The organism is Hydrocarboniphaga effusa AP103 (genome assembly GCF_000271305.1).
Taxonomy (GTDB): domain Bacteria; phylum Pseudomonadota; class Gammaproteobacteria; order Nevskiales; family Nevskiaceae; genus Hydrocarboniphaga; species Hydrocarboniphaga effusa.
In genome coordinates this window covers 2,157,501-2,388,186 of record NZ_AKGD01000001.1, presented here as the reverse complement: position 1 = coordinate 2,388,186, position 230,686 = coordinate 2,157,501, and the positions used below count along the sequence as shown (strand labels likewise).

Annotated in this window: 209 protein-coding genes, 5 tRNA genes, 2 rRNA genes, 6 pseudogenes and 1 riboswitch (2 of these 223 only partly in view); of the genes and pseudogenes, 74 read left to right on the top strand and 148 right to left on the bottom strand. The window is 63.3% G+C overall.

Features of this window, described 5'->3' with window-relative positions:
• The 19 genes from atpD to WQQ_RS10435 form a co-directional block, all read right to left on the bottom strand.
• A protein-coding gene (gene atpD / locus WQQ_RS10525) for a F0F1 ATP synthase subunit beta (protein WP_007185138.1) crosses the window boundary here: on the bottom strand, positions 1–402 show its 5' portion. It extends 1,002 nt beyond the left edge of the window; the window shows 402 of its 1,404 coding nt (coding positions 1–402); its start codon is at positions 400–402; its stop codon lies off the left edge, out of view.
• A 32-nt stretch (positions 403–434) separates the two neighbouring features.
• On the bottom strand, positions 435–1,298 hold the full coding sequence (atpG, locus tag WQQ_RS10520; RefSeq protein ID WP_007185137.1) for a F0F1 ATP synthase subunit gamma: 864 nt from the start codon (positions 1,296–1,298) through the stop codon (positions 435–437).
• A 125-nt stretch (positions 1,299–1,423) separates the two neighbouring features.
• On the bottom strand, positions 1,424–2,965 hold the full coding sequence (gene atpA / locus WQQ_RS10515) for a F0F1 ATP synthase subunit alpha (protein ID WP_007185136.1): 1,542 nt from the start codon (positions 2,963–2,965) through the stop codon (positions 1,424–1,426).
• Between the two features lie 138 nt (positions 2,966–3,103).
• Positions 3,104–3,640, bottom strand: a complete 537-nt coding sequence (locus WQQ_RS10510) for a F0F1 ATP synthase subunit delta (protein ID WP_007185135.1) — start codon at positions 3,638–3,640, stop codon at positions 3,104–3,106.
• A 22-nt stretch (positions 3,641–3,662) separates the two neighbouring features.
• The gene (locus WQQ_RS10505; RefSeq protein ID WP_007185134.1) at positions 3,663–4,136 is read right to left on the bottom strand and encodes a F0F1 ATP synthase subunit B; all 474 of its coding nucleotides are present in this window, start codon (positions 4,134–4,136) and stop codon (positions 3,663–3,665) included.
• Between the two features lie 55 nt (positions 4,137–4,191).
• Entirely contained in the window at positions 4,192–4,458 is a 267-nt protein-coding gene (gene atpE / locus WQQ_RS10500) for a F0F1 ATP synthase subunit C (RefSeq protein ID WP_007185133.1), read from the bottom strand.
• 103 nt (positions 4,459–4,561) lie between these two features.
• A complete protein-coding gene (gene atpB, locus WQQ_RS10495) occupies positions 4,562–5,407 on the bottom strand; it encodes a F0F1 ATP synthase subunit A (RefSeq protein ID WP_007185132.1) in 846 nt (281 codons plus the stop codon).
• Positions 5,407–5,754, bottom strand: coding sequence for an ATP synthase subunit I (locus WQQ_RS10490; protein WP_040453381.1), 348 nt, complete (start codon positions 5,752–5,754; stop codon positions 5,407–5,409). The genes atpB and WQQ_RS10490 overlap by 1 nt, the downstream gene beginning before the upstream one ends.
• A 200-nt stretch (positions 5,755–5,954) precedes the next feature.
• A complete protein-coding gene (locus WQQ_RS10485) occupies positions 5,955–6,815 on the bottom strand; it encodes a ParB/RepB/Spo0J family partition protein (RefSeq protein WP_007185130.1) in 861 nt (286 codons plus the stop codon).
• Between the two features lie 10 nt (positions 6,816–6,825).
• On the bottom strand, positions 6,826–7,614 hold the full coding sequence (locus tag WQQ_RS10480) for a ParA family protein (RefSeq protein ID WP_007185129.1): 789 nt from the start codon (positions 7,612–7,614) through the stop codon (positions 6,826–6,828).
• Between the two features lie 7 nt (positions 7,615–7,621).
• A complete protein-coding gene (rsmG, locus tag WQQ_RS10475) occupies positions 7,622–8,266 on the bottom strand; it encodes a 16S rRNA (guanine(527)-N(7))-methyltransferase RsmG (protein WP_007185128.1) in 645 nt (214 codons plus the stop codon).
• Positions 8,267–8,405: 139 nt separating this feature from the next.
• Positions 8,406–8,618 (bottom strand): hypothetical protein, encoded by a 213-nt coding sequence (locus WQQ_RS10470; protein ID WP_007185127.1) that lies wholly within the window; start codon positions 8,616–8,618, stop codon positions 8,406–8,408.
• A gap of 63 nt (positions 8,619–8,681) precedes the next feature.
• The gene (locus WQQ_RS10465) at positions 8,682–10,010 is read right to left on the bottom strand and encodes a sensor histidine kinase (RefSeq protein ID WP_007185126.1); all 1,329 of its coding nucleotides are present in this window, start codon (positions 10,008–10,010) and stop codon (positions 8,682–8,684) included.
• Positions 10,011–10,026: 16 nt separating this feature from the next.
• Entirely contained in the window at positions 10,027–11,397 is a 1,371-nt protein-coding gene (locus WQQ_RS10460) for a sigma-54-dependent transcriptional regulator (RefSeq protein ID WP_007185125.1), read from the bottom strand.
• A gap of 63 nt (positions 11,398–11,460) precedes the next feature.
• Entirely contained in the window at positions 11,461–12,687 is a 1,227-nt protein-coding gene (locus WQQ_RS10455; RefSeq protein ID WP_007185124.1) for an ABC transporter permease, read from the bottom strand.
• A 37-nt stretch (positions 12,688–12,724) separates the two neighbouring features.
• Positions 12,725–14,044: an ABC transporter permease gene (locus tag WQQ_RS10450; protein WP_007185123.1), complete on the bottom strand. Its 1,320-nt coding sequence runs from the start codon at positions 14,042–14,044 to the stop codon at positions 12,725–12,727.
• A gap of 4 nt (positions 14,045–14,048) precedes the next feature.
• Entirely contained in the window at positions 14,049–14,768 is a 720-nt protein-coding gene (locus tag WQQ_RS10445) for an ABC transporter ATP-binding protein (RefSeq protein ID WP_007185122.1), read from the bottom strand.
• 56 nt (positions 14,769–14,824) lie between these two features.
• Positions 14,825–16,102 carry an efflux RND transporter periplasmic adaptor subunit gene (locus tag WQQ_RS10440; protein WP_007185121.1) on the bottom strand — a complete coding sequence of 426 codons (1,278 nt, stop codon included), beginning with the start codon at positions 16,100–16,102 and terminating at the stop codon, positions 14,825–14,827.
• A gap of 439 nt (positions 16,103–16,541) precedes the next feature.
• Positions 16,542–18,047, bottom strand: a complete 1,506-nt coding sequence (locus tag WQQ_RS10435; RefSeq protein WP_007185119.1) for a helicase HerA-like domain-containing protein — start codon at positions 18,045–18,047, stop codon at positions 16,542–16,544.
• Between the two features lie 181 nt (positions 18,048–18,228).
• Between WQQ_RS10435 and WQQ_RS23000 the strand changes: the two genes are divergently transcribed.
• Positions 18,229–20,214, top strand: a complete 1,986-nt coding sequence (locus WQQ_RS23000; RefSeq protein WP_007185118.1) for an ATP-binding protein — start codon at positions 18,229–18,231, stop codon at positions 20,212–20,214.
• 175 nt (positions 20,215–20,389) lie between these two features.
• Here the strand turns inward: WQQ_RS23000 and WQQ_RS10425 are convergent, their stop codons facing one another.
• Genes WQQ_RS10425 through WQQ_RS10415 form a run of 3 tightly spaced genes read right to left on the bottom strand, consistent with a single transcriptional unit; the run spans position 20,390 to position 22,286 of the window.
• Complete coding sequence (locus WQQ_RS10425; protein WP_007185117.1) at positions 20,390–21,286, bottom strand: carbon-nitrogen hydrolase family protein; 897 nt, start codon at positions 21,284–21,286, stop codon at positions 20,390–20,392.
• Positions 21,283–21,876, bottom strand: coding sequence for a GNAT family N-acetyltransferase (locus tag WQQ_RS10420; protein WP_007185116.1), 594 nt, complete (start codon positions 21,874–21,876; stop codon positions 21,283–21,285). The genes WQQ_RS10425 and WQQ_RS10420 overlap by 4 nt, the downstream gene beginning before the upstream one ends.
• 2 nt (positions 21,877–21,878) lie before the next feature.
• Positions 21,879–22,286: a ketosteroid isomerase-related protein gene (locus WQQ_RS10415; RefSeq protein WP_007185115.1), complete on the bottom strand. Its 408-nt coding sequence runs from the start codon at positions 22,284–22,286 to the stop codon at positions 21,879–21,881.
• Between the two features lie 365 nt (positions 22,287–22,651).
• Here WQQ_RS10415 and WQQ_RS10410 point away from each other — a divergent pair, with 365 nt between their 5' ends.
• The 3 genes from WQQ_RS10410 to glgB are packed head-to-tail and all read left to right on the top strand — an operon-like array spanning position 22,652 to position 31,616.
• A complete protein-coding gene (locus tag WQQ_RS10410; protein WP_007185114.1) occupies positions 22,652–25,942 on the top strand; it encodes an alpha-1,4-glucan--maltose-1-phosphate maltosyltransferase in 3,291 nt (1,096 codons plus the stop codon).
• 35 nt (positions 25,943–25,977) lie between these two features.
• On the top strand, positions 25,978–29,400 hold the full coding sequence (gene treS / locus WQQ_RS10405) for a maltose alpha-D-glucosyltransferase (RefSeq protein WP_007185113.1): 3,423 nt from the start codon (positions 25,978–25,980) through the stop codon (positions 29,398–29,400).
• Complete coding sequence (gene glgB / locus WQQ_RS10400) at positions 29,397–31,616, top strand: 1,4-alpha-glucan branching protein GlgB (RefSeq protein WP_007185112.1); 2,220 nt, start codon at positions 29,397–29,399, stop codon at positions 31,614–31,616. Before treS ends, glgB begins: the two co-directional genes overlap by 4 nt.
• Before the next feature lie 3 nt (positions 31,617–31,619).
• Here the strand turns inward: glgB and WQQ_RS10395 are convergent, their stop codons facing one another.
• A complete protein-coding gene (locus tag WQQ_RS10395; protein ID WP_007185111.1) occupies positions 31,620–32,849 on the bottom strand; it encodes a patatin-like phospholipase family protein in 1,230 nt (409 codons plus the stop codon).
• Positions 32,850–32,995: 146 nt separating this feature from the next.
• On the opposite strand from WQQ_RS10395, the gene WQQ_RS22995 reads away from it, so the two are divergent.
• Complete coding sequence (locus tag WQQ_RS22995) at positions 32,996–34,813, top strand: sensor histidine kinase (protein ID WP_007185110.1); 1,818 nt, start codon at positions 32,996–32,998, stop codon at positions 34,811–34,813.
• A 378-nt stretch (positions 34,814–35,191) separates the two neighbouring features.
• On the opposite strand, the gene WQQ_RS22990 is transcribed toward WQQ_RS22995, so the two are convergent.
• The 9 genes from WQQ_RS22990 to ssb form a co-directional block, all read right to left on the bottom strand.
• The gene (locus WQQ_RS22990) at positions 35,192–36,910 is read right to left on the bottom strand and encodes an EAL domain-containing response regulator (RefSeq protein WP_007185109.1); all 1,719 of its coding nucleotides are present in this window, start codon (positions 36,908–36,910) and stop codon (positions 35,192–35,194) included.
• Entirely contained in the window at positions 36,910–39,108 is a 2,199-nt protein-coding gene (locus tag WQQ_RS10380; RefSeq protein WP_007185108.1) for a sensor histidine kinase, read from the bottom strand. The genes WQQ_RS22990 and WQQ_RS10380 overlap by 1 nt, the downstream gene beginning before the upstream one ends.
• Before the next feature lie 93 nt (positions 39,109–39,201).
• Complete coding sequence (locus WQQ_RS10375) at positions 39,202–40,617, bottom strand: tetratricopeptide repeat protein (protein ID WP_007185107.1); 1,416 nt, start codon at positions 40,615–40,617, stop codon at positions 39,202–39,204.
• Entirely contained in the window at positions 40,601–42,040 is a 1,440-nt protein-coding gene (locus WQQ_RS10370) for a flavin monoamine oxidase family protein (protein ID WP_007185106.1), read from the bottom strand. The genes WQQ_RS10375 and WQQ_RS10370 overlap by 17 nt, the downstream gene beginning before the upstream one ends.
• A 42-nt stretch (positions 42,041–42,082) precedes the next feature.
• The gene (locus WQQ_RS10365) at positions 42,083–43,204 is read right to left on the bottom strand and encodes a hypothetical protein (RefSeq protein ID WP_007185105.1); all 1,122 of its coding nucleotides are present in this window, start codon (positions 43,202–43,204) and stop codon (positions 42,083–42,085) included.
• Between the two features lie 95 nt (positions 43,205–43,299).
• Positions 43,300–43,884 carry a chemotaxis protein CheB gene (locus WQQ_RS10360; RefSeq protein ID WP_007185104.1) on the bottom strand — a complete coding sequence of 195 codons (585 nt, stop codon included), beginning with the start codon at positions 43,882–43,884 and terminating at the stop codon, positions 43,300–43,302.
• A gap of 34 nt (positions 43,885–43,918) precedes the next feature.
• Positions 43,919–44,746 (bottom strand): CheR family methyltransferase, encoded by an 828-nt coding sequence (locus WQQ_RS10355; RefSeq protein ID WP_007185103.1) that lies wholly within the window; start codon positions 44,744–44,746, stop codon positions 43,919–43,921.
• A 15-nt stretch (positions 44,747–44,761) separates the two neighbouring features.
• Entirely contained in the window at positions 44,762–48,229 is a 3,468-nt protein-coding gene (locus WQQ_RS10350; RefSeq protein ID WP_007185102.1) for a response regulator, read from the bottom strand.
• Between the two features lie 261 nt (positions 48,230–48,490).
• Positions 48,491–49,018 carry a single-stranded DNA-binding protein gene (ssb, locus tag WQQ_RS10345; RefSeq protein ID WP_007185101.1) on the bottom strand — a complete coding sequence of 176 codons (528 nt, stop codon included), beginning with the start codon at positions 49,016–49,018 and terminating at the stop codon, positions 48,491–48,493.
• Between the two features lie 290 nt (positions 49,019–49,308).
• Here ssb and WQQ_RS10340 point away from each other — a divergent pair, with 290 nt between their 5' ends.
• On the top strand, positions 49,309–50,673 hold the full coding sequence (locus WQQ_RS10340) for a hypothetical protein (RefSeq protein WP_007185100.1): 1,365 nt from the start codon (positions 49,309–49,311) through the stop codon (positions 50,671–50,673).
• Between the two features lie 61 nt (positions 50,674–50,734).
• Here WQQ_RS10340 and WQQ_RS25250 read toward each other — a convergent pair whose 3' ends face one another.
• Genes WQQ_RS25250 through tnpB (WQQ_RS10325) form a run of 3 tightly spaced genes read right to left on the bottom strand, consistent with a single transcriptional unit; the run spans position 50,735 to position 52,902 of the window.
• A complete protein-coding gene (locus WQQ_RS25250; protein WP_085943108.1) occupies positions 50,735–51,037 on the bottom strand; it encodes a restriction endonuclease in 303 nt (100 codons plus the stop codon).
• Positions 51,038–51,044: 7 nt separating this feature from the next.
• A complete protein-coding gene (gene tnpC / locus WQQ_RS10330; RefSeq protein WP_007183254.1) occupies positions 51,045–52,580 on the bottom strand; it encodes an IS66 family transposase in 1,536 nt (511 codons plus the stop codon).
• A gap of 28 nt (positions 52,581–52,608) precedes the next feature.
• Positions 52,609–52,902, bottom strand: coding sequence for an IS66 family insertion sequence element accessory protein TnpB (gene tnpB, locus WQQ_RS10325; protein WP_007185099.1), 294 nt, complete (start codon positions 52,900–52,902; stop codon positions 52,609–52,611).
• Positions 52,903–53,206: 304 nt separating this feature from the next.
• Between tnpB (WQQ_RS10325) and WQQ_RS10320 the strand changes: the two genes are divergently transcribed.
• The 4 genes from WQQ_RS10320 (at position 53,207) to tnpC (WQQ_RS10305) (ending at position 56,685) form a co-directional block, all read left to right on the top strand.
• Positions 53,207–54,277, top strand: coding sequence for a hypothetical protein (locus WQQ_RS10320; protein WP_157534576.1), 1,071 nt, complete (start codon positions 53,207–53,209; stop codon positions 54,275–54,277).
• Between the two features lie 164 nt (positions 54,278–54,441).
• A complete protein-coding gene (tnpA, locus tag WQQ_RS22985) occupies positions 54,442–54,777 on the top strand; it encodes an IS66-like element accessory protein TnpA (protein ID WP_083844375.1) in 336 nt (111 codons plus the stop codon).
• Positions 54,774–55,121 (top strand): IS66 family insertion sequence element accessory protein TnpB, encoded by a 348-nt coding sequence (tnpB, locus tag WQQ_RS10310; protein ID WP_040452778.1) that lies wholly within the window; start codon positions 54,774–54,776, stop codon positions 55,119–55,121. The genes tnpA and tnpB (WQQ_RS10310) overlap by 4 nt, the downstream gene beginning before the upstream one ends.
• Positions 55,122–55,149: 28 nt before the next feature.
• Positions 55,150–56,685 carry an IS66 family transposase gene (gene tnpC, locus WQQ_RS10305; RefSeq protein ID WP_007183254.1) on the top strand — a complete coding sequence of 512 codons (1,536 nt, stop codon included), beginning with the start codon at positions 55,150–55,152 and terminating at the stop codon, positions 56,683–56,685.
• Here tnpC (WQQ_RS10305) and WQQ_RS10300 read toward each other — a convergent pair.
• Positions 56,670–57,014, bottom strand: coding sequence for a hypothetical protein (locus WQQ_RS10300; protein WP_007185097.1), 345 nt, complete (start codon positions 57,012–57,014; stop codon positions 56,670–56,672). The genes tnpC (WQQ_RS10305) and WQQ_RS10300 overlap by 16 nt on opposite strands.
• A 119-nt stretch (positions 57,015–57,133) precedes the next feature.
• Here WQQ_RS10300 and WQQ_RS23715 point away from each other — a divergent pair, with 119 nt between their 5' ends.
• Complete coding sequence (locus WQQ_RS23715; protein WP_494546126.1) at positions 57,134–57,472, top strand: ATP-binding protein; 339 nt, start codon at positions 57,134–57,136, stop codon at positions 57,470–57,472.
• Here the strand turns inward: WQQ_RS23715 and WQQ_RS10290 are convergent.
• Positions 57,410–59,461: a hypothetical protein gene (locus WQQ_RS10290; protein WP_007185096.1), complete on the bottom strand. Its 2,052-nt coding sequence runs from the start codon at positions 59,459–59,461 to the stop codon at positions 57,410–57,412. The two genes, WQQ_RS23715 and WQQ_RS10290, sit on opposite strands and share 63 nt — an antisense overlap.
• 130 nt (positions 59,462–59,591) lie before the next feature.
• Complete coding sequence (locus tag WQQ_RS25095) at positions 59,592–60,176, bottom strand: LexA family protein (RefSeq protein ID WP_040453351.1); 585 nt, start codon at positions 60,174–60,176, stop codon at positions 59,592–59,594.
• A gap of 188 nt (positions 60,177–60,364) precedes the next feature.
• Between WQQ_RS25095 and WQQ_RS10280 the strand changes: the two genes are divergently transcribed.
• Positions 60,365–61,348, top strand: coding sequence for an ImmA/IrrE family metallo-endopeptidase (locus WQQ_RS10280; protein ID WP_157534575.1), 984 nt, complete (start codon positions 60,365–60,367; stop codon positions 61,346–61,348).
• Between the two features lie 8 nt (positions 61,349–61,356).
• Positions 61,357–61,980 (top strand): hypothetical protein, encoded by a 624-nt coding sequence (locus tag WQQ_RS10275; protein WP_007185093.1) that lies wholly within the window; start codon positions 61,357–61,359, stop codon positions 61,978–61,980.
• Here WQQ_RS10275 and WQQ_RS10270 read toward each other — a convergent pair.
• The 4 genes and pseudogenes from WQQ_RS10270 to WQQ_RS10255 all read right to left on the bottom strand — a co-directional run bounded on the left by WQQ_RS10270 (position 61,970) and on the right by WQQ_RS10255 (position 65,762).
• Complete coding sequence (locus WQQ_RS10270) at positions 61,970–62,941, bottom strand: sce7725 family protein (protein WP_157534574.1); 972 nt, start codon at positions 62,939–62,941, stop codon at positions 61,970–61,972. The genes WQQ_RS10275 and WQQ_RS10270 overlap by 11 nt on opposite strands.
• A 128-nt stretch (positions 62,942–63,069) precedes the next feature.
• Positions 63,070–63,942 (bottom strand): sce7726 family protein, encoded by an 873-nt coding sequence (locus WQQ_RS10265; RefSeq protein WP_007185091.1) that lies wholly within the window; start codon positions 63,940–63,942, stop codon positions 63,070–63,072.
• A 277-nt stretch (positions 63,943–64,219) separates the two neighbouring features.
• Positions 64,220–64,437: pseudogene (locus tag WQQ_RS25155) on the bottom strand (succinate--CoA ligase subunit alpha); the annotation flags it as partial.
• A gap of 2 nt (positions 64,438–64,439) precedes the next feature.
• Positions 64,440–65,762, bottom strand: a complete 1,323-nt coding sequence (locus WQQ_RS10255) for a hypothetical protein (protein WP_007185089.1) — start codon at positions 65,760–65,762, stop codon at positions 64,440–64,442.
• A gap of 794 nt (positions 65,763–66,556) precedes the next feature.
• On the opposite strand from WQQ_RS10255, the gene uvrA reads away from it, so the two are divergent.
• Entirely contained in the window at positions 66,557–69,385 is a 2,829-nt protein-coding gene (gene uvrA / locus WQQ_RS10250; protein WP_007185087.1) for an excinuclease ABC subunit UvrA, read from the top strand.
• Between the two features lie 84 nt (positions 69,386–69,469).
• Here uvrA and WQQ_RS10245 read toward each other — a convergent pair whose 3' ends face one another.
• From WQQ_RS10245 to rpsL, 41 genes and pseudogenes are all read right to left on the bottom strand, one after another.
• The gene (locus WQQ_RS10245) at positions 69,470–70,834 is read right to left on the bottom strand and encodes a DUF1501 domain-containing protein (RefSeq protein WP_007185086.1); all 1,365 of its coding nucleotides are present in this window, start codon (positions 70,832–70,834) and stop codon (positions 69,470–69,472) included.
• 9 nt (positions 70,835–70,843) lie between these two features.
• Complete coding sequence (locus WQQ_RS10240; protein WP_050997619.1) at positions 70,844–72,409, bottom strand: DUF1800 domain-containing protein; 1,566 nt, start codon at positions 72,407–72,409, stop codon at positions 70,844–70,846.
• A 523-nt stretch (positions 72,410–72,932) separates the two neighbouring features.
• Positions 72,933–73,847 (bottom strand): CE1 family esterase, encoded by a 915-nt coding sequence (locus tag WQQ_RS10235; protein WP_007185083.1) that lies wholly within the window; start codon positions 73,845–73,847, stop codon positions 72,933–72,935.
• Between the two features lie 39 nt (positions 73,848–73,886).
• The gene (locus WQQ_RS10230) at positions 73,887–74,924 is read right to left on the bottom strand and encodes an ABC transporter ATP-binding protein (RefSeq protein WP_007185082.1); all 1,038 of its coding nucleotides are present in this window, start codon (positions 74,922–74,924) and stop codon (positions 73,887–73,889) included.
• Positions 74,921–75,748 (bottom strand): ABC transporter permease subunit, encoded by an 828-nt coding sequence (locus WQQ_RS10225; protein ID WP_007185081.1) that lies wholly within the window; start codon positions 75,746–75,748, stop codon positions 74,921–74,923. Before WQQ_RS10225 ends, WQQ_RS10230 begins: the two co-directional genes overlap by 4 nt.
• Positions 75,745–76,662 carry an ABC transporter permease subunit gene (locus WQQ_RS10220; RefSeq protein WP_007185080.1) on the bottom strand — a complete coding sequence of 306 codons (918 nt, stop codon included), beginning with the start codon at positions 76,660–76,662 and terminating at the stop codon, positions 75,745–75,747. The genes WQQ_RS10225 and WQQ_RS10220 overlap by 4 nt, the downstream gene beginning before the upstream one ends.
• A gap of 3 nt (positions 76,663–76,665) precedes the next feature.
• Positions 76,666–78,279: a peptide ABC transporter substrate-binding protein gene (locus WQQ_RS10215; protein ID WP_007185079.1), complete on the bottom strand. Its 1,614-nt coding sequence runs from the start codon at positions 78,277–78,279 to the stop codon at positions 76,666–76,668.
• Complete coding sequence (locus WQQ_RS10210; RefSeq protein ID WP_007185078.1) at positions 78,280–79,167, bottom strand: EamA family transporter; 888 nt, start codon at positions 79,165–79,167, stop codon at positions 78,280–78,282.
• 153 nt (positions 79,168–79,320) lie between these two features.
• A pseudogene (locus WQQ_RS10205) lies at positions 79,321–81,309 on the bottom strand (TonB-dependent receptor domain-containing protein); the annotation flags it as partial.
• 200 nt (positions 81,310–81,509) lie between these two features.
• Positions 81,510–81,905 carry a 50S ribosomal protein L17 gene (gene rplQ, locus WQQ_RS10200; RefSeq protein ID WP_007185076.1) on the bottom strand — a complete coding sequence of 132 codons (396 nt, stop codon included), beginning with the start codon at positions 81,903–81,905 and terminating at the stop codon, positions 81,510–81,512.
• Positions 81,906–81,936: 31 nt separating this feature from the next.
• Positions 81,937–82,920, bottom strand: coding sequence for a DNA-directed RNA polymerase subunit alpha (locus WQQ_RS10195; protein WP_007185075.1), 984 nt, complete (start codon positions 82,918–82,920; stop codon positions 81,937–81,939).
• A gap of 63 nt (positions 82,921–82,983) precedes the next feature.
• On the bottom strand, positions 82,984–83,604 hold the full coding sequence (gene rpsD / locus WQQ_RS10190; protein ID WP_007185074.1) for a 30S ribosomal protein S4: 621 nt from the start codon (positions 83,602–83,604) through the stop codon (positions 82,984–82,986).
• A gap of 11 nt (positions 83,605–83,615) precedes the next feature.
• Complete coding sequence (rpsK, locus tag WQQ_RS10185) at positions 83,616–84,017, bottom strand: 30S ribosomal protein S11 (RefSeq protein WP_007185073.1); 402 nt, start codon at positions 84,015–84,017, stop codon at positions 83,616–83,618.
• A gap of 34 nt (positions 84,018–84,051) precedes the next feature.
• Entirely contained in the window at positions 84,052–84,408 is a 357-nt protein-coding gene (gene rpsM / locus WQQ_RS10180) for a 30S ribosomal protein S13 (RefSeq protein WP_007185072.1), read from the bottom strand.
• 133 nt (positions 84,409–84,541) lie between these two features.
• Positions 84,542–84,655 (bottom strand): 50S ribosomal protein L36, encoded by a 114-nt coding sequence (gene rpmJ / locus WQQ_RS10175; protein WP_007185071.1) that lies wholly within the window; start codon positions 84,653–84,655, stop codon positions 84,542–84,544.
• Positions 84,656–84,689: 34 nt separating this feature from the next.
• Positions 84,690–86,093, bottom strand: coding sequence for a preprotein translocase subunit SecY (gene secY, locus WQQ_RS10170; protein WP_007185070.1), 1,404 nt, complete (start codon positions 86,091–86,093; stop codon positions 84,690–84,692).
• Between the two features lie 24 nt (positions 86,094–86,117).
• A complete protein-coding gene (gene rplO / locus WQQ_RS10165) occupies positions 86,118–86,552 on the bottom strand; it encodes a 50S ribosomal protein L15 (protein ID WP_007185069.1) in 435 nt (144 codons plus the stop codon).
• A complete protein-coding gene (gene rpmD / locus WQQ_RS10160) occupies positions 86,552–86,743 on the bottom strand; it encodes a 50S ribosomal protein L30 (protein WP_007185068.1) in 192 nt (63 codons plus the stop codon). Before rpmD ends, rplO begins: the two co-directional genes overlap by 1 nt.
• Before the next feature lie 32 nt (positions 86,744–86,775).
• A complete protein-coding gene (rpsE, locus tag WQQ_RS10155; protein WP_007185067.1) occupies positions 86,776–87,291 on the bottom strand; it encodes a 30S ribosomal protein S5 in 516 nt (171 codons plus the stop codon).
• Positions 87,292–87,294: 3 nt separating this feature from the next.
• Positions 87,295–87,651 (bottom strand): 50S ribosomal protein L18, encoded by a 357-nt coding sequence (gene rplR / locus WQQ_RS10150; protein WP_007185066.1) that lies wholly within the window; start codon positions 87,649–87,651, stop codon positions 87,295–87,297.
• Between the two features lie 88 nt (positions 87,652–87,739).
• Entirely contained in the window at positions 87,740–88,270 is a 531-nt protein-coding gene (rplF, locus tag WQQ_RS10145; RefSeq protein ID WP_040453341.1) for a 50S ribosomal protein L6, read from the bottom strand.
• Between the two features lie 32 nt (positions 88,271–88,302).
• On the bottom strand, positions 88,303–88,701 hold the full coding sequence (rpsH, locus tag WQQ_RS10140) for a 30S ribosomal protein S8 (protein WP_007185064.1): 399 nt from the start codon (positions 88,699–88,701) through the stop codon (positions 88,303–88,305).
• 11 nt (positions 88,702–88,712) lie between these two features.
• A complete protein-coding gene (gene rpsN / locus WQQ_RS10135; protein WP_007185063.1) occupies positions 88,713–89,018 on the bottom strand; it encodes a 30S ribosomal protein S14 in 306 nt (101 codons plus the stop codon).
• Between the two features lie 12 nt (positions 89,019–89,030).
• On the bottom strand, positions 89,031–89,567 hold the full coding sequence (gene rplE / locus WQQ_RS10130; protein ID WP_007185062.1) for a 50S ribosomal protein L5: 537 nt from the start codon (positions 89,565–89,567) through the stop codon (positions 89,031–89,033).
• A 118-nt stretch (positions 89,568–89,685) separates the two neighbouring features.
• On the bottom strand, positions 89,686–89,997 hold the full coding sequence (gene rplX, locus WQQ_RS10125) for a 50S ribosomal protein L24 (protein ID WP_007185061.1): 312 nt from the start codon (positions 89,995–89,997) through the stop codon (positions 89,686–89,688).
• A 19-nt stretch (positions 89,998–90,016) separates the two neighbouring features.
• On the bottom strand, positions 90,017–90,382 hold the full coding sequence (rplN, locus tag WQQ_RS10120; RefSeq protein ID WP_007185060.1) for a 50S ribosomal protein L14: 366 nt from the start codon (positions 90,380–90,382) through the stop codon (positions 90,017–90,019).
• Between the two features lie 24 nt (positions 90,383–90,406).
• Complete coding sequence (gene rpsQ / locus WQQ_RS10115) at positions 90,407–90,688, bottom strand: 30S ribosomal protein S17 (protein ID WP_007185059.1); 282 nt, start codon at positions 90,686–90,688, stop codon at positions 90,407–90,409.
• Positions 90,689–90,692: 4 nt separating this feature from the next.
• The gene (gene rpmC, locus WQQ_RS10110; protein WP_007185058.1) at positions 90,693–90,893 is read right to left on the bottom strand and encodes a 50S ribosomal protein L29; all 201 of its coding nucleotides are present in this window, start codon (positions 90,891–90,893) and stop codon (positions 90,693–90,695) included.
• Positions 90,893–91,306, bottom strand: a complete 414-nt coding sequence (gene rplP / locus WQQ_RS10105) for a 50S ribosomal protein L16 (RefSeq protein ID WP_007185057.1) — start codon at positions 91,304–91,306, stop codon at positions 90,893–90,895. Before rplP ends, rpmC begins: the two co-directional genes overlap by 1 nt.
• Positions 91,307–91,343: 37 nt before the next feature.
• Positions 91,344–92,030, bottom strand: coding sequence for a 30S ribosomal protein S3 (rpsC, locus tag WQQ_RS10100; RefSeq protein ID WP_007185056.1), 687 nt, complete (start codon positions 92,028–92,030; stop codon positions 91,344–91,346).
• Between the two features lie 9 nt (positions 92,031–92,039).
• Positions 92,040–92,378, bottom strand: coding sequence for a 50S ribosomal protein L22 (rplV, locus tag WQQ_RS10095; RefSeq protein WP_007185055.1), 339 nt, complete (start codon positions 92,376–92,378; stop codon positions 92,040–92,042).
• Between the two features lie 12 nt (positions 92,379–92,390).
• Positions 92,391–92,660, bottom strand: a complete 270-nt coding sequence (rpsS, locus tag WQQ_RS10090; RefSeq protein ID WP_007185054.1) for a 30S ribosomal protein S19 — start codon at positions 92,658–92,660, stop codon at positions 92,391–92,393.
• Between the two features lie 15 nt (positions 92,661–92,675).
• Positions 92,676–93,512: a 50S ribosomal protein L2 gene (gene rplB, locus WQQ_RS10085; protein WP_040453339.1), complete on the bottom strand. Its 837-nt coding sequence runs from the start codon at positions 93,510–93,512 to the stop codon at positions 92,676–92,678.
• 21 nt (positions 93,513–93,533) lie between these two features.
• On the bottom strand, positions 93,534–93,863 hold the full coding sequence (rplW, locus tag WQQ_RS10080) for a 50S ribosomal protein L23 (protein ID WP_007185052.1): 330 nt from the start codon (positions 93,861–93,863) through the stop codon (positions 93,534–93,536).
• The gene (rplD, locus tag WQQ_RS10075; RefSeq protein WP_007185051.1) at positions 93,860–94,465 is read right to left on the bottom strand and encodes a 50S ribosomal protein L4; all 606 of its coding nucleotides are present in this window, start codon (positions 94,463–94,465) and stop codon (positions 93,860–93,862) included. Before rplD ends, rplW begins: the two co-directional genes overlap by 4 nt.
• 12 nt (positions 94,466–94,477) lie before the next feature.
• Positions 94,478–95,113, bottom strand: a complete 636-nt coding sequence (gene rplC, locus WQQ_RS10070; RefSeq protein WP_007185050.1) for a 50S ribosomal protein L3 — start codon at positions 95,111–95,113, stop codon at positions 94,478–94,480.
• A 15-nt stretch (positions 95,114–95,128) separates the two neighbouring features.
• Complete coding sequence (rpsJ, locus tag WQQ_RS10065) at positions 95,129–95,446, bottom strand: 30S ribosomal protein S10 (RefSeq protein WP_007185049.1); 318 nt, start codon at positions 95,444–95,446, stop codon at positions 95,129–95,131.
• A 110-nt stretch (positions 95,447–95,556) separates the two neighbouring features.
• Positions 95,557–96,759, bottom strand: coding sequence for an elongation factor Tu (gene tuf, locus WQQ_RS10060; protein WP_007185025.1), 1,203 nt, complete (start codon positions 96,757–96,759; stop codon positions 95,557–95,559).
• 60 nt (positions 96,760–96,819) lie between these two features.
• Positions 96,820–98,916, bottom strand: coding sequence for an elongation factor G (gene fusA, locus WQQ_RS10055; RefSeq protein ID WP_007185048.1), 2,097 nt, complete (start codon positions 98,914–98,916; stop codon positions 96,820–96,822).
• Between the two features lie 102 nt (positions 98,917–99,018).
• The gene (gene rpsG, locus WQQ_RS10050; protein WP_007185047.1) at positions 99,019–99,492 is read right to left on the bottom strand and encodes a 30S ribosomal protein S7; all 474 of its coding nucleotides are present in this window, start codon (positions 99,490–99,492) and stop codon (positions 99,019–99,021) included.
• Between the two features lie 30 nt (positions 99,493–99,522).
• Entirely contained in the window at positions 99,523–99,927 is a 405-nt protein-coding gene (gene rpsL / locus WQQ_RS10045; protein WP_007185046.1) for a 30S ribosomal protein S12, read from the bottom strand.
• Between the two features lie 399 nt (positions 99,928–100,326).
• Between rpsL and WQQ_RS24890 the strand changes: the two are divergent.
• From WQQ_RS24890 to WQQ_RS10030, 3 genes and pseudogenes are all read left to right on the top strand, one after another.
• Positions 100,327–101,636, top strand: a pseudogene (locus tag WQQ_RS24890) (IS5 family transposase); the annotation flags it as partial.
• Positions 101,637–101,882: 246 nt separating this feature from the next.
• Positions 101,883–102,332: pseudogene (locus WQQ_RS10035) on the top strand (IS3 family transposase); the annotation flags it as partial.
• A 388-nt stretch (positions 102,333–102,720) separates the two neighbouring features.
• Positions 102,721–103,575 (top strand): Wzz/FepE/Etk N-terminal domain-containing protein, encoded by an 855-nt coding sequence (locus tag WQQ_RS10030; protein ID WP_007185041.1) that lies wholly within the window; start codon positions 102,721–102,723, stop codon positions 103,573–103,575.
• 47 nt (positions 103,576–103,622) lie between these two features.
• Here WQQ_RS10030 and WQQ_RS10025 read toward each other — a convergent pair whose 3' ends face one another.
• From WQQ_RS10025 to WQQ_RS24305, 3 genes are read right to left on the bottom strand one after another with little or no spacing between them, the layout of a single operon-like run.
• Positions 103,623–104,537, bottom strand: a complete 915-nt coding sequence (locus WQQ_RS10025; RefSeq protein WP_083844484.1) for a glycosyltransferase family 2 protein — start codon at positions 104,535–104,537, stop codon at positions 103,623–103,625.
• Between the two features lie 51 nt (positions 104,538–104,588).
• Positions 104,589–105,686: an EpsG family protein gene (locus tag WQQ_RS10020; protein WP_040453332.1), complete on the bottom strand. Its 1,098-nt coding sequence runs from the start codon at positions 105,684–105,686 to the stop codon at positions 104,589–104,591.
• On the bottom strand, positions 105,683–106,933 hold the full coding sequence (locus WQQ_RS24305) for a glycosyltransferase family 28 protein (RefSeq protein WP_157534573.1): 1,251 nt from the start codon (positions 106,931–106,933) through the stop codon (positions 105,683–105,685). The genes WQQ_RS10020 and WQQ_RS24305 overlap by 4 nt, the downstream gene beginning before the upstream one ends.
• A gap of 302 nt (positions 106,934–107,235) precedes the next feature.
• Between WQQ_RS24305 and WQQ_RS23705 the strand changes: the two genes are divergently transcribed.
• Genes WQQ_RS23705 through WQQ_RS24300 form a run of 4 tightly spaced genes read left to right on the top strand, consistent with a single transcriptional unit; the run spans position 107,236 to position 111,247 of the window.
• Positions 107,236–107,790 (top strand): CatB-related O-acetyltransferase, encoded by a 555-nt coding sequence (locus WQQ_RS23705; RefSeq protein ID WP_416187296.1) that lies wholly within the window; start codon positions 107,236–107,238, stop codon positions 107,788–107,790.
• Between the two features lies 1 nt (position 107,791).
• On the top strand, positions 107,792–109,075 hold the full coding sequence (locus WQQ_RS10005; RefSeq protein WP_040453328.1) for a lipid II flippase MurJ: 1,284 nt from the start codon (positions 107,792–107,794) through the stop codon (positions 109,073–109,075).
• A 17-nt stretch (positions 109,076–109,092) separates the two neighbouring features.
• Positions 109,093–110,076: a class I SAM-dependent methyltransferase gene (locus WQQ_RS23700; protein WP_157534572.1), complete on the top strand. Its 984-nt coding sequence runs from the start codon at positions 109,093–109,095 to the stop codon at positions 110,074–110,076.
• Positions 110,042–111,247 (top strand): glycosyltransferase, encoded by a 1,206-nt coding sequence (locus WQQ_RS24300; protein WP_157534571.1) that lies wholly within the window; start codon positions 110,042–110,044, stop codon positions 111,245–111,247. The genes WQQ_RS23700 and WQQ_RS24300 overlap by 35 nt, the downstream gene beginning before the upstream one ends.
• Here the strand turns inward: WQQ_RS24300 and WQQ_RS09995 are convergent.
• Positions 111,234–112,190, bottom strand: coding sequence for a glycosyltransferase family protein (locus WQQ_RS09995; protein WP_040453326.1), 957 nt, complete (start codon positions 112,188–112,190; stop codon positions 111,234–111,236). The genes WQQ_RS24300 and WQQ_RS09995 overlap by 14 nt on opposite strands.
• Positions 112,191–112,356: 166 nt before the next feature.
• Between WQQ_RS09995 and WQQ_RS09990 the strand changes: the two genes are divergently transcribed.
• Positions 112,357–113,301 carry a glycosyltransferase family 2 protein gene (locus tag WQQ_RS09990; protein ID WP_040453871.1) on the top strand — a complete coding sequence of 315 codons (945 nt, stop codon included), beginning with the start codon at positions 112,357–112,359 and terminating at the stop codon, positions 113,299–113,301.
• A 105-nt stretch (positions 113,302–113,406) separates the two neighbouring features.
• Here WQQ_RS09990 and rpoC read toward each other — a convergent pair whose 3' ends face one another.
• The 15 genes from rpoC to WQQ_RS09915 all read right to left on the bottom strand — a co-directional run bounded on the left by rpoC (position 113,407) and on the right by WQQ_RS09915 (position 131,127).
• A complete protein-coding gene (gene rpoC, locus WQQ_RS09985; RefSeq protein ID WP_007185033.1) occupies positions 113,407–117,675 on the bottom strand; it encodes a DNA-directed RNA polymerase subunit beta' in 4,269 nt (1,422 codons plus the stop codon).
• 111 nt (positions 117,676–117,786) lie between these two features.
• A complete protein-coding gene (gene rpoB, locus WQQ_RS09980) occupies positions 117,787–121,935 on the bottom strand; it encodes a DNA-directed RNA polymerase subunit beta (RefSeq protein WP_007185032.1) in 4,149 nt (1,382 codons plus the stop codon).
• 309 nt (positions 121,936–122,244) lie between these two features.
• Positions 122,245–122,622 carry a 50S ribosomal protein L7/L12 gene (rplL, locus tag WQQ_RS09975; RefSeq protein ID WP_007185031.1) on the bottom strand — a complete coding sequence of 126 codons (378 nt, stop codon included), beginning with the start codon at positions 122,620–122,622 and terminating at the stop codon, positions 122,245–122,247.
• A gap of 61 nt (positions 122,623–122,683) precedes the next feature.
• Positions 122,684–123,214, bottom strand: coding sequence for a 50S ribosomal protein L10 (gene rplJ / locus WQQ_RS09970; RefSeq protein WP_007185030.1), 531 nt, complete (start codon positions 123,212–123,214; stop codon positions 122,684–122,686).
• Between the two features lie 232 nt (positions 123,215–123,446).
• Complete coding sequence (gene rplA, locus WQQ_RS09965; RefSeq protein WP_007185029.1) at positions 123,447–124,145, bottom strand: 50S ribosomal protein L1; 699 nt, start codon at positions 124,143–124,145, stop codon at positions 123,447–123,449.
• A gap of 3 nt (positions 124,146–124,148) precedes the next feature.
• Complete coding sequence (gene rplK / locus WQQ_RS09960; RefSeq protein WP_007185028.1) at positions 124,149–124,580, bottom strand: 50S ribosomal protein L11; 432 nt, start codon at positions 124,578–124,580, stop codon at positions 124,149–124,151.
• Between the two features lie 201 nt (positions 124,581–124,781).
• A complete protein-coding gene (gene nusG / locus WQQ_RS09955) occupies positions 124,782–125,315 on the bottom strand; it encodes a transcription termination/antitermination protein NusG (protein ID WP_007185027.1) in 534 nt (177 codons plus the stop codon).
• Between the two features lie 3 nt (positions 125,316–125,318).
• Positions 125,319–125,699, bottom strand: a complete 381-nt coding sequence (gene secE / locus WQQ_RS09950; protein ID WP_007185026.1) for a preprotein translocase subunit SecE — start codon at positions 125,697–125,699, stop codon at positions 125,319–125,321.
• 60 nt (positions 125,700–125,759) lie between these two features.
• A tRNA-Trp gene (locus WQQ_RS09945) sits at positions 125,760–125,835 on the bottom strand.
• Positions 125,836–125,963: 128 nt separating this feature from the next.
• Entirely contained in the window at positions 125,964–127,166 is a 1,203-nt protein-coding gene (gene tuf, locus WQQ_RS09940) for an elongation factor Tu (protein WP_007185025.1), read from the bottom strand.
• A gap of 202 nt (positions 127,167–127,368) precedes the next feature.
• Positions 127,369–127,444 (bottom strand) — tRNA-Thr (locus WQQ_RS09935).
• A 36-nt stretch (positions 127,445–127,480) separates the two neighbouring features.
• Positions 127,481–127,554 (bottom strand) — tRNA-Gly (locus tag WQQ_RS09930).
• A gap of 7 nt (positions 127,555–127,561) precedes the next feature.
• Positions 127,562–127,647: transfer RNA gene (locus WQQ_RS09925), tRNA-Tyr, on the bottom strand.
• Between the two features lie 116 nt (positions 127,648–127,763).
• Positions 127,764–130,220: an ATP-dependent helicase HrpB gene (hrpB, locus tag WQQ_RS09920; protein WP_040453870.1), complete on the bottom strand. Its 2,457-nt coding sequence runs from the start codon at positions 130,218–130,220 to the stop codon at positions 127,764–127,766.
• A 13-nt stretch (positions 130,221–130,233) separates the two neighbouring features.
• Positions 130,234–131,127 carry an alpha/beta fold hydrolase gene (locus WQQ_RS09915; RefSeq protein ID WP_007185023.1) on the bottom strand — a complete coding sequence of 298 codons (894 nt, stop codon included), beginning with the start codon at positions 131,125–131,127 and terminating at the stop codon, positions 130,234–130,236.
• Between the two features lie 147 nt (positions 131,128–131,274).
• Between WQQ_RS09915 and WQQ_RS09910 the strand changes: the two genes are divergently transcribed.
• The 4 genes from WQQ_RS09910 to trpE all read left to right on the top strand — a co-directional run bounded on the left by WQQ_RS09910 (position 131,275) and on the right by trpE (position 135,721).
• On the top strand, positions 131,275–132,030 hold the full coding sequence (locus WQQ_RS09910) for a proteasome-type protease (RefSeq protein WP_007185022.1): 756 nt from the start codon (positions 131,275–131,277) through the stop codon (positions 132,028–132,030).
• A 121-nt stretch (positions 132,031–132,151) separates the two neighbouring features.
• Positions 132,152–132,835, top strand: coding sequence for a ribulose-phosphate 3-epimerase (rpe, locus tag WQQ_RS09905; RefSeq protein WP_007185021.1), 684 nt, complete (start codon positions 132,152–132,154; stop codon positions 132,833–132,835).
• 47 nt (positions 132,836–132,882) lie between these two features.
• Entirely contained in the window at positions 132,883–134,094 is a 1,212-nt protein-coding gene (locus tag WQQ_RS09900; protein WP_007185020.1) for an MFS transporter, read from the top strand.
• 181 nt (positions 134,095–134,275) lie between these two features.
• Positions 134,276–135,721: an anthranilate synthase component I gene (gene trpE, locus WQQ_RS09895; RefSeq protein ID WP_007185018.1), complete on the top strand. Its 1,446-nt coding sequence runs from the start codon at positions 134,276–134,278 to the stop codon at positions 135,719–135,721.
• 54 nt (positions 135,722–135,775) lie between these two features.
• Here the strand turns inward: trpE and WQQ_RS09890 are convergent, their stop codons facing one another.
• From WQQ_RS09890 to WQQ_RS09880, 3 genes are read right to left on the bottom strand one after another with little or no spacing between them, the layout of a single operon-like run.
• Positions 135,776–137,089 carry a sigma-54-dependent transcriptional regulator gene (locus WQQ_RS09890; RefSeq protein WP_007185017.1) on the bottom strand — a complete coding sequence of 438 codons (1,314 nt, stop codon included), beginning with the start codon at positions 137,087–137,089 and terminating at the stop codon, positions 135,776–135,778.
• Positions 137,086–139,995 (bottom strand): ATP-binding protein, encoded by a 2,910-nt coding sequence (locus WQQ_RS09885; RefSeq protein ID WP_007185016.1) that lies wholly within the window; start codon positions 139,993–139,995, stop codon positions 137,086–137,088. Before WQQ_RS09885 ends, WQQ_RS09890 begins: the two co-directional genes overlap by 4 nt.
• Entirely contained in the window at positions 139,995–140,195 is a 201-nt protein-coding gene (locus WQQ_RS09880) for a hypothetical protein (protein WP_040453319.1), read from the bottom strand. Before WQQ_RS09880 ends, WQQ_RS09885 begins: the two co-directional genes overlap by 1 nt.
• Before the next feature lie 204 nt (positions 140,196–140,399).
• Here WQQ_RS09880 and WQQ_RS09875 point away from each other — a divergent pair, with 204 nt between their 5' ends.
• The 4 genes from WQQ_RS09875 to WQQ_RS09860 all read left to right on the top strand — a co-directional run bounded on the left by WQQ_RS09875 (position 140,400) and on the right by WQQ_RS09860 (position 145,643).
• A complete protein-coding gene (locus WQQ_RS09875; protein WP_040453318.1) occupies positions 140,400–141,584 on the top strand; it encodes a DcaP family trimeric outer membrane transporter in 1,185 nt (394 codons plus the stop codon).
• A gap of 45 nt (positions 141,585–141,629) precedes the next feature.
• On the top strand, positions 141,630–143,255 hold the full coding sequence (locus tag WQQ_RS09870; protein ID WP_007185012.1) for an acyl-CoA synthetase: 1,626 nt from the start codon (positions 141,630–141,632) through the stop codon (positions 143,253–143,255).
• 409 nt (positions 143,256–143,664) lie between these two features.
• The gene (locus WQQ_RS09865; RefSeq protein WP_007185011.1) at positions 143,665–143,976 is read left to right on the top strand and encodes a DUF485 domain-containing protein; all 312 of its coding nucleotides are present in this window, start codon (positions 143,665–143,667) and stop codon (positions 143,974–143,976) included.
• Positions 143,973–145,643 (top strand): cation acetate symporter, encoded by a 1,671-nt coding sequence (locus WQQ_RS09860; RefSeq protein ID WP_007185010.1) that lies wholly within the window; start codon positions 143,973–143,975, stop codon positions 145,641–145,643. The genes WQQ_RS09865 and WQQ_RS09860 overlap by 4 nt, the downstream gene beginning before the upstream one ends.
• A 41-nt stretch (positions 145,644–145,684) precedes the next feature.
• Here the strand turns inward: WQQ_RS09860 and WQQ_RS09855 are convergent, their stop codons facing one another.
• Complete coding sequence (locus tag WQQ_RS09855) at positions 145,685–146,605, bottom strand: LysR family transcriptional regulator (RefSeq protein ID WP_007185009.1); 921 nt, start codon at positions 146,603–146,605, stop codon at positions 145,685–145,687.
• Positions 146,606–146,696: 91 nt separating this feature from the next.
• Here WQQ_RS09855 and metE point away from each other — a divergent pair, with 91 nt between their 5' ends.
• On the top strand, positions 146,697–148,970 hold the full coding sequence (gene metE / locus WQQ_RS09850) for a 5-methyltetrahydropteroyltriglutamate--homocysteine S-methyltransferase (protein ID WP_007185008.1): 2,274 nt from the start codon (positions 146,697–146,699) through the stop codon (positions 148,968–148,970).
• Positions 148,970–149,098, top strand: a complete 129-nt coding sequence (locus WQQ_RS25085; protein WP_007185007.1) for a hypothetical protein — start codon at positions 148,970–148,972, stop codon at positions 149,096–149,098. Before metE ends, WQQ_RS25085 begins: the two co-directional genes overlap by 1 nt.
• A gap of 16 nt (positions 149,099–149,114) precedes the next feature.
• On the opposite strand, the gene WQQ_RS09845 is transcribed toward WQQ_RS25085, so the two are convergent.
• The gene (locus WQQ_RS09845; protein ID WP_007185006.1) at positions 149,115–150,494 is read right to left on the bottom strand and encodes a short-chain fatty acyl-CoA regulator family protein; all 1,380 of its coding nucleotides are present in this window, start codon (positions 150,492–150,494) and stop codon (positions 149,115–149,117) included.
• A gap of 145 nt (positions 150,495–150,639) precedes the next feature.
• Between WQQ_RS09845 and WQQ_RS09840 the strand changes: the two genes are divergently transcribed.
• The 6 genes from WQQ_RS09840 (at position 150,640) to WQQ_RS09815 (ending at position 157,050) form a co-directional block, all read left to right on the top strand.
• Complete coding sequence (locus WQQ_RS09840; RefSeq protein WP_040453316.1) at positions 150,640–152,151, top strand: CoA-acylating methylmalonate-semialdehyde dehydrogenase; 1,512 nt, start codon at positions 150,640–150,642, stop codon at positions 152,149–152,151.
• A 22-nt stretch (positions 152,152–152,173) separates the two neighbouring features.
• Positions 152,174–153,334 (top strand): acyl-CoA dehydrogenase family protein, encoded by a 1,161-nt coding sequence (locus WQQ_RS09835; protein ID WP_007185003.1) that lies wholly within the window; start codon positions 152,174–152,176, stop codon positions 153,332–153,334.
• A 53-nt stretch (positions 153,335–153,387) separates the two neighbouring features.
• Positions 153,388–154,173 (top strand): enoyl-CoA hydratase, encoded by a 786-nt coding sequence (locus WQQ_RS09830; RefSeq protein ID WP_007185002.1) that lies wholly within the window; start codon positions 153,388–153,390, stop codon positions 154,171–154,173.
• Positions 154,166–155,308, top strand: coding sequence for an enoyl-CoA hydratase/isomerase family protein (locus WQQ_RS09825; protein WP_007185001.1), 1,143 nt, complete (start codon positions 154,166–154,168; stop codon positions 155,306–155,308). The genes WQQ_RS09830 and WQQ_RS09825 overlap by 8 nt, the downstream gene beginning before the upstream one ends.
• Positions 155,309–155,331: 23 nt before the next feature.
• Positions 155,332–156,231, top strand: a complete 900-nt coding sequence (mmsB, locus tag WQQ_RS09820) for a 3-hydroxyisobutyrate dehydrogenase (RefSeq protein ID WP_007185000.1) — start codon at positions 155,332–155,334, stop codon at positions 156,229–156,231.
• 33 nt (positions 156,232–156,264) lie between these two features.
• Positions 156,265–156,448, top strand: a riboswitch (yybP-ykoY riboswitch).
• A gap of 14 nt (positions 156,449–156,462) precedes the next feature.
• Positions 156,463–157,050 (top strand): TMEM165/GDT1 family protein, encoded by a 588-nt coding sequence (locus WQQ_RS09815; protein WP_007184999.1) that lies wholly within the window; start codon positions 156,463–156,465, stop codon positions 157,048–157,050.
• A 39-nt stretch (positions 157,051–157,089) separates the two neighbouring features.
• Here the strand turns inward: WQQ_RS09815 and WQQ_RS09810 are convergent, their stop codons facing one another.
• On the bottom strand, positions 157,090–157,548 hold the full coding sequence (locus WQQ_RS09810; RefSeq protein ID WP_007184998.1) for a helix-turn-helix domain-containing protein: 459 nt from the start codon (positions 157,546–157,548) through the stop codon (positions 157,090–157,092).
• A gap of 82 nt (positions 157,549–157,630) precedes the next feature.
• Here WQQ_RS09810 and WQQ_RS09805 point away from each other — a divergent pair, with 82 nt between their 5' ends.
• The 4 genes from WQQ_RS09805 (at position 157,631) to WQQ_RS23695 (ending at position 159,733) form a co-directional block, all read left to right on the top strand.
• Positions 157,631–158,122, top strand: a complete 492-nt coding sequence (locus WQQ_RS09805) for a DUF2938 domain-containing protein (RefSeq protein ID WP_007184997.1) — start codon at positions 157,631–157,633, stop codon at positions 158,120–158,122.
• Between the two features lie 52 nt (positions 158,123–158,174).
• Positions 158,175–158,768 (top strand): flavodoxin family protein, encoded by a 594-nt coding sequence (locus WQQ_RS09800; protein ID WP_007184996.1) that lies wholly within the window; start codon positions 158,175–158,177, stop codon positions 158,766–158,768.
• Positions 158,765–158,995 carry a DUF2798 domain-containing protein gene (locus tag WQQ_RS09795; RefSeq protein WP_040453313.1) on the top strand — a complete coding sequence of 77 codons (231 nt, stop codon included), beginning with the start codon at positions 158,765–158,767 and terminating at the stop codon, positions 158,993–158,995. Before WQQ_RS09800 ends, WQQ_RS09795 begins: the two co-directional genes overlap by 4 nt.
• A gap of 435 nt (positions 158,996–159,430) precedes the next feature.
• Positions 159,431–159,733: an Arm DNA-binding domain-containing protein gene (locus WQQ_RS23695; RefSeq protein WP_083844480.1), complete on the top strand. Its 303-nt coding sequence runs from the start codon at positions 159,431–159,433 to the stop codon at positions 159,731–159,733.
• On the opposite strand, the pseudogene WQQ_RS23690 reads toward WQQ_RS23695, so the two are convergent.
• From WQQ_RS23690 to WQQ_RS09770, 5 genes and pseudogenes are all read right to left on the bottom strand, one after another.
• Positions 159,730–159,906: pseudogene (locus tag WQQ_RS23690) on the bottom strand (IS3 family transposase); the annotation flags it as partial. The gene WQQ_RS23695 and the pseudogene WQQ_RS23690 sit on opposite strands and share 4 nt — an antisense overlap.
• Position 159,907: 1 nt before the next feature.
• Positions 159,908–159,990 (bottom strand) — tRNA-Tyr (locus WQQ_RS09785).
• 107 nt (positions 159,991–160,097) lie between these two features.
• Positions 160,098–160,901: an IS21-like element helper ATPase IstB gene (istB, locus tag WQQ_RS09780; RefSeq protein ID WP_007184994.1), complete on the bottom strand. Its 804-nt coding sequence runs from the start codon at positions 160,899–160,901 to the stop codon at positions 160,098–160,100.
• The gene (gene istA, locus WQQ_RS09775) at positions 160,894–162,390 is read right to left on the bottom strand and encodes an IS21 family transposase (RefSeq protein ID WP_040453142.1); all 1,497 of its coding nucleotides are present in this window, start codon (positions 162,388–162,390) and stop codon (positions 160,894–160,896) included. Before istA ends, istB begins: the two co-directional genes overlap by 8 nt.
• Positions 162,391–162,451: 61 nt before the next feature.
• Entirely contained in the window at positions 162,452–165,412 is a 2,961-nt protein-coding gene (locus tag WQQ_RS09770; protein WP_007184993.1) for an RNA-directed DNA polymerase, read from the bottom strand.
• Positions 165,413–166,880: 1,468 nt separating this feature from the next.
• Here WQQ_RS09770 and WQQ_RS22970 point away from each other — a divergent pair.
• The 10 genes from WQQ_RS22970 (at position 166,881) to WQQ_RS09730 (ending at position 176,886) form a co-directional block, all read left to right on the top strand.
• Complete coding sequence (locus tag WQQ_RS22970) at positions 166,881–167,693, top strand: hypothetical protein (protein WP_007184992.1); 813 nt, start codon at positions 166,881–166,883, stop codon at positions 167,691–167,693.
• A 76-nt stretch (positions 167,694–167,769) separates the two neighbouring features.
• Entirely contained in the window at positions 167,770–167,973 is a 204-nt protein-coding gene (locus WQQ_RS09760; RefSeq protein ID WP_040453309.1) for a hypothetical protein, read from the top strand.
• Between the two features lie 252 nt (positions 167,974–168,225).
• On the top strand, positions 168,226–170,148 hold the full coding sequence (gene ligD / locus WQQ_RS09755) for a DNA ligase D (protein ID WP_007184990.1): 1,923 nt from the start codon (positions 168,226–168,228) through the stop codon (positions 170,146–170,148).
• Positions 170,145–170,321 (top strand): DUF3606 domain-containing protein, encoded by a 177-nt coding sequence (locus WQQ_RS23685; RefSeq protein ID WP_007184989.1) that lies wholly within the window; start codon positions 170,145–170,147, stop codon positions 170,319–170,321. Before ligD ends, WQQ_RS23685 begins: the two co-directional genes overlap by 4 nt.
• 31 nt (positions 170,322–170,352) lie before the next feature.
• Positions 170,353–171,168: an exodeoxyribonuclease III gene (locus tag WQQ_RS09750; RefSeq protein WP_040453307.1), complete on the top strand. Its 816-nt coding sequence runs from the start codon at positions 170,353–170,355 to the stop codon at positions 171,166–171,168.
• A 146-nt stretch (positions 171,169–171,314) separates the two neighbouring features.
• Entirely contained in the window at positions 171,315–171,857 is a 543-nt protein-coding gene (locus WQQ_RS09745; protein ID WP_237715041.1) for a DUF4142 domain-containing protein, read from the top strand.
• A gap of 100 nt (positions 171,858–171,957) precedes the next feature.
• The gene (locus tag WQQ_RS09740; RefSeq protein ID WP_007184986.1) at positions 171,958–172,452 is read left to right on the top strand and encodes a DUF421 domain-containing protein; all 495 of its coding nucleotides are present in this window, start codon (positions 171,958–171,960) and stop codon (positions 172,450–172,452) included.
• A 57-nt stretch (positions 172,453–172,509) separates the two neighbouring features.
• Positions 172,510–172,656, top strand: coding sequence for a hypothetical protein (locus WQQ_RS24295; RefSeq protein ID WP_157534570.1), 147 nt, complete (start codon positions 172,510–172,512; stop codon positions 172,654–172,656).
• 61 nt (positions 172,657–172,717) lie between these two features.
• The gene (locus WQQ_RS09735) at positions 172,718–173,860 is read left to right on the top strand and encodes a glutathione-independent formaldehyde dehydrogenase (protein WP_007184985.1); all 1,143 of its coding nucleotides are present in this window, start codon (positions 172,718–172,720) and stop codon (positions 173,858–173,860) included.
• A gap of 578 nt (positions 173,861–174,438) precedes the next feature.
• Positions 174,439–176,886 carry a PAS domain S-box protein gene (locus WQQ_RS09730; protein ID WP_192812953.1) on the top strand — a complete coding sequence of 816 codons (2,448 nt, stop codon included), beginning with the start codon at positions 174,439–174,441 and terminating at the stop codon, positions 176,884–176,886.
• Positions 176,887–176,955: 69 nt separating this feature from the next.
• On the opposite strand, the gene WQQ_RS09725 is transcribed toward WQQ_RS09730, so the two are convergent.
• From WQQ_RS09725 to lexA, 4 genes are read right to left on the bottom strand one after another with little or no spacing between them, the layout of a single operon-like run.
• Positions 176,956–180,045 carry an error-prone DNA polymerase gene (locus tag WQQ_RS09725; protein WP_007184983.1) on the bottom strand — a complete coding sequence of 1,030 codons (3,090 nt, stop codon included), beginning with the start codon at positions 180,043–180,045 and terminating at the stop codon, positions 176,956–176,958.
• A complete protein-coding gene (locus WQQ_RS24020) occupies positions 180,042–181,445 on the bottom strand; it encodes a Y-family DNA polymerase (RefSeq protein ID WP_007184982.1) in 1,404 nt (467 codons plus the stop codon). The genes WQQ_RS09725 and WQQ_RS24020 overlap by 4 nt, the downstream gene beginning before the upstream one ends.
• Before the next feature lie 7 nt (positions 181,446–181,452).
• Complete coding sequence (imuA, locus tag WQQ_RS09715) at positions 181,453–182,058, bottom strand: translesion DNA synthesis-associated protein ImuA (protein WP_007184981.1); 606 nt, start codon at positions 182,056–182,058, stop codon at positions 181,453–181,455.
• Entirely contained in the window at positions 182,055–182,702 is a 648-nt protein-coding gene (gene lexA / locus WQQ_RS09710; protein WP_050997615.1) for a transcriptional repressor LexA, read from the bottom strand. Before lexA ends, imuA begins: the two co-directional genes overlap by 4 nt.
• Positions 182,703–182,831: 129 nt before the next feature.
• Here lexA and WQQ_RS09705 point away from each other — a divergent pair, with 129 nt between their 5' ends.
• Positions 182,832–183,527, top strand: a complete 696-nt coding sequence (locus tag WQQ_RS09705) for a hypothetical protein (protein WP_050997614.1) — start codon at positions 182,832–182,834, stop codon at positions 183,525–183,527.
• A 1-nt stretch (position 183,528) separates the two neighbouring features.
• Positions 183,529–185,796, top strand: a complete 2,268-nt coding sequence (locus WQQ_RS09700) for an ATP-dependent DNA helicase (protein WP_007184978.1) — start codon at positions 183,529–183,531, stop codon at positions 185,794–185,796.
• Positions 185,797–186,050: 254 nt separating this feature from the next.
• On the opposite strand, the gene WQQ_RS25405 is transcribed toward WQQ_RS09700, so the two are convergent.
• A complete protein-coding gene (locus WQQ_RS25405) occupies positions 186,051–186,344 on the bottom strand; it encodes a hypothetical protein (protein WP_202800620.1) in 294 nt (97 codons plus the stop codon).
• 490 nt (positions 186,345–186,834) lie between these two features.
• Between WQQ_RS25405 and WQQ_RS09695 the strand changes: the two genes are divergently transcribed.
• The 8 genes and pseudogenes from WQQ_RS09695 (at position 186,835) to WQQ_RS09665 (ending at position 193,599) form a co-directional block, all read left to right on the top strand.
• A complete protein-coding gene (locus WQQ_RS09695) occupies positions 186,835–187,410 on the top strand; it encodes a TM2 domain-containing protein (protein ID WP_157534569.1) in 576 nt (191 codons plus the stop codon).
• 13 nt (positions 187,411–187,423) lie between these two features.
• Positions 187,424–188,011: a hypothetical protein gene (locus tag WQQ_RS09690; RefSeq protein ID WP_007184977.1), complete on the top strand. Its 588-nt coding sequence runs from the start codon at positions 187,424–187,426 to the stop codon at positions 188,009–188,011.
• A gap of 480 nt (positions 188,012–188,491) precedes the next feature.
• Entirely contained in the window at positions 188,492–189,433 is a 942-nt protein-coding gene (locus WQQ_RS09680) for a hypothetical protein (RefSeq protein WP_157534568.1), read from the top strand.
• 572 nt (positions 189,434–190,005) lie between these two features.
• A complete protein-coding gene (locus tag WQQ_RS09675; protein ID WP_040453862.1) occupies positions 190,006–191,121 on the top strand; it encodes a Fic family protein in 1,116 nt (371 codons plus the stop codon).
• A 104-nt stretch (positions 191,122–191,225) separates the two neighbouring features.
• A complete protein-coding gene (locus WQQ_RS24290) occupies positions 191,226–191,513 on the top strand; it encodes a hypothetical protein (protein WP_157534567.1) in 288 nt (95 codons plus the stop codon).
• Positions 191,514–191,517: 4 nt separating this feature from the next.
• Positions 191,518–191,742, top strand: a pseudogene (locus WQQ_RS25240) (hypothetical protein); the annotation flags it as partial.
• Positions 191,743–191,776: 34 nt separating this feature from the next.
• Positions 191,777–192,664, top strand: coding sequence for an SDR family oxidoreductase (locus WQQ_RS09670; RefSeq protein ID WP_007184973.1), 888 nt, complete (start codon positions 191,777–191,779; stop codon positions 192,662–192,664).
• Between the two features lie 179 nt (positions 192,665–192,843).
• Positions 192,844–193,599 carry an iron-containing redox enzyme family protein gene (locus WQQ_RS09665; RefSeq protein ID WP_007184972.1) on the top strand — a complete coding sequence of 252 codons (756 nt, stop codon included), beginning with the start codon at positions 192,844–192,846 and terminating at the stop codon, positions 193,597–193,599.
• A 388-nt stretch (positions 193,600–193,987) separates the two neighbouring features.
• Here WQQ_RS09665 and WQQ_RS09660 read toward each other — a convergent pair whose 3' ends face one another.
• Together WQQ_RS09660 and WQQ_RS09655 are read right to left on the bottom strand one after the other, a co-directional pair.
• Positions 193,988–194,704: a nitroreductase gene (locus WQQ_RS09660; RefSeq protein ID WP_007184970.1), complete on the bottom strand. Its 717-nt coding sequence runs from the start codon at positions 194,702–194,704 to the stop codon at positions 193,988–193,990.
• A 26-nt stretch (positions 194,705–194,730) separates the two neighbouring features.
• The gene (locus tag WQQ_RS09655) at positions 194,731–195,204 is read right to left on the bottom strand and encodes a MarR family winged helix-turn-helix transcriptional regulator (protein WP_050997613.1); all 474 of its coding nucleotides are present in this window, start codon (positions 195,202–195,204) and stop codon (positions 194,731–194,733) included.
• Positions 195,205–195,312: 108 nt separating this feature from the next.
• Here WQQ_RS09655 and WQQ_RS09650 point away from each other — a divergent pair, with 108 nt between their 5' ends.
• Entirely contained in the window at positions 195,313–196,788 is a 1,476-nt protein-coding gene (locus WQQ_RS09650) for a DHA2 family efflux MFS transporter permease subunit (RefSeq protein WP_007184968.1), read from the top strand.
• Positions 196,789–196,924: 136 nt separating this feature from the next.
• Here WQQ_RS09650 and WQQ_RS25080 read toward each other — a convergent pair whose 3' ends face one another.
• The 9 genes from WQQ_RS25080 to WQQ_RS09610 form a co-directional block, all read right to left on the bottom strand.
• Positions 196,925–197,059 carry a hypothetical protein gene (locus WQQ_RS25080; protein ID WP_007184967.1) on the bottom strand — a complete coding sequence of 45 codons (135 nt, stop codon included), beginning with the start codon at positions 197,057–197,059 and terminating at the stop codon, positions 196,925–196,927.
• Between the two features lie 427 nt (positions 197,060–197,486).
• Positions 197,487–198,008: a hypothetical protein gene (locus tag WQQ_RS09645; RefSeq protein ID WP_007184966.1), complete on the bottom strand. Its 522-nt coding sequence runs from the start codon at positions 198,006–198,008 to the stop codon at positions 197,487–197,489.
• A gap of 6 nt (positions 198,009–198,014) precedes the next feature.
• Positions 198,015–198,263 carry a DUF6496 domain-containing protein gene (locus WQQ_RS09640; RefSeq protein ID WP_007184965.1) on the bottom strand — a complete coding sequence of 83 codons (249 nt, stop codon included), beginning with the start codon at positions 198,261–198,263 and terminating at the stop codon, positions 198,015–198,017.
• Between the two features lie 228 nt (positions 198,264–198,491).
• A complete protein-coding gene (locus WQQ_RS09635; RefSeq protein ID WP_007184964.1) occupies positions 198,492–199,049 on the bottom strand; it encodes a hemerythrin domain-containing protein in 558 nt (185 codons plus the stop codon).
• A gap of 76 nt (positions 199,050–199,125) precedes the next feature.
• Complete coding sequence (locus tag WQQ_RS09630; RefSeq protein WP_007184963.1) at positions 199,126–201,240, bottom strand: catalase; 2,115 nt, start codon at positions 201,238–201,240, stop codon at positions 199,126–199,128.
• 91 nt (positions 201,241–201,331) lie between these two features.
• A complete protein-coding gene (locus WQQ_RS09625; RefSeq protein ID WP_007184962.1) occupies positions 201,332–201,589 on the bottom strand; it encodes a CsbD family protein in 258 nt (85 codons plus the stop codon).
• Positions 201,590–201,819: 230 nt separating this feature from the next.
• Positions 201,820–202,356: a helix-turn-helix domain-containing protein gene (locus tag WQQ_RS22965; RefSeq protein ID WP_007184961.1), complete on the bottom strand. Its 537-nt coding sequence runs from the start codon at positions 202,354–202,356 to the stop codon at positions 201,820–201,822.
• 10 nt (positions 202,357–202,366) lie between these two features.
• A complete protein-coding gene (locus WQQ_RS09615) occupies positions 202,367–202,774 on the bottom strand; it encodes a hypothetical protein (RefSeq protein ID WP_007184960.1) in 408 nt (135 codons plus the stop codon).
• Positions 202,775–202,801: 27 nt separating this feature from the next.
• Complete coding sequence (locus WQQ_RS09610; protein ID WP_157534566.1) at positions 202,802–203,656, bottom strand: hypothetical protein; 855 nt, start codon at positions 203,654–203,656, stop codon at positions 202,802–202,804.
• Between the two features lie 666 nt (positions 203,657–204,322).
• Between WQQ_RS09610 and WQQ_RS09605 the strand changes: the two genes are divergently transcribed.
• The 4 genes from WQQ_RS09605 to trpC all read left to right on the top strand — a co-directional run bounded on the left by WQQ_RS09605 (position 204,323) and on the right by trpC (position 207,290).
• Complete coding sequence (locus WQQ_RS09605; protein WP_007184958.1) at positions 204,323–204,553, top strand: helix-turn-helix domain-containing protein; 231 nt, start codon at positions 204,323–204,325, stop codon at positions 204,551–204,553.
• Positions 204,554–204,734: 181 nt separating this feature from the next.
• A complete protein-coding gene (locus tag WQQ_RS09600) occupies positions 204,735–205,325 on the top strand; it encodes an anthranilate synthase component II (protein ID WP_007184957.1) in 591 nt (196 codons plus the stop codon).
• A gap of 112 nt (positions 205,326–205,437) precedes the next feature.
• Positions 205,438–206,475: an anthranilate phosphoribosyltransferase gene (gene trpD / locus WQQ_RS09595; RefSeq protein WP_007184956.1), complete on the top strand. Its 1,038-nt coding sequence runs from the start codon at positions 205,438–205,440 to the stop codon at positions 206,473–206,475.
• 8 nt (positions 206,476–206,483) lie between these two features.
• The gene (trpC, locus tag WQQ_RS09590; RefSeq protein ID WP_007184955.1) at positions 206,484–207,290 is read left to right on the top strand and encodes an indole-3-glycerol phosphate synthase TrpC; all 807 of its coding nucleotides are present in this window, start codon (positions 206,484–206,486) and stop codon (positions 207,288–207,290) included.
• Here trpC and WQQ_RS09585 read toward each other — a convergent pair.
• Complete coding sequence (locus WQQ_RS09585; protein ID WP_007184954.1) at positions 207,287–207,955, bottom strand: cyclic nucleotide-binding domain-containing protein; 669 nt, start codon at positions 207,953–207,955, stop codon at positions 207,287–207,289. The genes trpC and WQQ_RS09585 overlap by 4 nt on opposite strands.
• Before the next feature lie 105 nt (positions 207,956–208,060).
• On the opposite strand from WQQ_RS09585, the gene WQQ_RS09580 reads away from it, so the two are divergent.
• The 3 genes from WQQ_RS09580 (at position 208,061) to WQQ_RS09570 (ending at position 210,314) form a co-directional block, all read left to right on the top strand.
• Positions 208,061–208,483: an OsmC family protein gene (locus WQQ_RS09580; protein ID WP_007184953.1), complete on the top strand. Its 423-nt coding sequence runs from the start codon at positions 208,061–208,063 to the stop codon at positions 208,481–208,483.
• Between the two features lie 147 nt (positions 208,484–208,630).
• A complete protein-coding gene (gene speD, locus WQQ_RS09575; protein ID WP_007184952.1) occupies positions 208,631–209,461 on the top strand; it encodes an adenosylmethionine decarboxylase in 831 nt (276 codons plus the stop codon).
• A 196-nt stretch (positions 209,462–209,657) separates the two neighbouring features.
• A complete protein-coding gene (locus tag WQQ_RS09570; protein WP_007184951.1) occupies positions 209,658–210,314 on the top strand; it encodes an RBBP9/YdeN family alpha/beta hydrolase in 657 nt (218 codons plus the stop codon).
• A gap of 143 nt (positions 210,315–210,457) precedes the next feature.
• Here WQQ_RS09570 and coq7 read toward each other — a convergent pair whose 3' ends face one another.
• The 3 genes from coq7 to WQQ_RS09555 all read right to left on the bottom strand — a co-directional run bounded on the left by coq7 (position 210,458) and on the right by WQQ_RS09555 (position 213,052).
• On the bottom strand, positions 210,458–211,105 hold the full coding sequence (gene coq7 / locus WQQ_RS09565; RefSeq protein ID WP_007184950.1) for a 2-polyprenyl-3-methyl-6-methoxy-1,4-benzoquinone monooxygenase: 648 nt from the start codon (positions 211,103–211,105) through the stop codon (positions 210,458–210,460).
• On the bottom strand, positions 211,102–211,776 hold the full coding sequence (locus WQQ_RS09560) for a SanA/YdcF family protein (RefSeq protein WP_007184949.1): 675 nt from the start codon (positions 211,774–211,776) through the stop codon (positions 211,102–211,104). Before WQQ_RS09560 ends, coq7 begins: the two co-directional genes overlap by 4 nt.
• Before the next feature lie 94 nt (positions 211,777–211,870).
• Positions 211,871–213,052, bottom strand: coding sequence for a vWA domain-containing protein (locus tag WQQ_RS09555; protein WP_007184948.1), 1,182 nt, complete (start codon positions 213,050–213,052; stop codon positions 211,871–211,873).
• 63 nt (positions 213,053–213,115) lie between these two features.
• Here WQQ_RS09555 and WQQ_RS09550 point away from each other — a divergent pair, with 63 nt between their 5' ends.
• Positions 213,116–213,796, top strand: coding sequence for a DNA-3-methyladenine glycosylase family protein (locus WQQ_RS09550; protein ID WP_007184947.1), 681 nt, complete (start codon positions 213,116–213,118; stop codon positions 213,794–213,796).
• Positions 213,797–213,805: 9 nt separating this feature from the next.
• Here WQQ_RS09550 and WQQ_RS09545 read toward each other — a convergent pair whose 3' ends face one another.
• The 5 genes from WQQ_RS09545 to WQQ_RS09525 form a co-directional block, all read right to left on the bottom strand.
• Entirely contained in the window at positions 213,806–214,885 is a 1,080-nt protein-coding gene (locus tag WQQ_RS09545; RefSeq protein ID WP_007184946.1) for an NADH:flavin oxidoreductase/NADH oxidase, read from the bottom strand.
• Between the two features lie 20 nt (positions 214,886–214,905).
• Positions 214,906–215,748: an AAA family ATPase gene (locus tag WQQ_RS09540; protein WP_007184945.1), complete on the bottom strand. Its 843-nt coding sequence runs from the start codon at positions 215,746–215,748 to the stop codon at positions 214,906–214,908.
• A gap of 69 nt (positions 215,749–215,817) precedes the next feature.
• Complete coding sequence (locus WQQ_RS09535; RefSeq protein ID WP_007184944.1) at positions 215,818–216,333, bottom strand: TPM domain-containing protein; 516 nt, start codon at positions 216,331–216,333, stop codon at positions 215,818–215,820.
• On the bottom strand, positions 216,333–217,214 hold the full coding sequence (locus tag WQQ_RS09530) for a TPM domain-containing protein (RefSeq protein WP_007184943.1): 882 nt from the start codon (positions 217,212–217,214) through the stop codon (positions 216,333–216,335). The genes WQQ_RS09535 and WQQ_RS09530 overlap by 1 nt, the downstream gene beginning before the upstream one ends.
• A 25-nt stretch (positions 217,215–217,239) precedes the next feature.
• Positions 217,240–217,842 (bottom strand): LemA family protein, encoded by a 603-nt coding sequence (locus tag WQQ_RS09525; RefSeq protein WP_040453289.1) that lies wholly within the window; start codon positions 217,840–217,842, stop codon positions 217,240–217,242.
• A gap of 139 nt (positions 217,843–217,981) precedes the next feature.
• Here WQQ_RS09525 and WQQ_RS09520 point away from each other — a divergent pair, with 139 nt between their 5' ends.
• Positions 217,982–219,232 carry an MFS transporter gene (locus WQQ_RS09520; protein ID WP_007184941.1) on the top strand — a complete coding sequence of 417 codons (1,251 nt, stop codon included), beginning with the start codon at positions 217,982–217,984 and terminating at the stop codon, positions 219,230–219,232.
• 18 nt (positions 219,233–219,250) lie between these two features.
• Entirely contained in the window at positions 219,251–219,595 is a 345-nt protein-coding gene (locus WQQ_RS09515) for a RidA family protein (protein WP_007184940.1), read from the top strand.
• Between the two features lie 72 nt (positions 219,596–219,667).
• Here WQQ_RS09515 and WQQ_RS09510 read toward each other — a convergent pair whose 3' ends face one another.
• The 7 genes from WQQ_RS09510 to WQQ_RS23665 all read right to left on the bottom strand — a co-directional run bounded on the left by WQQ_RS09510 (position 219,668) and on the right by WQQ_RS23665 (position 226,581).
• A complete protein-coding gene (locus tag WQQ_RS09510; RefSeq protein ID WP_007184939.1) occupies positions 219,668–220,852 on the bottom strand; it encodes a phosphoglycerate kinase in 1,185 nt (394 codons plus the stop codon).
• Positions 220,853–220,969: 117 nt separating this feature from the next.
• A complete protein-coding gene (gap, locus tag WQQ_RS09505; RefSeq protein WP_007184938.1) occupies positions 220,970–221,971 on the bottom strand; it encodes a type I glyceraldehyde-3-phosphate dehydrogenase in 1,002 nt (333 codons plus the stop codon).
• A gap of 53 nt (positions 221,972–222,024) precedes the next feature.
• Positions 222,025–224,019, bottom strand: coding sequence for a transketolase (gene tkt / locus WQQ_RS09500; RefSeq protein ID WP_040453846.1), 1,995 nt, complete (start codon positions 224,017–224,019; stop codon positions 222,025–222,027).
• A 200-nt stretch (positions 224,020–224,219) separates the two neighbouring features.
• Positions 224,220–224,483, bottom strand: coding sequence for a DNA-directed RNA polymerase subunit omega (gene rpoZ, locus WQQ_RS09495; protein ID WP_007184935.1), 264 nt, complete (start codon positions 224,481–224,483; stop codon positions 224,220–224,222).
• Between the two features lie 36 nt (positions 224,484–224,519).
• On the bottom strand, positions 224,520–225,179 hold the full coding sequence (gene gmk, locus WQQ_RS09490; protein WP_040453287.1) for a guanylate kinase: 660 nt from the start codon (positions 225,177–225,179) through the stop codon (positions 224,520–224,522).
• 10 nt (positions 225,180–225,189) lie between these two features.
• Positions 225,190–226,152: a YicC/YloC family endoribonuclease gene (locus WQQ_RS09485; protein WP_237715038.1), complete on the bottom strand. Its 963-nt coding sequence runs from the start codon at positions 226,150–226,152 to the stop codon at positions 225,190–225,192.
• Positions 226,153–226,185: 33 nt separating this feature from the next.
• Positions 226,186–226,581 (bottom strand): hypothetical protein, encoded by a 396-nt coding sequence (locus WQQ_RS23665; RefSeq protein ID WP_007184932.1) that lies wholly within the window; start codon positions 226,579–226,581, stop codon positions 226,186–226,188.
• 89 nt (positions 226,582–226,670) lie between these two features.
• Between WQQ_RS23665 and WQQ_RS09475 the strand changes: the two genes are divergently transcribed.
• A complete protein-coding gene (locus tag WQQ_RS09475; protein ID WP_157534564.1) occupies positions 226,671–227,519 on the top strand; it encodes a glutaminyl-peptide cyclotransferase in 849 nt (282 codons plus the stop codon).
• A gap of 58 nt (positions 227,520–227,577) precedes the next feature.
• On the opposite strand, the gene WQQ_RS09470 is transcribed toward WQQ_RS09475, so the two are convergent.
• The 3 genes from WQQ_RS09470 to WQQ_RS09460 form a co-directional block, all read right to left on the bottom strand.
• Positions 227,578–227,844 (bottom strand): ComEA family DNA-binding protein, encoded by a 267-nt coding sequence (locus tag WQQ_RS09470; RefSeq protein WP_007184930.1) that lies wholly within the window; start codon positions 227,842–227,844, stop codon positions 227,578–227,580.
• Between the two features lie 186 nt (positions 227,845–228,030).
• Positions 228,031–228,144, bottom strand: a 5S ribosomal RNA gene (rrf, locus tag WQQ_RS09465).
• A gap of 152 nt (positions 228,145–228,296) precedes the next feature.
• Positions 228,297–230,686 (bottom strand): 23S ribosomal RNA (locus WQQ_RS09460) (it continues 440 nt past the right edge of the window).

Below are 230,686 nucleotides of genomic sequence, written 5' to 3'. Positions count from 1 at the left end.
CAGATCGATGACCTTGATGCCCGTTTCGAGCAGCTCGGTCGAACCGGCCTGGTCTTCGTACGTCGGCGCTTCGCGGTGAATCGCCCAGTGGCTCTGCGCTTCGACCGGACCGACTTCGTCGATCGGCTCGCCGAGCACGTTCATGATGCGGCCGAGCGTGGCCGGACCGACCGGCACCGAGATCGGCGCGCCGGTGTTGACGGCTTCGAGGCCGCGCTTGAGGCCTTCGGACGAACCCAGCGCGATCGCGCGGACGACGCCGTCGCCGAGCTGCTGCTGCACTTCGAGCGTGAGCTCGGTGCCCGTGACCTTCAGCGCGTCATAGACCTTGGGAATGGCTTCGCGGGGAAACTCGACGTCGACGACTGCGCCGATGATTTGAACGATCTTGCCGGTGCTCATGGCTGTTCTCTGATGTCCTGATACGTGTTGACTTAACCGACCGCGGCCGCGCCGCCGACGATTTCCGCGAGTTCCTTGGTGATGCTGGCCTGGCGCGCCTTGTTGTAGGCGAGCTGCAGCCCCTGAATGATCTTGCCGGCGTTGTCGCTGGCGGCCTTCATCGCGACCATGCGCGCGGATTGCTCCGACGCCGCGTTCTCGATGACGGCCTGGTACACCTGCGACTCGAGATAGCGCAGCAGCACGCTGTCGAGCAGCTCGGGCGCGCTGGGCTCGTAGATGTAGTCCCAGCTCTTGAGCAGGCCTTCGGCCGGCGTGGCCTCGATCGGCAGCAGCTGCTGCACGGTCGGCTTCTGCGTCATCGTGTTGACGAAGCTCGCGTAGACCACATAGACGCGATCGACGCCGCCGTCACGGAACGCGTCGACGAGCACCTTGATGCTGCCGACCAGCTGTTCGAGTGTCGGCTTGTCGCCGAGGTTCGACGCGGTGGCCACCACCTTGCCGCCGATGCGCTTGAAGAAGCCGATGCCCTTGTTGCCGACGATCGCCAGCTCGGCATCGACGCCCTTGTCCTTCCACTCCTTGATCGAGCGGACGGTGGCGCGGAAGGTATTGATGTTGAGGCCGCCGGCCAGACCACGGTCGGTCGATACGATCAGATAGGCCACCTTCTTGACCGGCCTATCGACCATGAACGGATGGCGATATTCCGGATTGGCGTTGGCCAAGTGGCTCATCGTGCGGCGAATCGCTTCCGCGTACGGGCGCGCGGCGCTCATGCGCTCCTGCGCCCGGCGCATCTTCGACATCGCCACCTTTTCCATCGCACGCGTGATCTTCTGCGTGTTCTTCACGCTTTTGATCTTGGTGCGGATTTCCTTAGCGCCGGCCATCGTTACTCCTGGGCAGCGTGCATCTTGCGCACGACGTAATCGTTCGCATGGCGAAGCACGCTAAGATCTCTCTTGATCTTGGTGCGGGACTTACCATTGGCGCCTGCCATCGTTCTATCCCGGCGTTAGATCGCGGACTGCTTGACGTAGGCTTCGATGGCCGACTTCAGTTCGGCTTCGAGATCGTTGTTCCAGTCGCCCTTCTCGTTGAGCTTGGCGACGAGTGAGGCGTAGCTCGCATCGAGGAACTGGTGCAGACCGGACTCCCAGGCCAGCACCTTGTCGACCGGCACCTTGTCGATGAAGCTCTTTTCCACCGCGTAGAGCGAAGCGGCCATGTGCGCGACCGACAGCGGCGCGTACTGCTTCTGCTTCATGAGCTCGGTGACGCGCTGGCCGCGCTCGAGCTGCGCACGGGTGGCGGCGTCGAGGTCGGAAGCGAACTGGGCGAAGGCCGCGAGTTCACGATACTGCGCAAGGTTGGTACGGATGCCGCCCGAGAGCTTCTTGATGACCTTGGTCTGCGCAGCACCACCAACGCGCGACACCGAGATACCGGCGTTCATGGCGGGGCGGATACCGGCATTGAACATGTCGGTTTCGAGGAAGATCTGGCCGTCGGTGATCGAGATCACGTTGGTCGGCACGAAGGCGGACACGTCGCCGGCCTGCGTTTCGATGATCGGCAGCGCGGTCAGCGAGCCGGTCTTGCCCTTCACGGCACCATTGGTCATCTTCTCGACGTACTCGGCGTTCACGCGAGCGGCGCGCTCGAGCAGACGGGAGTGGAGATAGAACACGTCGCCAGGGAAGGCTTCGCGGCCCGGCGGACGGCGCAGCAGCAGCGAAACCTGGCGATACGCGACGGCCTGCTTGGAGAGATCGTCGTAGATGATCAGCGCGTCTTCGCCCTTGTCGCGGAAGTATTCGCCCATCGAGCAGCCGGAATAAGGCGCGATGTACTGCAGCGCGGCGGATTCGGAAGCCGAGGCGGCGACGACCGTGGTGTATTCCATCGCACCGAACTGCTCGAGCTTGCGCACGACGTTGGCGATCGAGCTGGCCTTCTGGCCGATCGCGACGTAGATGCACTTAACGCCCGAGGTCTTCTGGTTGATGATGGTGTCGATGCAGAGCGCGGTCTTGCCGGTCTGGCGGTCACCGATCACGAGCTCGCGCTGGCCGCGGCCGATCGGCACCATCGCGTCGACGGCCTTGTAGCCGGTTTGCACGGGCTGGTCGACCGACTTGCGCGCGATCACGCCCGGGGCGATCTTTTCGATCGGGCTGTAGCCGGCGGCCGTGATGGCGCCCTTGCCGTCGATCGGCTGGCCGAGCGCGTTGACGACGCGGCCGAGCAGGCCTTCGCCGACCGGCACTTCGAGGATGCGGCCGGTGGTCTTCACCGTGTCGCCTTCCTTGAGGTGCTTGTAGTCGCCCAGGACCACGGCGCCGACGGAGTCGCGCTCGAGGTTCAGCGCGAGGCCGAAGCTGTTGCCCGGGAACTCGAGCATTTCACCCTGCAGCGCGTCCGACAGGCCGTGGATGCGCACGATGCCGTCCTGCAGCGACACGATGGTGCCGGTGTTGCGGGCCTCGGTGGCCGCATCGAAGTTCTGGATGCGTGCCTTGATCAGGTCGCTGATTTCGGAAGGGTTGAGTTGCATGTCGATTCCTGCTGGTTCCTAGAGACGCGCGAGGCGCATCGTGTCGGCATCTTTTGCCGGATGAGCTCATGCCCGTCCGGTCCATCGTTTGCTGCTCCGGGCGCCCGCTTTCGCGAGGCGCCCGGCCCTTCTTGTGACTTACTTTTCGAGCGAGCTCTTGAGCCGTTCCAGCTCGCCGCTGACCGAACCGTCGATGACGAGATCGCCTGCGCGGATCACCGCACCCGCGATGAGGCTCTCGTCGACCTTCCAGTCGATCGCGACCTGCCGGTTCAGCCGGCTGCCGACGGCCTTGGCGAGCTGAGCCTGCTGCGCATCCGGAACCGATGCGGCCGACGTGATTTCCACATCGACCCGCGTTTCGGCTTCGGCACGCAGCGCCTCGAACTGCTCGGCGATCAGCGGCACCAGCTTGAGACGACCGTTCTCGGCGAGCAGCCGGACGAAGCCCTGGCCTTCACGGCCGATGGACTCGCCCAACGAAGCCGACAGCGCATCCGCGAGCGCCTGACGGGTCACCTTGGGGTGGCCGATCATGGCGGCGACATCGGGTGCGGTCACCGCGGCCGACAGCGCCGCGAGGCGATCGGTCCAGGCCTTGAGGCTGCCCGACTCCCTGGCCAGTTCGAAAACGGCCTTGGCGTAAGGGCGAGCCAGCGTCTGCAGTTCAGCCATGACGTTCTCGATAGCCTTTAGCTTAGATGCGGCCGGCCAGGTCTTGCAGGATGTCGGCGTGCGCCTGGGCGTTGACTTCGCGCTTGAGGATGCGCGCGGCACCCAGCACGGCGAGATCAGCCACTTCCTTGCGCAGCGCTTCCTTGGCTTGCGTGACCTGGCTTGCCACTTCGGCCTGCGCGCTCGCCTTGATGCGATCGGCTTCGGCAGCGGCGGTGCCCTTGGCGGCTTCGACCATCTGCGTGGCCTGCTTGTTGGCGGCCGCGATGATGTCCTGGGCCTGCGCACGCGCCGCCTTCAGTTCGGCATCGCTCTTGGCAGAGGCTTCCTTGAGCGAAGCGGCGCCGCGCTCGGCTGCGGCCAGACCTTCAGCGATCTTCGCACGACGCTCTTCGAGCGCCTTGGTGATCGGCGGCCACACGAACTTCATCGTGAACCAGACGAAGATGAAGAACACGATCATCTGGCCGATGATGGACGGGATACTCGCTTGCATCGCGGTTCTCTTTTAAGGAGTCGGTCGAACTTGAACTGAAGATGCCGGCGGCGTCTTACTGCTGCAGGGCGGCGAGCAGCGGGTTCGCGAACATCATCAGCAGGCCCATGGCGACGCCGATGATCGCGATGGCGTCGAGCAGGCCGGCGATGATGAACATGCGGGTCTGCAGCATGTTGGCGAGTTCCGGCTGGCGGGCAGCGCCTTCCAGGAACTTGCCGCCCAGCAGGCCGAAGCCGATGGCGGTGCCGAGAGCCGCCAGGCCGAAGATCAGGCCGATGGTGATGGCGGTGTTGGCTTGGATTGCAGCGATCAGCTCCATGGGGTACTCCGTTCTCTTTTTAGCGGTGGTGAAAAAGACGTTGTGGTTACAGCGATCAAGATGTGTTGCGGTGAAGCGTGAAGCTCTTTGCAGCGATAGCGAATCAGTGGTGCTCGTAGGCCATGCTCAGGTAGACGATGGTCAGCGTCATGAAGATGAACGCCTGCAGGGTCACGACGAGAATGTGGAACAGTGCCCAGGCCAGGCCGGCAATGATCTGCCCGCCGAACAGGCCGATCGAGAGCGCATTCGGGCCGGTCCAGGCCATGCCCAGCAGCGCGATCAGGATGAAGATCAGCTCACCGGCGTAGAGGTTGCCGAACAGTCGCAGTGCGAGCGACATCGGGCGGGCCAGATATTCGACGCAGTTGAGCAGCACGTTGGCCGGCAGCATGTAGGCGCCGAACGGATGGGTCAGGAATTCCTTGGCGAAGCCGCCGGCGCCCTTGCCCTTGAAGCTGTAGACGAAGATCAGGATGAAGACCGAGATCGACAGCGCGAAGGTGGCGCTCATGTCGGCGGACGGAACCACGCGCAGATAGGCATGGTGCGGATCGTGACCGGCGGCAGCAGAAACCTGAGCCCAGATTTCCGGCAGCAGGTCGACCGGCAGCAAATCCATGCAGTTCCAGAGGAACACCCAGACGAAGATGGTCAGGGCCAGCGGCGCGACGAATGCGCGGTTGCCGTGGAAGCTGTCCTTGACCGAGTTGTCGACGAATTCGACGATGAACTCGATGGCGGCCTGCAGCTTGCCCGGCACGCCCGAGGTCGCACGAACCGCGACGTAGCGGAACAGCGTGAGGAAGATCAGACCGAGGACGGTCGAGAAGATCAGCGTGTCGAGATGCCAGGCGGTCAGCGAAATGAACTTATCGTCGCCGGCATAAGTCAAATGCTGAAGATGGTGGGTGACGTATTCCGCCGGGGTTTTTTCCGCGCTCGCCATCACTCTTTCCAAAGCAAAGAAAACCAGTAGATCGAAAGGGTCGCCAGATATGCCGTGATGAACGGCAGGAACTGGTTCCCGAATATTTTGATCGCGGAGACGAATACCACCCCCGCGAGCACGTATTTCCAGGCCTGTGCGCGATAGAAATCCGACAACATCGCACCAGGGCTCTGCCTTTTTCGGCCCAAGGCTTTCAGGGCCGTATAAAAACTGATCAACGCACTGGCGGCTCCCCCGGCCAACGCGGCGACTGCGGCAGCCCGACCATTGAGCCCCCACCAGACGCCGGCGGCGACCATGCCGACCAGCAGCTGATACCACGCCAGGCGCGTTGCCAGAGACATCCGCTTTACCTTTAACGCCGTATCAAGCCCATCAAGTATACGGGGGCCATTGCGGCGACTTCAACTAGACATACGTCGAAGATATCGACGTTTCGGCTCACTATCGCACTCAGATCGACGCCAGTCGGCTCAGATCGGTACAGGGCGCCTTGAACGACCGGTCAGTCGTTCTACGTAGGCAACGGGTCGGATTTTCTGCTTCAGGATTCGAGCGCCGCGAGCAACCGGTCCAGCTCCTGGGCGCTGCGAAAACTCACGGTGAGCTTGCCGCGCCCGGCCCCGTTCTGCTGCAGGCGGACCGGCAAGCCGAAGCGACCCGCGAGCCGTTGTTCGAGATCGCTGGATGGGGCCGGCGCGGCGCGGCGCGGCTTGTCTTCGGTTTTCTGCTGCGCCGCCTGCACCAGGGCTTCGGTCTGGCGCACGGTCAGGTGCTCGTCGATCACTCGCAGCGCCAGCGCGGTCTGCTGGGTGCCCTGCAGCCCAAGCAGCGCCTTGGCGTGGCCGAGCGTGAGGCGATCCTCGCGCAGCCAGCCCTGCACTTCCTCGTTGAGCTCCATGACGCGCAGCAGGTTGGTGATGCTGGCGCGCTTGCGGCCGACCGCGGTCGCGGCCTGCTCGTGCGTGATTCCGCATTCCTGGATCAGCTTGTGCAGGGCCTCGGCCTCTTCGAGCGGATTCAGATCGGAACGTTGAATATTCTCGACCAGCGCGACCGCCATCGCCCCGCGCTCGTCGAGCGAGCGCACGACGGCCGGAATGCTCTTGAGCCCCGCCTGCTTGGCCGCACGCCAGCGGCGTTCGCCGGCGACGATCTCGAAACGATCGCCCTCGATCGGGCGCACCACGATCGGCTGCACCACACCCTGCGCGGCGATCGAGCTGGCCAGTTCCTCGAGCGCTTCGGCGTCGAAGTGCCGGCGCGGCTGATGCTTGCCGGGCTGCAGCTGGTCGAGCGGCAGTTCGCGCAGCTCTTCGCCGGGCTCTACCGGAGCGGCGGCGGTATTGACGCTGCTTAGCAGCACATCGAGGCCGCGGCCGAGGCCGCGCTTTTTCGTACTCATAAGAAGGTGCTCAGGCGTTCAGGCGCATCTGGCCGCCATCGTGGCGGCGCAGCATTTCGCCCGCGAGCGCCAGATAGGCCTTGGCACCGGTGCTCTGCGGGTCGTACATCATGACGGGAAGGCCGTGGCTCGGCGCCTCGGCCAGACGCACATTGCGCGGGATGATGGTGCGATAGACCTTGTCGGGGAAATGCTCGGTGAGCTGCGCCGACACGTCGTTAGCAAGGTTGTTGCGCGGATCGAACATGGTCCGCAGCAGGCCGTCGATCTCGAGCTTGGGGTTGATCACGCGCTTGATCTTCTGGACGGTGTCGACAAGCGCGGTGAGACCTTCGAGCGCGTAGTACTCGCACTGCATCGGAATCAGCACGCCGTCGGCCGAAACCAGCGCGTTGACGGTGAGCTTGGACAGCGCCGGCGGGCAGTCGAGGATGATGTAGTCGAATTGCCCGGCCACTTCGGCCAGCGCGCTCTTGAGCGCGAAATCGCCCGCCGCGACGTCGCGCAGCTTGATCTCGGCCTCGGTCATGTCGCCGTTGGCCGGCATCAGCGAGATGCCGAGTTCGGGCAGGTACTGGATCGCGCTGGCCGGCGGCGTCTGCTCGAGCAGCACGTCGCGCGCGGTCAGCTGCACCGACGTCTTGTCGACGCCCACGCCCATCGTCGCGTTGCCCTGGGCATCGAGATCGACCAGCAGCACGCGGCGCTTGGTGGCCGCGAGCGAGGCAGCGAGATTGATCGAGGTGGTGGTTTTTCCAACGCCACCCTTTTGATTGGCTACGGCGATGACGTGGGTCATTGGGGCTTCAAGTGGCGGTGAGGATGACGGCGTGACGGTCTTCGGACAGCCCGGGCACCCGCAGGCGATGCGTCGCATCGATGCGGCAACCGGGCGGCAACGCCGACAGCTCGGCGCTCTCTAGTTTGCCTTTCATGGCGACCCATTGACCACCCGGCGCGAGCAGCTCGCGGGTTCCAGTGACGAAATCGGCCAGGCTCGCGAAGGCCCGGCTCAGCACTTGGTCGAACGGCTCGTCGGGCTCGAAAGCTTCGGCGCGCGCTTCAGCCACGCTGGCATTCGCCAGCCCGAGCGAGCGTACGGCGTGACGCATGAAGCGGGTTTTCTTGCCGTTGGAATCGAGCGTGGTCACCTGCAGCCCGGGCCGGGCGATCGCGAGCACCAGGCCCGGCAGGCCGGCGCCAGCACCGACGTCGATGATGCGATCACCCTGTATGTACGGCAGCACCGCGAGCGAATCGAGCAGGTGCCGCGTGACCATCTGCTGCGGATCGCGGATTGCGGTGAGGTTGTAGGCCGCGTTCCACTGCTCGAGCTCCGCCAGATACGCCAGCAGCTGCGGCACCGCCGCTTCGGGCAGATCGAGCGCCAGCGCCTCGATACCGTCGCGCAGCCGCCGTTCGAGTCGCGAAATGTGGGGAGAGAGCGCCAAGACAGCGGCTCCAGCGGGAGGGCCGCGGAGTATAAGCCCAAGCGCCGAAGCCGATCCCGGCGCCCGAGACCGGCGGGCCACACCAATGAAAAGGCCAGCGAACGCTGGCCTTTTTTCATCTCCACGCCCGACAGCGCGATCAGCGCTTGCGAGCCCCCGCCACTACCAGCACGATGCCCGCGAGCAGGATCGCGCCCGAGGCCACCGGCGTGACCGGGAAAGCTTTCTTCTCTTCCTTGTTGATTTCGACCGGGCCGATGTCGGCCACCTTTTTGTCGTGCTTGAACACCACGCCGCCGAAGACGAAGCCGAGGATGCCCAGAATCACCAGAACGATGCCGAAGACTTTCATGTCACCAAACTCCCTTGGTAAGAGCGCCGGTCGGCGCACGCCAGCGGAGTTTTGACGAGCGCCTTAAACCGCTCCTGAATGAGCCATCGGCAACCATAGCCGGACTTCGAGCCCGCCCTCGGCGCGATTGGCCAGGGCGACGCGGCCACCGTGGGCTTCGGTGATCTCGCGGCACAGCGTCAGGCCCAGGCCGGTGCCTTCCGGCTTGGTCGAATAGAACGGCAGCAAGGCGCTCGCGAGCACGGTTTCCGACATGCCCGGGCCGCGGTCCATCACGCGGATCAAGAACTGGCCGTCGTCGAGCTGCTGCACCGCGAGCCGCACCGCATCGGCCGGGCTGCCCGATTCGTGCGCGTTCTTGAGCAGGTTGATGAGCACCTGCTCGATCTGCGCCGCATCGAAGTTGGCGGGCTCGGTGGGCAGTTCGCCTTCGAGCCCGAACCGCACCGCGCGCTGCAGGCGCGGCAGGAACGACGACCAGTCGATGCGCTCGAGCCGCGGCTGCGGCAGCTTGGCGAAGCGCGCGTAGTTTTCGAGGAAATGCCGCAGGCGCGCGCTGCGTTCCTCGATGGTTTCGAAGATGCCGTCGAGCAGGTCCGTGCGCTGCGCCTGCACCGCGAGCCGTCCCGAATGCGCGAGCGAGGAGATCGGCGCGAGCGAGTTGTTGAGCTCGTGGCTGATCACGCGAATGACCTTCTTCCAGGTCGCGAGCTCCTGCCGCGTGAGTTCGCGCGTAAGGCTCTTGAACTGGTACAGCCGATGCTCGCGCGTGTTGAGCCGGAACTGGTTGCGCGTGACGTGCAGAATCTCGGGTTCGCTGCCTTCGATCTCGACCGTGTAGAGCCCGTCGAGCTCGGCGCGTGCAGCCTCGCGCAGCGAAGGCGGACAAGCGTCGAGCACCGTTTCGAACAGCACGCCCTCCATGCGCCGGCCATCGGCGAAGCGCCGGCGCGCCGCGGTGTTGGCGTAAAGCACGTGCCCGCTGTCGTCGACGAGCACGAGCGACTGCGGCGAAGACTGGATCACCGTGTCGAGCAGCAGCTCGCGCTGGTAGAGGTTCTGCCGCTCCGATCGCAGGATGTCGCCGACGCTGTTGTAGGCCGCGGCCAGATCGCCGAGCTCGTCGCGCCGCCGCACCGCGAGATTGATGCTGAAATCGCCGTCGCGCAGCGAGGACACGCCGTCGATGAGCGCCTGCAGGTAGCGGCTCACGGGCGCCATTGTGCGACGGATCACGAGCAGCGTGACCGGCAGGATCAGCGCGCAGGAAAACAGCAGGGCCAGCACCCCATCGTCGACCTGTCGCGCGATGCAGACGCCGAGCACGGCGCCGCCGGCCGCGAGCGCGGCCGCCACGGCGAGCGTCTTGCCTTCGAGCGAAATGGCGCGCATCGCTAGCGGCGCAGGCTCATTCGGTGGCGGGCTCGCTCTTCTGCAAGCCGAACTTTTCCATGCGCCGGTACAGCGCCTGCCGCGACAGACCCAGTTCGCGCGCGGCGGTGGCGATGACGCCGCCGCTGCGCGCGAGCACCGCCTGCAGGGTTTCGCGATCGGGCTCGGGCAAGGGCTGCGCGCCGTGATGCGCCTCGCCGGGCTTCTCATTGACCACCGGCAGGCCAAGTTCGCGCGGCTGGATCACTTCGCCGGCCGCGAGCAGGCAGGCGCGCCTCACGCAGTTCTGCAGCTCGCGCACGTTGCCGGGCCACGGATACGCGAGCAGCGCGCGCTCGGCTTCGAAGCTCAGCCGATGCGCGTTGTCGAGAAACGCGCGCGCGGTCACCAGCACGTCGTCCGGACGATCGCGCAGCGGCGGCACGCGCAGCTCGATCACGTTGAGCCGGTAGTACAGGTCTTCGCGGAAAGTGCCGGCCGAAATGGCGGCGCGCAGATCGGCGTTGGTCGCGCTGACCACGCGCACCTTCACGCTGCGCGTCTGCGTGCTGCCGAGGCGCTCGAACTGCCCGGTCTGCAGCACGCGCAGCAGCTTGACCTGGCCTTCGAGCGACAGCGTGCCGATTTCGTCGAGGAACAAGGTGCCGCCATCGGCCGCTTCGAAGCGGCCGACGCGCGCCTTCTGCGCACCCGTGAACGCGCCGGCTTCGGCACCGAACAGCTCGGCGCTCATGAGCTCCTGCGGCAGCGCACCGACGTTCACGCGAATGAACGGGCCATCGGCCACCGATGAATTGGCCTGCACGATCTCGGCAATCTTTTCCTTGCCCGCCCCGTTCGGCCCGGTGATCAGCACCGGCACGTCCGCATGCGCGACGCGCGTGGCCAGCGTGACGATCTCGTGCATGGCGTCGGATTCATAGACCAGCCCGGCCAGATCGAATGCGCCGGCGACGCGCGTGCGCACCGCCTTGCGCGCCGAGCGCAGCCGCTGGTTCTCGCGCGTGGCCTGGCGCAGCTTGAGCAGGTTGTGCACCGTGGTGATGAGCTTGGCGTCGTCCCAGGGCTTGCCGAGATAGTCGGCGGCGCCCGCGCGCATGAGCTCGACCGCGTGCTCCAGGTGCGTCCAACCCGTCAGCAGGATCACCGGCAGGTCCGGATCGCTTTCGCGTATCGCATGGAACAGCTTGATGCCGTCTTCGCCCGAAGTGGTGTCAGCACCGAAGTTCATGTCCTGGATGACCAGATCGACGTCCTCGTTCTCGAGGAACTCGATCGCCTCGGCCGGGGTGTAGCGCGAGTGCGTCTTGAGCCCGTGCAGCGCGAACAGCACTTCGAGCGCCATGCAGACGGCGCGGTTGTCATCGACGATCAGAACCGTGGCCATGGGGAGTCTCGAATCGGAGAGAACGCTATCGGTGACGGTGCGACGCGGGTCGCGAAGCCCGCATCATATGCTGCGCGTCGCCAGCGCGGGCGACAGCCGCGAAGCCCGCATCGCCGGTCCCATGACCGACAGCAGTCCGAGCAGCAGCAGCGCGAACGCGCCCACCACGAGGCCCGCCCAGGGCAACTCGGGCAGCGACATGTTGCGCATGAGCACCACGTTGAGTCCGCGCGCCGCGATCACGCCGGCGATCACGCCGCAGGAGGTGATCAGCAGGTTCTCGGTCACGAAGTAGCGCACGATGTCGATGCGCGTCGCCCCGAGCGCCCGCCGCACGCCGATCTGCTTGCGGCGCAGGTTCACCCACAGGCTCACCATGCCGACGATGCCGCTGGCGGTCACGAGCAGCAGGAACGCGGTCACCGCGATCAGCAGGCCGGCCACCGCGTGCTCGCCGCGATAGCGCGTCGCGCGCAGCTCGGCGATCGATTGAATGCCCTTGAGCACCACGCGGTCCGGATCGTTCTTGGCGAGCGTATCGAGCACCGTCTGACGCGCCGAAGCGCTCGCGCCGGGCTTGAGCCGGATCACGTAAGGGTTGTAGGACTGCAGCAGGCGCTGCGGAAACACCACCGTGAACAAGTGGTTTTCGCGCAGCTGCGCCCACGGCGTCTGCAGGCGGCCGATCACGCCGATGACGGTCACGGCCGGCGCATCGCTACTGTTGCCCAGGTACATCGTCTTGCCGACCGCCGAAGCCGCGTCGGGGAACATTTTCTTCGCGAACTCCTGCGTGATCAGCACGATCGGCGGATTGTCACGCGAAGTCGCCGGATCGATGACCGCGATCTCCTCGGGCGAAAAATAGCGCCCTTCGAGCAGCTTCACGCCGTAGGTCTTGAGCAGGCTGCCGTCGTCGAAGCTCATGCCGGCGCTGATGTTAGGCGAACTGTTGGTGCGCTCGAGCGCGAATCCGGCGCTCCAGCCACCCTGGCCGAGCGGCACGTGGTTGGTCACGCTGGCCGATTCGACGTCGGGCAGCGAGCGCAGCGCGGCCAGGTCGCGCTGCTGCAGCGCATCGAGGTTCTGCTCGCTGGTCATGCCGAAGCGCACGGTCAGCACGCGGTTCTCGTCATCGATGCCCGACGGACGCGCGGCGGTGGCGAGGCGATCGCGAATGACATAGGCCGCGTTGACGACGATGGCGAAGGTCAGCGCCACCTGAGCCGCGATCAGCAGGGCGCCGGTCTTGTTGCGCAGCAGGGCCGACAGGATGGGACGGATTTCCATGGTCTTGTTCCGGTTTCGTGATCTGGCGGATGCGGCGTTATTGGGACTTGAGCTGCAAGGCCGGTACCACCTGCATCGCGCGCCAGGTCGGCAGCAGGCCGGCGATGACCGACGAGGCGATCGACAGCAGCACGGTGGTCAGCAGCATCAGCGCATCCATCTTGGCGAGCGCTTCGAGGTCGGGCGACTGCCGCGCCATCAGGTGCAGCATGCCGTAGGCGAGCGCGACACCGATGAGGCTGCCGACCAGGCCGAGCGTCGCGGCTTCGATGAGGTATTGCGCGCAGATCTGGCTGCGGCTCGCGCCGAGCGCGCGGCGCACGCCGATCTCGCCCGAGCGCGCGGTGAACTTGGCGAGCAGCAGGCCGATGGTGTTGACCAGGCACACGGTCAAAAAGCCGAACGCGAGCCAGGTCTGCAGCTTGGTGTCGTCGTCGACCACGCCGATGAACGACAGCCAGTCGCGCACGTCGTAGAGCTCGGCGCCTTCCTTGTGCGGCAGGCGGCCGCGCGCACGCTGCTGCTGCACGTAGCCGTCGATGTAATCCTTGTACGCCTGGCGTTCGCCGGCGGTTTCGGTCTCGGCCCAGAAGTGCATGAAGGTGCATTCGGAGCCGACCAGGCCCTTGAAGCCCGGCTCGGCGTCGTCCTGGCAGTTGATGTTGCCGTTGATGACCTGCTCGGTCGCGATCGCCGTCGTCAGCGGAACGAAGACCTCGTCGACGTCGGACAGACCGGCGCCAACGCCGCGGCCACCGTTCTCCATCAGATAGAAGCGCGGCAGCATGACGAAACGCTTGAGAACGCCGACCACGCGATACTCGTTGCCCGCGAAACGCAGCATCTTGCCGACCGCGGGTTCGTCGCCGTAGAGCTTCTGCGCCGTCTCGGTCGACAGCACGATGGTGCGCGCCTCGGCGTTCTCGTCCTGCTTGGACCAGGCCGAACCCTGCGTGAAGTCCAGATTCATCATCGCGAAGAAATCGCGATCCACCGCCATGCCGCTGGCGATGAAATTGCGGATGCCCTGGCGCTCGGGCTCGATGATGCCGGCGGTGCCGTACATGCCGCTGCGGCGCACGCCCTGCGCGCCTTCGCGCAGGTTCTTCACGTCGATCCACGACAGGCCGCGCGCCTTGCCTTCCTCGTCGTTGTTGTCTGCCGGGCGGTTGTCGATCGTCACCGTGAACAAGCGGTTGCTTTTCTGTGGAATCGGGTCGCTCGACATCATGTAGAGCACGGTCAACGTCGACATGCTCGCGGCCACGCCGACCGCGAGCGTGACGATGACGAGCGCGGTGAGTGCGGGTGAGCGCCGCAGCTGGCGCAGGCCGAGCTTGAAGTAGTAGCCGATCATGGCTTCAGCCCACCGCCGACAGCGTGGATTCTTCGCGCGGTGCCTTGCGCGGCGTCTTGGCGAAATCGCTGGCCTGGCCGTCCATGATGTGGATGTTGCGATGCACGCGGCGCGCAAGCTCCGGATCGTGCGTGACCATGACGATGGTGGTGCCGCGCGAGTTGATGTCTTCGAGCATGTTCATGACTTCGCGCGCCATCAGCGAATCGAGGTTGCCGGTCGGTTCGTCCGCGAACAGGATGCGCGGGCTGCCTGCGAGCGCGCGCGCGATCGCCACGCGCTGCTGCTGACCGCCCGAGAGCTGCGACGGCAGATGCTTGAGGCGCGAGGCCAGACCGACGCGTTCGAGCGCCTCCTTGATGCGCTGGTCGCGCTCACCCGCGCTCATGCCGCGATAGCGCAGCGGCACGTCGACGTTGTCGTAGACGTTCAGGTCCGGAATCAGGTTGAACGACTGGAAGATGAAACCGATCTTGACGTTGCGGATCTTCGAGCGCTCGCGATCGGACAGCCGCGAAACGTCCTTGCCGTCGAGCGTGTAGCGCCCTTCGTCGAAGGTTTCGAGCAGGCCCGCGATATTCAGGAAGGTGGTCTTGCCCGAGCCGCTTGGCCCGGTGACGGCGACGAATTCGCCCTCGGCCACCTGCAGGCTCAGCGAGCGCAGCGCGTGCGTCTGCACGAGGTCGGTGCGGTAGATCTTCTGTACGCCTTCCATTTTCAACATGGCCATTTTCGTGTTCCCGTTCTTGATGTCGTCAGATGTCGTCGTTGCGAATTTTTTCAGCGGACCAGCACGCTCGCCGCGTTGTCGAAGGCGTCGTCGCCCGAAATCACCACCACGTCGTCGGGCTTCAGGCCCGAAGTCACTTCGACGCGATCGATCGCCACCGCGCCGAGCGTGATCGGCGTGCGCTGGGCGACGCCGTCACGCAGCACGTAGGCATAGCGGCCGCCGCCCGCGTCGATGAACGAGCCGCGCGGCAGCTGCACCACGCCCTCGCGGTTGTCGAGCACGATGCGCGTCGAGATGCGCTGGTTCTGGCGCAGCTCCGGCGGCACCGCATCGTCGAAGGCGACGCGGCCGGTGACGAGGTTGTTGTTGACCTCGGGCGAGATCGCGGTCAGATGGCCGCGCACCGTGCGCGCGCCGATCGTCACTTCCGCCGGCATGTCGAGGCCGAGGCTGTCGGCGTAGGTTTCGGGCACCTGGATCTCAACTTCGAGCTTGGACAGATCGACCACCGTCAGGATCGGCGCATTGGCGGCGATGGCCTGGCGCTGCACCACGTTGAGCGTGCCGATCACGCCGTCCACCGGCGCGACGATGTTGAGTTCGTCGACGCGGCGCTGCAGGTTGTCGACGAGCAGCTGCTGGCGATCGACTTCGAGCTTGCGCGTGCGCAGCTGGAAATCGAGGCTCTGGTTCTTGAGCTTGAATTCGTCCTGCGCGTGCTGGTACTTCACCTGCGCGATGCGCAACTCGTCGGCGCGGCGATCGGCTTCCACCTTCGGCAGCACGCCGAGCGCGTCTTGGGCGCGCTTGAGCTCACGCTCGGCCGATTCGACGCTGACCTTGGCGAGCTCGACGGCCTGGCGGTTCTGCAGGCGCGAGGTTTCGACGTCGACGCGCTCGCGATCGAAGGTCGCGTGCAGGCCTTGCAGGTTGGCGTTCTCGCGCTCGAATTCGTTGGTGACTTCGGGGCTGTCGAGCACCGCGAGCAGCTGGTTCTGCTTCACGCGCTCGCCGGCTGCGACTTTCAGCGCCACCGTGCCGAGCGCCGGCGCATACAGCGTCGGGCTCACCGCCGCCACCACGCGGCCCTGCGCCGACAAGTCCGAAACGAAAGCCCCGCGCGTCACCGTCGCCAGACGCAGGCGCTCGGCGGCGACCGAGCGCTGCGCTCCGCCCAAGCTCATGAGCAGCCAGGCCAGCGCGCCGAGCACCGCGAGGCCGGCCACGGCGTAGATCGCGAAGCGCTTGCGCGAACGCGGCGCGATGGCGATGTCCTGACTCGAAGTATCCGGAATCAGGCCCGATGAGGTGGTCGACAGGGTCATGGCAGGCAGTGGTGTGAGCGGTCGTGCCACGGATATGGCAAGGCCCGTGCAACTCTTCCACGCCAGCTGTCAAGCCATTGATCGGCTTGTGCTTATCGCCGTTTTTCAAGCATGGGAACGCAGACCCGCGAGTGTCCGCCGCGCGACTGCGGACACCTGCGGACACCTCGGCGCGTCCAGCGGTCGTCCGCGGCTAGCCCGCATTTCTCACAGGGGGATCGAGCGCTGGCCGTTGGCGAGGACGCTCACGAAGCCGGGCTGGAGCGAACCCGATGGTGATTCCATCGGGTGAGTGAAACCCAAGTCGTGAGCGCCGCAGGCAGGCCGGCGCCGATCCAGCCGGAGAATCCTCCGGCACCCCGTTACGCAACAGGCTCGGAATGTCGAATGCGACTCGGGAGAAGCACGGGATGCTCCGGCGACCTGTGAGAAATGCGGGCTAGCGCTTCAGCGAGCCGAGCAGCCCGCGCAGCAGCTGCCTGCCGAGCTCGCGGCCGAGCGTTCCGGAGAGCCCGCGCACCGCGCTTTTCACCGCCGCCTCAGCCACCGAGTCGCCGCGTCTCGCGGCCGGCTTGCGCCTGGGCTCCGGCGCACGCGAACCCTTGCCGAAGGCGTCTTCGACCTGCTGCTGCCAGCCGGAATCGTCCGATGACGGCGCCGGCTTTGCCGCGGCGGCACGCGCCGTCAGCCGCTCGTAGGCCGATTCGCGATCGATCGCCTGCTCGTAGCGCCCGCGCACCGGGCTGCGCTCGACGATCGCGGCACGCTCCGCATCGCTCAGCGCGCCGATGCTCGATTGCGGCGGACGGATCAGCGTGCGCTCGACCGCGCTCGGAATGCCGTCATCGCCGAGCGTGGACACCAGCGCCTCGCCGACGCCGAGCTCGGTGATCGCGCTCGCGACGTCGAGCCCCGGGTTCGCGCGAAAGGTCTCGGCCGCGGCGCGCACGGCTTTCTGATCGCGCGGCGTGAACGCGCGCAGCGCGTGCTGCACGCGATTGCCGAGCTGGGCGAGCACGGCGTCGGGCAGATCGAGCGGATTCTGGGTGACGAAATAAAGCCCCACGCCCTTGGAGCGGATCAGCCGCACCACCTGCTCCACCTTGTCGACCAGCGCGGCGCTCGCGTCCTTGAACAGCAGATGCGCTTCGTCGAGAAACAGCACGAGGCGCGGCTGGTCGGCGTCGCCCTGCTCGGGCAGCTGCTCGTAGAGCTCGCCGAGCAGCCACAGCAGCACGGCCGCGTAGAGCTGCGGCTGCAAGAACAGCTGATCGGCCGCGAGCAGATGCACCAGGCCGCGTCCCGACAGATCGGTGCGCAGCAGGTCGGACAGGTCGAGCGCCGGCTCGCCGAAGAAGTGCTCGCCGCCGGCCGATTCGAGCGCGAGCAGGGCGCGCTGGATCGCCGCGATCGAGGCCGACGAGATCAGCCCGTAATCGGCACCGAGCGCCTTGGCGTTGGCCGCGAGGTGATTGAGCAGGGCGCGCAGGTCTTTGAGGTCGAGCAGCAGCAGGCCGTGATCGTCGGCATAGCGAAACGCCAGCGAGAGCACCGAGGCCTGCACGTCCGACAGCGCCAGCAGGCGCGCGAACAGCAGCGGCCCGAGATCGGACACCGTCGCCCGCAGCGGATGGCCGCGCCGGCCGAACACATCCCAGAACACCACCGGACAGGCGGCCGGCCGATAGGCCTCCATTCCGGTCTTGGCCGCACGCGCCTCGAGCTTGGGGCCGCCGGCCGATGCCTTGGCGATGCCCGACAGATCGCCCTTGATGTCGACCGCGAGCACCGGCACGCCGATCGCCGAGAAGCCTTCGGCGAGCACCTGCAAGCTCACGGTCTTGCCGGTTCCGGTCGCGCCGGCGATCAGGCCGTGACGGTTGGCGTAGCGGGCATCGAGGCATTGCGGCGTCTGGCCGCGGCCGATCAGCAGGGAGGCCGTCATGCGGGGTCGATCACGAAAGGAGGACGAGGCCGCTATGGTCGTCCGCGCGCCGTCGGCCGACAAGCGCGGCCGATGCGCCGCCGAAAGCCGGCTCGCCCGCCACGCACGGGAGTAACATGCCGCCCACGACAAGAAACGGGCCGACCCGGATGTTGGCCTGCATCAACACAGTGAAGAATCGATGCGCCCCGAGCTTCCGATGACGCTCAAGTACTACTTCGGTACCGCCGTCGTCGCCACCAGCGCGCTGGTGGCCTCGGTGACGCTCGGCTACGTCGAAGACAACACCATCACGCTGGTCAGCGTGGCCCTGCCCCTGTTCCTGCTCGGTGCCTCGGCGGCCTGGTTCCTCGATGCGCTCGATCGCCGGCTATCGGAGCTCTCGCGCACCGCGACGCGGCTGTCGGCCAACGATCCTTCGGTGATCGCCGCCAACACCGCGCGCGACTCGGTCGGCCAGATCGCGCGCTCGCTCGAAGGCGTCGAGAACCGCATGACCGAGCTGCAGGCGCGCATCGACCAGCAGCGCGCCATCGTCGAGCACGCGCCCGATGCGATGTGGGTCTATCACGTCGAGAGCGGCATGCTCGTCGACATCAACCAGAAATTCGCCGACCTGTGCGGCTATTCGCGCGATCAGATGATCGGCATGACGCCGGCCCAGCTCAGCGCTCCGTTCCAGGGCGACGGGCAGCAGCTCGAAGCCTTCATGGCATCCCTGATCCGGCGCGCGCTCGACGGCGAGCGCGTGGTGATGCCGATCAAGATCATCACGCGCGCCGGCGTGCCGGCCGATTGCGAACTGCGCGCCATCCGCCTGCCCTCGCTGCCCGGCCGCACGCTGGTCGGCGGCTCGATGATCGATGTCGGCGAACGCCTGCGCGGCGAGCAGGCGCTGGCCTACCGGCTTTCGTTCGAAGCGCTGATCTCGCGCCTGTCCACCGAAATGATCAGCCTGAGTTCGGGCTCGGTCGATCGCGGCATCCGCTATGCGCTCGAGGAAATCGGCCGCTTCGCGCAGGCCGATCGCAGCTACGTGTTCCAGTTCGGCGAAGACGGCCGAACCGTCTCGTGCACGCACGAGTGGTGCGGAGACGGCATCGAGCCGCAGCATTCGCGCCTGCAAGCGCTGTCGGTCGACACCTTTAGCTGGTGCGTCGAGCGCCTGCGTCGCGGCGAAGTGCTGCATGTGCCGCGCGTGAGCGAGCTGCCGGCCGAAGCGCGCGCCGAACGCGAGGAATGGCAGGCGGAAGGCATTCAGTCGTTGCTGCTCGTGCCGATGCGAACCTCGCTCGACGTGCCCGGCTACGTCGGCTTCGACTGGGTGCGCGGAGAAAAGCGCTGGCCGCCCGAGCTCATCTTCGTGCTCACGATCTTCGGTGAGATGGTCAGCAATCTGCTGTCGCGCCAGCGCGTCGACAGCGAGCTCGAAGGCCAGCGCGCCGCGCTCGAGCAATCGATCGGCGAACTCACGCGCAGCAACTCCGAGCTGCAACGCTTCGCCTATGCGGCCTCGCACGACCTGCAGGAGCCGCTGCGCGCGATCTCGGGCTTCTCCGACCTGCTCGCGCGCCGCTACAAGGGCAAGCTCGATCCGACCGCCGACGAATATCTCGAATTCGTCCGCGAAGCCGTCGCCCGCATGCGCTCGATGATCGTCAACCTGCTCGACTACTCGCGCATCGAATCGAGCCCCAAGCCGTTCGAGCGCTGCGACCTCAACAGCATCTACCGCATGGCGCTATCGAACCTGCATGCCTCGATCGAGGAGCTCGACGCGCATCTGCAGTGCGAGCCGCTGCCCGAAGTGATGGGCGATGCCTCGCAACTCGTGCAGCTGCTGCAGAACCTGATCGGCAACGCGATCAAGTTCCACGGCCGGGAACAACCGCAGGTCGCGGTGACCGCGCGCCTCGTCAACGGCGAATGGCGCATCAGCGTGACCGACAACGGCATCGGCATCGAGCCTGGCGATACGGAGCGCGTGTTCGAGGTGTTCAAGCGCCTGCACGCGGCGGATCGCTATCCGGGCAGCGGTATCGGCTTGTCGGTCTGCAAGCGGATCATCGAGCGGCATCGCGGGCGGATCTGGGCGGAGCCGGTGGGGATAGGGGGGGGACGGGGGACGACGTTTCATTTCACCGTGCCGGTGTTGGGGGGCGCGTGATCTGGGGTGTTGAGCGGGGTTCGCTATTGGCCGAGTTCAGCTGAGCACTGAGGGCTTTTGACCTCGCCGGTCGGGCCTTACTTCTCTTTGCTTGTGCATCGATCCGTAAGCGCACGAGCAAAGAAAGTAACCCCCGGCCGGGAAGGCCAAAACCCTCAGATCAAAACACCCCATCTCAACGCAACAACAGCGAAGCCAGCCCCGCCACCCCGCCCCGCTGCTCCCCCCAATGCCGATGATTCAAAACCTGCCCATTCGCGCGCACCCGCTCGACCGCCTCGAGATCGATCGCCGCATAAACCCAGCCCGGCTCGTTCAGCCCGCCAACCACCAACACACCGTCATCGGGAAACCCGCGATCCGGCGGCCCGTAAACTCCCGCCGCGCCGACATTCACATCGACCGCCGGCGACCAAGGCGCTTCGCCCACGAGCGGCGACACCAGCGCATAGCACTGCGATTCGAGCGCCCGCGCCTGCGCCGCGACACGCACGCGGTGATAGCCCGCCGCCGCATCGGTGCACGAGGGCACCAGCAACAGCTGCGCACCCGCTTCGACCTGCGAGCGCACGAGCAGCGGAAACTCCGAGTCGTAGCAGATCGCCACGCCGAGCCGGCCGAGCTCGGTATCGAACACCTTCGCCGCATCGCCACTGCTGATCGCCCATTGCTCGCGCTCGAAGCGCGTCATGATCTGCTTGTCCTGGTAATCGCTGCCATGCGGCGTACAGAGCCAGGCGCGGTTGTGAAAGCGCTGCGGTGCGGTCTGCCACGGAAAGCTGCCGGCGAGAATGTGCACGCCGTGCTCGCGCGCGAGCCGCTCGTGCAGCGCGAGGTAATCGTCACGCAGCGTCTGCAGCGCATCGAGCTGCGCCGACAGATCACTACGCACGCGCTCGTCGAACAGCGCGGCGAGCGACATCGAGGCGTATTCGGGAAACACGAGCAGGCGCGCTCCACGCTGCGCGGCCTCGGTCACCCAGCGCGTGATCGTGTCCTGCACTTCGGCGAACGAGCGCGGCTCGCTCACCGGGAACGCTGCGGTCGCGGCGATGAAAGGGGTTTTGCTCATTGCGTCAGCTCGCGCATCCAGAACGTCATGGTCTTGGTGCTGTTGTCGGTTTCGCCGATGTCGGGCCACACGAACGTCGATTGCATGCCGGGCTGCTTGCGATAGCCGCGCTTGCTCCAGAACGCATCGTTGCCCACGTAATCGGCCGGCTTGCGCGGATCGTCCGCATCGCGATCGACCGCGCAGAACGCGCACAGCGCAAGGCCGAGTGAACGCGCATGCGCTTCGCGCTCGTTGAAGAAGGCCACGCCCGCGCCCTGCCCGCGATACTCGCGCAGCAGCACCGATTCGCCGAAATAGTCGATGCGCGACACATCCATGCCGCGCGTGACGAACGGCGCCTGCATGTCCGGCAGCGCATCGGCCAGCGGCAGGCAGGTGGAGGCGCCGACGCAGCGATCGCCGTCCCAGGCCAGCACGCAGAGGCTGCGCGGACAGTTCACGTAGACCTCGAGGTAATGCGCCTCGTATTCGCGCGTGCCCTCGTAGAGATAAGGCCAGTCGCGGAACACGCGAATGCGCAGCTCGGCGAGTTCATCGAGATGCCCAACGATCTCGCGGCCCGCAAGACGCTGCAGCCTCAGCGCCAAGTTCAGGCTCCGACCTGGCGCAGCCAATCCTGCAGGTTGTAGTAATTGCTGATGCGCGCGACCTTGCCATCGCGAATGTCGAAGAAGGCGCCGGCCGGCAGGCGGTATTGCTGGCCGGTCGCGGGCGGCAGGCCTTCGTCGGTGTTCTTGTAAGTACCGAGCACGACGAATTCGACCGCAGCGCGCGAGCCGTCCTCGTTGGTGGTGATGGATATCTCGACGATCTGCTCGCTGTAGCTGCGATCCATGCGCTTGAGGAATTCGGCGAAGGCCGCGCGACCGGTTTCGCGGCCGCCCTGATTGATGTCGTGCACCACGTCATCGGTCAGCAGCTCCAGAAAACCGCTCCAGTCCTGGGCGTTGAAGCGATCGTAGTAGCGCTGCAGCAGCGCGGCGGTGCCAGCATTCATGGGGGAAGACTCCGTCTCGAGCATCGAATTGGGGGCGATTGCGACGAATCGACCATCCGCCGCGCATCTTAACGATATCGCCCGCAAGTCCTTCATGGTGGTGCAGAAATGCCCCAGTCGCAGGCGGGCGGGCAGCAATCCGTATTCCCGCCGACTGGTCGAAGTCGCCGGAGATTCAGCTGGCCGGGATAGCCTGCGGACGAAAATTCGTTTTGCATTTCGCGCATCGCCTGGACGATGTCACATCCCGCAGCACTCCGACGAGAAAGTCGCCGGAGCGTTTTCGCGTCCGGGGCCGCGCTCGATCAATCATTGCGCGCCGACGGCTTTGCGTCGCCGCGACTCGACCAAGGAGTGGTCCAGCGATGGATACCGGAAGCGGACTTCGAACCGCGTTCTCCCCTCGCCTCTATTTTCTGCATCCGCTGGTAGCGGGACCGTTGCCGAATTGGAGCGCGCAGTTCGCACGCATCGCGGCGATGGGCTTCGACCACGTGCTGCTGCCGCCGATCTTCGAAACCAGCCCGGGCGGACGCCTGAGCCTGGTGGCGAACTTCGACCGCCCGCATGCGGCGCTCGCGGCCGGCAACGACGCGGTCGCGGCGCTGCGCAACATCTGCCAGTCCGCGGGCAAGGCCGGGCTCCGGATCGTGCTCGACCTGGTGCTCGATCGCTGCGCGGCCGGCGGCGTGTATGCGCAGCAGCATCGCAACTGGTTAGACGGCGCCGGTGCGGACGCGCTGGACCCGCGCGTCGATCCGCAGTGGCGCGGCGGCGTCGGCATGCGGCTCGACGATCCGGCTGTGGTGGTCGAAATGCAGCATTTCTGGGGCGAACGGATTGCGCGCTGGGTCGATGCGGGCGTCGCCGGATTTTGCGTGCAATGGCCGCAACGCCTGCCGCGCCAACTGATCGGCGCGCTCATGCACGAAGTGCCGGGTTGCCGGTTCATCGCGGGCGCGCAGGGCATGGACTGGGCCGATCACGAAAAGCTCATCGGCCTCGATTACGACGCCGCCATCGGCTCGTCGGCATTCTGGGATTTCCGCAGCAGCTGGTTCATCGACGAACAGACCTCGCTCTCGCGCGTCGCGCCGGTGATCGCGGTCGCCGAGGCGCCGTTCGAGGCGCGCGTGGCCCAGCGCTTCGTACGTCGCGATCTGGCGGAGCGCGCCGCCCGCCGCATCGCCCAGCTCGCCGCCCACGCGGGCTGCGGGTGGCTGGTGCCGATGGGCTTCGAGTACGGCGCGATCGAACCGCTCAATCCCACCGGCGGTGCGCCGTCCGACTTCGCGCGCTGGCGCGAAACGCCGAGCTTCGAACTCGGCAAGGACATCGTCGAGCTCAACCGGCAGATCGCGGCAAACGCGCAACCCACGCTGTCGCTGCTTCCGCTGAGCGGGCCGGCCAGCAACTTCACCGCCGTGCTCAAGGCCGACGACGCCGATGCGCGGCGCGTCGACGAAGGCGTGGTGCTGGTCGCCAATCCCGATCTCGAACATGCGATCGAAGTGGCGCCCACCAGCCTGCTCGGCGCGAACGCCGGCGGGCTCACGCAGTTGCGCGATGCGCAGGGCGAAGAGCTCGCGCTCGATCATCCATTGCGCCTGGAGGCCGGCGAGCTGCTGAGCCTGCGCGCCGAACGCCCCGCACCGGTGCTCGCCAATGCGCTCACGCGAACCCGGCGCTCGCTCGACTCGGCCGTGAAAGTGCCGCGCGTCGCCATCGAAGCGATCACGCCCGCGATCGACGGTGGCGAGTTCGTCGTCAAGCGCATCGTCGGCCAGAGCGTGCAGGTCGAATGCGACGCCTTCATGGATGGCCACGACCAGGTTGCGGTGGCGCTGCTCTGGCGCGCGGCCGACGAGAGCCAGTGGAAGCAGATGCGCATGCGACCGATCGGCAACGATCGCTGGGCCGGCGAGTTTCCGCTCGAACGCCTGGGCCGCCATCAGTTCACGATCGAAGCCTGGCGCGACGCCTGGGGCAGTTATCGCCACGAGATCGAGAAGAAGCACGCCGCCAAGCTCAAGATTCCGCTCGAACTCACCGAAGGCCTCAGCATGGTCTGCGAAGCGTCGACGCGCGCGACCGATGCCGATGCCGCCAAGTGGCTGCGCGAGCTTTGCGGATCGCTCGCCGACGCCGACGACGAAACGCGCTTCGAGGCGCTGGTCGCCGACGACACCGCCGAGGCGATGAAGCTCGCCGATGAACGTGCCTTCGCCGCGCGCCACGAGCCCTATCTGGTCGTCGACGCGGAGCGTCCGGCCGCCGAGTACGCGAGCTGGTACGAGCTGTTCCCGCGCTCGATGAGCGGCGATCCGAACCGTCACGGCACCTTCCTCGATGTCATTTCGCAGCTGCCGCGCATTCGCGAGATGGGCTTCGACGTGCTGTATTTCCCGCCGATCCACCCGATCGGCCGCAAGCATCGCAAGGGCCGCAACAACTCGCTGACCGCAGGCCCGGACGATCCGGGCAGCCCGTATGCGATCGGTGCCGCCGAGGGCGGTTACGAGGCGGTCGATCCGCGGCTCGGCACGCTCGAAGACTTTCGCCGCATGCGCGATGCGGCGAGCGAGCACGGCATGGAGATCGCGCTCGATTTCGCCATCCAGTGCTCGCCCGATCATCCCTGGCTCAAGGATCATCCGGACTGGTTCGCTTGGCGCCCGGACGGCACCATCAAGTACGCCGAGAATCCGCCGAAGAAGTACGAGGACATCGTCAATGTCGACTTCTATGCGCAGGGCGCGATGCCCGCGCTGTGGGTGGCGCTGCGCGATGCGGTGCTGTTCTGGTGCAACGAAGGCGTGCGCTGCTTTCGCGTCGACAACCCGCACACCAAGCCGCTGCCGTTCTGGAAGTGGATGATCGCGGACGTGCGCGGCCGCTATCCCGATGCGGTGTTCCTGGCCGAAGCCTTCACGCGGCCCAAGCTCATGAAGCGGCTCGCCAAGATCGGCTATTCGCAGAGCTATACCTACTTCACCTGGCGCAACAACAAGCATGAGCTCAGCGAGTACATCACCGAGCTCACGCAGACCGACATGCGCGACTATTTCCGCCCGCATTTCTTCGTCAACACGCCGGACATCAACCCAGTGTTCCTGCAGACCTCCGGGCGGCCGGGGCACCTGATCCGCGCCGCACTCGCGGCGACGCTGTCGGGGCTCTGGGGCGTCTACAGCGGCTTCGAACTCTGCGAGGCCACGCCGCTGCCGGGGCGCGAGGAATATCTCGATTCCGAGAAGTACCAGCTGCGCGTCTGGGACTGGAACCGACCCGGCAACATCACCGCCGAGATCGCCCAGCTCAATTACCTGCGCCGCCGCCATCCGGCGCTGCAGTCGCACCTCGGCGTGGCCTTCCTCAACTGCTGGAACGACCAGATCATGGTCTACCGCAAGAGCACGCCCGATCGCTCCGACGTCGTGCTGGTGGCTGTGAGCCTCGATCCGCATCGTGCGCAGGAAGCCGACTTCGAGCTGCCACTGTGGGAATTCGGCCAGCCCGACCAGGGCTCGCTGCTCGTCCGCGATCTGCTGCACGGCGGCCAGGCCTTCAGCTGGAGCGGAAAGATTCAGCACCTGCGCCTGACGCCCGATCAGCCCTACGCGATCTGGCAGCTCAGCGTGCCGACCCAACACTGACGTCCCATGACGACCACGATCGCAAGGAGTGCGAGATGACGACCGACTTCGGCGGCATCAATCCGGAAGAGCTCGAAGCCCTCGACGAGAACATCAGCACGCCCTCGTCGCGGCGCCGGAAGAACCAGCTCAGCGACGACCCGCAGTGGTATCGCGATGCGGTGATCTACCAGCTGCACGTGAAATCGTTCTTCGACGGCAACGGTGACGGCATCGGCGATTTTCGCGGCCTGATCAGCAAGCTCGACTACATCGCCGAGCTCGGCGTCGACACGATCTGGCTGCTGCCGTTCTATCCGAGCCCGCGCCGCGACGACGGCTACGACATCGCCGAATACAAGGGCGTGCATCCCGACTACGGAACGATGGGCGATGCCAAGCGCTTCATCGCCGAGGCGCATGCGCGCGGCCTGCGCGTGATCACCGAGCTCGTCATCAACCACACGAGCGACCAGCATCCGTGGTTCCAGCGCGCGCGGCGCGCCAAGCCCGGCTCGGCGCATCGCAATTTCTACGTGTGGTCCGACACCGACCAGCGTTACACCGAAACGCGCATCATCTTCTGCGACACCGAGAAGTCGAACTGGACCTGGGATCCGGTCGCGAACGCCTATTTCTGGCATCGCTTCTACTCGCACCAGCCCGACCTCAATTTCGACAACCCCGAAGTGCTCAAGGCGGTGCTGCGCGTGATGCGGCACTGGCTCGACATCGGCGTCGACGGCCTGCGTCTCGACGCGGTTCCGTACCTGATCGAGCGCGACGGAACCAGCAACGAAAACCTGCCCGAGACCCACGCGATCCTCAAGACCATCCGCAAGGTCATCGACGACGAGTATCCGAACAAGATGCTGCTCGCCGAGGCCAACATGTGGCCCGAAGACGTGCAGGCCTACTTCGGCGGCGTTCCGGATGCGGGCAGCGCAATCAGCCGTGGCGACGAATGCCACATGGCCTTCCACTTTCCGCTGATGCCGCGCATGTACATGGCGATCGCGCAGGAGGACCGCTTCCCGATCGTCGACATCATGCGGCAGACGCCGGACATTCCCGAAGGCTGCCAATGGGCGATCTTCCTGCGCAACCACGATGAGCTCACGCTCGAAATGGTCACCGACAAGGAGCGCGACTATCTCTGGGAGACCTACGCCACCGAGCGCCGCGCACGCCTGAACCTCGGCATCCGGCGCCGGCTCGCACCGCTGCTCGAACGCGATCCGCGCCGTATCCAGCTCATGAATTCGCTGCTGCTGTCGATGCCCGGCACGCCGGTCATCTACTACGGTGACGAGATCGGCATGGGCGACAACATCCATCTCGGCGATCGCGACGGCGTGCGCACGCCGATGCAGTGGACGCCCGACCGCAACGGCGGATTCTCGAAGGCCGACCCCGAACGCCTGGTGCTGCCGGCGCTGCAGGGCACGCTCTACGGCTACGAGGCGATCAACGTCGAATCGCAGTCGCGCGATCCGCATTCGCTGCTCAACTGGATGCGGCGCATGCTCACCATCCGCCGCCGCCACCAGGCTTTCGGACGCGGCGCGATTCGCTTCCTGCGTCCGGCCAATCGTAAGATTCTCGCGTACGTGCGCTGCTACGAGAACGAGACCCTGCTCTGCGTGACCAACCTGTCGCGCACCGCGCAGGCGGTGGAACTCGACTTGTCGCCGTGGGCCGGCCTGACGCCGGTCGAGCTGCTCGGCGACACCGCGTTTCCGCCGATCGGGCAGCTCACGTATCTGCTCACGCTGCCGCCTTACGGCTTCTTCTGGTTCTCGCTCAACGGTGCCGAGCAATTGCAGCTGACCAGCCAGCGTCCGCCCGAGCAGCTGCCCGAGTTCATCACGCTGGTGCTGCGCAACGGCCCGATGGACGTGCTCAACGAACCGCTGCGCAGCACCGTCGAGCAGGAGATTCTTCCGGCCTACATGCCGCTGCGCCGCTGGTTCGCATCCAAGGATCGCAAGATCGCCAAGACCCGGATCGCGTACGCGGCGCGGCTGTTCGATTCCAACGTCGCATTCGCCGAAGCCGACGTGCACTACAGCGATGGCGAATCCGAGCGCTACCAGCTGCCCGTCGGTATCGCCTGGGACGAGGCGACCTTGCCGGCCTTGCCGCAGCAGCTCGCACTCGCACGCGTGCGCCAGGGTCGTCGCGTCGGCTACCTGACCGATGGCTTCGCGCTCGAATCGCTCGCGCGCGCCACGCTCAAGGGGCTGCGCGATTCCGCGACCGTCGACAGCCCGCAGGGCCGCATCGAGTTTCGACCGAGTGCGCGCCTCCAGGCGCTCGAGATCGCCGACGACGCAGCCGTGAACTGGCTGTCGGCCGAGCAATCGAACAGCTCGCTGACGATCGCCGACGCCGCGGTCGTCAAGCTCGTGCGCCGCGTGGTGCCGGGCATTCATCCCGAAGCCGAAGTGACGCGCCATCTGACCGAGTGCGGCTATGCGAATACCGCCCCGCTGCTCGGCGACGTCGTGCGCATCGACGAGAACGGCATCGAGCACACGCTGCTGATCGCCCAGGGCTATCTCTACAACGAGGGCGATGCCTGGCGCTGGGTAACCGATTTCCTCAAGCGCTCGATCGATCGCTTCTCGGTCGGCGAGGACGACCCGCAGCAACTCGAATCGGTGCTCGCGGAATACGCTGCATTCACCGCCAACATCGGCCAGCGGCTCGCCGAGCTGCATGCGACGCTGTCGCTGCCGTCGGCGAACGAGGCCTTCAATCCGGATAGCGCGTCGCCGGCCGACCTGCAGCATTGGGCCGACGAAACCGCGCAGCAGCTCAACGAGGCCTTCGACATCCTGCAATCGCGTCGCGAGTGGCCCGACGAGGCCACGGCCGACATCGCGCGCCGCCTGCTGAGCGAGCGCGAGGCCCTGCTCGCCGCAATTCGCGACAGCGCCAAGACGCGCGGAGCCGCGCTGTGCACGCGCGTGCATGGCGATTTCCATCTCGGCCAGATCCTGGTCTCGCGCGGCGATTGCTACCTGATCGACTTCGAAGGCGAACCCAAGCGCCCGCTCGACGAGCGTCGTCGCAAGACCTCGCCGATGCGCGATGTCGCCGGCCTGCTGCGCTCGCTCGATTACGCGGTCGCCTCGGTGGCCGGCACCGAGAAGCGCACCGACGCCTCGCGCGCGCGCGCCGAGGACCTGTTGCGCAGGCTCGCGCGCATCGGCGAGGAAAGCTTCATCGGCAAGTACCGCGAAACCGCGGCGCTCGCACCGCAGCCGTGGACGACCGAGCAGAACGAGTCCGCGCTGCTCGATCTATTCCTGGTCCACAAGGCCTCGTACGAAGTCGGCTACGAAGCCGCGAATCGTCCGGCCTGGATCGGCCTGCCGGTGCGCGGCCTGGCCCGTATCGCCGCGCGCCTGCTGCCCAATGCGGCCGCCATCATCGGCGAAGCGGCCGGCAACGAAGCGGAGTCCCACTCATGAAGCTCGCACACGAAGAAGTGAGCGCCTTCGGCGGTCCGCCGCTGCCCGATGCGGGCGCGCTCGATGCCCTGATCCGCGGCGCGCACGGCGATCCGTTCGCCTTGCTCGGCCCGCGCCGCAGCGGCAACGCCACCGCGGTCTACACGCTGCAGCCCGGCGCCGAGGCCGTGCAGCTGGTCTCGCGCGACAGCGGCGAATTGCTGTGCGAACTGCGCAAGCGCCATCCGGCCGGCTTCTTCAGCGGCGACTATCCGGGACACGAGCCGTACCGGCTGCGCATCGTCTGGCCCGGCGGCGCCGAGCAGATCACCGACGACGCCTACGCCTTCGGCCCGCTGCTCTCCGATCGCGATCTCGAGCAGCTGGCCGACGGCGTGCATCCGCATTACGGCGACACGCTCGGCGCGCACGTGATGAGCATCGACGGCATCGCCGGTACGCGCTTCACGGTGTGGGCGCCGAATGCGCAGCGCGTGTCGGTGATCGGCGATTTCAACAGCTGGGACGGGCGCCGGCATCCGATGCGCCTGCGGCATCGCGCCGGCGTCTGGGAGCTGTTCATCCCGGGCGTCGAAGCCGGCATGCTCTACAAGTTCGAGCTGCTGTCGCGCTGGGGCGAGCGCATCGAAAAGGCCGATCCGGTCGCACGCGCGACCGAAGTCGCGCCGTCGACCGCATCGGTGGTCGCCGATCCGCGGCCGCTGCACTGGACCGACGAGGCCTGGATGCGCCGTCGCGCCGAACGCCAGGCCGCCGACGCGCCGATCTCGGTCTACGAAATGCACACCGGATCGTGGCTGCGCATCATGGAAGAAGCCGGCCGCTCGCCGAGCTGGGACGAGCTCGCCGATCGGCTCGTGCCTTACGTCGCGGGCCTGGGCTTCACGCATATCGAGCTGATGCCGATCATGGAGCATCCGTTCTACGGCTCCTGGGGCTATCAGCCGCTCGGGCTCTATGCACCCACCGCGCGTCACGGCCGGCCCGAGGATTTCGCGCGCTTCGTCGATCGCTGCCACGCGGCGAACATCGGCGTGATCCTCGATTGGGTGCCCGCGCATTTTCCGACCGACGCGCATGGCCTAGCGCGCTTCGACGGCACCGCCTGCTACGAGCACGAGAATCCGTTCGAAGGCTTCCACAAGGACTGGAACACCTACATCTACAACCTCGGTCGCAACGAGGTGCGCAACTTTTTGCTCGGCAGCGCGATCGAGTGGGTCGAGCGTTATCACATCGATGCGCTGCGCGTCGATGCGGTGGCGTCGATGCTGTATCGCGACTATTCGCGCGACCACGGCGAATGGGTGCCGAACCAGTACGGCGGCCGCGAAAACCTCGAGTCGATCGCCTTTTTGCGCGAGATGAACCAGCTGATCCACGAGCGCTGCCCGGGCGCGATCACCATCGCCGAGGAATCGACGGCCTGGCCGCAGGTTTCGGGCAAGGTCGAAGACGGCGGCCTGGGCTTCCACTTCAAGTGGAACATGGGCTGGATGCACGACACCCTGCACTACCTGCAGACCGATCCGATCTACCGGCGCTGGGATCACGATGCGATGACCTTCGGTTTGGTCTATGCGTTCTCCGAGCGCTTCATGCTGCCGCTGTCGCACGACGAAGTCGTCTACGGCAAGGGCTCGCTGATCAACAAGATGCCCGGCGACGCCTGGCAGCAGTTCGCCAACCTGCGCGCGTATTTCGGTTTCATGTGGGCGCATCCGGGCAAGAAGCTGCTGTTCATGGGCGGCGAGATCGCCCAGCGCCGCGAATGGAACCACGACGGCTCGATCGAGTGGGACCTGCTCGACGATCCGCGGCATCGCGGAATGCAGAAGCTCGTGCGCGATCTCAACGCGCTGTATGCCGCGCGCCCGGCGCTGCACAGGCTCGATGCGAATCCCGACGGCTTTTCGTGGGTCATCACCGACGATCGCGACAATGGCGTGTTCGCGTTCCTGCGCTGGCCCGGCGATGGCGGCGCGCCGGTGCTCGTCGTCAGCAATTTCACGCCGGTGCGCCGCAACGGCTACCGCATCGGCGTGCCGTTTGCGGGCTGGTGGAGCGAGCTGCTCAATACCGATGCGGCCGACTATGCGGGCTCGAACGCGGGCAACGGCGGCGGCGCGCAGACCGACTCCCAATGGGCGAACGGGCATGCGCAGTCCCTGCAACTGAGCTTGCCTGCGCTGTCGACGCTTTGGTTGTCGCCGTAGCGCTCAGCTCACTGCGGGCTTGCGCAGGAAGGCCTCGATCTCGTCGATGCGCAGCTGCGCATCGCGATAGCCGATCTGCACGAGCTCGCTCGTGAACGCCGAATCGAACAGCAGATAGCTCATCAGGTCGGCGCTCTGCGCGTCCGGCGCGCCGAGCCCGTCCATGACGTAGCGAATGCTCGGCGGCATGCGATGCGCATGCGTCTTGGCCACCACGGCGAGGTCTTCCGATGGAGTGATGCAAAGCGGTTCGATCACCCGCATCGGCTCCGACACTGCCACCGTCACGGACTTGCGGGCTGCGGCCTGATAGGCCGATACGAGCTCGTTCATGCGCTCGAGATGATCGAGGTCGGCGTCGAGGTGATCGAGAAAGATCGCGTTGAGAAAGACGCCGCAAATCTGCGACAGCGGTGGCCTGCGCAGGTGGGTGCCCTCGCCGGGTGAGAGCTCGGCGCGCAGCAGATCGCCGGCGACGGCCGCCGAGCGAATGCCGATGGCGAACAGCTTGTCGGCGCCGAGCCGTATCGCCGGGCTCAACGGGGCCGTCAACCGCATCGCGCCATCACCAAACCACGCCCTGGCTCCCGAGGCGGCGAGCGTGACCGGCGGGAACACCAGCGGAATCGCGGCCGAAGCACAGACATGATCGACCGTGAGCCGGGCTTCGAGCGCGACGCGCCGGCTCTTCTGCCACAGCGCATGGCCGGGCCGGCCTTGTATGAAGGTGAAGGCGCGCCCCGAGTGATAGCCGGTCGCGGTGATCGCGAGCGCATGCAGATGGCCGCGATCGATCGCGGTGGCGACGCCATCCAGCGGCAGCGAGCGGGCGAGGAAACGGCGCAGCGGGGCCGCATCGAGCAGCGCCTGCGTGCGGCCCGCACCGAGCACGCCGCCGAGCGCGAGATCGGTGCCCATGCGGGCCACCGTGGTCGCCAATGACCGCGTGTCCACCCGCACGACCTCGCTCATGCGCAAGGTCGTCCACAGCTTGGCAAGACGGTCGGTGGCGGCGCCCAGGTTGCTGCCGAAAGCGGCCATCGCCGCTCCGTTGATCGCCCCTGCCGAGGCCCCCGCGATGATCGGGAACGGCGACGGCTTGAGGCGCAGCGCCGGAATCTCGCCGATGCGCTTGAGCACGCCCGCCTGATAGGCCCCGCGCGCGCCTCCGGCCGTCAGCACGAGCCCGGTCATGCCGGCCGGATGCGCCTCTGCCCCCACTTTAAGTGCCATGTCGCGTTTCCCCGTCGCTTTCGATTGCGCCTCGCTTGCGGTGCAGAATCGATGCCACGCGGGACGGCCGAGGCCAGGGTCGCTTCCCTTTTAATCTTCCCCCGGCCCTGCCGATAATGCGTTCGCGGCGTGTCTAGGGAGTGTCCATGCCGGAAGAGCCCTCACCATTGGAACAGCAGCTCAAGGCGGGCCCGGCCGGGCAGATCCTCGTGCATCTCGCGACCCCGGTCTGGCTGGTGGATCTCGATCCGGTGCGAGTGGTGTGGGGCAATCGGGCCGCGGCCGAGTTGCTGCGCCAGCCCAGCGTCGAGGCACTTTGCGATTACGATTTCGGTCCGTTCGAGGCGGGCGACGTCGCGCGGCTGCACCATTTGCGACGCCAGCTCGACCTTGGCGAGACCCCGACCGAAAGCTGGGTTACCCACGTTCATGGCGCGCGCATCGCCCTGCAGTGTCACTTCGCACCGTATCGGCTCGCGGACGGCACCCTGCTGATCCTCGTCGAAGCGCACGAGTCGGCCGGGCCGGTGATCCTGCTCGAAGACCTGCGCTCGATCGAAAGCTTCCGCCACTCGTCGCCGCTCACGCTGATGGTGTCGATGGACGGCGACGTCGCGCTTGCCAATCCAGCCGCCATCGAGGCCCTGCCGATGCTGCGGCGTTCGGGCGCCCGCTGGCAGGATCTGTTCGAGGACGCCGAGGCCGGCCTCGGCCTGCTCGAAGAAGCCGCCGCGCATGGCGGCATGCGCAGCGAATTCAGCCTGCACACCGATAACGGCGACTACTGGTACATGGCCGACCTGCGGCTCGCGCGCGATCCGAGCGACGGCGAACACTGCCTGGTGGTCACGCTGTCCGACCTGTCCGAACGCCAGCAGCTCGAACAGCGCGTGCGCGAAAGCGAATCGAGCATCCGCCAGGCGATGGAGCTCGCGCCGGTTCCGCTGCTGATCCTGTCTTCGTTCGGCAAGAGCCCGCTGTACGCCAACGCGGCCGCCCTGCGGCTGTTCGCCACCGACGCCAGGCAGCTGCCGGACGACTCGCGCAAGCTCATCCAGCTCAACGGCGCGGTCATGCGCGACATCTTCGACACCCTGCGCAACGGCCAGACCTACGGCCCGCGCGACGCCCGCCTGTTCGTCGCCGAGGGCCGCCAGCTCACGCTGCGCATCACCGCACAGACGCTGACCTACGACGGCGAACTCGCGATGATCCTGAGCCTGGTCGATGTCGACGAGCTGCGCCAGGCAGAAGCCCGGCTCAACGGAGCGCTCGAGCGCGAGCGTGACCTGAACCGGCTGCAGAAACAGCTGGTCTCGGTGGTCTCGCACGAACTGCGGACGCCGCTGGCGGTGATGGATTCGAGCGTACAGCGCGTCCTGCGCCATCATCAGGACTGGCCCGCCGATGAGACCTCCGAACGCCTGCGCCAGCTGCGCCAGAAGATCGAGCGACTCTCCACGCTCGCCGAGCGCCTGCTCGATTCGGCCCGTCTCGACGAGGGCAAGGTGGCCTTCCAGCCGCAGCCGTTCAACCTCGTGCAGCTCATCGACAAGGTCATCGAGCAGCAGGCCGAGCTCGCTCCGCTCAACCAGATCCAGTTCTCCTTCGATGGATTGCCTGCCGAGATCAATGCCGATCCGCAGCTGATCGAGCAGGTGCTGACCAACCTCGTCGGCAACGCCGTGAAGTATTCGCCGGGCGGCACGCCGGTCTGCGTGCAGGCGCATCGCGGCGGCGACTACGCCGTCATCGAAGTGAGCGACCGCGGCCTCGGCATTCCGCTGCACGAGCAGCCGCAGGTGTTCGAACGCTTCTTTCGCGCCAGCACCACGCTCGACATCCGCGGCACCGGCCTGGGCCTCTACATCACGCGACAGCTCGTCGAACTGCATGGCGGCCGCATCGAACTGCACAGTGAAGCGGGCGTCGGCACGACCATGACGGTTTATCTGCCGCTTTGATGCCGGGAGACGGGAGACGGGAGACGGGAGACGGGAGACGGGAGACGGGAGACGGGAGACGGGAGACGGGAGACGGGAGACGGGAGACGGGAGACGGGAGACGGGAGACGGGAGACGGGAGACGGGAGACGGGAGACGGGAGACGGGAGACGGGAGACGGGAGACGGGAGACGGAGACGGGAGACGGGAGACGGGAGACGGGAGACGGGAGACGGGAGACGGGAGACGGGAGACGGGAGACGGGAGACGGGAGACGGGAGACGGGAGACGGGAGACGGGAGACGGGAGACGGGAGACGGGAGACGGGAGACGGGAGACGCAAAAGGAAAAACCTTCCCGATGTCCCACGCAAGCGATTTCGCTGCAGCTGCCCCGCTTCTACGTCTCCCGTCTCCCGTTCCCCGTCTCCCGGCCTTTCAGCATCTCCTCGAACTGATCGAGCGACAGCGAACGCGTGAACAGGTACCCCTGGCCATGCAGGCAGCCCAGGCGCGACAGCTTGTCGCGCTGCGATTCGGTCTCCACGCCTTCGGCCACCACCATGAGACCGAGCGCCGAGCCGAGCGCGATGACGCTGCTGACGATGGCCTGATCGACCGAGGATACATCCACGCTCTGCACGAACAGCCGGTCGATCTTGATGCTGTCCACCGGGAAAGTGCGCAGATACGTCAGCGAGGCATGGCCGGTTCCGAAGTCGTCGATCGCCACGTGCACGCCCAGATCGCGCAGCGAACGCATCACCTGCGCGGCGTCGCTGAGGTCCTGGATGATCGCGGTTTCGGTGATCTCGATCTCCAGCGCCTGCGGCGGAATGCCGTGGCGGTCGAGCGCGGTGGTGACCGCATGCACGAGCCCGTTCTTGAGATCGGAGCCCGAGACGTTCACCGCCACGACGATCTCGCGATGGCCGCGATCGCGCAGTGTGCGCAGGCCGGCGAGCGCCCGATCGAGCACCCACGGCGTGAGCGTGCCGATCAGGCCCAGGCGTTCGATCACCGGAATGAACAGCCCGGGCGAAATGATGCCGAGCGTCGGGCTGTGCCAGCGCACCAGCGCCTCGGCGCCGATGATGCGGCGGTCGCGCAACTGCAGCTTGGGCTCGTACTGCAGGAACAATTCGCCCTGCGCGATCGCCTGCGGCAGCATCTCCTCGACATGGCGCAACAGGCGCATGCGTTCGGTGGCCTTGGGCGTGAGCACCACGACCTCGTCGGCGCCCTCGCGCCGGGCCAGATGCAGTGCGACCAGGGTTTCGTCGAGGAAGGCGCCGACCGAAACTTCGGGCACCGGCTCGTAGGGGGCGAGCAGGATCGTCGTGCGCAGGCGCACCGGCGCGCCGTCGATCCGCGTCTGCTGGTCGCGCAGCGCATCGAGCCCGCGCAGGAGCTTTTCGCGATTCGGACGGCGCGGGATCACCAGCGCATACAGATACGGAGACAGATCGAACACGCGCGTATCGAGCGCCGCATCGATCCGGCGAAGGCTCGCGAGAAACGAATGCAGGCTGCGCTGCTGATGCTCGGCACCACGCGCCGCGTCGAGATACTGCAGCTCGGTCGGACGCAACAGCAGCAGGTCGACCGGCTCGCGCGCCTCCTGCAGCGCCGCGAGCAAAGCCGGCCGCCCCGACAGGCTCGACATCAGCGATTGGCTCAGCAGCTTTTCGATCTGCTGCTGCGCGGCGGCGAGCTCGGTCTGCACGCGGCTGCGCGCACGCGCCACCGATTGCAGGCGCGACCGCAGCAGGCTCAGCAGCAGATCGAAATCGACCGGCTTCACGAGATAGTCGTCGGCGCCGAATTCGCGGCCCTTTATCAGGTCGCTCTTCTGTCCGTGCGCGGTCAGGAACACGAACGGCACCTGCGCAGAAGGCAGCTCGGAAGCACGCAGCCGCTTGAGCAGTTCGAGGCCGTTGATGTCGGGCATGGTGACATCGCAGAGCACCAGGTCGGGCTGCTGCGTCTGCAGCAGCTCGAGCGCCTGGCGCCCATCCGGCGCTTCGTACACCACGTAGCCCGCGTCCTGCAGTTCCTCGACCAGGTCGCGCCGCAACGACGGCTCGTCCTCTACGCAAAGTATGCTCGCCGCGCTCATCAGGCTCCCTCCTTCTCCGCCGTACCGGTGGCGCCGTTCAACGGCAGGACCACTCGCACTTCCGTTCCCGCTCCGAGCTTGGATTCGATTTCCAGCTTGCCGTCGTACATCTCCGCAAACACGCGCGCGAGGCGCAATCCGGCCCCGCTCGTATCGCCCTTGTGCTCGAGCGGCCTGAGCAATGCGCGGGACACCATTTCCTCCGACATTCCGGGCCCGCGATCGCTCACCGAGATCGTCAGCCTGCGACCGGCGGCCTCGGCGCGGATGCGCACTTCGGTCCCAGCGGCCGAATGCCGCAGCGCATTGTCGACGAGCACCGACACGATCACGCGTAGCATCGCCTGATCGCAGCGCACCGAGGTGCCGATCACGGCGGGATCGAGCCGCAGATCGCGTGTCCGATCGACGTGCTGGCGCAGCAGCCGATGGCGCACACCCTGCAGCAGTTCGTCGAGATTGCATTCGGGCATTTCGCTGGAGTTGCGCTGCTGCTCGAAGCTCATGAACACGCTGGCGCTGTCGATGACTTCGGACAATCGGCGAACCGCGGTGCGCAACTCTTCGGAGCGCTCGGCGATCGACTCCGCGGACATGCGGTCGGCACGCCGCGCGAGCGATTGCGCGGTGCTGTCGATGATCGACAGCGGATTGCGGAATTCGTGGCTGATCGCGCTGATGAAACGGCGTTGCGATGCGGTCAGGCGCTGCTCTTCCATGAGCGCCAATTCGAGCCGGTGCTGTGCCTGCACGAGCGCCTCGTTGGTCTCGGCAAGCTGCTCGCCGACACGCACGATCTGCTCGCCCATGCGATCGAGATCGCGTATGTCGAAGCGCAGATGGCCGGCTTGCAGGCGCTGTCCACGCCCGATCGCGATGAGCGCCTGCGAGATGCGCGACAGCGCACCGCCGAGCTCGCGTCCGAGCGCGCGGGCGCGGCGGCCGAGCCAGGTGGTGAACACCACGAATACCACGATCGTGGCGAGCACCATGCCGAAGCCCGCCACGATCAGGCGGTGATTGAGCCGGGCGGCCTGTTCGACAATGGTGTCTTCGGAGGCCAGCAGCAACAGCGTCCAGTCCGCGCCCTCGATCGGCGCCCAGGTCGAGTGCAACAATTCGCCGCCGAGCCGCAGATTGTCGAGCCGCCCGCTGCCGCCCGAGGCCATCGCCGCCGCGAGGCCCCGCGTATCGGCGCGCTGATGAATGTTGAGCTGCTCGGGGCGGTCCGCATCGCCATCGCGCGGGTCGACGTGTTCGAGCACGTCGGCTTCGCCAAAGCCCCAGGCCTGCTCGCCCGCGCGCGGCATCGCCAGCACCGTGCCGTCGCGGTTCAGCAGCACGCCGTAGGCATTCCAGGGCAGATGCAGATCGAGCACCTGCTGCACCAGCGCATCGACCGCGATGTCGATGCCGACGACGCCGATCAGCGTGTTGCCTCGATACAAGGGCGCCACCGACGACATCATCCAGCGATCGGTGGCCGGGTCGACGTGGATCGCGGTCCAGACGGCCCTGTGCGATGGATTGCGCTCGGCGTCGGCTGCCAGGTAATACGGGCTCCGGGTCAGATCGGCCTTCGGCGAGAACGACTGCACGCTCTCGCTGTACGGAAAAATGCGCGTGTAGGAGTCGCGCGTGGTCAGATACAGCTTGGCGATCAGCGGATCGGTCTGCTTGATCGAGCGCATGAGCGGATCGAGCTGCGAGCTGCGCTTGACCGTTTCGAGCTGCTCGGCCGACAGCGGCGTGGTGCTCGCGTAGAACGCGGCGGCCGCTCCATCGGCGTCGGACGATTGCGTCGCGTAGCCGCGCTCGGGCGAGAACGCATAGCGCTGCATTTCGCCCGCGGCGGGCTCGTAGGGCTGCGCGAGCGCGCGCGTAGCCTGCTCGGCGAACAGGCTCGCGAGTTCGCTGATCGAAGCCAGACGGCTGTCGATGGCGAGCGCTTCGCGCTGGGCCATGCGCGCGAAATCGTCTTCCGCGGCCGGGCGGATCACGCCGATGTTGGTGCGATAGGTGATCAGCGTGCCGATCCAGTACGTGGCGAGAAACCCGATCTCGATCGCCAGGATCGGGAACAGCGCCGAACGCAGGTAGGCTCGCCACAGCCAGCGGGCCAGCGGCACCGGCTTGAACCCGGGCGCCTCGGGGCCCGTATCGTCCTGCCGGGGTTTTTCGCTCCTGCGTGCTTCCATCCTGGACGTCAGCCGGTGAGCCTGATCCGGGATCGTACGCGCGGCCCGCAGGCGCGAACAGGGGCACAACCACCCCCGGGGAACGCGGCGCCGCTAGGGTTCGCGGCAGCGCGGCGCTGGTGCTTCGGCCTGAGAACCGGGCATCGCGGCAAGCAAGGCTTCGCGATTGTGTCGGGCACGCAGATGCTGCGGGTCTGCGGCCAGCGCGCGATCGTAGGCTTGGATGGCCGCTTGCCGGCAGCCTTCGAGCTGCAATGCGTAACCGAGGTTGTTCCATGGCCGCGCCTTGTCCGGCGAGGCCAGCGCGGTCACGCGCCAGAGCGCGATCTCGCTGCAGTAGTCGCGATTACGCAGATGCGTGAGCACCGCCAGCGAGCCGCAGAGCGCGAACATCGCAAGCGTCGTCATTGCGCCATTGCGGCCCCGCTCAGCCAGCCAGCCGCGCGCCGCGCATTCGAGTCCGACGATCAGCCAGAGTCCGATGCCGGCGAAGTACAGCTGGCGGTCGTTGACGAGATCGTTGCGCGGCAGCAGCGAATTGGTCGGCAGCAGTTGCAGCACGAACCAGCCGGCGCCGAACGCGAGCCACGGCCGCGTGCGCCGCAGCGCGAACGCCGCGAGCAGCAGGGCGAGCATCGTCACCAGCTGCATCGCCAGGCGAAGGCTCCAGCGATGCACTTCGATCAGCGGCGGATCGAGGTTCGGAGCGCGCAGCAGCAAGGCGAGCTTGAGCAGGTCGAACACGGCTGCGATCTGCGACAGCAGGTTGTCCGCGATCGAACGCGCGCCGAGGCTGCCGAGCAGAAAGTCTTCGTAGTTGGAGCGTGGCAACAGCCACAGCGCGAGCCCGATCGGCAGCAGCCAGAACGGCAGCGCGCGCCAGCGCGAGGCCTCGCTGCGGCCGAGCCCGAAGCGCGCGAGCAGCCACAGCGTCGGCGCGAGCGTCACCGCGGGTTCCTTGACCGCGAGCGCGGCGAGGTAGGCGAGCAGCGCAAGCGTCAACGACCAGAAGTCCGAGCGCAGCCGATCGGCCGCGAGCGCGAGCAGCAGCAACAGGCTCATGAGCGAAACCGAGCGCGCGCTGATGTAGCTCACCGCTTCGGTATTGGCCGGATGCAGGGCGAAGATCAAGGCGCTCAGCAAGGCCGCGCGCGCCTGCGCGCGCTCGTCGCATTGCGGCAGCCAGCGCCGCGCGGCGAACTCGGCGAAGCCGCGTACAAGCAAGGCGTTGGCGAGATGGATCAGCACATTGGTGCCGTGAAAGCCGGCCGCGCCGAAACCGATCGTGTGATCGAGCCAATAGCTGAGCTTGAGCAGCGGCCGCAATCCGTGGCCGAGATCGGCCCACCAGGCCGCCAGGCTGTGCACCGGCCCGGCATCGACGATGACGGTGTAATCGTCGAACTGGAACGGCCCGCCCAGCGCATTGGCGTACGCGAGCAGCACCGCGCAGGCGATCAGCAGCGCATCGCGGCGCGGCTTCGTTGCGAGTTCAAGCAGCGGCTTCATGCACTTCGCGCGCAGCGCGCAGGCCCGAGTGCAGCGCGCCCTGCATCCAGCGTATCCACGGGCTGGTGTGATCTCCCGCGAAATGCACGCGGCCTTCGGCGCTCGCCAGGTGCGCGGCGTGGCGCGCCATCTCACCCGGCGCGAACCAGGCCGAAGCTCCGCGCGCCTGCGGCTGCGCGTCCCAGCTCCACGAGACCGCCGATTCGCACTGCGCAAGCGCGCCCGGGAACACGCGATCGAGCGCATGCAGGATCTCGTCGTGGCGCTGCGCTTCGGGCAACGCCGCGAGCCTGCGCGCCTGCGCTCCGCCGCTGTAGGTTTGCAGCAGGCCACGCTTCGCAGTCTGGAACGCACCGACGTCGTAGACCGCGCTGATGCTGCCGAGATCGGTTTGCGCCTGCCCGTTCTCGCCGTGCGCGAGCCAGTAGCGGCTGCGCATCTGGAACGTCGTGCGCAAGGCCGAGAACGAGCGCTGCGAGGCGATCGCCGCGCGCTTGCCGGCCGACCATTGCGCAGGCGTTTCGATTGCGCGCAGCAGCCAGAACGGCAGCGCGCAGACGGCCCGGTCGGCATCGACGGTTTCGCGCTGGCCGTCGCGCAGGTAGGCGACACGCACCCGCGATTCGCTGGCCTCGATGGCGATCACGCGGCAGCGGGTGCGTACGCGCTCGCCGAGTTCGCGCGCGAACGCCTGCGGCAGGCGATCGACGCCGTCGACGAAGCGGTAATGCGCGTTCGATGCGCTCTGCAGCAGGCCATCGCGCAGCACGCACAAGGCCGACACGCCGGCGATGCCCTCGCCCCACAGACCGCCCCAGCCGGCCGTGAGCAGTTCGGCCGCGGCCTTCGAGGCGCCGGCCTCGATCAAGGCCTCGGGCAAGGACAGCGCATCGAGCGCCGCATGCGTCGCGGCCGACCAGTTCGCGTCGACCGGATCGCCGATCCGCGCGAGCAGCGGCGCCTGATAGCGCGCGTACAGGCCATCGAAGCCGAGCGCGCGTTCGTCGTCACGCAGGGCGTAAGGCCAGTCGGGCTCGCTCGATGCGCTCATGCGCAGACGCCGGCCGCGCAGCAGGCGCACCGGCACGCGGGCATCGTCGGGCGCGGCGGCGAGCGCGAGGTTGAAGGCGCGCGCGTAATGCAGAACCAGGGTGTGCGCATCGGGCACGTACAAGGGGCCGACTTCGGCGTGCAAGCCGTCGGCGAACGCGCCGCGCAAGGTGCGCGCCCGGCCACCGACCTCGTCGCCGGCTTCGAGCACGCTGACGCGATGACCGGCGCGATTCAGCTCATAGGCCGCGCAGAGCCCGGCGAGCCCACCGCCGATGACGACGACGGAACCCGCGTTCGCCGTGCGCGAAACCTGCGGCAACGCGGCAAGCGGCGCAGCCGCGAGCGCACGCAGCAGACGCCGTCGCTGCATCGCGGGCATCGGCGACGGCGCGGAGGACAACGCTGCAGCGACTTACTTCTTGAGCCAGTCGAGCACCTTCTTGGCACTGTCCTGCGCCTTCTTCGCGGCGTCGTTGACCGGCGCGAGCCTGGAACGCGAGCTGCCGCTGCGGCCGTTGGAGCCCGAGCGGCCGTACATCGCCACGTAGCCGCAGCTGCCCGGCAGCGGCGAGAGTTCGCCGTTGGCGCTCTGCTGCTGCGCGAGTTGCCACTTGGCGCTGTCGAGCCAGGCTTTCTCGCTGCTCTGGGCGAGCAGCTTGGCGGTCGACAGCAGCTGGCCCTGATGATTCAGCAGCAGGGTCTTGCCGGCGACGCTGGTCGCCGCCTCGCCGTAGCGCGCCGGGGCGAGCGTCTTGTCGGCCTCCTGCGCGGCCTTGCGCGCCTGCGCGTAGTCCGACTGCCACTGCGTCTGCAGCGCCTTGAGCTGCTGCTCGGCGAGCGTCTGGTGCTGCGTCCAGCAGGCCGTGGTCTTCTGCTGCAGGCAGGTGGTCTGCTGCTCGGCGGTGCCGCCGGCCATGCAGGTCTTGGCGTCCTGGTCGAGCGAGGCGTCGAGCCTGGCGTGGGCTTCGAAACTGTGGGTCGAATGCAGCACGATGCCGTTCGGGCCGGCCATCGCCTGCGCGAGCGGCGCCGAGTTCTGCGCATAGCTCGTCGCCGCGCCCATCGCGGTGCGCACCGCGGCGGGTTCGTCGCCGGCCATGCTGATGCCGCCGCGCTGCTTCTTCATCGCGGCCTGCGACGGAGCCGACATGCGCTGCGCGAACGCGATCTTCTCGGCATCGGACATCGCTTCGAGCTTGGCGATGAATTCCGGATCGTTCAGGTCGCCACCGGCGGCCGCGCTGAGTTCGGCCTGCATGTCCGAACCGTCGCCGAAGCTCTCGGCGATGTGCTGGTTCTGCTGCGTGAGCGCCGCTTCCTTGGCGTCGAGCTCGGCCAGGTAGCTCGCGAACGCGGCGTCGCTGATCTCGACGCGACCGTTCTGGAGCCTGACCTTGGCCTGCGCCTCGGCCGCGCTCTTGGGCGGCTTGGGCAGTTGATCGAACCAGCCGACGAGCGTGGCCGGAGCGGCGAAGGCGACGGCCGGAACGAAGCAGCAGGCAGCCAGCAGGCCGCCGCGATTGATGATCCCCATGATGAATCCCCCGGTGAAAACGCCCGCATTCTAGGCGCTGCCCGGGGCCGGAGCGATAGCGTATGTCTTACGGCCAGACGTTCGCCCGCAAGCCGCTACAGCCCGCCGAGCAGCTCCGCGATCTGCCGGATCGGCAGCACGAAATCGGGCTCGACCTTCTTGAGCGCGGCCTGCGGCATGTACGCGGCCTGCGCATCGTCCGGGTCTTGCACCACGCAGACACCGCCGAGGCGGCGCACCGCAGCGAGCCCGGCGGCGCCGTCTTCGTTGCCGCCCGTGAGCACGATGCCGAGCAGCCTGCAGCCGTAGAGATCGGCCGCGGCCTCGAACAGCACGTCGATCGACGGCCGCGAGAAATGCACCATGTCGTCGCTCGACAGCGCCACCCTGACGACTCGATCGCGCCCGCGATCGACCAGCAGGTGGTAGTCCGGCGGCGCGAAGTAGATGCTGCCGGGTTCGACCGGCTCCTTGTCCTCGGCCTCGCGGATCCGGTGCCTGCAGCGATGCTCGAAGATGTCGACGAGCAGGCTCGGCCGATCGCGCGGCAGATGCAGCACCACGAACACCGAGGCGCGCAATGCCGGCGGCAAGGCCGGCAGCAGCACCGACAGCGCTTCGACGCCGCCGGCCGAGGTGCCGATGACGATCGCATCGAAACGGCCTTCCAGCCTGGGCATCAGCGTCCGTCCATCAGGCGTGTTGCGTTTCCGGTCACGTTTTTTGAAACAGGCGATGCTCGCGCACCAGATCGGTGAACGCGTCGCTGTGGTTCGAGAAGCGCAGCGATTCCTTGGCCCCGAGGCCGAGGAAACCCTTGCGGCACAGCGCCTCGCGAAACAGCCCGAGCGCGCGGTCCTGCAGCTCGCGGTTGAAATAGATCAGCACGTTGCGACACGACACCAGCTGCACCTCGGCGAACACGCTGTCGGTGGCGAGGCTGTGGTCCGAGAACACGATGTTCCGGCGCAGGCTCTTGTCGAACACCGCGCGGCCGTAAGCCGCGGTGTAGTAATCCGACAGCGAGGCGCGCGCGCCCGAGCGGCGGTGGTTCTCGGTGAAGCCGGCGATGCGATCGACCTGGTAGACACCGGCCTCCGCGCGCGCGAGCGCATTGGTGTTGATATCGGTGGCGTAGATCAGCGTGCGATCGAGCAGGCCCTCCTCGCGCAGCAGGATCGCAAACGAGTAGACCTCCTCGCCGGTGCTGCAGCCGGCCACCCAGATCTTCAGCGACGGATAGGTGCGCAGCAGCGGGATCACCGACTCGCGCAGCGCGAGGAAATACTCCGGATCGCGAAACATCTCCGACACCTGCACGGTCAGGAAGTCGAGCAGCTGCGGAAACACTTCCACGTCGTGCAGCACCTTGTCCTGCAGCTGCGACAGCGTCGCGCAGTCGAAGCGCGGCATCGCGGCGAGCAGGCGGCGCTTGAGCGAGGCGTTCGCGTACTCGCGGAAATCGTAGTGATACTTGAGGTAGATGGCGTCGATCAGGAGCTTGAGCTCGATCTCGAAGCTCCGGTCGATGGGCGGTTCCATTCGCTGCGGCCGGACTTACTTGGGCATCCAGACGCGGATCAGCGACATCAGCTTTTCGACGTCGAGCGGCTTGGCGATGTAGTCGTTGGCACCGGCGGCGAGGCATTTTTCCTGGTCGTCGCGCATCGCCTTGGCGGTCAGCGCGATGATCGGCAGCTTCTTCCATTCGGCGCGCTTGCGGATCTCGCGCATCGCGGTGAAGCCATCCATCTCCGGCATCATGATGTCCATCAGCACCAGATCGACCGCCGCATGTCCGCCCTTGCCGGCGCGCTCGAGCGCATCGAGCGCCTCGCGGCCGTTGCGCGCGATCTCCACCTTGGCGCCCTTGGGCTCGAGCAGGCTCGTCAGGGCGAACACGTTGCGCACGTCGTCCTCCACCACCAGGATAGTGCGCCCTTCGAGCGCCGACTCGCGGTCGCGCGCCACCTTGAGCAGCCGCTGCGCCTCCGCCGGCAGCTTGGACTCCACCTGGTGCAGGAACAGCGTCACCTCGTCGAGCAGGCGCTCCGGTGAACGCGCGTCCTTGATGATGATCGACTTGGAGAAGCGGCGAAGCTTCTGCTCCTCGTCGCGCGACAGCGAGCGCCCGGTGTAGACGATCACCGGCGGGAACGAGACCTCGTCCTGCTCGGCCATCTTCTGCAGCAGTTCGTAGCCCGACAGATCGGGCAGGTTCAAGTCCATCACCACGCAATCGAAAGTCGAGCTTTGCAGCTGCGCGAGCGCGGAGGCTGCGCTTTCGGCGCCGACGATCTGCACGTCGCCGGTCGCGAGCAGCTGGCGGATGCTGTCGCGCTGACGCTCGTCGTCCTCGACCACCAGCACACGACGCAGGCCCTGCATGACCTTGGCTTCGAGCCGCTGGAAGGCTTCGATGAGCTGTTCGCGCTTGACCGGCTTGAGCGCGTAGCCGATGGCGCCGCGTTCGAGCGCCTCCTGCGTGTAGTCGGCCACCGAGGCGACGTGCACCGGAATATGCCGCGTCAACGGATTGCGCTTGAGCTGGTCGAGCACGCCGAGGCCCGAGTGATCGGGCAGGTTCATGTCGAGCAGGATCGCGATCGGACGGTACTGGGTAGCGGCGGCCAGGCCATCGCCGGCGGTATGCGTCACCACGCTAGAGAAGCCCATCTCGTGCGTGAGATCGCGCAGGATCGCGGCGAAGCGCACATCGTCTTCGATGACCAGGATCACGCGCGCATCGGGAGCGAGATGGTGTCGATCGTCTTCGACCTCAGGCTTGACCAGCGCAGGCCCCGACGAATGCGAAACGCTCGTCGACAATGCCAGCGTCACCGGCTCCGGAATCATGATCGACGCGGCCGGTCCTAGCGGCGTCGCCAAGGGCATCGGCACAGCGCCATCGACGTAGACGCGCGGCAGCACGAGCGTGAACACACTGCCCTCGCCGACCGTGCTCTGCACGGTCAGGTCGCCGCCGAGCAGGCGGGCGAGATCGCGCGAGATCGACAGGCCCAGGCCGGTGCCACCGTACTTGCGATGCGTGCTGCCGTCGGCCTGCTGGAAGGCTTCGAAGATGAGGTCGAGCTGCTCGGGGGCGATGCCGATGCCGGTGTCGCGCACCGCGAAGCCGATGCCGTCGTCGATCGCGAACACGCGCAGGCGGATCTCGCCGCGCTCGGTGAACTTGAGCGCGTTCGACAGCAGGTTCTTGATGATCTGGCCGAGCCGCTGCGCATCGGTGTCGATGCGCTCGGGCGTGCCGGGCTCGATCTCCCACTTGAGCGCCAGCCCTTTCTGCCGGGCCATCGGCTCGACGCTGCGCAGCAGCGTATCGATGCTGCGCGCGACGTTGATCGACTCGGGCGTGATGTCGATCTTGCCGGCCTCGATGCGCGAGAGGTCGAGGATGTCGTTGATCAGCGTGAGCAGGTCGTTGCCGGCCGACGAAATCGTCTGCGCGAAACGCACCTGCTCGGGCGTGAGATTGCCGCTCTTGTTGTCGGCGAGCAGCTTGGCGAGGATCAGCGACGAGTTCAGCGGCGTGCGCAGCTCGTGGCTCATGTTGGCCAGGAACTGGCTCTTGTACTGATTGGCGCGTTCGAGCTCGCTGGCACGCTCGGTGAGTCCTTCCTGGGCGGCGGCCAGATCGTTGCGCTGGGCTTCGAGCTGCTGCGCCTGCTCTTCGAGCTGCGAATTGGTCTGTTCGAGTTCGGCCTGCTGGCCTTCGAGGCGCGCCTGCGATTCCTTGAGCGCGCGGCTCTGCTCTTCGAGCTCTTCGTTGCTGACGCGCAGCTCTTCCTGCTGGGCCTGCAGCTCTTCGCTCTGGCGCTGGGTTTCTTCGAGCAGCGCTTCGAGGCGCGAACGGTCCTTGGACGAGCGCACCGCGATGCCGAGGGTTTCGGAGACGCGGTCGAGCAGATCGACGTCGGCCGAGCCGAGCCGGCGGAAAAAGCCCAGCTCGATCACCGCATGCACGTTGCCGTCGACGAGCGCCGGAACCAGCAGCAGCTCGCGCGCGCTGGCCCGGCCCAGGCTCGAGGCCACGCTGAGGTAATCGGCCGGAACCTCGCGCACGTGCACGGTACGCTGGTCCTTGACGACCTGGCCGAGCAGGCCGTCGCCGCTGCGCAGCACCTCGATGTTCGAAGCCGGCAGCGCGTAGCCGGCGTAGCGCCGGAAGCTGCCGTCGTCCTGCGCGATGTAGACCGCCCCCGCCTGCGCATCGAGATACGAGGTCAGGAACTTGAGCGCGTTCTCGCCGAGTCGGTCGAGCCTGAGCTGGCCCTGCAGCGCGAGCGACAGGCCCATCTGCCCGTTGCGCAGCCAGCCGGCGATCTCGCGCGCCCGGTATTCGCGGGAGATGGTCACGCCGGCGATCGTGATCAGCACCAGCAGCAGTGCCGCGCCGCCGCCGAGCACCCCGACCGAAAAATCGATGGCCGATTGCCAGTCGGTCTGGCGCTGGCTCAGGCGGTCGCGCTCGTCGCGACCGAAGTCGGCGAGCACCGCGCGGATGCTGTCCATCGTCGCCTTGCCGCGATCGGTGGCGACGATGGCGACCGCCTCCTGCGCCTTGCCCTGGCGGCGCAGCTCGATGGTCTCGTTGAGCTCGTCCATCTTGGCATCGAACAGCTGCTCGAAACTGTCGAGCCGCTGCTGTTGCTGAGGATTGTCCGCGGACAGCTGGCGCAGCTCCTTGACGGTCGATTGCAGCGTGCCCTTGGCGCGGAGGAAGGGGTCGAGATAGGTCTCGTTGCCGGTCAGCAGGTAGCCCCGCTGGCCGGTTTCGGCATCGCGGATCGAGACGCGCAGGGTTTCGAGCCGCTGCATCACATCGAGCGTGTGCGTGAGCCGGTCGGCCGTCTCGGCGCTGCTCCGGAGCGCGCTGTACGAAAACGCCGAGGTGATGATGACCGCCGCGATCGCGGCGATGAAACCGATCAGCGTCGCGGGCGGCAGCGGAGCGCCATAGGCTTTGCGCCGGCCCGTCTTTGGGGCGGCGGAATTCTGCGTCATTGAGCGTCCTTGACTGTCAAGATCAGGCTGGAAAACCAGGCCGCGCGCTCTTTCGGACGCCTTGGCCGGCGCCTAATGTCCGGCTTTTACAGGGTCGGATCAAGCAGCCCGCACAGCCGCAGCAAGCCCTGTTGATTCAAGGATTTCAGTTTGCAATGCAAGCGATTTTCGAGCTTGCGATTTGCAGCATGGCCGCGTCCGTCCGGGAAAAAAGAAAACCCCTCTCGCGAGGGGTCTTCGGTTGCAGTTGCGGCCAGCTTTTCAGAACGGAATGTCGTCGTCCTCGAAGCCCGCATCCGCGGCCGGAGCCGGGGCGCTGCGCTGCGGAGCGCCCCGGCTCGGGGCCGAACGGCCGCCGCCGTTGTCTCCGCCGTAACCACCACCGCCGCCATAGCCGCCTGACGACTGGCCGCCGCCGTACTCGGCCGATCCACCGCCACCGCCGCCGCCCGGCTTGCCGTCGAGCATCTGCATTTCGTTGGCGTGGATCTCGGTGGTGTAGCGATCCTGGCCGGACGTCTTGTCCTGCCACTTGCGGGTTCTGAGCGAGCCTTCGATGTAGACCTTGCTGCCCTTGCGCAGGTATTGCGCGGCGATTTCGCCGAGCTTGTTGTGGAACACCACGTTGTGCCACTCGGTGCGTTCCTGCTGGTTGCCGTCCTTGTCACGCCAGGAATCGCTCGTCGCCACCGTGATGTTGGTGACCGAGCCGCCGTTCGGGAAACTGCGCGCTTCGGGGTCTTTGCCGAGGTTGCCGATCAGGATGACTTTATTGATGCCGCGGGCCATGGAAATCCCCTGGTGTATGAGTCGAAATTAAGTTGGAAGTGCGTAAATAAAGTTGGAAGTGCCGAAATAAACTTGGAAACTTCACTATAACGAAATCAGATAGTTGGGATTCATAGGGTCTCCGGCGGGTCGCGCGAGCCCGATCAGGTTACAACTGCGAGTCGGCCTCAGTTTACCGCAATACCTCTTCCGGCCCTCGTCACAGAAGCGTCCGCCTTCGCCCGCGTACTGGGTGCAAACCGCCTCCGTCTGACTAGAATCCTCCACGGTCACGGAGCTGGGGAGCTGCCATGAAACGGTCGGGGGGACTGCACGAAGACGATGATGTCGCGCGTGCGCTGGAGTGGCTTTACGAGACGTGCGGAGATCGGTCTCAGGACGTAAAGACCCGCGTCCAGAAGGCGCAAGACACCTACATTCGTCACGTCGGGAATCCGAATGAGCGCGGAGGCGACATCACCCTCGACACGCTCGGCGCCGATCTTGTCGCCAGCTACCTCGCTCAAGCCGACGCTCTTATAAATAATGCCGCCGCCTACGACTTAGGCCTTGGAACCCACGTCGTTCCCTTCATCAAACAGCTTGGCGAAAATCTCGACAAGGTGAAGTCGATCGCCGGTGCCTCGGACCGAGCCGCAAGAATGCTACTAAGCAACGGGAGCGATCCGTCGGGCGGCTTCTTCGAGCTCGTAACGGCACTTCGCTACGTCCAAGACGGATATCAAGTCGAATTCGTGCCCGAGCGGCGGGGCATTTCGAAAACCGCGGACTTTCAGATCACTCGCGCCGGAGCAACTCAGCACGTCGAGTGCAAGCGCCTCCGTTCCGGCCCCTATGAGGCAAAGGAGAAGTCGGAGCAAAGGCGCATTTTCGATCGCCTAGCTGAATTCGTCGAACGAGATCGTCTGAGCCTGCACATCGACGTGACTTACACGAAGGAGCTTCACGAGATACCCGATGGGTACCTTGCCTCATGGGCAGAGAAGGCAATCACCAGTCGCCTAGCCTTGACCGGCGGCTATCCTTGGAAAGACGAGATTGGGTTCGGAACCGTCAAACCGGCCAATATCCGGGCTGTCCAGAAGGACATCCGGGACTTCTATCACCTTCTATTTGGGTCGAAGCTGGCTCGGTTGCTGATCGGCCACGAGGTTCAGGAGCCTTACTCAATGGCGGGCGTCTTCATACCGTCCCATCATGACCCTCGATACATCAGTGAAGCGCACGCTGGGACGGTCGTAACCTGGCGCTGCGTGGCCGAGACGTCCATGACGAACAAATCGCGCCATATCAAAAGCCATCTCAGCGAGATCGAAAAGCAGCTGTTGGAGGTTGGCGAGGGCGTGGGGCACATCGGCATGGATGCCGACGGTGACATCGACATTTCGGATCTTCGGCGAGCAAAGAATTACCAAGCCGTCGCCGAGTTCCAGTCCAGGGTGAAGATAAATGCGCTCTATCTGCACTATTTCGTCTGCCGAATAACGGAGACGAAAAGCTGGATGATTGACGAAACCGTGGACTACTTCAGTGTCACGGGACACCTACCCTTAACGGGAAGCGGGAGGATATTCACAGGCGGCGAGGAGTTGCTGGGCGAACTCCCTGCCTGGCATCAGAAGCCCCCACCTCTGCCCGGCCCGCGGAAAAGGTAGCCGTCCATTTGGAGGATTGGGCTCTCTACGCTGCCGGATCCAGCCAGTATGTTTATTGAAGTCAGCGCAACCTGAATTCGGCTATGAGATTAGGTCTGCTGGCGAGCAGCATCTCAAGGTGGCTTTCAGCCCACATGTGAATTTTCAATGCGGAGTCAGACTGGTTGTGCCGTTCGATCCATTTCACAGCGTCGGCGGTGAATCGACCCGATGTTGCAATAACTAGGGCATCGATCCGTGGGGGCTCCCACAACTGCATCTGCGTTTTGACCACGGCAAGATCAGGCACGGACACGGATCGGCTGCGCCAGTGCTTGCACTGCACGATTACACGCTCACGCCGAGTTCCACTGTAAGCGTCCAGAGACTACCTATAGCGGGAGCTGAGCGGCGACATTCCAGGGCAGCAGCTCATCAAGCTTGTTGATGGAATGATCTGCGATGCGATCGAGCACATGCCGCAGATAGGCTTCGGGGTTGAGTCCGTTGAGCTTGGCCGTGCCGATCAGGCTGTAGATCGCAGCGGCACGCACGCCGCCGGCATCGGAGCCGCAGAAGAGAAAATTCTTGCGCCCGAGCGCGACGACGCGCAGGGATCGCTCCGCTGCGTTGTTGTCGATTTCCAGATTCCCGTCGTCGCGATAGCGCGTCAGCGCCGGCCAGCGTGAGGTGGCGTAGCGAATCGCCTTGGCGAGTTCGGATTTCGTCGAGAGCGTGCCGACGGTTTGATCGAACCAGCCCTTCAGTTCTTGCAGCAGTGGTCCGGCGCGCGATTGCCGTTGTGCTTTTCGCTCTTGTGCTGGTTTACCGCGAATGTCTTGCTCGACGACATACAAAGCGCCGATGCGATCGAGGGCTTGCTTGGCGATGGGCGAGGCATTGGCCTGGTGGATGTCGAAGAATTTTCTTCGCACGTGCGCCCAGCAGGCGGCTTCCTGGATCTTGCCGCCGCCGTAGAGGTGATGAAAACCGGCGTAACCATCGGCCTGCAGCGTGCCTTCAAAACGGCTCAGGTGCCGCTTCGGATGCTCGCCCTTGCGATCGGGCGTGTAGCGGAAGAGCACCGCTGCGGGAGTCTGGCTGCCAGCCGGGCGATCGTCGCGCACGTAAGTCCACAGCCGTCCGGTCTTGGTTTTCCCATTGCCTGGCGCGAGCACTGGCACCGGCGTGTCGTCCGCATGAATCTTGGTCGCGCTCATCACGTGCGCGGCAATGCGTTCGACCAGCGGGGCGAGTAGCGCCGCGCTGCCGCCGACCCATTCGGCCAGCGTCGAGCGCTCGATCTCGACACCTTCACGGGCGTAAATCTCGCTTTGCCGATACAGCGGCAGGGAGTCGCCGTACTTGCTGACCAGCACATGCGCCAGCAGGCCAGCGCCGGCCAGGCCACGGGCGATCGGCCGTGAAGGTGCCGAGGCCTGGACGATGCGCGAGCAGGCATCACAGGCGCACTTGGGGCGCACGTGCTGAATCACTTTCCAGTGCGCCGGCACGTAATCGAGCATTTCCGAAACATCTTCGCCGATCGGCCGCAGCGCGCCGCCGCAGTCGGGGCACGCCGATGCCGGCGCATGGACGATGGACTCACGCGGCAGGTGATCGGGCAATGGCTTGCGGGCAGGTTTCTGCCTGGCTTCCGTGGCCGCTGAAACGACCGGTACCGCGTCGGGTGTCTGCAGCTCCTCGATCAGCAATTCGAGCTGCTCGATTTCGCGATCGAGCTTCTCGCTCTTGGCGCCAAACTGCATGCGCTTGAGGCGTGCCAGCTGGATCAGCAGCTTGTCGATCTGGGCATCGCGATGGCGCAGCACGCTGCGCAGCGTCGACAGCTCGGCGGCATGCGACTGCACCAGCGCACGCAGCGCTTCGACGGTATCGGGCAGATCGGATTCGGGCGCATCGAGCATGGCATCTCGATGCAAAAAGCTTGCAGAATCAGGCGGCTTTCGAGGGTTTTGTGGTGCGTTCCGGTCGTCGCCAGTCGATGCCTTCGAGCAGCATCGAGAGCTGGGCTGCGGTCAGATGCACGCGGCCCGACTCCGCCTTCGGCCAGACGAAGCGGCCGCGCTCCAGTCGCTTCGATAGCAGACACAAGCCGTCACCGTCCCACCACAGCAGCTTGAGCTGATCGCCGCGGCGACCGCGAAAGGCGAAGACATGGCCCGAGAACGGATCATCTGCGAGCACCTGCTGCACCCGTGCCGATAAACCATCGAAGCCTTTGCGCATGTCCGTCACGGGTCTTGGCATACCACTCTGTCCTGCCCGCGATTTTGAACACCGGCACCGGCGTTGCATGACCGATTGCAGCGCGATAAAACGTCCGAACCGAGCCGTAACCCAGCGCCCGACGCAGGGCGTCTCCTCGCAGCAACTGGCCATGCACCTCGGCTAGTTGGCCTTGTTCTTTGGGTGCGATTTGTCCGGACATTTCGGTCGTCAGTGATCAGTGGCGGGTGTTGGCATTAAATCGCACACAGCTGGCATGGTGCATCGGATATTAATTGGGGGTATTGCGATGGGACTCGATGGAATGAGCGCAAAAGGGACGGCAGGACGCCGATACCGAACCATCGAGCAGAGACTTCGCTCATCACTGTGGGCCCAACGCTTACAAAAAATATCGGGCCTAACCTATGGCGCGCTCGATACGCTGTTGGTGGAGAGAAAGAGCGGATTCCGCGCCCTCGACAAGATTGCGAAATACGGCGACAACCCGGAAAGAGTCGAGCGAGGCGGCATAAGAGTGAAAAGCCTCGTCGATCGCGCCGCCGAGATCTATCCCGGCTCGGAGACCGATTACTACTCACCTCTATGGGGTGTTCTTAGCGGAAAGCGGCTGCCGCACCCGGAACCTCAAGAAGAGATGGTGACGACCGCCCTGAGTCGAATGGGCATGGTGCAGGCACACAGGCACATTGCTGATTTCGCAACTGCCATCTGCGGGCCACATTACCCAGGCCGTCTGGGCTCCCTCCCCGACATTCAGACCGGTGCATTTGCTGTTGCCGCGAATGCGAGCCTAGACGCAATTCTTGTCTTGTCGCTTCGAGCGCGAGATGCGATTGACCGCCTAGCCTTGTCCGAGGGGCAGGCCTACATCGATGCTTTGGAGCACGCCTGCAAGCAATACGATCTCCGAGTCGAGGCTGGCAATCTCTCTGGAATGCTTCACGGACTCGCGCTGATGCGAATCGTGAGAAATCAGTGGTCAGAGATTCATCCGATGCACTGGCCGGCTTTTGAGGAAATTCTGAGAGCAAAGGATCAAGCCGAGTATCAAGCCGATCCTCAATTCGTCCACGCAATGCGTGATGAGTTCGGACCATTTTCAGAATGCGCTTTCAAGGTACAGCCAGGCGTTCCGATCGTGCGCTACGACGCTCGAATGCACTTTCTCAACGGCGCAATCTCTGAAATCTACACGCAGATCAACGCTTTGGTCGGTGATCGTGAGGGCCTCATGTACACCATGGAGGATGTGCTATCGATCGCACCCACTCCGATTCTGCAGAAGGCTGCCAACTTGTGGCCTCCATCGAAGTCACCTGCACTTCCGCTCGATACACTGCCGCAAGGTGATCCGAGTGATGAGACGACATGAAAAACCCCGCCGAAGCGGGGTTTGGAATTGACGCGGCTCAATCCTCGATAGGAGCCAGTAGAAAGGTAAGCGTCCGAGGCTCACCGCTTGAAGGGAGTGTTGTGGCGTAGAAGATAAGCGTCCCTTGGGCGCCGATGGTGTCCACGATTGATTAAGTGGACACCATGCAAGCATCATCCTTGGGCAAGAAGCGGCGCAGCTATTCGGCGGAATTCAAGGCGGCGTGCGTAGCCGAAGCACGGCAGAAGCAGAGTTCGGTCTCGTCGATCGCCCGGCGCCATGGGCTGAATCACAATCTAATTTTCAAATGGTGGCGCGAGGCGGACGCGGCGAGCAAGACGACGTTGCTGCCGGTCACGATCGTCCCGCCTGCTGCACCGACTCCGCAATCGACGAGCGTCGCTTTGAGCGTGTCCTTCGCCGACGGTGCCTGCCTACGCATCGAATCGGCATCCGATGCGATGGTGCTGACGATCCTTGATCGCCTGCGCTCACGATGATCGGTTTGCCAGCCAGCACACAGGTGTGGATCGCGGCCGGCGTGACGGACATGCGCAAAGGCTTCGATGGTTTATCGGCACGGGTGCAGCAGGTGCTCGCAGATGATCCGTTCTCGGGCCATGTCTTCGCCTTTCGCGGTCGCCGCGGCGATCAGCTCAAGCTGCTGTGGTGGGACGGTGACGGCTTGTGTCTGCTATCGAAGCGACTGGAGCGCGGCCGCTTCGTCTGGCCGAAGGCGGAGTCGGGCCGCGTGCATCTGACCGCAGCCCAGCTCTCGATGCTGCTCGAAGGCATCGACTGGCGACGACCGGAACGCACCACAAAACCCTCGAAAGCCGCCTGATTCTGCAAGCTTTTTGCATCGAGATGCCATGCTCGATGCGCCCGAATCCGATCTGCCCGATACCGTCGAAGCGCTGCGTGCGCTGGTGCAGTCGCATGCCGCCGAGCTGTCGACGCTGCGCAGCGTGCTGCGCCATCGCGATGCCCAGATCGACAAGCTGCTGATCCAGCTGGCACGCCTCAAGCGCATGCAGTTTGGCGCCAAGAGCGAGAAGCTCGACCGTGAGATCGAGCAGCTCGAATTGCTGATCGAGGAGCTGCAGACACCCGACGCGGTACCGGTCGTTTCAGCGGCCACGGAAGCCAGGCAGAAACCTGCCCGCAAGCCATTGCCCGATCACCTGCCGCGCGAGTCCATCGTCCATGCGCCGGCATCGGCGTGCCCCGACTGCGGCGGCGCGCTGCGGCCGATCGGCGAAGATGTTTCGGAAATGCTCGATTACGTGCCGGCGCACTGGAAAGTGATTCAGCACGTGCGCCCCAAGTGCGCCTGTGATGCCTGCTCGCGCATCGTCCAGGCCTCGGCACCTTCACGGCCGATCGCCCGTGGCCTGGCCGGCGCTGGCCTGCTGGCGCATGTGCTGGTCAGCAAGTACGGCGACTCCCTGCCGCTGTATCGGCAAAGCGAGATTTACGCCCGTGAAGGTGTCGAGATCGAGCGCTCGACGCTGGCCGAATGGGTCGGCGGCAGCGCGGCGCTACTCGCCCCGCTGGTCGAACGCATTGCCGCGCACGTGATGAGCGCGACCAAGATTCATGCGGACGACACGCCGGTGCCAGTGCTCGCGCCAGGCAATGGGAAAACCAAGACCGGACGGCTGTGGACTTACGTGCGCGACGATCGCCCGGCTGGCAGCCAGACTCCCGCAGCGGTGCTCTTCCGCTACACGCCCGATCGCAAGGGCGAGCATCCGAAGCGGCACCTGAGCCGTTTTGAAGGCACGCTGCAGGCCGATGGTTACGCCGGTTTTCATCACCTCTACGGCGGCGGCAAGATCCAGGAAGCCGCCTGCTGGGCGCACGTGCGAAGAAAATTCTTCGACATCCACCAGGCCAATGCCTCGCCCATCGCCAAGCAAGCCCTCGATCGCATCGGCGCTTTGTATGTCGTCGAGCAAGACATTCGCGGTAAACCAGCACAAGAGCGAAAAGCACAACGGCAATCGCGCGCCGGACCACTGCTGCAAGAACTGAAGGGCTGGTTCGATCAAACCGTCGGCACGCTCTCGACGAAATCCGAACTCGCCAAGGCGATTCGCTACGCCACCTCACGCTGGCCGGCGCTGACGCGCTATCGCGACGACGGGAATCTGGAAATCGACAACAACGCAGCGGAGCGATCCCTGCGCGTCGTCGCGCTCGGGCGCAAGAATTTTCTCTTCTGCGGCTCCGATGCCGGCGGCGTGCGTGCCGCTGCGATCTACAGCCTGATCGGCACGGCCAAGCTCAACGGACTCAACCCCGAAGCCTATCTGCGGCATGTGCTCGATCGCATCGCAGATCATTCCATCAACAAGCTTGATGAGCTGCTGCCCTGGAATGTCGCCGCTCAGCTCCCGCTATAGGTAGTCTCTGGACGCTTACGTAGAAAGTCCTTATTCTCACGAAGCTCGCTTTCGAGAACCGAGACTTCAGTGCCGCAAGGAAATCGTACGCGGTACGAAACCAACAGGTTGTTTTTGAAACGATCGGCCAAACTCATTCCCGATTTGAATGCGGCATAGGCCTTGTTCGAATCGGCGCTGACGATTACGACCGTGTTGTTGCCAAAGCGCTTCAAGAGCCCGCTCGGATCCGGCGTGAAGTGATAGAACGAATTCCGCATGTAGTGAGCGGATTCACCGGCGTTCCAGCTGCCGCTCTGACGCAGACCACAGTTGAGATGAAACTGCATGTGCCTCTCCTCGTGCCCGGAATGGGCATTGGTTAACCTGGAGAGGCGGTATCCGCGAATTTTGAAGCTACATTACAAAGCAGGTAGAAGGCCGATCAGGTTGTTCGGGTTTCGACGAAGTGCCCGACGAAGGCATGAAGCGCAGCCGGACACCGCTGGAAGTCGTCGGGCGATTGCTGCAAGCCGAGACCGCCGAGCGTCAAGCCCGCTCGATCCGCTATCAAATGGCAGCGGCGAAATTCCCGGTCTATCGCGACCTGGACAGCTACGAATTCGCTGAGTCTCCAGTCAATGAGCAGCAGGTGCGCCATCTCTACGAAGGCAGCTTCATGAGCGAAGCGCGAAACATCGTGCTCGTCGGCGGCCCCGGCACCGGCAAAACCCATCTGGTTAAGTCAGTTTGTAGGGAGCCCGAGCTTGTCGAAGAAGGCACGATTGCGTTCACGAGCGGAGACTAGAAGTCGGTCGTAGGAACTCACTTCGATATAAGCCTTGAACGCATCGTTGTAGCCGAAGAAGCCCATACCGTCACTCGTCGGATGCAGATTCAGCATGCGGCAGCGATGGATGAACTTTGGCGTGAGATCGCTAACCACATAACAGAACCCAGGCATTTCCTTCGCATTGGGAATCGGACGCCCACTCGGATGCGTAATCTCTCCAGAGCGCAGCCGATCCAGATAGCCGAGAACCTGCTCGAGTGGATCCTTGTCTTCACCCGGTGCAGCGTCGTTGCGCATAGGCCTTTTGATTTCGACAATCGTCAAGGCAGCAAACGGTGCCATCTTTCGATCAGATACCAAAATCGGCTCGTCGTAGACGTTGAGAGCGACGAGGTCGGGTTCTTTAGTCTCGATCGAGTCGGTAATCGGCATCGATGTCAGCGGCATATCCGACGCCAGGTAGTCGTGAAAGGCTAGGCGCTCATCTATCAGCCACAGATTGAAGCTATCGAAGTGCGCTTCGTCCGACGATCTACGCATCGGCATGATCATCTCGTGCAGCACATCCTCTCGCTTGTACTTTCCATCCACTCCGATCTGAGTCGCCTGTGCAAAGATGTCGAGAATGACCTTGCGGTGGAAGACATAGTTGGCAAGATCTGACTTCTTCAGATCGTCGATCTTGGACATATACCGCTGTAAGCGCTCGCGGTAGCCTTCGACGGATTCCTTCTCTCCAAATCGCATGATCGCGTGCCCTTCAGCAATGAGCCCACCCTCGATCTCGGCGAGGTGCTTATGAAGGAGCAGATCCAGTTCGCGATCCGAGATCTCGGGGTCGACGATGAGCTTGTCTTCGTCGATGTGGGCGAGGATCGGACGATAACGTGGCGCCTTGCGAGCTACGAAAGACTCCACGCGGGCACGAGCCGCATTCTTCCCATCTTCCAGATGAGCCTTGAGAAAAGCCTTTGCCGATTCAGCAATCACCGAGCGAAGCTCTGAACGCGTCACCTCGCCTTCGGTATGCAGGTCCGAGGATTCCATCATGTCGAAGCCGATTCGTTCGGGCCGCACATGGGAATTCAGATATGGTGATGTCACATGGCAGGCATATACGAAGTCACCTTCCGGATCGCGCACCTTTGACAACAACCCTGGGATGAGCGGCCGTAGCGCCTCTTCCTCTACCATCCGACCGCCCGCACACAGCGAGATGAACGGTTGTTTGGCGATGCTGGTCCTCAGCTTGAGATGGGTCAGTTCAAACGCATGCCCCTGGATTTCGAGCTGTGTCTTTTTAGTCGACGAGTACATGTACTCGTTGTAGACCGTCTCTAGTGGGATAGCTTCCGCACCATCCTTGATCGTGATGTCGGGGGCGCCGCCGTCCCGTAAGAAGTACCAAAGGCAATGCTCGAAAATAGCCCGTGCAATAACGTCACCAGTCTTGGGAGACTTGTCACGGTAGCCTTCGAGAAATGCATCCAAGTGAACTTCTGTTCGCCGAGCCTTGGCCGACTGCACGTCCTCAACGACCGGCAAGCTGACGCCCTGTCGATCGTCAAATGTAAAGCGACGCTGCTTCCAGACACCATCGGCGTGTTCGTAGGTGCTTACAATCGAGGCGCTCTTGAACGCTTTGAGCCAAAGAAGCCGGCCGACACCACGGCAACCCTCACGCTCCTTGTGGTCGGTGTCGAGCTGCTCGAACGACTTGAAGTTGCGATCGTCGAATCCGATACCGTCGTCGACAACGCGGAATCCGACAATGGGTTCCGTAGGAACAAACCAGCTCTTGCTCTTCGGATCAGCCAGCGCCAGAGGCGCCTGAGTTCGGCGCAAAATTTCGACAAGGATGCTTCCAGCTGAAGGCTCTGTCGGATGCAAAGCCGCGATCGCCTGGAGCGAATTCGTAACCGCCTCAAAGAGAGGCATCAGCCCCTTCGCCAGGGGTAACGAGGTGTTCCGCAGGCGACCCCGCAGGTTGGTGCTGATCGTCATGGCAGCAGCCTCCTGTGGGGCATAAGAGTCCCTGAGGTAACCGCCTGTTTTGTTGTCGTTGGCATTGTGATGAATTGTATGCACAGATGGCTCCCGAGGCTTGCCCCCTCGGTATCCGATTTATGGCCTTTCAGACCATCTTCCGAAAGCTGCCGACCACGAGGCCCAATATCTGCAGCTCTCGTTTCGGCCGAATATCGGTGTGAGCTTTGTTTGCGGGGCGAAGGAACACCTCTCCGTTCTCGTCCCGCAGGTACTTGACCGTGACGCTGCCATCCACGAGCGCCACGACGATGTCTCCATGCCGGCAATGCGATTCTCGCTCGGCAACCACGAAGTCCTTGTCGAGCAGACCCGCCTCGATCATCGACTCCCCCTCGATCTGCGCCACGAAAGTCCTGGAGGGGAATCGAACGAGCTGGCGGTCGATGTCGATAGCGCTGATGCCGACGTCATCCATATCTATCGGCGAGCCCGCCGGCACCCTGGCGTCCGACAGCAACCGCTCAAAGAATCGCTCTCCCGGCACGACCCGGCCGCCAGACCCCTTCTGAAGGTGTCGACTTCCGACCAGCCGGCTGACCAGCGCTGCAGCCGCTGAAGTCGAGGCGTATCCAAGCAGGTCCGCTATACCCTGGTAGGTCGGGAGGGAACGTTCCCGGGCGTGGTAGTCCCTCAACCGTTCTAGGCGCCAGCCATCCGAGTGCCCCCTCATAGGATGAAAATTCGTTTCATAGAATGTATATTCTATCATTCGCAACTTGCTGACGATGCGCTTTGGCTCCGTTGTTGCGCAGACAACGAGGCGGGAGCGACGAGCCTCCCGTGCTTCGGACGCTAAGATCTCGGACGGCAGCGGTTTCGGCGGCCGCAAGGCCCGTTTGCTTGGTGAGTGGTAGGTCAATGGAATCAGTCCAGCAATTACTCAGGCGGGTCGCCAAGGTCGGGATTCGAAAGCCCTACCTTGAACGGGTATTGCCTGCCTGGGTGCACGCCTACCAGCCTGAGACCCCCAGCGGACTTGTTGAGCTAAAGGTTCATCTGGCCAAGGAACTTGGCCTCGATCTGCGATCCCTGGATGAAGGGCGTGCAGTCACGTTCGGAGCTCTGCCGAGCGTTCCGAAGTTCAAGCGCACTCGCGCCACCAGTGCTGCGAGCCTAGAACCGGCGGCTTCAATGTTCTACTCGCTCGCCCGCGCGTTATCGGCTGCCACGCGCGTTCCTTACTCGCCGCTGCCCGCTGATCCAGCGCAGATGCGCGCCGAACTGCTGGCGGCAGGTGGGACGGTCACCTTGCCGCGCCTACTGACCTACCTTTGGAACCACGGCATACCCGTCGCCCACTACAGCGACTGGCCCGCGCCACTGTCACGCCCCTCCGGCATGGCGGTGGATGTCGATGGTCGTCCGGTCATTCTCATGGGCAGCGGACGCCGGGAGAACGCCTGGCATGCGTTTTATCTCGCTCATGAAGCGGGCCACATCGCGCGAGGCCACCTTGGCCAGAACGAGTTGATCGTCGATGGCGAGGAGGAAGGCGTCGGCCCGGCCGAGGACGATCAGGAGCGCGAAGCTGACGTCTACGCCCTCTCCGTGCTCGGCGGGCCGCAGGCGATCGCGACCCCGGCCGCGGACATCCGCGGAGCCGAATTGGAGCGGAACTTGAGGGACCTCGCCCGGGAGCAGCAGGTCGATCGGGGCCATTTGGCGCTGCGGTACGGCATGGATAGCCGTCAGTGGCCATTGGCGCTCATGGCACTGCAGCGCATCGAGCCGGGCTCCAACGCGCCCGTCTTCATCAACGGCGACTACGCAGCACCGAACCTGGACTGGGACCGTCTCTCAGAGGAGCGCAGCGAGTTCGTGCACAGAGTCCTGGCGCTCTGAGTTCCACCGTGATCGCCATCATCGACAACGACTTCGTTGCGAAGCTGGCTCGCATCCAGCTGCTCGATACCTTCCAGTCCGTCCTGACCAAGCAAAAGATCGTTCCCTACCTCCAACCTTCCATCGACGGCACGTTCGATCTGGCCAAGCGAGGCGCGCTACGCAAGCTTGCGACCGAGGCCCAGCGCGACGATCTCGCTGCATTCGCCCGCCAGGCACAACGAGTCTCGCTAGATGATTGTGGCCATGGGCTGATCAACACCTGCCACCTGGTGGAAGGCATTGATGCTGGTGACGCCCTCTGGCTATCGGCCGGCGCTTGCAATGCGGAGAGCATCGTTTTCACCAGCGACAAGAATGCACTGCGAGCCGTTGCGAGAACGCCGGCTTGCAAGGATATCTCCGACCGCCTGGCGAGCCGGGTCTGCTGCCTAGAACAGTTCGTTCTCGATCAGTTCGAGAACGTCGGATACGCCATCGTCCGAAAGGGCATCATTGCCGATCCCGCTGCTGATGGCGCTCTGACAAATTCGGTGCCTTCGCTGACCACCAAGCGCACTGAGGCGGAGCCCGCCTTGCGCGACTATATTGAACGACTGCGGGCCGAAACCGGAACACTCCTCATAGGTTGAGGTGCGACATCAGTTCCAGGTGATGCTTGATCGATCGACGCTTCAATACACCGAGACTAGGCGTCGACGCTGGAGGCCCGGCGAAATACTGGCAGGCGGTGGAGAACGCGAAAGCCCTTCGATGCTGGTTGATAAATCGCCCCAGTTTATCCAGCGCTTGCCGAACGCATACAGCCCTTGGCGCTGTGGCTGTCGAATCGTCCGATAGGAAATGTCGTATCCAGATCGACTGCGGTCGGTTCGCTACCAGGGTCTGGAAGGTCAGGTGGATGGCGACGGTGATCGCCGCCTTACCGCCGCCAGTCGGAGTAAAAATCTCTCCGACTATCGTGTGATCGCCATAACCTTCAAAGCCTTTCCTACGGTAGCGGTAAGCCAGATCCGAGTACTCCTCGTCGACGCCCTGCCGATGGTCAGCATTGCGCTGCTGCCGCGCAAATCCATCCTGCAATAAGACTCGATTCGAGAACTCCCACCGATCGCAGTAGGCATTATCGCAATCCCCTTCGAAAAAAAAGTGGGTGGCAATCTGATGCTTGTCTAACTCCACCTGCAGCCTGTCGGGATCGGCAGCTTCGCCACGGTGAAGTACCCCGAAAGGTTTTCCCTTCAGCGCCGCAATTTCCTTGATCAAGGTAGCAAGTGGCTTGCCACTCGTTACCGCGACCACAGGAATCGTAACCCCGTGGCTGTCGCATTCCTCCATCACTTTGAGGATGGTGCTTTGCACCGGATCCGTTTTATGCGCAAACGGGGTCGTCAGAACATAGGTCGGTAGCCTTGCCTTGGAAACTTCGCGGACTGCGAATTCCAATTGCCGTATGGCAACTCCTGGCTTCCCCTTTTTGTCTCTTACGGGAATATAGAGCGGGTTGACGTTGCCGGCGGCGACGAGAGCATTCGCAACCTCTCGGACGGCCAGACGTTCTTCTTGGCGCGCATGCAACAACGGCACATACATGAAAACCCCCCGGTTTCTTGTTGACCAGTTTTAGAGGATGCGGTCAACGGGGAGTATGTCAAGTCATCTAAGGCGGTTTCTATAGTTTTTGTCCAGAGGACGCCGGAAGGCGAGGCTTAGATCACGCTTTAGATCACAACGTCGAGTTGCGGCACCAAGGCTCGCCAATGACCGATATTCATGATCTTGGCGATGGAATGATGCTTGAGGCTGCCGGGCGCCGACTCGATGAGTTTGATTTGTGCGGGATGAATAGCACGCTGACGCAGTGTTTCGACCATGATCCCGTGCGCTTCCTCGGGCGCCAGGGCCTTGAAGCTCTCCCAGCACGCGGCCAAGACGACGGAGTCTTGCGATTCTTCGATCCCGAACCGCTGCCGGGCGATCGCGATCAGCTCGCGCTCGCGCATCGCCAGAAAGGCGATCCGAAGATCCAAATTTGCTTTATTCGACTTTGCCGGAACCCGCTCTTCGATTTGGCCCTGATGATTGAGTACCAGGACACCGACGTAATCGGGCAGCCCCCTCAGGACGTCGTCCACCATCTCATCGGCCGTCACGACATTGATGTGATCGAACAACTTCGAATACCACCGGAGCTGGTTCGGCAGCCTATTCAAGGTGTCGTAAGACGACTTCACCTCGTAGACCGTCGAAGTGCCATTCATGACGGCAATGTCGGCCCGCACTTCGCCCACCACGAATTCGGTCAAAAGCCGCGCGGCCAGAGGTCCGTTATCCAGGGTGTGCTTGTTGAGAAGCAGCTGCTGAGTGATCGCGTTCTTGTAGATGTACTCGAAGCGGTAGTGCTCTAGAAGCAGCTCGTAGGCCCGATCGAACATCAACCGAACCTTCATGCGCCGCCCCAGGTTCACCTTGCCGGCGTCATCGACGATTGCGCGAACGAACGCCGGTGAGTCCACCACTGCAAGGTCGCGAAACGAAGCCGCACTGAACAACTCCGCCAATTTATTGAGGCGCGCCGACATCGCGTTCTCCAAGCTTTCTCGTAAGGTCCAACATCAAGGTCGGACCTGTAGCCGGTATCCGCCGCGGAACGATTCGCTTTTTCCGTTCGCGTACGGCAGATCCATCACCCATCCCCACGCTAATCTTGGCACGGGAAGGGTTCCTGGGGTTGAGAAAGGGTGCCCGGAGGTGTGGGGAACCACCCAAAAGGCGGCCGAAGTTGCGCAAAAAGGCCGCTAGAGGCGCAGCAGAGGGACGCCGGGTCAGCCTCTCGGAAAGGCGTCGGGACGCTTCACCGGAGACGGCGGCTTACTTGAGCAACGACAGCATCGCCGCGCCGAGAACCGCCGGCGACCGCACCGTCTTCACGCCGGCCGCTTCCAGCGCCGCGAACTTCTCGTCCGCAGTGCCCTTGCCGCGGCGATGATCGCGCCCGCGTGGCCCGTACGCTTGCCCGGAGGCGCGGTGACGCCGGCGATGTAGGCGACGACGGGCTTCTTCACGTTGGCCTTGATGTACTCGGCCGCGGTTAGGCGTCATATAGACGATTCAAGTACGTCTGCCGATCCAGACCGGGATTGGCGCTGGCCTCCTGCATCAGCCGGACAGCGACCAATCGCGCCAGCCGCCGAGCCTCAAGCAGATCCTGGTTCGTGACACCTTCGGGCATGCTCCTACCATGCAGGTAGGCACTCCGAACGTCGTACAGCTGATCCAGCGTTTTTTCTGCCATGGGATCGTCCAGCAGATTCACCAGGCGGATCTTGATGCCGCGGGCTCCGATGGGGCGTCTTCTATCCTTTCCGCTGTTCGGCCCGGTCAAAGAACCTGCCTTTCCATAATCTTCCGCCAGCCCCAGCCCCGCTTCGATAGCCAGCATGTGAGCCTGAAACTCATCGATCCCTCGCACGTGAAGAGCGTGAGAGAGAAAGTGACACATGGGTGCAGGAAACAAAGCGGACTGTCGGGCGCGAAGGAAGGCCTCCCAGTTTTTCGACGTCAACCAGTCTGAGACGACGCCGGACTTCTTCGGGTCCAGATCGAACTGCTCAGGCGCCTCGAAATCCACTTCGAGGCCTTCGCCATTGGTGTAGCTGTGATAGCCCCAAGTGAGGCTGTCAGGCCGAGGGGCAGGATTGCGAGGCGTGAACAAATCGTCTTGGATCATGTAGATCCAGGGAACGTAGAAGGGTCGCCACTCGAAGATCCCGTAGTCCGCGCAATCCTCCCATGGCGATAGCATCAGAAAGGTCAGCACGTCCTCAACAACTTCCGGAAATCGGCGCTTGTGGGGGCGGACAATCCCGTAAGGCTCCAGGATCTCATTGAGGATGCTCATCACCCTGGGTGCCTTCGTGCTGGGATACTGGTACGCCTCTCGGATCACAACCCAGTGAAACTCGGAGAATCGCTCGCAATCGAAATCACTGGGCGCGCGCGATTCTCGCCCCATCGGATGCACGAGGGCATCCAGTTCAACCGCCGAGAAGCGGCGCACCTCGACGCGACCAAAGTATGCGTCGGGAAATACGCCGGCGCAGTCCAATGGACATAGGTACGTCCTTGTTCCGTCACGTCCAAAAAAGGCGGCATGGAGTGCATCGGCAGCATGGCGCAACAGGTCTTCGGTTGGCATCTCTCCAGATTCGAGCATTCCGATCAGCCCGAGGTTGCGAATCGCCACGGTGAGCAGATAGTTCCGATACCACTGCTCGACTTGATAGCGCTCGGCAACGAGTTGCTCGAGTGATCGAAAGGCTGGGGTTTTCGACCAGTTGCCGGCAGGGGACTCGCCATGGATAAACAGGGATCGCAGGGACTCGATCAGTTCTACCGGCGCGCCTTCGTTCATCTGCCCCACCGTTTCCTCGATTCTTTGAAGGCCAGCTGTGAATTCTCACGCAAAACTGAGCAGGTATAGGGCCTGCTCTCATTCGCGTGATCATTGACAGCCCCCACCCAGCAACTCTCCAGCGACCATCGTGTGATCAACGAAAAAGCCCTCTCCGAAGAGAGGGCTTGGGGCAACCAGAGACAGTCGCGTGCATAGACATCTTTCGACTTAGCAAGCGGCAAGATTGCCGTATTCGCGGCAGCGATTCTCTCCTATCGTCAAGTAGATAGAAGTTCGAAAGTGTCTCCATTTCCAACTTTCGCACCCTGGCGCAGGTGACTTCCAACTTTATTTCCACACGATCGTTACACCTGCCCAGGGAAGCGTTTCCAACTTTATTTAGATCCACTCAGTAGTTGATTCTGTGAAAGCTGAGAAGAGAGCCGGAGCTTGCTCGGGTTCAGCGTCGGGTTCTGTGATCCGGAGCGCGGGTCGGTCGAACGCGTCGCCAAAACAGTTCGGGGACTGCCGAATCCGACACAGGACGCCCACCTTCTGCTCACCGGCGTTGGGCCAGATTGTCCGCAGAAAGCGATCGGCGCGCTAGGGCTGCGCCTGGGCCGGCGACGTCCGGAGCAGCGATCCGCGCAAAAACCTGCCGCCGGCCTCATCGGCGGTATTCGGGTCTCCGGGCAGGGCTCAGAGGGCCGCTCTGCGCCGGCCGCGCGTTTCGCCGGGAGGCGGCAACGGTCCGGCTTCAGGCGGCCGGTTATAGTGTGCGTTCGCCCTCAGAACGTCCTTCGCTGCCCTTCATGGACACCATCCGCATCCGCGGCGCCCGCACGCACAATCTCAAGAACGTCTCGCTGGATCTGCCGCGTGACAAGCTCATCGTCATCACCGGCCTGTCGGGATCGGGCAAGTCGTCGCTCGCCTTCGACACGCTCTACGCCGAAGGCCAGCGTCGCTATGTCGAATCGCTGTCCGCTTATGCGCGGCAGTTCCTGTCGATGATGCAGAAGCCCGATGTCGACACCATCGAAGGCCTGTCGCCGGCGATTTCGATCGAGCAGAAATCGACGAGCCACAACCCGCGTTCGACCGTCGGCACGGTCACCGAAATCTACGACTACCTGCGCCTGCTGTTCGCACGCGTCGGCACCGCGCGCTGCCCCGATCACGGCGTCGCGCTCGAAGCGCAGTCGGTCTCGCAGATGGTCGACCAGGTGCTCGCGCTGCCCGAGAACAGCGCCTGGATGCTGCTCGCGCCGGTGGTGCGCGGACGCAAGGGCGAGCACCTCGAATGGTTCGAGCAGATGCGCGCGCAGGGCTTCGTGCGCGCACGCGTCGACGGCCGCGTCTACGAGCTCGACGAGATTCCGAAGCTCAACCGCAAGCTCAAGCACGACATCGAGATCGTCGTCGATCGCTTCAAGGTTCGCCCGGACATCAAGCAGCGACTCGCGGAGAGTTTCGAAACCGCACTGCGCATGTCCGAAGGCATCGCGCTGATCGCGCCGCACAGCGGCGATGCCGAAGCCCAGCTGCAGACGTTCTCGGCGCGCATGTCCTGCCCGCATTGCGGCTACTCGCTCGAAGAGCTCGAACCGCGCCTGTTCTCGTTCAACGCGCCGCACGGCGCCTGTCCGAAGTGCGACGGCCTCGGCAGCCTGCAGGTGTTCGACGCCGACCGCGTCGTGCATCACCCGGAACTCTCGCTCGCGGCCGGCGCGATCCGCAGCTGGGACAAGAAGAACCCGTACTACTGGCATTTCATTTCGTCGCTCGCCAAGCACTACGGCTTCGACACCGAAAAGCCCTGGAACCGGCTCGCGAAGAAGTACCAGGACGTGATCCTCAACGGCAGCGACGACGAGAAACTGCCGTTCCAGTATCCCGACGAACGCGGCCGCCTCGTCACGCGCACGCACAAGTTCGAAGGCGTGCTGCCGAACCTCGAGCGCCGCTATCGCGAAACCGAATCGGTGGCCGTGCGCGAGGAGTTGTCGAAGTACCTGTCCGACAAGCCCTGCCCCGAGTGCAACGGCGATCGCCTGAACCGCTCGGCGCGCAACGTCTACGTCGCCGATACGCGCCTGCCGCAGATCACCTCGCTGTCGATTCGCGACGCCGAAGCCTTCTTCCAGAAGATGAAGCTGCCGGGCTACAAGGGCGAGATCGCCGAGAAGATCCTGAAGGAGATCTGTGCGCGCCTGGGCTTCTTGAACAACGTCGGCCTCGATTACCTGACGCTCGCGCGCAGCGCCGAAACGCTGTCGGGCGGCGAAGCACAGCGCATTCGCCTGGCCTCGCAGATCGGCGCCGGCCTGGTCGGCGTGATGTACGTGCTCGACGAGCCGAGCATCGGCCTGCACCAGCGCGACAACGAACGCCTGCTCAAGACGCTGTTCCGCCTGCGCGATCTCGGCAACACCGTGATCGTCGTCGAGCATGACGAAGACGCGATCCGCCAGGCCGATTACGTCGTCGACATCGGCCCGGGCGCCGGCGTGCACGGCGGCCAGATCGTCGCCGAAGGCACGCCGAAGAAGGTGGCGGAGAATCCGCAGTCGATCACCGGCCGCTATCTGTCGGGCGTCGAACAGATCGGCGTACCGGCCAAGCGCAACAAGCCCGATCCGAAGAAGCAGATCGTGCTCAAGGGTGCGCGCGGCAACAATCTCAAGAATGTCGATGCGTCGATTCCGATCGGCGTCATCACCTGCGTCACCGGCGTTTCGGGCTCGGGCAAGTCGACGCTGATCAACGACACGCTGCTCGGCTTCGCCGCGCGCCAGCTCAACAACGCGGGCACGCGCCACGCCGAATGCGACGCGATCGAAGGCCTCGAGCATCTCGACAAGGTCATCGACATCGATCAGTCGCCGATCGGCCGCACGCCGCGTTCGAACCCGGCCACGTATACGGGCCTGTTCACGCCGATCCGCGAGCTGTTCGCCCAGGTGCCCGAATCACGTGCTCGCGGCTACGAGGCGGGACGCTTCAGCTTCAACGTCAAGGGCGGCCGCTGCGAAACCTGCGAAGGCGACGGCGTGATCAAGGTGGAGATGCACTTCCTGCCCGACGTCTATGTGACCTGCGATACCTGCCGCGGCCGCCGCTACAACCGCGAAACGCTCGAGATCAAGTACAAGGGCAAGACCATCGACGAAGTGCTGGCGATGACGGTGGAGGACGCCGCCGCGTTCTTCAAGCCGGTGCCCGCACTGTTCCGCAAGCTCGAAACCCTGCTCGACGTGGGCCTGAGCTATGTGAAGCTCGGACAGAACGCGACGACGCTCTCGGGCGGCGAAGCACAGCGCATCAAGCTCGCCAAGGAGCTGTCGCGTCGCGACACCGGGCAGACGCTCTACATCCTCGACGAGCCCACCACCGGCCTGCATTTCCACGACGTGGCGCAGCTGATCCGCGTGCTCGAACGCCTGCGCGAGCACGGCAACACCGTGGTGATCATCGAGCACAACCTCGATGTCATCAAACGCGCCGACTGGATCCTCGACCTCGGCCCCGAAGGCGGCAGCGGCGGCGGCGAGATCATCGCGGCCGGTACGCCCGAAGACGTGGCGAAGGTGAAGCGCTCGTATACGGGGCAGTTTTTGAGGCCGCTGTTGCGGGGCTGACAAACCCTCGCCAAAGCCCCTCTCTCCCCGCTTCGCGGGACTCTCTCCCGCACGGGGGAGAGAGGACGACTCAAAACAACTCGCTTACACGAACCCGAGCCCTCGCGTCGCGAAACGCGAGAGGTGCGGAAAGATCACGTCGATCTCGCTTTCGCTCGCGCCGAACCAGCGCAGCATCGTCGCGCCGTATTGCTCGACGCTCGTGGTCGGGATGATGCGGCCTTCGCCGACGTCCTGCGGGCCGTTGAGCGTCAGGTCGGGATAGTCGCCGTAGATGCGCCCGCCTTTCACCGCGCCGCCGAGCGCACAGTGAATGCTGCCCCAGGCGTGATCGCTGCCGTCTCCGTTCGATGTGGTGGTGCGGCCGAAATCCGACGCCGTGAACGTGGTCACCGCATCGGCGACGCCGAGTTCGACGGTGGCCGAGTAGAACGCGCTCATCGCCTGAGACAGGCGCGCAAGCAGCGCCGGATGCGCGTCGAGCTGGTTGTCGTGCAAGTCGAAGCCGCCGATCGTGACGTAGAACACCTGTCGTGAAAGCCCGAGCGCCTCGCGCGCCGCGATCATGCGCGCGACCATCTTGAGCTGGCTCGCAAGCCCGTTGTCGGCTGGGAATTCGGTGCCCGGCTCCGGCACGCCGGCGAGCGCGGTGCTGATCTCCATGCCGAGATCGATCGAACGCGACACCAGCCGGCTGCTGGTGCGCTCGAACGCCTGCGCCGCTTCGGCCTGCGCGAGCAGTTGCCGGTACAGCGCGGTGCGCGCGCTCGCATTCGTGAGCGCGCGAAACGAGGGCACGCCGCCCGCACTCATCGAATACGGAACGCTGGTCGCGCCGGTCTGGAACAGGTTGTTGCCGGCCAGCGAAATGTTCATCGACACGCGGCTGTTGGCGTTCGCCGAACCGAGCAGATCAGCGAGCCTTCCGCCCCAGCCCTGGCGCAGCGTCGCATCGGGCTGGCTCGATACCCAGCAATCCTGCTGGTCGTTGTGCGAGTAGAGCCGCGGCGGCAGGTTGCGTCCGGCGAGCACCTCGTCCTTGGTCACCGGCGCGAGCAGCGTGCCCGCGTTGATGATGAAAGCCAGGCGATCGTTGTTGTAGAGCTTCTGCAGCTCGGGCATCGCCGGATGCAGGCCGTAGAGATCGAAGCTCAGCAACGGCGGCGCGAGCGGCAGCAGCTCGCTGCGCGCCAGCGCGAGATTGGTTCGCGCGGCCTTGTAGCGGTTGTAGCGCGTGCTGTCGTAAGGCACCAGCAGGTTGTAGCCGTCGTTGCCTCCATGCAGAAAAATGCAGACCAGCGCCTTGTAGTCGGTGAACGCGGCGTGGGCCGCCGTCGCGCTCGCTGCGCCGAGCAGGCCGAGCATCGCGCGCGGCGTGGTGAGACCCGCGGCGGCGGAAAGCCCGCAGCGCAGCAGATCGCGACGAGTCCAGGGTTTGAACGGGCTCATTCGAAGTCCTCAGCGCTGGATGGAATATTGCGGCGAAGCCAGGATCAGGTACGCCGCTTCTTGCACGCGTGCTCGACCGCCGTCCTTGCTCGCATCGATTCCCCGCAGATAGGCGAGCAGCGCACTGCGCATGTCGGCCGGCATCTGTCCGCTCAGCAACAGCAGGTCGAGCTCGTCGAGCAGCAGCGAAGGGTCCGCGGCCAACGGCAGCAGCGCGGCGTAATCGACCAGGATGGCGCTGTCGCTGACGCCGCTGCGTCCGCGGTAGTCGCCGTAGAGCGATTGATAAAGCCGGTTCTGGGCGAGCGTGATGCTCGACTCGTTGGCGAGCTGCAGCTCCGGCAGCACGAGCTGCGCGCTGCGCACCTCGCCCGCCGGCGAATAGAACGGCGAGTAGAAGTTGAATACGCTCGGCGACGACAGCGGAGACTGCAACAACTCGCCCTGCGCCGATCGATAGCTGTAGCGGCCGCTGCCCGTTGCCGGCACCGCATCGAGCGCGCGCCAGAGATGCGCTTGTCGCAGCAGCGGCTCGCGCGCCTTGCCGAAGTGGGTCGCCGGTGCGCCGCGCGCCTCGCTGTCGAGCAGCACCGCGCGCACGACCGCGGCGAGATCGCCGCGCTGCCCGCGTCCGTTGTCCGCGAAAGCCTGGGCGACGCGTTCGACGTAAGCGGGCGACGGATTGCTCGTGACGAGCTTCTGGATCAGCTGGCGGCCGATGAACGGCCCGACGTTGGCGTGCTCGAACAGCGTGTCGAGCCCGCGCGCGAGATCCTGCACCGCGCTGCCGCTCGCCGCGATCGCGGTGTTGCCGACGATGGTCTTGGCATCGCGATCATGCGCGTCGTCGAAGCCCTTCATCGGTGCGAGCCAGTTCGCCGGCCCGCTGCTGAAGCTCCTCGCGCCACCCCAGGACCAGCCCGTGAACGTACGGGCGAGGCCTTCGATGTCGGCCTGCGTGTAGCTCGGCAGCGCGACACCGCTCGCATCGAGTTTGGGCGTGCCGTCGGCGTTCAACTGCACGAGGCCGATCGTGAACAGCTGCATGACCTCGCGCGCGAAGTTCTCGTCCGCGCGTCGATCGGTGGCCGCGTCGGGCTTGGCGTTGCCGAGCATCGACAGATAGCGGCCCATTTCGGGCGACAGCGTGACGTCTTCGAGCAAGTCGCGGAAGTTGCCGAAAGCGCCGTCGACGAGCAGATCGTAATACCAGCAAAGCCCTTCCTGGCTCGACAGCGCGTCGCTGGTATCGGAGACCACCAGGATCTCGGACAGCGCGAACGCCACGCGCTGGCGCAGCTGATCGGGTGCGGTCAGCGCGATCTGCCACCAGGCGTCGGTGCGCGCGTTCCTGTCGACGGTGTCACCGCTCTTGAGGCTGCGGCACAGCGGCAGATGATGGGTCGCGCTCGCGCGCAGCTGCTCGTCGAGCCACGCCTTGGCCGACAGCCTCGCCACGCGATCGATGTCGGCCTGCGTCGGTCCGAAACTGGCTTGCGTGAGCAGGCGTGCGGCTTCTGCTTCGCCGAGCTTTGCGCCACCGCCACCGCTGCCACCCGACGCCGCATCGATCACGCCGCCTGGACTGTTTCCCCCGCACGCCGCAACGGACAACACCATCGCCGCAACGAGAATGCAAACGCCTGATCGCCGTTGCCTCATCTGGATTCCCCGCTCCACCCCTGATACTCCGATGTTGACGCCAGCCGCGTGCGGAGGAAATTCCCCTCGTCGCTCCTGCGCAGGCGCCCGTCGGACGGCAGCATGAGCGAGCATCGGGCAGCACAGCACATCAAGCCCAAAAACGAACAGGCGAGCATCGGCTCGCCTGTTCGTTTACATCGCAACCGCTCCGGAGTTCTTAGAGAACCCGGCTACGGATCACCGGCCTCGAACTGCGAGTCCGTGACTTTCTGATTGAGCCGGCGCTGCATGTCTTTCTTTCGACCCGCCGAAAGCAGCGGAACTGAAGCATTCAACGGTGACGAACGGCATTCCGCGTCGTGTCATCCGCCTTGTGCTTTCTATGCACGCGGGCCACTCGACGTGCGCGCACGCTCGTTCGCGTGCATCGCAACGGCGCTTGAGCGAGCGGACCTCAGCGCGTGAAACGCTTGACGAACTCCCAGACCGTGCGCGTGCCGTCGATGTCCTGCGACGTCTTGCCCTGATAGTTCAGGTTGTACGGTGAACCCGGCCAGGTGTGGCCGCCGTTCTGCACGGTGTAGAGCTCGACGGAATTGCCGGTGGCGCAGCCCAGATACGCATCGAGCTGCACGCGCGTGCCGTCGCTGGCCACCAGGTCCGGCAGCAGGCTGGTCTTGGGCGCAGCCGGGCAACCGTTGATCCTGGCCCAGTGCTTGGCCGAGTCCGGCACCGACAGCGAGATCGCGTACTTCGACGGGCTGTATTTAACGATGGTGTCGGCGTTGCCGTTGATCATCAGCATCGGCGTGGCGAACGCCGGGCTGCCGCAGACCGACACCAGCGTCTTGAGCATGACGCCCGAGACGGCCGCGGCGGCGGCGATCTTGCCGGGCTGGGCGCAGGCGTAGCGCAGCGTCATCATGGCGCCGTCGGAGAAGCCGGCCATCGAAACACGCTTGGCATCGACCGGGTAATTCTTCACGGCGGTGTCGATCAGCGTGGACAGATAGCCCACGTCATCGACGGTGCTGGTGTCGCTCGGATCGTCATGCCAGTTGCCGTCTGCGACGTCGGGCAGCGCCACCCAGATGCCGTAGTCGCGCACGAGCTCCTGCACCTCGGTCAGAAACGCCATCGCTTCGCCGTTGCCGCCGTTGTAATGCAGCATCACGAGCAGCGGCGCCTTGGTGCTGCTGGCCGCGGTCGGCTTGAAGTAGAGCGTGCTGCGGTTGAGGCCCTGATGGTTGATCGTGCTGCGAAAGTAGCTGACGCCCTGCGTCGGCACGATGTAGGCATTGGCCGCGAAGCTCGCGGCCGAAAGCGCGAGCACGACGAGGCTGCGCAGAAGATTCCGGATGATGGTCATGTGACCTCCTTGTGTGGTGGTCGCATCCTGACGGCGTCGTCAGTGTCCGGGTTCGGTAATGCGATGTTCGGCCGAGCGAGCGCCGACAGCCGGCAAGGGATGCAGACAGCGCAATCCGCGTGGGCCGCCACTGCGCCAGGCGACCGGAGCATCCAGGCAATCGGGCTCGACGCGCGCGCAGCGCTCGCCGAAGCGGCAGCCGCGCGGCGGCTCGTGCAGGTCCGGCGGCTGGCCGCCGATGGCGGCGAGCCGTGATCCCGGCACCACGCTCGGCCCGGGCCGGGCCGCGAGCAGCGCGCCCGTGTACGGATGCAGCGGATGGCGCAGCACGCGGGCCGTCGGCCCGGCTTCGACCGCCTGGCCCGCGTACATCACGAGCACGCGCTCGCAGCTTTCGGACACCAGCCCGAGATCGTGGGTGATGAACAGCATCGCCATGCCGAGCTCGCGGCGCAGCGTGTCGAGCAGCCGCAGGATCTGGCGCTGGATGGTCGGGTCGAGCGCGGTGGTCGGCTCGTCGGCGATCAGCAGCTTGGGCTTGGCGAGCAGGGCCATGGCGATCATCACACGCTGGCGCATGCCGCCCGAGAGCTCGTGCGGGTATTGGGTGAGTAGCAGCCGGGCCGCGGAGAGGCCGACCGCGTCGAGTACGCGTTCGGACTCGGCCATCGCGGCGGCCCGCGTCATGCCCTGATGCAGCTCGGCGACTTCGGCGAGTTGCAGGCCGATGCGCAGGTACGGATTGAGGCTGCTCATCGGGTCCTGGAAGATCATCGCCATGCCCGGACCGCGCAGGGCGCGGCGACGCGCCGGGCTCACACCCAGCAGGTTTTCGCCATCGAGCAGCAGCTCACCTTCGAGCCTCGCGCCGTCCGCGTTCAGGCCCATCAGCGCGAGCGCGGTCTGCGATTTGCCGGAGCCCGATTCGCCGACGATGCCGAGGCATTCGCCGCGTGCTATTTCGAAGCTCAGGCCGTCGACCACCGCGAGCCGTCCGCGCGGCGTCGGCAGCTGCACGCGCAGCTCGCGCACCTGCAGCAGCGGCTCTTTCGGTGTCGAGTTCATCGACGTGTTCATCGGCGCCTCGGGTCCAGCGCTTTGCGCAAGGCTTCGCCGAGCACGTTGAGGCACAGCAGCGTCGCGAGCAGGAACGCGGCCGGAAAGATCAGCGCCCACGGCGCGGTTTCCATGTCGCGCGCGCCTTCGCTGATCAGCGCGCCCCAACTCGTCGCGGGCGCCTGCACGCCCAGGCCCAGAAAGCCCAGGAAGGATTCCATCAGGATCACCTGCGGCACCGTGAGCGTGGCGTAGACGACGATCACGCCGAGCAGGTTCGGCAGCACGTGGCGATGCAGGATCGCGCTCGTGTCCAGCCCCGAGACTTCGGCCGCGGCGATGAACTCGCGCTGCTTGATCGCGAGCGTTTCGCCGCGCACGACGCGCGCCATGTCGAGCCAGTTCACGCAGCCGATGGCCGCGAACACGAGCAGCAGATGGCGACCGAACAAAACCATTAGCAGGATCACGAGAAACAGGAACGGCAGCGCGTAGAGGATGTCGACTGCGCGCATCATCAAGGCATCGATGCGCCCGCCGAGCATGCCCGCGATCGCGCCATAGGCGACGCCGATCAGCAGCGAGACGAGTGTGCCGACGAGCCCGACGAGCAGCGAAACGCGGCCGCCCGTGAGCGTGCGCGCGAACAGGTCGCGGCCGAGCGCGTCGGTGCCGAACCAGTGCCGATCCGAGAGCGACGGCGCCGCGGACCAGGCGCCGTCGAAGTCGATCGCATCGAAGGCCCACGGGGAAAGCCAGGGACCGATGAGCGTGAGCAAGGCGATCGCGCAGAGCACCAGCGATGCAATGCGTGCAGCGAGCGGCAATGAGCGGAGCCAGATCATGCGCGCAGCCGCGGATCGAGCCGGGCGTAGAGCAGATCGACGATCAGGTTGAACAGCACGATCAGCGTGCCGTAAAGCAGCACCACGCCCATGACCAGGCCGTAATCGCGGTTGAAGGCCCCGAGCACGAAGTAGCGGCCGATGCCCGGCAAGCCGAAGATCTGCTCGACGACCACCGAGCCCGTGAGCGTCGCCGCCGCGGCCGGGCCGAGATAGGAAATCACCGGCAGCAGCACGGGCTTGATCGCGTGTCGCAGCACGATGCGGCGCTCGGACAAGCCCTTGGCGCGCGCGGTGCGAATGTACGGCGCTTGCAGCACCTCGATCATCGCGTTGCGCGCCAGACGCGCAGCCGTCGCCAGATGCGGCAAGGCGAGCGCGATGACGGGCAGAATCCAGTCGCCGACGCGGCCGTTCCAGCCACCGGCCGGCAGCCAGCGCAAACTCACCGCGAACAGCAGCACGAGCAGCGGCGCGATGACGAAGCTCGGCACCGAAAGCCCGAGCAGCGAAAAGCCCATGACGAGCCTGTCGACGAACGAGCCCGGTGCGCGCGCGGCGGCGATGCCGAGCGCCAGGCCGAACGACAAACCCGCGATGATCGCGAGCGTGCCGAGCGTCGCCGACACCGGCAGGCCGGCGGCGATCAACTCGTTCACGCTGCGATCCGGGTACTGATACGAAGGCCCGAGATCGCCGCGCATGAGCGAGCCGAGATAGCGCAGGTATTGCGCCGCGATCGGTTCGTCGAAGTGATACGCGGCCTCGAGTTGCGCGCGTGTCTGCTCGGTGATGCCTTCCTCGCTGTCGAACGGCCCGCCCGGTGCGGCGCGCAGCATGAAGAACGTCAGCGTGACGAGGATCAGCAAGGTCGGAATCGCTTGCAGCAGGCGCAGGATCAGGCGCGTTCGCATGAGCTATGGCGATGCCGGCGCGAGATCGAGATCGCGCGTGTAGTGATGGTCGAGCGCATTGTCTTGCCAGCCGCGTACGGTCGGGGCGACCAGATGCTTGGTCACGTAGAAATAGATCGGAATGACCGGCGTGTCGTCGAGCATCGAGCGTTCGGCCTGCGCGAGCAGCTCGCCGCGTGGAGCACCGCTGCTGTTCGCCGCCTGCGCGAGCAGCGCGTCGTAGCGCGCGTTCGCGTAACCCGTGTCGTTGCGTGGATTGTTGGACAGCAGCAGATCGAGAAAGCTGCTCGCGTCGGCGTAATCCGCGACCCAGGACGCGCGAAAGACCTGGGTGTATCGGCGCTCTCGACGGCTTTGCAGAAACACCTTGGTCTCTTCGTTGTAGAGCGTGGCTTGTACACCGAGCGTCTGCTTCCACATCGCCGCGATCACGGTCGCGATCTTCTGGTGATAGTCGTGCGTGTTGTAGCGGATCTGCACGGCGAGCGGACGCTGCGGTCCGTAGCCGGCGGCCGCGTAAAGACGGCGCGCTTCGCTCACGCGCCGCTCGCGCGACCAGCTCGCCCATTCGGGACGCTGCGAGGACGCCGCGTCGATGCCCGGCGGCAGCCAGCCGTAGGCGGGCTTTTCTCCGCTGCCCATGAGCTTGTCGACGATGATCTGCCGGTCGATCGCCAAGCTCAGCGCCTTGCGCAGCCCCGGCTGATCCTGGAACGGCGGCCGCGTGAGATTGAAACCGTAGTAGTACGAGCCGAGATAGTCGGCGATGCGCAATTGCCGCTTGAGCACCGGCGGCATCGCCGCGATCTGCTGCGCCGGCACCTGCTCGGTGATATGCAGCTCGCCCGCGCGAAAGCGCTGGAACTCGGCGTTGAGATCCTCGGTGACGAGATGCAGCACCGTGTCGATCGCGACGGCCGGCGCATTCCAGTACTGCGCGTTGCGCTTGAGCCGCACGTGCGATTGCAACGCCCACTCGTCGAGCACGTAAGCCCCGTTCGAAACGAGCTTGCCCGCGCGCGTGAACTGCGCGCGCTCGCGCTCGAGGCTCGCGCGATGCACCGGATAGGCGACCGAATTCGCCAGCAAGCCGGGGAAATAGGGCGTCGGGCGTTCGAGCTCGATCTGCAGCGTTCGATCGTCGAGCGCGCTGACGCCCAGATGCTCGGCGCTGCCTTTGCCCGCCATGAGCGCCTCGGCGCCGCGGATCGGCGCGAGCAGGGCGGCCGATGGCGAGGCGGTCGCCGGACTCAGGCTGCGCCGGAACGCGTAGACGAAATCGGCGGCTGTCAGCGCCTCGCCATTGGACCAGCGCGCATCGGCTCGCAGCGAAAAAACATAGATGCGCCCGTCGTCGGAGATCTGCCACGAGGCGGCGACGCCCGGAATCAGGCGTCCATCCGCGGCCTCGCTGACCAAGCCTTCGAAGAGGTCGCGCACGACGTTTCCGGCCGAGACGCTGCGGACCTTGTGCGGATCGAGCGTTTCGACATCGGGCCCGTTGCCGCGCTTGAGCAGCTTGCCCTGCGCGCTGGCGGCCGACGGCGACAGACCACAGGCCAGCAGCAGCGCGAGCATCGCCAGCCACGGCCTTGCGCTGCGGGCTCGCATCGGCATCTAGCGCTTGCGTGCGCTGCCCAGCGTCACCAGCAGCACGCCGACGAGAATGATGCCGGTGCCGATGATCTGGTCGCGCCCTAGCCGCTCGTCGAGTATCCACCAGCCGAGCAGCACGGCGATCGCCGGGTTCACGTAGGCGTAGGTGCCGAGCACGACGGGCGAGACTTCGTGCACGAGCCAGTAGAACGCGCCGTAAGCGACGCAGGAGCCGAACACGATCAGGTACGCGAGCGCCCACAGGCTGCGCGGCGCCCAGGTCCAGCGCCCGGCTTCGCCGGCGAGCAGGCCGATGGCGGACAGCAGCACGCCCGCGACGAGCATCTGCAGACCCGCCGCCATCACCGGCTTGATCGAAACCGGCGAACGCTTGGAGACCACCGAGCCGACCGCCCAGGCGATCGGCGCGAGCATCAGCGCCGCGTAGGCCGTCCACGGCGCGAGTCCGCCGCCGATGCCCTCGCCGACCAGCACGATCACGCCCGCGAAGCCGACGAGCAGGCCGATCAACCGCATCGCGCCGAGCTGCTCGCCCTTGGAACCGAGCGTGCCCATCCAGCCCATCCAGAGCGCGGACGTCGCGACGATCAGCGCGGCCTGGTTCGACGGCACCCACAGCTCGCTCCAGGTGACCAGGCCGTTGCCGAACACGAGCATCAAGATGCCGACGAAGATCGTGCTGCGCCAATCGGACCAGCGCCTGGGCAGCGACGCCCCCGTGAGCAGGCCGACGACGACCATCGTCAGACCCGCGACCAGAAAGCGAACGCCGGCGGACGAGGCCGGCGGCAGCGCCTCGACGACGATGCGGATCGCCAGGTAGGTCGAGCCCCAGATCAGATAGACGGCGGCGAACGCGAGTGTGAGCTGAACCTTGCGAAGCTCCATGGGCCCTCAAAAGCAAACCGCCCGGCGAGTGCCGGGCGGGGATTATCGCTTGATGCGTTTCCTGATGCGGCAACGAAGAGGCCCGCACTAGGCGGGCCTCCTCTTACATCGCCGAGTATCGTGAGCCGTGATACTCGTTTTGCAGCCTGCAGCTCAGAACTCGTAGCTGGCCGTGAGACGGAACACGCGCGGATCGGTGTAGCTGATCACGCGGCCATAGCTTGAGTTGAGGCCACCGTAATTGATCACGGAATCGTGTTCTTCGTTGATCGACGAGGTGCTCTGGCGGTTGAACAGGTTGAAGACATCGGCGCGCAGCGTCAGACCGTCGACGTACTTCGGCTGGTAGACCACGTTGAGGTCGAAAGTGTAGCTCCACGGCAGACGACCGGCCGATCCGCGCGGAGTTGCAACGGCCCCATCAGGATCGCCGCTGCCATCGCCGCAGTAGAAGAACACGGCGCCATACTGACCGCCGCCGATATCTTCGCCGTCTCCAGCGTAATCACCAAAGCAGTTCTTCGGACGTCCAGACTCGAGACGGAACGCACCACCAACCGCCCATTCCGGCGCGACTTGATAGTAGCCGAAGCCATTGATCGTATGGCGACGATCACTCGGCAGATAGCCATTGGCGCCTTCCATTAACTCCGGGAAGTCCCAGGTCGAGGTCACAGCGACGTCTGACTGACCATTGTCAGACTTGGTCTGGCCCTCGGTATTGCCCTTGCTCTTGGCCCAGGTGTACATCAGCTTGCCGTACCACTTGTCGCGGAACGGGTGCTCAAGGAAGAAGTTCAACGCCGTGTAGGTACGCTTTGGCTTCGGCAGGCCGATGTCGGCAGCCGACAGATCGAATGCCACCGCCTCTTCGTCAACGCCATCTTCATCATCGTCCGCACCATCTGGATCGAGATAGATCGTGTTGCCCTTACCTGGATTGATGGTGGCGCAACCGAAGGGATAGAACTCGGCCTTCGAGAGGTCGATGCCGTGTTCCTCGGCATAGGCGTCAATCGGACGATAATCGCAGAAGTCGTCGATCGTCGCCTTGAGCTTGCGATAGGTCAGCGACACACCGCCGGTATACGAGGTCAGGAAGGCCTGCTCGAAGCCGAGGGTGAACTCATCCTGGTAGGTCGGATCGATGTTCTGCGAAGCCACCGAACGCGGGTCCTTCGCCTGGCCGTATTCGTTGTTGGCAGAGTAGACATCGGCGATTTGCGTCAGACCCGTAGGAGCGCCGGTGACGGGATCGACGCCGGTATAAACGAAGTACGTGTCGGCGAGCGTCGAGCGGCTGGCGCCACGCACGGCCACGTGGGTGGGGATCTGCAAGCTGTAGCGGCCTGCCGAGCCATAGATCTTCGTCGTTGCATCACCGAAAACGTCCCAGGACGCGGACAGGCGCGGGCTCAGGAAGTCGTCCATCTTGAGGAAGGTTTCGCCGTCGCCGTTCTTGTTCTCGAACTGCTCATTACGCAGGCCGAGCGTCAACAGAACGGTATTGGTCACCTGCCAGCGATCTTCGATGTACTGCGCAGACTGATTCGATTGTGCATCGGTGACCGTGGTGAAATCGCGACTACGAACGGCATAGTAGAAGCCGTCTGCGTCCGGCGTCGCGCCAGCTTCGACCAGCGTCTGGGTCTGGTTGTTCAAGAACATCTGGTCGCCGCGAGAATTCGGATAACGGACGTAACGGAAGTAGTCAGTCAGGATCGCTTCGCCAGCGTCCTTGGACTTAAGGCGGTTGTCATCGATGCCCGCGCGCAGCGTATGGTCGAACAGCTTGTACTCGACATCGAAGCGGAAGGACTTCGTGGTTTCCTGGGCTCCCGCTGGGATCAGCGAAGTACCACCGGCCAGGGCGTTCGCAACTTGCTGGTTGGGATTGATCAACCGCGGATCAATTGCGGCCGTCGTTCCGTTGAAGAAAATCTGCGGCGCCGTGGCGTCACCGAGATTACCGAACTGATCCTTGTGCTTGTACTTGCTCTGGCCATAGAGCGCAGTGATGAGCAGATTGTCGGTCACATTGCCGACGTAGCGGAACAGCTGCGCGTCGCCGCCGACACCCTGGGTACCCTGACTGCCGTCAGAATAATTCTTCGAATTCTCGGTGTAGCCGAGTTCGGTCTTTGAATGAGTCTCGTAGTCGTAGCCGTAGTACTTAGGGGAAAAATGATTAGCCGTCCTGCGGAACCAATGTCAACGGCAGAGGTCGTCGCATCTCGACACGGGTAAATCAGGCCGGACCGCTTCCATTTTTTCCAGCGCGCAAACGAAATCGGGCGCCCAGAGGCGCCCGATTGGACCAGCTCAGAAGACTCGCGTCGTCTTTACTCGGCAGCGGCATCCGCCGGTGCCGGGCCGCCGGCCTTGCGGTCGACGAGCTCGATGTACGCCATCGGCGCGTTGTCACCGGGGCGGAAGCCGCAACGCAGGATGCGCGTGTAGCCACCCGGACGGCCGTTGAAGCGCGGCGCGATGTCGTTGAACAGCTTCTGCACCGCATCGCGATCACGCAGGCGCGCGAACACGAGACGGCGGTTGGCGACGGTGTCCGTCTTGGCGCGCGTGATCAGCGGCTCGGCGAGCTTGCGCAGCTCCTTGGCCTTCGGCACCGTGGTGCGGATCAGCTCGTGCGTGAACAGCGCAACGGCGATCGACTGCATCGTCGCTTTGCGATGGCTGCTGGGACGGCCGAAGGTGCGGCCTGCAATACCGTGACGCATGGTTGTATCTCTCTAGTAAAAGTGCCGCAGCTCAGCCCACCGAAGACTTCGGCGCGGCCCAGTTTTCGAGTTTCATGCCCAGATCGAGATCGTGGGCCTTGAGGGCTTCCTTGATCTCGTTGAGCGACTTCTTGCCGAGGTTCGGCGTCTTCATGAGTTCGGTCTCGGTGCGCTGCACGAGGTCGCCGATGTAGTAGACGTTTTCGGCCTTGAGGCAGTTGGCCGAGCGAACCGTGAGTTCCAGATCGTCGATCGGACGGAACAGGATCGGCGACAGCTCCTTCTTGCCGGCAACCGCGGTGGTCGCGGCTTCGGCTTCGAGGTCGACGAAGACGGCAAGCTGGTCGCGCAGGATGCGCGCGGCCAGGCGAACCGCTTCAGCCGGATCGATGCCGCCGTTGGTGTCCAGGTCGAGGATCAGTTTGTCGAGGTCGGTGCGCTGTTCGACGCGAGCACGCTCGACGCTATAGCTCACGCGGCGAACCGGGCTGTACGAAGCATCGAGCTTCAGCACGCCGACGGCCGAGCTGCCTTCATCGGCGGCACGCAGGGCAGCGGCCGGCACATAGCCACGGCCACGCGTGACCTTGAGGCTGACGTTGAGCTTGCCGCCCGTCAGGTTCGCGATGACCAGATCCGGGTTCACGATTTCGACGTCGTGATCGAGCTTGATGTCGGCGGCCGTGACCGGCCCCTTGCCCGACTTCTCCAGACGCAGCGTCGCTTCTTCGCGAGCGTGCATGCGGATGGCGATGTTCTTGATGTTCAGGAGGATGTCGATGACATCTTCCTGCACGCCTTCGATCGAGCTGTACTCGTGGACCACGCCTTCGATCTGCACTTCGGTGATTGCAGCGCCCGGAATGGACGACAGCAGAATGCGGCGAAGTGCGTTGCCGAGCGTGTGGCCGAAGCCACGCTCGAGCGGTTCCAGCGAAACACGGGCACGCGAGGCGGATTCGGCTTCGACTTCCACCAGACGCGGTTTGAGCAAATCAGCGACAAAACCCTGCATGGGTCAGTTACCTCGTTAGTGAAGAAGATCGCGTAGCCAGCAACAACATCAGCAAAGCAGCGATTACTTCGAGTAAAGCTCGACGACCAGATTCTCGTTGATGTCCGGAACGATCTGATCACGGCTCGGCAGCGACTTGAAGGTACCCTTCAGGCCCTTCTCATCCACTTCCAACCATTCCGGGAAACCGATCTGCGCCGCGATCGACAGCGATTCGGCAATGCGGCTCTGGGTGCGCGATTTCTCGCGCACTTCAACGACATCACCAACCTGAACCTGGTACGACGGGATGTTGACCGGCTTGCCGTTGACGAGCACAGCCTTGTGGCCGACCAGCTGGCGGGCTTCGGCGCGCGTGCGGCCGAAACCGATGCGATAGACCACGTTATCGAGGCGGGTTTCCAGAGCCAGCAACAGGTTCAGACCCGTCGCGCCCTTGGTCTTGGTCGCCTTGTAGTAGTAGTTGCGGAACTGACGCTCGAGCAGGCCGTACATCTGCTTGAGCTTCTGCTTCTCGCGCAGCTGCGTCGCGTAGTCCGACAGACGCGGCTTGCGGGCGCCGTGCTGGCCGGGAGGCGTTTCGAGCTTGCACTTGGTTTCCAGCGAGCGGCCACGACCCTTCAGGAGAAGGTCGGCACCGGCACGGCGGGACAGCTTGCACTTGGGACCAATATAACGAGCCATGACGGTCTCTCTTAGACGCGGCGGCGCTTCGGAGCGCGGCAGCCGTTGTGCGGAATCGGGGTGACGTCGGTGATGTTGGTCACCTTGAAGCCGGCGTTGTTGAGCGCACGCACGGCCGACTCACGACCCGGGCCGGGGCCCTTGACGCGAACTTCGACGTTCTTGACGCCGTGCTCGGCAGCGGCCTGGGCCGCCTTGTCGGCCGCGACCTGCGCAGCGAACGGCGTCGACTTGCGCGATCCCTTGAAGCCGGCGGCGCCGGCCGTGGACCACGACAGGGCATTACCCTGGCGATCCGTGATCAGGATGATCGTGTTGTTGAACGAAGCGTGGATGTGGCACACGGCGTCAGAGATGTTCTTCTTGACGCGCTTGCGGGCCTTGGCGGCAGCGCCGGCATTCGGATTGGCCATTGGACGGCAGGCTCAGGTCGTTGAATTGAGTGAATTACTTCTTGATCGCACGGCGCGGACCCTTGCGGGTACGGGCATTCGTGCGCGTGCGCTGACCGCGAACCGGCAAACCACGGCGATGACGGTTGCCACGGTAGCAACCGAGGTCCATCAGACGCTTGATGCTCATGGACACTTCGCGGCGCAGGTCGCCTTCGACGGAGAATTTGCCGATCTCGGCGCGCAGCGCTTCGAGTTCGGCTTCGGTCAGGTTACGGACCTGGACGTCGGGCTTCACGTTCGCTTGCGCGCAGATCAGCTTCGAGCGGGTCGGGCCAATACCGTAGATCGCCTGGAGGGCAATGACGGTGTGCTTTTTGTCCGGAATGTTGACGCCGGCGATACGTGCCATGACGCGGGGAACTCCTAAAGAACGGGCTGCGCGAAAAGGGCGCGAATTGTACAGAAACTAATCTGGACCTACAAGCCAAGTGCCTTTCCGGCACCTGGGGCGAAGCGTCTGGACGACGCTTCTCGAAACGATTTCAGCCCTGGCGCTGCTTGTGGCGAGCGTCGGAGCAGATCACGCGGACCACGCCGGCACGGCGAACGACCTTGCAGTTGCGGCAGATCTTGCGGACGGAAGTACGGACTTTCATGACAAACCTCTTATCAAGTGCAGCTTCAAAAGACTTAGCGCGACGAGCTCGGTCCGCTCAGCGACTTGGTGTCGCTACGACGGCCCGGCAACTTGCCAGCGGTGCCGGAATCGGACTTTCCACCCAAAGACTTCAAATTGGCCTTCTTGAGCAGGCCCTCGTACTGATGCGACATCAGATGCGCCTGCAGCTGAGCCATGAAATCCATCACCACCACCACGGTGATCAGCAGCGACGTGCCGCCGAACGCCATCGGCACGTTCCAGTAGGCAATGAACACTTCGGGCATCAGGCAGACCAGCGTGATGTAGATCGAACCGGCCACCGTCAGGCGAGTGAGCACCTGGTCGATGTAGCGAGCGGTCTGGGCCCCCGGACGAACACCGGGAATGAAGGCACCCGACTTCTTGAGGTTCTCGGCCGTCTCGCGCGAATCGAACACGAGCGCGGTGTAGAAGAAGCAGAAGAAGATGATCAGCACCGCGTACAGCACACCGTGCAGGGCCTGGCCAGGCGACAGCGCATTGGCCAGCTGCTGCAGAAAGCCACCACCGCCTTCGCCGCCGAAGAAGCGCACGATCGAAGCCGGGAACAGAATGATCGAGCTCGCGAAGATCGGCGGAATCACGCCGGCCATGTTGAGCTTGAGCGGCAGATGCTGAGTCTGCGCGGCGAACAGCTTGCGGCCCTGCTGACGACGCGCGTGATGCACCGGAATCCGACGCTGGGCACGTTCCACGAAGACCACGCCGAGCGTCACGAGCGCAACCAGCGCCAGCACCACGATCACCACCAGGCCCGACACCGACCCTTCGCTGACGAGCTGCGCGGTCGCGCCGAGCGCCGGCGGAAGACCCGCGACGATGCCCGAGAAGATGATCATCGACATACCGTTGCCGATGCCCCGCTCGGTGATCTGCTCACCAAGCCACATCAGGAACATCGTACCGGTGACCAGCGAAACCGTCGCCGTGAACACGAAGCCAAAGCCCGGGTTGATCGCCACGCCGCTGCTCTGCAGCGCGGTCGCCGCACCGACGGACTGGAAGATCGCCAGCGCCAGCGTGCCGTAGCGCGTGTACTTGGTCAGCTGACGACGACCGGACTCGCCTTCCTTCTTGAGCTCCTTGAGCTGCGGCACGACCGCGGCCATGAGCTGCACGATGATCGAGGCGGAGATGTACGGCATCACGCCGAGCGCGAAGATCGACAGACGATGCAGCGCGCCGCCCGAGAACATGTTGAACATGTCCAGGATCGAGCCCTGCGTCTGGTTGAACAGCTGCTCGAGCTGGCGCGGATCGATACCGGGCACCGGGATGAAGCTGCCGATGCGGAAAACCACGATCGCGCCGAGCAAGAACAGCAGGCGGCCGCGAACCTCTCCGAGCTTGGAGAGATCCGGCACCATACCGGCAGCGGCAGGAGACTTGGCCATGTTGTTCCGGGTCAGCGAAGCCGATTACTCGGCGATGGAGCCGCCGGCCGCGGTGATCGCTTCACGCGCGCCCTTGGTGGCGAGCACGCCCTTGAGCACGACCTTGCGGGTCAGCTCGCCGGACTTGATCACCTTGGCCTGCTCTGCCGTGGCCGGAACGATGTTGGCGAGCTTCAGGGCGGCCAGATCGATCTCTTCCACCTTGAGCTTCTGCAGCTCGGACAGACGCACTTCGGCGGTCTGGTTCACGAGCGGGCTGTTGAAGCCACGCTTCGGCAGACGACGCTGGATCGGCATCTGGCCGCCTTCGAAGCCGACCTTGCCGCGGCCACCCTTACGAGCGCGCTGACCCTTGTGACCGCGACCGGCGGTCTTGCCCATGCCGGAGCCGATACCGCGGCCGACGCGAACGCGAACCGTCTTGGAGCCTTCGGCGGGCTTGATGTCATTGAGTTTCATTAGGCGACCTCTTCAACCTTGAGCAGGTAGTAAGCCTTGTTCACCATGCCGAGATTCTCGGGGGTGGCAGGGATGACCACGCTCTGATGCGGCTTGCGCAGGCCGAGGCCGTTCACGCATTCCTTGTGACCCTTCACGCGGCCGAAGATGCTCTTCGTCAGCGTAACCTTGATCTGCTTCGTGTTGCTCATGAGCAATCTCTCAGGCGTCTGTGGCGGGCCTATCAGGCCGTCAGTTCTTCGACCGTCTTGCCGCGCTTGGCAGCAATTTCGGTCGGCAGGTTCATGCGCTTGAGCGCGTCGAGCGTAGCGCGAACCATGTTGATCGGGTTGCGCGAGCCGAAGGACTTGGCGAGCACGTTCTGCACACCGGCCACTTCGAACACCGCACGCATCGCACCGCCGGCGATGACGCCGGTACCGTCCGAAGCCGGGCGCATGAACACCTTGGTGGCGCCGTGGGTACCCCAGATTTCGTGCTGCAGGGTCAGACCCTTGAGCGGCACGGTGATCATGTTCTTGCGGGCCTGGTCCATCGCCTTGCTGATGGCCTGCGGCACTTCGCGCGCCTTGCCATAGCCGAAGCCGACGCGACCGGCGCCGTCACCGACGACCGTCAGCGCGGTGAAGGCGAACTGCTTGCCGCCCTTGACCGTCTTGCTGACGCGGTTGACCGTGACGAGCTTCTCTTTGAACTCGCCGCCCTGCTGATCGTCGTACTGCACGTTGTTGTTCGCCATGACTTAGAACTCCAAACCGGCTTCGCGGGCCGCATCGGCCAGGGCCTTGATGCGACCGTGATACTTGAAACCCGCGCGATCGAACGCGACGGCGGTGATACCGGCGGCCTTGGCACGCTCGGCGATCAGCTGGCCGATCTTCTTGGCGGCCTCCACGTTGCCGGTGCCTTCCAGCGCCGAAGCAACTTCCTTCTCGACGGTCGAGGCCGAGACCACGGTGTTGCTCGCGTCCGGCGCGATGATCTGCGCGTAGATGTGACGCGGCGTGCGATGCACGGCGAGGCGGAACGCGCCCAGCTCGCGAATCTTGAAGCGCGTGCGGCGCGCGCGGCGCAGGCGAATTACCTTCTTGTCTTTCATGGTGCCGACTCGATACGACTCAATAGTGGAATAGAAGACGCAGATGCACGTTGGCGCGGTGTGCGGAGCCTCTACCTTTTATTTGACGCTACTTCTTCTTCGCTTCCTTCAGCACGACCTTCTCGTCCGAATAGCGCACGCCCTTGCCCTTGTAGGGCTCTGGCGGACGATAGGCGCGCAGCTGAGCGGCCAGCTGGCCGACCATGTGCTTGCTCGCACCGGTGATGACGATGTCGGTCTGGGTCGGGCAGACCACGCTGATACCAGCGGGGATCGGATGCTCGACGGGATGCGACAGGCCGACCTGGAGGTTGACCTTGTTGTTGGCGACCGCGGCGCGATAACCCACGCCGACGAGCTGCAGCTTGCGCTCGTAGCCCTTGGTCACGCCTTCGACGGCGTTGCTCAGCAGCGCGCGGACGGTGCCGGCCTGCATCGCGTTGGTCTTGATGGATTCGGCGTTGACCACGGCTTCACCGTTGGCGACGTCGACCTTGATGTCGGAGGGTAGCGCAACCGTGAGGCTGGCCTTGGCGCCCTTGACGGTCACGGCGCCATTGGCGCTCGTGATCTGCACACCCGCCGGAATGACGACCGGCATTTTGGCAACTCGGGACATGGCTTCTCGTCCTGTTCTTGATCGATCGTCGCTTAGGCGACGATGCAGAGCACTTCGCCACCCTGACCAGCAGCGCGCGCAGCCTTGTCGGACAGCACGCCGGTGGAGGTGGAGATGATCGCAACGCCCAGGCCGCCGAGAACCGTGGGGATCTCGTCCTTGGCCTTGTAGACGCGAAGGCTGGGCTTGCTGACGCGCTCGAGGCGCTCGATCACGGGCTTGTTGTCGAAATACTTCAGTACGACGTTGATGGCTTTCTTGCCGGCGCCGGTTTCAACCGTTTCGAACGAGGCGATGTAGCCTTCGTCCTTCAGCACCTGGGCAATGGCCGACTTCAGCTTCGAGGCCGGGGCCGACACCGTTTTCTTGCGAGCCTGCTGACCGTTGCGGATGCGGGTCAGGAAGTCGCCAATGGGATCCGTCATGCTCATCGTCTTATTCCTTACCAGCTCGCCTTCTTGAGGCCGGGCACTTCGCCGCGCATTGCCGCTTCACGCAGCTTGTGGCGAGCCAGGCCGAACTTCTTGTACACGCCGCGGGTGCGGCCGGTCAGCTTGCAGCGGTTACGCTGGCGCGTGTAGCTCGAATCGCGCGGCAGCTTCTGCAGCGCCACGGCAGCTTCCTGCTTTTCTTCGTACGAAGCGGTCGGGCTGATGATCTTCGCCTTCAGCACTTCGCGCTTCTTGCCGAGTTTGGCGACGAGCTTCGCGCGCTTGGCTTCGCGCATGATCATGTTGGTCTTGGCCATTTGCGGTCTGCCTTACTTGCGGAAGGGGAAGCCGAAGGCGTCGAGCAGAGCCCGGCCGTCCGCATCCGTCTTCGCCGTGGTGGTGAAGGTGATGTTCATGCCCCGGAGCGTGTCGATCTTGTCGTACTCGATCTCGGGGAAAATGATCTGTTCGGTGATGCCGAAGTTGAAGTTGCCGGCGCCGTCGAAACCACGCGGGTTGATGCCGCGGAAGTCGCGGATGCGCGGCAGCGAGATCGTGATCAGGCGCTCGAGGAACTCGTACATGCGCGCGTCGCGCAACGTCACCTTGACGCCGACCGGATAGTTCTCGCGAACCTTGAACGCGGCGATCGAGATGCGGGTCTTGGTCACCACCGGCTTCTGGCCGGCGATGGCCGTCATGTCCTTCACGGCGTGCTCGATGACCTTCTTGTCGGTCGTCGACTCGCCCACGCCCATGTTGAGCGTGATCTTGGACAGGCGCGGAACCGCCATCGCATTGACGCCGAGCTTCGCCTTCAGCTCGCCGGCAATCTTGTCCTTGTACAGCGTTTGCAGATTAGCCATGACTCTCTTTGTTCCAGTTAACGCTTCCGGTCTTGGCTATCCGAACTCTTCTCGCACTTGCTTATGATGCGAGAAACCCGGTCGCCGCGGACTGAAAACTGCCTAATGAACCTAACTTTTAGTCCACCAGCGCCTGGTTGGACTTGAAGATGCGAACCTTCTTGCCATCGTCGCCGGTCTTGAAGCCGACCTTGTCGGCCTTTCCGGTCTTGCTGTTGAACAGCGCGACATTGGAGATGTCGATCGGCATTTCCTTGTCGAGAATGCCACCCGAGATACCCGCCTGCGGATTACCCTTGGTGTGCTTCTTGACGACGTTGATGCCTTCGATGATCAGCGCGCCATCGAGCACGCGCGACACCGTGCCACGGCGGCCCTTGTCGCGGCCCGTGATGACGATGACTTCGTCGCCTTTCTTGATCTTGCTCATTGCTCTCTAGCCTCGCGCCTTAGATGACTTCGGGCGCCAGCGAAACGATCTTCATGAAGTTCTCGCGCAGCTCGCGCGTGACCGGCCCGAAGATACGAGTGCCGATCGGCTCGCCCTTGCTCGTCAGGAGCACGGCGGCATTGGTGTCGAAGCGGATCGTCGAGCCATCCGGACGGCGGACGCCATGACGGGTGCGGACGACGACGGCGTCGTGCACTTCACCCTTCTTGACCTTGCCGCGCGGGATCGCATCCTTGACCGTGACCTTGATCACGTCGCCGATGTTGGCGTAACGGCGGTAGGTGCTGCCCTTGACCTGGATGACCTGGACGGTCTTCGCGCCGCTGTTGTCAGCGGCAACGAGGAAAGATTCTTGCTGCATCATGGCGAGATTCTCCTGCGTCTGCGTTTAGGCGTGCGTCTGCAGGACTTCGACCAGCTTGAAGCGCTTGGTGCGCGACAGCGGACGGGTCTCGACGATGGCGACGAGGTCGCCTTCCTTCGCCACATTGGTTTCGTCGTGCGCGTAGAGCTTGGTGGAGCGCCGCAGGATCTTGTTGTAGACCGGGTGCTTCACGCTGCGCTCCACGACGACCGTGATGGTCTTGTCGCCCTTGTTCGAGGCAACACGGCCAACGACGCGACGCTCTTTCTTCTCGGCCGTGGCCGTGGTGTTTTCAACTTCGCTCATGGCCTTACTTCGCCTGCTGATTGATGAGGGTCTTGACTTGCGCGATCTTCTTGCGCACGCCAGCGGCCAGATGAGTCTGGGCGGCCTGGCCCATCGCACCCTGGATGCGCAGATTGAACTGCTCGCGACGCAGGGCTTCGAGCTCGCTCTTGAGGCCGGCGCCGTCTTTGCTGCGCAGCGACTTCAGATATTCGGTGGTCTTCATTACAGAATCGTCCGCTGAACGAAGGTGGTCTTGACGCAAAGCTTGGCGGCGGCGAGTTCGAAGGCTTCGCGCGCTTCGGCTTCGCTCACGCCTTCGATTTCATAGAGCATCTTGCCGGGCTGCACCTTGGCGACCCAGTACTCGACGTTGCCCTTGCCGGAGCCCATGCGCACTTCGAGGGGCTTCTTGGTGACCGGCGCGTCCGGGAAGATGCGGATGAACAGCTTGCCGCCCTTCTTGGCGTAGCGGGTGATGCAACGACGCGCCGCTTCGATCTGGCGGGCCGTGATCATGCCGTGCTCGGTGGCCTTGAGGCCGAAATCACCGAAGCTCACCTTGTTACCGTTCTGCGCGAGGCCGCGATTGCGACCCTTCATCTGCTTACGGTATTTGGTTCTCTTGGGCTGCATCATGGCAGCTGGCTCCTAAATAAAACTCGTTGACTGCTGCTTATGCGGTGGCGGCTTCGGCGGCTTCTTCCTTCTTGCCGGCGCTGCCGGCGTCGAAGGATTCACCCGTGAACACCCAGACCTTGACACCGATGATGCCGTAGGTGGTCTTGGCTTCGGCCGTGTTGTAATCGACAACGGCACGCAGGGTGTGAAGCGGCACGCGGCCTTCGCGGTACCACTCGGTGCGCGCGATCTCGGCGCCGTTCAGACGACCACCGACCTGAATCTTGATGCCGCCCGCACCGAGGCGCATGGCGTTCTGCACCGCGCGCTTCATGGCGCGACGGAACATGATGCGGCGCTCGAGCTGCTGCGCAACGGATTCGGCGATCAGGCGGGCGTCGAGCTCCGGCTTGCGAATTTCCTCGACGGAAATGTGCACGCTGTCGGCCTTGAGGCCCATCTTGACGGCGACTTCCTGCTTCAGCTTCTCGATGTCCTCGCCCTTCTTGCCGATGACGATGCCGGGGCGCGCCGTGTGGATGGTCACGCGAGCCGACTTGGCGGGACGGTCGATCTGGATCTTCGAAACCGAGGCGCTGGCGAGCTTCTTACGCAGGAACTCGCGAACCGCGATGTCCTTGTTGAGGTTCTCACCATAGGCGCGCCGCTCGGCGTACCAGTTGGACGTCCAATGCGTGGTGATGCCAAGGCGGAAACCGTTCGGATTAACTTTGTGTCCCATGGCTCTGCCTTACTTGGATTCGTCCGAAACGCGGATGGTGACGTGGCTGGTCGGCTTGGAGATGCGATCGGCGCGGCCCTTGGCGCGCGGACGGATACGCTTCATCACCGGCCCGCCATCGACGAGGATCTGCGAGATCTTGAGTTCGTCGACGTCGGCACCGTTGTTGTTCTCCGCGTTGGCGATCGCCGAGTCGAGCACCTTCTTGATGATGCCGGCGGCGCGCTGGTTGGAGAACTTGAGGATATTGAGAGCCTCGTCGACCTTCTTGCCACGGATCAGGTCGGCCACGAGGCGACCCTTCTGCGGAGACAGGCGAGCGAACTTCAAAACGGCTTGGGTCTGCATGACGCGGGCTCCTTAAGCCTTCTTGTCGCCGCCGTGACCCTTGAAGGTCCGGGTGGGCGCGAATTCGCCGAGCTTGTGGCCGACCATGTTGTCGGTGATGAACACCGGCATGTGCTGCTTGCCGTTGTGCACCTGGATGGTCAGACCCACGAACTCCGGGGTCACCATCGAGCGACGCGACCAGGTCTTGATCGGCTTCTTGACGCGGCTGCCCGCCATATCACCGACCTTCTTGGCCAGGTGATGGTCGACGAACGGACCTTTCTTTACGGAACGCGGCATGGCTAATCCTTACTCTTACTTCTTCGCCTTGTGGCGCGAGCGAACGATGAACTTGTCGGTGCGCTTGTTCTTGCGCGTCTTGAGGCCCTTGGTCTGCTGGCCCCACGGCGTCACCGGGTGCGGATTACCCTGGCCGGACTTGCCTTCACCACCACCGTGCGGGTGGTCGACCGGGTTCATGACGACGCCGCGAACGGTCGGGCGAATGCCCTTCCAACGCTTGGCGCCGGCCTTGCCGTACTGACGCAGGTTGTGCTCGGAGTTGGCGACTTCGCCAACCGTGGCGCGACCGTCGGCGTGCACCTTGCGCATCTCGCCGGAACGCAGACGGATCGTCGCGTACTCGCCTTCGCGGGCGACCAGCTGCACCGCGGCACCGGCCGAGCGGGCCAGCTGCGCGCCTTTGCCGGGACGCAGCTCGATACAGTGAACGGTCGAGCCGAGCGGAATGTTGCGCAGCGGCAGCGTGTTGCCCGGCTTGATCGGCGCATCGGCGCCCGATTGCACGGTCGCGCCGGCTTCGAGACCGCGGGCCGCGATGATGTAGCGCCGCTCGCCATCGGCATAGCACAGCAGCGCGATGTGAGCCGAACGGTTCGGATCGTATTCGATGCGCTCGACCTTGGCCGGAATACCGTCCTTGTTGCGCTTGAAATCGATCACGCGGTACGTCTGCTTGTGACCGCCGCCCTTGTGGCGCGTGGTGATGTGGCCGTTGTTGTTGCGCGCGCCGGCCGGAGCATTCTTCTCCAGCAGCGGGGCATGCGGCTCACCCTTCCACAGACCCGGCGTGACCACCTTGACCTGGTGGCGACGGCCCGGCGACGTCGGTTTCATTTGGACCAATGGCATGGTCTTATCTCTCTAGGTGCTTTAGGCGCTGGCGCCGCCCAGGAAGTCGATTTCCTGGCCTTCGGCGAGCGTGACGTAAGCTTTCTTCCAATCCGAACGACGGCCCTGGAACTGGCCGAAACGCTTCGTCTTGCCCTTCACGTTCAACGTCTGGACGTCTTCGACCTTGACCTTGAACAGCGTTTCCACGGCGATCTTGATCTCGGGCTTCTTGGCGTCGCCGAGAACCTTGAACACCGCCTGGTTGTGCTTCTCAGCAGCGCGCGTGCTCTTTTCGGAGATCACGGGAGCCAGGATGATGCGGTGAATCCGCTCGCTGGAAACCTTGGTGATTTTGGTGTTGGCGCTCATGACAGCCAGGCCTCCAGCTTCTTGACGGATTCGGCCGTGATCACGACCTTTTCATGCGCCAGCAGCGTGACCGGATCGAGCGCGGCGACATCGCACAGGCCGACCTTGAACAGGTTGCGAGCGGACAGATACAGGTTGGCGTCGATGGCTTCCGACACGATCAGCACGTCGTTGACACCGAAGCCCGCGAGCTTGGCGACCAGCGACTTGGTCTTGCCGGCGTCGACGACGAAGTCGTTGGTGACGACGAGGTGACCGCCACGGGCGAGCTCGGAGACGATCGAGCGGATGGCGCCGCGATACATCTTGCGGTTGACCTTCTGCGAAAAGTCACGCGGAACCGCAGCGTGGGTCTTGCCGCCGCCGCGCCACAGCGGGCTGCGGATCGAGCCGGCGCGAGCCTGACCCGTACCCTTCTGCTTCCATGGCTTCTTGCCGCCGCCGCGGACTTCGCCCTTGGTCTTCTGCTTCTTGGTGCCCGCACGACCGGCAGCCTGATAGGCCGTCACGATCTGGTGCACGAGCGCTTCGTTGTACGCGACACCGAAGACGGCGTCGGAGACGTCGAGCTTGTCGGTGCTGTTATGAACTGAGAGTTCCATGGTGGCTCGTCCTTACTTCACGGTCGGGCGAACGATGACGTCGCTGTTCGCATGGCCCGGGACGGCGCCCTTGACCAGCAGCAGATTGCGCTCGACGTCGATCTTGACGAGGTCGAGGTTCAGCGCGGTGACGCGCTTGTTGCCCATGTGCCCAGCCATCTTCTTGCCCTTCCACACCTTGCCGGGGGACTGGCGCTGACCGATGGAGCCTGGAGCGCGATGGCTCAGCGAGTTACCGTGCGAGGCACGGCCACCACCGAAGTTCCAACGCTTCTGCACGCCGGCGAAGCCCTTGCCGATGCTGGTGCCGGTCACGTCGACGGCCTTGATGCCATCGAACGCGTCGACTTTGATTTCGCCGCCCAGCGCGAAATCAGCACCTTCGGACTCTTCGAGACGGATTTCGCGGAGCAGACGACCGGCAGCGGTGCCGGCCTTCTTGTAATGACCCGTCAGCGCCTTGTTGACGCGAGAGGTCTTGACCTCACCCGCCGTCACCTGGACAGCCTTGTAGCCGTCGGTTTCGACGGACTTGAGCTGGGTGATGCGGTTGGGGCTGCATTCGATGACGGTGACGGGAATCGATTCACCGGATTCGGTGAAGACTCGCGTCATGCCGGCTTTGCGACCAATGATGGCGATAGTCATGTCTGGTGTCTCGCCTTAGTTGACCTTGATCTGGACTTCGACGCCCGCGGGGAGGTCGAGCTTCGAGAGCGCATCGACGGTCTTTTCCGTCGGGTCCACGATCTGCATCAGGCGCTTGTGGGTGCGAATTTCATACTGGTCGCGCGCGTCCTTGTCGGCGTGCGGCGAAACCAGAATGGTGAAACGCTCTTTGCGAGTCGGCAGCGGGATGGGCCCGCGCACGACGGCGCCGGTCCGCTTCGCGGTCTCGACGATTTCCTTCGCCGACTTGTCGATAAGTCGGTGATCGAACGCCTTGAGCCGGATGCGAATAGATTGGCTGGTCGCGGCCATGCTGAGGTCTCAGTCTTTAAAAGAACGGTGGGAAACAAACAGCGGGGCGCGAATTCTACGCGCCCCGCTTAGCTTTGTGAAGCGGTTTCTCGAAGTTTTTCGAGAAATCCTTACGCGAGGATCTTGGTGACGACGCCGGCGCCGACGGTGCGGCCGCCTTCGCGGATCGCGAAGCGAACCTGCTCTTCCATCGCGATCGGGTTGATCAGCTCAACCGACACCTTGATGTTGTCGCCCGGCATCACCATCTCCGTGCCTTCCGGCAGCTCCACCGAGCCCGTCACGTCCGTCGTCCGGAAGTAGAACTGCGGACGGTAGCCCTTGAAGAACGGCGTGTGACGACCACCCTCTTCCTTCGTCAGCACGTACAGCTCGCCCTCGAACTTCGAGTGCGGCTTGATCGAGCCCGGCTTGCACAGCACCTGGCCGCGTTCGATGTCTTCCTTCTTCGTGCCGCGCAGCAGCAGGCCCACGTTGTCACCGGCCTGGCCCTGATCCAGCAGCTTGCGGAACATTTCCACGCCCGTGATCGTCGTCGTCGCCGTCGGGCGGATGCCGACGATTTCCACCGTCTCACCCACCTTCACCACGCCACGCTCGATACGACCCGTCGCCACCGTGCCGCGTCCCGAGATCGAGAACACGTCTTCCACCGGCAGCAGGAACGGCTTGTCCGTCTCGCGCTCCGGCTCCGGAATGTACGTGTCCAGCGCGTTGTACAACTCTTCAACCTTGGCAACCCACTCCGGCTCGCCAGCAATCGCCTTCGTGGCGCTGCCGCGGATGATCGGGGTGTCGTCGCCAGGGAAGCCGTACTTGCTCAACAGGTCGCGAACTTCCATTTCGACCAGTTCCAGCAACTCCGGATCTTCCACGAGATCGCACTTGTTCAGCCACACCACCACCTTCGGCACGTTCACCTGCTTGGCCAGCAGAACGTGTTCGCGCGTCTGCGGCATCGGGCCGTCAACCGCCGACACCACCAGGATCGCGCCGTCCATCTGCGCCGCTCCCGTGATCATGTTCTTCACATAGTCCGCGTGGCCAGGGCAGTCCACGTGCGCGTAGTGGCGCGTGTCCGTTTCGTACTCCACGTGCGACGTCGCGATCGTCAGAATCTTCGTGCTGTCACGACGCCCCTGCGATTCCGATGCCTTCGCCACTTCGTCGTACGCAACGTACTTCGTCTTCCCGTACTTGTCCGACGAAATCTTCGTCAGCGCCGCCGTCGTCGTCGTCTTGCCGTGGTCAACGTGACCAATCGTCCCCACGTTCACGTGCGGCTTCGCGCGTTCGAATTTTTCCTTACCCATGACAGCGGACCTCTTTGTTAGCTAATGCGTATGCGTTGAGAAAAGCGAGAGAAGAAATGCTTACTTCTTCTTCGCGAGCGCTTCGGCGACATTGCGCGGCGCTTCCTGATACTTCTTGAATTCCATCGTGTACGTCGCACGGCCCTGGCTCATCGAGCGCAGCGTCGTGGAGTAACCGAACATTTCGGCGAGCGGCACTTCAGCCGACACGACCTTGGCACCGAAGTTGTCTTCCATGCCGAGGATCACGCCGCGACGACGGTTGAGATCGCCCATGACGTCGCCGGTATAGTCTTCCGGCGTTTCCACTTCAACCGCCATGATCGGCTCGAGGATCACCGGGCTGGCCTTGGCGCAGCCTTCCTTGAACGCCATCGACGCGGCAACGCGGAACGCGATTTCCGACGAGTCGACTTCGTGGTACGAACCGTCGAACAGCGTAATCTTGACGTCGACGACGGGGTAGCCCGCCATCACGCCGGTCTTGATCGCGTCGCGCAGACCCTTGTCGACGGCCGGGATGAATTCCTTCGGAATCGAACCACCGACGATCGCGTTGACGAACTCGAAGCCTTTGCCTTCCTCGTTCGGCTCGATCTTGAGCCAGACGTGGCCGAACTGGCCCTTACCGCCCGACTGCTTGGCGTACTTGCCTTCCTGCTCGACGCCCTTGCGGATCGTTTCGCGGTAAGCCACCTGCGGCGCACCGACGTTCGCTTCGACGCTGTACTCGCGCTTCATGCGATCGACCAGAATTTCGAGGTGCAGCTCGCCCATGCCGGACATGATGGTCTGGCCGGTTTCCTCGTCGGTGAAGACGCGGAACGACGGATCTTCCTGGGCCAGGCGCGACAGCGCGATGCCCATCTTTTCCTGGTCGGCCTTGGTCTTCGGCTCGACGGCCTGGCTGATCACCGGCTCCGGGAAGATCATGCGCTCGAGCACGACCGGCGCGTTCTGCGCAGCCAGGGTCGTACCGGTATAGACGTCCTTCAGACCGACCGCGGCGGCGATGTCGCCGGCACGGACTTCGTCGACCGCCTTCTGCTCGTTGGCGTGCATCTGCACGAGACGGCCGATGCGCTCGTTCTTGCCGTTGCGCGAGTTGTAGACCGAGTCGCCCTGCTTCAGCACGCCCGAGTAGACGCGGATGAAGGTGAGCGCGCCGACGTACTTGTCGGTCATGATCTTGAACGCGAGCGCCGAGAACGGCTCTTCGTCGCTGGCCTTGCGCTCGATGATCTTTTCGTAGTCGTCGACATCGTGCGCTTCGGTCGAAGGCACGTCGGTCGGCGCCGGCAGATACTCGACGACGGCGTCGAGCATGGCCTGCACGCCCTTGTTCTTGAACGCCGAGCCGCAGAGCATCGGGAAGATCTCGAGCGCGAGCGTACGCTGACGAATCGCCGCCTTGAGATCGGCCTCATCAAGGTCGCCGTTCTCGAGGTACTTGTTCATCAGGTCTTCGCTGGCTTCCGCAGCCGCTTCGACGAGGTTCTCGCGCCACTTCTTGGCGACTTCGACCAGATCGGCCGGAATGTCACCGTAGCTGAAGGTCACGCCCTTGTCGGCGTCGTTCCACAGAATGGCCTTCATCTTCACGAGGTCGACGACGCCCTGGAACTTGTCCTCGGCACCGATCGGAATCTGGATCGGCACCGGGTTCGCCCGGAGCTTTTCCTTCATCTGCTTGACGACCTTGAAGAAGTCGGCGCCCGTGCGGTCCATCTTGTTGACGAACGCGAGACGCGGAACTTTGTACTTGGTGGCTTGGCGCCAGACCGTTTCCGACTGCGGCTGCACGCCACCGACGGCGCAGTACAGCATGCAGGCGCCATCGAGCACGCGCATGGAGCGCTCGACTTCGATCGTGAAGTCGACGTGGCCGGGGGTGTCGATGATGTTGATGCGGTGCTGATCGAACTGGTTGGCCATGCCCTTCCAGAACGTCGTGGTCGCAGCGGAGGTGATCGTGATGCCACGCTCCTGTTCCTGCTCCATCCAGTCCATGGTGGCGGCACCGTCGTGCACTTCACCGATCTTGTGGTTCACGCCCGTGTAGAACAGGACGCGCTCGGTGGTGGTGGTCTTGCCGGCGTCGATGTGAGCGGAAATACCGATGTTGCGGTAGCGCTCGATGGGCGTAGTGCGTGCCATGATCAAACTCGTTGGGAGTTCCGAGAACGGAACGGGACCCCCGATATGGGGACGCCGCCGGCTTTTACCAGCCGGCGGCTACAAGCGCGTGAAGCGGACTGCTTACCAGCGGAAGTGCGCGAAAGCCTTGTTGGCTTCGGCCATCTTGTGCGTGTCTTCGCGCTTCTTGACGGCGGCGCCGCGGTGCTCAGAGGCATCCAGCAGCTCGCCGGCGAGGCGGTCGGCCATCGACTTTTCGCCGCGCTTGGAAGCGGCATCGATCACCCAGCGCATGGCCAGCGTGGTGCGGCGGGTCGAACGCACTTCGACCGGCACCTGATAGGTGGCACCACCGACGCGGCGGGACTTGACCTCGACCGACGGCGCGACGTTGTCGAACGCAGCCTGCAGAATCACCGCCGGCTCGTTGGACTTCTTCTTGGTTGCGATCTGATCGAGCGCACCGTAAACGATCTTTTCGGCGACGGACTTCTTGCCATCTTCCATGACCATGTTCATGAACTTGGTCACGACCAGGTTCTTGTACTTGGGATCGGGGAGGATGACGCGGATTTCGGGCTTGCGACGACGGGACATGGCGAGTCTCTAGACCTTCGACTTCAGGGCTTACTTCTTCTTGGTGGCGGCAGCAGCGGCGCCCGGCTTGGGACGCTTCGCACCGTACTTGGAACGGCCCTGACGGCGCTTGTCGACGCCGGAAGCGTCGAGCGCACCACGAACCGTGTGATAACGAACACCGGGAAGATCCTTGACACGGCCGCCACGAATCATGACGACGCTGTGCTCCTGCAGGTTATGGCCCTCACCGCCGATGTAGCTGGTGACTTCGAAGCCATTGGTCAGGCGAACACGGCAGACCTTACGAAGAGCGGAGTTGGGCTTCTTCGGGGTGGTCGTGTAGACGCGGGTGCAGACGCCGCGCTTCTGGGGCGAGGCTTCGAGCGCCGGAGCCTTGCTCTTGTAGGTCTTCGGGCTGCGGCAATTCCGCACGAGCTGATTGATTGTGGGCACGCTGGATACTTCCCGGCTTGACAAAGAGAGGACAGGCCGCATTTAGCAGCCAATCTGGAAGGGCGCGCATCGTAAAGGTGCCGGAAAATGCTGTCAATACACTGGGCGCGAGCAAGTTATCTCAGACACTTGCTGGCGGATCGGTCAGAGAGCAGCTTGCCAACCCTGCAACGCAGAATGTCCGTGTGTCTGCACAAGGCGGCAGCTGCCTGACCGCGGAGAATTGCCCCCAACGGAGGACCCGTATGAGAAAAAAAGCCAATCGACGGTCATTCGTCGTCCCTGAAGAATCCCAAAAGTCACGCCCAGACAGTCAGATAGGCCCGGAAATGGCATGCTGAAAATGCCGGAAAGATAGTACCGCGGATGGATCCTGGCAATTTCAGCAAGGGTTTTCGCATGCGGCATCAGCCCACTCCCGTTCAGAGCGCCGCGTCGGTTTCGACCGGCCTGTTTCGCAATCGCCTGGATGCGCAGATCGATCTGCGGCATTCGCTGTGCAAGCGTTCGGCGGTGATGTCCTGGGACGCCATGGCCCAGCGTTGTCGAGCCTGTTGCCAGCCGAACCCAAGGCGGGCGGCCGTCCCGCTCTGTCGCTGCGCTTGATGTGCGGGCTGCTGTATCTGAAGCATGCGTACAACTTGTCGGACGAAGCCCTCTGCGAGCGTTGGCTGGAAAACCCATACTGGCAGTTCTTCTGCGGCGAAGTGTTCTTTCAAACCCGCTTTCCCTGCGATCCCTCGTCGCTGACGCGCGCTCGAGCGCCTGGGCGAAGCAGGGCTGGAAGAGCTGCTGGCGCAGAGCATCGACGCAGCCAAGGAGCTGAATGCGATCAAGCCCGCTGATCTTTCGCGCGTGATCGTCGACACCACGGTGCAGGAGAAGGCGATCGCTTATCCCACCGATAGCCGCCTGCTCGAAGTGGCGCGCAAGAAGCTGGCGCAGCTGGCGCTGCGCTGTGGCATCCCGCTTCGGCAGCGCTACGAGCGCGAAGGCCCGACGCTGCGGCGTAGGCGCTGCCGGTTCGGTTATACGCATGCCAGGCAGTTCGAGCGGCTGTGCTGCCTCCTCAAGCGCCTGCGCACGATTCTGGGCCGCTTGCTGCGCGATGTGCAGCGCAAGGCCAGCGCTGAGCAGCAAGCCGCGATGTCGCCGTGGCTGGACAGAATCGCGCAACTTCAGCAGCAAAAGCCAAAGGACCAGAACAAGTTCTACGCACTGCATGCGCCCGAGGTTAAGTGCATCGGTAAGGGCAGGCACGCAATCCTTACAAGTTCGGCGTCAAAGTCGGCTTGGCTGTCACCGCCAAGCAGGGCTTGCTCGTCGGAGCACGCAGCTTCGCCGGTAATCCCTACGACGGCGACACGCTGGCCGAGCAGATCGAGCAGGTTTCTATTCTCACGGAGGTGAAACCCCGGCACGTCATCGTCGATCTGGGCTTTCGCGGACGCAAAATCGAAGGCCTCGACATTCTGCATCGTGGCTTGAAGCACCTGACCCGAACGCAGAAACGCTGGCTCAAACGTCGACAGAGCATCGAACCCATCATCGGCCATGCCAAGGACGATTGCCGACTACGCAGCTGCCACTTGAAGGGCGCCACCGGCGATGCGATGCACGCCGTGCTCTGCGCTGCCGGCTACAACCTGCGCTGGCTGATGCGATGGATCACCGCTTTGCTGCTCACCACCCAGGCCGTGATCGGGCGAAGGCTCGATCCTCGACGCGAGGCCTGCACATCCGATGACAGATATCCCTTTATCGGTCGCTGGCTTCAGATTGAATTTCGGATTCTTCAGAGGCGACTCTGTACGAGTGGAAGCGCAAGTTTGGCCAGCCGGCAACGCCGGCCCGAGGCGATGCGGAGCAGAGCGCGGAAATGCGGCGTCTCAAGGCCGAGGTGAAGCGCCTGGCCGAGGAGCGCGACATTTTAAAAAAGCCGCTGCGTACTTTGCCAAGGCTGGCTGTTCCTGACGGCGGTGATGGACCTGTACTCGCGCCAGATCGTCGGCTGGGCGACGCAAGCGACGATGACGCGCGATCTGGTGCTGCAGGCGCTACTGGCTGCGGTCTGGAAACGCAAGCCAAGCCCCGGCGTCCTGGTGCACTCCGATCAAGAGTGTCAGTTCACCAGCGACGACTGGCAATCGTTCCTGAAGGCACATCGGATGGTGCCGAGCATGAGCCGCCGCGAGAACTGCCACGACAATGCGGTCGCCGAGATCTTCTTCGGCGCGCTGAACAAGGAGCGGATCAAGCGACGAATCTATCCGACACCCCAAGCTGCTGCGTCGGACGTGTTCGATTACATCGAGATGTTTTACAACCCGGTGCGACGGCATGGTTCCGCTGGCGATCTTTCACCGGTAGAGTTTGAACGGCGCTACGCGCGACACGGCTCTTGAGTGGCCACGAAACTCTGGCCGGTTCACCCGGGAAATTCGCCTCAACTACCACGCTCAAGTGATCGAAGCAGTGATAGAAGCCTCCGTGAACCACGGCGTCTAAAGCGCCGGATTCCGACCATATCCAACTCATCATCAACGGCGAAGAAACCGCCGAGTACAGAGTTCACCCCGGCATCGAAGTGGGGACCCTATTCCTGAAACACATAGCCGTCGATACCCCGCGGGTAATCACCCCCGAACGATCGACCATCTTGAGCGCCAGCCATAGCATTGACGATAAGTGGGTGTCCGAATTTCGGATCAAGCTCGTCATGATCCAGCTACAGACATAGACTCCCGGCATTGGTCATTTGAATATAATCCCTTTCTTTTTGATACTCCCCTGATGCCCCACGACGAATTCACGCTTCAGACACTTGTCTTGCCGCTGCTGAAAAAATGGAAATGGATCGTCGGCGCCACCGCGATCACCACCAGCATCGCGCTTGCCTACGCCCTGATTACCCCGCCGGTCTATAGAGCCGACGCACTGCTGGCACCAGTCTCCAGCGACAATGGAGGCAGCGCATTGGGTGGGCTCAAAGGGCTTGGTGGACTCGCCAGCTTGGCGGGACTGAACATGAGCTCCGCAGGTGAACGCAGCATTGAAGCGGTGGCAACACTTAAATCCCGGGCGCTGACTGAAGCGTTTGTAGAGCAGAACAATCTGTTACCTATACTTTTCCACAAGCAGTGGGACAAGGTGGCTGGCCGGTGGAAATCGGCCGATCCCGACGAAATTCCCACGCTATGGGATGCGAACGAGAAAATCGAGAAAGTCGTACGCACTGTCGGTGAAGACAAAAAAACCTCATTGATCACACTTTCGATCGAGTGGACCGACCCTGCGCTGGCAGCCAAATGGGCCAACGACCTCATCTCCCGAACTAATGACCTGCTGCGCAAACGAGCAATCGAGCGATCGGAAAACAACATCAAATTCCTTCAGCAGCAGTTAGCGCAGACCAGTGTCATCGAAATTAAGTCGTCTATTTATGGACTCGTGGAAGGTGAAATAAAAACCATCATGCTGGCGCAGACGAGCGAAGATTATGCATTCAGAGTTATCGATCCGGCCATAGTACCGGAACGCAAAATTCGCCCCAAGCGCGCATTGATTGTACTTTTAGGCTTTTTGGGGGGACTTATTTTCTCTTCGGTCATCGTGCTTCTTTTCGACCACCCGCCGCGCCCAGAGTAGCTTCTTGCCAACGCAAGTCAACGCAAATACCACCACACAAAAGCCTCCTATTCAAAAGACGAGACCCGCTTTGGCACACATTGGCCCATGTTTCCTAACAGGCCATCCCATAGCCCCACCGACATGGCATATAGTTTCTTTCCCCGCTTGTCTTCATAAATCATCGACAATGCCTCGTGGGCAAAGCGAGCTAAAAAAAAGCCTACGAGCATGGGGCTTCCAATGTTTTCGACGATAAGCCTCGTCCCGTTACGAATGATGTAGTAACGTCGCAGAGCCCGATGATTGTTTGGCTTTATGGTCAAACCCAAGAATTTCTTGACGCTACGCTCGCCAATTGCGTGTGAAATACACATACCGCAATGGACGGCCACTTTGAATCCGAGCTTCCAGGCCCTGAGGCAATATTCCGAGTCAACAAAATCGATAAAGAAGTCGTCGCGAAAAGGGCCAATGACTCCGTAGTCCCTCAGCCTCAGCCCCGCCCCGGAGGTGATGGCAAAGGTGCTAATCAGCTCGCCGTCTTGCGCGTCGAGTCTGCACGTTGCAGTCACTGGCAAGCCCGAAGTCAATCGCGTGAAACGCGCCGGAGTGCCGGAATTTCGATCAACGAAATCCGGCGCGATCATGAATTTTTCCCTAAGTCGGCAGCGCGCTGCGAAAGCCAGCATTTCTGACACATAGTTTTCGGGAACGATGGAATCTTGGTCGAAGAAAAAACACCAGTCGCATCCACTTTTTCGCAGCTCCTCCATTCCTTGATTCAGAGCCGTAGCGATACCGCGATTGTTTCCGTTAGCGACGACCTTGATGTTGGCGTGAACACCGAGCAAAGAAAGCCGCTGCGAGCCCGGAGTGTTATCTACAACGACGACTTTGTGAACTTGCCCCGATAGCGCTTGCACAAGCGCATGCACTGAATTGTCAGGATTGTAGGTCACGATAATGGCACCGGACGACATAGTTTCACCTTTTCAAGAGCAGCGCCGGGAAAGGCGCTCGACTCACATCAATCAATTGTTGCCCAGGAAAGTGTCGTAGGGCGCTATAAGCTCGAGAACGTAGAGCGAATAAAGCATTTGAGCAAAGCAAAGCGCGATCGTGCTGGCAAGGGCAGCCGATCTAACTCTGGGGATCGCACAGAAATAGCTTAGCGCGATCGGCTGCACTGCCAAGAGAAGCTCTGCAGCCCGATACGCCAATACGGGAAATCCACTGAATAAATAAAATATGCAGGGCGCGACTGCATACACTCTCAGAATCGCGCTCACCGCCGAACTTCCGGGGAACATGATCGCGCGCTGCATCAGGATCAGTAAGCTACTGGTCAACGTCGCCACAAGGAATATCGGACTCAGGACATTGATGTCCGAACTCACATCCGGCTGCAACTGCTGGATGTAGATCGCAATCTTGCCAAGCCCCACGCGCGTCGCCACTTCGACGAGAACGAGGTCTGCAGTCACCCCCGCCAAAGCGGCAGCCAATGCTGCCCACGGAGCAAACAACCAAAGCCGGCTCACAGGCCTGTTACCTGAAAGAAACGGCAAGATGAGCGCGAGCAACGCACTCGTGTGGAACGACAGTGCGATCACCCAAAGGAAGGTCGCCGCCCGCCGCCTGCCTTCCGTCCATTGCCAAAGCGCCAGAAGAACGAACGCGATCGCGACGCTTGCGCGAATCTGCGTCATCTCATGAAGCAGATAGAAGCGCGATACGTGAATCGCCAACGCAACGGCTGGCAGCGGCGTCAGCGCATAAAATGCGCGGATTTTAGCTGAAAGACTGATGACAGCGTAGAAAACAAACAGATAATTGATCGACAAACCGAGCAGCACTGTGATCGCGACAATCAGCAGGAAGGTCGGCTCCAACGACGACTGCGACATGAACTCCCGGAAACCCTGAAAGTTCAGAATTGCGGATTCAATATGTTCCGCAGCGCCCGTATAAAGTACATGGTCACGATCGACATCCCCACCACGAAATCCGGCGATTGTCGCCAACACCGCGACCGCAAGAATCAAGATCGGTGTTCTGGCCTTTGCTCCAGTTAGCTCGCCCACAGCCGTCAACACGCAAAGGGCCAGTAGCGCAATGTAGATTGTCACGCTCGGGCCAGCCCTGCACCTGCGCAAACGTCGTCGATCACATCCTCGTCGAGCAGGGCGGGCGCACGGGGCCAGTCCAGCGTCGCTGCACGATTCACAATATCGCTCTGGCTTGAATCGCAGACTGCATTCACCAATTCCGACACAGTGCGTGCGCGCGCGAAGACTCCATACAGATCATCATCGAGTGCAGGGCAAGGCTCCGGATCGAGCGCAATGGTGCCCAACCCCGCCGCGGCTGCCTCGAACAAAGTGGTGGAGGCATAGGACACTACGATGTCAGCACCTCGCATGGCCTCGCCGAAAGCGCGCTGGCGAGATTCGTTGAACGCGTGCTCCGCCCACGCTCGATATGAATTCGGATAGTTCGCAATCTTGTCCGCCGGATGCAGCCTGCTTGTCACAACCGCCACATCCCGTTCCGCAAGGCCCAAAACGAGATCGATAACGCGCAGATAGCCAGCGTCGGGAAAGTCAATGCCCAGAGGCTGTGCTGCGAAGAGCACGCGCGGCCGAAGCGCCCGAGGCCGTGGTGTCGAAGTCGAGTGCCCCCGCACAGCGCGAGGATTGCCGAATACGTCGACCTTAGTGGACCGCGCATGCTTCCGAAGCCAGCCGCAAACAACCGCGTCCCAAGCCCAGTAATGATCCGAAACAATGGGCAGATACTCGGCCATCGGCGCTCCGTGCTGAATGCAGATTCGCCTGAGCCTGCCTTCCCCGAGAGACAGCGCAAGCGCACTCGCGTGCGTGCGCTCGTTCGCTACGAACAAGTTACGCAGCGAGGCGCCCTGTCGAATGAGCGCCGCGAGCGCAACACGGCGACCCGCATCGACCAATAGATAGGGCAGCGCACCCGGCCCGTGATCCCTCAGCATCGAGCGTACCGTTTGCCGCCAATGCGAGCCCCCCACCACATCTCGAAGGGCGCGCAAGGAAAGGTGATCGATGTCTGCAATGCAGCATTTGCGGTCGAGTCTTGCCATCAACGACTCAGCCAGCTTACGCGTGCGATAAGTCGTCACAATGCCAACAGGCGCCCGATCATCCACGTAACGCTCAATCAAAGGCGCCAGAGTGGCGAAGCCATTCGCACCCGTGCCGTCAAGAACGAACACTGTTCGAACGCGATGCCATTCGGAATCCGCGGCACTGCGGACGAAAGATTGCCGCAGCATTTCCAGCCCATCCTGCATAGCCCCAAAGCGGCTGCGCCGTCCGCGGCGTCGATTGTACAACTCGAACAACAGCGCTTCGGCTTCACCCAGCAGTGGGCCCGCAGCGACCCTGAATTCGTGCCAAGCACTCCCAGCTTCAGGGTACCGTCCAATAGGGGATTCCGATATCCTCACTGCTTAACTGCTCCCATGCTCAGCCAGCTAGATTGAGGGGAGTTCGGACTCATTTCAAACTTCAAGCGCCCCCCATCCTGCAACGTCGCTGAAAGCGTAATGGAAAGCTCCACTCGATGTCGGCAATCATCATCGCCATAAAAAACGCGTTGGCGTCGATTAGAAGTAATCTACGCGCGCCGAAGCGCCCTCCCTTTATGTCCGATGATCGGCGTTATCGAAATTTCTCAATCGGGCGTTACACCTATGGGGACCCTCAAATTTTATTTGCGGGCTCCGGAGCGAAGCTGACGATCGGAGCATTCTGCTCTATCGCCAAAGACGTTAAATTGGTGCTCGGCGGAGAACACCGTACTGACTGGATAACCACTTATCCATTCATGCGAGTGCTAAAAAACGCACGTCACTTTACCGGCCACCCAAAAACAAAAGGCGACATTCATATCGGCAACGATGTCTGGATAGGCCGAGATGCCACCATTTTATCAGGCATACGAATTGGAAACGGGGCAGTGATTGCAGCCGGCAGCCTGGTCGTCCGGGATGTACCCGCTTACACGATCGTCGGCGGCAATCCAGCCAAAGTCATTCGCGCGCGCTTTACAGAGCAACAGATCACCGCACTCGAGAAAATTGCTTGGTGGGAATGGAATATCGAGGACATCACCCAAGAACTCCCGACACTGCTCTCGAGCCAAATCGATGAGTTGATCGCAAGACACCTGCCCGGATCAATTGAAGCGTCACACTGACGTGAGTACATCGCTTCTTCTCGCTCTACTCTCCATAATCCAGCTAGTCGCCGGACTCGGAGCGAGTCTGTATGTACTCACGGCACTGGGCCCCGGCATCGACGTCGATGCCTTCGTTGCTGCACAAACCGTTCCGTTGACGGTCGTAGCGATCGTAGGCACATCGCTGGCGAATATTCTGGTTCCGGTGCTGGCTTCCTTGAAACCAACCGAAGTAGGCGCCGCAACCTGGCCAGTCGCGCTTTGGGCTGGTGCGACATTCGCCGTAATTGCATCGCTGGTCGGCTTCGGGGCTCCGTATTGGGTCCCACTGCTATTCCCGGGCTTTGACGCTGCGGCAGACGCGCTAACGATCGAACTGCTCGCCATTTTGGCACCTGGAATTCTGTTCTCAGGGCTGTCCACAGTGGCCATTTCGATCAGCCGGGCCCGAGACCAGTTCGTATTAGTAGAAAGCATCGGCGCACTGGCCGCCTGCCTGAATGTTGCCGGCCTCGTCTTGCTCCTGAAATCCTACGGCATAACGGCCGCGGCTTGGCTGTGGACAGGCCGCTTCGCAATGCAGGCGTCAATGATTTTTCCCATCGCGGGCCGGATTGCTTATTCATCCTCAAGTCTAGCCGTCATCAGGACAATCTGGATACGACTGCGACCGCTGATTTTCAGTGCGACGATCTTCAAGCTCGGGCCAGTCCTCGACCGATATTTCCTGTCTTCCGCCCCACCCGGCGGACTATCGTTATTCAACTTCGCAAGCACGGCTTGCGGGGCGGGTGCATCAATAGTGGAGAAGGCGCTGGTCACTCCGATCGTGCCGTCACTAACAAGAGCTTATGTTCGACGCGACATCGACACGATGCTCAAGCTAGTGCGAAGCCGAGTGCTTCTCGGAATGCTCATTACGGCACTGGGAATGGCAAGCATCGCCATCTTTCGTCCCTTTATCGTGGATCTAGTCCAGACCCGCGGCGGGATGTCCTTCGAGCAAGCAGACTTGCTGGTCAGTCTCGCATTGATACTCACAGGAGCGGCGGCCACTATGGCAACCGGCCCAGTTGTCGTCTCAGCGTTTTATGCAATGGGCAACAGTTTGATCCCGACCGCGTTGGGCATGGGAGGCTTTGCGTTGAGTATCGGGCTCAAAATCGCCGGATACAAAATTGCGGGCATCTATGGCCTAGCCATCGCGACTACCCTTCACTATCTACTCAACTTAGGCGTTGGTCTCATCCTCCTTGAACGCGATTTGCGTGAGAAGCGAAGGTCGATTTCAACGCATCCGTGATGCATGCGCAACACTTTATGAACACCAGAAACGATCCCAAGCCCTCTCAGTTACCTCGAAACGCTTGCCCGGCCTGTGCCTGCGAGCAAGCAAAGGTGTTTGCTCTCACTAGTGACATCGCGCACGAGACAAGCGACGAGACATTCGAGTATCTGCGCTGCTCTCGTTGCTCCACCATATTCATGAATCACCCCCCCGCCCCCGAGAAGATGGGGCGCTTCTATCCCGAGCAGTACGACCAGCACGTATTCTCCCTGGATACTGAAAGCCAGGGCAGGCTTGATCGGCTCGCTGAAAAATTCCACGCGAAAATCTGCTGCCGTTATCCATTTTTCAAGCTTCGCCAAAACTTCTTCAATCGCATGTCCCCAGACGATTTGTTCTTGGATTACGGCTGCGGTGCCGGTGAGGCCTTGAATCAGGCGCGCGCTCGCGGCGCCCAAACTGTCGGCGTCGATTTTGTCGATGCCTTGCTCGATGAGCTCAACAAGCAAGGGCACCGAGGCCTCTCCGCAACATCGGACTGGGCCTCCGATGTTTTAGCTCTTGGTGGAGCCTCAAAGATCCGACTCAATCACTCTCTGGAACACGTGCATGACCCACGCTCACTGCTTAAGCAGATCGCCGCAACAGCTAATCCAGGGTGTCGTCTGCAGTTGAGCGTTCCCAATCCTCAGGGACTGTCAGCCACGCTATTCGGGCGCAGCTGGTGGGGCCTCGAAGCTCCGCGGCATTTGGTGCTGGTCAGCGCTAAGCAGATATGTAGCTTTCTCGAAGAGGTCGGGTTCAAAGTCACCGATGTCTGCACCGAACCGACTGGCAAAGACATCGCCCGCAGTTTCGGATTGGCTGGATGGCGGCATTCATTGCTGCGAGATAAGAATGTCGCCCGCAACTTGCATCGCAATGGGCTCGCGTTGATGTTGGGACTTCCGCTAGGAATGGCCGCTGCCATGGCAGGTCGCGGTGATCGCCTGCACATTTATGCTGAACGTGCCTAAGGTTTCCGACACATTCGAAGGCTGGGTGGTATGGAAGCTGAATCGACCAACGCCCAGCTTGGCCAGCGTGCGCTATCGCTGTCTGATCCCGATTCTTGCGCACCCTGTGCTACGGGCACGCTCCGTCATTCTCGACGGAGACCGGAAATGGCGAACCCTGCGAGATGTACGGGCTTTGATATTCGTCAAATCGTTTCGACGAAGCGACGTTACTTTGGCCCGTGATGCCGCTAGAAAGGGCGTTCCGATCTACGTAGATATCTGCGACAACATTTTTGCCAATGGTTACGGCGGCCGTGATGGTAAAGAGATACGCCGGAACTTTCTTGCACTGGCTGCGCTCGCGGATAAAATCGTCACGAACGGAGAGGGGCTCAATGCTCAGCTGTCGAGGGCACTACCTGCTCCAATCGCTGCAAAACTTGAGATTCAAGTAGACCCGTTCGAGACGCGAGAGCTGGTTTCCGCCGCGATCGACACCAGGCAATGGCCCAATAAAAGCGTGGGCAATCAATTGACCAAGTCGGCAGTCATCCGCAGCCTGCCGCATAAGCTGAGGCAGTACTTCTCGCCGGCTCAGCAGCAGCAGCAGCAGCAGCAAAAGATCGCCGATGCCACCAGCGAGCTACCTCAAGTTCTATGGTTTGGAAGCAGTGGAAATGCACATAACAGCCAGGGACTGGTCGCTTTGTCTGCACGGATGCCAGAGCTTGTTCGGGTATATGCGCGCGTCCCATTTCGATTGTGCATCGTGAGCGACAACCGGGAGCGTTACGAGGCGCTGATCTCGCATCGAGGCATTCCTTCAAGCTTCGAACAGTGGGGGCCTCTTTCAATTTTTGACGCACTCACCAAGTCGCGGGCCTGTCTCATTCCGGCAATGCCGGATACGTTCAGCCAAGCCAAGTCTGCGAACCGGCTATTATTTGCACTGGCTCATCGCGTGCCGGTGGTTGCCAGCTCCATTGCGTCTTATCTGCCTTTTGCCGACTGTGTCGTGCTAGACGATTTCGAAGGCGGGCTCATACGATATCTACTCGATCCCGCTTTATGTGCTGCGCATCTAGGTGCATTCGTAGCGAAACACGAACGCGCCTATCATCCTCGTCATTTAGCCCAGCATTGGTCAATTCGGCTAGGCATACAGGAAAATGAACTCAATGCTTGTTGAGTGCGTCGCCTTTGACACGCTTCATTACCTGATAGCCTGCGCCATGCGCAACCCGAAGCGCTCGATTCAGCAGCGAGGGCGCCGGCTTCCCTAGCCCCAGCAACCTCGACACCGGTCGCTTTACCGCGGGACGCATCGTGAATCCAATCCTGTGAGGAGGGGTGAACATCAAGTCTTTCCGTTTTGCTGACGCAGGAAGCTGGTCAACTCGCAGCCCTCTCTCAATTTGCACCAGCAATGAGGGACGCACGTTGCCTGCGCGTTCTTCACGAACCAGATCTTCGTGCGTCACGGCTCCAGCACTTAGGGCAATACGCAGCGCATCCACCCACAGGTCAGTCAATGGATTCTCGATCATCAGCCAGGGCTGAAAATCCATGTCAGTAAAATGGACGAGATTCGAAACCCCATGCTCGTAGTGCTCAAGATCATTCCACACCCAAGGAATGGTCCTTGAAAAACGCTCGACGATCGGAACTTCATAGAACAGCTCGTCGTAAGTCAATGAGCCTTTCATCAATTGGCTCATGACGTCATTCAGGCTAAAGCAGCATCGATCGCAGTCGTAGGCCAGCACACTGATTTGCGGCCTGCGGTGGCTGCCAGGACGAACAGTAGCGGCAGACATGTAAGCTTCCGAATCAACATGGTCCAGCATGCGCTTGATGTCTGCAAACACCAGCATGTCGGAATCGAGGTAAATTGCTTTGCCTACATGGCCCGCCAGCTCAGGCACTGCGAACCGCTGAAAACTAAACGGAGTACGTCGGCGCATGCCACGAGGCATTTCCCAATTGACCTTGATGCCCTGCCTGCTGATTTCTTCATGAATCGCGTAGACCTCAACATCGGGCGCCCACCGCTGAATAGAATGCTTAAGAACGCGAAAAGCCAGATCTTGTTCGGGCTCGCATCCAACGTACACACGAAGTGGAATCTGCATTCTTTGAGGCGGCATGTTTTACTTATGCGATTTGAAATGATCGAACCTGTTAGCGGCATCTTAGCCGCATGAGCCCAAGATGCAATCTGACTGGCGTCAATTCATTCGTGATGCAAATATGCTCCCAGCCACCCCACACAACTGCGGACTCGAAACGGGAGGGACGATGAGCAAGTCGAGAGCATTTGACCACGTCAGCCTTGTCATCCCGACGTATAACGCGGGACCATTTGTTCCAGATTTGCTGAGGAATCTGGCTACGCAAGGCTTGGCCCCCACCCAAATACTGATTATCGATTCAAGCTCTCGCGATTCCACGGCAACCAGCTTCCGAGAGTTCGGGGCCAGAGTCGTCGTCATTCCGCAAAGCGAATTCAATCACGGAGGGACGCGCCGCTTAGGAACCGATTTAACAGCCCCGTCCGAATTCATCATTTTCCTGACGCAGGATGCAATTCCTGCACACCCGGAAGCGTTTTCAAAGCTGCTCGCCGCGTTCGCGAACCCCACGGTTGGCATGGCGTATGGGCGCCAGCTGCCTCGCCGCACCGCTCGTGCGATCGAGCGCCACGCGCGAATGACGAATTACCCTGCAAGCGAAACAGAAATCCGCAACTTCGAAGATCGAGCGAAGCTCGGCGTCAAGACCACTTTCTGCTCGAACTCATTTGCTGCTTACCGGCGTAGCTCCCTGCTCGATGTAGGCGGCTTTCCACAAGATGCCCCCTTCGCAGAAGACCAGATCACAGCAGGAAAGATGCTGCTGAAGGGCTGGTCCGTCGCTTATGCTGGAGACGCTTGCGTGACACACTCACATGGCTATTCCATAGCTGAAGAGTTCCGCCGCTATTTCGACATCGGCGTTTTCCATGCCCGCAATTCATGGTTACTTGAATCCTTCGGGAGAGCCGAGGGCGAAGGATTGCGTTTCATCGGATCAGAAATGCGCTACCTGTTACGTCACGAACCCTGGTCTATTGCAGAAGCGGTCGCCAAGACCTTTGCAAAGTACGGGGCCTACCGATTAGGACTGGTCGAGCATTTGTTTGCACCCAAAATAAAGGCGCACTTGAGCATGTTTCCCGCTTACTGGCAGGCACGTTCGAAATAACGGGGCTGCTGTCCTCTGATTCCCGTCAATCCGAAGCGTTTACCTGTCAAAAAAGAAGGCCCCAAACGGGGCCTTCTTTTTTATGCATCATCAAAGCAGGACGATTTACTCCTCGCTACCGCCTTCATCACCATCATCCTCCCCACCCGAAATCACCCGACGCTCCGACCCCACCGCCTCGAACACATCGCTGATCGGCGTCGACGAGGCGCTGACCTTCTGCAGATCCTCGAGGAACGATCCACCGCGGTTGCGGCGACGCTGCTCGTGGTGCGCCAGGCCGGTACCGGCCGGTATCAGGCGGCCGACGATGACGTTCTCCTTGAGACCGCGGAGTTCGTCGCGTGAGCCGCGCACCGAGGCTTCGGTGAGCACGCGGGTAGTTTCCTGGAACGATGCGGCCGAGATGAAGCTTTCGGTCGACAGCGAGGCCTTGGTGATACCCAGCAACTGACGGTAGAACTGCGCGCCGCGCTCGTTGTTGCCCTTGAGGCGCTTGTTCTCGGCGAGCACGTGGAAGATTTCCGCCTGTTCGCCTTGCAGGAAGCGGCTGTCACCGGTTTCGGCGATCTCCACCTTGCGCAGCATCTGGCGAATGATGACTTCGATGTGCTTGTCGTTGATGCGCACGCCCTGCAGGCGATACACGTCCTGGATTTCCTTGACGAGGTAGTTCGCCAGCGCGGTCACACCCTGCAGGCGCAGGATGTCGTGCGGGCTCGGCTCGCCATCGGACATGATTTCGCCCTTCTCCACGTGTTCACCTTCGAACACGCGGATTTCGACCCACTTCGGCACCAGCAACTCGACTTCGTCGCCATTGGCCTGGACGATCTTGATGCGCTGCTTGCCCTTGGTTCCGGCACCGAACTTGATGGTGCCGGACGCCTCGGCGAGAACCGCCGGTTCCTTGGGCTTGCGCGCTTCGAACAAGTCGGCGACGCGCGGCAGACCGCCGGTGATGTCGCGGGTCTTCGAGGTTTCCTGCGGGATACGGGCGACGACGTCGCCGACCTTCACTTCGCCACCGTCTTCCGAGCTGATGACGGCCTTCGGCGGCAGCGTGTAGCTGGCCGGAATGTCGGTGCCCGGGAAGTTCAGCTGCTTGCCCTTGGCGTCGACCAGCATCAGCAAGGGACGCAGATCCTTACCGGCGGAACCACGCGAACGCGCTTCGGTGACCACGAGGTTCGACAGGCCCGTGATCGGGTCGGACTCGCGCTGCACCGTCACGCCTTCTTCGAAGTCCTGGAACTTCACGAAGCCGGCGAGCTCGGTGACGATCGGGTGGGTGTGCGGATCCCACTTGGCCAGGCGCTGGCCGGCCTTCACTTCATCGCCATCGTTGGCGATGATCACGGCGCCGTACGGAATCTTGTAGCGCTCGCGCTCACGGCCGTCGGCCGCGACCACGCCGATTTCACCCGAACGCGACACCGCGACGAGGTTGCCGTCCTTGTTGCGCACGGTCTTGAGGTTGTGCACGCGCGCCGTACCGGCCGCACGCGCATCGACGCCGTCGTTGGACGCGCCACGGTTGGCCGCACCACCGACGTGGAAGGTACGCATGGTCAGCTGCGTGCCGGGCTCACCGATCGACTGCGCGGCGATGACGCCCACCGCTTCGCCGATGTTCACGCGGTGGCCACGGGCCAGATCGCGGCCGTAGCACTTCGCGCAGATGCCGAATGGCAGTTCGCAGGTGATCGGCGAACGCACCCACATTTCGTCGACGCTGTTGCGCTCGAGCGTTTCGGCCCACTTTTCGTCGATCAGCGTGCCGGCCGGAACCACCACGTCTTCGCCGCCGGGGCGGTAGGCATCGCGCAAGGTCACGCGACCGAGCACGCGATCGCGCAGCGGCTCGAGCACGTCGCCACCTTCCACGATCGGCATCATCAGCAGACCCTGGTCGGTGCCGCAGTCTTCGGCGGTCACCACCACGTCCTGCGCCACGTCGACGAGACGACGCGTGAGGTAACCCGAGTTCGCGGTCTTGAGCGCGGTATCGGCCAGGCCCTTACGAGCACCGTGGGTCGAGATGAAGTACTGCAGAACGTTGAGGCCTTCGCGGAAGTTCGCCGTGATGGGGTTCTCGATGATCGAGCCGTCCGGCTTGGCCATCAGGCCGCGCATGCCGGCGAGCTGACGAATCTGCGCCTGGCTACCACGAGCGCCCGAGTCGGCCATCATGAACACGGAGTTGAACGAGGGCTGCTCGACGGCCTTGCCGTCCTTGATCACGTCCTTGCCGTCCTTGTCGAGGACTTTCTCCTTGCCGATCCGCACCATCATCGCCTTGGAGATATCGTCGTTCGCACGCGACCAATGGTCGATCACGCGGTTCTTGCGTTCCTGCTGCGTGGTCAGACCTTCGGCGTACTCACGCTCGACTTCCATCACCTTGGCTTCGGCGGCGGCCAGGATCTTGGCCTTCTCCTCCGGGATGATGATGTCGTCGAGGCAGAAGCTGATGCCGGCGCGCGTCGACATGCGGAAGCCCGTGTACATGAGCTGGTCGGCGAACACCACGGTGTCCTTGGTGCCGGCCTTGCGATACACGTAGTTGATCACGCGCGACACTTCCTTCTTCGTCATCGTCTTGTTGATGACGGAGAACGGAATCGTCGACGGCAGGATCTCGGACAGCAGCGCACGGCCCGTGGTCGTTTCGACACGGTGGAAGATGCGCTCGCCGGCCTCGGTGACGTCGGGCAGACGCACGCTGATCTTGGCCTGCAGGTGCAGCTGCTTGGATTCGTAGGCGCGATGCACTTCGCCCACGTCCGTGAACTTCATGCCTTCGCCGTCGGCACCGATGCGCTCACGCGTCATCCAGTACAGACCGAGCACGACGTCCTGCGACGGCACGATGATCGGGTCGCCCGATGCCGGCGACAGGATGTTGTTGCTCGCCATCATCAGCACGCGCGCTTCGAGCTGCGCTTCGAGCGACAGCGGAACGTGCACGGCCATCTGGTCACCGTCGAAGTCGGCGTTGAACGCCGTGCAGACGAGCGGATGCAGGTTGATGGCCTTGCCTTCGATGAGGATCGGCTCGAACGCCTGGATGCCCAGACGATGCAGCGTCGGTGCGCGGTTGAGCAGCACCGGATGTTCGCGGATGCACTCTTCGAGGCAATCCCAAACGGCGGCTTCTTCGCGCTCCACCATCTTCTTGGCGGCCTTGATCGTGGTCGCCAAGCCCTTGCGCTGCAGCAGGCTGAACACGAACGGCTTGAACAGCTCCAGCGCCATCTTCTTGGGCAGGCCGCACTGGTGCAGCTTCAGCGTCGGGCCGACCACGATGACCGAACGGCCGGAGTAGTCGACGCGCTTGCCGAGCAGGTTCTGACGGAAGCGACCCTGCTTGCCCTTGATCATGTCGGCGAGCGACTTGAGCGGGCGCTTGTTGGTGCCGGTGATCGCACGGCCGCGACGGCCGTTGTCGATCAGCGCATCGACCGATTCCTGCAGCATGCGCTTTTCGTTGCGCACGATGATGTCCGGCGCGGTCAGCTCGAGCAGACGCTTCAGACGGTTGTTGCGGTTGATGACGCGGCGGTACAGATCGTTGAGATCGCTCGTGGCGAAGCGGCCACCGTCGAGCGGGACCAGCGGACGCAGGTCCGGCGGCAGCACCGGCAGCACCGTCAGCACCATCCACTCGGGACGGTTGTTCGAGGCGATGAAGTATTCGATCAGCTTGAGGCGCTTGCCGAGCTTCTTGATCTTGGTTTCGGAGCTGGTGCCGGCGAGTTCTTCGCGCAGGCGCACCGCTTCCTTCTGCAGGTCGATCGCCTTGAGCAGATCGTGCACGGCCTCGGCGCCCATGCGGGCATCGAATTCATCGCCGTACTTCTCGATCGAATCGAGGTATTCCTCTTCGGTCAGCAGCACGCCCTTTTCGAGCGGGGTGAGGCCCGGGTCGACGACGATGTGCGCTTCGAAATACAGCACGCGCTCGATCGCGCGCAGCGGCATGTCGAGCAGCAGGCCGATGCGGCTCGGCAGCGACTTCAGGAACCAGATATGGGCGACCGGCGAAGCCAGGTCGATGTGGCCCATGCGCTCGCGGCGAACCTTGGCGACGGTGACTTCGACGCCGCACTTTTCGCAGACCACGCCGCGGTGCTTGAGGCGCTTGTACTTGCCGCACAAGCACTCGTAATCCTTGATCGGTCCGAAGATCTTGGCGCAGAACAGGCCGTCACGCTCGGGCTTGAACGTGCGGTAGTTGATGGTCTCCGGCTTCTTCACTTCGCCGTACGACCAGGAACGGATCACTTCCGGCGAGGAGAGGCCGATCTTGATGGCGTCGAAATCCTCGAATTCCTCGGACGGCGCCTTCAGCAGATTAAAAAGCTCTTTCATCTTTAACTCCAAAAACTTGATTCATGTAGGGCGGGCTAGCGAATGCGTAACCCGCCGTCGCGGCGGAGCGGCTGGGGGGTTACGGCGCTGCACGCCCAACCCGCCCTACATTCATTGGTTCTGCTCGAGCTCGATGTTCAGGCCGATCGAGCGGATTTCCTTCACGAGCACGTTGAAGGATTCCGGCATGCCCGCGTGCATGCGGTGATCGCCATCGACGATCGCCTTGTACATGCGCGTACGGCCGTTGGTGTCGTCGGACTTCACGGTCAGCATTTCCTGCAGCGTGTACGCCGCACCGTAGGCTTCGAGCGCCCAGACTTCCATCTCACCGAAGCGCTGGCCGCCGAACTGCGCCTTGCCACCCAGCGGCTGCTGCGTGACGAGCGAGTACGGACCGGTGGAACGCGCGTGCATCTTGTCGTCGACGAGGTGGTTGAGCTTGAGCATGTACATGTAGCCCACGGTGATCTCGCGCGAGAACGCGTCGCCCGTGCGGCCGTCGTACAGCTGGGCCTGGCCGGTGCGCGGCAGGCCCGCGAGCTCGAGCAGCTCCTTGATCTCTTCTTCGGCCGCGCCGTCGAACACCGGCGTCGCCACCGGCAGACCGTGGATCAGGTTCTTCGCCAGCGTGACGATTTCGGCGTCGCTGAACTGCGACAGGTCTTCCTTCTTGGTCGTGCGACCGGCGTTGTAGACCTTGTCGAGGAACTTGCGCATCTCGCCCACGGCCTTCTGCTGCTCGATCATCTGATTGATCTTCTTGCCGATGCCCTTGGCAGCCCAGCCCAAGTGCACTTCGAGCAGCTGACCGATGTTCATACGCGAAGGCACGCCCAGCGGGTTCAGCACGATGTCGACCGGCGTACCGTCGGCCATGTGCGGCATGTCTTCCACCGGCACGATCTGGGAAATAACACCCTTGTTACCGTGGCGGCCGGCCATCTTGTCGCCCGGCTGGATGCGACGCTTCACGGCCAGATACACCTTGACCATCTTGAGCACGCCGGGAGACAGCTCGTCACCCGCCTGGATCTTGCGCTTCTTGTTCTCGTAGCGAGCGTCGAAGTAGGCGCGCTGATCCTTGAGCTGCTTGGCGGCGGCTTCGAGCTGGCTCTGCGCGTCCTCGTCCTGCAGGCGGATTTCGAACCACTTGTCGCGCTCGACGCTGCTCAGGTATTCGGCATCGATCTTCGAACCCTTCTTGAGCTTGTTCGGGCCGCCGTCGGCGACCTTGCCGGTCAGAATGCGGTTCAGACGATCGTAGATGTCGTCTTCGAAGATGCGCTGCTGGTCGTGCAAGTCCTTGCGGACCGCCATCAGCTCGCTTTCTTCGATCGACAGCGCGCGCTTGTCCTTCTTCACGCCTTCACGCGTGAACACGCGCACGTCGATGACGGTGCCGTCCATACCGGCCGGAACGCGCAGGCCGGTGTCCTTCACGTCGCTGGCCTTCTCGCCGAAGATCGCGCGCAGCAGCTTTTCTTCCGGCGTCAGCTGGGTCTCGCCCTTGGGCGTGACCTTGCCGACCAGGATGTCACCGGCCTTCACTTCGGCGCCGATGTAAACGATGCCGCTCTCGTCGAGCTTGCGCAGGGCCTGCTCGTTGACGTTCGGGATGTCGGAGGTGATTTCCTCCGGCCCGAGCTTGGTTTCGCGAGCGACGCAGGTGAGCTCTTCGATGTGGATCGTGGTGAAACGATCTTCCTCGACGACGCGCTCCGAGATCAGGATGGAGTCTTCGAAGTTGTAGCCGTTCCAGGGCATGAACGCGATGAGCATGTTCTGGCCCAGCGCGAGCTCGCCGAGATCGGTCGACGGACCGTCGGCCAGCACGTCGCCACGCGCGACCACGTCACCCGGCTTCACCAGCGGACGCTGATTGATGCAGGTGTTCTGGTTGCTGCGCGTGTACTTGACGAAGTTGTAGATGTCGACGCCCGCTTCACCGGCGACGGTCTCGTCGTCGTTGACGCGAATGACCACGCGCGCCGCATCGCACTTGTCGACCACGCCGCCGCGCTTGGCGACGATGGCGTTGCCCGAGTCGATCGCCACACGGCGCTCGACGCCGGTGCCGACCAGCGGCTTCTCGCTACGCAGCGTCGGCACGGCCTGGCGCTGCATGTTCGAGCCCATCAGCGCGCGGTTGGCGTCGTCGTGCTCGAGGAACGGAATCAGCGCGGCGGCCACCGACACGATCTGGCGCGGCGACACGTCCATGTACTGGACCTTGTCGGGCGTCATCAGCGTGAATTCGTTCTGGAAGCGGCAGCTGATCAGCTCGGCCTTGAAGCCGCCCTTGGCGTCGAGATCCGAGTTCGCCTGCGCGATCACGTAACGGCCTTCTTCGATCGCCGACAGGTAGTCGATCTCATCGCTGACCTTGTTGTCGATGACGCGGCGATATGGCGTCTCGAGGAAGCCGTAGTCATTGGTGCGCGCGTAGCAGGCCAGCGAGTTGATCAGACCGATGTTCGGGCCTTCCGGCGTTTCGATCGGGCAGACGCGGCCGTAGTGCGTCGGGTGCACGTCGCGGACTTCGAAGCCGGCGCGCTCGCGCGTCAGGCCGCCCGGTCCGAGGGCCGAAACACGACGCTTGTGCGTGATCTCGGACAGCGGATTGTTCTGGTCCATGAACTGCGACAGCTGGGACGATCCGAAGAATTCCTTGATCGCGGCGCCGACCGGCTTGGCGTTGATCAGATCCTGAGGCGTGAGGTTCTCGGCTTCGGCCAACGCCAGGCGCTCGCGCACGGCGCGCTCGACGCGCACCAGGCCGGTACGGAACACGTTCTCGGTCATTTCACCGACCGCGCGAATACGACGGTTGCCGAGGTGATCGATATCGTCGGTCACGTCTTCGCCGTTGCGGATTGCGATGATCTGCTTCATCACATCGACGATGTCGGAGAAGTCCGGCCCGTACTTGGCGACGAGTTCCTTGGCAGCTTCGCTCTTGAGGATCTCGAAGTACTTGCCGTCGTAGAGGATGCCGGAGCCGGTGGTGGCGTCGCGGCGCAGACGGCGGTTGAACTTCATGCGGCCGACCGACGACAGGTCGTACTTCTCGGGCGCGAAGAACAGGCCTTCGAACAGCGCCTCGGCAGCTTCCTTGGTCGGCGGCTCGCCGGGACGCATCATGCGATAGATTTCGACCAGCGCTTCGAGCTTGCTGCGCGTCGGATCGATGTTGAGCGTGGTGCTGACGTACGGCCCCTTGTCGAGATCGTTGACGTACAGCGTCGGCAGCGTCTTGATGCCGGCGGCGCGCAGCTTCGGCAGCAGCGCCTCGGTCACTTCGGTGTTGGCCGGAGCGATCAGCTCGCCGGTCTTGGTGTCGATGATGTCGCGCGCCAGGATGCGGCCCGCGAGATAGCTGTCCGGCACTTCGAGATGCGCGATCTTGGCTTCGCGGATCATCTTGATGTGGCGTGCCGTGATCGGCTTGCCGGCCTCGACGAGCACCTTCTTGCCGTCGGTGATGTCGAACTGCGCCTTCTCGCCCTTGAGGCGCTCCGGCACGAGTTCCCACAGCGCGCCCGAATCCTGCAGCTGGAAGCTGTTGAGCTCGTGAAAGATCTCGAGCATCTGCTGATTGTCGTACCCGAGCGCGCGCATGAGGATGGTCGCCGGCAGCTTGCGGCGACGGTCGATACGCACGAACAGGTTGTCCTTCGGGTCGAACTCGAAGTCCAGCCATGAGCCGCGATACGGAATGATGCGAGCGCTGTAGAGCAGCTTGCCCGAACTGTGCGTCTTGCCCTTGTCGTGATCGAAGAACACGCCCGGGCTGCGGTGCAACTGGGAGACGACGACGCGCTCGGTGCCATTGATGATGAAGGTGCCGTTGTCGGTCATCAGCGGCACTTCGCCGAGATAGACCTCCTGCTCACGCACGTCCTTGATGCGCTTTTCCTTCGACTCGCGATCGAAGATCACCAGCCGCACGGTCACCTTGAGCGGCGAGGCGAAGGTGAGGCCGCGCACGCGGCATTCGACTTCTTCGAACACCGGCTCGTCGAGACGGTACTTCACGTACTCCAGCGTCGCGCCACCGTTGTAGCTCGACATCGGGAACACCGATTTGAACGCGGCGTGCAGGCCCACTTCCTTGCGCTTGCCGTGTGGCGTGTCCGCCTGCAGGAACTCGCGGTATGAATCGATCTGCGTCGCCAGCAAAAACGGAATCTCAAGCGTGTCGGTGAGCTTGGAAAAATCCTTGCGGATGCGCTTTTTGGCAGTAAACGTGTAAGCCATCGTTACCTCGTCTCAAGGCCCGCCGGGCATGCGGGCCGTGGAAAAAACAGTGCTGAAAATTCAATGCGATGGACTGACAACGCGGGTACTACGCCGCAGTCCATTGCGTTGAATTCTCAAAAGCGGCGAAAGGCCGGGAGCTTTTGGCTCCCAGCCTTTTGCCGACCTACTTGTGAAACTGATGCGTCAATTCGAACTAAGTTCCTTGAATTCCTCGCCGTATTTGGAAGCTGCGTTAAGAAACCGTGCTGGGCTCTGAGAGGGCGCGATTTTCTCGGCGCTGCTACGCGGCGCAGCGAGAAACTCGCACTACTTGATGTCGACCTTGGCGCCGGCAGCTTCGAGCTTCTTCTTGATGGCTTCGGCGTCGGCCTTCGGCACACCGTCCTTGACGGTCTGCGGGGCGCCTTCGACGAGGTCCTTGGCTTCCTTGAGACCCAGGCCGGTGATCTCGCGAACCACCTTGATGACTTCAACCTTCTTCTCGCCGAAAGCAGCGAGAACGACGGTGAACTCGGTCTTCTCTTCGACCGGGGCTGCAGCGGCAGCAGCCGGGCCAGCGGCGACGGCGACCGGGGCGGCGGCGGAAACGCCGAACTTCTCTTCCATGGCCTTGACCAGCTCGACGATGTCCATGACGGACTTGGCGGCGATCGCGTCCAGGATTTCCTGATTGCTAAGCGACATGTTTAACTCCGTGAATCGTAAAAGTGTGATTTAAGCGAAAGCGTTGTTTGCTTCAGCGAACTCAGGCGGCTTCTTGCTGCTTGTCGGCGACGGCCTGAACCGTGCGCACGAACTTGGCAGTAGGCTCCGACAGGGTACGAACGAACTGCGTGATCGGTGCCAGCAGCAGACCGGCGAGCTGGCCGAGGGCCTGCTCCTTGGTCGGCAGGTTGGCGAGGCGATCGATGTCCTTGGCGCCGTACAGGGCGCCGCCGACCGCGATGGCCTTGACCACGAGCTTGTCGTTGTCCTTGGCGAAATCCTTGATGACTCGGCCGACCGAACCCGGATCCTCGAGAGAGAAGCCGAGAACGAGCGGACCGACCAGCGCGGGTTCCAGGCACTCGAATTCGGTGCCCTTCACGGCGCGCGACGCCAGCGTGTTCTTCACCACATGCAGATAGACGCCGTTTTCACGGGCCTTGCTGCGCAGGGCATCGAACTTCACGGCGGTCAGACCACGGTACTCGGCTGCAACAGCCGAGAGCGCGCGGCTCGCCACTTCATTCACTTCCGCAACCAGGGCTTTCTTGTCTTCCAGCCTGAGAGCCATCGGTACATTGCTCCTGGTGCTACGTTGAGACGACACGGGCGCAGCCCAAAAAGGACTTTGCCCAACCTGTACAGCTCCGGCGCCGTCGGCTTTCGCTTCGGTGCACCGTCTACGTGAGCGCTCTTGCGAGCTTTAATCCTTGCGGCACTGACGGTCTTCGACGATGCGGCTTTCGCCACACTTCAAAGTTTGTTGCGGGACGGCAGGCTCACGCCTGCCATCCCCTTGAATCTCATTCCGGCAGCGACGACACGTCGACGCGGATACCGGGGCCCATCGTGGTCGAGAGCGTGACCTTCTTGATGTACACGCCCTTGGACGACGACGGCTTCTGCTTGCGAATGTCGCGGACGACGGCCAGCAGGTTGTCCTGCAGTTTGTCCTTGTCGAAGTTCGCGCTGCCGACCGAGCAATGCACGATGCCGGCCTTGTCGGTGCGGAACTTGGCCATACCGGCCTTGGCGTTCTTGACCGCTTCGGCGACGTTCGGCGTCACGGTGCCGGTCTTCGGGTTCGGCATCAGGCCGCGCGGGCCGAGCACCTGACCGAGCTGACCGACGACGCGCATCGCGTCGGGGCTGGCGATGACGACCTGGTAGTTCAGATCGCCACCCTTCATCGCGGCGGCGAGGTCGTCCATGCCGACGGCGTCGGCACCCGCGGCGGTGGCCTCTGCAGCCTTCGCACCCTGGGTGAACACGGCGACGCGGACCGACTTGCCGTTACCGTGCGGCAGAACCGTGGAACCACGCACGTTCTGGTCGGACTTCTTGGCATCGATGCCGAGGTTGATCGAAAGATCGACCGATTCCTTGAACTTGGCGGTCGAGCAGGCCTTGATCAGATCGAGCGCCTGATCGAGGGAGTAGGTCTTGCCTTCCTGAACCTTGGTGGCGAAAACTTTTTCGCGCTTGGTGAGCTTGATTGCCATGTCTTAGAGCCCTTCCACTTCGACGCCCATGGAACGGGCGGAGCCGGCGATGATCTTGATCGCAGCGGTCATGTCGGCAGCGTTGAGATCCGGCCACTTGACCTTGGCGATCTCTTCAAGCTGGGCCTTCTTGATCTTGCCGACCTTCTTGGTGTGCGGAGTCGGCGAACCGGACTCGATGCCCACGGCCTTCTTGATCAGATAGGTCGCCGGCGGCGTCTTCATGATGAAGGTGAACGAACGGTCGCTGTAGACCGTGATCACGACCGGGATCGGCATGCCGGGTTCGAGCTTCTGCGTCGCAGCGTTGAATTCTTTGCAGAAACCCATGATGTTCACGCCCTGCTGACCGAGGGCGGGACCGATCGGCGGCGAGGGGTTGGCCTTGCCGGCCGGAATCTGCAGCTTGACGTAGCCTTGTACTTTCTTGGCCATGATGGCTCCTGATGGGTGGTAGCGCCTTGGGCTCTCGCCGCCGGCTCCCCGGTTGACTTCCATGGAAATGGCTTTGCCATTTCCGCCTGAAACAGTTTCAGCTCAACAACAACCATCCATGGTGCGGCGTCCAGCCCAGCCATCCGTGGCTGGTCGCTGAGCCGGGCGGACAGTCCACTGGACTGTCCGCACAGCCCCGTCTCAGCCCTTTTCGACCTGAGAGAATTCCAGCTCGACCGGCGTCGACCGGCCGAAGATCAGAACGGCCACACGCAGGCGGTTCTTCTCGTAATTGACTTCTTCGACCACGCCGTTGAAATCGGCGAACGGACCATCGGTGACGCGCACCGATTCGCCCGGCTCGTAGAGCGTCTTGGGCTTGGGCTTCTCGACCGCTTCTTCGACGCGGTTGAGAATCTGGTTGGCCTCCTTCTCGGAGATCGGCGCCGGCTTGTCCGGCGTGCCGCCGATGAAGCCGAGCACCTTCGGCGTGTTCTTGACGAGATGCCAGGTTTCCTCGGCCATCTCCATCTGCACGAGCACGTAGCCCGGGAAGAACTTGCGCTCGGTAGTGCGCTTGACGCCGTCCTTGATTTCGACGACCTCTTCGGTCGGCACCAGGATGTCGCCGAACTTGTCCTGCAGGCCGGCGCGAGCGATCCGCTCGACCATCGCCTTCTTGACGCTGTTCTCGTACTGCGAGTAGGCGTGAACCACGTACCAGCGCATGCTCATAGATCAGCCCCGGCCAGTCAGCGATTTGACGCCGAACAGCAAAAAGGAATCGAGACCCCAGAGCAGCAGCGACATGACCAGCACGACCACCGCGATCATCAGCGTGGACTGCAAGGCTTCCTGACGGCTCGGCCAGACCACCTTGCGCAGCTCGGAGCGCGCACCGATGACGTAACCCCAAAGCTCGCGACCGAGCTGGGTCTGATAGGCCACCGCCACCGCAGCGCCGAGCGCCGCGATCAGCATCAGCATGCGCAGGGCGGCGTTGAGGGTGCCGTTGAACCAATAGAACGCGAACATCCCGCCGACGAGCAGGACGACAGACGCCAGCAGCAGCAGGCTGTCGTAGCGCGAAGAACTGGGTGATTCGATCTGGGGTTCCATGAACGTCCGAACGTCCGTCTCACTGCCCTTGCGGGCTTGTTGTGCTGTCAAAGTTTCAGATGGCAGGGGCGGAGGGTCTCGAACCCCCAGCCTTCGGTTTTGGAGACCGACGCTCTACCAATTGAGCTACGCCCCTGCAGGCGAACTGAACCCTAAGCACTTCAAAAGGGGCGCGGAGTTTACGTGCCCGTCCAGCAAAAATCAAAATCCTGCGAAAAACACAAGGGCCGGGCCCTCTTTCGAAGGCCCGGCCTTATTGTTTTCTTACGCGAGGATCTTGGTGACGACGCCGGCGCCGACGGTGCGGCCGCCTTCGCGGATCGCGAAGCGAACCTGCTCTTCCATCGCGATCGGGTTGATCAGCTCAACCGACACCTTGATGTTGTCGCCCGGCATCACCATCTCCGTGCCTTCCGGCAGCTCCACCGAGCCCGTCACGTCCGTCGTCCGGAAGTAGAACTGCGGACGGTAGCCCTTGAAGAACGGCGTGTGACGACCACCCTCTTCCTTCGTCAGCACGTACAGCTCGCCCTCGAACTTCGAGTGCGGCTTGATCGAGCCCGGCTTGCACAGCACCTGGCCGCGTTCGATGTCTTCCTTCTTCGTGCCGCGCAGCAGCAGGCCCACGTTGTCACCGGCCTGGCCCTGATCCAGCAGCTTGCGGAACATTTCCACGCCCGTGATCGTCGTCGTCGCCGTCGGGCGGATGCCGACGATTTCCACCGTCTCACCCACCTTCACCACGCCACGCTCGATACGACCCGTCGCCACCGTGCCGCGTCCCGAGATCGAGAACACGTCTTCCACCGGCAGCAGGAACGGCTTGTCCGTCTCGCGCTCCGGCTCCGGAATGTACGTGTCCAGCGCGTTGTACAACTCTTCAACCTTGGCAACCCACTCCGGCTCGCCAGCAATCGCCTTCGTGGCGCTGCCGCGGATGATCGGGGTGTCGTCGCCAGGGAAGCCGTACTTGCTCAACAGGTCGCGAACTTCCATTTCGACCAGTTCCAGCAACTCCGGATCTTCCACGAGATCGCACTTGTTCAGCCACACCACCACCTTCGGCACGTTCACCTGCTTGGCCAGCAGCACGTGCTCGCGCGTCTGCGGCATCGGGCCGTCCACCGCCGACACCACCAGGATCGCGCCGTCCATCTGCGCCGCTCCCGTGATCATGTTCTTCACATAGTCCGCGTGGCCAGGGCAGTCCACGTGCGCGTAGTGGCGCGTGTCCGTTTCGTACTCCACGTGCGACGTCGCGATCGTCAGAATCTTCGTGCTGTCACGACGTCCCTGCGATTCAGACGCCTTGGCAACTTCATCGTACGCAACGTACTTCGTCTTCCCGTACTTGTCCGACGAAATCTTCGTCAGCGCCGCCGTCGTCGTCGTCTTGCCGTGGTCAACGTGACCAATCGTCCCCACGTTCACGTGCGGCTTCGCGCGTTCGAATTTTTCCTTACCCATCTGAGTACTCCGGACCTTTAGATTTAGGACAAGAAGCTGTTAAAGAAGCGATTGCAGCCGGTGACCGAATACCGATCACCTGAAAATGGTGCCACCAGAAGAATCGAACTTCCGATGCCGCTTCGCGGCATCGATAAACCGATCATCTCTTGGAGGCCGGAGCTTCGATTCCTCTCGAAACCGTCACTCCGACTTCCCAAATTGGTGCCCACGAGAGGAATCGAACCTCCGACCTCACCCTTACCAAGGGTGTGCTCTACCGACTGAGCTACGGGGGCAAACTGTTCAGCTTTGCGTTACTGACGGACGAACAATGGAGCGGGAGACGGGAATCGAACCCGCGTGATCAGCTTGGAAGGCTGAAGTTCTACCATTGAACTACTCCCGCAGAAACTTGGTGGAGGGAGAAGGATTCGAACCTTCGTAGACGTAAGTCAGCAGATTTACAGTCTGCCCTCGTTGGCCACTTGAGTATCCCTCCGCGCAGGTACGAGTTTCACAACCCGGTCCCTAAACGAGCCGCGTATTCTCGTGACCGAACCTCCCCTCGTCAAGCAGAAATCGCAGTCTCCAGGCAAGTTTTTCATTAAGTTTTTGCTACCAGGTGCGCGGCTTGGCGCGCGCGGTCGGCGGAGCCTGCAGCGGATCGTCGGGCCAGGGGTGCTTCGGATAGCGGCCCTTGAGTTCCTTTTTGACCTCGGCGTAGGTGCGCGCCCAGAAGCCGGCGAGGTCCTGGGTGACCTGGATCGGCCGGCGGCCAGGCGAGAGCAGGTGCAGCATCACCGGCACGCGCCCATCGTCGACGGCCGGCGTGCGCGTGGCACCGAACAGCTCCTGCAGCTTGACCGCGAGCACCGGCGGAGCGCCATCGGCCGCGTAGTCCAGCGCAATGCGCGAGCCGCTCGGCACGTCCAGATGGCTCGGAGCGAGCCGGGACAGGGTCTGCTGGCGGGCATAGCCGAGATGGCCGGCGAGGATCTCGTGCAGATCGAGCCGGGACAGGTGATCGCGCCGCGTGACGCCGTCCAGGTGCGGGGCGAGCCAGGTTTCGAGCGTGTCGGCGAGCGCCTCGTCGGAGACGTCGGGCCAGCCGTCTTCGGGGCGCCAGCGGCGCAGCGACAGCACGCGCGCCTGCCATTGGCGGGCGGCTTCGGTCCACGGCAGCACGCCGATGCCGAGCGAACGCAGGCCCGCGACCATGGCGGCGCGCGCCGCCTCGGCCGGAGCCTTGAGCGGACGCCGCTCGAACACGATGGCCCCGATGCCGCGCTGCTCCTCGGACTGCACGGTTTCGCTGGCCGCATCCCAGCGCACCACGCGGCGCCAGGCCAGCTGGGCGGCGAAATCCTTGAGCAGGCTCGCCTCGACGAGCCGCGCGGCCGAGCGCACTTTGCGCGGCGGGCCCGGGTCCCAGTGCGCGATCGCGAGCCATGGCTGCTGGGCGAGCGCATCGTGCTCGGGCAGCCGCGCTTCGGAGCCGTCCGCACATAAATAAATGCCGCGACCGCCCTCGCGCCGGCGCGCGATGCGCTCCGGATAGCCCATCGCGAGCACCCGGCCGACTTCGTCCTCGTCGAAGGCTTCTCGCGAAGGCTCGGTGCGCAGCAGCTGGCGCACGGCGTCGCGCACCCGGCGCAAGGCGGCCGGATCGTGAACCCGGCCGAGCGCGAAATCGCAGACCGTGCGGGCCAGATCGAGCTGCCCGCCGCCGCGCTCGTCGAGCACGGCCGAGGTCCAGGCGGCGACCGTTTCGAGGCCGAGCGCGCGGGCCTGGGCGAGCATGTGCCCGCGCCGGGGGCTCGCCGGCAGGCGGACGAGCTCTCGGCCGTGGGCGGTTACGCGGGCTTCGGCGTCGAGCGCTCCGAGCGAGGCGAGCAGATCGCGCGCCGCGCGCCAGGCCACCGGCGGCGGGAAATCGAGCAGGCGCAGGGCCCGCGGATCGCTCACGCCCCAGGCCGCGAGTTCGAGCGCGAAGCGGCTGATGTCCGCGGTCAGGATCTCGGGATCGTCATGCGCCGGCAGCCGGCCATGCTGCTCGGCGCTCCAGAGCCGGTAGCAGACGCCCGGGCCGAGACGGCCGGCACGCCCGGCGCGCTGCTCGGCCGACGCGCGCGAGATGCGCTCGGTCAGCAGCGCGTTGGCGCCCGATCCGAGGTCGTAGCGCGCGACGCGTGCCAGTCCGCCGTCGACGACGGTGGTCACGCCCTCGACGGTCAGGCTGGTCTGGGCGATGTTGGTCGCCAGGATCACCTTGCGCCGACCTGCCGCGGACGGCTCCAGCGCCAGGTCCTGCTCGCGGCTGTCGAGTTCGCCGTAGAGCGGGCGAATGTCGACGTCGCCGCCCAGGCGGGCTTCGAGCGCGCGCTGGCAATGGCGGATTTCGCGCCCGCCGGGCAGAAAGGCCAGCACGTCGCCCTCGGTCTCGCGCAGCGCCTGCTGCACGCCGGCGGCGACGCTCACCTCGATGGCCTCGCCAGGCTTCGCCGGCCGATAGCGCATCTCCACCGGAAACAGCCGCCCGCCGGCCTCGACCACCGGCGCCTCGTCGAGCAGCGCCGAGACGCGCTGGGTCTCGAGCGTGGCCGACATCACCAGCAGGCGCAGCTCCGGCCGCAGGCTCTCGCGCGATTCCCAGCTCAGCGCGAGCGCGAGGTCGGCGTCGAGGCTGCGCTCGTGGAACTCGTCGAAGACGATCAGCCCGACGCCCGGCAGCTCCGGATCGGCCTGCAGCCGGCGCGCGAGCAGGCCTTCGGTGATGACTTCGATGCGCGTATTCGGCCCGACGCGGCGCTCGAAGCGCACCTGATAACCCACGGTTTCGCCGACTTTTTCGCCGAGCAGGCTCGCCATGCGCGCCGCCGCGGTGCGTGCCGCGAGCCGGCGCGGCTCGAGGATCAGCATGCGCTGGCCGGCGAACCAGGGCTCGTCGAGCAGGGCCAGCGGCAACACCGTGGTCTTGCCCGAGCCCGGCGGGGCCGCGAGCACGGCCAGACCTTTGTCGGCGAGCGCGGCGCGCAGGCCGGGCAGCGCTTCGAGCGCCGGCAGCTGGGGCAGCGAACGCGTCAACTCAGGCTTCCAGGAATTGCCGGATCAGGCGGGCGGTCTGCTCGGGCGCCTCAAAATGCAGCATGTGCGCACAATCTTCGATGACCGTTTCCTGGCGATCGCGGAAGCAGGCGCGGCGGCTGGCGATGTCTTCGGCCGTCAGCCGGGCGCGCAGCTCGGAGCGGCCGCCGTCGACGAACAGGGTGCGCGCGGTGATCCGGCTCCAGGCCGCTTTCGACTCGGCGAGCCGGTACGAGGTCGGGAACAGCAGCCGGTGCTTGGGGTCGGCGCACAGGCCGATGCGCCCGTCCTCGCGAACGCGGCCCCAGCCGTGCGCGACCATCAGCGCCCGCTCGGGCGTGATGCGCGAATGCAGCCGGCGGATCCGGCTCGCGAGCTGCTCGTAGCTGTCGTAGCTCGGGTCGGACAAGGGCTTGCGCAGCTGGTCGAGCCAGCTGCCGATGCGGTCGGGCGAGCGCTCGGGCTCGTCGTCGCGCATGAACAGGCCGTCGAGCACCACCAGGCGCTCGACACGCGCCGGCCGGACGCCCGAATAAATGCTCGCCACCTGCGCGCCGAGACTGTGCCCGATCAGCGTCACCGCTCCTTCGGGCGCGTAATGCGCGAGCAGGGCGTCGAGGTCGGCCACGTAATCGGGAAACCAGTAGCCGTCCTGCGGCCATTCGCTGAGGCCGAAGCCGCGCCAGTCCGGGCACAGCACCTGCCAGTCGGGCAACAGCGCGGCGACCAGGTCCTCGAAGGTCGCCGAGGTGTCGAGCCAGCCGTGCAGCAGGAACAGGGTCGGCCTGGGCGATGGCCGATCATCGGTCGCAGACCAACGCCGGACGTGATAGCGCAGGCCGCGCAGCGTCAGGAATTCGGAACGGCTCAGGGTGGTGCGACCAGGAAAGCTCATGTGCGAGAAGACTTTTTTCGATTGTGCATGCGTGGCGCAGGATTTGCACAGACGCAGGAGACAGACCCGACCCCGCAATGACGCGCCGACCGGCTAGCCCATAAACTGTGCGCTCGCGAGCGCCTTCGCCGCCATCAAGCTGACCTCATGACCTATTGCCTCGCCATCAAAGTGGACGATGGCCTCGTCTTCGCCGGAGACACCCGCACGAGCGCGGGCGTCGACGACGTGCGGACCTACAACAAGATGCACATCACCGAAGAAGCCGGTGACCGCGTCTTCGTGATCCTCTCGGCCGGAAACCTCGCCACCACGCAGTGGATCCTGAACAACGTCAAGCGCGACCTGGCCGACCCGGACGCGCCGGTCAACCTGCGCACCGTGCGCCATATGTACGACGCCGCCGAGTACATCGGCACGCTGTCGGTGCGCGCGCAGAAGGAATCGACCGCCTACGGCCAGTACAGCAACGTCGACTTCCGCACCACGCTGATCCTCGGTGGACAGATCCTGGGCGAAGACCCGTCGCTCTATCTGGTTTATCCCGAGGGCAACTGCATCTCGGTTTCGCCCGAGACGCCCTACCTGCAGATCGGCGAGAGCAAATACGGCAAGCCGATCCTCGATCGCATCATCCGCCCGCACATCTCGCTCGAAGACGCTACCCGCTGCGCGCTGGTGTCGCTCGATTCGACGATGAAATCCAACCTCACGGTCGGCCCGCCGCTCGACGTCGCGATCCTGCCGCGCAACGCGCTGAAGATCACCCATCGCCTGCGCCTGGACCTCGATACGCCGTACTACGCGGCGCTCAAGCGGGCCTGGGCCGACAGCCTCGAGCGCGTGTTCCGCGACGACCTGCCGAAGTTCGAGTGGGAAACCTCGCAACAGACGATGCTGTAGCCGGGCGCAGCCCGGCTCCTGTCCAAGACCCGCCGGGGCAAAGCTGCCCCATCGGCGCCCGGCACCCGGCCGATCTGGAATAATCCGCGCGCTTTTCCGCCCCGGAACCGGACTTTCCAGCATGCCCCGCCAGACGCCCGTCATCGCCCCCTCGATCCTGTCCGCCGACTTCGCCCGCCTGGGCGAGGACACCGCCAAGGTGCTCGCCGCCGGCGCCGACTGGGTGCACTTCGACGTGATGGACAACCATTACGTGCCCAACCTGACCATCGGCCCGATGGTTTGCGAGGCCCTGCGCAAGTACGGTGTCACCGCCCCGATCGACGTGCACCTGATGGTCGAGCCGGTCGACGCGCTCGCCGCGAGCTTCGCCAAGGCCGGGGCGACCTACATCACCTTCCATCCCGAGGCGACGCGCCACGTCGATCGCTCGCTGCAGGCGATCCGCGACGCCGGCTGCAAGCCCGGGCTGGTGTTCAACCCGGCCACTCCGCTCGAGGTCCTGAAATACGTGATCGACAAGGTCGACCTCGTGCTGCTGATGTCGGTGAACCCGGGCTTCGGCGGCCAGAGCTTCATTCCGTCGGCGCTCGCCAAGCTGCGCGAGGCACGCGCGATCATCGATGCGAGCGGCCGCGAGATCCGCCTCGAGATCGACGGCGGCGTGAAGGTCGACAACATCGGCGAAATCGCCGCCGCGGGCGCCGACAGCTTCGTCGCCGGCAGCGCCATCTTCAATTCCAAGGACTACGCGGCCACCATCGCCAAGATGCGCGAAGCCATCGCGTCCGCGACCCAGGGATAAACCGGCGGGCGCTGCCGGCGCCGCAGCCCGCTTCACAAGGAATGTCGATGTCGAGTGCAAACGGCGGCCGCGCCGAAACCCCGGCCGCGACGGCGGTGCAGATCAGCCCACGGCTGACGCTGGTCTTCGCGATCGCGGTCGGGGCGATCGTCGCCAACCTGTATTACGTGCAGCCGCTGATCGAGCCGATCGGCGTTGCGCTGCAGCTGTCGCCGTCCGCGCTCGGGCTCATGGTCACGCTCGCGCAGGTCGGCTATGCGCTCGGCCTGCTGCTGCTCGTGCCGCTCGGCGATCTGCTCGAGAACCGGCGGCTGTGCTGCAGCCTGCTGCTGGTCTGTGCCCTGGCGCTGACCGCCACCGCGGCGGCGCAGAACGCGTCGATGCTGCTGGGCGCCCTGCTTGCGGTCGGGCTGACCTCGGTCGTCGCGCAGGTGCTGGTGCCGTTCGCCTCGCAGCTCGCGCCCGATGCGACGCGTGGCCGCGTGGTCGGCAACATCATGAGCGGGCTGTTCATCGGCATCCTGCTCGCACGCCCGCTGTCGAGCGCGCTGTCCGACGTCGTCGGCTGGCGTGCGGTGTTCGCGGCTTCGGCGGTCGGCATGCTCGTCATCGCCATTGCGCTGCGCCTGCTGCTGCCGCAGCGCAAGCCGAGCGCCGCGCTGCATTACCTAGACCTGCTGCGCTCGCTCTGGCAGCTCTGGCGCGACACCCCGTTGCTGCGCCGTCGCGCGCTGTATCACGCCGGACTGTTCGGCGGCTTTTCGCTGTACTGGACCGGCGTGACGCTGGTGATGACGGCTGCGCCGTTCAACCTGAGCCACGCGCAATTCGCGCTGTTCGCGCTCGCCGGCATCGCCGGCGCCATCGCCTCGCCGATCGCCGGGCGCGCGGCCGATCGCGGCTGGGCCGGCCGCACCACGGCAGTGGCGATGCTGCTCGTCGCGCTCGGCTTCGGCTGCGCCGCAATCGGACTGATCAGCGGCTCGCTTCCGCTGATGGTGATCTCAGGCATCGTCGTCGACCTCGGCGTGTCGGCGAACCTCGTCACCGGCCAGCGCCTGCTGTTCGCGCTGAACCCGGCCGCGCGCAGCCGCATGAACGCGCTCTACATGGCGACCTTCTTCTGCGGCGGCGCGATCGGCTCGGCGATCACCGGCGTGGTGCTCGCGCACGGCGGCTGGCTGCTCGCCTGCGCGGTCGGCGCCGGCGCCGCGCTGCTCGTGCTCGCCGCGTTCGCGACCGAGAAACGCGCGGCGTGACCGCTGCGGGCGGCGCGCTTATAGTGGCGGCCGTTCTGGTCTCAAGCTTTCAACAAACACCGATGAAGCAAACGGAGTCGATCGCGCAGGCCCCTGCCCTGCGCCGTTCCTGGCGATGGCGCTAGCGCACCGCGCTCGCCTGCCCGCTGCACCCTCCGCTTCTCATCTCGTCTGACCGAACATGACTGCCTATACCCACGTCACGCTCACGCGTGAGCTCCCCGGCGACCTCGACACGCCGGTTTCCGCCTATCTCAAGCTCGCCCAAGGCCCGTACTCGTTTCTGTTCGAGTCGATGCAGGGCGGCGAACGCTGGGGCCGCTACTCGTTCATCGGCCTGCCGAGCCGCGAACTGATCCGCGTGCGCGGCACGCTCATCGAGCGCCTGATTGACGGCAACATCGTCGAAAGCCTGCACGCCGACTCGCCGTTCCCGTACATCAAGGCCTACAGCGAGAACGTGCGCGTGAAGGAAGCGCCGGGCCTGCCGCGCTTCACCGGCGGTCTGGTCGGCTACTTCGGTTACGACTGCGTGCGCTACATCGAGCCGCGCATCAACCGCGAGCACGCCGATCCGATCGGCGCGCCCGACGTGCTGCTCATGCGCGCCGACGAACTCGCGATTTTCGACAACCTGCGCTGCACGCTCACGCTCGTCGTGCATGCGAAGGCCGACGACGCCGACGACCAGGCGCGCGCCGCGCGCCGGCTCGACGAGATCGAAGCTTCGCTGCTGAATCCTCCGGCCGCACGCGCGCTGAAGCCCGCAGCCAAGGCGCTGACGCCGGACGACTTCGTCTCGATGTTCAACCCGCAGAGCTTCGGCGCGGCAATCGACCGCGTGAAGGAATACATCGCGGCCGGCGACGTCATGCAGGTGGTGCCGTCGCAGCGCCTGAGCGCGCCGTTCACGACCGACGCGATGACGCTGTATCGCACGCTGCGCCGGCTCAATCCGTCGCCGTACCTGTTCTGCCTCGACCTCGACGATCACCAGGTGGTCGGTTCCTCGCCCGAAATCCTCGTGCGCGTCGAAGACGGCGAAATGACCGTGCGGCCGATCGCCGGCACGCGCAAGCGCGGTGCGACGGCCGAGGAAGACCAGGCGCTCGAAGCCGACCTGCTCGCCGATCCGAAGGAACTCGCCGAGCACCTCATGCTGATCGATCTCGGCCGCAACGATGTCGGCCGCGTCGCCGCGACCGGCAGCGTGAGGCTGACCGACAAGATGGTGATCGAGCGCTACAGCCACGTCATGCACATCGTCAGCAATGTCAGCGGCCGCCTGAAGGACGGCATGCACGCGCTCGATGCGCTGACCGCCGCGTTCCCGGCCGGCACCTTGTCGGGCGCGCCGAAGGTGCGCGCGATGGAAATCATCGACGAGCTCGAGCCGGTGAAGCGCGGCATCTACGGCGGCGCCGTGGGTTATCTGGCTTGGTCCGGCAACCTCGACACCGCGATCGCGATCCGCACCGCGGTACTCAAGGACGGCCAGATCCACGTGCAGGCCGGCGCCGGCATCGTCGCCGACTCCGATCCCGCGTCGGAATGGGAAGAGACGATGAACAAGGCGCGCGCGATGGTGCGGGCGGCGGGCCTGGCGACAGGCGGTCGGAGCGCCTAGTCGCATCGCCCGGCCGGCCCAGGCCGCGCGGTATCGCCGGCCGCGACCGGTTGGTCAGCGCGGCAGATTCATCTGTCCCCTGCGCTTCCATAAGGTTTTGCGGCTGATGCCCAGCGCGCGGGCGATGCTGGCCTCGGTCATCCGGCCCTGGTGTTCGAGCACATAGCTGCGGAAGTAGTCATCCAGGCTCTCGCCGGCAGCAGCAGCGGAACCCGGCGCCTGCACCGGAATCGCCAGGTGCTCGGGTTCGATCTGCGGCCCGTCGCAGAGAATCACCGCGCGTTCCAGCGCATTGGCCAGCTCGCGCACGTTGCCGGGCCAGGGATATCCGTGGATTGCCGCCAGCGCAGCGCGCGAAAGCCGGAGCCCGCTCCGTCCCAGGCGCGCCGTCGCCTGCGACAGCAGATGCGCCGCCAGCCGATCGATGTCGGCTCCGCGCTCGCGCAGTGGCGGCAAGGTGATCTCCATGACCCGCAGGCGATAGTAGAGGTCTTCGCGGAAGTGGCCTTCGCGCATCATCTGTTCGAGGTCGCGGTGGGTGGCGGCCAGCAGTCGCACGTCGACCTTGCGCGAACGGTTGGCGCCGATGGCGCGCACCTCGCCCTCCTGCAGGACGCGCAGCAGGTGGGCTTGAACCGGCTGCGCCAGCTCGCCGATCTCGTCGAGAAACAGCGTGCCGCCGTGGGCGGCCATGAACAGGCCGTCCTTGCTGCGTACGGCACCGGTGAACGCGCCCTTCTCGAAGCCGAACAGCTCGGATTCCACCAGATTCTCGGGGATGGCCGCGCAGTTGACGGCGATGAAGGGGCCGTCGCGACGACGGCCGGATTCGTGTACGGCACGCGCCACGAGTTCTTTGCCAGTGCCGGATTCACCGCGGATCAACAGGGTGACGTCGGTGGCGGCTACCCGGCGCACCCGGTCCAGTACCTGCTGCATCGCGGCGCATTCACCGACCATGCTGGCGATCGGAAAGCTGCGGTCCACATCCTGCTTGAGCGCCGCGTTCTGGCGCGCGAGCAGCTGGCTGCCCAGCACGCGCTCGACCACCAGCAGCATTTCGTCATGGTCGAAAGGCTTGGAGATGTAGTCGCGGGCGCCCAGATGCATGCACTCCACCGCGGCGCGCACGCTCGCGTAACTGGTCATGATGATCACGGGCACCGGGTGGGCTCGGGCGATGACCTCAGTGCCCGAAGTCCCCGGCAGGCGCACGTCGCTGATGATCAGATCGAAACTTCGCAAGCCCATCACCTCGGCCTCGGCCACGGTGCCAGCGTCGCGGACCTCGTAGCCGTTGCGGGTCAGCAGCCGCGCCGTGTGGTGGCGGATCAGCTCTTCGTCTTCGATGATCAGGATGCGGTTCATATGAGCAGATTCCCGGAGAGGTCGAAATGCGCGGGAAGCCGCACGGTGAAACGGCTGCCGCGGCCCGCGATGCTGTCGACGGACAAGCTGCCGCCATGATCGGAGACGATGCGATAGACCAGCGACAGCCCCAGCCCCGTGCCCTCTCCCGGCGCCTTGGTGGTGAAGAATGGCTCCAGGATACGGTCGCGCAGCGACGCCGGAATACCCACACCCCAGTCTTCGATCTCGATCGCAACCGAAGCTGCGCCGACCAGGGACCGGACCTCGACGCGCCCGCCGCTGCCGGAGGCATCGGCCGCGTTGGCCAGCAGGTTGAGAAAGACCTGGAGCATCCGGCCGCGATCGCCGTCGACTTCCAGCCTGTCCGCGACGCGGTTGTCGAAGTGCAGATCGCGGCCCGAGCGCGACATCCTCACCAGGCGGATGGCCTCGTCCAGCAGCTCGCGCAAGACCAGCCGCTCCTGCGCCCCAGGCCGCTCGGCCCTGGCGAAGTTCAGCAGCGATTGCACGATGTCGCTGATCCGCCGTGATTGCACGAGAATGTCGCTGATACCGCGTTCGCGCTCGTCCTCGTCGGGTTCATCGCGCAGGTTCTGGGCGACGCAGGTGATGCCGGTCAGCGGATTGCCGATCTCATGGGCGACGCCCGAGGCCAGGGTACCGATCGAAGCCAGCCGGGCACTGTGGGCCAGTTCGGCTTCGAGCCGCTGCTGCTCGGTCAGGTCTTCCACCAGCAGCACCAGCCCGTGCGCGTCGCCATCGTCGGCGACGACTTCGCAGCGCAGACGGATCTGGCGCTGGCCGTCGGCGAGGGCCACCGGCAGCTTGTAGCCATAGGCCTGGCCGCCACTCAGGAAATCGCCGAAAACCTGGGCCCAGGGCGCCGGCAGGTCCGGTACGCGCAAGCCGACGACGGCGGCGCCCGTCAGCCCCGAGAGCGCGGCCATGCGGTCGTTCCACAACTGCACCTCCTGCCGCTCGCCCAGCGAGCAGACTCCGATCGGCAGGGTCTGCAGGATCTGGCGGTGGAAGCGTCGCAGGTGATTGAGTTCGGCGGCCAGGCCGCTGAGCTGGCCTTGCGAGCCTTCGAGCGCCTCTTCGACGAGGCGGGTCCCCGAACGCGTACGTCCGATGCCGAGTCCCAGCGCCTCGCGGGCCAGTTGCGGGCCGATCAGCCCCGACAGATTGCGTTGCAGGCGCTCGGCTAGAAAATGCAGCTGTCGCGGCCGGCGCTCGTCGGCCGACAGCGCGGTCTGCTGCAGCGCGCGCTGCAATTCCGCCGCCGCCGTGGCGGTACCCAGCAAGCGGCTCAGAGCGCCTTCGATATCGGCCACGCTGCTGGCGATCGGAACGTCGGAGACCAGCAGCACCGCATGCAACCGCAGCGCCTGATCGGCCGCGCGCTCCTTGTCGCCCGGCCGCACCAGGAACGAGCCGGCGACGAACAGCAGGACGTTCGCGGCCAGCGACCAGAACGTCGCGAAGACCCAGGGCCTGAGTTCGATCAAAGGCAGCGCCAGCAGCGGCGTCGGCCGGCCGCTCAGCAACGGCAGCACCAGGATCAGGAACCACAGCAGCATGCCGCCGCAGAGGCCGGCGACGAAGCCGACGCGGTTGGCCCGCGGCCACAACAGCATCGCCACCGCACCCGGCAGGAACTGGGTCACCGCGACGAAAGAGATCAGGCCCAGGTTCACTAGGCCAGGGTTGCCCTCGATCGAACGATAGGTCACGTAGCCGGTGAAGATCACCACGGCGATCAGCGCCCGTCGACCCCAGAGCAGGCTGCGATAGAGCCCCGGCGCGGTGGCGGGCCGCCGCGACAGCAGCAGCGGCAGGACCAGGTGGTTCAGGCACATGGCGGCCAGAGCCAGGCTTTCGACGATGATCATGGAGCTGGCGGCCGACAGGCCGCCGACGAAGATCACGAACGTCAGCCAGCTGTCGCCGCCCCGCACGGACAGCACCAGCGGGTAGTACTCCGCAGGGCCCTCCAGCTGCAGCAGCTGCGAGGCCCACAAAATGATCGGCACTGGCAGGTTGATCAGCAGCAGCAGCAGCGGAAAAGCCCAGATGGCGGTACGCAGGGTTCCAGGGTCGATGTTCTCGGTGAACATCATGTGGAACTGCCGCGGCAGCAGAAAGACCGCGCCGAAGGCCACCAGCAGCAGGGTGGTCCAGGCACCGGTGGCCTGGTTGTTGCGCAGCGGTGCGTACAGGGTCTCGACGGCCTCGGGATGCGCTCCCAGCCAGTCCGTCAGCGGGCCGATGCCACCGAATACGCCCCAGAGCGCATAAGCCCCGACCGCCAGCAGCGCTCCGATCTTGACCAGCGATTCGAAGGCGATGGCGACCACCAGGCCCTCGTGCTTGATGCGCGGCGTCACCTGGCGCGCACCGAACAGCACCGCGAACAGCGTGATGGTGCCGCAGAATACCAGCGCCAACACACCCGGCGGAGTGGCCCGCGTCAACAGCCGGGCCGACGTCACCACGGCCTGAATCTGCAGCGACAGGTAAGGCAGGACCGCCAGCAGCATGAACGCGGTCACCAGCACCCCGGTGTAGCGGCTCGGATAGCGGAACGCGAACAGGTCGGCGATGGACCCGAGCTGATGCTCGTGCACCACCCGCAGCAGGGGCTTGAGCAACAGCGGAGCGAGCACGAAGGCCAGCGTGGCGCCGAAATAGAAGGCAATGAACAGATATCCCTGCTCGGCCGCGAAGCCGACGCTGCCGTAGAAACTCCAGGTGGTCGCGTACAGGCACAGCGAGGCCGAGTAAGTGAGCGGATGGCGCGCCACCCACGCCGGCAACCAGCCCGTCTCGCTGGCATAGGCAAGCAGGAACAACAGGCCCAGGTAGGTCAGACCGACCAGCAGCAGCGGCCAGGATTCCGGCATTACCGGCGCCCTCCGAGCAGCGCGGCCGACAGGGCGATGATCACCAGCCAGACAGCGTAGATCGTCCACCACGGGCAGGCGGCACCGAACCAGATCGACAGCGCCGGCGAGCCCAGCGCCACCAGGCTCAGCAGAAACAGCACCAGGGCGCGTTCGCCATCCCCGTCTCCCGAGGGCCTGCGCGGCGGTTCGTGTTTCACGGGCGCGCGTTACCGCTGGCAGCAACGCGTTTCAAAAGGTAACGCCACGCTCCGCCCCGATGTTTCTGCGCCTATAGCCAAACCACTGTTTTCGTTGATCAAAGCCTTGACTCCGAAACGGGCACGGAGGTTGCCCCCGCTGTCTTCAAGCAGGTGCCATGCCTGTGGGACGTCAAACCAAAAATAAAGATCGGAGGAGATCACATGAAACACCGGACGGGGGCGGCTGCCCTGGTGACGATGCTGCTCGGCTGCGGGAGCGCTTGGGCCGGCGAAGTGCAGTACGGCGCTACCAGCTTCACCTGGAGCGGCTACGCCAAGCTCGACGTGCTGTTCAGCCGCTTTTCCGAAGGTGAGGTCGCCCAGGGCGTCGGCCGCGACTTCTACGTGCCGGCCACGATCCCGGTATCCGCGGGTGGCGGCAAGGCTTACGAGGCCTTCGACACCCACGTCAAGGAATCGCGCCTGGTGCTCAGGACCGCCACACCGCTGAGTACGGGGGAGGTTGTCTCGACCCACCTGGAGCTGGACTTCATCGTCAATCAGGGCGCTGCCAACGAGCAGATCACCAACGCTTACAACCCGGGCCTGCGGCGCTACTTCGTGACCTACGGCAACTGGCTGCTGGGACAGGAATGGACCACGTTCATGAACCTCGACAACGTTCCAGATACGCTCGATTTCGTCTGCTACGCCAGCGAAGGCGCAGTGCTCGGCCGCCAGCCCATGGTGCGTTACGGCGGCGCCCGCTGGGCCGTGGCGCTGGAGAACACCGAAACCTCTCTGCTCACACCCGCTGCAGCGCCGGCCACGGCCGGCACCGGCGACGGCGTGCTTCCCGACCTGGCATCGAACATCCGCTTCAAGGTCGGCCGTGCGAACCTGATGCTGGCCGGCCTGCTGCGCCAGTTGCGCATCGACAATGCCGCCTCGGCAGCCGGCCCGGCGGTCAGGAGCAGCGCAGTCGGCGGCGGCGCCAGTCTCTCGGGCAGGATCGGGCTGGGGGCCGCAGACGACATTCGCTTCGTGCTCAGCGCCGGCACTGGCCTGGGTCGCTACGTCGCACTGGGCACCGTCGCCGATGCGGTGCTCGACGACGGCGAACTCAAGGCGATCCCGCTGCTGGCGGGCATGTTCGCCTACCGTCACCCGTGGAACCCGCAATGGCGTTCGACCGTGATGCTCTCCCAGTTCGACGCCGACAACGACACCGCACTGACCGGCACCAACGTGACCCGGCGGGTGCGCAGCGCGACCGTCAACCTGCTGTATTCGCCGTTTTCCCGGCTGACCCTGGGCATGGAGTACCGGCATGCCCAGCGCGAACTCGAAGACGGCCGCGACGGCCAGCTCGACCGCGTGCAGTTTTCGAGCAGGTACTCGTTCTAGCCAGCAATTGCCAGAAACCCCCAACAAACCTCAAGGAGTCCGCATATGACGCGCCAGCATCCCTACAGCATGGGCCTCGACCGCTCGCCGGCCAATTACGTGCCGCTGTCGCCGCTGAGCTTCATCGAACGCACCGCCGCGGTGTATCCGCAGAGAACCTCGATCATCTACGGCGAAACCCGGCAGGTGTGGAGTCAGACCTACGCACGTTGCCGTCGCCTGGCTTCGGCGCTGGAGCGTCGCGGAATCGGTCGCGGCGACACCGTGGCGGTGATGCTGCCCAACACACCGCCGATGATCGAGGCGCATTTCGGCGTACCGATGCTGGGTGCCGTGCTCAATACACTCAATACGCGCCTGGATGCCGAGGCCATCGCCTTCATGCTCGAACATGGCGAGGCGCGCGTGCTGATCACCGATTGCGAATTCTCGCCGGTGGTGTCCAAGGCGCTGGCGATGCTGGGTGAGCGGCGCCCGCTGGTCATCGACGTCCGTGACCCGCACATCGACGGTGGCGAAACGCTGGGCGCACTGGACTATGAGGCCCTGCTCGCCGAAGGCGATCCCGGTTATGCCTGGTCGCTGCCACAGGACGAGTGGGAGGCGATCGCCCTCAACTACACCTCGGGCACCACCGGCAACCCCAAGGGCGTGGTCTATCACCATCGCGGCGCGCACCTGAACTCGATCGCCAACATCGTCACCTGGGGCATGCCTGCGCATGCGGTCTACCTGTGGACGCTGCCGATGTTCCACTGCAACGGCTGGTGCTTCCCATGGACGCTGGCCGCCAACGCCGGCACCCATGTCTGCCTGCGTCGCGTCGACCCGGTGCTGATCTTCGAGCTCATCAAGCAGCATCGCGTCACGCATTTCTGCGGAGCGCCCATCGTCCACAGCATGCTGATCAACGCGCCCGAATCCAGCCGGCAGGGACTGGGGCATCCGGTGGCGGCGATGATCGCCGGCGCGGCGCCGCCAGCGGCGATCATCGAGGGGATGGAGCGCATCGGCGTTTCGATCACCCATGCCTACGGCCTGACCGAGACTTACGGCCCAGCCGCGATCTGCGCCAGGCAGCCCGAGTGGGAGACGCTCCCGCTTCCCGAAAAAGCAGAGCGCCACGCCCGCCAGGGCGTGCCCAACCATCTGCAGCAGGCCATGGCCGTACTCGATCCGCAGACGATGCAACCGGTGCCCGCCGACGGCGAGACCATGGGCGAGATCATGTTCCGCGGCAATATCGTCATGAAGGGCTACCTGAAGAACCCGACGGCGACCGAGGAATCACTCGCCGGCGGCTGGTTCCACTCCGGCGACCTCGCGGTCGTGCAGTCCGACGGCTACGTCAAGATCCGGGATCGTAGCAAGGACGTCATCATCTCCGGCGGCGAGAACATCTCCAGTATCGAGGTCGAGGACGCGCTCTACCGCCACCCGGCGGTGATGGCCGCGGCAGTGGTCGCCAAGCTGGACGACAAGTGGGGTGAGGTGCCCTGCGCCTGCGTCGAGCTGCGCGAAGGCTCCACCGTCACGCCCGAGGAACTCGTCGAGCACTGCCGCCGGTATCTGGCGCGTTTCAAGGTGCCGCGCCACGTCGTCATCGGCCCGCTGCCCAAGACCTCGACCGGCAAGATCCAGAAGTTCCTGCTGCGCCAGCGCGTCGCCTGAATGCCGGTTCGACCCGGACGGCCAGCCGCTCCGGGCCACGGTGTTACCCGAGGTGACAGTGTTGTTACCAGCTTCCCCCCCGACGCACCGTGATCGAATTCCAAGCAGCTGTTTTAGCCAGGATTATGACCTGGCATCAAGCCTGCAACCGTGAAGGCAGAAGCCGCCGCGACGAGCGAGCGTGCCCACAGCAATCGCTGCGGAGGAGAACCCGCCCCGACTCGCTGCCGTTGCCGCAGGTCACGTTCCTTTCTCAATGGAACCGACGCCTCCGGCAACCGGCGCGCGTCCGGGCGCCAAATCCCCCGCCCGGTCACCGCGACGACGGCGATCCAGGCTGCTCGCCGCAGCGTTGCCCGCATGCGGGCAACGCCATGCAGCCGAAAACCTAAAACGAGGAGAGAAACCCGTGCCGCAAACCCTGTCCCATCCGATGCTCCGGCATCCGAAGTTTCTGACGCTGGTCCGCAGCCGGCGACGCTACTCGCTGCTGCTGTCGGCGATCGTGCTGGGCTCGTACTACGCCTTCATGGCCACGGTCGCGTTCCAGCCGCGGTGGCTGGCGACACCGCTATCGACGGATTCCGCACTGACCGTCGGCTGGCCGATCGGCACCGGGCTGATCGTCGGCTCCTGGCTGCTGACCGGGCTCTACGTGCGCCGGGCCAATCGCGACTTCGACGTGCTGAGCCGCGAACTGGCCGGGGAGTCGCGCCAATGAACCGCCTCCGCCCTTCATTGGCAGTCGCCGCGCTGGCCCTGCCCGCGTCGGCCCTGGCCGCTCCCGGCTCGATCGCCGAGGTCAGCCGCCAGCCGCTGAACGTCTCTGCCATCGCGATGTTCCTGCTGTTCGTGCTGGCGACGCTGGGCATCACCGCCTGGGCCGCCCGGCGCACGCGCTCGACATCGGATTTCTACACTGCCGGCGGCGGCATCAGCGGCTTCCAGAACGGCCTGGCGATCGCCGGCGACTACATGTCCGCAGCGACCCTGCTTGGGCTGTCGAGCCTGGTGTTCCTGCGCGGTTTCGATGGCTTCGTCTACACCATCGGCTTCTTCGTCGGCTGGCCGGTCATCCTGTTCCTGATGGCCGAACGGCTGCGCAACCTGGGCCGCTACACCTTCGCCGACATCGCCTCCTACCGGCTCGACCAGAACCGTGTCCGCACATTCGCGGCCGTCGGCTCGCTGACCGTGGTCTGCTTCTACCTGATCGTGCAGATGGTCGGGGCCGGCCAGCTGATCCAGCTGCTGTTCGGCCTGGACTATCCGGTCGCCGTCGTCGTGGTCGGCGTGCTGATGGTGCTGTACGTGATCTTCGGCGGCATGATCGCGACCACCTGGGTGCAGATCATCAAGGCGGTGCTGCTGCTGAGCGGGGGCACCGTGCTGGCACTGATGGCCTTGTCCCGCTTCGGCTTCAATCTCGAGACGATGGCGAAATCCGCGGTCGCGGCGCATGCCGATGGCCAGCGCATCATGGGACCGGGCACGCTGCTGGCCGACCCGGTTTCGGCGTTGTCACTGTCGCTGGGCCTGCTGTTCGGCACCGCCGGCCTGCCGCACATCCTGATGCGGTTTTTCACCGTGCCCAACGCGGTCGAGGCACGCAAGAGCGTGTTCGTCGCCAGCGGCTTCATCGGCTTCTTCTTCCTGGTGGTCTGCGTGCTGGGGCTGTCGGCCGTGGTCATCGTCGGCACCGACCCGCAGTTCTTCGAAGGCGGCGATCCACGCGGCAAGCTGATCGGCGGAAGCAACATGCCGGTCATGCATCTGGCCAAGGCGCTCGGCGGCAATCTGTTCCTCGGCTTCCTGTCGGCGGTGGCGTTCGCGACGATCCTGGCGGTGGTCTCGGGCTTGGCGCTGGCCGGCGCTTCGGCGATCGCACACGATCTGTACGCTCGCGTAATCCGCAAGGGAACGGCGACCGAGGGCGAGGAGATGAAGGTCTCGCGCTACGCCACGATCGGGCTCGGGCTCGTTGCGGTGCTGCTCGGCATCCTGTTCGAGAATCAGAACGTGGCCTTTCTGGTCGGCCTGACTTTCGGCATCGCCGCCTCGGCCAACTTCCCGGTACTGATACTGTCGATGTACTGGCGCGGGCTGACCACGCAGGGCGCGCTGTGGGGTGGACTTGCCGGTTTGATCTCGGCGGTGGGCTTGGTGGTGCTGTCCAAGGCGGTGTGGGTTGCCGTGCTCGGTCACGCGCAGCCGCTGTTTCCGTACGAGCAGCCGGCGCTGTTCTCGATGCCGCTCGCATTCTTCGTCACCTGGCTGGTATCCCGGCTCGACCATAGCGCCCGCGCCGAACGTGAGCGTCTGGCTTTCGACGAGCAGGCCGTGCGCGCGGAAACCGGCATCGGCAGCTCGGCGGCAAGCGCACACTGAGCGCCAACGCGGAACGGCTCACGCTGCCCGGGGCAGGTTCCCTAGGCGATAGCCTCCATCGCGCGCGGCGCCTGCTCGCGCACCTTGGCGATGAAATCGCGGATGTAGGCGCGGCTCGCGAGGCTCTCGGGCATCGCCGCGTGCAGCTCGCAGTGCAGGCCCTTGGGGCCGAGCGGTATGCCGACCACGTAGCCGCGATCGAGATACGGGCGCACGCTCCATTCGGGTAGCGCGGCGATGCCGCGGCCGCTCGCGACCAGTTGCAGGATCGCGATCGTGAGCTCGGCGTTGCGGCGGCGCGGCTTGATGTCGTGCGGGGCCAGAAAATGCCGCACGACGTCGAGCATGGCGTCGTCGACCGGATAGCTGATCAGCGTTTCGCCGATGAAATCCTGCGGCTGCAGATACGCCTTCTGCGCGTACGCGTGCAGCGGCGAGACGATCGCGAGCGTCTCGTAGGTGAACAGATGCTCGGTGACGACGCCCGCGCGCTTGGGCGGCTCGTCGTGGATCACCGCGAAGTCCGCGGTGCCGTTCTCGACCAGCGTGGTCGGCTCGGTGTGAAAGCCGCTGACGATGTCGAGCTCGACTTCGGGCCAGTGCTCGCGCAGCGCGTCCATCGCGGGCATCAGCCAGTCGAAGCAGGTGTGGCATTCCACCGCCACGCGCAGCTCGCCGCTGCGGCCCGAGACCCACTGCGCCACTTCGCGCTCGGCCTGCGCGGTGATCTGCACCACCTCGCGCGCGGCCGCCAGCAGGCGCGCGCCGGCCTGGGTGAAGCGCAGCGGCTTGGTGTTGCGCTCGAACAGCGATGTTCCGTAATGCGTTTCGAGCGCCTTGAGCTGGTGCGAGAGCGCCGATTGGGTCACGAACACGCGATCGGCCGCCTTGGCGAGCGAGCCGGTGTCGGACAGCGCGATCAGCGTCTGCAGATGGCGGATGTCGAGCGGGGAAGAAGCCATGAATGAAACTCAAGTCGAATGACAATTCTTTGAGATTGAATCATATGGCGCGCGGCCGGACCATGCTCGGCCCCTGTCCGCGAGCCTGCGCATGACCGCTTCCATTGCCACCCACATCCTCGGCTTCCCGCGCATCGGCGCCCGCCGTGAACTCAAGGCCGCCGTCGAGGCGCACTGGCAAGGCAGGCTCGCCGCCGACGAACTGCACTGCGTCGCCGCGGGCCTGCGCGCCCGGCACTGGGCGCAGCAGAAGGCGGCCGGGCTCGACTTCGTCACCGTCGGCGACTTCGCCTTCTACGATCACCTGCATAACGTCACCGCGCTGTTCTCGGCCGCGCCGGAGCGCTTCGGCCTGGGCGGGACCGTCGATCTGGCCGGCTACTTCGCGATGGCGCGCGGCACCGCGCAGCAGCCCGCGCTGGCGATGAAGAAGTGGTTCGACACCAACTATCACTATCTGGTCCCCGAGATCGGCCCGCGGACCACCGTCAAGCTCGATCGCGGCTGGCTGCTGCCCGAGGTGCGCGAGGCGCTCGCGCTCGGCCATCAAGTGAAAGTCGCGCTGCCCGGCCCGCTGACCTGGCTCTGGCTGGCGGCCGCCGAGCCGGGCTTCGACAAGCTGCGGCTGTTGTCGCTGCTGCTCAATGGCTACTTCGCGTTGCTGAGCGAACTCGCGCAGCTGGGCGTGCGCTGGGTGCAGCTCGACGAGCCGGTGCTCTCGCTCGACCTGCCGCCGGACTGGATCGCGGCCTACGGCGTGGTCTACCGCGAACTGGCCGGCGCCGGCCTGCCGCTGCTGCTCGCGAGCTACTTCGGTGGCGTCGCCGAGCACGCCGCCTGGCTCAAGCGGCTGCCGATCGCCGGCCTGCATCTGGACCTGGTGCGTGCACCCGGGCAGCTCGACGCCTTCCTGGCCGACTGGCCCGCAGACAAAGTGCTTTCGCTCGGCGTGATCGACGGCCGCAATCTCTGGCGCAGCGACCTGAGCCGGGCGCTCGCCTCGCTCGCTGCCGCACGGGCGACGCTCGGCGAGCGACTGTGGGTATCCGCTTCGTGCTCGCTGCTGCACGTGCCGCACGATCTCGCGCAGGAAACCCGGCTCGATCCGCGCATCAGGAGCTGGATGGCGTTCGCAGAACAGAAGCTCGGCGAACTCGCCGTGCTCAAGCGCGCCTTGAACGAAGGCGAAGCCGCCGTCGCCGAACCGCTGCAAGCCGCGGCGACCGCGATCGAAGACCGTCGCAATGCGCCGAGTACCCGGCGCGACGAGGTGCGCGCCCGCGTCGCCGCATTGAACGAGCGCGATACGCAGCGCCAGTCGGCGTTCGCCGAGCGCATCGCCGCCCAGCAGGCCGTGCTGCAACTGCCGAAGCTGCCGACGACCACGATCGGCTCGTTTCCGCAGACCGCCGAGATCCGCGCCGCGCGCGCCGCGTTCAAGGCCGGCAAGTCCGGCGAGGCCGATTACGTCGCCGCGATGCAAAACGAAATCCGCTTCGTCGTCGACCGGCAGGAACGGCTCGGCCTCGACGTGCTCGTGCATGGCGAGCCCGAGCGCAACGACATGGTCGAATACTTCGGCGAGCAGCTCGACGGCTACGCGTTCACGCAGTTCGGCTGGGTGCAGAGCTACGGCTCGCGCTGCGTGAAGCCGCCGGTGATCTACGGCGATGTCTCGCGCCCGAAGGCGATGACGGTGGAGTGGTCGCGCTATGCGCAAAGCCTCACGTCCAGGCCGATGAAGGGCATGCTCAGCGGCCCGCTGACGATGCTGTTCTGGAGCTTCGTGCGCGACGATCTGCCCAGGCGCGAGGTCGCGCTGCAGCTCGCACTCGCCTTGCGCGACGAAGTGCTCGACCTCGAAGCCGCCGGCATCAGGCTGATCCAGATCGACGAGCCGACGATCCGCGAAGGCCTGCCGCTCAAGAAGGCCGACTGGCCCGAGTATCTCGACTGGGCCGTGCGCGCGTTTCGCATCACCGCCGCGGGCGTGCGCGACGAAACGCAGATTCACACGCACATGTGCTATTCGGAGTTCAACGACATCCTGCCGGCGATCGCCGCGCTCGACGCGGACGTGATCACGATCGAGACCTCGCGCTCGCGCATGAAATTGCTCGAGGGCTTCGCCGAATTCCGCTATCCGAACGACATCGGCCCGGGCCTCTACGACATCCACTCGCCGCGCGTTCCGGCCGCCGACGAAATGAGCGAGCTGCTGCAGCGCGCGCTCGAGGTGGTGCCGGCCGAGCGCCTGTGGGTGAACCCCGATTGCGGGCTCAAGACGCGCGGCTGGCCGGAAACCGAAGCGGCCTTGAAGACGATGGTGGCGACGGCACGTGCAGCACGCGCGAATCTGCCGTGATGGAAGACCCGCAGCCCTACGCCGAGCTGCTGGCGCGTCTGGTCTTCGAAGATCGAGAAGAAGAGGAGCCTGAGCAGGAGCCGCAATGGCATGGCGCCGACTGCGACTGCGCGATGCGCGGCCGCTAGATCGGCGCGCCGACGCTCACGGCAACGTGAGCGAAGCGCGCTCGAGCAGCGAAGGCGCTGCGCGCTGCACGCAATCCTGTCGGTCGCAGACCTTGCAGCCCAGGCCGATGCTCGTGCTCGCATCGGGCTCGGACAGATCGAGGCCGCGCGAATAGATCAGCCGATGCGCATGGCGCAGATCGCAGCCGAGTCCGACCGCGAAAGTTTTTTGCGGGCGCCCGTAGCCGATCGGCCCGCTGACGACGCGCCTGGCGATCCACAGATAGCTGCGTCCGTCCGGCATGCGCGCGATCTGCGACAGCACCTTGTCGGGTTGCGAGAACGCCTCGTAGACGATCCACAGCGGACAGGTGCCGCCGACCCGCGAGAAGTGGAAATCCGCAGCCGAATGCCGCTTCGACACGTTGCCCGCACGATCCACGCGCACGAAGAAGAACGGCAGTCCCGGCATGCCCGGACGCTGCAGGGTCGACAGCCGATGGCAAACCGCTTCGAAGCCGACGCCGAAGCGGCTCGACAGGCGCTCGATGTCGTAGCCGAGTTCTTCGGCCGATTGCAGAAAGCGCGTGTACGGCATCACCAGCGCGCCGGCGAAGTAGTTCGCCAAGCCGATGCGCGCGAGCCGGCGCGATTCGCCTTCGGCGAAACCGCCATCGCGAATCAGCGCGTCGATGAGCGGCCGCATTTCGAGCGCCGCGAGCTGGAACGCCATCTGGAAGGCCTGCTGTCCGGGCCGCAGGAAGTCGGCCAGGTGCAGGGTTTTGCTGCGCTCGTCGTAGCGCTGCTTCTCCGAATTCTCGGAGCCGCCGATCAGCACGCGCACGCCGTGACGCTCGGCGAGTCGCGCCATGAGCGCCTGCGCCGCCTCGCCGACGACGAAGTCGCCATCGACGAAGATCGCCTCGGCCGCTTCGTCGAGTTCGACGATGTGGTTGTGCCGGCGATTGAAGTAATCACGCACCTCCTCGTGCTTGCCGAGCAGGCTGAAGGACGGCAGGTGGTTGCTGTCGCCGACCGTGGCGACGAGCGTCTCCGCACGCTCGCTCGCGACGCGCGCGCGCCGATGCAGTTCGAGCAGCACGCGCGCGACGCCCGGCATGTTCGCCGCGAGCGCGCGCGTCTCCGCGAGCGATACGGTGTCACCGCCGACTTCGGCGAGCACGTCGCGCACGTCGGCGATCAGGCGGGCCTCGTCGTCGTCCGAAAACATCTGCACATCGACGCCGAACTGCGCGTTGATGCGCAGCAGGATCGGCACCGTGAGCGGCCGCTGGTTGTGCTCGATCTGGTTCAGGTAGCTCGGTGAAATGCCGAGCGTCTTGGCGAGCGCCACCTGGCTGATGCCGCGCTCCTCGCGCAGCCGCTGCAGGCGCACGCCGACGAAGGCCTTAGACATGATGCCCTTCGCAAACTTCGCAAACCTGATTCCGATGCTTTGCAAATCTTCGCAATTTCAGTTCTTCCGCTGAAGTCATGGATGCGAATAATGCAAAAACGCACTGGCACTGACCAGCGCGCCACGCCAAGAAAAAGGAACCGCAATGTCCACCCCAGCCCCCATGCCGACCGTGAAACTGCTGATCGGCGGCCAGTTCGTCGACTCCACCAGCACCCAGTGGCGCGAGGTGATCAACCCGGCGACGCAGCAGGTGCTCGCCCGCGTTCCGTTCGCGACCACGCAGGAACTCGACGCTGCCGTCGACAGCGCCAAGCAGGCGTTCAAGACCTGGCGCAAGACCTCGATCGGCGTGCGCGCGCGCATCTTCCTGAAGTATCAGCAGCTCATTCGCGAACACATGAAGGAGCTCGCCGCGATTCTCACGGCCGAGCAGGGCAAGACCTTGCCCGACGCCGAAGGCGACATCTTCCGCGGCCTCGAAGTGGTCGAGCACGCAGCCAACATCGGCACCTTGCAGATGGGCGAGCTCGCGAACAACGTCGCCACCGGCGTCGATACCTATACCTTGCTGCAACCGCTCGGCGTCTGCGCGGGCATCACGCCGTTCAACTTCCCGGCGATGATTCCGCTGTGGATGTTCCCGATGGCGATCGCGACCGGCAACACCTTCGTGCTGAAGCCTTCGGAACAGGACCCGATGGTGACGATGCGCCTGGTCGAACTCGCGCTCGAAGCGGGGGTTCCGGCCGGCGTGCTCAACGTCGTGCACGGCGGCGAGAACATCGTCAACGGCATTTGCGATCACCCGGACATCAAGGCGGTGTCGTTCGTCGGTTCGACCAAGGTCGGCACGCACGTCTATCGCCGCGCCACGCTCGCCGGCAAGCGCGCGCAATGCATGATGGGCGCGAAGAATCACGCCGTCGTGCTGCCCGATGCGAATCGCGAGCAAACGATCAACAACCTGATCGGCGCCGCGTTCGGTGCGGCCGGCCAGCGCTGCATGGCCGCATCGACGCTGGTGCTCGTCGGTGAATCGCGCGCCTGGCTGCCGGAGCTCGTCGAGAAATCGAAAAAGCTCAAGCTCAGCGCCGGCACCGAGCCGGGCACCGATGTCGGCCCGGTGGTGTCCTGCGGCGCGCTCGAACGCATCAACGGACTGATCGAACGCGGCATCCTCGAAGGCGCGAAGCTCGAACTCGACGGCCGCGCGCCGAAAGTCGCCGGCTACGAAAACGGCAACTTCGTCGGCCCGACGATCTTCTCGGGCGTGAAGCCCGGCATGTCGGTCTACGAACAGGAAATCTTCGGGCCGGTGCTCGTGGTGCTCGAAGCCGCGTCACTCGATGAAGCGATCGACCTGATCAACACCAATCCGAACGGCAACGGCGTGGCGCTGTTCACGCAATCCGGCGCGGCCGCGCGCCGGTTCCAGGAAGAGATCGACATCGGCCAGGTCGGCATCAACGTGCCGATTCCGGTGCCGGTTCCGCTGTTCTCGTTCACCGGCTCGCGCGCCTCCAAGCTTGGTGATCTCGGCCCCTACGGCAAGCAGGTGATCCTGTTCTACACGCAGACCAAGACGGTCACGCAGCGCTGGTTCGACGACAGCACGCTGAGCGTCGGCGTGAACACGACGATCTCGCTGCGCTGATCGCAGGGCTCGGAGCACCGCGATGGATTTCGCTCTCACCGAAGACCAGATCGCCTACCAGGACGCCGCGCGCAGTTTCGCGCGCGGCGAACTCGCACCGCATGCGGCGCTTTGGGACGAAGCCGCCGAGTTTCCGCTCGCTGCGATCCGTCGCGCCGGCGAGATCGGCTTCTGTGGCATCTATACATCCGATGCGCTCGGCGGGCTCGGACTTTCGCGGCTCGACACCTCGATCATCCTCGAAGAGCTCGCGGCCGGCTGCACGAGCACCGCGGCCTACATCAGCATTCACAACATGGTGTCTTGGATCGTCGCGACCTATGCGAGCCCCGCGTTCGCGCGCGAGTGGTCGCCGATGCTCGCGAGCGGCCGCAAGCTCGGCAGCTATTGCCTGACCGAACCGAACGCCGGATCGGACGCCGCCTCGCTGCGCACGAGCGCGGAAAAACGCGGTGATCGCTACCTGCTCAACGGCAGCAAGGTGTTCATCTCGGGCGCCGGGGCGACCGACCTGCTCGTGGTGTTCGCGCGCACGGGCGGTGTCGGAGCCAGGGGCATCTCGGTGTTCGCGGTGCCGGCCGACACACCCGGCATCCGCTACGGCAAGCTCGAGCACAAGATGGGCTGGAACGCCTCGCCGACGCGCGCGATCGCCTTCGATGACGTCGAGGTGCCGGCCTCGCAGTTGCTCGCGGCCGAAGGCGAAGGCTTCAAGATCGCGATGAAGGCGCTCGACGGCGGGCGCATCAACATCGCGAGCTGTTCGATCGGCACGGCGCAGAGCGCGCTCGCTAGCACGCAGGAACATTTGAATTCACGCCGCCAGTTCGGCCAGGAGCTCGCACAGTTCCAGGCGCTGCAATTCCGACTCGCCGACATGCTCACCGAACTCGTCGCCGCCAGGCAGATGGTGCGACTGGCCGCGTGGAAGCTCGATACCGGAAGCGCCGACGCGAGCACCTACTGCGCGATGGCCAAGCGCTATGCGACCGACATCGGCTTCGAAGTCTGCAACCAGGCGCTGCAGCTGCACGGCGGCTACGGCTATACGCGTGAATTTCCGCTCGAACGCCATGTGCGCGACAGCCGCGTGCACCAGATCCTCGAAGGCAGCAACGAAATCATGCGCGTGATCGTCGCGCGCGCGGCGCTGCGCCAGGGGGCGACCGAAACGCTGCGCTGAGCTTTCCGTCGGCGGGTCGTGGCCCGCCTACAGCCGATCAACCAGGACCCGACATGAGCACCGAATACCGCAACCTGAAACTCGAAAAACGCGGGCACGCCGCGATCGTGACCTTGAACAACCCGCCCGCGCACACCTGGACCGTCGACAGCCTCAAGGCGCTCACGCAACTCGTGCGCGATCTCGATGCCGATCGCAGCGTCTACACGCTGATCGTCACCGGCGATGGTCCGAAGTTCTTCTCGGCCGGCGCCGATCTGAAGGTGTTCGCCGATGGCGACAAGGCCGTGGCGCGCGAAATGGGCCGCCGCTTCGGCGAGGCCTTCGAAGCGCTCGCCGCCTTCCGCGGCTTGTCGATCGCCGCGATCAACGGCTACGCGATGGGCGGCGGCCTCGAATGCGCGCTCGCCTGCGATCTGCGCATCGCCGAAGAACATGCGCAGCTCGCCTTGCCCGAAGCGACGGTCGGCCTGCTGCCTTGCGCGGGCGGCACGCAGAACCTGCCGTGGCTGGTCGGCGAAGGCTGGGCCAAGCGACTGATCCTGATCGGCGAACGCATCGATGCGGCGACGGCGCTGCGCATCGGTCTCGTCGAAGAAGTGGTGCCGCGCGGCGCGGCGCTAGAAACCGCGCTGGCCTGGGCGCAACGCACCGAAGGCCAGAGCCCGACCTCGGTCGCGGCCTGCAAGCAGCTCATCCAGGGCGCGCGCAGCAACCCGCTCAAGCAGCTGCTGCCACAGGAGCGCGAGGCTTTCGTGAACCTGTTCGACACGCTCGACCAGAAGGAAGGCGTCACCGCCTTCCTCGAGAAGCGCAAGCCGGAGTGGCGCAATGGCTGAGGCGAGCACGCAGGATCTCGTGCTGATTCGCGAAGCCGAAGCAGCCAACGGCAAGCGCATCGGTTACGCCCAGCTCACTGCGGAAAGATCGCTCAACGCGCTGAGCCTGCCGATGATCCGCATCCTCGATGCGGCGCTGCGCCGCTGGGCCGACGACGACGCGATCGTTTGCGTCGTGCTGCATGGCGCCGGTGAGAAAGCCTTCTGTGCGGGCGGCGATGTGCGCAGCCTGCATCGCGCAATCGTCGAGCATCCGGGCGCATTGCCGAACCTGCCGAATCTCGCCTTCTTCGCCGAGGAATACCGGCTCGACCATCGCATCCACACGTATGCCAAGCCGATCCTCGTCTGGGGCAGCGGCATCGTCATGGGCGGCGGGCTCGGGCTCATGGCCGGCGCGAGCCATCGCGTCGTCACCGAGACTTCGCGCGTCGCCATGCCGGAGATCACCATCGGTTTATTTCCCGATGTCGGCGGCAGCTGGTTTCTGAGCCGCATGCCGCGTGGCGTCGGGCGCTTTCTGGCGCTCACCGGCGCGTCGATCAACGCGCATGACTTGAAAGTCGCCGGGCTCGCCGATCACTTCGTACGCGCCGCCGATCGCGATGCGATTTTCGAGCGGCTCGGCACGATCGGTTTTACGGGCAATACGAAGGCCGATCACCAGACGCTCGCCACGATGCTGCAAGCCTTCTCGCAAACCGCGGGCGATGCGCTGCCGGCATCCAATCTGCAGAAACACGCCGCGCTGATCGAAGAACTCACCGCGCCGGATTCGCTCGCGACGGTCTACCGCAATCTCACCTCGTACCCGGGCGACGATGCCTGGTTGGGCAAGGCGGCCAAGTCGCTCGCGGCAGGCTCGCCGACCACCGCCGGCCTGGTGTGGGAGCTGTTGCGGCGTTCGACGACGCTGAGCCTCGCGGAAGTCTTCAGGCTCGAGCTGATCGTCGCGCTGCAATGCTGCGCGCATGCCGATTTCGCCGAAGGCGTGCGCGCCTTGCTGATCGACAAGGACAACCGGCCGCGCTGGACTCCCGCGACATTCGCCGGGCTGAGCGACGACTGGATCGCCGAACACTTCGTCGAGCCACGCTGGCCGCAGGGCGCGCATCCGCTCGCCGACCTGCGCTGAAGAAAACACAAAGGAGTCACAGCATGAGCCTCATCGCCTTCATCGGCCTCGGCAACATGGGCGGGCCGATGGCCCTGAACCTACTCAAGGCCGGACATCAGCTGCAGGTCTACGATCTGTCCGCCGCTGCGCTCGAAACCGCCAAGGCGGCCGGCGCGAGCGTCGCCGCGAGCCCGGCGCAGGCCGTCGCGAATGCCGGGATCGTCATCTCGATGCTGCCCGCGAGCCGGCACGTCGAATCGCTGTATCTCGGCGCAAGCGCCAATGAACAAGGCCTGCTCCAGCACATCAAGCCCGGAACGCTGGTGATCGATTGCTCGACGATCGCGCCGGCGTCTTCGCGCAAGGTCGCCACGGCCGCGCAGGCGCTCGACATCGTCTTCATCGACGCGCCGGTCTCGGGCGGCACCGCAGGCGCCGCGGCCGGCACGCTGAGCTTCATCGTCGGCGGCGACGCGGGCGCGTTCGAGCGCGCCAAGCCGGTGCTGGAGAAGATGGGCAAGAACCTCTTCCACGCCGGCGCGGTCGGCGCCGGGCAGGTCGCCAAGATCGCCAACAACATGCTGCTCGCGATCCACATGGCCGGCACCGCCGAGGCGCTCGCGCTCGGCGTGGCCAACGGCCTCGATCCGAAAGTGCTGTCCGAGATCATGCTCAAGAGCTCGGGCCGCAACTGGTCGCTGGAGGTCTACAACCCCTGGCCCGGCGTGCAGGACGGCGTACCGGCCTCGCGCGGCTACAGCGGCGGCTTCGGCAGCGCGCTGATGCTCAAGGATCTCGGCCTGGCGGCCGAAGCCTCGATCGCGAGCGGCAGCGCGATTCCGCTCGGAGAGCTCGCGCGCAACCTCTACGCGCTGCATTCGGCGAGTTCCGGCACGCTCGATTTTTCGAGCATCGTCGACTTGTACCGGCGCGAGCGCTGAGCTTGCGGCGGTGCTGACGGCGCCTTTATAGTCGCCGCCGTCATTGGGGAGTAGCCGCCTCCGCGTCGTCAGCGCGATCGGGAGGAGCCCACGTCAACAAACTCGGTCGAAGACCGTGGCGTGTGCGGGATGTCCAGGCGAGACCTTTGACTCTGTCATCCAGCAGCCGGGCCGGCGATGGAAGGCAGGGTCAATGGTGTCCACGCTCGCCGGCCCCAGGAAATGGAATCTGTGGAAGCTCTGCTCACCTCGTTCGGCATGGTCGCGATCGCCGAGATCGGGGACAAAACCCAGCTGCTGTCCTTCGTGCTCGCCACGCGCTTCAGCGGGCGGCATTGGCCGATCATCGCCGGGATCTTCGTCGCGACGATCTTCAATCACCTCGCCGCCGCCTACGTCGGCGACTGGGTCGCCTCGCACGTGTCGCCGGACGTCATGCGCTGGGTACTCGGTGGCGCGTTCCTGGCGTTCGCGGCCTGGGCGCTGATTCCGGACACGCTCGACGAAGACCCGATGCAGAAGCCCGGCGCCGGGGCCTTCCTGACCACGCTGGCCTTGTTCTTCCTCGCCGAAATGGGCGACAAGACCCAGCTTGCGACGATCGCGCTCGGCGCGCAGTACAGCAACCTGTTGATGGTCGCCGCCGGTACCACGCTCGGCATGATGGCCGCCAATATCCCGGCCGTGCTGATCGGCGAACAGCTCGCCCAGCGCTTTCCCTTGAGCAGGATGCGCTTCGTCGCGGCGGCCCTGTTCGCGATCTTCGGCGCACTGATCCTGCTCAAGTTCGATCTCGGGCTCGGGCTGGCCGGGCTTTGAGGCGAGATCGGCGTACCGACCGATCCACCACGGCTGCATTCACTTTGGCAGGCCACCGCGCCGACCTCGCGCCGGCTTCTCTCGCGGAACCAGCGGCGAGGACAGTTGGCGCAACGCTCCGGATGCGGCATCGCCGAGCAGTCGCTGGAAAGTCGGACATTCGGCATGGCTCGGCGCAGGGCAGGCCGCCGCATGGCGCAAGCCCTTGCTCACGGCGCGAAGCTGTTTGATGCGCGCATCGATCTCATCGGCCTTCCTGGAGAGCAGGGCGCGATCGACGCTGAGCTGCCCGCCGGGCGTGAGCATGAGCTTGATCTCCTCGAGCGAAAGCCCGGCGGCCTGGCCGAGCGCGATCAGCCCGAGCTGTCGAGTCACCGCGGGGGCGAAAAGGCGTCTCGCCCCCTGACGGTTCAGAGACGCGATCAGCCCCTGCTTCTCGTAATAGCGCAGGGTCGAGGCCGGAACCCCGGTCCGCCTGGCCACCTCCGAAATATCCACGGTGCCCTCTTGCGTTGAAGTCGACTTCAACTTTTATCGTGGCGGCTCACTGCATCTCGTGCAAGCACATCGGGCGGCCATCATGTCAATTCAAGCCACGGTCCTGTCGGTCATCGCCATCGGCTGCGGAGCAACACTCGTGATGGACGCCTGGTTGCTCGTCCTGCGCCGTCTCGGAATCCGCGCCGCCAGCTTCGGGCTGATCGGTCGCTGGGCCGCCCACAGCGTCCGTGGCCGATTCATTCATGCATCGATCGCCACGGCCAAGTCGGTCCGGGGAGAGCTCGCACTGGGATGGCTGGTCCACTACGCGGTCGGAATCCTTTTCGCCAGCCTGCTGGTCGCCTCTGCCGGACCCGATTGGATTCAGGCGCCGACACCGGCGCCCGCGGTGCTGTTCGGACTGATCTCGGTCGCCGCTCCGCTGCTCATCATGCAACCCGCGATGGGGGCCGGGTTCCTTGCCTCGAAAACGCCCAAGCCCTGGGCCAGCTGTCTGCGCAGCGCGGCGAACCATTGCGTCTTCGGTGCGGGCCTGTACCTCGCGGCGGCCGCCGTTTCCCGGCTTGTCTAGCGCCGGGCCCCATAACCAGCACCAAAACAACCCCAAACAAAGGAGTAGAGAAATGAACAAGATCGCAGTGGTCTACCACAGCGCTCACGGACATACGGAGTTCATCGCACGGCAGGTCGCGGATGGCGTGACCACCGAAGACCACGCGAGAGTGGCGGTTCGGAAAGCGGAAGACCTGATCGCTCATCCGAGCGAGCTGACCACCTACGATGGCCTGATCCTCGGATCGCCGACCTACCTCGGCGGTGTTTCCGGAACGTTGAAGACGCTGATGGACGCAACAGGCGGGCTTTGGCGCTCCCAGCAGTTGCGGGGGAAGCTGGCCGCAGGCTTCACGGTGTCGTCCTTGCCCTCCGGGGACAAGCAGTCGACCTTGCAGTCGATGTTCACGTTCTGCATGCAGCACGGGATGATCTGGGTCGGCAATCCCATCCTTCCCGAGCAGCATTCGGGCGTGCCTGACGACGAAGCCGCCAATCGGCTCGGGTCCTGGACCGGTCTGATGGCACAGGCCCGGCACGGCGCGCCGGCCGATGCCTTTCCGCCCGGCGATTCGAAGGGCGCTCGCCTCTTCGGCGCTCACTTCGCCCGGACACTGGCCCGCCTTGGGACCTCGGAGCCCGTCGCCTCGGGAAGCCCGGCATGATCCCGGGCAGGTACGCTCCCCTGCTCTTTGGCGCGATTCTCTCCGGGCTGATGTCCTTGATCGTCTCCGCGATTGCGACCGTCCGGGTGCTGGGCTTCGACGCATCTTTCGCTTCCGCCTGGCTCCCGGCGTGGTTCATGGCCTGGGCCGTGGCGTTTCCGACCGTCTTGGTGATCGCGCCGATCACCCGAAAGATCGTCGATGGCATGATCGTCCGGGCCCCGTAGCAGGCCCATTCCGAAAACCTGTCCGAAAGCCTGAATGTGCCGGCGGTGGGTCAGGAATAGACCCGTCGTGTCGTTTGATATCGACCCAGGTAAGATGCTCGCCCTGCTCTTCCCTGAACTCAGCTCTCGACATGAAGCGTTGGCGTAGCAACTAAGCATCCGACTGAACCCCTCTGCATCCACGGCAGCCGGGGATATCTCAGGGGGAATCGAGCGCAAGACGCGCCACCCTCTATCAGGAAAAACAAACGCTTAGGTGCTTTATGCTGCTCATGATCGATAATTGCGATGCTTGTCTAACGCGGTCCGGCGTCGCCCAATAGACCAACGTAACTCATTGTTTATTGGTGGTCGCGTGTCCGGCGTTGTCTAACCCAGAGCATTCCAATCCGCCGTCAATGTGTATATTCGAGCGCATATCAACTCGATATACACATGGCCACCAACGTACTTTCAGCACGCAAGGTTGAGACGGCGCCACCGCAGCCTAAGCCGTACTTTTTGAAGGACGGGGGCAGCTTGTTCCTCGCTGTCCGCCCCAATGGAAGCAAGCTCTGGCACTACCGTTACCGCATCGAGGGCCGACCGCAGATTTACTCGATTGGTCGGTATCCGGATGTGTCTCTGGAGTCGGCCCGCGCTGAAAGAGATCGAGCGCGGGACTTGGTTAAGAAGGGGTGTTGGCGCTCACCGAGAACTGACCATCAGGGGGTGCGGCTAAAAACTTGGACTGGTTAAGCAGCGAATGCCAGCTTCCTGCGGTGCTCCAAGGGACTGCGGTAGCCCAACGAACTCTTGATGCGTGACTCGTTATACCAGCGGATGTAGGCATCCAAGGCCGCGACGAACTCCTCGATGGTCGTGGACAGCCAGTCACGCGAGTAGAACAGCTCGTTCTTGAGGTGACCGAAGTGGAGAGGGCTGGATTCGAACCAGCGTACTCGTAAGAGGGCAGATTTACAGTCTGCTGCCATTAACCACTCGGCCACCTCTCCGGTGTTGGCGCTCACCGAGAACTGACCATCACTGCTCGTTGAAAATTGACCAGGGATGGAGGCCGGCGGCGGATGCTGCCGGCGTGGTTTGATTCTATCGCTGGTCGTCAGATCGTCTCGTCGGTTTCCTCCTGTTGCCGGGTCTTGGCCTGCTCCCTGGACTTGATACGTGCTTTGGCGATGTGACTGCTGTGCCGGAAGCGATAGGACTCGTTGCCGGTCTCGACGATGTGGCAGTGATGCGTCAGTCGATCCAGTAGCGCCGTGGTCATCTTCGGATCGCCGAAGACGGACGCCCATTCGGCGAAGACCAGATTGGTCGTGATGATCACGCTGGTGTGCTCGTAGAGCTTCGACAGCAGGTGAAACAGCAGCGCGCCACCGGCCTGCGAAAACGGCAAGTAACCCAGCTCATCGAGGATCACGAGGTCCAGATGCATCAGCTGGTGCGCCAGCCGGCCAGCCCTTCCAGCGGCTTTCTCCTTCTCCAGCGTGTTGACCAGCTCGATGGTCGAGTAGAAGCGCACCCGCTTGCCATGGCGGGCGACGGCTTCGATCCCCAGCGCCGTGGCCAGATGCGTCTTGCCGGTGCCAGTACCGCCGATCAGCACGATGTTCTCGGCCTTCTCGGTGAAGGCGGTCGTGGCAAAGGTGGTGATCTGCCGGCGGTCGACCTTCGACTGCTCGAAATCGAAACCCGCCAGATCGCGGTGGATCGGAAAGCGCGCGACGTGCATCTGGTAGCGGATCGAGCGCATCGCCCGGTCCGTTGATTCGGCCTGTACCAGCTGCGTCAGCAGGGTCTCGTAGCTGGTCAGGCCCGTCGTCGAGCCTTGTTCCAGGCCCTCGGCATAGCAAGCCGCCATGCCATACAGGCGCAGCCGCTTCAGATCATTGATCAGATCAGCCATGGCTCAGCTCCGTACGCAGCGTGTCGTAACGCTCGGTATCGGCAATCGGCGCCGCCTTCACCTGCAGGGAGGTCTCGACCGTCTGCGGTGGTGGTCCCTCCCTAAGTCGCGCGAGGACATTGAGGACGTGCTCGGCGCTGGGCCGACCGCTGTCGAGCACCAGTTCGACGGCGACCAGCACCGCCTCCAATCCGTGCGTCGGCACCGTCATGAGCACCTGTGCCATGACCTTGTCGCCGCCGTCACGTTTGAGCAAAGCCCGACGCAGCCGTTGCAGCGGGTCCGGCAGATCGGCAAACGGCGCACCGTTTCGCAGCGCACCGGGCTTGCGCTCGATCAGCGGCAGGTAGTGCTGCCAGTCGTAGACGACATGATCGCGATCGACGGCGCGGGCATGCTCGGCCACGATCGACTGATCGGCGACGATGACAATGCGCTCCGGATACAGCCGCACGCTGACGCGATGGCCCGCCAGCCGACACGGCACTGAGTAGCGATTGCGGGCGACCGACACCAGACTCGTGCTCGACACTCTGGCCGGCAGCTCGACGTAGCCGTCAAACGGTGTGGGCATCGGCATCAGCTGTGGCTGCTCGTGCTCCCAGGCCTCGCGGATCGTCATGCCGGAGAAGTCCGGGTGCGGCGCTGACCAGGCCTCCATGCACTGGGTCGCCAGCCAGACATTGAGCTCGGCGAAGCTGCCGAATCGCTGCTGCGTAGCGTCGAGCCAGATCCGGCGACGGGCATCCTGCACGCCTTTTTCGACGCGACCCTTCTCCCAGCCGGAGGCGACGTTGCAGAAGTCGGGATCGAAGAGATAGTGCGCCGTCATCGCGGCGAAGCGCGCGTTGACGACGCGACCGCGATCCTTGCGCGGGGTCTGGTCGACCGCCGTCTTCATATTGTCGTAGATGCCGCGCCGGGCGACCCCGCCCAGCCCGGTCAGGCAGCGCGTGTGGGCGTCGAAGAGCATCTCGTGGCCCTGGCTCGGATAGGCCACGAGCCAGAAGGCGCGAGAGGCGCACAGCTTCATGTGTGCCAGCTGCACCTTGCGCCAGATGCTGCCGATCACGAGGCGCTCCTCGCTCCAGTCAAACTGGAAGGCCTCGCCCCAGGTGAAGGTCAGCGGCACGTAGACCGCTCGGGCGCTGACCGCACCCAGCTCGGCGCGCCACTTACGGACAAACTCTGTGACGCGCGCGTAGCTGCCGGTGAAGCCCTGGTCCTTGAGCTGCGCATGCAGCTTCAGGGCGGTGCGTTGCTCTCGACGCGGACGGCGCGAATCGGCCTCCAGCGCCTTGCGCAGCCACTGCTCGTGGTCCGTGATCTTCTTGGGGCCGGCAGGGCGCCGGTACTTCATCTCGCTGCGGGTCGCCTCCCGCAGCCACGCCTTGATCGTGTTTCTCGACAGGCTCGTGCGTCGTGCGATCTCGCTGATCGATAGCCCGTCCCGAAGCCGCATCCTGCGGACTTTCGCGTATGTCGCCATGGTGTGCACCTCTTCTCCCTGCTGGGCCTTAAACCCCGCAGGCTAAGTCGGAACACCCTGGTCAATTTTCCGCGAGCAGATCCTCGATTTGCTGGTCAGTTTTCAGCGAGCGGCAACAGTAATCAAGCTCGCCTAGCACGTAATAGTCGCTTACGCCCCCTTTTACTTGGACAACATCGCGAGCGTAGTCTTGTTTGGCTGGCGATCTAATTCTGCTATCACCATATTTTCGGTTATTCGCCTGAATAACGAAGGCATGTAGATCGTTCGCTGTAGATTCGACGAGTGACGAGAAGGTCTTCGTATCTTGGTTCCATTCGAGCGCAAATATCGCGTCAACTTCGCCGCGCAGATCGCGTCTGTAGGCGATGTTTGTGAGGTCGCTGCAAATCAGAACCGAGAAGACAAACTGACGATGGGCATAGAGGGTGGGTTTTTCCCAGCCTCCCGTCGGCTTGAAAAAATTGTCTGTCTTACCGGTCAGCTTTCTCAGCTCGATTCTTTCGCCGTGAGCGGGTTCAAACTTTGGCTGGAGTACCACGACACTACCAGCGTAGCCTGCCCAATACGTTGTCAGCGAAACAAGGCAATCGTTCCGCAGTTTCCTAGTAGCTCTGTCTCGATGGTATTCCACTCCGGCAAGGAGTGAGACGCCATTAGTGGCAAGTTTCCTTGCGGCGCGCAGAGCCCAGCGAAGGGGGATGCTAAGCTCGGGAAAAGCAATATAGTCGGGAAGTTTTTTCTCTTTTAGTATCCGATTTATTAGCCCGTTAAATGCAACGTAGCGTTCTATCGAACGGTCCTGCTTGCCTTTCGCTGCTGCTTCCCACTGTTCCACTGATGTTCCGACGCTGGTAACGGCGATTCTTACTCGATCTCGTGGCCTTCCGTTGGCAACAAAATACGATACTGTTGCTCGATCGTTGCCACCAGCAAATCCCAGCGTGTCCGACGAGATGACCTCCGCGCCTCTTATGGTCCGGATAGCATCCCGGAAAAGTTTGCTGTCAGAAAGGCACTTCGGGGCAACAAGGCTTATTTCGTCAACCCGAAGGGGGCGTGTGGGGAACGCTAATGCTGGCCAGTGAGGCCGCTTTAGATCGGTAGTTTCCTGCCTAAACCGCCGGATTGCGCCGAGCCGCAGTTGGCGTCTCACCGCCAAAGTCTTCGGAATCTTCGGTCCATTCTCATCGTCGGACTGATCCTGAAACCAATAATCTTTGTATGGCCTTCGGCCCCAGTCCGCGAGGAGCATTTGCTTTACGAGGGTCTCCAGAGTTGCGACTGTGGAAGGAACCGTTAGTGACTTCCACAGTGCTTTGATACTTCGAAGAACTCCTAGATAGCCGGGGGTAACATCGACGGACCTCGCTGTCGCTGCCTGCAGGCCGACTTGCAGGAGAGCGAGGGCGTACTGCTGCTTGCAGAATGCGAAATTATGAGTGCCCTCGCCTTCGCCAAGAGTTGTTGTTCTTTCAATCAAGTCGCATATCGACGATAGCTTGGCCACGAGACTCTTCGCCTCCTTAGTATCACCACAACTCAGCATCAGGCCGAATACGCGAGGTACATAGCCAAAAAACTCAAAGAAGCCCTTGGGGGTGATAACATGTCGATTCACCAGTCCATAAAACTCGGAGCGAATTTTGCTCCAAGATCGAGGCCGAAGATCGGCTGCATAGGTTTCGATGTCGCTGAGGAGCAGTGAAAATCCGAGGCGCCTTACTGAAACAACGTCTGCCTTTCGCAGAGCATCTGCTTGGAGTGCAGCGTTCGGCGTTGCGAGTAGCGCACGTGATGCCATCGCTATACTCGTGTCAGGTACCGAAGGTAGAAGCCGGTATTCACTTGACTGCTGACGAATTTGGTCTCGGATGTGATGTACCAAATCAGCGCCGTGAGCGGACGACAAGGCAAATATTTTTTGCTTTGGCCCCGCGAAGATCAGCTTCGAGTCCTTTGCATAGGGCAGGTGCAGTTGAAGTGATAGTGGCCCCTTGCCTGCATCAACCACTTTGACCATTGGATCAAGCGTCTCAGCAATTCGTCTGGCGACTTGTCCTGCCCCCCCGCTTGATTCTTCCGCCGTTTCCAGTACGAGGAATACGTCATCGACGTATCTTCCGTAGTAGATCGGCTTCAATTTATCAGTCACCGCATAGTCGAAATCTGCCAAGAGTACGTTAGCGATGATCTTCGATGCAGAGAGACCAACCGGAATTGCGCCCTCCGGCCGAGTTCTGAAGTCGGGCGTCTTTTTGTACCAAGTGCCGATGGCTGTGAGGAGTTGTTTTGTAAAGCGACGTTGCGCGGTCGATAGCTCTATACGTTGGGATTCCAAAAACGATTTCTTTAGCAAGAAATCGGGGGAGACTCGATGATAGAACTGCTCAACGTCCATCGTGATGGCGAGAATGCTTTTCCCTTCGTTGAGCGCTCCCTCCATTGCTGACAGCCCGCCTTCTCGCCACTCTCTATATGCAGAAAAGTATGGTGCGAAAAGTGCAGGGGTGGCTAAATTGACGCCTCCAAATGCGGCCTCCCGGTACGAGCGTCTAAGTCTATTTCCGAAGGATGCCTTTCTGTCGAGCACGGAATCGTACAGATGCCCGACCAGCATAATCCAGAGCGAAGAGATGATCTGAAAATCTACGGTCGCCCGGATTACCAGGCGCAATGAGGCGGGCGCTCTTCTACCCGTGTCATTAAAGCGATGCAACCAGTCCTCGCAAGGATCGAGCGCTCGAAAGTGACCTTCGCTCTTCTGCTCCCATTCTGATGTGTCGATCGATTTTGGAAGGAACGCATAGCCTCCAATAAACGCAGGGTCCTCGAACCAATTTGCTTTCCGAACTGTCAATCGGGCGCGAAGCCGCTTCAGATTTGAATCAAGCGACTGCTCATACTTGGTATAGGCCACCGCATGGAAGTGCGTATTCTCATAGAAGGCCTCGGCCTTAGCCTTCCTGTAGGCCACATAAAGATTTCCGAGGTCAAAGAAATCTTCCTCAGATAAGGCCATGGAAGTCCTTTTCTATTTCAAAGCCACGAAACTTCGAACTCTGCTTAAAGCACAGAAAGCGCTTTCGATTCATGGAGGGTATTTTGCCGCAGTTAGACAGGTGGAATGCTCCCCCCACCAGTTGGTGGGGGGAGCCGAGTTGCCATACAAGATACATCCGTTTACTGACCTTATTGCGGTCTCCCGCACACAGCTCTGGCGCTGCAACCCACGTTACGACGTGACCGGACGATACTCGGGAGTCACCCCACGATTTTTCATTCGCTGCCTCCTGTTCAATTGATCTGATTGGCGCCGGTTTCACCCAGCTCCGCTCGACTTCGACGTGGGAAAACGACGGCACCACCCGTCCATCTTCCGGCCCCGGCACCACCCGGGTTCCAGCTCCACGCCTCAGTCTTCGCTCACCGCTCGATGGGGCACGTGCCCCGTAAGCACCTTTTCGACCGCTGTAACTTTCGTACCTTCTTTCGAAGAATGCGCTGCACTTCGACCGCATCGTTTCGCGCATCGCCGGATTTCTCCAGCCTCCTACTCATCACGCTCCTGCCAGCCACTTGACCCGGGAACCACCCCGGCGTGACAGGCTTTTCCCGCGTTAGTCATCGGGTTCACCGCTTAGCTGCTGGACATCACGTTTCGGGCGTCGTGCGTTGCACGCTCCCCGGATTTCTCCGGATTTCAGTGTGGCGAGATTCCCAAGCCCATCACCTACCACCCTCACGCTTGCATCCACGGTCAGCCCCACTGGAGGGGGCGTCACAGCATCACCGCTACTCGCAAAAGCCTCTGTCGCGCAGAGGCCGTTACACGCTTGAGCTATCACAATGCCCAGCAGCTTTCGCCACCGGGTCATTCCTGTCGCCGGACCTGCCCTTTGGCAGACCCGCTAGGCCGATCGACTTATAAAACTTTCGCTTCCTTCGTCGATCGCAAGAACCCACGTGTTGCGTACACGTGCGACCGTCACCGGCCACCCGCGAGTGGTATTGACGTGTTCTTGGCGGTATTCCCGCCTTGAACACTCCCACTATTCCCGACACAGGGGTGATCTCGTTACCGAGACTCCCGTTTCCGCGTCGCCCAATCTCACCGGCGACGAACCGGCGAGGATTGGGTCGTTGCAAGGAATTTCACCTTGCAGCTCCCATTGCAACCGGACGAGCTCCATTACGAGCATCCGGCTACGGCGGTCTGCGGACTGGTTAGGCCCGCATGGTCGGCAACAAGCCGACCCGTGCTTTCGAGCGGGGGCGGTAACCCCCTCATTCCTGGTTGGTAGCCAGGTACATCACGCGGTGGTCACGCGCCCCTTGGTTCGAGGCACTTGAACAGTGTTCAGGGCTGGAACATCTCCCTCGCGCTGGGGAATGAGGCCGTGTACCGGAGCGGAAGACTGTTTCTGCGGAGCCACTTCGGCTCCCTAGGAATCTCTTCTACTGAGGTATGCCCTTCCATGGAAACTATAGTGACGTTGCATGCCGGCTCGCCGGCTGGAGCCGGCTATGACCCGCTGGTACCCACCACGGTCACCGCTGCCATGCGCCTATTGCTTCTCGATGTCAGCCGCGGCTACACGCAGTACGTATCCGGAACCGTCCCCGCCGACCGCGCATTAGCTCTTTCGGCGAGATTTCATGAGCGCTATGACCTCGCCGGCGACAAGGTTCAGAAGTCGCGCCGGCGTGCGAAAGGTCAGGCGGTGTTCGCCTTGCATCTCTTCCCGCAGGCCGGCACCACCGATCTCAACTGGTGGCTCCTCAGAACCGAGGGAGACCATCCACTGCTGACGATGGAACGCTGGCGGAATGCCAACGATGTAAGGTCGGCGATCACCTGGTGGGGCCGATACGAGCTTGTGCGCGAGCCGGTGCCAGTAGCCCATCGTAAGAAGCTCGCAGGGCCGGCCGGCAAACCCATCAAGCCGGTCATGTGGACCTGGCGCTTCCGCCGGCAGGTGATGGATGAGATGCGCGCCCACATCCGCCACTGTGTGCAGCATCCGGATGATCGCCTTCGCCAGCTGGTCAGATCGTTGTCGGTTGCACCTGGGTGGCGCCAGATTCGAACGCAGGTCAAGCAGCTCTACTTCTATTTGGACCAGCAGCAGGCCCAGTACCGCATACCTCCTGGCCAGCGCGTGCAAATCCCTTCGACGATCCGGTGGACTACGCCGCGCACGGTGCAGCGGGTACCGTTGTCGGTCCTCTGTCGGCGGGCCGTGCAGGGTCAGGAGAGCTGGTTTCCCCAGAGCGAATGGCCTACCAGCCCCAAGTCGTAAGCGCAGGTTCCGGCGCTGAACACTGTGTGGTCAGCCCAGCCAATTCCGGCTGGCGCTTACCTACTGGAGATGCCCCATGTTCCTTTCGACCCCTGACGTCCCCGAAACCCGCCCCCTGAAGATCACGATGCCCACCAGCGCCTGGAAGCAGCTCGATGAGCTGGCCAAGGTGTACGGCACCCAGAATGTTGTCGAACACACGATCTCGACCTACCTCATGGCCGCTTTGAAGAAGGAGAAGCGCCAGACCAGCAAAGGGATGAAGAGCGGCGGCGTTTAGCATCGATGCTGGTCGGTCGGCACTCCGCCGGCCGACCAGCCTTTTCCGGGGCTGAACTCTGTTCAGGTGACAATTCGGAACCGCCCTGCCTTCCCGCTTGCGGTTTTGCCTGGGGATCGTCGCGCTCACCGCTGGGAGGAGCGAGAGGTCACGGAGGTTGACAGCTTGACGGGCCCAACCTTCGCGCGGCGCCGGTTCAGCCTTCGGCGCCTAGCTTTGGACATGGGCAGTCCAACTCGAAAGCCACCGTCAATGAAGACCCGGCCGTCAGGGCCGCGCCGTTCAACCGCCAGCCGGCCTCCTGCACTGGATTCTGTTGATCTTCAACTCGCGACGCTCGTTGACCGCCCCCCCGCGGCGGGCGATTGGGTCTACGAGATCAAATTCGACGGCTACCGGCTGCTAGCGCGCCGTTACGAGAATGCCGTAGCCCTGCGCTCCCGGAATGGTTTGAACTGGAGTGACACTTTTCCGTTCGTTCGAGATGCACTTGGCGCTCTGAACACGATGTCGGCAATTCTCGATGGCGAGCTTTGCTATGTCCGTGACGACGGACTCACGAGCTTTCAGCGCCTCCAACGCGCATTGCCTCGCGGTGGCGGGGAGGTGCCGCGCGAGGAACAGAGACGCCTGGTCTTCTACATATTTGACCTTCTGTTTGTGGATGGCGAAGACCTGCGGCCACTGCCGCTCCTTGCCCGCAAGGAGCGTCTTCAGAAGCTGCTTGGCGACAAGCCGACGTGGCCTCTTGCCTATAGCGCTCATCTTGAAAGCGACGGCAGGACCGCATTGACTCAGGCCTGCCACGCCGGCCTGGAGGGTCTGATCGCCAAGCGTGCCGAGTCTCCGTACGAGGGCTGTCGCAGCACATCCTGGCTCAAGCTCAAATGCCACAAGCGTCAGGAATTCGTGATCGTGGGATTCCTGCCGGCAGAGGGCTCTAGGATCGGCTTCCGTTCACTGCTCCTGGCCTCGCGCGAAGGCGGCGAACTGCGCTTCAACGGAAAGGTCGGGACCGGCTTCGATCACGAGTTGCTGACGCAGATCGGGCGCCAGCTTCAGCAGCGGGTGATCGACGAGCCCGCCGTTGCCAATCCCCCTCGACTTCGGAATGCCGTCTGGGTGAAGCCAGACCTGGTCTGCGAGGTTGAGTTCACCGAGATGACGCAGGACGGATCGTTGCGCCATCCCTCATTCCAAGGTCTACGTCAGGACAAGCCGGCGCGGCAGGTCGTGCGCGAGCGTGCAAAGGACGTAGAAGCCGTGGTCAGCAAGTCGCGCGGTCGCAGCGTCCGGGCTTCGTCGGTCAACATCACGCACCCAGATCGCGTCATCGATCCGACTTCAGGCGTCACCAAGGGAGAGCTGGCGCAGTACCACCAGCAAGTTAGCGAATGGATTCTGCCGTACGCGGACAAGCGGCCCCTGGCCCTGGTCCGCTGTCCGCAGGGAAATGCGTCGCAGTGCTTCTTCCAGAAGCAGAAGCTGCCCGGCTTCTCCGACGAGATCGAAGCCACCAAGGTTGCGGGACACGACATTCTTTTCACGCGCTCCGCGCGGGGCCTGCTCGAACTTGTGCAGTTCAATGCCGTCGAGCTGCACGGCTGGGGCGCGACGGCGGCCGATCCTGACCGTCCCGACTGGTTGGTGATCGACCTCGATCCCGATACTCACTTGCCGTTCTCTGCCGTCGTCGAGGCGGCGCAGGAGGTTCGGGGCATCTTTGACGAGTTGAAGATGACTTCCTTCGTGAAGACGACCGGCGGCAAAGGCTTGCACGTCGTGGTCCCGATCCTTCCGAAAGCGGACTGGGAGACAGTGAAGGGCTTCACCCAGTCCGTCGCCACGGCGCTGGCGCAACATGCACCCGCGCGCTACGTCGCCACGATGACGAAGGCCAAACGCGTCGGAAAGATATTCGTCGACTACCTGCGAAATGGACAGGGCGCGACTGCGGTCCTGCCTTATTCCCCGCGAGCCCGGCCGGGTGTGACGGTCGCCATGCCGGTGGCTTGGCGCGACCTTACGCATCTCGACCCTCGCGATTTTGATGTGAGGTCTGCCCCTGGTTGGCTACGCAAGCGCCGGAAGGACCCGTGGGCCGACTTCTTTTCCGTCCGGCAGACGCTGCCGGATTTCGATGCTCCCGCAACTCAAGGAAGGAGAAAGCGATGACGGACAATCCCCAGCTACGCAATTCACCGGATTCGAAGCGCATCAACGTCAACGAGGCGCACGAAGTCAGCTACTGGACCAAGGCACTGGGCGTGAGCGAGCGCCAGCTCCGTGATGCGGTCGAGAAGGTTGGCACCTCGGCAGAAGCGGTGCGGAAAGCCCTGGCGAAGTGATGCCGGGATTTGACTCGACGGCGGCCCTCTCATGAGGGTCGCCACATTCAACATCAACGGTATCCGATCGCGGTTACCGGCACTCCTCGACTGGCTTGACCGTGATCAGCCCGACATCGTGTGCTTGCAGGAACTCAAATGTACCGACGCCGCCTTTCCTGAAAGCGCCATCGCTGAGGCAGGCTATCAAGCCATCTGGCATGGCCAAGCCTCATGGAACGGTGTGGCCATTCTTTCGAAAGGCTCCGAACCCCTTGAGACGCGGCGTGGACTACCGGGCATGGGCAAGGACACCCACAGCCGATACCTGGAAGCAGCAGTGAAAGGCATCATCGTGGGGTGCCTGTACTTGCCCAACGGAAATCCGCGGCCGGGTCCCAAGTTCGACTACAAACTCGACTGGTTCGACAAGCTCATTGCGCATGCGCAGGCCCTGCTGGAATCGGGCCATCCAGTGCTGCTCGCCGGGGACTTCAACGTCGTGCCTACCGATGAAGACATCTACAACCCCAAGTCCTGGTTGAAAGATGCGCTGATGCAACCCGAAAGCCGCGAGCGATATCGTCGATTGCTGGCACAGGGGTGGACAGACGCCCTGCGCGAGCAGTTCGCCGATGAGCGTGTCTACACCTTCTGGGATTACTTCAGACAGCACTGGCAGCGCGATGCCGGATTGCGCATCGACCACGTCCTGTTGAGCCCCGACCTGGCGAAACGCCTGACCTCGGCGGGAGTGGATCGGTGGGTACGCGGCGAGGCGCATGCCAGCGACCACGCGCCGACGTGGGTAGAGTTGAAAGCCGCGAGAGTCGCAAGGCGAAGACGGCCTGCCAAAGCTGGGGACTGAGACCGCCGCGCGGGGCGCTCATTTCGTCGAACTCTCCCCGAGGACTCGAAGCGAGAGCGCATACCTCTTTGAGGTCGCTTCAGCCCGCAGGAGGTCGAAGGGGCACAGGCTGCGCCGGTGTCACCCATCCATGGACGGAGAAAACAGTGAAAATTACTCACATTGCCGCAGCAGGCATCTGCCTTGCCTTGAGTGCCCCCTTCGCTCACGCCGCGGAACCGATGCAGCCTTCAGGCCTCGTCGAAGCCATGCTGTCCAACAGTGACAAGGCATTCTTCGAGAACGCCGCGTCTGCCGGCATGTTCGAGATTCAGGCCAGCAAGCTGGCGCAGACCAAGGCCAGCGACGCGCAGGTCAAGAGCTACGCAGAGAAGATGGTCAGCGATCACACGGAGGCTGCTGCCAAGCTCGAAAAGCTGGCCGCTGCCAAGAAGGTCACGCTGCCGACCTCGCTTTCCAAACATCACCAGATGATGCTGGACCGTCTCAACAAGGATTCCGCAGGCGCGGACTTTGATGCGGCGTACAAGCGGCAGATGATCGTCTCCCACAAGGAAGCCGTTTCGCTGTTCGATCAGGAATCGAAGAAGGGACAGGACGCGGACGTGAAGGCGTTTGCGGCCGAGACCCTGCCGAAGCTTCAAAACCACGGCGGCATGGCTCACGACCTGCTCCCCAAGAAATCCTGATCGGCGAGTGAGCCTCGGTGCTTGCACCTCAAGCACCGAGGCTCACGCTTGATCATCCACGGTCTCGCTTAGGGACTTCGACATTGGGAAACGATGACCCATGCTGGATCATCTGACCGCCGTCGATTGGGGGCAGTTGCTCGTTCCAGATTCGAGCATCGCCGAAATGGTGGTTCGCGGAACACTGACTTATCTGTTCCTCTTCGTGATCCTGCGGGCTTTCCGCCGACCCACCGGCCAGTTGGGAATTGCGGATGTGTTGCTGATCACCATCCTGGCCGACGCCGCGCAGAATGCGATGGGTGGCAGCTACGAGTCGATCAGTTCTGGCTTCACGCTGATTGCGACGATCGTGTTTTGGGATCGCCTGATCGATTACCTGTCCTGGCGATACTCCTGGTTCACGCCACTTGCAGACCCTCCGCCCGCGGTACTGATCAAGGACGGGAAGGTCGATCGAGCAGCGCTACGCCGGTTCAAGATCAGCGATGAGGATTTGCTGACTCACCTTCGACAGGGTGACGCCGAAAGACCCGATGACGTCAGGCTGTGCCTGCTTGAGAGCGATGGACGAATCAGCGTTCTGAAGCGCTAGAGACCACCCAACCGGCATTTATGCACGTAGTCGTCACTCAACACACAGGAGAAATTCATGGCACAGAAAAAAGCTGCCAACCAGACACCGGTTCAGCGCGATGAGAAAGCGCAGAAGTCGGATTCGGTTCATCAGAAGGCTCGCGCGCACGAACATCAAAGTGCGCAAGGCAGTACCGGACAGCGCTCCAAGCACGATCGCTGAAAAGCGCTTTCACGGCAGTGAGCGGCACCCATCCCACGCAAGGAAGCGAGGAGCATCACTAATGAAAGGACTTGTTTACAACGGACCACGCGACGTGAGCGTCAACAAGGTCGCTGATCCGAAGATCGAAAAGCCGACCGATGTACTGGTAAAGATCACCACCTCCAACATCTGCGGCTCGGACCTGCACATGTACGAAGGGAGAACCAGCGTCGAGAAGGGCAAAGTTTTGGGCCATGAGAATCTCGGCGTCGTGGTTGAGGTCGGCGCAGCGGTTGAGCGCGTAAAGAAGGGCGACCGCGTTTGTCTTCCCTTCAATATCGGCTGCGGCTTTTGCAAGAACTGTGAACGTGGCTATACCGGCTTTTGCCTCACCGCCAATCCCGGCATGGCGGGCGCCGCCTATGGCTATGCCGAGATGGGACCCTATCAGGGCGGACAGGCCGAGTACCTGCGGGTACCGTACGCCGACTTCAACTGTCTGCTCTTGCCGCCCGATGCGGTAGAGAAGGAAGACGATTACGTGATGCTGTCGGACATCTTTCCGACAGGTTTTCATGCTACAGAGCTGGCCAAGGTAGGACCTGGGGATTCGGTCGCCATCTATGGCGCAGGACCCGTCGGTTTGATGGCAGCCCATTCGGCTTTCATCCGTGGCGCTGCCAAGGTCATGCTTGTCGATCGACACGCGGACCGGCTCAAGCTCGCCGAAAAGATCGGCGCGATCCCGATCGATGATTCCAAGGTCGATCCCGTCGAGGCCATCATGAAGCTGACGGGCGGTGAAGGCGCTGACTGCGGATGCGAGTGCGTGGGCTGGCAATGCCATGATCCCTCGCACGGTCATGAGATCCCCAACATGACCATGAACAACCTCGTGAAGTCCGTGCGCCCGACCGGCCGCCTGGGTGTTGTCGGCGTATTCGTGCCGGAAGACCCCAAGGCAGAGGACAAGCTCGCCAAGCAAGGGCAGATCGCCTTCGACATGGGCCTGTACTTTCAGAGGGGCCTCTCGATGGCCTGCGGACAGGCCAACGTCAAGGCCTACAACCGAAAGCTACGCGATCTGATTCAGGCCGGCAGGGCGAATCCTTCCTTCATCATTTCCCATCGCCTGAAGCTGGACGAGGCGCCGAAGGCCTACGATAAATTCGATCAGCGCGGCAATGGCTGGACGAAGGTTGTGTTGAAGCTTGCGGCTTGATCTGGACCGATTGAATGAAAGTGCCGCTGATTTGGCGGCATTTTCATTTTACTGAGCTTGCGTAAATCGACGCGCCTTCTACGACATGGGTGCTACGGCCTATCTATCCAGAAATGGCCCCGACGGCACGGATGAGTCGGACTTCAATCGATTCGCGTCCAATAACCATCAGGTGGATGGTAAATCCAATCAGCGCCGCAATGATCACACCGATAGGGGCGTGACGCACTCATTTCTGGGTGTGCAGAAATTCGAATAGGTTTCACGCCCGCGGGGCACATCGGCGTCTGCGGTTCGGCATCGAGCTGACCGCAGCTAGAGCAGGTCGGCATTTGCTGATTGGGCGGCTGATCACGAGTCATCTAGCTCTCCAAGATTTCGATTGCAAACCTGCAGCGGCGCGCCGCTATCGAAGAACGGACTAGGTAAGTCAACTGCTGGCTCAGATGGGTTCGACCATGCAAGCCTTGCTCCCCAATTCAGATACGTCGGCTCGAATGTAGGAAGTATCGCACGCCCCAGAGCCTCGCGGTGACAGCGGTATGATGGCCTCGGAACGGACTCTACAGGTTAATAGCATGGCTGCAGCAACCGAATCGGATTCGCCTTTTGCTTTCGCACCGGAGGCGGTCATCTCTGCCGATGCTTCTGGCATGATCATCGGTTGCAATCGTGCTGCGCAAACACTTCTGGGTCGTTCCGAAAGTGAAATGGTCGGGCAGCCGATTGAAGCAATCGGTCTTGCTATTCCTCTGCCGTATGCAGGGTCCGGATTAACAAGGCAGGTGATCAAAGGCGACGGTACGGCAACTGTTGCGCAGATTTCGACATGGTTGCAAGGCCATGGCGGGAACGAAATTCGCCATATTCTGCTTCGCCTTCCGTCGAAAGTACCGCAGAGTTTGGCTGACGCTCGGCTTGCCGCTATCGTCGCTTCCTCCGACGATGCCATCATCAGCAAGACGCTCGAAAGCGTAATTACATCGTGGAACGACGCGGCCCAGCGTCTCTTCGGCTATTCCGAGCAGGAAGCACTGGGCAAGTCAATTTTAATGCTGATACCAGAAGAGTACGCCCACGAAGAGGACATGATTCTTTCCCGGCTACGAGTCGGAGAACGAATCGAGCACTACGAGACCGTGAGGCAGACCAAGGATGGTCGGCGTATCGAGGTCTCACTGACCGTGTCACCGATCCGGGATGAGAACGGTGTGATTGTCGGGGCTTCGAAGATCGCGCGTGACGTAACTGACCGCCGTGCTGCAGAGCGCGCGCTGCGTGAGGAGACCCAAGCCCTTGAGCTGATCAATCAAACCGGAATGCAGTTGGCGTCCGAGCTCGATCTGCAAGTTTTGCTGCAAAACGTCACCGACGCCAGCACACAGTTGACCGGTGCTCAATTCGGTGCGTTCTTCTACAACAACGTCGGCGAGCAGGGCAACGATTATCTCCTATACACATTGTCAGGAGCACCACGCTCGGCCTTTGAGAATTTTGGTCACCCTCGGGCAACGGCCCTATTTGGTCCTACCTTCAGAGGTGAACCACCCATTCGCCTGCATGATGTGCTTGAGGACCCGCGCTATGGGTTGAGCGCTCCGCACTTTGGAATGCCCCGGGGGCATCTTCCGGTCCGGAGTTACTTGGCCATTCCCGTCGTTTCGCGGTCCAGCGCCGTTATTGGAGGCTTGTTTTTTGGCCATCCAGAGCCGGGAATTTTCACCGAACGTGCAGAACGCGTTGTCGTGGGCATTGCAGCGCAGGCCGCTATCGCCATCGACAACGCTCGGCTGTACGAGGCGATGCGAAGTGCGTCAGCTGAGCGCGAGAATCTGCTGGAGAGTGAGCGAGCTGCTCGCAGCCACGCAGAGCGCATGAGCGCACTCAAGGACGAATTTCTCGCGACGCTATCGCATGAATTGCGCACGCCGCTGAACGCCATCCTGGGGTGGGCACAAGTGCTACGGCACAGCGACAAGGGCAAGCAAGATTTCATGCAGGGGCTGGATGCGATAGAACGAAACGCGCGTGTGCAGACCCAATTGATCGAAGATCTTCTGGACATGAGTCGCATCACGTCTGGAAAGGTGCGTCTGGATATTCAGCCCGTCACTCCTATGGCCTTCATACAAGCGGCCGTGGACGCTGTGCGCCCGGCTGCCGACGCGAAGGGAATTCGATTGGAGCTTATCCTTGATCCTCTCGCGGGTCCCGTTTCCGGTGATCCGGGACGGCTTCAACAGGTCATCTGGAACCTGCTTTCGAACGCCATCAAGTTCACTCCCCGCGGCGGGAAGGTGCAGGTTGTACTGGAGCGCGTCAACTCGCACATCGAGATCAGTGTTGCCGACAACGGTGCCGGCATCAGCCCAGACTTCGTTCCGCATGTCTTCGAGCGCTTTCGACAGGGAGATGCTTCAACGACCCGTTCCCACGGCGGTCTCGGACTCGGCTTGTCCATCGCCAAGCACATGATCGAACTGCATGGGGGCAATATACGTGCGAAAAGTCCCGGCATCGGAATGGGGGCAACTTTCACCGTGTTGCTGCCGGTGACTATCGTGCATCGACAAGTCGATGAGCGTCGCGAACATCCTCGGTCGGCCAATGTCTCGTCTACCGACTATAAAACTGTCGACCTGACCGGAATTTCCGTGTTGTTACTCGATGATGAACCCGATGCCCGCGAGTTGGTGGCTAGGCTTCTTAGAGATTGTGGCGCTGAAGTTCGCGTCGCAGCCGATGCATACCAAGCAATCGCACTGCTCCGCGAGACCAAACCATCGGTGCTCATCAGTGACATTGGCATGCCGGAGATCGACGGGTACGAATTTTTGTGGCGCGTGCGTGCGCTGACCGAGGTTGAGGGCAGCAAAGTTCCGGCTGTCGCACTTACAGCTTTCGCGCGGTCCGAGGACCGAACCAAAGCGCTCCGGGCTGGATTTATTGCGCACGTCGCCAAGCCCGTTGAGCCATCCGAACTGGTCGCCACAATCGCGACGGTGGCTGGGCACCGATTCAACTAGCGGCCGAAGAACGAGGACACTTCCGCCAGCATATGATGCTCAGCTTTCAGCGCGTGGCATGGCCGATGGTCAATGGAAGTCGCGTGATGCAATCGGCAATGAACCGATCCACTGTGAGCAGTCATCAATCTCCTTTGCGATCACGTGGATCACGCTTTGCTGATTCTGAAGTTCCCCGCGAACCACCATAAGAGTGGAACCGAGTGCCGCGCCGCGATAGCGGTCAAGAACGTGGGCTTTGATAATCAGGTTGGTGACACCCGTTTCGTCTTCCAGCGATGCGAACACCACGCCGCTGGCCGTCTCTGGTCGTTGACGATGCGTCACCAATCCAGCCACGCAGACCGTTGAGCCGTCTTTGTAGATATGCAGACGGCCGGCCGGGACAGCGTGAAGCCGGTCCAAGCGCTGGCGCAGATATGAAAGCGGATGTTGTCCGAGTGTCAGCCCGATCGATTGATAGTCGGCAAAAGTTTCCGCTGTGTCGCTCGGGGCGTTCAACTTGATTGCTTGGTCCTGAGCGGCTCGTCCGCGCAGTGCGCCTGGTAGACGCTCGATGCCAGTCGCACGCCAGCGGGCTTCGTTGCGGTGTGCAGTGAGATTTCGCAAGGCACCTGCGTGAGCCAGCAGATCAAGGCTGCCCCGGTCGAGTGCTACTCGATGTGCCATGTCCTCAAGACTGCGGAACATCTCGGCATTTCGCTGTGCGACGATTCGGCATGCCACGTCTTCATGGAGGCTTCCCACCATTCGAAGCCCCAGACGAACTTCGGGCTCCCCGCGTTCGCATGGCTCAAGCGTGCAGTCCCAGTCGCTGTGGAGCACATCGACCGGCCGAAAGACAACACCTGCGCGGCGCGCATCGTTGACGAGGCTGGACGGTGAGTAGAATCCCATCGGTTGCGAGTTCAGCAGCGCCGCTACAAAGGCCGCGTGCTCATTGCAGCGTAGCCAGCAACTGACGTAGGTGATCAAGGCAAAGCTGGCAGCATGGCTCTCGGGAAAGCCATAGCCGGAGAAGCCGAGAATCTGCTGGTAAATCTGTTCCGCAAACTCGGCGGTATATCCACGCTCGACCATGCCCGCCAGAAGGCGGTCGCGATACTTTTCGAGATCGCCCCCGCGCTTCCACGCGGCCATCGATCGACGCACCTGGTCGGCCTCGCCTGCCGAAAAGCCGGCCGCCACCATCGTGATTTCCATGACTTGCTCTTGAAAAAGCGGTACGCCGAGCGTTCGTTCCAGCACCTGCTTCAGCGCCTCGCTCGGATACTCGACCTGCTCCAGCCCCTGCCGCCGACGAAGATACGGATGCACCATGCCACCCTGGATCGGGCCGGGCCGGATGATGGCCACTTCGATCACGAGATCGTAGAAGCGCCTGGGCTTGAGACGCGGCAGCATCGACATCTGCGCTCGGGACTCGACCTGAAACACGCCGACCGTCTCGGCGCGGCCGATCATGTCGTAAGTCTTCGGGTCTTCGGCCGGGATATCGCCGAACGAGAACGGCTTGCCGCGAAAACGGCTCACGAGTTCGCAGGCACGTCGCACCGCGCTGAGCATGCCTAGCGCCAGCACATCGACCTTGAGCAAACCCATCGTGTCGAGATCGTCCTTGTCCCACTGGATGATCGTGCGCGCTTCCATCGACGCATTCTCGACCGGCACCAGCGTGTGCAAGGGGTGATGCGAAATCACGAATCCGCCCACGTGCTGCGACAGGTGACGCGGAAAACCGACGATCTCATCCACCAACGCGACGAAGTGCTGGATGAGTTCGCCGCCCATGTCGAAGCCCATGGTCCGCAAATTGTCCTGAAGGCGACCGAGGTCATCCCACCACGTCAGGCTCTTGGCCAGCGCATCGACTTGTTCCAGCGTGAAGCCGAGTGCCCTGCCCACATCGCGGATCGCGCTGCGCTTGCGATACGTGATCACCGTGGCCGCTATCGCTGCGCGCTCGCGTCCGTACTTTGTATAGACGTACTGAATGATTTCTTCTCTGCGCTGATGCTCGAAATCGATGTCGATGTCCGGCGGCTCGTTGCGTTCCTTCGAGACGAAGCGCTCGAACAGCATGTTGAGTCTGGCGGGATCAACCTCCGTCACCCCGAGGGCATAGCAGACGGCCGAGTTCGCGGCGCTGCCGCGACCCTGGCACAGAATCTCCAAGCGCCGGGCCTCGCGCACAATGTCTTCCACTGTGAGGAAGAAGTGCTCGTAGCCCAGCTCCTCGATCAGTCGATATTCCTTGTCGATCAGCGCGCGGACGTGCTCGGGACAAGCGTCCGGCCAGCGACGCCGGATGCCAGCCTCGGTCAGATTGCGCAGATGCTGGATCGCGCTCAGTCCTGCCGGCACCAACTCGTGGGGATACTCGTAGCGCAGCTGGTTCAGGCGAAACGTGCAGCGTTCGGCGATGACGAGCGATTGCTGCAACAGCTCCGGTGGATACAGCCGCTTCAATCGATGCAGCGGACGCAGGTGACGCTCATGGTTGGGGTACAGCTGCTGCCCCGCTGTTTGTACCGAGCAGCCGTTACGAATGCAGGTCACGACTTGCTGTAGCGCGCCGCGCTCACGGATGTGCATGTGTACGTCACCAGCTGCCGTCAGCGGCAGCCCGGATTGCTCGGCGAGTTCGCGCAGTTTGGCGAAGCGCCCGCGATCCTGCGGATGCAGCGTGCGCTCCCACGCAATCCATGCGCGGCCATCGAAGTGTTCGCGCAGCCATGCGGCTGTCTCGGGTAGCGGCACATTCGCGCCTCGCGGCAGCCACGGTGGGCTCCACAGCACCAAGCCATGCCGGATGGTGCGGACGAAGTCGGCGTAGTCCACCGAGTAGCGGCCCTTCTTGGAGCGGCGCCGCGCCTCGGTAATCAAGCCGCAGAGTTCGGTATAGGAATCCGGGCTGGTGACCAGCACGGTCAGTACATTGCCATCGGCGAGACGAAACTCACTGCCGACGATCAGGGCGAGTCCAGTCTCGCGACTGGCCTCATACGCGCGCACGATGCCGGCGAGCGAGCATTCGTCGGTGATCGCGATCGCCGCATAGCCCAGTGCGTGCGCCTGCCTGACCAGCTCGCGCGGATCGGACGCGCCACGCAGGAAGGTGAAATTGCTGACGCAGTGCAGCTCGGCGTAGCCGCTCATGACCAGTAGCCGTGCAGCATCCACCGCAGACTGTGCTTGTCCTGGTAGACCCAGAGCTTGCGCCCATCCGGGCCGCGCGCCTGGAAGTAGTCGCGCTCGGTCGGTGCCTCCCACCAGCCCACGGCAATGCGCTCCGGCGTACCTAGCAATTCGGCCGGCCGTTCGATCTGACGCGGCTCCGGCAGCAACCATGTCGGACGCGGGGGCGTTTCCACCTCAACGTCGTCCTGTCCCGGTTGAAGCTTGCGCCAGGCACGCTCGGGGCGATGATCCGATGCGGCCGCCATGCTCCAGATCGCCTCCGATCCCCAGCGCGCACGCAGCTTCTCGATCAGCGTATTCCAGTCCTGCAAGCGCTTGGCTGCGTTGTCAAACAGATCGTGCTGCGCGACGTTCGGCGCAACGAAGGATTCGGCGCGTAGCGTGAGTTCCACCACGCCACCGGGAAGTTCAACGCGCTCGAATCGCTGCCGGGTGATGAGCAGGAAGTGCGAGGCATCGCGTGACGCCATCGATAGCCCAACCTCGACCACGCTGCGTGAGTGGTCTTCATGCAGCAGGTCGATGTGAAATCGCATCAACCCGCTGTCACGCGCGCGCAGGTATTGCTCCAGTTCCACCAGCAAACGGCGCAGTGGAAACAGCAGCCCTTCCACGGTTTCGATGACGCCGAGCATCTGCCAGCGACGCACGAACGTCTCGGGTGGCACGATCGCGGGGCGAGGATCAGCCGCCTTGCCCAGCAAGCGACGCAGGTACCGCGGCACGACCGCTCCGAAGCGCCGCGCAAGGGACTCCGCGGGAATGCGCAGGACATCGCCCGCCGTCTGCATGCCGCTGCCGGTGCAAACTTTGATCGCCTGCTCGGGCAGGCGCAGCGTGGTAAGCGGCTGTCGCTTGAGCCAGACACGAAAGCGTGGGAGCGAATCGAATACCAGCCCGGCCTGAGCTGCGAGCACCGCGCCTTCGATGGTAGGTGCCAGCCCGGGGCGAACGGTGAGGCTCTGCTCGCCGATGCGTTCATTGACGAATCGACGTAGAGCATCGAGGCCGCCGAACAGGCTCAGACTGGCTGAGACCTCGACGACCACAGCGCCTAACGGTGCATCGCCGAACCAGCGCGGCTCCTCGGTGATGAGATGGACCGGGGCGCCTAACGTGTAGGCGAAGTAGGCCAGTTGTTCGAGTGCGGCGCGTTCGGCTTCGGGTCGCCGCTCGATCTGCGTCAGCGAATACAGCGCGAGTGCCGTTCCCAACTCCATGCCGGATGCACAGGCCGCAGTGGTATCGACGATCCACCGACGATTGCCCTTGCTTTGCACGATCGCCACGTCGGGCCGGTCGGCGGCGTCGAGCGATTCCAGCGAAAGCCGAGTGGGATAGAGGCACAGCCAGAGCATCGCCGCCTCATGCCGCCAGCAGCCAATGCTGCCCGGTGCGGCCGCCGCGGCACTTCAGTATCTCCACATCCGTGCCATTCGCCGTCGGACGCAGACATAGGCGCAGCGCCGCATGCGAAGCCTGAGCGGCGGCCGACAATGGGCGCATCAGGATGCCCATGGAATTGGCGTTCTCGGCCGCGCGCTGTAATCGAAGCAGAGCTTCCGACGTGGTGCGCTGGCCCCACGCCACCACCATGCCGAAAACACCGGCATGCAACGACTGCTCGAATCCCCACGGCACTTCATCCTGCGATGGCGGCTGCATGACGACCAGCCGAGGCAGCACCACACCGGCCTGTGCAAGCGCCGGTGCATAGGGGATGTACGGCGGCGCCATCAGCACGGCACGGCTGCCACCCTGCGTCAGTCGCGCCATGATCGGCAGGATCAGCGATAGCTCGCCGACACCGGGTTTGGCGTGCAGCACTTCGGTCAGCGCGCCACACGGCAGACCACCGCCGGGCAGCAGCGCGTCGAGCCCGGCATGCCCGGTCGGCAAGGCCTGGACGCGCTGGTTGACCAGACCGCGCCACACACCGGGAATCTCCAGTACGGAAGCCAGTTCCTTCATCGCCGGTGCTCGGGACGAATCAGCCCGACATAGCGGCCCAGCACCTGGACCTCGCCGGCCTCGTAAATTTGCGGCGAGTAGCTGGCCTGGTCATCGTTTTCGGAAAGCAGATGGACCTGGCCGCCCTTGCGCTTGCAGCGTTTCAAGGTCAGCAGCAGGTCGTCGGTCTTCTTGTCCGGCACCGCGGCGGCCACGATGCCAGACGTGGCATCGGGGTCTTCGTGGATGGCCACGATGTCGCCGTCGAGCACGCCGAGGTTGAGCATCGAGCGGCCGGATACGCGGAACAGGTGTGTGGCGCGGGGACGAAACAATTCGGGATTGACCTGCACCCATTCCTCGATGTTCTCGGCCGCCGTCAGCGGCGTCCCGGCAGCGATGCGCCCGACCAGCGGCAGCTGGTCAATGCGTACATCCCCGACGAGGTGATCCGCTGAAGCCAGCACCCGGATGCCGCGCGCCGAGTGCATCTCGAAGTCGATGTAACCGAATTCGGCCAAGCGGAGCAGGTGCTTGCGGATACCACTCTGATACAGCCCGAAATGGTCAGCGATTTCCACCTGCGAAGGCGGCCGACCGCCGTCCGCCGTCGCCCGGATGAGGTATTGCAGGATGGTGGTCTGGCGGTCGGTTAAAGGCTGCATGGACGAGGTGTTAAAATTATCACTTCACGATTAGACTGCGACCGAGCCCGGCCCGGTGTCCAGCCCCGATTTGGACCTCCTGAGGCAAGTGGCTGATTAGCCGTCTGATCTCGTCCGGATTGCGTTGCCATGTCCGATTTGTCTCCCCAACCGTCGAAGCTGGGCCGGATTCACAGCCAGCGACTGCGCGCGATGTACCGCTCGGCAGGCTGGCCGTGTCTGGATACTGTCGAAGTCGAGCTACTGGTTGCCGGGCTACTGGAGCGGGTTGCCAGTTCTGCCGGCATGGAGACGGTCCGCGTTACTGACGCCGGTCTAAAGCACATCGCCGACTCCCTGATGCGAAACCGGGCGGCGCTGGATGCCCACGAGGCGCTGGTCCAGCGGGTCGCTGGTGAGCAGGCCCGCAACGACCGTATCGTCTACACGAGCCTGGCCCTGCGCGCGAAACCAGCCGAGGACTGGCTGGTGATGCGGCCGGACGTGTTCAGCATTCGCAACACCACGGTCGAAGACTACGTCGAACCCATCATTCACGAGATCAAGGTGCGGCGGGCCGACCTGCTGTCGGACCTGAAGAAACCGGAGAAGCGCGGCGGCTACATGGCGCTATCGTCCGAGTTCTACTTCGTGCTCGCCGAAGGCATCGCCAAGCCCGAGGAGATTCCGGAGGACTGCGGCGTAATCGTCGCGCGCAACGATGGCGTTCTGGAGCGTGTGCGCTGTTCGCCAAAGCGCGCTGCCCGCCTGGGTTTCGCGACCTGGATGGCGCTGGCCAAGGCCGAACGCCTGCGCGGCTTCGACGAGCCGACGCCGGGTCTCTGACATGCCCGCGATATCGGTCCGAGAACTGTGCGCATTCGGTGCCAAGCGCGGCGATCTGGACCTGCGATTCACGCCTGCGCCGACAGCAGAAGAAGGCATCGCGGCTCATGCCGCTGTGGCGGCCCGACGCGGCGCGGGCTACCAACGCGAGATTCGCATCGAACATCGACACGATGATCTGATGGTCCGCGGACGCGCCGACGGCTTGAGGCCGCATCCGATGCGGCTGGAGGAAATCAAGTCGCACCGCGGCGATCTGGAACGCATGCCGGCGCATCATCGCGAGCTGCACTGGGCGCAGCTCAAGATGTACGCCACGCAGTTCTGTATCGAGCGCGACCTGGCTGATCTGGAACTGGCACTGGTCTACTACGACGTGGACCGTCAGCGGGAGACCGTGCTGCCACGCGTCTTCGCACGCGCGGAGCTGGAACATTTTGCGGGCGAGCTTTGTGAAAGCTACCGCACCTGGGAAAGCGCACAAGAAGCTCATCGCGAGCATCGCAACGCAGCGCTGACGCGAATGGCATTTCCGCATGCCGACTTCCACGCCGGTCAGCGGAGATTCGCCGAAGCCATTTACCGCTCGATTCGGGATCGACGGCCACTGATGGCCCAGGCGCCCACCGGTATCGGCAAATCGATCGGCTCGCTGTTCCCTGCATTGAAAGCGATGTCGCAGGGCTTGATCGACAAGGTGTACTACCTCACCGCCAAGACCTCGGGACGTCGATCGGCGCTCGACGCCTTGGCCGCACTGTCTTCCGGCGACGAACCAATCCCGTTGCGGGTTCTGGAACTGGTTGCAAGAGAGAAGTGCTGCGAGCATCCCGGACGGGCTTGTCATGGACAGGCATGTCCATTGGCGAAGGGGTTCTTTGATCGGCTGCCTGCCGCCCGCGCCGATGCTGCCCATGCGCAGCGACTGGATCAAGCGAGCGTTCGGGCCGTCGCGTTGCGACACGACATATGCCCGTATTACCTCGCGCAGGAGATGGTCCGCTGGGCCGATGTCATCGTCGGCGACTACAACTACTACTTCGATCGCAGCGCGATCCTGCACGCGCTGATGCTGGCGAACGACTGGAAGGTTGCCGTTCTCGTCGATGAAGGCCACAACCTGATCGACCGTGCCCGCAGCATGTATTCGGCGGAAATGCACCAGAGGGCCGTTGCGCCATTGCGGAAGGCAGCTCCCGCAAAGATCAAGCGATCCTTGTCCAGAGTATCCACGGCCTGGCGACAGATCGTGGAAGGCCAGCATCAAGCCTACCGCGCCTACGACATCTGCCATTCCGCGCTGGCCGATGCGCTGCGCGGCGCGATTGCAAAGATCGGCGAACACCTTGCCGAAGAACCTGCCGCCATTGCACCTGAGCTTCAGCGCTTCTATTTCGACGCAATGGCCTTCATCGAACTTGCTGACGAATTCGGTGACCATGCGCTCTACGATGTGACGCTGGATCGAAACCATACCTCTGCAACCGCCACGATTCGCAACGTCGTTCCCGCGCGTTACTTGGCGTGTCGAATTGCAGCGACAGGCAGCGTCACGATCTTCTCGGCGACCTTGAATCCACCGAACTTCTACCGCGACCTGCTTGGGTTTCCCGTGGAAACGCCGTGGATTGATCTTCCGTCACCGTTTCGCCCCGAGCAGCTGCGTGTGAGGACTCACCGTGTATCGACACGGTTGGCAGATCGAAATGCTTCCTTGCCCGTCATCGCGGACCTGATCTACCAGCAGTTTCAAGAGGCGCCCGGCAACTATCTGGTGTTCTGCTCCAGCTTCCAGTACGTCAGACAACTCGGCGCCGAGCTGGCGTTTCGGCATCCTGGGTTGCCACTCACCACGCATGAGCGTGCGAGTGACGAAACCAGCAGGGCATTCTTCCTGGACCAATTCAGATCAGGAACTCCAGTGGTCGGGCTATCGGTTCTGGGAAGCATTTTCGCCGAGGGCGTCGATCTGCCGGGCGAGCAGCTCATCGGTGTCTTCATTGTCACGTTGGGCCTTCCGGAACCCAGCGAGGTCAATGAAGAAATGCGGTCGAGGATGTCATCCATCGTTGGAGCGGCCGCGTACGACTACACGTATCTGTTCCCTGCATTGCAGAAGGTCGTACAGGCAGGCGGGCGCGTCATCCGCGGCATGAGTGATACCGGCGTTCTCCATCTGATCGACGATCGCTATGCCCGCACTGCGACGCAGCGGTTGCTGCCACCGAGTTGGCAACTGAGAGGGGCCAGCAGCGCTCTGCTTGAGTAGTGCGCTTTGGCTTTGCATCCGTCGAAACAGTTGCAGTCCGCTTTTGCGTTGTGAACGAAGTGTGCAGTTCGCTGTGGGCGACGCGTGGGCGGCTTGTCCGTCCACCGAGCACGAGCGCAGACTCAGAGCGATCGTCCATAGCGAAATGCACACGGTGGCCGGCTGTTTGGCCATCGTCCACAACAGCGGGCGCGCGATCGTAGGACCAAGGATGTGTACCGTACCGCCGGTACGGTACGGTATGACCGGTACACCTAGCGCGCAGCGGGCTTGCGCGTGCCCCTCTGTTTAGGCTTCGCCTTCGATGGGCATTGTCTTGTTGCCGGCGATTCGATTACGGCTCTTCGGTCAGGAATTTCTGCAACCGATGCTTGCAAGGCGGCCGCCATCCCGGCATCACCCGAAAGCAAGTCGTTCCACGCGATTTCCAGCCCCTTTCGTCGCCCCTTCTCGGTCAGCTTCAGCAATGATGGCGTGAGAAGGACCGTGTAGACAGTTCCCTCGACCGTGATTTCCCTCTTCAGGTCGCGATCAAGTTTTGTCGTCATTCAAGCCTCCATCGCGTCGCTAAGTCACATGCGCTACCACGAGGCCACCGGAGCAGCTCTCGTGTCATTCGGCAGATTGTAGGGAGCACGGGCTCGCTCATTCTCGCAACTTCCGAGAGCGCTGGCCGGCATCAAGTACCGTCCGACGCCTCGCGCTTCGCACGAGCCGACGGCGCCGCAAGAAGCGCGGCGCGCTCTGCGACGGTACTTGACCCCGTCCTCCCATGGGCCTCCCGGCCGCCGTTGACATCTCGCGCCACCTTTCACGCGCGAGCCATCCGGAGGTCCCATGAAGCTATTTCACTATCTTCTATCAAAGCTGCAATCCGCTGTTCGTTTCTTCCGGCGTCCGATTGTGGTCATCATCTATCGACCGGCGATTGCGCAGCGGTTTCGGAGCTTTTCCCCGGTGAGGCTGACGGCAGCGGAGGCGGCACGGTATGGCCAGCTCTCTCTCCTTTAGTCGATGCGGATGGGGAGACCTCACGGCGTGGAACTCCTCGCCGGAGGTGTCGCCGTGAGCCGGCGTTGGATCGCGGTTGGCCTGGCGCTGGTCTTTGGCGTGCTTGGCCTTCACTGGTTCTATCTGGGCCGGTTCAGGCGAGCGTTGCTTCACGCTGCGCTGGGGCTCGTTGGCCTCTCGCTGTATCTCGGCGTTTTCGACGCCATTCGTTGGGCTTGGCTCTCCAATGCCGAATTCGAACGCCGCTATGGCCGCGGACCGACGAACTGGCGGCGCAGGAAATGCCGGCTGAACAGAGTTCAGGTACCAATTTCCGGAACCGTCGATGACGAAGTTGATCGCCTTCGGTGCAACTGGCAGATCGGCGCCTACGATCCCGGCGGGCCTGCGCATGAGCAGCAGTCAGGCCACGCATCGCACGATGAACCCGCGATCAATCCTGCCACCGGTCTGCCCATGGTTGGTGGCATCGGAGGTTTCGACGCCAGCGGGCACAGTTATGGAACTGGCTTCGAGCAGGACAATCAGATGGGCTGGCCGGTCGATGATGCACACGCTCACCCGCGGAGCGAAGACCGTTCCTTCAATTCTTGGGAGCCCTGATCGGAAGTCGAACATGAGCCTGCATGCACGCAGTACAACGCTCGCCGGCCTTGGCGAGCAGATTACGGACTATCGCGAATTGCCACGGCCGCATGTCGCCCTGCTGATCGGCCGTCATCCCCTGGCGCCAATCGTCGATCGAATCCGCGCCGACGCCGCTTCGGTTGATCTGAATGTAGTGTCGGCCGATCTCACTGGCGTCGAACCCGCCGACGTGCTCTGGCGGATTGGCACGGCGATCTTCGAATTGATCGACCCGGACGCGCCGGTCCGTCCGCGCGATGAGCACCCAGCGCTCGCCTTCAAGCGGCTGTTCAATGCCGTGGTCAAGATGTCGGACGATGACTTCGTGTTGATCATTGGCCCGGTGGATGACCTGGAAGCAACACCGGAGCAAGCCGACAATATCTATGGCGCGTTGCGCGCTGCCGTCGTCGAACACGAGCGTCGCGTACAGGTCGTATTCCTCCTTCGCAACGACATCATCCGCCGGAACATTTTCTGGCTGGATCGGCCGATGATGGAGTTCGCCAGCTTTCTCAATCTAACTGGACAACGACCGGTCGGCACCCTTGGCAAGAAGGACGAGCCTTCAGCATGAAGACCCACAATTCAGTAGAACGCTACTGCCACATTGCCGCATGAAAGATATACAGAACATTGGTCACCACGAGATGACGGAACGTCCACCGACGATGGTGGAGCTAGCTGACGCGCGACGTGCCATCCGAGAGGCGGAGCAATCTGTCACTGTATTGTCGATTGCAGCGTCCGCTTCCTGGATCGCAATCCCCATATTGCTCGCAACCTCCGATTTTCTTGCTGCGCATCGCAGCCTGATTCCGTGTCTTCTTATGGCCTTCTGCGCCGCCGCGTTGCAGGCGCTTACGCTATTCATCAGGTGGAGGAAGGCGGCGTGTGCTCGGAAGGTCCTGCGACTTTCCAGCACTGTGGCCGCCAGCACATTCCCTCGTCGTCATAGGTCGGAGTGAAGATTATCCGGAGCGCTAGCGCCACTGGCGCGCCTTGTCAAAGCGCGAGCAGTGCGCAAACTATGGACTGCTGACTGCGAGGACAATCGGTGTCTCCTGAAGACTACATTTTTCAAGCGATAGAACCGTTCCGATACTCGCAGAAGCCGCTGGGAATCGCTGAATTTGTCGGCGCTCTTAACTCTCAGGAGCGGTCTCTTCCGCATCGCCAGCGCGCGGTGTATGAAGGCCGAGAGAGTGCTCTGCAGCGAGCTCGTGTGAGGGATGCTGCCACGGCCAAAAAGATGAAAGAGGCTGGAGCCGAACCTCATGCTTCACATGTTTGGTTGCACGGAGAAGAGGCGGACCTCCGCCGCGAGTATGGATTCCCGCCAAGACTCGTCCACGACATGGGCGGAAAAGGAACTGCAGCACGTATCGATGTTCTCCTGGGCATCGTGCATCTTCGGCACTGCCTTCAGCATCCGCTGTGCGCTGACCACTTTGGGATTACGGAGGCGGAGATCGCGGCCGGTTTGGATAAGCTATCCGTGATTCTGTCGCTGGTCTTTGGCGGCGAGATTCGCGCTGCAGTCTGGACGCGCATCGTCAATCCGTGGAGCGCCACGCCGTACCGTGATATTGGTGAACCGGTCTGGACGCCGTGCTCCGCCTTTATAGATTTTTTTGGCTCACGAGAGCCCCGCGCACTTCTTGCAGGCTTTGATATGGGCCTGATGAAAGTTCGGTACGAGATCGGGCGTGATTCTCGCTTCAAAAGTGCCAAGGAGCTTGCAACCCGAAGAGGGGTGAGAAACTGCCTTGGTATGCTCTACGGGTTGCCGCTCGTCTACGCCTCCACACCGGGCACGCTATGGTCCGCCGAGGAGAATCGCGCATTGCACATTCTGTTGGACGGATTTCCTTCTCGTTTTCTAAGACATAGGACAGCGCTCGCCGTGAACAACTATATACGCGGCGCTTCTGTGGACGAAGAGGAACCAATTGAGAGCTTCATTCTCACCGATACCGAAAATCCAACTACAGACTGAAACAGAGCAGCGTCTAGCGAGCTTGCGCGCTTTGCTGTGAATCTGAAAGCGCCGGGTGACTGTCGTCTTTGTGGTGCGGACGGTGTACATCGTGCGACCTTTGAACCTGGCACTGCGTCGTCATCGCATCAGCGGGCCTGAAGCGGCCGCGTTTGGTCAGCTTTCGCTTTTCTGATTTCAGAAAAGGCAATAGCAGGCTTTTCCCGTTGTGGCCGAAGTGTGCAGTTCGCGGTGGGCGACGTGTGGGCGGCCTGTCCGTCCACGCGAGCGAGCGGAATGATGCGAGGCGTTCGTCCATGGCGAAATGCACACGGTGGCCGGGCTGTTACGGCCATCGTCCACGACAGAGGGCGCGATTGAAGGTGCGCCGCCGTCGAGCCGTACCGGTCATACCGTACTGTACCGCCGGTACGGTATGGTACGAATGAGGCATGATCGGCGGGGTTGGCCGTCTACAGACGAGGGCAGGCGATCCGATTCCCTCTGGCTGGACTACAGAATTCTCTCTAATTGCCGCACACCTTGCGTCGATTAGATTGCCTCGTGAGGCGATTAGGGCCATCATTCACCGCATTATGAGCGGCGAAAAACTCTATCTATGGCAGTCTAGCGATTGGCCGAACTGGCGATTCGATGCCGCCGCCCTAGCTATCCCGTTGGCAGCCGTGCATCGTGCTCAAGGCCATCTGGCCGGGCGCATGGCGGAATTCGGCGAGCCGCAGCGGGACGAAGCTTCCGTGCGGACCTTCACGGATGACGTGCTCAAGACGAGCGAAATCGAAGGTGAGCACCTGAACGCGGAATCCGTTCGCTCTTCTGTTGCCCGGCGGCTCGGCGTAGATGCCGGCGCATTGGCTCCGGTCGATCGCGGAGTCGAGGGCGTCGTCGAAATGGTGCTCGATGCCACGCAGCGCTTCGATGAGCCGCTGACCCCAGAGCGCCTTTGGGCTTGGCACGCTGCTCTGTTCCCTACGGGACGAAGCGGCATGCGCACGATCCAAGTGGGCCAGTGGCGCGATGATCGTCACGGCCCGATGCAGGTCGTATCCGGTCGCTACGGTCGGGAGCGTGTGCATTACGAGGCGCCGCCTGCGGAGCGGATGGCTTCAGAGATGGAAACCTTCCTGCGCTGGTTCGAGGCCGAGTCCACGGATGATCCCGTCATTCGGGCAGGCCTGGCACATCTGTGGTTTGTTTCGATCCACCCGTTTGACGACGGCAACGGCCGCATCGCACGCGCAGTCGGTGATATGGCCTTGGCGCGTGCAGAACGCTCCTCGAATCGGTACTACAGCCTATCCACCCAAATCCAGCGGGATCGCAACAGCTACTACCAGTTACTGGAGTCGACCCAAAAGGAAACGATGGACGTTACGGCTTGGCTCGTGTGGTTCCTGGCGAGCCTGCTCAAAGCGCTGGAACGGGCTGAGGTGATTCTCGACGACGTACTGGTCAAAGCTCGCTTCTGGAAGCGGTGGTCGGCTGTGCCGCTCAATGCCCGGCAGATCAACCTGCTCAATCGATTGCTCGATGGTTTCGAGGGCAAGCTGACCAGCGGCAAGTGGGCGAAGATCGCGAAGTGCTCGGCAGACACTGCGCTGCGAGACATCAATACCCTTGTTGAGCTTGGGGCACTCAGGAAAACGGAAGCCGGTGGGAGAAGCACTAGCTACGAAATCGTGTTGTAGGGACCTGACGACGGCCCGCGGCCGGATGGCAACCCGCGACTTCAGTTCCCATTCAATGCCGCGGCGCATGATTCGCGCACCGACCGATCTTCACGAGCTCACGGATGAGCAACTGCCATGGCTGCCGCGTTCTGAACCGACTGGATTACGCCGACAAAGTGCCCGTCTATCTGGAACCGGCTATACGCCCCGCCGACCTGAATGGAAATTTGTACATCTGTCTTGCCTGCGGCAGCTCGTGGGTTGATGTGCCGCCGTCTCCATCAATGATTCCCCGCTTCCAGCCATTGGAAGCCGCTTTGGCGCGCAAGGCAGTCGTAACAACGGCGCTGGCGCTGATTCCGCCGAAGCCAATTCACTGGACGGCGCGGGACATTCAGGCCGCCGGTTGACCTCATGTTTTGGACGGCGCTCCAGTGGTTGGCAATGGTGGCGACCGTCATCGGAGCCTGGTGTGTGGCGTCGCGCAGCTGTCGGCGTCGTGAAATTGGGTTCTGGGTTTACCTGTTGAGCAATGCACTCTGGGTCGCCTGGGGATGGCACGCCGATGCCTGGGCGTTGGTCGTGCTGCAGTTCGCGTTGGTCGCGCTCAACGTGCGCGGCGCAAAGAAGAACGATGACGCCAAGGATGGCGACAAAGGACAGGAGGTCCGTGATGGCCAAAGCAACTCTGCAGGACCCGCGCACGCGCGGGGCGAAGCCGCCATTCCCGCAACAGCCGATCGCCGCTCCGGGCAAGGAGCGAGAACTGAACCCACCCGCCGACCATGGTGAAGCGGGCTACCGCAGCGCCGGGCGCCTGGAAGGCCGGGTCGCCTTGGTCACCGGCGGCGACAGTGGAATTGGACGTGCGGTTGCCCTGCTGTATGCGCAAGAGGGCGCGAGCATCGCGATCAACAGCCTGCCGGATGACGCCGAAGATGCGCACAAGACCGTTGCTTTGGTGAAGAAGCTCGGCGGCCGAGCGTCCGCCATACTGGGTGACGTCAGCGATCCCGCGTTCTGCAGTTCGCTGGTCGAGAAGACCGTTGCCGAGTTCGGCGGCCTGGACATCCTGATCAACAACGCCGCCTATCAGCGTTCGTACTCGACGGTCGAGGAGATTCCGCTTGCGGAGATCCAGACCACGTTTCAGACCAACGTCTTTCCGGTCTTTTACCTCACGCAAGCCGCGCTGCCGCACCTTCGGCCGGGTGCCAGCGTGATCAATACCAGTTCGATTCAGGCACTGAAGCCGTCGCCGAATCTGGTGTTCTACGCCGCCACCAAAGCGGCGATTTCCAGCATGACCAAGAGCCTCGCGGGCCTGCTGGCGGACCGCGGTATCCGCGTCAACGCCGTGGCGCCGGGTCCGGTCTGGACACCCCTGATCCCTTCGACGCTGGAGCCCGATCACGTCAAGAAGTTTGGTGGCCACACTGCGTTTAAGCGCCCGGCCCAGCCGGTCGAGCAGGCCACGGTCTTCGTTTTCCTGGCCTCAGACGACGCCAGCTACGTGACGGGTGAGGTGTACGGCGCTACCGGCGGTCAGACACCGATCTGATCGCCTACCCACACGAGAACGACTCATGAATATTGCATCGCGCTTCCTCCTCGGAACGATTCGCGGACGGCTTTCACCGACAGCTTGCCCATCTCAATGACGGCCGGCTTCGCGCGCAGCAGACGACTGACGACCCCGAGGCCGACCTCAAACGCGAAGTCCGGATTCGCCGGCTGGAAATGGCCTGCATCGAACACGAGCGCGACTCGATTCGCGACCAGATCGCTGAGGTTCCGACTCAGGTCGATGCCTTCGTCGACTGGTTCGAATCCTTGAGGCAGGACGGCCCCGGACAAGGTGATACGCTGTTCCCCTGGCTGGCCGAGCAGGCCTCCCTGCCTCAAATGCGTTGGTTCCTGACGCAGGAAGTCGCCGGTGAAGCGGGCTTCGACGACCTCGTGGCGCTGACGCAGCTCGGCCTGCCGGATCAGGCCAAACTCGAACTGGCACGCAACTACTGGGACGAGATGGGGCGTGGCCGACTGGAAGGCATGCATGGACTGATGCTGCGCAACACGGCGGTCGAGTTGAAGCTGTCGCCGCGCATCGACTCCACCGTGTGGGAAGCACTGGCCCTAGCCAACACGATGCTGGCGCTGGCCTCTTCTCGCCGTTATGCCTATCAGTCCATCGGCGCGTTGGGTGTCGTTGAGCTGACGGCGCCGACCCGGGTCGACAAGGTCTGTGAAGGCCTCCGTCGCCTGGGCCTTTCCATGAAAGGCTATCGATACTTCCAGTTGCATGCCGGCCTGGACCTCAAGCATTCAGAAGACTGGAACCGAGAAGTGCTGCGTCCCCTCGTACAAGCCGATTCAGATTGCGCCAAGCTCATCGCCGAAGGCGCGCTATTGCGACTGCGGTGTGGCGAGCGCTGCTTTGAGCGATATCGGCGCGAATTTGGCGTCGGGCAGTTGTCACACCAGCAAGCGGCCTAGAGCGAGGCGCGATCCTCTCAGCCGAGGGGCGCGACAATAGCGATCATCAACGGCGGAGCAGCACCCCGCCGCATCTGGCAATAGCCAACCGTTTGAACGCTGAGCGCCAATCAAATGACCACCGTCGCCAAGATGTTTGACCGTTGCGCCAAGCTGCCCACGGATACTTTCACGGCCGGCATCTCTCCTGAGGGCCGCCAGGTCACCAACGCGTGATGACCCACAACGAGGCGTCTTCAGAACAGTTTGCGACCCTTGCCCGCTATCCCTTTGTGAGCTTGCCCCTCGATTGCCACATGAAAAATGTGGCGGGCGTGGCCGGGTCGAAATCCTCCACTGATAGGCACGCCGTGTCAGGAGGATGGGAGCGCGTCCGCCCCGATTGAATTCAGGTGTGAAAGGTCACGCTGGTCTCAACGGGTACACGATCCATGCGAATGCGATTGCCAGGGGCATCGTCGTCGGGATAGCCAAACGAGATGCCGAACAGCAACTTCAGCTCAGCGGGAATACCCAAAAACTCACGGATCGCGCCGGCGAAGAAGCCGAGCGCGGTCTGCGGGATGCCGCCCAGCCCGCGTGCGGCCAGTGAGAGCAGGAAGGTTTGTCCGTACATGCCGATGTCGCCTGCGACACGGACGTTGTCACCGAATGAGGGCATGAACAAGAATGCCGCTTGGGGTGCGTTGAAGAAGGAATAATTCATCGCGCCGGCACGGTGCCGACCTTCCTTGTCCTCCCGCATGACGTTCATTGACTCGTAGTAGGCCTTGCCGAGCGCGTCGTTGCGCTTGCGATATTCGCCGTAGAAATCGTTCTGGTCGAACGAAAAGTCCGGCGTGAACTCACCCGCGTCGTTTTTCACGTGCAGCAGCGCGGAAAGCTGCTTCAACTTCTCACCCCGGACGATATGGGTGTTCCACGGCTGCGTGTTGCAGTTCGATGGCGCATGTTGCGCATCTTCCAGCACCTCGCGGATGAGGGAATCCGGAACCGCCTGATCGAGAAAGCCACGAATAGAGCGACGCACACGGGTCGCTTCTTCGAACGGCAAAGTCTTGCGGGATGCCGTGTCGGTATCGGGTCGGCTGAGCGACGTTGCCATAACTACCTTCCAAAATGTGTTGTGGTTTATCGATCGATCTTGTCGGCGGGCCAAGCGAGATCGTCGAGCGTACCGCGCAGGTCGGAAATCCCTTCTTCGTTGAGCTTGCAGGCACTCTTGATCTGCCCGCTGACCGCCTGTACCCGCTCCCGTAATGCCTCTCCGGCAGGGGTCAGCTCAATCAGCACGCGTCGCTCGTCAGACACGTCGCGCGTTCTGGTGACCGTTCCGGCAGTGGCAAGCCGCTTGAGGAGCGGCGTGATCGTGCCAGTTTCCATGGCGAGCTTGGCGCAGAGGTCTCCGACGGTCCGCGGGGTTCCGGCAAACAATTCGAGCAGCACCAGATATTGCGGAAACGTCAGCCCAAGCGGCTCGAGAAAAGGCGTGTGCATCCGTGCCATGCGGTTGGCCGCGCCATAGAGAGCAAATGCCAGTTCATTTCCCGCGCCAGATTGGGTCGACGTCGGGATTTGCTGAGGTTCTGCCGGAGGTGATTTCATATCACGCACGATATAATAGGTTGTGTTATTACAGCAAGTGATGGAATCTACGGCGGACCGTCGTCGTGACGCGCCTTTCCTCTCTCTCACTGGAAAAAGGAACCAGACATGTCGCCCGTAGCAACCACGCGTGATCCCCTGCCGCTGCCGCCGAGTGGGGACAAGTTGACGCGTGAAGCCGTCGTGATCGTCGCGGTGCTTGTCGTGTCGACCTTCACCGTGATCCTCAACGAGATGCTGATGGTCGTCGCCCTGCCTCGGATCATGGTAGACCTCAAGCTGTCCGCGTCTACCGGGCAGTGGCTTACCACGGCATACATGCTGACGATGGCCGTCGTGATTCCCGCGACTGGGTTCCTGACCGAGCGATACCGGATGCGCACGGTCTTCACGCTGGCGATGTCGCTCTTCACTGCCGGAACCGTCGTCGCCATTCTCGCTCCCGGGTTCGACACTCTGCTGGTAGGCCGCATCATTCAGGCAATAGGCACTGCGATCGTGTTGCCGCTCTCCTACACCGCCGTCAGTACGCTCGTGCCGGAAACGCGGCGTGGGAGCGTCCTGGCCCTGGTCACCGTCGCGACGGCGGCCGCGCCCTCGGTCGGTCCGGTCTTCGCAGGCGCAATCCTGTCGCGCTTCAACTGGAACTGGCTCTTCATCGCGCTGCTGCCGATCGCCATCGGGTCCCTGGTCCTGGGGAATATCATGATCCGCGTGCCCGGCATCCCGAAGAAGGTAGGGCTCGATACCCTTTCGGTGGTCCTGTCCGCAATCGGATTCGCCAGCCTGGTATACGGCCTTGCGTCGTTTGGCGAGGGCGCCGCGCAAGCGGTGGTTTCGCCCTGGTGTTCGCTTGCAGTGGGCGTGATCGTCGTCGCAGCCTTCGTCGCACGACAGATTCACCTACAGAAATCCGATCGCGCCCAACTCGATCTGCGGCCGTTCAAAATTCGCACTTTCAGCGTGTCCGTCGCAACGATGTTCTGCTTCATGACGGCCGGGTACGGCATGATGACGTTGATGCCGGTCATCCTCCAGACGTCCTATGGGCTGAGCCCCGTCCAGACCGGTTTCTTCATCATGCCTGCCGGGATCACGATCGCTGCCGTGTCGGCATTGGTCGGGCGCGTGTACGATCGGATTGGACCGCGCCCACTCGTGGTCGCCGGCGCGGCCATCATCGCGGTCGGACAGTTCCACCTTTCGACCCTTGCACCTGGCACCTCGATCTGGTTGCTCCTCGGGGCCTATCTCTTCATCGTCATCGGGCAGGCCCTCATGTGGTCGCCGCTGTTCGCGGCGTCGCTCGGTGTGCTAAACCCGCATCTACTCCCCCACGGAAGCGCGATCGTCAACACACTCCAGCAACTGGTAGGCGCGGCGGGTATCGCCATCGCGTTCTCGGTCATGGGCACTGCCAGCGCGGGATACATTCGGGCCGGTGAAGCCGCCAGCTCTGCGATGGCGCACGGCTCACAGTGGACCTACCTTGTCCTGAGCGGATTTGGACTGGCAGCCTTCATGGCGGCACTCTTGCTTCCTCGCAGGGCAGCATCCGCGGACATTCCTGTGGCGGCTTACTGACCTCCCATTGGCGACGCATGCTCTTGACGACCGCGCCGGTCGCCGACAAGACCAGACGACACTGGATCTTTAGAGGGCAACAATTTCGGATCACGGGCAGCCACTGCCGTGTTGCGGCGGCTGCCGCTTTTATCGACTAAGTGCCGAGACGCACCGCGGTGGTCGGTCCGGCTGTAGCGGTCAAGCTGGCGCCCATGGTCAGCTCTTCGGCGGCGGTGGTCAGAGAGGTGGCGCCGCTGTTCATCAGCTTGGCGGCAGTGCTCAGCGCCATGGTGGGATCGGTCAGTCTTGGCTGCAGTGAGCAACCAAATGGCGCCACTGGTCAACCCGCCGGTCCTGGTCAGCCCGTCGAAGAGCGGCTGGTTCGGCGGCGATGCTCAGCTTGGCTTTTCTGGTCTTTCGTTGTGGCGGCGGTGGTGAGTGCGCTGGCTACGCTCGGTCACTCTGTGCGGCTCCCATGGTCAGGTCAATGGCGTTCTGCATCCAGCCCGCGCTTCTTCTAAGCCCCTCATCGCCCGCAGCCGGCAACCCGAATTCCATGATCAGAGCCGGTGGTCGCAGTTCGTACAAAACGGCGCGCACCCGCTTAGCAGCCTCCGACCGGTAATAGGCTGTAGCGATGCGACCGCAGCCGGTGAGCTACTTCACCTCATGCGGCACCACGGCGGGCAGGGCGCTCAGAAGGGTGCGAAGCTGGATCAGCCGCACCAAGCGGTCGGCAGCGCGCCGCCAATCGGATCGTCCTTGGGCATTGGGACCCGCGCGATTCGCTGCAAGGCGCCCGGACGCTCGTCGTCCAAGCCCCGCATCACATCCCATTTCTGGTCGGGTGGATAAGCGCCGACCACGAGAAAGTCGCGGCTCTGTGTCAAGGCGCAGTGACTGGTTCCCGCCGGCAGTACCAGCACATCGCCGCGTCCGAGCGGCAACACTTCACCATTGGGGCCGCCAAGCATGATCTGCGCGTCGCCGGCCGCCACGCCGAGGGCTTCGTGCGCCGTCGAATGGTAATGGTGGAAGTCGTAGATGCCGTCACGCCAGTCGGGAGGCCATTGATGGGCGGCGAAGATGGCCTCGATGGCCGATGCTGTCGAGGAGACGTCCTGAGCGGCATCGATCCGAAGGGCGGCGGGATAGAACAACACCGGCAAGGCCGAATTGGGGAAGGCACCGTTGTCGCTAAAGCGCAGGAGCCTCGGGGTCGCCGTGAGGATGTCCACTGAAGGCTATCTCTTTTTAGAAGCCTTCGTCTTGGGGGCAGCTTTGCGAGGCGGCACCTTCTGACCTTTCTCACGCGCTTCGGACAAGCCGATCGCGATCGCCTGCTCGCGGCTTTTGACGGTGCCGCCGTGACCTGCTGGCCCGCTCCTGAGGGTTCCCCGCTTGGCGCGATGGAGCGCCGAGCTAACCGTTTTCGAAGCCGTTTCGCTGTACGCGCGCTCCTTCGTGCTCGTCGATTTCTTTGTTGCGGCCATGATGACCTCCAAATTTGATCGTCAGCTATCGATACCCGTCTGCCGATGGATGAAGCCTGAAGGGAGCGCAAATAAACAGCGGCGGCGGAAAGCATGGGCTTGCCAGAGGATACGGGCCGTGCCTGCTGGAAAGCGAGAAAGAATCAGCGTCATTAGGAAGCGTAGAGATTCGGCTTCTGCCTGCCGCTAAGCGCGCCTCTACGCCCGGTCAGGTCCACAGACGCGGCTCTAAGCCGCCTTGCGCGTTACGGATGCCCGCTCTTCCAGTGGCTTGCTCGGAATCAGATTGGTACTGACGGTCCCATGCACAGCCCTTACCTTCTTGCGCTTCATTAGGGCAGCCTTCAACTCCAGCATCTGGACTCCCAACGCCTCAAGGTCCAGCGTCGACCGCTGGACCTTCGGGAAGTATTCGGCTTCCTCTTCCTTGACGTGGTGCTGCACATACTCTTTCAACACTGTCACGTAGGCATCGAAGAGCGGATCGCTGGGGCGCTTGCCGTCGAGTTGCAGAATCAGGCCTTTCAGGCTGGCATGCTCCACGAAGGCTTCATCGACGATGCCCTGCTCGCCGCTCTCCAATACGCGACGCGATTCCGGATAGAACAACTTTTCTTCCAGTTCGGCGTGTACCGTTAGCGCCTCGCAAATTTCGGTGACCAACGACGCTTTTTCGTTAGCATTGCTGGCCGATTCGACGGCCTTGAATAGGCCGTCCACTTCACGATGATCGGCGATCAACAGCTTGATCGCATGACTATCTGATCTCAATCCGACGATGTTCATTTGGCTAGCTTCCTTGCTGGCTGGGTGGAGCAACAACGCTAAGGGAGGCGCGCTGAATCTGTGCGGACCCTAGTGATCACGCCAGTGTCCGAACTTTCGGCTCGCGATCGAAATGGCGTTGACCAGCCTGCTGAATGAACTTCGCACCGAGGTCAGTCACGCCGTCGTCGGGCTCGACGCCCGCCTTGTCCAAGAGTGGCTGCGCCGCTTGACTGGCGCCGATCGTCTTGCAGTGGCCAAAAGCATCCATTGCAAACTGGATCGCTGCGGCCTCCTTTAGTAGGGACTGGGTGCCGGAAGCCGACAAGGCGATGCCCACGGCATCGAAGATGACCGATGGCGCGCCAGCCAATTGGGCATCGGCCTGGATCGCCGAACCATCCGACAGCTTCACACTGCCGACTTTCGGGGCGACCAGCATCAGCGTCGCGCAGGCTTTCTGCGCCGCTTTCTGCAAAGCCGCCACCTCCTTGGCGTCGGTCCCGTCGGAAATCAGCAATCCGATGACGCACCCCTTCGAAGAATCCTTTTCCAGCGGCCCTTCGATGATTCTCAGTGCCGGAGAGAGTTCAAGGTCGATGGGTAGCACCTGGGCAGGCGACGCCTCCGGAAGCGGCATGCCGAGTCCGGCGGCGATACGTTGGGCCAGATCGGGGTCGACGTTGACCAGATTGGCCACGACGCGTGAGCGGACGTGCTCCAGCGTTACCTTGGAAAGTTCGAACACGACCGCGGACGCTACGTGAGCCTGCTCGGCCGCCGCCAGCGAGCGGTAGAACAAGCGGGCCTGGCTATAGTGATCCGCGAAACTCTCCGGCCGGATGCGCTGCTTCGGCTCATCGGCCAAGGGCTCGGCGTAGCTAGTGAAGCCAGTCGTCGGACACTCACGCGGCCCCCCGGCTTCGCCCGCAACACCCAAGCTGTTGGGCTCGTAGTTGGCGCGCCCCTTGGGCACCGCCGTCTGCATCATTCCGTCCCGCTGGAAGTTGGCATAGGGGCACTTCGGCGCATTGATCGGCAACTGATGAAAGTTGGCGGTGCCGAGGCGGCTCTTTTGCGTGTCCAAATAGCTGAAAAGCCGACCCTGCAGCAGCGGGTCATTGCTAAAGTCGATGCCCGGAACGACATTCGCCGGACAGAACGCGACTTGCTCGGTTTCGGCGAAGAAGTTGTCGACGTTGCGGTCCAGCACCAGCCGCCCGACCTTCCGGATCGGCAGGATTTCCTCAGGGATGAGTTTGGTCGGGTCCAGCACGTCGTAAGGCAGCTTGGAAGCGAACGCCTCGTCGAAGAGCTGCAGGCCCAATTCCCATTCGGGGAAATCACCACGTTCGATTCGCGTGAACAGGTCGCGGCGCTGGAAGTCCGGATCGGCGCCTGCAATCTTCACGGCCTCGTCCCAGATCGTCGAAGCCAGCCCTGCCTTGGGCTTCCAGTGAAACTTCACGAACGTTGATTGGCCTTTCGCATTGACCAGTCGGAAAGTATGCACGCCAAAGCCTTCCATGGTCGTGAGGCTGCGCGGCAGCGTCCGGTCCGACATGGCCCACATGATCATGTGGGTTGCTTCCGGCATCAGCCCGATGAAGTCCCAGAACGTGTCATGGGCGGTGGCCGACTGTGGATAGCCGCGATCGGCTTCCATCTTGGCGGCGTGGATCAGGTCCGGGAATTTCAGAGCGTCTTGAATGAAGAAGACCGGAATGTTGTTGCCGACCAAATCCCAGTTGCCTTCCTGGGTGTAGAACTTCACCGCAAATCCGCGAACGTCGCGTGGCGTATCGACCGAGCCGGCGCCACCGGCGACTGTCGAGAACCGGACGAAGACGGGCGTCTTCTCTCCCGCTCGCTGGAAGAGGTCGGCCCGGCTGACGTCGGCCAGTGATTCGTACAACTCGAAATATCCGTGAGCCGCGGAACCGCGCGCATGCACGATGCGCTCGGGAATACGCTCATGATCGAAGTGGAAGATCTTCTCGCGCAGTGCGAAGTCTTCTAAGAGGACAGGTCCGCGAGGCCCGGCCTTAAGCTGATTCTGGTTGTCCGCAACGCGGATGCCCTGATTGGTAGTCAGGTGTCCTTGAGCGTCATGCGGCCCCTGTGATGGGACTTGCTGATGCAGTTCGTCGCCGGTGCCGCGGCGGTCTTCGATCTTGGATGCCGCATTTTTTTTGGCTTTCTGCTGGGCCATCGGGGGTCTCCATCCTTGGATGCCTTCCTTGACAAAAAAAATGGGCATCCGTGGATGCCCATTTGCTTAGTTGAATCACCTAGCAGCGCACTCAGTGCCGCTTGCTTAGCTTGTCCTTGACAGCTTCGACGCCGGCCTTGGCGGTGTCCTTGGCGTCTTCTACCTTGTCCTTGATCTCGCCCTTCAGGCGATCCTTCTTGCCGTCGGCGCGTCGAACAGTACCGCGAGAGGCCATCTCGTCGTCGCCGATGAGATCACCGACCTTTTCCTTGACCTTGCCGGCAAACTCTTTCGAACGGCCTTCCGCTTTGTCGGCCTTGGCTTCACCGCGGGCTTCGTAGTTGCTCATTGCAAAACTCCTCGATGGGAATTGGAGGAGGGGGCAGTGTGGCGTCGGGCAATGAACTCGCTCTGAACTCTCCCTAGCCGAGTGCAACGGGACAACATGGCGGTCCATGCGGGCGATGGAACTTGGTGGGTGTAGTCCATAAACGAAATGCGCAGAGTGGTCGGTTGCTACCGCCATCGTTCACAACAGTGCTTGGCAGCGGTGTATCGGTCACGCCAAGTAGCCGGCCCTTACGGTGCCTTTTCGGGCTGCTGCGCGCTGAACGCTTCCGAGGCGATCTTGGCGTCGAATAGCGATGGCAGGATTTCCAGCCCAGCCGCCTTCTGGTAAAGCAGCACGACCATCAACTGCGTGTTGAGTGACCACGAACGCCAGTCCGCATCAACGAATCCTGCCCAGTCCGGATCGGATGCGAAAAACTGCATGGCCCGCTGAACCTCCTGGCGGGCTCGCTCGCGCGAACCGCCGACGAAGTCGGTTGGATAGATGACTTCGGCCGCCATCAGCACACCCGCGAGCGGCATGCCAAGAAACTCGGCGCACTTGTCCAGAATCTCGCGTCCCAACGAAGACACCTTTCGCTGTCCATAGCGCAGACTGGAAAGATACGAACGGCTGATGCCGATGCGCTTCGCCGTTTCCTCCAACCCGATCCGCTCCTGCTGCGCCTTCGCCTGCAACAACTCAAGCAAGCGCCAGCCTTCGACGGGGGGCGGATTCTCCGGTAGGACAAGGAGGTCTTCGTCTTCATCAAGCTCAGCGTGCATATGAGAACTCCTATGCGTTTTTCTTGGAATGCTTCGCAGACGTGCCCGCCGCGGGGCCGTGAGCTTCTGTCACGAAGCGGATCAGCGACTGACGTGCAAGGTCTCCGGGGATGATCACCACGCCAGCCAGCGTCTCCAGCATCAAGTGATCGACACGGACCATGTCCGACTCCAGCATCTCGCGCATGGCCGCAGCTTCCTCGGGCTCCATCGGGACAGACATCACTTCACCGCGAGGCGTCGAAATGACAACGACCGTGGTGCCCGGCTGAGGTAGCCCGTCCGCCAGCGTGGATTCCATCGCCAGCGCTGCGGCCGAACTGGACTCTTGCAGCTCGTGCGACAGCCGCCCGATTCGAGCCTGCGACGTTTCCCGGCCCGATCGCTTGCCGGTGCTGGCGGATGTTTTCTTGGGCATCGAGATTCTCCGTTCCGAGCGTTTCACTTACTGAAGGCCACACTGTGGCTTGACCAAGGCCATGAACATCAACGGCGTGAGCGCCGGTGTCACAGCAGACCCGCTGAAGATCGCGCGAGCATCCAGCTTCCTGGCGTAGACCTCGCCGAGGTCATCTACGTATTTGTCCAAGGTGGACTCACGCGGGCCATAGGGCAGTAGGTAATTGATACCCTCGCGATCCCACCTCCCTGCCAGCGCGCGGGCTTGCACCGGATCGATCGACGGGCTCGAAACACCAACGGAAGCGCAATAACGGGCGACGTCCAGCGCCGCGCTCACATCCCGAGGCTTCCGTGCCGTCCCTCGCTTCGCCGCCTCCTCAACCATGGCTTGCTTCCGAAGCTCCCCCTCCGGAATGTCGAGCCAGCGGCGCGGTGTACCGCTCGGATAGGCGGCAGACAGGCAAGCCTGCGACGCCTTCGGAGTCCACCACGCATTGCGGGTCGAGGTCATCATCAGCTGACACGACGCCGCATCCCCTTGCTCGGCAGCCCGAGCAAGCGCACGCGTGACATCGGCCTGAAGACCGGCCAGCTCCATGCCACTAAGACGCAGTGGAGAAAAGCGCTGCGCCGAGAACATCGCCATAAAGCCCGAGTCGGATTGAGCCGCTGCCTTTGCCTTCTGTTCCCAGTCGGAATTCGGTTGTTCCAGAACATCGCCGAACGTCATGCCGTAGAGCTTCGCTGCAACCGACGCCCCGTCGTATCGGGCGATCCGCTCGTAGGCAGGCTGGATCACATCCCGAAACACACTGTTCCCTTGCGGTCTGGGGCCTGGAATCTTGCTGGCCGCTTCGTACGCCTCGGCGAGATAGGCGATCCGCTGCTGGCTGGTCATGGCCTCAAACCGAACCACATCGAGCGAAGTGACCGCCGCAGCCGAAAGCCCGCAGTACCCGCAGAACACCGTGAATAGCACGAACCGCCAGCCACACCGAACGCCCCTATTCCCAGACAACATGCTCGCCTCCGATGCGACGCCCCGCCGCTGCAACACCATCCATTGACCTGATAGCCTAATGGTACCTATATACCATTAATGGCTACCATAGTAGCCATGTGCCCAGAAAACAAGTGCCCATTTCCCCCGACGACTACGGAACCGCGCGCATCCGCGTCTGGACGCCGGAAGGGCGCAGCACGGTCTCGATAGACGGGGATTTGTGGACTTACTTCTGCCGCCTGGTCGGTGGGGAGCAGGCGGCGCGGGAATGGGTTACGGCCCATTCGAAGGGCGCTGTACCGGCGGGAGTAACGCGTTCCAAGGCCATCTCTCGCCAGATGCTGCGCGAGATTGTCCGGCCATCCCTCTTGGATACCGCCAAGCACTGAGCAACTCGGTAGATGCGCGATGTTCCGCGACAGAAGCTCACATCCACGAACAGAAATAGTCACGTTTTTCATAGTCAGATTGTGACTATAGGTTCGGGGACCCTGCGCGAGCAAGGTCATGCCCCGAGCCCGAAACTCCCGATACGACGACGACTATCGAACGCTCTTGGCAATGCTGATTGAGCGACGCGAGTCGTCGGGCGTTACACAGGTCGAGCTGGCAGAACGCATCGGCACCAGCCAAAGCATGTTGAGCAAGCTCGAACGCGGTGTAGTGCGCGCTGATCTGGCCGACCTCTTGAACTACTTGGATGGCGTGGGCCACGACCCCCGAGTCTTCGTGGACGAGTTCATCGAAAAGATCGGCTGGCCAAAGCCACAGCGAAGGTCCAACAAAAAGTAGCTGCACGGCGCGCAAGTTGCGCGACTCAACGCTTAAAATGCCCGCCCAATAACCGTTCGTCGGAAAATACCCAATGCTCTGGTCTTGGCGATTCAAGCGCCCGCGAGTGTGTATATCTGAGTGTATATAGGCAGCGTCACCGAATGACGGGCCTATTCAAAATCAAATAGATAGGCCTTATATGCTGCTGATGATCGATAACTACGACTCCTTCACCTACAACCTCGTCCAGTATTTCGGCGAGCTCGGCGTGGAGGTGCAGGTTCACCGCAACGACCAGATCACGGTCGACGAGGTCGCGGCGCTCAAGCCGAAACACATCGTGCTTTCGCCAGGCCCCTGCACGCCGAACGAAGCCGGCATCTGCCTCGAGCTGATCGAAAAGCTCGGCAAGCCCGGGCGCTTTCCGATCCTCGGCGTCTGCCTCGGCCATCAGTCCATCGGCCAGGCTTTCGGTGGCGACGTGCGTCGCGCCCGCCAGGTCATGCACGGCAAGACCAGTCTGGTGCATCACCACGGCCGCGGCGTGTTCGCCGGCCTGCCGACGCCGTACACGGCGACGCGCTATCACTCGCTGATCGTCGATCGCGAGAGCTTTCCGAGCGATCTCGAAATCACCGCCTGGACCCAGCACGAAGACGGCTCGCAGGACGAGGTCATGGGGCTCAAGCACAAGACGCTCGCGATCGAGGGCGTGCAGTTCCACCCCGAGTCCATCCTGACCGAACATGGGCACGCGCTGCTGAAGAACTTCGTCGAGCGCTACGCATGAGGCCTTCAATGAGCACGCAAGTGCACGCGAATGTGGCCTCATGCCAGCGTCGATTCGCGACGCCAGGATCCCCATGCTCCGCACGGGGCCCCTCCACGCTGCTCACGACGTCATGACCATCACTCCGCAGGAAGCGCTCACGCGCACGATCGAGCATCGCGAGATCTTCCACGACGAAATGGTGGCGCTGATGCGCCAGATCATGCGCGGCGAAGTGTCCGACCCGATGATCGCGGCGCTGCTGATCGGGCTGCGCGTGAAGAAGGAAACCGTCGGCGAGATCGCCGCCGCCGCGAGCGTGATGCGCGAGCTCTCGCGCAAGGTCACGCTGCCCGATCAGTCGCATCTGGTCGACGTGGTCGGCACCGGCGGCGACGGCGCGCACACCTTCAACATTTCCACCGCGGCGAGCTTCACGGCCGCGGCCGCGGGCGCGCGCATCGCCAAGCACGGCAACCGCAGCGTCTCGTCCAAGAGCGGCGCGGCCGACGTGCTCGAAGCGCTCGGCGCCGCCATCGAACTCGAACCCGAGCAGGTCGCGGCCTGCATCGAGCAGGCCGGCTTCGGCTTCATGTTCGCGCCCAAGCATCATCCGGCGATGAAGGCCGTGGGCCCGGTGCGTCGCGAGCTCGGCGTGCGCACGGTGTTCAACATCCTCGGCCCGCTGACCAACCCGGCCGACGCGCCGAACATCCTGATGGGCGTGTTCCACCCTGATCTCGTCGGCATCCAGGTTCGCGTGCTCGAAAAGCTCGGCGCGCAGCGCGCGCTGGTGGTCTGGGGCCGCGACGGGCTCGACGAGATTTCGCTCGGCGCGGCGACCTTGGTCGGCGAACTGCGCGACGGCGTCGTGCGCGAATACGACATTCATCCGGAAGACTTCGGCATCGCGATGTCGGCCACGCGCAATCTCAAGGTCGGCAATCCCGAAGAATCCAAGGCCATGCTGTTCTCGGCGCTCGCCGACGAGCCCGGTCCGGCGCGCGACATCGTGAGCCTCAACGCGGCCGCGGCGCTCTACGCCTCGGGCGTCGCGAACTCGATCGCCGATGGCCTCGAACGCGCGCGCGCCGCGCTCGCCTCGGGCGCCGCGCGCGCCAAGCTCGACGACTACGTGCGCGTTTCGCGCCGCGTCGCCGGGCTCAGCTGATCACGATCATGAGCGCCCAACACCACGACATCCTCGACACCATCCTCGCGCGCAAGCGCGAGGAGATCGCCGCGCTGCGCGAGCGCACCACGCTCGCCGAACTGCAGCGGCGCGCTGCCGCGCAGGACGCTCCGCGCGGATTCGCCGGCGCCCTGCAGGCCAAGGCCAGGACCGGCGCCGCGGTGATCGCCGAGATCAAGCGCGCCTCGCCGAGCAAGGGGCTGATTCGCGCCGATTTCGACGCGGCCTGGCTCGCGCAGGAATACGAAGCCGGCGGCGCGGCCTGCCTGTCGGTGCTGACCGATCGCGACTTCTTCCAGGGTGGCGACGAATACCTGATCGCGGCCCGCGCGGCCTGCTCGCTGCCGGTGATCCGCAAGGATTTCATCATCGACGAATGGCAGGTCGTGGAAGCACGCGCCATCGGCGCCGACTGCATCCTGCTGATCGCCGCCGCGCTGAGCGCCTCGCGCCTGCGCGAGCTGCACCACTGCGCGCTCGAGCAGGAGCTCGACGTGCTCGTCGAGATTCACGACGGCGCCGAGCTCGATCTGGTGCTCTCGGCCGATCTCGGCAGCGACTATCTGCTGGGCATCAACAACCGCAATCTGCGCAGCTTCGAAACCAGCCTCGACACCACGCTCGACTTGCTGGCGCGTCTGCCGGCCGCAACCGAGGTGGTCACCGAAAGCGGCATCGGTGCACCGGCCGACGTCCAGCGAATGCTGAGTGCCGGCGTGCGGCGCTTCCTGGTCGGCGAATCGCTGATGCGCCAGCCGCGCCCGAGCGAAGCGCTGCGGGCGCTGATCGGTTAGCTGCTCTTGCGGATCAGGCTCAGCTTCTGGGGCGGCGCCGGAGCCTCGGCGCCGATGATGACAATGCTGCGTCCGCTGACCTGCACCATGCCGTCTTCTTCGAGACGGCGCAGCACCCGACCCGCCATCTCGCGCGAGCAGCCGATCAGGCGGGCCAGCTCCTGGCGGCTGCACTTGATCAAAGCACCCTTCTCATGCTGCCGCGCATCCGGCTGGCGCCCGAGCTCCATGAGCGCTCCCGCGAGCCGGCCGGCGACGTCGAGAAACGCCAGATTGCCGAGCCGGCGGCTGGTGTCGCGCACGCGCGCGGCGAGCTGGCCGGCCACCTCGTACATGATGCGCGGGTTCTTCATGACGAAGGCATCGAACTTCGGATAGGCGATCTCGGCGACCAGCGTGGGTAGCCGCGTCCGCACGATGGCCGAGCGCGAAACCTGATCGGGGAACAGGCACATCTCGCCGAAGAACTCGCCCGCGTTGAGGTAGGCCAGTACGATTTCGCGACCGTCGTCGTCCTCCAGCAGAATGCTGACCGAGCCTTCCAGGATCAGGTAGATCGAAGTCGGCGGATCACCCGGATGAATGATGGTGTGCTTGGACGGCAGCGTGCGCTTGTGCGCCTGCGCCACGAAGGCCTGAATGGCCGGCTTCTGCAGAAAGGACATCCCGTTTCCCCTGTTCGAATCGAGCTGCAGGGCGGCGTACCCCACGTCCGTCGCCCCTTGTTTTTTCAAAATTAACAAACATCGTCACAGTTCCGGAGGGCATTTATGCAGGCAAGAGTGAAGTGGGTCGAAAATTCGGCCTTCATCGGTGAGAGCGGCAGCAATCACGCGATCGTCATCGACGGCCCACCCGAGATCGGCGGACGCAACCTCGGTGCGCGTCCGATGGAGCTCATGCTGATTTCGGTGGGCTCGTGCTCGGCCGTCGACGTGGTGATGATTCTCAAGAAGGCACGGCAGCCGATCCACGATTGCTTCGTCGAAGTGGAAGGCAAGCGGGCCGACACCGAGCCGAAAGTGTTCACCGACATCCATCTCAAGTTCGTGATCACCGGCAAGGGCCTCAACGAAAACCAGGTCAAGCGGGCGGTGGAGCTTTCGGCCGACAAGTACTGCTCGGCCTCGATCATGCTCAAGCGCGGCGGCGTCAACGTGACGCACAGCTACGAGCTGCGCGAGCCGGCCTGAACCGGCCCGCGCCCGTCGGCGCGATCGGATGACTTTGTCGCACTCGCGTCGTGGCCGAACGACCCACAACCGTCACGCCTTTTGCCGCATAATGCCGGCCCTTCGCGTGCGGCCCCGCACGCGGTCCTCTCCCTGATTGACGCATTGATGGAGGATCTTCGCGTGGCGAAGCCGACCAATAATCCCAAGCTCAAGCTCCTCGGGTTCAACAACCTGACCAAGACGCTGAGCTTCAACATCTACGACATCTGCTACGCGCGCACCCAGCAGCATCAGCAGGAATACATCGAGTACATCGACGAGCAGTACAACGCCGAGCGCCTGACCGAGATCCTCACCGAGGTGGCGGACATCATCGGCGCCAACATCCTCAACGTGGCGCGCCAGGACTACGATCCGCAGGGCGCCTCGGTGACGATGCTGATCTCCGAAGGCCATCTCGACGGCCTGCCGACCCCGGGTTCGCCCGAGCCGGGCACGATCATCCAGAAGGATTCGGTGGTCACGCATCTGGACAAGAGCCACATCACCGTCCACACCTACCCGGAAAACCATCCGGACGCGGGCATCAGCACCTTCCGCGCGGACATCGACGTGTCCACCTGCGGCAAGATCAGCCCGCTGAAGGCCTTGAACTACCTGATCAAGAGCTTCGAGAGCGACATCGTGGTGATGGACTACCGCGTGCGCGGCTTCACGCGCAACGTGCGCGGCATGAAGCACTTCATCGACCACAACGTCGACTCGATCCAGAACTTCATCAGCAAGAGCATCCGCGAGCGCTACGACATGGTCGACGTGAACGTCTACCAGGAGAACATCTTCCACACGAAGATGAAGCTCAAGGAGCTCGATCTCGATACCTACCTGTTCGGCGAAGGCGCCGCCGAGCTGCCGCCCCGCGATGCCAAGCGCATCAGCGAGCGCGTCGATCACGAGATCATGGAAATCTTCTACGGCCGCAACATCCAGCGCTGATGTTTCGGCGCTGATCCGCCGGCCCTGGATCGCTTCACGCCAGCCTCTGCGCGGTCTCCGCGCAGAGGCTTTCTTAATGCCTGCGAGGCCTCAGCAAAGACTCCGATATTCCTTTTGCATTCAGCGGCCTGCGCCTATCGTGGCGGTCGCTGTGGCATGAGGCTACGGCGTTTCAAGTCTTTCAGGAGATTCCCCGATGCCCATCCAGGCCCTGGCCCGCGCCGAGACGCGGGTCGACACGCCACAGCCCGATCACCGCCTCGATGCGACCTCGCCGCTCGCCGTCGATCGTCGTTTCGCCGGCTATCGCGTGCTGATGGTGCCCGGCCTGTTCGGCAGCGGGCCGGACCACTGGCAGTCCGAATGGCAGCGCCGCTACCCGCGTTTCGAGCGCGTCGAACAGGACGACTGGTCCTGGCCGAACCTCGATCGTTGGTCGCGCCGCGTGGTGGAGACCGCGATACAGGCCGAAGAGCCTGTGGTGCTCGTCGCGCACAGCTTCGGCTGCCTGGCGACCGTACGCGCCTCGGTGTTCCAGTCGAACCTGATCGCCGGTGCCCTGCTGGTCGCTCCGGCCGATCCCGCGCGCTTCGGTGTCGAAACCAAGCTGCCGCAGACGACGATCGACTTTCCGACCACCGTGGTCGCGAGCAGCGACGATCCATGGATGACCCTCGACAACGCGCGCCGCTGGGCCGATCGCTGGGGCAGCGGCTTCGTGCGCCTCGATGGCGCCGGCCATATCAACGTCAAGGCGGGTTACACGGAATGGCCGCTGGGCCTGGAACTGCTGGACGGTCTTTGTCAGGCCATTCGGCCGCAGAAGCAGGCGCTGCTCCAGCTTCTCCACTGAAGAAAGCTAAATCCGCGTCGCCTGGGTCGCCCAGCGCGTCTTCGCTGGGCGGTTCGAGACCGGCCGTCGAAGTGTCCGCGAAGTATCCACGGTGAGGGCGGGCACCGGTTCTCGGCCTTGAGTCCCCCAGCCCATCATCCCTCTCAAACCCGGTAAGCGGCGGCCTTCATGAATGCCGCGACACGGCGCATGACCCCGCGCACCGGAGCCGGCAGCGGCTGAGCGCCGAGCTGCGCCGCTTCTTGTCCATGGCGCTGTTCGTCCGCTCGCATGGTCTGTAGCACCGCGCGGCTGCGCTCGTCCTGGGCCGGCAGCTCTCGCAGGTGGTCGTCGAGGTGCTCGGAAACCTGCTTTTCGGTTTCTTCGACGAAGCCCAGGCTCCAGCGATCGCCTGCCATGCCGGCAGCGGCGCCGATCGCGAATGAGCCCGCGTACCAGAGCGGCTGCAGCAGGCTGGGTCGGTCGCCGAGCTCGGCCAGCCGCTGCTCGCACCATTGCAGATGCGCACGCTCCTCGTCGGCAGCGTCGAGCAGGTGCGCGCGGATGGTGGGGTCGCGCGAAACCAAAGCCTGGCCGTGATACAGCGCTTGCGCCGCGATCTCCCCCGCGTGGTTGATGCGCATGAGACCCGCGGCGTGACGGCGCTCGTTCGCATCGAGTTCGGCATCGGGCGCCTCGTCGGCCGGGCTCGGGCGCGCAGCTACCGAGCCCGGCCGAGCGAAACCCGAGAACCGCTGCTGGAAGCCGATCAAAAGCCGATCGGCCGGCGAATACTGGCGGCTCGAACTCATGGTGCGGGCCGCTGCACCTTGATCGACTGAGGCTCACCGAGGAACTTCGGTCGCGTCGACAGCACGAACAGATCGAGCACCGCCTTCACGCGCGCGAAGACCTCTCGCGTATACGGCTGGAAGCTCGGCCCCGGACCGGGCGCCGCGTAGGCGGCCATGCGCATCTCGAGCTTCTTGCCGATGAAGACGGCGCGATAGCAGTGATACTCCTGCGTCACCACGGTGACGCGGTCGAGCCCGAACACTTCCTTGGCGCGGGCGACCGAATCGAGCGTGCGCAGGCCAGCGAAATCCATCGTGATGACGGACTCCGGAATGCCGGCCTTGATGAGCTCCTTGCGCATCTGCCGGGGCTCGTTGTAGGTCTCGTCCGGGTTGGCCCCGCTGACGATGATGTGTTTGATCTTGCCGATCTGGTACAGCTGCACGGCCGCTTCGATGCGCCCGTAGAAATGCGGGTTGGGCTTGCCCCCGCGCGTGTACGGACTCGTACCGAGCACCAGGCCGACATCGTTCTCGGGCAACAGCGCCCAGTTCGTGTAGACGTAGGCGTCCGTGCTGTTGATGACCCAGCGATTGGCCAGCAGCACGATCAAGCCGAGCCCGAACACGGCGACCCAGAGCCCGCGCCAGAGCCGGCGCCGCAGACGTTTGAAGCGAAGATTGGCCACGACCCTCCAGCGGTGTGATGGTCAGCAGAAATACGCGTCTAGTCTAACAACCGATGCAGCGCCGGGTTGTTCCGAGCCGATCTTGGAGCCGGCTTCAGTGCGTCAGCCGGCGCATGCCCTGCTCCAGCCCCGCCAGGGTCAGCGGGAACATGCGGTCCTGGCCAATGAGCTTCTGCACCATGGCCACCGACGGCGTGTATTCCCAGCGTTGCTCGGCCTCGGGATTGAGCCAGATCAGGTTGCGATAGGTATCGGCGACGCGCTGCATCCACACCGAGCCGGCTTCCTCGTTCCAGTGCTCGACGCTGCCGCCGGGCTGGGCGATTTCATAAGGGCTCATCGCGGCATCGCCGATGAACACCACCTTGTAGTCCGGCGTGTACTTGTGCAGCACGTCGAAGGTCGGAATGCGCTCCTGGTGCCGGCGCAGGTTGTCCTTCCAGACGCTCTCGTAGATGAAGTTGTGGAAGTAGAAGTATTCGAGGTGCTTGAACTCGGTCTTGGCGGCCGAGAACAGTTCCTCGCAGAGGCGGATGTACGGGTCCATCGAGCCGCCGATATCGAGGAACAGCAGCACCTTGGCCGCATTGCGGCGCTCGGGGACCATCTTGATGTCGAGATAGCCCGCATTGCGCGCGGTCGAGGTGATGGTGTCGTCGAGATCGAGCTGATCGGGCGCGCCCTCGCGCGCGAAGCGGCGCAAACGGCGCAGCGCCACCTTGATGTTGCGCGTGCCGAGCTCGACGGTGTCGTCGAGGTTCCTGAAGTCGCGCTTTTCCCAGACCTTGACCGCCTTCTTCTGCCCACCCTGGCCGCCGATGCGCACGCCTTCGGGGTTGTAGCCGCCGTTGCCGAACGGGCTCGTGCCACCGGTGCCGATCCACTTGTTGCCGCCCTGGTGGCGCTCCTTCTGCTCCTCCAGGCGCTGCTTGAGCGTCTCCATGAGCTTGTCGAGCCCGCCGAGCGCCGCGATCTTGGCCTTCTCCTCGTCGGACAGATGCTTGTCGATCTGCTTGCGCAGCCAGTCCTCCGGAATGCTCTCGCCGAAGATTTCGCCGGTCACCGCCTCGACGCCCTTGAAGTAGGCCGCGAACGCGCGATCGAAGCGGTCGTACTGGCTCTCGTCCTTGACCAGCGTGGTGCGCGCCAGATGGTAGAAATCGTCGAGCGAGAAGATGGCGACGTGCTTGGACAGCGCTTCGAGCAGAGTGAGAAACTCCGAGAGCGCCGTCTTGAGACCGGCCGCGCGCAGCGTGAAGAAGAACGAGAACAGCATGGCTCAGACCTGTTCCTTGAAAAATCGCACGATCCGCATTGTACGCATCCGCCGGAGGCCGGCTTGAGCGCAACCCTTTCGAAACCCGCCCGAAAATCGACGATCAGCGCCACCGAACTGGCTGAGATCGAACGTCATCTGTCCAGGCGCTGCGCGGTCATGAAGCGGCTCATCAAGACCCATGGCTCGTGCACGATCGGGCGTTCGCGGCGCGACCCGTTCCACGTGCTGTGCACCTCGATCATCAGCCAGCAGCTATCGGTGAAGGCCGCCGATACCATCCAGGCGCGCGTGGCGACCGCGGTGCTCGCGGGCGCCGCAGAAAAAGGGGGGTTCATGCCCGCGCATTTCATCGAAGTGGAATTCGACCTGCTGCGCAGCGCCGGGCTGTCGACCGCCAAGGCCAAGTGGCTCATCGCGATCGCGCAGAAAGTGCACAGCGGCGAGTTCAGCTTCGAAAAACTGCGCAAGCTCGACGACGAGGCCGCCATCGAAGCGCTCGACGCCCTGCCCGGCATCGGCCGCTGGACCGCCGAGATGTACCTGATGTTCGCGCTCGCGCGGCGCGACCTGTTTGCGCTCGACGACGTCGGCCTGCGCAACGGCGTGAACCGGCTGTTCAACGACGGAGCGAAGCTCGACGACGCGGCGACGCTGGCGATCGCCGAGCGCTGGCGCCCTTATCGCTCGATCGCGAGCTGGTACCTGTGGCGCGCGATGGAAGCGGCGCCGAAGGTCGGCTGAAGCGCGCCTCTACCAGGCCCGCAGGTATTGATTCGGAGCCTGCAGTTCCACGCCGAGCGCCTTGGCGGCGTGATAGGGCCAGTACGGATCGCGCAGCAGCTCGCGCGCGAGCAGCACGCAGTCGGCTTCTTCGGCCTGCAGGATCGCCTCGGCCTGCTTGGGCTCGGTGATCAGGCCGACGGCGCCGGTCGCGATGCCGGCTTCGCGCCGGACCTGCGCCGAGAACGGCACCTGATACCCCGGCGCCAGCGGAATCTTGGTGCGCGCCAGCAGGCCGCCCGTGGAGACATCGATCAGATCGACCCCGAGCGCTTTCAGACGGCGCGCGAGCTCGATGCTCTGCTCGACATCCCAACCGCCTTCGAGACCGACGGTATCGGCCCAATCGGTCGCCGAAATGCGCACCCAGAGCGGCAAGTGATCCGGCCAGACCGCACGCGTCGCCGTCACCGTTTCGAGCAGCAGGCGCACGCGCTTGTCGTAGCTGCCGCCGTAGTCGTCGGTGCGCTGATTGCTCAGCGGCGACAGGAACTGGTGCAGCAGATAGCCGTGCGCGGCGTGTAGTTCGATGAGCTCGAAGCCTGCGTCGAACGCGCGCCTGGCCGCATCGGCGAACAGACCCGGCAGCGCCTGGATTTCGGCGAGCGTCATCGCCCGCGGCTGCGGATAACTGTCGCTGAAGGCGATCGCGCTCGGGGCGACGACGTCGCTCCAGCCGCCGTCCTCGGGCGCGACACGCGCATTACCGATCCAGGGCTGCGAGGTGCTGGCCTTGCGGCCGGCGTGCGCGAGCTGCACGCCCGGCACCGCACCGGCTTGCCGGATGAAACGCGTGATCGGTGCCCAGGCCGCGACCTGGTCGTCGTTGTAGATCCCCGCGTCGGCCGGCGAAATGCGCCCGCGTGCTTCGATCGCCGAAGCTTCGGCGATCACCAGCCCGGCGCCGCCGATCGCGCGCGAACCCAGGTGCACGCGATGCCAATCGGTGACCACGCCGTCGACGGCCGAGTACTGGCACATCGGCGACACCACGATGCGATTGCGCAGCGTGATGCCGCGTTGCTGCAACGGTTCGAACAGTCGGCTCATGGGATCGAACTCCTGGGTGCTTACTGACCGCGACGCGACATGAAGGCGATGCGCTCGAACAGATGCACGTCCTGCTCGTTCTTGAGCAGCGCCCCGTAGAGCGGCGGCAGCGTCTTCTTGCCGGAGGATTCGCGCAGCACGGTCGGGTCGATGTCCTCGGCCATCAGCAGCTTGAGCCAGTCGAGCAGCTCGGACGTCGAGGGCTTCTTCTTGAGCCCGGGCAGTTCGCGCAGGCCGAAGAACACTTCCATCGCTTCCTTGGTGAGGTTCTTCTTCAGATCGGGGAAGTGCACGTCGACGATCTGCTGCATCGTTTCCTTGTCCGGGAAGCGGATGTAGTGGAAGAAGCAGCGGCGCAGGAACGCGTCGGGCAGCTCCTTCTCGTTGTTGCTCGTGATGATGATGACAGGCCGCTGTCTGGCGCGGACGGTCTGGCGCGTCTCGTGGACGTAGAACTCCATCTGGTCGAGTTCGCGCAGCAGGTCGTTCGGGAACTCGATGTCGGCCTTGTCGATTTCATCGATCAGCAGCACCGGCGCGGTGTCGGCTTCGAAAGCCTCCCAGAGCTTGCCGCGCACGATGTAGTTGCCGATGTCCTTGACCTTGGAATCGCCGAGCTGGGAGTCGCGCAGGCGCGACACCGCGTCGTATTCGTAGAGACCGTGCTGGGCCTTGGTCGTCGACTTGATCGCCCAATCGAGGAAGGGCTTGCCGAGCGCATTCGCCACTTCGCGCGCGAGCTGGGTCTTGCCGGTGCCCGGCTCGCCCTTGACGAGCAGTGGGCGCCCGAGCACGACCGCGGCGTTCACGGCCATGGTCAGGTCATTGGTGGCGACGTAGTTTTCGGTGCCTTCGAAGCGCACGGGACTTCCTCTAGCGAACAGGGGGATGCCTGCAGTCTAAGGATTCGGGGGGCCGCTGTCCTTTATCGCCTAGAGCAGGACCGGCGCGTTCGGCAGCTCGTCGCCGACGTCGGCGCGCCCGCAGGGATAGCGTGCGAGCACGCCGGACACCGACTCGATGCCCGCGATCGCGCCTTCGCCGAAGCGGCCGGCGGCGAAGTGCTTTTCGATCACCCGGCAGCAGGCGTCCCATTCGGATTGCGGAACACGTCCGCCCGCGACGCCCCGATCGGCGACGATTTCGACGTCGCGATCGGCCAGCAGCACGTAGATCAGCACGCCGTTGTTGTCCTCGGTGTCCCAGACGCGCAGCTGCGTGAAGACCTCGATGGCCCGCTCGCGCGGCGAGACGCTGGCCCACAGATGCGGCAAAGACAGCCCGGCCTCGACCGCGAAGCGCACTTCGCCCGGATGCAGGCGCTCATGTCGTTTCACCGCGGCTTCGATATCGGCGAGTACGCTTGCCGGAAAGCGTTTGCGCGTGGTCCAGCGGCCGACGAGCAGATGGCGCAACAGACGATGGAGCCGATTGGGATTCGCCGCCATCACCAGTCTCCCGAGGCGCCGCCGCCTCCGAACCCGCCACCACCACCGCCAAAACCGCCGCCGCCACCAAACCCGCCCCCGCCGAAACCTCCGCCACCGAACCCTCCGCCCCAGCCGCCGCGACGGCCGCCACCGATGCCGTTGCTCCAGCCGCCGCCGAGTCCGCCGAGCATGACGATGACGGCCGCGAACAGGCCGAAGACGACGCCGAGCGACAGCGCCGTGAACAAGGCGGTGCCGACGCCGGCGATCGACAGCGCCGTGACGCCGCCGAAGAAGCGGTTGCTGATGTTGCGCACGAACAGGCCGACCACCACGCCGATGATCAGGCAGGCCAGCGCGGTCTTGAACGCATCGTCGCCACCGCGATGCGAGCGATCGCGCGAAGGCTCGGGCAGCGCCTCGCCCTGCACGACCGCGATCAGCGCATCGACGCCGGCCGACACGCCCATGTAGTAGTCGCCGCGCCGGAAATACGGGCTGATGACGTCGGCGACGATGCGCTTGGCGACCGCGTCGGGCAGCGCGCCTTCGAGCCCGTAGCCGACCTCGATGCGCAGCTTGCGATCGTCCTTGGCGACGAGCAGCAGGGCGCCGTCATCGACGCCCTTGCGCCCGAGCTTCCACTGCTCGGCGACGCGAATGCCGAACTGCTCGATGGTCTCGTCGCCCGTGGTCGGCACGATCAGCACCGCGATCTGGCTGCCCTTGCTCTGCTCGAACGCGGCGAGCTTGGATTCGAGCGCCTGCTGCTCGGTCGCGGTCAGCGTGCCGGTCTGGTCGGTCACGCGGGCCTGCAACTTCGGCACCTCGACGGTCTGCGCCTGCGCCACTCCGAGGGCGCAGAGCAGCACGAGCGCGAGCGCGCGCAGCAGGATCACGGCGGGCCTCGTCGCGAGCGCGGCTTCAGGAGCCGAAATCGACCTTCGGCGGCGCCGAGATCTGCGCCTCGTTCTCGACCTTGAAGTTCGGCTTGACGCTCGCGCCCGTGAACTTGGCCGTCAGGTTGCTCGGGAACGAGCGCACGGTGGTGTTGTAGGCCTGCACCGAGTCGATGTAACGCTTGCGCGCCACGGTGATGCGGTTCTCGGTGCCTTCGAGCTGGGCCTGCAGGTCGCGGAAGTTCTGGTTCGACTTGAGGTCCGGATAGTTCTCGGTGACCACGAGCAGGCGCGACAGCGCCGAGGTCAGCTGGCCCTGCGCCTGCGTGAACTTCTCGAACGCGGCCGGATCGTTGACGAGCTCGGGCGTGGCCTGGATGCCGCCGACGCGCGCACGCGCCTCGGTGACCTCGGTCAGCACCCTCTCTTCCTGCGCGGCGTAGCCCTTTACGGTGTTGACGAGATTCGGCACGAGGTCGGCGCGACGCTGGTACTGGTTGAGCACTTCGGACCAGGCGGCGTTCACGGCCTCGTCCTGCTGCTGGAGGGTGTTGTAGCCGCAGCCCGACAGCAGCACGACCGCAACGAGCGGCGCGATCCAGCGCATCAGTAGATTCCCACGCTTCATGTACGACTCCCCGGTTGAGCGATCAGCTTGCGCGATCAGGCGATGAGATGTTGATGCTAGCGGCAGGCGCGATTTCAAGGCTGAACGCGATGAGCTGGCATCATAGTGGCCGTTTTGGAATCGCTCGCCGAACCACGCCGTGACCGCTCCCGCCGCATCGCCTTCGCCCCACGTCGCTTTCGCCGCACTGCGCCATCCGGGCTTTCGCCAGTTTTTCGCCTGGTCGGCGATGGCGATGATGGCCGATAGCATCGAGCACGTGATCAGCTACTGGGTGATCTTCCAGAAGTTCCACTCGGCCGCGCTCGGCGGCTTCGCGGTGATTTCGCACTGGCTGCCGTTTCTGCTGTTCTCGGTGTACTCGGGCGCGCTGTCCGACCGCTACGACCCGCGGCGCATGATCCAGCTCGGCATGGGCCTGTTCGCGGGCGTCTCGCTGGCCTGGGGCGCGCTGTTCATCACCGACAGCCTGCAACTCTGGCATGCGGCGACTCTGCTGATCGTCCACGGCTGTGCCGGCGTGCTCTGGGGTGCGCCGGCGCAGGTGCTGATCTACGACATCGTCGGTCCCGCGCATCTGCAGAGTGCGGTGCGACTCAACGCCACCGCGCGCCAGCTCGGCCTGCTCACCGGGCCAGCCATCGGCGGCGCATTTCTGCTCACGTTCGGACCCAAGCTTGGCATTCTGGTCAACGCGGCACTGTACCTGCCCTTCATCCTCTGGCTCGTCGCTGCACCCTACGGGCCGAAGTTCCGCGCAGCCGGCAGCGCGGTCAGACAGCGCGCCATTCGAACGCTCGGCGACGTCTGGCGAGCGGCACAGGAAGTCGGGCGCAATCGCGTGATTGCGACGATGACCGCACTCGCCGGCTCGGCTTCGCTGTTCATCGGCAACGCCTACCAGGCGCAGATGCCGGGCTTCGCACAGGGGCTCGGCCACGGCCATGTCGATTTCTCGTACAGCGCGCTGCTGGCAGCCGACGCGGCCGGGGCACTGACGGCCGGCATCCTGCTCGAAAGCCGCAGCCTGCTGCGCCCGGCGGTGCGCAGCGCCTGCGTGCTCGCGATGCTCTGGTGCGTACTGCTCGCAGCATTCGCATTCAATCCGCTGTATCCCCTGTCGCTCGTGCTGCTGTTCTGCGCAGGTTTCGTCGAGCTCGCCTTCAACGCGATGTCGCAAACGCTGGTACAGCTCGAAGCGCCGGTGCAGATGCGCGGCAAGGCGATCGGCGTCTACAACATGTTCGCGATGGGCATGCGCACTTTCAGCGGCGTCACCGTGGGCCTGGTCGGCCAGCAGATCGGCATTCACTGGTCACTCGCGCTGAGCGCGACTCTGCTGTTCATCGTGGTCGGCCTGCTCATGAACCGCGTGCGCCGCGCCGCCTGACTTTCAAAGGATTTTTCGATGATTCAACGCTACGAGGTTGGCCCGCGGCTGTCGGAAATGGCCATTCACAATGGCGTCGCTTATCTGGCCGGGCAAATTCCGGATGACCGCGGTGCCGACATTCGCGGCCAGACCGCGCAGGTGCTCGCTTCGATCGACGCCCTGCTCTTCCAGGCCGGCACCGACAAGCGCCGCATCCTGCGCGCCGAAATCTTCCTCGCCGATATCCGCGACATCGGTGCGATGAACGAAGTCTGGGATGCCTGGGTGGTGCCGGGTCACACGCCGCCGCGCGCGACTGTGCAGGCCAGCCTGGCTCAGGCCGATTGGAAGATCGAGATCGTGGTGACGGCGGCGGTTTGAGTTTCGGCGTTCGCCTCGCGCCACGAAAAAGGCCTCGCAGTCGCGAGGCCTTTTTCACATCGACGCAGCCGATCAGCCGTTGTAGCGCTGCTCCAGCGCCTCGACGGCCGGCAGCTTCTTGCCTTCGAGGAACTCGAGGAAGGCGCCGCCGGCCGTGGAGATGTAGCCCACGTCCTTTTCGATGCCGAACTTGGCGACCGCGGCGACGGTGTCGCCGCCGCCGGCGATCGACATCGCGCTCGACTTGGCGATGGCCTCGGCGAGCGCCTTGGTACCGGCCGCGAAGTTGTCGAACTCGAACACGCCGACCGGGCCGTTCCAGACGATGGTGCCGGCCTTGGCCATGATGTCGGCAAGTTCGGCCGACGTCTTCGGGCCGATGTCGAAGATCATTTCGTCCTCGCCGACATCGGTCGCCGCCTTCACGGTCGGAGTGGCGTCGGCTGCGAACTTGGTCGCGGTGACGACGTCGACCGGAATCGGCACCGAGGCGCCGCGCGCGGCGAGCTTGTCGATGATGCGCTTGGCTTCGGGAACCAGATCCTTCTCGGCCAGCGACTTGCCGATCGGCAGGCCCGAGGCGAGCAAGAAGGTGTTGGCGATGCCACCGCCGACGACGAGCTGATCGACCTTGTCGGCGAGCGCGTCGAGAATCGTGAGCTTGGTCGATACCTTGGAGCCACCGACGATGGCGACCAGCGGGCGCTTGGGGTTCAGCAGCGCAGCGCCGAGCGCTTCGAGCTCGGCGGCGACCAGCGGGCCGGCGCAGGCCACCGGCGCGGCCAGCGCGAGCGCATGCGTGGTGGCTTCGGCGCGGTGCGCGGTGCCGAAGGCGTCGTTGGCGTAGACGTCGCAGAGCGCGGCCATCTTCTTGGCGAGTTCTTCGCTGTTCTTCTTCTCGCCCTTGTTGCAGCGGCAGTTCTCGAGCAGCACGACTTCGCCGGGCTTGACCGTGAAGCCGCCGTCGACCCAGTTCTGGATCAGCCTCACGTCCTGGCCGAGCAGTTCGCTCATGCGCTTGGCGATCGGCGCGAGCGAATCGGCCGGCTTGAACTCGCCTTCGGTCGGACGGCCGAGATGCGAGGTGACCATCACCGCAGCGCCCTTTTCGAGCGCCAGCTTGATGCCCGGAATCGAGGCGCGGATGCGCGTGTCTTCGGCGACGCTGCCGTCGTCGTTCTGCGGCACGTTGAGGTCGGCGCGGATGAACACGCGCTTGTTCTTGAGATCGAGGTCAGCGAGTTTCTTGAATTGCATGTCTGGGTCCGTGAGGCGTGAGGAGTGAGTAATGAGGCGTTGAAACGAAAGAAGGGTGAGGCTGAGCGCGCTGTTGCGCCTCACGCCTCACCCCTCGCGCCTCACATAAGCAGAGGCTTACTTACCGGCCACCACGCGCGCCAGTTCGAGGCACTTGTTGGAATAGCCCCACTCGTTGTCGTACCAGGAGACGAGCTTGACGAAGGTCGAGTCGAGCGCGATGCCGGCTTCGGCATCGAAGATCGAGGTGCGCGCGTCGCCGCGGAAATCGGTGGCGACGACCTTGTCTTCGGTGTAGCCGAGGATGCCCTTGAGGGCGCCTTCGGACTGCGCCTTCATTTCGGCCTTGATCTCTTCGTACGTGGCCGGCTTTTCGAGTTCGGCGGTCAGGTCGACCACGGAAACGTCGGAGGTCGGCACGCGGAAGCTCATGCCCGTGAGCTTCTTGTTGAGCGACGGAATCACCACGCCGACGGCCTTGGCGGCGCCGGTCGACGACGGAATGATGTTCTCGAGAATGCCGCGTCCACCGCGCCAGTCCTTGCTGCTCGGACCGTCGACGGTCTTCTGCGTCGCGGTCGTCGCGTGCACGGTCGTCATCAGGCCGCGCTTGATGCCCCACTTGTCGTGCAGCACCTTGGCGAGCGGCGCGAGGCAGTTGGTCGTGCACGAGGCGTTGCTGACGATGGTCTGGCCGGCGTAGGTCGTGTGGTTCACGCCGTAGACGAACATGGGGGTGTCGTCTTTCGACGGAGCCGACAGGATGACCTTCGGCGCGCCGGCGTCGAGGTGCTTGGTCGCCGTGGCCTTGTCGAGGAACAGGCCGGTCGATTCGATGACCACGTCCACGCCCAGGTCGCCCCACTTCAGCGCGGCCGGATCGCGTTCCTGCGTCAGGCGGATCTTCTTGCCGTTGACGAACAGCGCGCCGCCTTCGACGGCGATCTCGCCCTTGAAGTGACCGTGCACGGAGTCGTACTTGAGCATGTAGGCGAGATAGTCGGGATCGAGCAGGTCGTTGATGCCGACGATTTCGATGTCCGGGAAGTTCTGCACCGCGGCGCGGAGCACGTTGCGGCCGATGCGGCCGAAGCCGTTGATGCCCACTTTCACTGCCATGTCTCGATCCTCTTTAGCTGGTGTTGACGAAGATTGATGGTGGAAATGCGCTCTTAGCCGACGAGGGCCAGGACGCGCTTGACGATGTTGTCGGGGGTCAGTCCGAAGTGCTCGAACAGCGCCGCCGCCGGAGCCGATTCGCCGAAGGTGTCGACACCGAGCACGTCACCGTCGTCGCCGACGAAGGCGCGCCAGTAGTGCGTGACACCAGCTTCGACGGCCAGGCGCTTCTTGCTCTTGGGCAGCACGCTCGCGCGATACGCCGCGTCCTGCTTGAGGAAGCGCTCGGCGCAGGGCATCGAGACGACGCGCACCGCGACACCCTGGTCGGCGAGCTTCTTGGCCGCGTCGACGCTGATACCGACTTCGGAACCCGTGGCGATGATGATCGCACTCGCTTCACCGGCCGCTTCATGAACGACGTAGCCGCCGCGCAAAATCTGCGCCGCCTGGCCCGCCGGATGCGGCTGGATCGGCAGGTTCTGGCGCGACAGCGCGAGCGCGGTCGGACCATCGCGGCGCTCGATGGCGGCCTGCCAGGCGATCGCGGTTTCGAAGGCGTCGGCCGGGCGCCAGGTCTCGAGGTGCGGAATCAGGCGCAGCGACGAAACATGCTCGACCGGCTGATGCGTCGGACCGTCTTCGCCGAGGCCGATGGAATCATGCGTGAACACGTGGATCACGCCGATCTTCATGAGCGCGGCCATGCGCACGGCGTTGCGCGAGTAATCGGAGAACACCAGGAAGGTGCCGCCGAACGGAATCAGTCCGCCGTGCAGCGCGATGCCGTTCATGGCCGCGGCCATGCCGAATTCGCGCACGCCGTAAGACAGGTAATTGCCGTGCACGCGGTCGGGCTTGCTGGTCAGCGCGCCCTCCCACTTGGTGAGGTTGGATTCGGTCAAATCGGCCGAACCGCCGAGGAACTCGGGCAGCTCCGGAGCGAGCAGGTTCAGCGCGTTCTGCGAGGCCTTGCGCGTGGCGACCGGCTTGTCGACGGCGGCAAAGCTCGTGTGCAGCTTGGCGACGATGTCGTTCCAGTTCTCGGGCAGTTTGCCGTCGATGCGACGAGCGAGTTCAGCCGCTTCCTTCGGATAATCGGCGGCATAGCGATCGAACAGCGCCTGCCAGCCCCGCTGGGCGGCGGCGCCTTTATCAAGCGCGTTCCAGCCGTCGCGGATGTCCTGCGGAATTTCGAACGGCGCATGCGGCCAGGCCAGCTGCTCGCGCGTCTTGGTGATTTCGTCGGCACCGAGCGGCGCGCCGTGGCTCGATTCCTTGCCGGCCTTGTTCGGCGAACCCCAGCCGATGATGGTCTTGCAGCAGATCAGCGTCGGCTTGTCCTTGGACGCGCGGGCGGTTTCGAGCGCGAGCTTGATCTCGTGCGGGTTGTGGCCGTCGACGTTGCGAACCACCTGCCAGCCGTAAGCCTCGAAACGGCCCGGCGTGTCGTCGGCGAACCAGTCGTGGACTTCGCCGTCGATCGAGATGTTGTTGTCGTCATACAGCACGACGAGCTTGCCGAGGCCCAGCGTACCGGCCAGCGAGCAGGCCTCGTGGCTGATGCCTTCCATGAGGCAGCCGTCGCCCACGAACACGTAGGTGTGGTGATCGACCACCGGAAAGCCGTCGCGGTTGAACTGCCAGGCCAGCACCGATTCGGCGATCGCCATGCCGACCGCGTTCGCCAGCCCCTGGCCGAGCGGCCCGGTGGTGGTCTCGACGCCGGCGGTCACGAACTGCTCGGGATGGCCCGGCGTCTTGCTCTTGAGCTGGCGGAAATTCTTGAGATCGTCGATCGACAGCGGGTAGCCGGCCAAGTGCAGCAGCGAGTACAGCAGCATCGAGCCGTGGCCGTTGCTGACGACGAAGCGATCGCGGTTGAACCACTTCGGGTCGGCCGGATTGTGAACCAGAAAATCGTTCCAGAGCACTTCGGCGATGTCGGCCATGCCCATCGGCATTCCGGGATGGCCGGAGTTGGCCTTTTGCACCGCATCCATCGAGAGGGCGCGGATCGCATTGGCAAGTTCAAGACGAGTGGGCATCGAGACGAACAACCTCACAAAGTACAGGGGTGGCGGATTGGTTCCGGCGAAGCCGGCCGCGAGGCTCATTGGCCCCGCTTTTCGAACGGGCAACACTTTGCAAACGACATTGGTTTGCAGCTGCAAACGACCATCCGTTTGCAAACGACAAGGCCGGCAACATGGCCGGCCTTGAAGTGGAATTACATGATCTCGACGACTTAGAGGTCGAAGCTGGCGTCCAGCGGCTCGAGATCGACTTTCGGCTGCTGGATGGCAGGCAGATCCTGCTCGGCGAGCACGTCGCGACCGACGTAGCCGTCGGCGATCTCACGCAGTGAGAGCACGGTGGACTTGTGGTTGCCCCACGGCAGGCGTGCTTCGGCCCCACGAGCCAGCTGGCGCGCACGCTTGGCAGCGACCAGGGTCAGTTCGAACTGGTTGGGAATTCTGAGCAGGCAATCTTCGGCGGTAACACGAGCCATTTGCAGCGACCCCGGCACGGGAAAAGGGGCAATATTTTAGCCTTTCTGATCCGGCGATGCCACCAAGCTGGCGATCAGGTCGGCGTGCAGGGCGATCTGGCCGTCTCTCCTGAGGCGCCGTTCGAGCAAAATCGACCCAAGCTGCTCGACCGCCCGCTCGAAATTCTCGTTGACGATCAGATGATCGTATTCGCCGTAGTGCGACATCTCGGCCCGGGCCGAGGCCATGCGTCCCTCGATGATTTCATCGCTGTCGGTCGCGCGCGAACGCAGCCGGCGCTCGAGCTCCTGCGCGGACGGCGGCAGGATGAAGATGCTCACCACATCGGCGATCTGCTCACGCACCTGGCGTGCGCCCTGCCAGTCGATGTCGAGAATCACGTCATGCCCGGCCTGCAGCAGCGCTTCGGTGCGCCGGCGCCCGGTACCGTAGCGGCGACCGAATACGTCGGCGTACTCGAGAAAATCCCGCGCTTCGACACGGCGCTGGAATTCGGCGGCGTCGACGAAGTTGTAGTGCACGCCTTCGGTTTCGCCCGCGCGCGGAGCGCGCGTCGTGTACGAGACGGAAATCTCGGCATGAATTCCGTGCGCCGCCAGCCAAGGCAACAAGGCTCGGCTCAGGCTCGTTTTTCCGCCGCCGGAGGGGGCCGACAAAATATAGAGATGACCCCGTGGGGCCTGACGCTGGCTCATCGGGACGGGCTTACTCGATGTTCTGCACTTGTTCGCGCATCTGTTCGATGGCCACTTTCATGTCGACGGCGCTACGCGTCATCTCCGCGTCCTGCGATTTCGACGACAGCGTATTGGCCTCGCGATTGAGCTCCTGCATGAGGAAATCCAGACGCCGGCCGATCGGCTCCTGTCGAGACAGGGCGGCGCGAACTTCGACCAGATGCGAAGCCAGACGCGAGAGTTCTTCTTCCACGTCGAGCCGCTGCAGCGCGAGAACCAACTCCTGCTCGATACGCGCCGGATCGAGTTCGACCTGCAGGTCACGCGCCTTTTGGCGCAGCCTTTCGAGCCATTGCGTGCGCACGATCGCATAGCGCTCGCGCACCTGGGACGCCAGCGCCTCAACCGCGTCGCAACGTTCGGCGATGAACTGCGCGAGGCGCTCGCCTTCGCGGGATTTGGTCTCGGCGAACTCGGCAAGCGCCTGTCTGAACAACTGGCGAGCGGCCTGCATCAGCGGCACCGGGTCCTGCGGCGTTTCACGGGTAACGCCCGGAAACGAGAGTACGCGTAGCGGATCTGGCAACGCGGTCGCGGTCAGTGCTTGGGCGATCCGGTCGAGCGCCGCGCTGACCTGCGCGAGCCGCTCATCATCGACTTCGAGAGCCGCGTTGGCTGTGGTGTCGCGCGTAAGCCGAAGACCGCCTTCGACTTTCCCGCGCGCGAGATGCGCCAGCGCGAGCGCGCGGAACTCGTTCTCAAGCCCGCGAACTTCGTCGGGAAGTTTGAACTGCAGATCGAGGTAACGGTGATTGACCCCGCGCAGCTCCCAGCTGAGCCGCCCCCAAGGCCCCTGAGCCTCGGCCCGAGCATAACCCGTCATGCTGCGAATCATGATGTGTCCCGGCCACCCGCCGTCAGTGCAAAGGGGCGACAGTTTAGTCGCCGGGCACAAAAACGGCGCGGAATGAATTCCGCGCCGTATCGCCATCCACTCGATTCGGCGGGCTTGCCGCCGAATGGATCAAACGATCGGAGTGGGGGCAGGGGCAAGCGCCGGTTCGGCGGCAGCCGGAGTCGGCTCAACGACCTTCTTGACGGCCTTGCGAGCCTTCTTGGCAACCGACTTGGCCTTTCCGATCAGCTTCTTGGCCGTTTTCTTGACGCTGAGTTTCTTAGCGCCGGCCTTCTTTGCAACTTTCTTGGTGGCCTTCTTGGCACCGACCTTCTTCACGGCCTTTTTGGAAGCAGCCTTCTTGGCGACCTTTTTGGTGGCCTTTTTGGCGCTGACCTTCTTCACGGCCTTCTTCGTGGCTTTCTTCGCCGCGGCCTTCTTAACAACCTTCTTCACGGCCTTTTTGGCGGTCTTCTTAGACGCCTTCTTGGCCGACTTCTTAGCCACTTTGGATTTCACCGCCATGTGTCTATCCTCCGTCGATAGAGACGTTCAAGCAAGTTTGAGATTAACCACGAAGAAACCATTCTTCGCTATTTTGGAACTTTACGCATTTGCAAAAAAAAGTCAATCCTCTATCACAAGCGCTTTGTCGTCACATGCTTAGAGCATGTTCTTTATGTGCACTTTCCGTACTTATCGCTTATACGGCGAATGCAAAGAGCGACGGAAGCCCTATTCCACTGCTGGCCTACAGCATCGTTGACGAGTTCAATCACGATATTTCCAGCTTCACCCAAGGCCTCGAGATAAAAAATGGCCTGCTTTATGAATCGGCCGGAGGTTATGGCCGCTCGTCTCTTTCCATTAGTGACTTCCGTGCCCGGAAGCCGCCCGCGAAGCACAAAGGTCCTGCGGAAGCCTTCCTGGAAGGGTTGACTTGGGTCGGCGACGAACTTTTCATCCTGACGTGGCGGGAGCGCGTGGTCTTCGTCGTCGATTCGAGTATTCGCGAGCGGCGTCGCTTGCAAAACCCGACCGAAGGCTGGGGAATCACCCATCTCCCCACGATGGGGGGTGACCATTTACTGGTCAGCGACGGGTCGTCAACTTTGACCGAGCGGGCTCCCTCTAACTGGGAGGCGCTCCGCGCGATCGAAGTAACGGCGTCGGGAAAGCCCGTCGATCAACTCAACGAGCTCGAGTTCGTAAAGGGCCGGGTTTATGCCAACGTCTGGCACAGCGATCGGATTGCAGTGCTTGATCCGCAGACCGGTCACGTCTTGAATTGGCTGGATCTCAGTGCGCTGCAGAGCCGTTTTGCCAAGCCGGCAGGCTGGGATGCCGAGGAACACGTGCTCAACGGCATTGCTTACGACGTTCAGACCCAGCATTTACTGGTCACCGGGAAATGCTGGCCTAAAATATTCGAGCTGAAAGTCGAAGGCGTGAGCTCGCACTAGTTCGGGCAGAACTTCAAGGGCGGCCGAGGCCGCCCTTGAACAATAGGCCCCGGAAGCGCTATTGCTTATCCGAGAACGTCACCTTTCCCTTGTTCTTCTCGCTGGTTTTCTTGCCCCAACCTTTTACGCGCTTATCGACATCTTCGATGCTCGTAAACGGGGATTTCCTCCGCTCTTCGACAATCGCGGCGGCCGTTTTGTCGCCAACGCCATCGAGTTCCTTGGCCAGAGTCTTGGCATCGGCTGTATTGATATTGACCGCCCACGAGGTGCTCGCGAAAAGCAGAATCGAGGCGGACAACAATGCGTTGGTGAGAAAGCGCATGGGGAAGCTCCGACGGTATGCCGCAAAATTGCGACATAGCCATGCTGCTCCGGCGGGGTACAGCATCCGTGGACGCGTTTCACAGAAATCGGGAATCCTGCTTCGGTTTTTCACCCCAGATCACAGAAGAGAGGACTAAAAAAGGAAAACCCCCGCCGGTTTCCCGGAGGGGGTTTGGATTTAAGAGCCTGGCAGTGACCTACTCTCGCATGGTCTTGCCACACTATCATCGGCGCTGAGTCGTTTCACTTCCGTGTTCGGGATGGGAACGGGTGGTTCCAACTCGCTAATGCCGCCAGGCAAACTGGCTGGGGTATCGGTTCTTAGGTGCCGATACGCCCGAATTTGGTTTGTAGTCGAATCACTATGAAGCGCTGTTTCAACGTCGGTCAGTGATGACGTGAAAATCGTTTTTGCGTATTCGTGTTGCCACGAAAATGCTTGAGCGTTATATGGTCAAGCCGCACGAGCAATTAGTACACCTTAGCTACACGCATTACTGCGCTTCCACATGGTGCCTATCAACCTCCTAGTCTTGAAGGGCTCTTAAGGGAGATCAAGTCTCCGCGAAGTCTCATCTTGAGGTGGGCTTCCCGCTTAGATGCTTTCAGCGGTTATCCCGTCCGTATTTAGCTACCCAGCGATGCCACTGGCGTGACAACTGGAACACCAGAGATACGTTCAACCCGGTCCTCTCGTACTAAGGTCAACTCCTCTCAAACTTCGAACGCCCACGGCAGATAGGGACCGAACTGTCTCACGACGTTCTGAACCCAGCTCGCGTACCACTTTAACCGGCGAACAGCCGGACCCTTGGGACCTGCTACAGCCCCAGGATGTGATGAGCCGACATCGAGGTGCCAAACACTGCCGTCGATATGGACTCTTGGGCAGTATCAGCCTGTTATCCCCGGAGTACCTTTTATCCGTTGAGCGATGGCCCTTCCATACAGAACCACCGGATCACTTAGACCTACTTTCGTACCTGCTCGACTTGTTTGTCTCGCAGTCAAGCTAGCTTATGCCTATGCACTCAAGAGCGCGATTTCCGACCGCGCTGAGCTAACCTTCGCACTCCTCCGTTACTCTTTGGGAGGAGACCGCCCCAGTCAAACTACCCGCCATGCAATGTCCCTGTCCTGGATAACAGGACTAGGTTAGAACTTCGAGTTTATCAGGGTGGTATTTCAAGGTTGCCTCCACCGGAACTGGCGTCCCGGTTTCAAAGGCTCCCACCTATCCTACACAAACAAACTCAAAATCCAGTGCAAAGTTGTAGTAAAGGTTCACGGGGTCTTTCCGTCTTGCCGCGGGAACACTGCATCGTCACAGCGATTTCAATTTCACTGAGCCTCGGATGGAGACAGTGGGGCTATCGTTACTCCATTCGTGCAGGTCGGAACTTACCCGACAAGGAATTTCGCTACCTTAGGACCGTTATAGTTACGGCCGCCGTTTACTGGGGCTTCGATCAAGAGCTTCGGCTTGCGCCTAACCCCATCAATTAACCTTCCAGCACCGGGCAGGAGTCACACCCTATACGTCCACTTTCGTGTTTGCAGAGTGCTGTGTTTTTGATAAACAGTCGCAACCCCCTCTTCACTGCGGCCTGCTTGCGCAGGCGTACCTTATCCCGAAGTTACGGTACTAATTTGCCGAGTTCCTTCACCCGAGTTGTCTCAAACGCCTGAGGATACTCTCCTCGCCCACCTGTGTCGGTTTGGGGTACGGCTCTTTGCAACCTGAAGCTTAGAGGTTTTTCTTGGAAGCCGAGTATCAGCAACTTCGTCTCAAAGAGACTCGTCATCACGCCTCAGCTTAGCTCTCCGGATTTGCCTAAAGAGCACGCCTAAACGCTTAAACTGCCATCCAACAGGCAGATTGCCTAACTTTCTCCGTCACCCCATCGCAGTTACAAAAAGTGCGGGAATATTAGCCCGCTTTCCATCGACTACGCCTCTCGGCCTCGCCTTAGGAGCCGACTCACCCTGCGCCGAATAACGTTGCGCAGGAACCCTTGGGCTTACGGCGGCACGGTTTTTCACCGTGCTTGTCGTTACTCATGTCAGCATTCGCACTTCTGATACCTCCAGCAACCCTTACGAGTCACCTTCACAGGCTTACAGAACGCTCCTCTACCACGCAGATTGCTCTGCATCCGCAGCTTCGGTACTCGGCTTAGCCCCGTTACATCTTCCGCGCGGGCCGACTCGACCAGTGAGCTATTACGCTTTCTTTAAAGGATGGCTGCTTCTAAGCCAACCTCCTGGCTGTCTATGACTTCCCACATCGTTTACCACTTAGCCGAAATTTAGGGACCTTAGCTGGCGGTCTGGGTTGTTTCCCTCTTCACGATGAAATTTAGCTCCCACCGTGTGTCTCCCGTGATTGAACTTGCTGGTATTCGGAGTTTGCAACGATTTGGTAAGGACTTGTGTCCCCCCTAGTCGTAACAGTGCTCTACCCCCAGCAGTTAGACACGAGGCGCTACCTCAATAGCTTTCGAGGAGAACCAGCTATCACCCGCCTTGATTAGCCTTTCACTCCTATCCACACCTCATCTCCGACTTTTTCAACAGGCGTGAGTTCGGGCCTCCAAGTGGTGTTACCCACTCTTCACCCTGGACATGGATAGATCGACGGGTTTCGGGTCTACAGCCTGCTACTAATCGCCCTATTCAGACTCGGTTTCCCTACGGCTCCCCTATACGGTTAGCCTCGCAACAGACTAGTAAGTCGCTGACCCATTATACAAAAGGTACGCAGTCACCCTTACGGGCTCCTACTGCTTGTATGCATGCGGTTTCAGGTTCTATTTCACTCCCCTCTCCGGGGTTCTTTT

Coding starts and splice junctions, on each gene's coding strand:
- atpG (WP_007185137.1), bottom strand. CDS start 1,298: ATGGCCGGCGCTAAGGAAATCCGCACCAAGATCAAAAGCGTGAAGAAC.
- atpA (WP_007185136.1), bottom strand. CDS start 2,965: ATGCAACTCAACCCTTCCGAAATCAGCGACCTGATCAAGGCACGCATC.
- WQQ_RS10510 (WP_007185135.1), bottom strand. CDS start 3,640: ATGGCTGAACTGCAGACGCTGGCTCGCCCTTACGCCAAGGCCGTTTTC.
- WQQ_RS10505 (WP_007185134.1), bottom strand. CDS start 4,136: ATGCAAGCGAGTATCCCGTCCATCATCGGCCAGATGATCGTGTTCTTC.
- atpE (WP_007185133.1), bottom strand. CDS start 4,458: ATGGAGCTGATCGCTGCAATCCAAGCCAACACCGCCATCACCATCGGC.
- atpB (WP_007185132.1), bottom strand. CDS start 5,407: ATGGCGAGCGCGGAAAAAACCCCGGCGGAATACGTCACCCACCATCTT.
- WQQ_RS10490 (WP_040453381.1), bottom strand. CDS start 5,754: ATGTCTCTGGCAACGCGCCTGGCGTGGTATCAGCTGCTGGTCGGCATG.
- WQQ_RS10485 (WP_007185130.1), bottom strand. CDS start 6,815: ATGAGTACGAAAAAGCGCGGCCTCGGCCGCGGCCTCGATGTGCTGCTA.
- WQQ_RS10480 (WP_007185129.1), bottom strand. CDS start 7,614: ATGACCCACGTCATCGCCGTAGCCAATCAAAAGGGTGGCGTTGGAAAA.
- WQQ_RS10470 (WP_007185127.1), bottom strand. CDS start 8,618: ATGAAAGTCTTCGGCATCGTTCTGGTGATTCTGGGCATCCTCGGCTTC.
- WQQ_RS10465 (WP_007185126.1), bottom strand. CDS start 10,010: ATGCGCGCCATTTCGCTCGAAGGCAAGACGCTCGCCGTGGCGGCCGCG.
- WQQ_RS10460 (WP_007185125.1), bottom strand. CDS start 11,397: ATGGCCACGGTTCTGATCGTCGATGACAACCGCGCCGTCTGCATGGCG.
- WQQ_RS10455 (WP_007185124.1), bottom strand. CDS start 12,687: ATGGAAATCCGTCCCATCCTGTCGGCCCTGCTGCGCAACAAGACCGGC.
- WQQ_RS10450 (WP_007185123.1), bottom strand. CDS start 14,044: ATGATCGGCTACTACTTCAAGCTCGGCCTGCGCCAGCTGCGGCGCTCA.
- WQQ_RS10445 (WP_007185122.1), bottom strand. CDS start 14,768: ATGTTGAAAATGGAAGGCGTACAGAAGATCTACCGCACCGACCTCGTG.
- WQQ_RS10440 (WP_007185121.1), bottom strand. CDS start 16,102: ATGACCCTGTCGACCACCTCATCGGGCCTGATTCCGGATACTTCGAGT.
- WQQ_RS10435 (WP_007185119.1), bottom strand. CDS start 18,047: ATGACGGCCTCCCTGCTGATCGGCCGCGGCCAGACGCCGCAATGCCTC.
- WQQ_RS23000 (WP_007185118.1), top strand. CDS start 18,229: ATGCGCCCCGAGCTTCCGATGACGCTCAAGTACTACTTCGGTACCGCC.
- WQQ_RS10425 (WP_007185117.1), bottom strand. CDS start 21,286: ATGAGCAAAACCCCTTTCATCGCCGCGACCGCAGCGTTCCCGGTGAGC.
- WQQ_RS10415 (WP_007185115.1), bottom strand. CDS start 22,286: ATGAATGCTGGCACCGCCGCGCTGCTGCAGCGCTACTACGATCGCTTC.
- WQQ_RS10410 (WP_007185114.1), top strand. CDS start 22,652: ATGGATACCGGAAGCGGACTTCGAACCGCGTTCTCCCCTCGCCTCTAT.
- treS (WP_007185113.1), top strand. CDS start 25,978: ATGACGACCGACTTCGGCGGCATCAATCCGGAAGAGCTCGAAGCCCTC.
- glgB (WP_007185112.1), top strand. CDS start 29,397: ATGAAGCTCGCACACGAAGAAGTGAGCGCCTTCGGCGGTCCGCCGCTG.
- WQQ_RS10395 (WP_007185111.1), bottom strand. CDS start 32,849: ATGGCACTTAAAGTGGGGGCAGAGGCGCATCCGGCCGGCATGACCGGG.
- WQQ_RS22995 (WP_007185110.1), top strand. CDS start 32,996: ATGCCGGAAGAGCCCTCACCATTGGAACAGCAGCTCAAGGCGGGCCCG.
- WQQ_RS22990 (WP_007185109.1), bottom strand. CDS start 36,910: ATGAGCGCGGCGAGCATACTTTGCGTAGAGGACGAGCCGTCGTTGCGG.
- WQQ_RS10380 (WP_007185108.1), bottom strand. CDS start 39,108: ATGGAAGCACGCAGGAGCGAAAAACCCCGGCAGGACGATACGGGCCCC.
- WQQ_RS10375 (WP_007185107.1), bottom strand. CDS start 40,617: ATGAAGCCGCTGCTTGAACTCGCAACGAAGCCGCGCCGCGATGCGCTG.
- WQQ_RS10370 (WP_007185106.1), bottom strand. CDS start 42,040: ATGCAGCGACGGCGTCTGCTGCGTGCGCTCGCGGCTGCGCCGCTTGCC.
- WQQ_RS10365 (WP_007185105.1), bottom strand. CDS start 43,204: ATGGGGATCATCAATCGCGGCGGCCTGCTGGCTGCCTGCTGCTTCGTT.
- WQQ_RS10360 (WP_007185104.1), bottom strand. CDS start 43,884: ATGCCCAGGCTGGAAGGCCGTTTCGATGCGATCGTCATCGGCACCTCG.
- WQQ_RS10355 (WP_007185103.1), bottom strand. CDS start 44,746: ATGGAACCGCCCATCGACCGGAGCTTCGAGATCGAGCTCAAGCTCCTG.
- WQQ_RS10350 (WP_007185102.1), bottom strand. CDS start 48,229: ATGACGCAGAATTCCGCCGCCCCAAAGACGGGCCGGCGCAAAGCCTAT.
- ssb (WP_007185101.1), bottom strand. CDS start 49,018: ATGGCCCGCGGCATCAATAAAGTCATCCTGATCGGCAACCTCGGCAAA.
- WQQ_RS10340 (WP_007185100.1), top strand. CDS start 49,309: ATGAAACGGTCGGGGGGACTGCACGAAGACGATGATGTCGCGCGTGCG.
- tnpC (WP_007183254.1), bottom strand. CDS start 52,580: ATGCTCGATGCGCCCGAATCCGATCTGCCCGATACCGTCGAAGCGCTG.
- tnpB (WP_007185099.1), bottom strand. CDS start 52,902: ATGCGCAAAGGCTTCGATGGTTTATCGGCACGGGTGCAGCAGGTGCTC.
- WQQ_RS10320 (WP_157534576.1), top strand. CDS start 53,207: ATGAGCGCAAAAGGGACGGCAGGACGCCGATACCGAACCATCGAGCAG.
- tnpA (WP_083844375.1), top strand. CDS start 54,442: ATGCAAGCATCATCCTTGGGCAAGAAGCGGCGCAGCTATTCGGCGGAA.
- tnpB (WP_040452778.1), top strand. CDS start 54,774: ATGATCGGTTTGCCAGCCAGCACACAGGTGTGGATCGCGGCCGGCGTG.
- tnpC (WP_007183254.1), top strand. CDS start 55,150: ATGCTCGATGCGCCCGAATCCGATCTGCCCGATACCGTCGAAGCGCTG.
- WQQ_RS10300 (WP_007185097.1), bottom strand. CDS start 57,014: ATGCAGTTTCATCTCAACTGTGGTCTGCGTCAGAGCGGCAGCTGGAAC.
- WQQ_RS10290 (WP_007185096.1), bottom strand. CDS start 59,461: ATGACGATCAGCACCAACCTGCGGGGTCGCCTGCGGAACACCTCGTTA.
- WQQ_RS25095 (WP_040453351.1), bottom strand. CDS start 60,176: ATGAGGGGGCACTCGGATGGCTGGCGCCTAGAACGGTTGAGGGACTAC.
- WQQ_RS10280 (WP_157534575.1), top strand. CDS start 60,365: ATGGAATCAGTCCAGCAATTACTCAGGCGGGTCGCCAAGGTCGGGATT.
- WQQ_RS10270 (WP_157534574.1), bottom strand. CDS start 62,941: ATGTATGTGCCGTTGTTGCATGCGCGCCAAGAAGAACGTCTGGCCGTC.
- WQQ_RS10255 (WP_007185089.1), bottom strand. CDS start 65,762: ATGAACGAAGGCGCGCCGGTAGAACTGATCGAGTCCCTGCGATCCCTG.
- uvrA (WP_007185087.1), top strand. CDS start 66,557: ATGGACACCATCCGCATCCGCGGCGCCCGCACGCACAATCTCAAGAAC.
- WQQ_RS10245 (WP_007185086.1), bottom strand. CDS start 70,834: ATGAGCCCGTTCAAACCCTGGACTCGTCGCGATCTGCTGCGCTGCGGG.
- WQQ_RS10235 (WP_007185083.1), bottom strand. CDS start 73,847: ATGACCATCATCCGGAATCTTCTGCGCAGCCTCGTCGTGCTCGCGCTT.
- WQQ_RS10230 (WP_007185082.1), bottom strand. CDS start 74,924: ATGAACACGTCGATGAACTCGACACCGAAAGAGCCGCTGCTGCAGGTG.
- WQQ_RS10225 (WP_007185081.1), bottom strand. CDS start 75,748: ATGATCTGGCTCCGCTCATTGCCGCTCGCTGCACGCATTGCATCGCTG.
- WQQ_RS10220 (WP_007185080.1), bottom strand. CDS start 76,662: ATGCGAACGCGCCTGATCCTGCGCCTGCTGCAAGCGATTCCGACCTTG.
- WQQ_RS10215 (WP_007185079.1), bottom strand. CDS start 78,279: ATGCCGATGCGAGCCCGCAGCGCAAGGCCGTGGCTGGCGATGCTCGCG.
- WQQ_RS10210 (WP_007185078.1), bottom strand. CDS start 79,167: ATGGAGCTTCGCAAGGTTCAGCTCACACTCGCGTTCGCCGCCGTCTAT.
- rplQ (WP_007185076.1), bottom strand. CDS start 81,905: ATGCGTCACGGTATTGCAGGCCGCACCTTCGGCCGTCCCAGCAGCCAT.
- WQQ_RS10195 (WP_007185075.1), bottom strand. CDS start 82,920: ATGCAGGGTTTTGTCGCTGATTTGCTCAAACCGCGTCTGGTGGAAGTC.
- rpsD (WP_007185074.1), bottom strand. CDS start 83,604: ATGGCTCGTTATATTGGTCCCAAGTGCAAGCTGTCCCGCCGTGCCGGT.
- rpsK (WP_007185073.1), bottom strand. CDS start 84,017: ATGGCCAATCCGAATGCCGGCGCTGCCGCCAAGGCCCGCAAGCGCGTC.
- rpsM (WP_007185072.1), bottom strand. CDS start 84,408: ATGGCACGTATCGCCGGCGTCAACATTCCGGACAAAAAGCACACCGTC.
- rpmJ (WP_007185071.1), bottom strand. CDS start 84,655: ATGAAAGTCCGTACTTCCGTCCGCAAGATCTGCCGCAACTGCAAGGTC.
- secY (WP_007185070.1), bottom strand. CDS start 86,093: ATGGCCAAGTCTCCTGCCGCTGCCGGTATGGTGCCGGATCTCTCCAAG.
- rplO (WP_007185069.1), bottom strand. CDS start 86,552: ATGAAACTCAATGACATCAAGCCCGCCGAAGGCTCCAAGACGGTTCGC.
- rpmD (WP_007185068.1), bottom strand. CDS start 86,743: ATGAGCAACACGAAGCAGATCAAGGTTACGCTGACGAAGAGCATCTTC.
- rpsE (WP_007185067.1), bottom strand. CDS start 87,291: ATGGCGAACAACAACGTGCAGTACGACGATCAGCAGGGCGGCGAGTTC.
- rplR (WP_007185066.1), bottom strand. CDS start 87,651: ATGAAAGACAAGAAGGTAATTCGCCTGCGCCGCGCGCGCCGCACGCGC.
- rplF (WP_040453341.1), bottom strand. CDS start 88,270: ATGTCCCGAGTTGCCAAAATGCCGGTCGTCATTCCGGCGGGTGTGCAG.
- rpsH (WP_007185064.1), bottom strand. CDS start 88,701: ATGAGCATGACGGATCCCATTGGCGACTTCCTGACCCGCATCCGCAAC.
- rpsN (WP_007185063.1), bottom strand. CDS start 89,018: ATGGCCAAGACCAACATGATCATGCGCGAAGCCAAGCGCGCGAAGCTC.
- rplE (WP_007185062.1), bottom strand. CDS start 89,567: ATGGCTAATCTGCAAACGCTGTACAAGGACAAGATTGCCGGCGAGCTG.
- rplX (WP_007185061.1), bottom strand. CDS start 89,997: ATGAGCAAGATCAAGAAAGGCGACGAAGTCATCGTCATCACGGGCCGC.
- rplN (WP_007185060.1), bottom strand. CDS start 90,382: ATGATGCAGCAAGAATCTTTCCTCGTTGCCGCTGACAACAGCGGCGCG.
- rpsQ (WP_007185059.1), bottom strand. CDS start 90,688: ATGAGCGAAGTTGAAAACACCACGGCCACGGCCGAGAAGAAAGAGCGT.
- rpmC (WP_007185058.1), bottom strand. CDS start 90,893: ATGAAGACCACCGAATATCTGAAGTCGCTGCGCAGCAAAGACGGCGCC.
- rplP (WP_007185057.1), bottom strand. CDS start 91,306: ATGATGCAGCCCAAGAGAACCAAATACCGTAAGCAGATGAAGGGTCGC.
- rpsC (WP_007185056.1), bottom strand. CDS start 92,030: ATGGGACACAAAGTTAATCCGAACGGTTTCCGCCTTGGCATCACCACG.
- rplV (WP_007185055.1), bottom strand. CDS start 92,378: ATGCAGACCCAAGCCGTTTTGAAGTTCGCTCGCCTGTCTCCGCAGAAG.
- rpsS (WP_007185054.1), bottom strand. CDS start 92,660: ATGCCGCGTTCCGTAAAGAAAGGTCCGTTCGTCGACCATCACCTGGCC.
- rplB (WP_040453339.1), bottom strand. CDS start 93,512: ATGCCATTGGTCCAAATGAAACCGACGTCGCCGGGCCGTCGCCACCAG.
- rplW (WP_007185052.1), bottom strand. CDS start 93,863: ATGAGCGCCAACACCAAAATCACCAAGGTTTCCAGCGAGCGGATTCAC.
- rplD (WP_007185051.1), bottom strand. CDS start 94,465: ATGGAACTCTCAGTTCATAACAGCACCGACAAGCTCGACGTCTCCGAC.
- rplC (WP_007185050.1), bottom strand. CDS start 95,113: ATGACTATCGCCATCATTGGTCGCAAAGCCGGCATGACGCGAGTCTTC.
- rpsJ (WP_007185049.1), bottom strand. CDS start 95,446: ATGGCCGCGACCAGCCAATCTATTCGCATCCGGCTCAAGGCGTTCGAT.
- tuf (WP_007185025.1), bottom strand. CDS start 96,759: ATGGGTAAGGAAAAATTCGAACGCGCGAAGCCGCACGTGAACGTGGGG.
- fusA (WP_007185048.1), bottom strand. CDS start 98,916: ATGGCACGCACTACGCCCATCGAGCGCTACCGCAACATCGGTATTTCC.
- rpsG (WP_007185047.1), bottom strand. CDS start 99,492: ATGTCCCGTCGTCGCAAGCCCGAAATCCGCGTCATCCTCCCCGATCCC.
- WQQ_RS10030 (WP_007185041.1), top strand. CDS start 102,721: ATGCCCCACGACGAATTCACGCTTCAGACACTTGTCTTGCCGCTGCTG.
- WQQ_RS10025 (WP_083844484.1), bottom strand. CDS start 104,537: ATGTCGTCCGGTGCCATTATCGTGACCTACAATCCTGACAATTCAGTG.
- WQQ_RS23705 (WP_416187296.1), top strand. CDS start 107,236: ATGTCCGATGATCGGCGTTATCGAAATTTCTCAATCGGGCGTTACACC.
- WQQ_RS23700 (WP_157534572.1), top strand. CDS start 109,093: ATGAACACCAGAAACGATCCCAAGCCCTCTCAGTTACCTCGAAACGCT.
- WQQ_RS09995 (WP_040453326.1), bottom strand. CDS start 112,190: ATGCAGATTCCACTTCGTGTGTACGTTGGATGCGAGCCCGAACAAGAT.
- WQQ_RS09990 (WP_040453871.1), top strand. CDS start 112,357: ATGAGCAAGTCGAGAGCATTTGACCACGTCAGCCTTGTCATCCCGACG.
- rpoC (WP_007185033.1), bottom strand. CDS start 117,675: ATGAAAGAGCTTTTTAATCTGCTGAAGGCGCCGTCCGAGGAATTCGAG.
- rpoB (WP_007185032.1), bottom strand. CDS start 121,935: ATGGCTTACACGTTTACTGCCAAAAAGCGCATCCGCAAGGATTTTTCC.
- rplL (WP_007185031.1), bottom strand. CDS start 122,622: ATGTCGCTTAGCAATCAGGAAATCCTGGACGCGATCGCCGCCAAGTCC.
- rplJ (WP_007185030.1), bottom strand. CDS start 123,214: ATGGCTCTCAGGCTGGAAGACAAGAAAGCCCTGGTTGCGGAAGTGAAT.
- rplA (WP_007185029.1), bottom strand. CDS start 124,145: ATGGCAATCAAGCTCACCAAGCGCGAAAAAGTTTTCGCCACCAAGGTT.
- rplK (WP_007185028.1), bottom strand. CDS start 124,580: ATGGCCAAGAAAGTACAAGGCTACGTCAAGCTGCAGATTCCGGCCGGC.
- nusG (WP_007185027.1), bottom strand. CDS start 125,315: ATGAGCATGCGCTGGTACGTGGTTCACGCCTACTCGCAGTACGAGAAC.
- secE (WP_007185026.1), bottom strand. CDS start 125,699: ATGGAACCCCAGATCGAATCACCCAGTTCTTCGCGCTACGACAGCCTG.
- tuf (WP_007185025.1), bottom strand. CDS start 127,166: ATGGGTAAGGAAAAATTCGAACGCGCGAAGCCGCACGTGAACGTGGGG.
- WQQ_RS09915 (WP_007185023.1), bottom strand. CDS start 131,127: ATGAGCTTTCCTGGTCGCACCACCCTGAGCCGTTCCGAATTCCTGACG.
- WQQ_RS09910 (WP_007185022.1), top strand. CDS start 131,275: ATGACCTATTGCCTCGCCATCAAAGTGGACGATGGCCTCGTCTTCGCC.
- rpe (WP_007185021.1), top strand. CDS start 132,152: ATGCCCCGCCAGACGCCCGTCATCGCCCCCTCGATCCTGTCCGCCGAC.
- WQQ_RS09900 (WP_007185020.1), top strand. CDS start 132,883: ATGTCGAGTGCAAACGGCGGCCGCGCCGAAACCCCGGCCGCGACGGCG.
- trpE (WP_007185018.1), top strand. CDS start 134,276: ATGACTGCCTATACCCACGTCACGCTCACGCGTGAGCTCCCCGGCGAC.
- WQQ_RS09890 (WP_007185017.1), bottom strand. CDS start 137,089: ATGAACCGCATCCTGATCATCGAAGACGAAGAGCTGATCCGCCACCAC.
- WQQ_RS09885 (WP_007185016.1), bottom strand. CDS start 139,995: ATGCCGGAATCCTGGCCGCTGCTGCTGGTCGGTCTGACCTACCTGGGC.
- WQQ_RS09875 (WP_040453318.1), top strand. CDS start 140,400: ATGAAACACCGGACGGGGGCGGCTGCCCTGGTGACGATGCTGCTCGGC.
- WQQ_RS09870 (WP_007185012.1), top strand. CDS start 141,630: ATGACGCGCCAGCATCCCTACAGCATGGGCCTCGACCGCTCGCCGGCC.
- WQQ_RS09860 (WP_007185010.1), top strand. CDS start 143,973: ATGAACCGCCTCCGCCCTTCATTGGCAGTCGCCGCGCTGGCCCTGCCC.
- WQQ_RS09855 (WP_007185009.1), bottom strand. CDS start 146,605: ATGGCTTCTTCCCCGCTCGACATCCGCCATCTGCAGACGCTGATCGCG.
- metE (WP_007185008.1), top strand. CDS start 146,697: ATGACCGCTTCCATTGCCACCCACATCCTCGGCTTCCCGCGCATCGGC.
- WQQ_RS25085 (WP_007185007.1), top strand. CDS start 148,970: ATGGAAGACCCGCAGCCCTACGCCGAGCTGCTGGCGCGTCTGGTCTTC.
- WQQ_RS09845 (WP_007185006.1), bottom strand. CDS start 150,494: ATGTCTAAGGCCTTCGTCGGCGTGCGCCTGCAGCGGCTGCGCGAGGAG.
- WQQ_RS09840 (WP_040453316.1), top strand. CDS start 150,640: ATGTCCACCCCAGCCCCCATGCCGACCGTGAAACTGCTGATCGGCGGC.
- WQQ_RS09835 (WP_007185003.1), top strand. CDS start 152,174: ATGGATTTCGCTCTCACCGAAGACCAGATCGCCTACCAGGACGCCGCG.
- WQQ_RS09830 (WP_007185002.1), top strand. CDS start 153,388: ATGAGCACCGAATACCGCAACCTGAAACTCGAAAAACGCGGGCACGCC.
- WQQ_RS09825 (WP_007185001.1), top strand. CDS start 154,166: ATGGCTGAGGCGAGCACGCAGGATCTCGTGCTGATTCGCGAAGCCGAA.
- mmsB (WP_007185000.1), top strand. CDS start 155,332: ATGAGCCTCATCGCCTTCATCGGCCTCGGCAACATGGGCGGGCCGATG.
- WQQ_RS09805 (WP_007184997.1), top strand. CDS start 157,631: ATGTCAATTCAAGCCACGGTCCTGTCGGTCATCGCCATCGGCTGCGGA.
- WQQ_RS09800 (WP_007184996.1), top strand. CDS start 158,175: ATGAACAAGATCGCAGTGGTCTACCACAGCGCTCACGGACATACGGAG.
- WQQ_RS09795 (WP_040453313.1), top strand. CDS start 158,765: ATGATCCCGGGCAGGTACGCTCCCCTGCTCTTTGGCGCGATTCTCTCC.
- WQQ_RS23695 (WP_083844480.1), top strand. CDS start 159,431: ATGGCCACCAACGTACTTTCAGCACGCAAGGTTGAGACGGCGCCACCG.
- istB (WP_007184994.1), bottom strand. CDS start 160,901: ATGGCTGATCTGATCAATGATCTGAAGCGGCTGCGCCTGTATGGCATG.
- istA (WP_040453142.1), bottom strand. CDS start 162,390: ATGGCGACATACGCGAAAGTCCGCAGGATGCGGCTTCGGGACGGGCTA.
- WQQ_RS09770 (WP_007184993.1), bottom strand. CDS start 165,412: ATGGCCTTATCTGAGGAAGATTTCTTTGACCTCGGAAATCTTTATGTG.
- WQQ_RS09760 (WP_040453309.1), top strand. CDS start 167,770: ATGTTCCTTTCGACCCCTGACGTCCCCGAAACCCGCCCCCTGAAGATC.
- ligD (WP_007184990.1), top strand. CDS start 168,226: ATGAAGACCCGGCCGTCAGGGCCGCGCCGTTCAACCGCCAGCCGGCCT.
- WQQ_RS23685 (WP_007184989.1), top strand. CDS start 170,145: ATGACGGACAATCCCCAGCTACGCAATTCACCGGATTCGAAGCGCATC.
- WQQ_RS09750 (WP_040453307.1), top strand. CDS start 170,353: ATGAGGGTCGCCACATTCAACATCAACGGTATCCGATCGCGGTTACCG.
- WQQ_RS09740 (WP_007184986.1), top strand. CDS start 171,958: ATGCTGGATCATCTGACCGCCGTCGATTGGGGGCAGTTGCTCGTTCCA.
- WQQ_RS24295 (WP_157534570.1), top strand. CDS start 172,510: ATGGCACAGAAAAAAGCTGCCAACCAGACACCGGTTCAGCGCGATGAG.
- WQQ_RS09735 (WP_007184985.1), top strand. CDS start 172,718: ATGAAAGGACTTGTTTACAACGGACCACGCGACGTGAGCGTCAACAAG.
- WQQ_RS09730 (WP_192812953.1), top strand. CDS start 174,439: ATGGCTGCAGCAACCGAATCGGATTCGCCTTTTGCTTTCGCACCGGAG.
- WQQ_RS09725 (WP_007184983.1), bottom strand. CDS start 180,045: ATGAGCGGCTACGCCGAGCTGCACTGCGTCAGCAATTTCACCTTCCTG.
- WQQ_RS24020 (WP_007184982.1), bottom strand. CDS start 181,445: ATGCTCTGGCTGTGCCTCTATCCCACTCGGCTTTCGCTGGAATCGCTC.
- imuA (WP_007184981.1), bottom strand. CDS start 182,058: ATGAAGGAACTGGCTTCCGTACTGGAGATTCCCGGTGTGTGGCGCGGT.
- lexA (WP_050997615.1), bottom strand. CDS start 182,702: ATGCAGCCTTTAACCGACCGCCAGACCACCATCCTGCAATACCTCATC.
- WQQ_RS09705 (WP_050997614.1), top strand. CDS start 182,832: ATGTCCGATTTGTCTCCCCAACCGTCGAAGCTGGGCCGGATTCACAGC.
- WQQ_RS09700 (WP_007184978.1), top strand. CDS start 183,529: ATGCCCGCGATATCGGTCCGAGAACTGTGCGCATTCGGTGCCAAGCGC.
- WQQ_RS25405 (WP_202800620.1), bottom strand. CDS start 186,344: ATGACGACAAAACTTGATCGCGACCTGAAGAGGGAAATCACGGTCGAG.
- WQQ_RS09690 (WP_007184977.1), top strand. CDS start 187,424: ATGAGCCTGCATGCACGCAGTACAACGCTCGCCGGCCTTGGCGAGCAG.
- WQQ_RS24290 (WP_157534567.1), top strand. CDS start 191,226: ATGAGCAACTGCCATGGCTGCCGCGTTCTGAACCGACTGGATTACGCC.
- WQQ_RS09670 (WP_007184973.1), top strand. CDS start 191,777: ATGGCCAAAGCAACTCTGCAGGACCCGCGCACGCGCGGGGCGAAGCCG.
- WQQ_RS09665 (WP_007184972.1), top strand. CDS start 192,844: ATGGCCTGCATCGAACACGAGCGCGACTCGATTCGCGACCAGATCGCT.
- WQQ_RS09660 (WP_007184970.1), bottom strand. CDS start 194,704: ATGGCAACGTCGCTCAGCCGACCCGATACCGACACGGCATCCCGCAAG.
- WQQ_RS09655 (WP_050997613.1), bottom strand. CDS start 195,204: ATGAAATCACCTCCGGCAGAACCTCAGCAAATCCCGACGTCGACCCAA.
- WQQ_RS09650 (WP_007184968.1), top strand. CDS start 195,313: ATGTCGCCCGTAGCAACCACGCGTGATCCCCTGCCGCTGCCGCCGAGT.
- WQQ_RS25080 (WP_007184967.1), bottom strand. CDS start 197,059: ATGGCGCTGAGCACTGCCGCCAAGCTGATGAACAGCGGCGCCACCTCT.
- WQQ_RS09640 (WP_007184965.1), bottom strand. CDS start 198,263: ATGGCCGCAACAAAGAAATCGACGAGCACGAAGGAGCGCGCGTACAGC.
- WQQ_RS09635 (WP_007184964.1), bottom strand. CDS start 199,049: ATGAACATCGTCGGATTGAGATCAGATAGTCATGCGATCAAGCTGTTG.
- WQQ_RS09630 (WP_007184963.1), bottom strand. CDS start 201,240: ATGGCCCAGCAGAAAGCCAAAAAAAATGCGGCATCCAAGATCGAAGAC.
- WQQ_RS09625 (WP_007184962.1), bottom strand. CDS start 201,589: ATGAGCAACTACGAAGCCCGCGGTGAAGCCAAGGCCGACAAAGCGGAA.
- WQQ_RS22965 (WP_007184961.1), bottom strand. CDS start 202,356: ATGCACGCTGAGCTTGATGAAGACGAAGACCTCCTTGTCCTACCGGAG.
- WQQ_RS09615 (WP_007184960.1), bottom strand. CDS start 202,774: ATGCCCAAGAAAACATCCGCCAGCACCGGCAAGCGATCGGGCCGGGAA.
- WQQ_RS09610 (WP_157534566.1), bottom strand. CDS start 203,656: ATGACCAGCCAGCAGCGGATCGCCTATCTCGCCGAGGCGTACGAAGCG.
- WQQ_RS09605 (WP_007184958.1), top strand. CDS start 204,323: ATGCTGATTGAGCGACGCGAGTCGTCGGGCGTTACACAGGTCGAGCTG.
- WQQ_RS09600 (WP_007184957.1), top strand. CDS start 204,735: ATGCTGCTGATGATCGATAACTACGACTCCTTCACCTACAACCTCGTC.
- trpD (WP_007184956.1), top strand. CDS start 205,438: ATGACCATCACTCCGCAGGAAGCGCTCACGCGCACGATCGAGCATCGC.
- trpC (WP_007184955.1), top strand. CDS start 206,484: ATGAGCGCCCAACACCACGACATCCTCGACACCATCCTCGCGCGCAAG.
- WQQ_RS09585 (WP_007184954.1), bottom strand. CDS start 207,955: ATGTCCTTTCTGCAGAAGCCGGCCATTCAGGCCTTCGTGGCGCAGGCG.
- WQQ_RS09580 (WP_007184953.1), top strand. CDS start 208,061: ATGCAGGCAAGAGTGAAGTGGGTCGAAAATTCGGCCTTCATCGGTGAG.
- speD (WP_007184952.1), top strand. CDS start 208,631: ATGGAGGATCTTCGCGTGGCGAAGCCGACCAATAATCCCAAGCTCAAG.
- WQQ_RS09570 (WP_007184951.1), top strand. CDS start 209,658: ATGCCCATCCAGGCCCTGGCCCGCGCCGAGACGCGGGTCGACACGCCA.
- coq7 (WP_007184950.1), bottom strand. CDS start 211,105: ATGAGTTCGAGCCGCCAGTATTCGCCGGCCGATCGGCTTTTGATCGGC.
- WQQ_RS09555 (WP_007184948.1), bottom strand. CDS start 213,052: ATGCTGTTCTCGTTCTTCTTCACGCTGCGCGCGGCCGGTCTCAAGACG.
- WQQ_RS09545 (WP_007184946.1), bottom strand. CDS start 214,885: ATGAGCCGACTGTTCGAACCGTTGCAGCAACGCGGCATCACGCTGCGC.
- WQQ_RS09535 (WP_007184944.1), bottom strand. CDS start 216,333: ATGGCGGCGAATCCCAATCGGCTCCATCGTCTGTTGCGCCATCTGCTC.
- WQQ_RS09525 (WP_040453289.1), bottom strand. CDS start 217,842: ATGAAGCGTGGGAATCTACTGATGCGCTGGATCGCGCCGCTCGTTGCG.
- WQQ_RS09515 (WP_007184940.1), top strand. CDS start 219,251: ATGATTCAACGCTACGAGGTTGGCCCGCGGCTGTCGGAAATGGCCATT.
- WQQ_RS09510 (WP_007184939.1), bottom strand. CDS start 220,852: ATGCAATTCAAGAAACTCGCTGACCTCGATCTCAAGAACAAGCGCGTG.
- gap (WP_007184938.1), bottom strand. CDS start 221,971: ATGGCAGTGAAAGTGGGCATCAACGGCTTCGGCCGCATCGGCCGCAAC.
- tkt (WP_040453846.1), bottom strand. CDS start 224,019: ATGCCCACTCGTCTTGAACTTGCCAATGCGATCCGCGCCCTCTCGATG.
- rpoZ (WP_007184935.1), bottom strand. CDS start 224,483: ATGGCTCGTGTTACCGCCGAAGATTGCCTGCTCAGAATTCCCAACCAG.
- gmk (WP_040453287.1), bottom strand. CDS start 225,179: ATGAGCCAGCGTCAGGCCCCACGGGGTCATCTCTATATTTTGTCGGCC.
- WQQ_RS09485 (WP_237715038.1), bottom strand. CDS start 226,152: ATGGCGATACGGCGCGGAATTCATTCCGCGCCGTTTTTGTGCCCGGCG.
- WQQ_RS23665 (WP_007184932.1), bottom strand. CDS start 226,581: ATGGCGGTGAAATCCAAAGTGGCTAAGAAGTCGGCCAAGAAGGCGTCT.
- WQQ_RS09470 (WP_007184930.1), bottom strand. CDS start 227,844: ATGCGCTTTCTCACCAACGCATTGTTGTCCGCCTCGATTCTGCTTTTC.